This is a genomic window from Nocardia sp. CDC160 (assembly GCF_035818795.1).
Taxonomy (GTDB): Bacteria; Actinomycetota; Actinomycetes; order Mycobacteriales; family Mycobacteriaceae; genus Nocardia.
On the sequence record NZ_JAYKYT010000001.1, the window covers coordinates 1 to 229,882 of the forward strand.

The following is a 229,882-nucleotide window of genomic DNA, read 5'->3' on the forward strand; positions in this document are numbered from 1 at the left end:
CACCCACGTGTTACTCACCCGTTCGCCGCTCGTGTACCCCGAAGGGCCTTACCGCTCGACTTGCATGTGTTAAGCACGCCGCCAGCGTTCGTCCTGAGCCAGGATCAAACTCTCCGTTGAAGACTCTAGATTTACCCCGAAGGGCGAATCAGAAGTATCTCGAACCAGAGTCCGAAAACCTAGCAAAACAATCGCCAGCCGGAAATTAGCTGACTTAAATGTCCGACCCCAACACGGGGGGCTGAGGCCGGAACCAAATAAAATATTTGGCACTGACATTCATCGACACACTATTGAGTTCTCAAAGAACACACGCACAAACGATCTCCCGGGCTCAATGTCCCGCTCGATCGTGAGGCAACTTTTCAAGCTTAGCCCCAGCCGCACGGCGGAACCAAATCCGCTGGTTGGTGGGAGCTAGTGTGATCATCAGGCGAAGCTCGTCTCACCGGAGTCGGTGTCCGTGTCGCTCTGACCTGGAATAAGTTACGTGTTGGTTGTTCGCATGTCAAATCGCCTGTTCAGGACGGGTTTTCGCGAACACGCCCCGACACCGGCCGTTCAGTCGGTGGTTCCGACCCGTTCGATCTCGGCCCCGAGCCCGCGCAGGTTCTCCACGAAATCCGGGTAGCCACGGTCGATATGGAAGACGTCGTGCACTTCGGTGACACCGTCGGCGACCAGGCCCGCGAGCACCAGACCGGCGCCCGCGCGAATGTCGGAGGACCACACCGGCGCCGAGGACAGGCGCGGAATCCCGCGCACCACAGCGTGATGCCCGTCGGTGCGGGCATCCGCGCCCAGACGGATCATCTCTTCGACGAAGCGGAAGCGCGCCTCGAAAATGTTCTCGGTGATCATCGAGGTGCCGTCGGCGATCGCGGCCAGGCCGATGGCCATGGGCTGCAGATCGGTGGGGAATCCCGGGAACGGCAGGGTCGAGAAGTTCACGGCGCGAGGGCGATCCGCCTGCACCACACGAAAACCGTCCGGTTCGAACGAGATTCGCGCGCCCGCGGAGCGCAGCTTGTCCAGCACCAGGGACAGGTGCTTGGGGTTGATGCCCGTCACCCGCACGTCGCCGGTGGTCATGGCGGCGGCGATACCCCAGGTGGCGGCGACGATGCGGTCGCCGATCACCCGGTGGGTGGTCGGGGCGAGCTTGTCCACGCCCTCGATGGTGAGCACCGAGGTGCCCGCGCCCGAGATTTTCGCGCCCATCCGCACCAGCATGTTGCAGAGGTCCACGATCTCCGGTTCGCGCGCGGCATTGTCGATGACGGTCTCACCGTCGGCGAGCACCGCGGCCATCAGAATGTTCTCGGTCGCGCCCACCGACGGGAAGTCCAGGCGAATCCGCGCGCCCTGCAGTTCCTCGGCGCGCGCCACCAGGCAGCCGTGCTCGATCTCCGAGGTCGCGCCCAGCAGTCGCAATCCCTGCTGATGCATGTCCAGCGGACGCGAACCGATGGCGTCGCCGCCGGGCAGCGCCACGACCGCGCGCTTGCACCGCGCCATGAGCGGACCCAGCACACACACCGACGCCCGGAACTGGGTGACGGCCGGGAAGTCCGCGTGGTACTTCGGCTCCGGCGGGGTCGCGATGGTGACCGTGCCGCCGTCGATCGCCACATCACAGCCGAGGCCCCGCAGGACCTCGGCCATCAGCGGCACATCCAGGATGTCCGGGCAGTTCGTGATGGTGGTCGTACCCTCGGCCAGCAACGCGGCGGCCATCAGCTTGAGGACGCTGTTCTTCGCGCCGCCCACCGCGACCTCACCGACGAGCCTGCTGCCCCCGGTCACCAGAAACCGTTCACTCACGGGGGTCAGCCTAGTGGTCGGATCCCGTACCCGTGGCCTCTCCGCCCGGCCGCCAGAGTATGTCGCCGTCGGGATTGGCCACGCGGCTCAGAATGAACAGCAGGTCGGACAGTCGGTTGAGGTATTTCGCGGGCAACACGCTCGTGTCCTCCGAGTGCGCGTCGACGGCGGCCCAGGCCGACCGCTCGGCGCGTCGCGCGACGGTGCGGGCCGTGTGCAGCAGCGCGGCCAGGGGGGTGCCGCCGGGCAGAATGAACGAATTCAACGGTGCCAGAGGCTCATTGAACTCATCGCACCACTTCTCGAGGCGGTCGATATAGGCCTGCGTGATGCGCAGCGGCGGGTACTTGGGGTCGGCCACCACGGGGGTGGACAGGTCCGCACCGGCGTCGAACAAATCGTTCTGTATGGAACGCAGCACACCGAGCATCCGCTCGTCGGGCTGCCCGAGCGCGATGGCCACACCGAGTGCCGCATTGGTTTCGTCACAGTCGGCATAGGCGATCAGCCGCGGATCGGTCTTGGCCACCCGGGAGAAGTCACTCAAACCGGTCGTACCGTCATCGCCGGTCCGCGTATAGATCCGAGTCAAGTGCACGCTCACGCAATCACAGTAACCCGGCAGCGGCGGTCTAACCGGCGCGGCGGCGGCGGATTCGTTCGGACGGGCGGGATTCCACCCAGGAGAGGAAGGCGGCCATGGCGCCGCGGTCGAGGGCCAGCTCGTAGCTGCCGTCGCCGTCGGAGCACATGACGATGACCTCGTCGGTCATGATGTCGTACTCGTCGCCCTGCGGGGAGCGGCGCGGGCCGATCTCGATGGCGAGGCGACGCATGGTGGAGTCCGGGCCGAGTTTCAGGCTGGAGAGCTTGTAGAAGAGGAGCGTGTCCTCGTCGTAGCGAATGAGGCCGTGCCGCCAGCCCCCGCCGTGCCCGCGCGCGGGCAGCACCCGCAGCAGCGCGGCGGTGCCGCCGCGGCGCAGCATGATCAGTCGATAGGTCGAGACCAGGGCCAGGGCGACGAGCAGCAACACCAGAATGATCAGAAGCCACATCCCGGTTTGCAATGCCGCTCCGTCCCTTCACATCCGCGTTGCTGTCGATCACGAACCGGCCGGTGGCCGGGCCCCGCTTTCGGTCGATACTAGCGACCCTGGAAAGGCGGAGTCCGGCCATCCACCGAATGTGACGAATGCGCTGTTCAGCGGGCTGCGGAAGATATATCAGCCCATGCTGAACGGCTCACCGAAAAGCACCAGGTTCCCAATGAAGGTCGTGGTGTCGACCTCGGCGGCGACGAACGACCGCGCCTGGGCGTAACCGCCGCAGCCGTTCACCTCGAATTCCTCGTCGGTCCAACTGACACTCGCGTGCGGACCGGTGGCCTTGTTGTAGCGCTTGTGCGATTCCTGGCCGTAGTCGTCGGGCTTCTCGATGTCGAGCAGCAGCCGTGCCGTGGCCTGGCCGGGCCCCAACGTGATGCCTTCGGACAACGACTGGGTGGGTGAAATGCCCGCGAACGGGTTGTTGGGATTGCTACCGATCTGGGACGGGGTAATCGTCACCCCGCCGCTCGTACCGTTGTTCAGCCCGCTGATGTCCACCTGACAGCCGACCACATATCCCGGACTGACCTTCACCGTCGCGTTCGATGCGCTCGGTCCATCGAGATCGACGCTGGCCACCGCGGTCGTCCAGACGGTGCGATGGACCGGGGTATCGCCCATCGATGGGCTGATCTTGGCCGACTCGCCGGTGATCCGGACCGTCAGAGTGGTGCCGTCCGCGAGTTGACGAGTGATCGATCCACCGGGCAGCGGAATGAAGGTGTCAGCGTGCGCCGGACCCGGAGCACCGAGACCGGACACGACCGCCGCGGCCAGCGCGGCCCCGAAGATCCGCCCCCTCCGAGCGCGAATTCCCTTGCCGTACATGCGATCCCTTCCGTTGGAGTGGATTCGTCAGCCGATGCTGAACGGCTGGCCGAAGAGGGAGACCTTGTGGTAATCCGTGCCGATGATCTCGACCACGGAGACCTGTCGGGCCTGCGCATATCCGCCGCAGCTCTGAATCTCCATCGGAATGTCCTGATAGTTGATGGTGTAGGTGCCGCTCTTGATCAGCTCGATGTTGTTGATGGCGACCCACAGCACCTGGCCGGGCGAGATCGGGAAGCTGAATCCGCCCGAGAGACTGGGCGTCACGCTGAGCGCGAAGGTCGAGTTCGCGCTGAGGACACCCAGGTTCACCTGGCATCCGATGATGTACCCGGTGGTCAGGTTCGACGACCCATGGGTCCCCGAGTTATTGGTGCCGGGGAAGTTCCTCGGCCCATTGTTGGGTCCGACCGTCCCGTCCGGCGTCTCGACCTCGGCGGTGACATTGCCCGACACCCAGGACGTCCGCCCCGCGCCGTTCGCGGCCATCGACGGCGAAATGATCGCGCGCTCACCGACACTCGTGATTTTCACGCCCGGGCCCTCGATATGCCCGTCGGGGAGCGGCACCACCACATCCGCGTTGGCCGCACCCGGTGAGAAGAATCCGAGGGCGACCGCGACCACTGCGACGGCCACCCCCCACTTGCCATAACGAAGCCCGCTCATCAACCCCTCGCTCATCAGTGGAGAAAAAAGCTGAAAATGCTGGAATAGCCGAGGCTTTGCCGTATGGGTTGGATCACATCCATGGACCGGCGAATGCATTCAACCACATGTCCACCCGAAGCCCCACTCACCGGGATCCGACATGGCCGAAATCTAGAACAGGTTCTTATGCTCCGGACAATTCGGAAGTGTTGGAGGAGATTCCGTGGAAATTACCGCCGCAGTCGCCCGGGGGGCGGACAAACCGTTCTCGCTGGAGACGCTGGATCTGGAGGACCCACGCCCGGGTGAGGTGCTGGTACGCATTGTCGCGAGCGGCGTGTGCCACACGGATCTGGTCACCAAGGGCCTGTTCCCGCCGGAGCTGCCGATCGTGCTCGGACACGAGGGCGCGGGCATTGTCGAGCGGATTGGCTCGGAGGTAACCGGAATCGAAATCGGCGACCACGTGCTGCTCACCTATGCCAGTTGCGGCACCTGTTCGCGCTGCCGGAACGGACTTCCGCCGTATTGCGAGAATTTCGTCGTTCTCAACACCTCGGGCGGTCGATCGGATTTCACCTCGCCGCTGAGCCGCAATGGCGAGCGCGTGATGGGCGCGTTCTTCGGGCAGTCGAGTTTCGCGACCCACGCGCTGGTGCCCGCGCGCTGCGTCGTGGTGGTCGACGAGAGCGTCGATCTGGTGGCCACCGCACCCTTCGGCTGCGGCGTGCAGACCGGCGCGGGCGCGGTCGCCAATGTCATGAAGCCGGGGCCGAACGATTCCCTCGCCATCTTCGGCGTCGGCGGCGTCGGCATGGCCGCGCTCATGGCGGCCCGGGCCATCGGCACGGGAACCATTGTGGCCATTGACCTTTCCGCCGATCGGCTGGCCGTGGCCAAGGAGCTGGGCGCGGACGTCACCATCGACGGCGCGGCCGAGGACGTGGTCGCCCAGGTCATCGCGGCCACCGATGGCGGGGCGAACTTCGCCCTCGACACCACCGCGCTGAATCCCGTCATCGCCAAGGGCCTGGAGGCGCTCGGGCCGATGGGCACCCTGGTGCTCGTCGGTCTCGGCGAAGCCAGCATGGACCTGGAGATCGGCCATCTCACCGGCAATGGCAAGGCCGTTCGGGGCTGTATCGAGGGCAGCGGGGATCCGCAGAAGTTCATTCCCCAATTGCTGCGGTGGCATGCCGAGGGCAAATTCCCCATCGAGAAGATCAGCAAGACCTACGCATTCGCCGATATCGACACCGCGGTGGCCGACGCGCATCACGGCGGCACGATCAAACCCATCCTGACCTTCGAATAGCCCCGCACACGAAAAGAGCGGCGGCCCCAGGGTTTTCCCTGGGACCGCCGCTCTTCGCTTGGGTACCGAAGACTACGTGACGCCGCTCAGGCGTGCGCGGCCTTCTCGAGCGCCCGCAGCTGGCCCTGAGCCTTGGCCAGCGCGGCCGGGCTCGCATCCGGGTCGGCGACGACGGCCTTGGCGGCCGCCTCGTCGATATCGAAGGCGAACTCGGCGGATTCGGCCAGCACGCGCACCGAGGTGGCGGTGACCGAGAAGAAACCGCCGTGCACGGCCGCGACGATGCGCTCGTCGGCGTCGGACACGATGGTCACGGTGCCGCCCTCGACGAGCTGCCCGAGCAGCGGCTCGTGCCCGGCGAGGATGCCGATCTCACCTTCGGTGGTCTGGGCCGAGACGAACTTCGCCCGGCCCGACCACACCAGCCGCTCGACGGCGACCAGATCAACGGACATATCTGCCATGGGTGACTACTTCCCGGCGATCTTCTTCGCGGCCGCCTCGACGTCGTCCAGGCCACCGCAGGAGTTGAACGCCTGCTCCGGCAGGTGGTCGAACTCGCCCTTGCAGACGCGATCGAAGTCGTCGATGGTCTGCTCCAGCGGCACGACCGAACCCGGCTGACCGGTGAACTTCTCGGCCACGATGAAGTTCTGGCCGAGGAACTTCTCCAGACGACGGGCGCGACCGACGAGGACCTTGTCCTCTTCGGAGAGCTCGTCCATGCCGAGGATGGCGATGATGTCCTGAAGTTCCTTGTACTTCTGCAGGATTCGCTTGACCTCGTTGGCCACCCGGAAGTGCCGCTCGCCGACGATCGAGGCCTCGAGGATGCGCGAGGTCGACGACAGCGGGTCGACGGCCGGGTAGATGCCCTTCTGCGAAATCGGACGCGAAAGCTCGGTGGTGGCGTCCAGGTGCGCGAAGGTGGTGGCCGGGGCGGGGTCGGTGTAGTCGTCCGCGGGCACGTAGATCGCCTGCATGGAGGTGATCGAGCGGCCACGGGTCGAGGTGATGCGCTCCTGCAGCTGACCCATCTCGTCCGCCAGGGTCGGCTGGTAACCGACGGCCGAGGGCATACGACCCAGCAGGGTCGAGACCTCGGAACCGGCCTGGGTGAAGCGGAAGATGTTGTCGATGAACAGCAGCACGTCCTGGTTCTGGACGTCGCGGAAGTACTCGGCCATGGTCAGGGCCGAGAGGGCGACGCGCATACGCGTGCCCGGCGGCTCGTCCATCTGGCCGAAGACGAGGGCGGTGTCCTGAAGGACGCCCATCTCTTCCATTTCCAGGTGCAGGTCGGTGCCCTCACGGGTGCGCTCACCGACGCCCGCGAACACGGACGTACCGGAGAACTCACGCGCGATACGGGTGATCATCTCCTGGATCAGAACGGTCTTGCCGACACCGGCGCCACCGAACAGACCGATCTTGCCACCCTTCACGTACGGGGTGAGCAGGTCGATGACCTTGATGCCCGTCTCCAGGATCTCGGTCTTGCCCTCGAGCTGGTCGAAGGCGGGCGGCTGGCGGTGGATGCCCCACTGCTCGCCGTCGCGGCCCAGACCCGGGGTGTCGAGGCAGTCGCCGAGGGCGTTGAACACGTGGCCCTTGACGATGTCACCGACGGGCACCGAGATCGGCTTGCCGGTGTCGCGCACCTCGGCGCCACGGATCAGACCGTCGGTCGGCTGCATCGAGATGGTGCGAACGATGTTGTCGCCCAGGTGCTGCGCGACCTCGAGGGTCAGGGTCTTGGCCACGGACGCGAGCGCGATGTCCACGTTCAGGGCGTTGTACAGGTCGGGAATCGAACCGCGCGGGAACTCGACGTCCACGACGGGTCCGATGACGCGGGCGACACGGCCTGTGCCGACCCGGGTTTCAGTAGCTGCGGTCATTGGTTCTCTTCCTGGGCCTTAGTCGCGGTCCGAGCTCGCCGCCAGTGCATTGGCACCACCGACGATTTCCGTGATTTCCTGCGTAATCTGCGCCTGGCGCAACGAGTTCGCGGTCCGGGTCAGCGAATTGACCAGGTCCGTGGCGTTATCCGTTGCGGCCTTCATGGCGGTGCGGCGCGCAGCCGACTCCGATGCCGCCGCCTCGAGCAGCGACGAGTAGATCCGAGTGTTGATGTACTTCGGCAGCAGCGCGCCCAGCAGGCGGTCCGCGTCCGGCTCGAATTCGTACTGGGGCTTGAGTTCCGCCGACTCGGAGTCGGTGAAGGAATCCGGACCCATGTCGAAGTTCTCGTCCACGAAGGTCACCTGGATCGGGGCCAGGCGACGCACCTCGGGCTGCTGCGACAGCATCGACACGAAACGCGTGTAGACGATGTGCAGTTCGTCGACACCGGCCATGGTGCCCGCCCCGTTCGGGGTGGCGACCTCGCCGTCGGACCCGGCCATGAACGCTTCCACCAGGTGGTTGCACGCGGCCGAGGCGTCCGCGTAGTTGGGCTGCTGCGAGAAGCCCAGCCAGGACCCGTTCACCGTCCGCTTGCGGAAGGTGTAGTAGGTCAGGCCCTTCGCGCCCATCACGTAGAGCACCGGCTCCTTGCCCTCGGAGCGCAGGGTGGTCATGAGCTCCTCGGCGCGCTTGAGCACGTTGGAGTTGTAGCCACCGCACATACCGCGGTCGGAGGTGATGACGAGAACGGCGGCACGCCGGGCGTTCTCGCGCTCGGTCAGCAGCGGGTGGTTGAGATTGCCACTGCCGCTGGCCAATTCGGCCAGTACCTTGGTGATCTCCTCCGCGTACGGCTTGGCCGCGGCGACGCGGGCCTGCGCCTTGCTGATTCGCGAGGTCGCGATCAGTTCCTGCGCCTTGGTGATCTTCTTGATCGAGCTCACGGAACGAATACGGGAGCGAAGTTCACGCACGCTTGGCATTAGCGGTTCACCCTCCCTTCATTCGTCGATTCGGTCATTCGCATGTGCTCGTCTCGATTACTTCTCGACGTGCTTGCGGGTGACGGTGAGGGACTCGACCTCTTCGTGGTCCAACTGCGCGGCCTCGGCCTCGACGACCCGCGAGCCGTCGGACGCCAGGAAGCCCTGCTTGAACTTGTCGGTCGCGGCCTTGATGGCGTCGGCGGCCTCGCCCTCGAGCACCTTCGCGCCGCCCTGCAGGGCGTCGAAGGAGGACTGCACGGAGCCGTGCAGGTACTCGAGCAGCTCGGCGTTGAAGCGACGGATGTCGCCGACCGGGACGGAGTCGTAGTAGCCCGCGTCCACCAGGAACAGCGAAACAACCTGGTCCTCAACCGAAACCGGGGCGTACTGGTCCTGCTTGAGCAGCTCGACCCAGCGCGCGCCACGCTCCAGCTGGGCCAGCGAGGCGGCGTCCAGGTCGGAGGCGAAGGCGGAGAACGCCTCGAGCTCACGGTAGGAGGCCAGCTCCAGACGCAGCGAGCCGGAGACCTTCTTCATGGCCTTGGTCTGCGCGGCGCCACCGACTCGGGAGACGGAGATACCGACGTTGATGGCCGGACGGACACCCTTGTTGAAGAGGTCCGACTCGAGGAAGACCTGGCCGTCGGTGATGGAGATGACGTTGGTCGGGATGAACGCCGAGACGTCGTTGGCCTTGGTCTCGATGATCGGCAGACCGGTCATCGAGCCCGCGCCCAGCTCGTCGGACAGCTTCGCGCAACGCTCCAGCAGGCGCGAGTGCAGGTAGAAGACGTCACCCGGGTACGCCTCGCGGCCCGGCGGGCGGCGCAGCAGCAGCGAGATGGCGCGGTAGGCCTCGGCCTGCTTGGACAGGTCGTCGAACACGATCAGGACGTGCTTGCCCTGGTACATCCAGTGCTGGCCCAGGGCCGAACCGGTGTACGGCGCAAGCCACTTGAAGCCCGCGGAGTCGGAGGCCGGGGCCGCGACGATGGTGGTGTACTCCATCGCGCCGTGCGCCTCGAGGGCCGCCTTCACGCCCGCGATGGTGGAGCCCTTCTGGCCGATCGCGACGTAGATGCAGCGCACCTGCTTGGTCGGATCGCCGGTGGCCCAGTTGGCCTTCTGGTTGATGATCGCGTCGATGCAGACCGCGGTCTTGCCGGTCTTGCGGTCGCCGATGACCAGCTGACGCTGGCCGCGGCCGATGGCGGTCAGGGCGTCGATGGCGGTGATGCCGGTGGCCATGGGCTCACCGACCGGCTGACGCTGCAGCACGGTGGCGGCCTGCAGCTCGAGCACGCGACGCTCGTCGGCCTCGATCTCGCCCAGGCCGTCGATCGGCGCGCCCAGCGGGTCGATGACGCGGCCGAGGAACTTGTCGCCCACGGGGACCGAGAGCACGTCGCCGGTGCGGCGGACCTGCTGGCCCTCTTCGATGGTGTCGAACTCACCCAGGATGACGGCACCGATCTCGGTGTCCTCCAGGTTCAGCGCCACGCCGAGGACGCCGCCCGGGAACTCCAGCAGCTCGTTGGCCATCGCCGACGGCAGACCGCTGATGTGGGCGATGCCGTCGCCGGTGTCGGTGACGACACCGATCTCTTCGATGGAGGTCTCGGGGGTGTAGCTCTGGGTGTAGCTCTCGATCGCGCTACGGATCTCATCGGGGGAGATCGTCAGCTCCGCCATGTTCTTCCTGCTCTCGCTGTGGTCTCGAATGTCGGTGTGTTTGTGCGCTTTTCGGCGTTCTGAGTCTCTTAGGCGAGAGACTGACGCAAGCGCTGCAGTCGGCCGATGGCGCTGCCGTCGATCACGTCGTCGCCCACGTGCACGACGACACCGGCCAGCAGGCTCGGGTCCTCCTGCACATGCACGGTGATCGGCTTGTCGTAGATGCGCTGCAGCGAGGCGGCGAGGTGCTCGCGCTGCTGCGGCGTCAGGGCCACCGCGGCGCGCACGTGCGCCACGATCTGCTCCCGGAGCGACGCGGCCAGATCGGACAGCTCATCGATGGCCTGACCGGCATCGCCCTTGTGGCGCAGCACGGACTGCTCGACCAGCTGCAGGGTGATGTCCTCGACCTTGCCCGCGAGCAGACGCTGCACCAGGGCACGCTTCGCATCCGCGGGCTTGCCGTGGTCCTGCAGCGCCTGCTCCAGGTCCGGGTTGTCATCGATGATGCGGCCCAGCCGGAACAGCTCGTCCTCGACCGCGCCGAGGCGGCCGCGGTCCTCCGCGGCGCGCAGCAGCGCCTCGCGGCCGAGCAGCACCAGCGTGTCGACCAGATCGCGGGCGCGCGACCAGTCCTGGGCCACCGCGGTGGTCAGCACGGCCTGGGTGGTTCCGCTGATCTTGCCGCCGAAGACGCGTTCGGCCAGCTCGGCGCGCGCCGAACTCGACACCGACTTATCCGCGAGCGCCACACGCAGCGAACGCTGGTCGTCGAGGACGGCGACAACGGCGAACAGTTCCGACCCCGTAGTAGCCGCGACGGTGTCGCTACCGGTCAGAGCGGCCCGAAGAGCTTCCCGCGCACGGGAACTCGCCTCGCGGCTCGCTGCGTACATGCTTCCCACTTTCGCGTCGTTACCTTCCGACCCCGATGCCGGCGTTCGCGTCCAGCTCCCGCAGGAACTGGTCGATCGACGCCGCCTGCTTGGCCTCGTCGGCCACCGACTGGCCGATGATCTTCTCGGCCAGGTCGACCGCGGTGCGGCCCAGTTCGGACCGCAGCTCGGTCACGATCTGCTGGCGCTGAGCCTCCAGCTGCGAGTGACCGGCGGCCACGATGCGGTCGGCCTCGGCCTGCGCATCGGAACGCATCTGCGACAGGATCGCCGCACCCTGGGTGCGGGCCTCCTCGCGGATGCGAGCGGCCTCGAGACGAGCCTCGGCCAGCTGCTCCTGGTACTGCTGCAGGGTGGCCTGCGCCTCGGCCTGCACGGCCTCGGCCTTGGCGATACCGCCCTCGATCTTCTGGGTCCGCTCGTCCAGCACCTTGGTCAGGCGCGGGACGACGTACTTGGCGAAGACAAAGGCGATAACGATGAAGACGACCGCAGACCAAAAGATGTCGTACGGCTCGGGGATGAGGGGGTTTTTGTCGGCCTCCTCAGCCGCGAGCAAGTAGGTGCTGTTCATCGTTGATTCCTAGTCTTTGGCCGGAATCAGAAAATGAAGCCGGCGACGAGACCGATCAGCGCCAGGGCCTCGGTGAACGCGATACCCAGGAACATGTTGGTCCGGATGGTGCCCTGCAGCTCGGGCTGACGGGCGATGCCCTCGATGGCCTTACCGACGACGATGCCGACGCCGATACCCGGGCCGATGGCGGCGAGACCGTAGCCGATGGCGCCGTAGCCCTTGGCGGTCGGAGCGTTCTCGGCCAGGAAGGTCAGGGTGCTGCTCATTGGTGTTTGTTCCCTTTCTGTCGCCCACCCGCCGAGGCGGCGTGTGTGGCAGGTTTGTGGAGTTGGTGCGGTTGGTCAGTGGGAGTCGGCGTGCTGGGCCAGACCGATGTACACGGCGGTCAGCAGCGCGAACACGTACGCCTGCAGGAAGACGACCAGGAGCTCGAAGAGGGTGAAGCCGAAGCCCGCCAGCAGCGAGAACGGCGAGAACACCTTCATCCAGGGGACGGCGTCGAACAGGAAGAACTGGGTGGCACTGAAGAACAGCACCAACATGATGTGGCCGGCCAGCATGTTCGCCATGAGACGGACGGTCAGCGTGAACGGGCGCAGCACGAAGGTCGAGATGAACTCGATCGGGATCAGCAGCACGTGCAGCGCGGGCGGCACATTCGGCACCACGATGGACGAGCGCATGTATTTCAGGAAGCCGTACTTCTTGATGCCCACATAGTTGAAGGTGAGGTAGGCGACGACGGCCAGCACGAGAGGCATGCCGATACGCGCGTTCGACGAGATGTTCAGGCCCGGAATAACACCCGAGGCATTCAAGAACAACACCGCGAAGAAGATGGACGCGATCAGCGGGAAGAACTTCTTGCCGGATTCCTTACCCAGCACCTCGTCACAGATCTGTTCCTTGACGAACACCAGACCGGATTCCGCGACATTCTGCAGACCGCGCGGAACCAGCTGCGGACGACGGAAAGCCGCGAGCATGACGATCACGAGAACGGCCGACATAAGGATGCGGATCAGCATCAAACGGTCGAGCTCGAAAGGCGTCCCCTCGAACAGCACTGCTGGAGGGAAGAAGTCGTTGAGTGACGGCGCGTGGAACTCGCCCGCCAAAATGGTGACGCTCAGCGTTCTCTCCCGTGGTCGGAACGCAGGAGATAGTTTTCTCCTGCGGTTCGATCGGACATTGACGATCTGGTGGGTCGACTCAGGTCGGCTCGAAGTTCGTCAGCAGCTGTGGCAGTCACGCCCTGGCGTCTGTACGCGCGTCGGCGACATCGTCGACGGTGCAGAACCGTAGCCCTAAGGGCTCGGTACGGCTGTAAGCATAACCTGCTCTCAGGCGGGTCTCAGGTGACCCCCCCTGTTGATTCGGTTGGCTACAGGTAAAGAGTTTATCAAGTTATCTACGACAATGCGTAGGGGGTCGGCGAAACACGTGGTGAACGGTGTTTCGCCGGTGGCTCCGGGCGGCGTCCGGGGGCCCGGAACTACAGGTCGCGCTCCACCTCGACGGTCGGAACGCGTTGGCGCAGAAGGCCGTACGTCTCCGCGCCGAGCACGATGAGCAGCGCGGCGATGACCGTGAAGAACAGCGAGTAGCGGTTGTAGAAGTCGAACTGCTTGAGCACCGCGATGACAACCACTGCCAGCAGCAGCTTTCCGACCCAGCTGCCCAGCAGCACGATGCCCTGCAGGCCCGATTCGATCTTCGCGCTGAACAGCACCGAGGCGGCCGTGGTGAGAATGAACGCGCCGCCGAGGGCCGCGCCGATCAGCGCGCCCCACAGGCCGGGCAGGCCCGCGCAGATCGTGGACACGATCGCCGAAACCACAACCAGCACAGCCAAACCGACGATGCCGTAGCGCAGGGCCGCGCGCAGCGGGGCGTCGGGACCGGGATTAGAGGGCGTGCTCACGATCAGCAACCTTACCCGGCGACCTGATCGCGATCGTGGGGCGGTTTGCGGGTCGGGTTCATTTTCAGCTCACGCCAGGACGGGACCGCGGTGACGATGAGCGCGAAAACCAATCCGGCGGCGAACAAGAGCACCACCATGCGCCGGTCCGAGATCAACGAGGTGCCGACCGCGCCGAATGCCAGCACGCTCACCCAGAGGTAGATCACGAGCACAACACGACGCTGCGAATGTCCGATCTGCAGCAAACGGTGATGAAGATGCATTTTGTCCGGAGTGGAAAAACTCACACCTGCGCGAACGCGACGGACGACCGCCAAAACAAGATCAAGAACCGGAATGAACATCACCGCACCCACCAGCAACAGCGGTGACAGCAAACCCACGATGTCGCGCGGGCCGTAACCCTGCAGCGGAATTCGCCCCGAGGCGCCGGTGGAGACCGCGGCCAACATCAATCCGATGAGCATGGAACCGGTGTCGCCCATGAAAATCCGGGCCGGGGAGAAATTGTGCGGGAGAAATCCCAGGCACGCGCCCGCCAGGGCGGCGGCCAGCAAGGCGGGCGGATAGGTGTCGGTGGAACCGCCGACCTCGTAGAGCAAACCCACGGTGAACACGAAAACGGCCACGGCGGCAATGAAGCCCAGGCCCGCGGCCAAACCGTCGAGGCCGTCCACGAAATTCATGGCGTTCACGACGGTCACCGTGATGCCGACGGTCACCAGGCCGCCCTGCAGCGGGTCCAGCACCACGGTCTCATTGGTGAAGGGGTTGTAGATGGCCACCCAGCTCAGGCCCATCACGGCCATGACGCCCGCGGCGGTGATCTGGCCGACCAGCTTGGTGAGCCAGTCCAGGCCCCAGCGGTCGTCGATGATGCCGACCAGCACGATGAGCGTGGCCGCGGCCAGCACCGCGGGAATGTCCTTGGGGTAGTCGAAGCCGCGGCGCAGGGCGGGCAGCTGGTGCGCGAAGAGCACGGCCGCCAGCAGGCCCAGGTAGATGCCCAGGCCGCCCATGCGCGGAATCGGCTTGGTGTGCACATCGCGCTCGCGCGGCACGGCCACCGCGCCGAAGGCGATGGCCAGCACCCGGATTCCGCCCGTCGACAGGAAGGCGATGACCGTGGCGACGAGCAGCACCAGCAGCAGCTCCCGCAGCGGGACGACCGCGCCCTGGCTGAATACGCCCTGACTCAGCAGCATTTAACGGGCCGTCACCGCGCGCCGTCCTGACGGAGCTCCTCGGGCGACATGCCGAGCACCTCCGCGATCTTCTCCACCGGCACCGCGCCCTCGCGCAGGATCCGCGGGGTGTCGGCGGTCAGGTCGACGATGGTGGACGCCACGGCGTGATCGGCCGGGCCGCCGTCGAGGTACACCCCGACCAGCTCGCCCAGCTGCGCCTGCGCCTCGGCCACGGTGGTGGCGGGCGGCTGCCCGGACACGTTCGCGCTCGACACGGCCAGCGGGCCGACCTCGCGCAGCAGTTCCAGCGCCACCGGGTGCAGCGGCATGCGCAGCGCGACCGTGCCGCGCGCGTCACCGAGATCCCACGCCAGCGAAGGCGCTTGCTGCACAACGAGAGTCAGCCCACCCGGCCAGAACGCGCGGATCAGTTCGCGGGCCTGCGGACGGACCGAGAACACCAGCCCGTCGATCGTGTTCCACGACCCGACCAACACCGGCACCGGCATATCGCGACCGCGGCGCTTGGCGGCCAGCAGAGCGCCCACCGCCTGACTGTCGAACGCGTCAGCGGCGAGCCCGTACAGCGTGTCGGTCGGAATGACAGCCAATCGACCGCTCTTCAGCGTGCTCCGCGCGGCACTCAGGCCTGCGGCACGGGAATCGGGATCGGCACAGTCGTAGACGGTACTCACGGCTGACATCTTGACACGGGACGCTCGGCGGGCCACTGTCGCGCCGGGTTTCCGACACGATTGCGCCGTATTCTCGGACTCGACGAAGGAGGCACGACCCATGATGCGTGCGATCTGGAATGGAACGGTCATCGCCGAGGCCCCGCACACCGTCGAGGTCGAGGGCAATCAGTACTTCCCCGTGGAGTCCCTGAAGAGCGAATACTTCAGCGAGAGCTCCAAACACACCGTCTGCCCGTGGAAGGGCATCGCCAGCTACTACACCGTCACGGTGGACGGCGCGGAAAACCCCGACGCCGCCTGGTATTACCCGCACCCGAGCCCGCTGGCCCGAAAGATCAAGAACCATGTCGCGTTCTGGAACGGGGTCGAGGTCGAGGGCGAACCCGAATAGTGCTCAGTCGGCGGTGCGGCGGGCGACGACGAAGCGGGGTTTTCCGGCCAGGTCGGGGTGTTCGACGATGTCGGTGAAGCCGCCGTGGGCGGCGAAGAGGGCCGCTACGCCAGAACCGTTGGTGTCGTCGTGTTCTACTGCGGCGGAGCCGTTTTCGCGCAGGAGGCGGGCGATGGTGCCGACCATGGGGCGGATGACGGACAGGCCGTCGGGGCCGCCGAAGAGGGCGCGGTGCGGGTCGTGGTCGATGACCTCGGGGTCGAGTTCGGCGTCCTCGGGAATGTAGGGCGGGTTGGAGACGACGACGTCCACGGTGCCGTCGAGGTGTTCGAGGATCGTCGGGTCGGTGACGTCGCCCGCGTGCAGGTCGATGGGGGTGTCGCCCTCGTCGGCCAGTTGCAGGGCATTGCGGCGGGCCCAGGCCAGCGCCTCGGCGTCGAGTTCGACGGCGTGGACCTGGACGTCGGGGCGGGCGTGGGCAATGGCCAGGGCGAGTGCGCCCGAACCGGTGCACAGGTCCACCACGACCGGCTGATGCTCGTGGCCGACCTGCTCGAGCTGGGCCAGGGCCCAGGCGAACAGCAACTCGGTCTCCGGGCGCGGAATGAAAACCCCCGGCCCGACCGCCAGATCGATCTCACCCATGGCCGCGGTGCCCGTAAGGTGTTGCAGCGGAAAGCGTTCCGCACGCCGGGCGACCAGCTTGCGAAACTCCTCCAGCTGGTCCGGGGTGAGCATCGGCATGAGCGCCAACCGCCCCCGGTCCACGCCCAGCACATGGGCCGCAAGGTTTTCCGCGTCCGCCTGGGGACTGTGGACTCCGGCCGCGGCCAATATCTCGGCGGCCTCTCGGATGGCCGGTCGCAACGGTGCACGACTCACGGGTTTCGCAGCCTTTCTCCCCACGCACATGCTCGCACGAATTTGATTGTCCGGAACGGTCTCCCGCCCAACCGCGCGCGTGCCGGGCGTATCGGGCGTGGCGTCGGGCCCGCGTCTCGCCTGGACCTAGAGCTTCTTGCGGTAGTACACCACTCGTTCGCGCTCCTCGAAGCCGGTGGCCTGGTGGAAGCGGTGGGCGACGGCGTTCTCCAACAGGGCGTCCGAGCCGAGTTCGGTGCAGCCGAGCTCGCGGCCCCACTCCTCGACGGCATCGCAGAGCGCCCGGGACAGCCCGTGCAACCGGTGCCCGGGCGCCACGAAAATGCCCTCGAGGAAGGCGACCGGCGAGGTGTCGCAGCCGTTCACGTAGTCGCGGCGGATGCTCGCCTCGGCGTATCCGACGGGCTCACCGTCGTCGGTCCGGGCCACTAGGACGATGGCGTCGGGGCTGTCGGCCAGCTCCGCCAGTTCGGCGCGGTGATCGGCCTCGTCCGACACCGGCCACAGCGCGTACCGCAGCGGCGCCACCTCGTCGATGGCGTCCGCCGTCATTCGTGCGATACGCATTTCCGCTGTCCCCCAGCCTTATTCGGCCGCGAGCCGGGCGGCCCGGTCGGCCTCGCCGAGGGCGTTGAACAGGTCGTCGAGATTGCCGTCCAGCACCGAATCCAGGTTGTGGGCCTTGAATCCGATGCGGTGGTCGGCGATTCGGTTCTCGGGGAAGTTGTACGTGCGGATGCGCTCGGAGCGGTCCACGGTGCGGATCTGCGAGGCGCGCCCGGCCGCGGCGTCGGCGTCGGCCTGCTCCTCGGCGAGGGCCTGCAGCCGGGCCGCGAGGACCTGCTTGGCGCGAATCTTGTTCTGCAGCTGGGACCGTTCGTTCTGGCAGGTCACCACGAGCCCGGTGGGCAGGTGGGTGATGCGCACCGCCGAGTCGGTGGTGTTGACGCCCTGACCGCCCTTGCCGGAGGACCGGTACACGTCGATGCGCAGGTCCTTCTCGTCGATCTCGACTTCCTCGACCTCGTCCGGCTCCGGGTACACCAGTACGCCCGCGGCCGAAGTGTGAATGCGCCCTTGGGATTCGGTGACCGGCACGCGCTGCACGCGGTGCACGCCGCCCTCGAACTTGAGCTTGGACCACACGCCGTCCCGCGTGGGTTCCTTGCTCTTGATGGAGAAGCTGGCGTCCTTGTACCCGTCCAGATCGGAGTAGGTGACGCCGAGCACCTCGACCTTCCAGCCGTGCCGCTCCGCGTAGCGCAGGTACATGCGGGCCAGATCGGAGGCGAACAGCGCCGACTCCTCGCCGCCCTCACCGGATTTCACCTCGAGGATGACATCGTCGCCGTCGTGCGGGTCGCGCGGCGCGAGCAGATCGGTGAGCTGCTTGTCGAGCTCCTCGACCTGCTGCTGCAGCCCCGGCACCTCGGCCGCGAAGGACGAGTCGTCGGCGGCGAGCTCCTGCGCGGCGGCCAGATCCTCGCGCGCGGTCTTCAGCTTGTTGTAGGTGGCCATGATCGGGCCCAGCTCGGCGAAGCGCTTGCCGACGCGACGGGCCGCGCCCGGGTCATTGTGCAGCGAAGGGTCGGCGAGCTGGGATTCCAGGCCCTGATACTCGGCCAGGATGTCGTCGATCGCGTTGGGGGCCGTCTTGTCGGCCATCGCGGTTCCTCCCATCGGGGTGCCGGGCTTGGCACACCCGGAAAGTATGTGTGAGCTGTCTCAGCTCACGGGAAGTAGGTCCACAAACGCACCGACGCCCGGCCCGCGGGTGCGGGACGGGCGTCGGCGGGACAGCTACTTCGCGGCCTTGGGGGCACGCTTGCCGTAGCGAGCCTCGAAGCGCGCCACGCGGCCACCGGTGTCCAGAATCTTCTGCTTGCCCGTGTAGAACGGGTGGCACTGGGAGCAGACCTCGACCGTGATCTGGCCCGACTCCTTGGTGCTCTTGGTCTGGAAGGTGTTGCCGCAGCCGCACACGACCGTGGTGTCCACGTACGTGGGGTGAATTCCTGCCTTCATGGGTGTCCTTTCAACTGGCTTTGGGTCGCCTCATCGCTGCCCGGGAGTGGACCGCGAACGCGAGACGTGAACCAAAACCGACTAGGCATGGTTGCCGACGGAACAGTATATGTGCCGCGACCGAGTGGTCGTCACGAGGGGTGACACCGTCCTGAACAGGCGGTCGGTCCCGTTTGTTCCCGCATCCCACCCCAAGAAACTACGGGCACGCATATTTCGTGTATTGGAGTGACGCTGGAAGTCGAGTAGCTCGCTACTCAGGACCACGAACACCCGTGTTCATAGAGTTTGTCCAGGTGAGAGTCCCGCGACGATCGGAAGGACAGCAGTGACCAGGAAGGACGCGACGACCGGGGGCCTATCCCCCGCGTCCGCGCACGCCGAGGCCGGGAGGGCACAGCGGCGGCGCGCGGAGTTCGTTGCGGCGGGGGTCCTGGTCACGCTGCTACTGCTGGTGGTGGCGGGCTGGTGGCTGGCTCCCGGAGAGTCCGGCAGCGCGGTGGGGTCCGTTGACCCGGCCCCAAACCCACCGCGGGGGGACGCCACCCTCACCTACACAGCGGTCACGGCACCGAGTGTCTCCGGTGCCGTGACCGCGCTCATCCTCGGCTTCATGATCGTCGGCGCGGCGTTGATCGGTCTGTTCTTCTTCAGCCCGACCCCGGAAACACGGCGGCGGCCCCGCCGAAGCGGGGCCGCCGTCGTGAACGAGCTTCTGCGCCAGGCTTATTCGTCGAGCGCGCCCGGGGCGGTCTTGGAGACCGTCATGAGGAACTCGACATTGCTCTTGGTCTTCTTGAGCCGGTCGATGAGCAGGTCGATGGCCTGATGCGAATCCAGGCCGGACAGCACGCGCCGCAGCTTGTGGATGACCGCGGCCTCGTCGGTCGACATCAGCAGATCGTCGCGGCGGGTGCCGGACGGGTTGACGTCGACGGCCGGGAACACCCGGCGCTCGGCGATCTTGCGGTCCAGCTTGAGCTCGGCATTGCCGGTGCCCTTGAACTCCTCGAAGATGACCGTGTCACCGGTGGAGCCGGTCTCCACCATCGCGGTGGCGATGATGGTGAGCGAGCCGCCGTTCTCGATATTGCGGGCCGCGCCGAGGAACCGCTTGGGCGGGTACAGCGCGGTGGAATCCACACCACCGGAAAGGATTCGGCCCGAGGCCGGGGACGAGTTGTTGTACGCGCGGCCCAATCGGGTGATCGAGTCGAGCAGCACGACCACGTCCTGGCCCTGCTCCACCAGTCGCTTGGCGCGCTCGATGGCGAGCTCGGCGACGGAGGTGTGATCGCTCGGCGGCCGGTCGAACGTGGAGGCGATGACCTCGCCGCGCACCGAGCGCTGCATATCGGTCACTTCCTCGGGACGCTCGTCCACCAGCACGACCATGAGGTAGCACTCGGGGTTGTTGACCGAGATCGCGTTCGCGATGTCCTGCATGATCGTGGTCTTACCCGCCTTGGGCGGGGACACGATCAGCGCGCGCTGGCCCTTGCCGATCGGCATGATCAGGTCGATCACGCGGGTCGTCAGCTTGTTGGGCTGGGTCTCCAGCCGCAGGCGCTGGTTCGGGTACAGCGGGGTCAGCTTGTTGAATTCCGGACGGCGGCGGGCACTTTCGACATCGGTGCCATTGACCGTGTCCAGCCGCACCAGCGGATCGAACTTCTGACGCTGGTTGGACTGGTCGCCGTCGCGCGGGGCGCGCACCGCACCGGTGATGGCGTCACCGCGGCGCAGACCGTTCTTGCGCACCAGGTTCATCGACACGTACACGTCGTTCGGCCCGGCCAGGTAGCCCGAGGTGCGGACGAACGCGTAGTTGTCGAGGACATCGAGGATGCCCGCCACCGGCTGCAGGACGTCGTCCTCGCGGATCTCGAGCTCGCGGGCCTCGCCACCACCGGCGCCACCGTCGCGATCCCGGCCGCGACGACGCTCACGGAAGCGACGGCCCCGACGGCCGCGGCCGCCTTCCTCGTCGTCCTCGTTGCGGTCGTCACGCTGGTTGGCGCGACCGGTGCCGTTCTGATTCTGCTGGCCGCCGTTCTGGTTCCGCTCGCCCCGCTCGCCACGGTCGTTGCGCTGGTTGTTGCGCTCGCCCTGGTTGCGGTCGCGACGACGCTCGCCGCCCTCCTGCTCACCCTTCTCGGTGGCGGGGGCCTCGGCGGTGGCGGTCTCGGCATTGGCGGCGCTGCCGCGCTGCTCATTAGCGGCACCGCGCTGCTCGCGGCCCCGACGCTGGCGACCGCGGCCGCGCTGGCCACCGTCGCGGCCGTCCTCGCCACCCTCGGCGCGCGAGCCCTCGGCGGCGTCCTCGCGCTTGGATTCGCGCGTCTCCGAAGAGGTTTGGCGCGCCTCGGCCTTCTCGGCCTGGCTCGCCGGAGCCTCCGCCTTCACCTCGGCCCGGGCCGGAGCGGACTCGGCGGCCTGCGCCTTGGCGGGAGCGGAGGCCGACGCGGACTCCCCACCCGTCGGCGCGTCCTCGGCCTTGGCCGTCGCGTTCCGCGTGGCCTTGCCGGTGGCGGCCTTGGAGGTGCCGCCGGACTGGTTCTCCTTGATGGCGGCGATGAGATCACCCTTACGCATCCCGGAAGTGCCTCGGATACCGAGTTCTCCCGCAAGCGCACGCAACTGCGGCAACAACATTCCAGTCAGCCCCGATCGTGCGACGTCAGTTTGTTCGCTCATCTTCGAAATCTGTCCGGAGTCACTTTCGCGGCTACCCGAGGACGCTGAATCGCTATCCGTCCCGGGTGTCGCGAGCAGGTCCGTATCTGTCACGGAAATCCTTTCCTTCCCTCGACCGCCGTGTGCCTGTTCGAGGGTTCCTCCTGCAGTCCGGTCTCGTGCCGGACTCGGATGCCGTATCGCATGTCCCGCCGGGCCGGTGGGGTCGCCACCACGTGGGCTTCGCCACCGAATGCTGTGCTGATCGAACTGCACAGGTGGGAGAGATCATTCCAGTTGACTGGCTACCCCCAAGTTTCGAGCCTCAAGCCTCGAGCCTGAGCAAGGAGCCTCTGGAGCGATTTGCCCTAATGAAGCACCGGCGTCTGACGCGCACGATGTACGGACTCGCTCAGGATAGCTCCCGCCTTTTGCATCGGCAAGGCAGGCGCGCTGTCAATCCACCAATACTCCGCCGGAAATACCCGGCTCGAGAACGCGCATGCCGTCGGCGATCGCGAGTTCGCGCAGTTCTTCGGGGAATTCGCTGGTCGTGAAGGCGAGCACGGTCGGTCCCGCGCCCGACACGGTGGCCGCGATGCCCGCTTCGCGCAGTCGCTCCACCCATTTGGTGGTGAGCGGCAGCGCCGACGCGCGGTAGCCCTGGTGTAGCCGGTCCGCCGTGGCGGGAAGCAGCAGGTCGGGGCGTTGCGTCAAGGCGACTACCGCGAGCGCCGCACGACTCGCGTTGAAGGCCGCGTCGACGTGCGGAACCTGCTCGGGGAGCAGGCCGCGGGTGTGCGCGGTGGCCGAACGCTCTTCCGGAATGAGCACCACGGGACGCAGCGAGGGGTGCGGTTCCAAGCGCACGGCGCGGTAGACGCGGGCGTGATGTGCGTCGGCACTGCCGTTTTCGTCCGCCGAACGGTCGGTTTCGGTCCAGCACACCACGAAACCACCGAGAATGCTGGCCGACGAATTATCCGGGTGGCCTTCGAATTCACCGGCCAGCTGGACCAGCACGTCATCGCCGTAGGCCAGCGCCGGATCGAACTTGGCGGCCAGCCCGCGCCCGGCGGCCAGCCCGCCGACCGCGGCCGAGGCGGACGAACCCATGCCCCGCGAGTGCGGAATCACGTTGCGGCACACCACGTCCAGGCCGTCGGCCCACACGCCCGCGGCCTGCAGACCGCGTTCGATGGCCCGCACCACCAGATGCGAAGGGCCCCAGGGCACATCGTCGGCGCCCTCCCCCTCGACCCGAATGGTGAGCCCGGAGTCCGTGGTGGACACCACGATCTCGTCGTAGAGCCCCAAAGCGATTCCGAGGGAATCGAAACCCGGACCCAGATTGGCGCTCGACGCCGGAACCCGCACGGTGACGGAGATTCCGGCGGGCAGCGTCCGCGTCATGACTCGAGTGTCCTGCGAGGTCAACTCAGGCCAGCTCGAGCTCGTGGGCCACGGCGACCGGGTCGACCGCGATGGGCTTGACCTCGGGCATGCCCTTGAGGGCGTTGTCCGGGTCCTTCAGGCCGTTGCCGGTCACCGTGCACACCACGGTGAGACCGGCGTCCAGCCAGCCCTCGGCGCGCGCGGCCAGCAGACCGGCGACCGAGGCGGCGGAGGCGGGCTCCACGAAAACGCCTTCCTTGGCCGCGACCAGGCGGTACGCGGCGAGGATCTCGTCATCGGTGGCCGCGCGGAACGCGCCGCCCGACTCCTCCTTGGCGGCCACGGCCTGATTCCAGGACGCGGGCGCGCCGATCCGGATGGCGGTGGCGATGGTCTCCGGATTCGACACCGGGGCACCGTTGACCAGCGGCGCGGCACCGGCGGCCTGCACACCCAGCATGCGCGGGCGCGCGGTGGTGACGCCGTCGGCGTAGTACTCGCTGTAGCCCTTCCAGTACGCGGTGATATTGCCCGCGTTGCCGACCGGGAGCACGTGCACGTCGGGTGCCTTGCCCAGGGCGTCCGCGATTTCGAAGGCGGCGGTCTTCTGGCCCTCGATGCGGGCCGGGTTCACCGAGTTCACCAGGCCGACCTCGGGGAACTCCGAGGTGACCTTGCGGGCCAGCTCGAGGCAGTCGTCGAAGTTGCCGTCGACCTGAATGATCTTCGCGCCCAACATGACCGCCTGGGCGAGCTTGCCCATGGCGATCTTGCCGGACGGGATCAGCACGGCGCAGTGCAGTCCGGCGCGGGTGGCATAGGCCGCGGCCGAGGCCGAGGTGTTGCCGGTGGAGGCGCACAGCACGGCCTTCTTGCCGTTGTACTTGGCGTCGGTCATGGCCATGGTCATGCCACGGTCCTTGAACGAGCCGGTCGGGTTCGCGCCCTCGACCTTGAGGTACACCTCGCAGCCGGTGAGCTCGGAGAGGTGGTGCGCGGGCACCAGCGGGGTGCCGCCCTCGAAGAGAGTGACGGCCTTCCAGTCGGCGGGAATCGGGAGGCGATCCCGATACGCGTCGATCAACCCGGGCCAGGGGGCGTGCACGGCTGCAGCTCGTGCGGTTGCACTCATTCCTCGGTGCCTTCCAATCTCAGAACACTGGTCACGGACGTGACGGAGTCCAGTTCGGCCAACGCGGCAACGGTATCCGCCAGCGCTGATTCCTGCGCGTGGTGGGTCACCACGACCAAGCGCGCGCCCTCGTCGTGGCCCTCCTGGCGGACCGTCGAGATGCTCACATGATGCTTGGCGAATTCACCCGCGACCGCCTCCAGCACACCGGTGCGGTCGGCCACCTGCAGGTTCACGTGGTAGCGGGTCGGGGTGTCGCCGATCGAGGCGATCGGCAGCTCAGCATAGACCGATTCGCCCGGAGCGCGGCCACCGAAGAACTTGTTGCGCGCCGCCATCACCAGGTCGCCCATGACCGCGGAGGCGGTGGGGGCGCCGCCCGCGCCCTGACCGTAGAACATCAGGCGACCGGCGTTCTCGGCCTCCACGACCACGGCATTGAACGCGCCGCTGACCGAGGCGAGGGGGTGCTTGCGCGGAATGAGGGCCGGGTAGACGCGCACGGACACCTTGTCCTTGCCGTCCTCGTCGGTGACGCGCTCGGCCATGGCCAGCAGCTTCACGGTGCAGCCCACGGCCGCCGCGGTCTCCAGATCCTCGGCGGTGATCTTGGAGATGCCCTCGCGGTAGACATCGCCGGAGGTGACCCGGGTGTGGAAGGCGACCGAGGCCAGGATGGCGGCCTTGGCGGCGGCGTCGTAGCCCTCGACGTCGGCGGTCGGGTCGGCCTCGGCGTAGCCCAGGCGGGTGGCCTCGGCCAGCACGTCGGCGTAGTCCGCGCCGGTCTCGGCCATGGCCGAGAGGATGAAGTTGGTGGTGCCGTTGACAATGCCGACCACGCGGTTGACCCGGTCGCCGGACAGCGACTGGATGAGCGGGCGGATCACCGGGATCGCCCCGGCGACGGCGGCCTCGAAATACAGGTCCGCGCGGTTGGATTCGGCGGCGGCGGCCAGTTCGCCGGTGTAGTCGGCGAGCAGCGCCTTGTTGGCGGTGATGACCGACTTGCCCTTGGTGAGCGCGGTCTTGATGAGGTTGCGGGCCGGGTCGATGCCGCCCATGACCTCGACGACGATGTCGACATCGTCACGGGTGACCAGGGTTTCGGCATCGATGGTGATCAGCTCGGCGGGCAGGCCGCGGTCCTTGCTCGTGTCGCGCACCGCGACACCGCGCAGCACGACCGGAGCGCCGACCCGGTTGCACAGATCGTCAGCGTGGTCGCGAATGATGCGCACGACCTCGGTGCCGACCGTGCCCATGCCGAGGACCGCGACGCCAATGGGGTGATCCTGTCCCCACACGCCCTTGTTGCTGGACCCAATTACACGGCCCGCCGTGGTCTCGGTCATGCCTTCACCTCCAAGCTGAGTAGGTCCTCCACCGTTTCACGGCGAAGAATCAAGCGCGCCTTGCCGTCTCGCACCGCGACCACCGCGGGCCGGGTGAGCAAGTTGTAGCGGCTCGACATCGAGTAGCAGTACGCGCCGGTCGCGGCCACCGCCACCAGGTCGCCCGGGCCGACATCGGCCGGGAGCCAGGTATCGCGGATGACGATATCCCCACTCTCGCAATGCTTTCCGACCACGCGAGCCACCACCGGACCGGCCTCGCTGGCGCGCGAGACCAGGCGGCAGTCGTACTCGGCCTGGTACAGGGCGGGGCGAATGTTGTCACTCATCCCGCCGTCGATGCTCACATAGCGTCGGCGATTGCCGCCGTCGAGCACAACATCTTTGATGGTGCCGACCTCGTAGAGGGTGACGGTGCCGGGGCCCGCGATGGCGCGGCCCGGTTCGACCGCGATCTTCGGCTGCGGCAGCCCGATCTGGGCCGCCTCGTTGGCGACCAGGTCGCACACCTTGGCGGCGAACTCGTCCAGCGGCGGCGGATCGTCGCTCGGCATGTACGAAATACCCAGGCCGCCACCCAGATCCAGGGTCGCGATCTGCGCGGACTTGTCGGCGCCGAACTTCACGCCGACCTCGTGCAGCAGCTTGAGCATGCGGCGGGCGGCGACCTCGAAGCCGTCGATCTCGAAGATCTGCGAGCCGATGTGCGAATGCAGGCCGACCAGGCGCAGATTGTCGGACTCGAAGACCCGGGCGATGGCGTCCATGGCATCGCCCGAGGCGATGGAGAAGCCGAACTTCTGGTCCTCGTGCGCGGTCGAGATGTATTCGTGGGTGTGGGCTTCCACGCCGACGGTCACCCGGACCAGCACCTCGGCGACCTTGCCCGCGCGCTTGGCGATGGCCTCCAGGCGCTCGATCTCGATCAGCGAGTCGATGACGATGTGGCCGACCCCGACCTCCACCGCCAACTCCAGCTCCGGCACCGATTTGTTGTTGCCGTGCAGGGCGATTCGCTCGGCCGGGAATCCGGCGTTCAACGCCACCGCGAGTTCGCCGCCGGAGCAGACGTCCAGGTGCAGGCCCTCGTCGCGGATCCAGCGGGCGACCTCGCCGCACAGGAAAGCCTTGGAGGCGTAGTGAATTCGCGCGTCCTTGCCGAAGGCGCGGACCATATCCCGGCAGCGCGAACGGAAGTCGTCCTCGTCGATCACGAACAGCGGCGTGCCGAACTCGGCCGCCAGCTCGTGCACCGGCACACCGGCCAGGCGCACGACACCGTCGGCATCGCGAGAGGCGTTGCGCGGCCACACATTCGCGGGCAGCTCGATCATCTGCGCCGGATCGCTGGGCCGCTCGGCGAGGGTCGGCGCGTGCGGGATGTCCGCGTGGCGGGGTCCGGCGGGGTGGGCACTCATTTACATACGCTCCGGGGCAGAGACGCCTAGCAGACCAAGGCCGTTGGCGAGCACCTGACGGGTGGCCTTGACCAGCTCGAGGCGGGTGGCATTGAGAGGGCTGACCGCGTCGTCGCCCTGCGGGATGACGCGCAGCGTCTTGTCGGACTGGAAGGGGTGGTAGGCCCCGGCCAGTTCCTCCAGGTAGCGCACCACGCGGTGCGGCTCGCGGGTCTCGGCGGCGGTGGCCACCACCCGCGGGTACTCGCCCAGGGTGCGCACCAGCTCGCCCTCGCGATCATCGGTGAGCAACGCGAAATCCGGTGTGACCGAGGCGAAGTCGAACGCCTCGGCATTGCCGATGATCTGGTTGGTGCGGGCGTGCGCGTATTGCACGTAATAGATCGGGTTCTCGCTGTCCTGCTTCGTCCACAGGTCCAGGTCGATATCGATGCTGGAGTTCACCGAGGAGCGCACCAGCGAGTACCGCGCGGCGTCCACGCCGATCGCCTCGACCAGGTCGTCGAGGGTGACCACGGTGCCCGCGCGCTTGGACATCCGCACGGCCGCACCGTCTTTCACCAGATTCACCATCTGGCCGATGAGCACCTCGACGGTGTTCGGGTCGTCGCCGAAGGCGGCCGCCGCGGCCTTGAGCCGACCGATGTAGCCGTGGTGGTCCGCGCCCAGCATGTAGATGCACAGATCGAAGCCGCGCGACCGCTTGTTCTGGAAGTAGGCGATGTCACCGCCGATGTAGGCGGACTTGCCGTCGCTCTTGATGACGACGCGGTCCTTGTCGTCGCCGTACTCGGTGGAGGCGATCCACCACGCGCCGTCCTTCTCGTACAGCTTGCCCGAGGCCTTCAGCGTCTCGATGGCCTTGTCCACCGCGCCGGAGGCGAACAGCGAGCTCTCGTTGAAGTACACGTCGAAGTCGACGCCGAACTCGTGCAGCGTCTTCTTGATCTGCGCGAACATCAGCTCGACGCCCTCGCGCCGGAACAGCTCGTGCCGCTCGTCCTCGGGCAGCTGCGCCGCACCCGGATTCGCCTTCACGATGGTGTCGGCGATCTCGTTGATGTACGCGCCCGCGTACCCGTCCTCCGGCGTCGGCTGCCCGGTGGCGGCCGCGACCAGCGAGTTGGCGAACCGATCGATCTGCGCGCCATGGTCGTTGAAGTAGTACTCGCGGGTGACGTCCGCGCCCTGGGCGGACAGGATCCGGCCCAGCGCGTCACCGACCGCGGCCCAGCGGGTGCCGCCCAGGTGGATCGGCCCGGTGGGGTTGGCGGAGACGAATTCGAGGTTGATCTTCTGGCCCGCGAGAGTGCCCGCGGTGCCGAACTTTTCACCGGCCTCGAGAATCTTCGCCACGATCGCGCCCTGCGCGGCCTTGGCCAGGCGAATGTTCAAAAAGCCAGGTCCGGCCACCTCGGCGGCGTCGATGCCCTCGGCCTGCGCGAGCGCCTCGGCGAGCAGGGTCGCGAAGTCGCGGGGATTCATTCCCGCCTTCTTCCCTACCTGCATGGCCACATTCGTGGCATAGTCTCCGTGCTCGGGGTTGCGGGGACGCTCCACCTTGACCTCGTCGGGCAGGACCGCAGGGTCGGATCCGCGTTCGACAAGTACCTTCGCCGCGGTAGCACGAAGGAGATCTGCAAGGTCAGCTGGAGTCACGAGTCACTATCCTATGGTCTGAGCAGGTGAACGCCGCGAGCGGGCACCACCGGGCAGGTGCCCAGCAAACGATGCGGCCGCGTCGTTTGATTGTCCGACACGTCGAAGAGAGCACAAAAAGCATGCCGAGCAAGACCAGTGCCAAGTCGGCCAAGGCCATCAAAGCCGCGGGCAAATCATCCGGTTCGTCCCGCAAGGGGGGTGGCGGTTCCAAGCTGGGCGGTAAGCGTCAGATCCCGTGGCTCATGATCGGCGCGGTGGTCTGCGTGGTCGCCCTCATCGGCGCGATCGCCTGGGTGCTGGTGCCCAAGATCCAGGACAAGCAGGAACAGAACAAGTACACGCCGTCCGCGCAGAAGAAGGATCCCTCGGATCAGATTTCGGGCGTGGTGAAGAAGGACTACCCGGCGGGCCTGCACGTGGCGGCCACCCAGCGCGTGGCCTACGACCAGGCCCCGCCCTTCGGCGGCCCGCACGACGGCTCGTGGGCGGCGTGCACCGGCGTGGTGTACCCCAAGGCGATTCGCACCGAGAACGCGGTGCACTCGCTCGAGCACGGCGCGGTCTGGATCACCTACAACCCGGACAAGCTCGACAAGGCGGGCATCGACACCCTGGCCGCGAAGGTGAAGGGCAAGCCCTACACCCTGATGTCGCCGTACCCGGGTCTGGATTCGCCGATCTCCCTGCAGTCGTGGGGCCATCAGCTCAAGCTGACCAGCGCCGATGACAAGCGCGTCGGCGAGTTCATCACCGCGCTGCGCCTGAACCAGTACGCCTACCCCGAGGTCGGCGCGGACTGCGCGAACCCGACCTTCAATGTCGACAACCCGCCCGCCTTCGACCCCTCCGCGCCCGGCCCCGACGCGGTCCCGATGGACGGCAAGGGCGCGACCAAGGCGCAGGACGAGTCCGGCGGCATTCCGGGCATGCCCACCGGCGGCATCCCCGGCATCCCGGGTCTGCCCGGCGGTACGCCGACCCTGCCCGGCGGCATCCCGACCATCCCGGCCCCGACCGCCGAGGACCAGACCCCGCCGACGCAGCCGGAACAACCGGCTCCGACCCAGTAATGCCGCCGTTCATGTCCGACGTCCCCGATCGAAGTTCCGAGCCGGAACCCGCCGCCGAACCCGACCAGCATCCCCGCCGCAACCAACGGCAGCTGCTGGCGATCCTCGGTGTGGTCGGGGTGCTGCTCGCCGGTTTCCTGGCGGGCATCCTGGTCGGCAATCCCTTGAAGCACGAGGCCGAGAAGCCCGGCGCGGTGGATGTCGGCTTCTCCCAGGACATGTCGGTCCATCACACGCAGGCGGTGCAGATGTCGGGCCTGGCGCTGTCGGGATCGACCGATCCGGCGGTCAAGCGGCTGGCCTACGACATCCTCACCACGCAGGCCAATCAGGCGGGCCGCATGCAGGGTTGGCTGCAGCAGTGGGACAAACCGCTCATCTCCCCCGACGGCTACATGGGGTGGATGACCGACATGTCCGCACACCAGCATTCGGGCACCGCCATGCACTCCGGCGCGGTGGCGACCATGCCCGGCATGGCCTCCGATCAGGAGATGGCCGCCCTGGGCCAGGCCACCGGCACCGCCCTGGACACCCTGTTCCTGCAGCTGATGCTGCGCCACCACCAGGGCGGCATGCCGATGATCGAGTACGCCGCCCAGCGCGCCGACACCGACGCGGTCCGCTCCCTGGCCCAGAGCATGGCCAAAACACAGAAGAGCGAGGCCGACCTGATGACCCAGATGCTCGCCGAACGCGGCGTCTCCCCCCTCCCCCTGAACTGACCCGACGCGGCCCGGGCAGCCAAAACACCCGGTCCGCGTCGCTTTTTGGCGCAGCGCACCCAATGCGATACGCTTTCTGCGCCCGACCGGGAGACCGGACGGGACCATCCCCGCCCTCGTAGCTCAGGGGATAGAGCGTCTGCCTCCGGAGCAGAAGGCCGCAGGTTCGAATCCTGCCGAGGGCACCGAAGTAAGGCCCCGACCGTGAATTGCGGTCGGGGCCTTACTTGTTCGTCGAGCAGATCGTTCGCAAGTAAGAACTACTGACTTTTCGTGCCATCGTGGAGGATTGGCGTTCCGATTTTCGGGTATGAACGCAAAGGTGGGAGTCGCGCATCGCGGTGTCCGGTTGTGCAGGAGGCAATCGGACACCGCGAGCGCGTTTTTCGGGGCGATGTGATTTCGAGGGCGCAATGTGACCGCCCTGCCTTGGGATGTGAAATGGGGACGGGCCGGTAAGTTCTGAGGGGTGTCCGGAAACGAGAGCGCCCGTGCCGAACAACCGCAGCGACGCGTCTCGCGCCCACTCGCCGGGGGACTCACCGGCCTCGCGGCCGTCGCCCTCACCACCCTGAGTCTCGCCGCGCCGGTCATGGCCACGCCGGTGACACCGGAGGAAGCGGCGGCGTCGTTCTATGCGCCGACCGAGGAGCGGGTGGCGGGCACACACGGGTCGGTCATCCAATTGCGGCCGCTCACAGGCGATCCCGCGCTCGCGGGGGCACGCAACTATCTGGTGCTGTACCGCTCCATCGACATGCGCGGCGAGACGGTCGCGGTCTCGGGGACGCTCGCGGTGCCGGACGGCACGCCGCCGCCGGGCGGATGGCCGCTGATCTCCTGGGCGCACGGGACGACCGGTGTCGCCGATGTCTGCGCGCCCTCGCAGGACACCTCCCCCGAATTCCCGGCCCACGATTACACCTCGCTGGTGCGCCGGGTACAGGAGCGGTGGATCGCGGCCGGGTACGCGGTGGCGCAGACCGACTATCAGGGCCTGGGCACGCCCGGCCCGCACGGGTACCTGATCGGCACCGCCGAGCAGCGCGCGGTCACCGATATGGCCAGGGCCGCACGGGAAGTCGATCCCGAGATCGGGACGCGCTGGGTGGCCATGGGGCATTCGCAGGGCGGCCAGGCCGCCATCTTCACCGACGCGCAGGCACAGCGGTGGGCGCCGGAGTTGCAGCTGCTGGGTTCGGTGGCGCTCGCGCCCGCCTCGCATCAGGGCATTGGCCTGCAGGCCTCGCAGCTGGCCAATTCGGCGGGTGTGGCGGGTGCGCTCACCCCACTCACCGGTGGCGCGATGGCGTTCCTGCCCTTGATCATTCGCGGCGCGCAGACGGTGGCGGACGTCGATCCGGCCCGATTCCTCACGCCCCGTGCGCAATCCATGCTGGGCCAGGCCGACACCGGTTGCATCGGCCAGCTGCGGCAGGCCGATTCCTGGGGCGGGATGGCGGCCGACGAGGTGTTCACCCGCACTGCGGATCTGTCGGCGCTGACCCGCGTTCTGAACGACAACGACCCCAGCGCACTGTCTTTCACGCAACCGCTGCTGGTGCTGCAGGGCCGTTCGGACACCACCGTCCCGGCGCTGGCCACCGACGCCATGGTCGTGCAGCAGCAGGCGGGCGGGCAGCCGGTGCAGTATCGCGGCTACCCGGGCATCGACCACCGCGGTGTGCTGGAGGCGTCGTTCAATGACGCGCTCGCCTGGGTGGACACCCGCTTCGGGCGCTAGCCGGACGGTCTCATGCCGGGGCGGTGCAGCTCACGCCGACGCGGTGCAACTCACGCAGGGGCAGTGCAACTCACGCCGGGGCGGTCCAGCCCGGATCGCGGCCGAACCAGGCGGCCAGCCGGTCGTAGGCGGGCGCGTCGTCGGCGATCGGCACCTCGTGGCCGAAAGCCTTTCCCGGACCGCGGAATTCGGGTTTCAGCAGCTGCTTGGACCAGGCCAGTGCGTGCTCGGCGAGTTCGGGGTCGAGGGTCCGGGTCTGCCCGGTGGCCCGGCTGAGATCCCAAGCGTGCATGGCGAATTCGGTGATCTGCTGATCGGCGCGCCCCCGCAGCGGGGCCTCGCCGCCCATGCCCGGCACCAATCGATCGAGATCGGCCGCGCGCCAGGTCTCGAGCAGCGGCCGGGCGCGCGTGCGGAACTCCGCGCCCCAGTCGTCCCCGATGTCCTCGTGCGGCGCTCCCCACTGCGGCGTCTCGCCCCGCGCCGAGATCACGAAGTCGCGCAGGATCTGGCCAACGACATGGTTCACCAGCCGCCGCACGTGCCAGTCCTCGCACGGTGTCGGCAGCGACGCCTGCTCCGGGGTGATCGCCGCGATGACATCGCCCATCTGCGTGATCGCGCGCTCGATCAGATCGAGGGTCGGGTCCACGGCTGCGTTGTCGGCCATGGGGCCAGACTAGCCCTGGGGCAGGGCATTCCGGGTCGTCTCGCGCAGGGCCAGCACCCGCGCGGTGGTCGGCGGCCGGGTCGCCGCACGCCGCGGGGAGCGAATCCGCCACAGCAGGTACAGACCGACCGCGCAGCCGACCGTGATGACCAGTGCTATCCACCCCGGCATCGCGGACACCGTGGCCTGCGGATCCCGGTACCAGCGCGGCGAGTAGGCGACGCGGCCGAAACTGTGGCCGCGCAGCGCGACCACGACGCACGGCACGATCAGCACCGCGACCGCCACCACGGCACTGCCCGCGTGCCGCGGTACCGCCGCGCCGAAGCAGTATCCGATGATCAGCGCGGTCGCCGTCACCCCGAGGATCGGGATCACCGCGTGCCCGCGCGCCAGATCCACGGTCGTGGCCGCGAAGACCGCCAGCGCGCCGGTCGCGGCCATGGCGGCCCAGGGTGAGCGCCACCGCCGCCCGGCGGCCAGGCCCACCACCACCGCGAGCACCGGGATGGGCGCGCTCCAATCCGGCCGCGGCACCGCGACGATCGCGCTGCCCGCATTGGCGACCGCCACCGACAGCAGCACCAGCGTCCCCTCACGGCCGGGCAACAGCAACGCCGCCAGCACGGCCGCGGCAATGGTGACGACCACCATCAGCCCGATCTGCGCGGGCGTTCCGGAGTGCCGCACGAACCATTCGGTCGACAGCGCCGTCGCGGTGACCAGCACCAGCGCGGACAGGATCGGGCCGATGGCCAGATCGGTGTTCTCGGACCCGACCGAGGTCTCGGCGCGCTGCACCAGCACACCCAGCGCCAAGGCGGCCGCCGCGAGCAGCACCAGCCACAGCGGTGGCGTGCCGCCGGAAGCCCATTCGATGAGTGGATTGCGCCGACTCCCCGACTCGGGCAGCGAGGTCTGGTCGCCGATGAGAATGGACGACAGCGTGCCCACCAGGTACGCGCCGGTCGCGAGCGGTTTGCCGAACACCGCGACCGCGAGCGCGCCCAACAGAATTCCGCTGAAGATCGAGTCGATGTAATTGACCGTGGTCAGGGTCCCCGTGGTGGCCGCGTCCCGATTCCACAGATGGTCGAGCAGCAACACCACCACGCTGCCGAAGGAGGCGATCCACGCGCTGCGCCGCCCCAGCGCCACCACCAGCGCCGCGGACACCACCGCGAACGCCGCCCCCGCCGCGGCCGCCCGCGGCATGTTCAACACCATCAGATCCATTTGCAGGACCGGACCTTCGGCGCTGCGCCCCAGATCCAGCGGGGCCATCAGCAGCAGGCCCGCGATCACCGCCCCCAGCAGTGCCGCCGTCGCCTCCACCGGGCGTGCGAAGCGCCGCAGCCCCGGGGGCGCGGCGAGTCCCGCCGGTGGTGCCAACGCGAACTTCGCGCCCATCTGTCACCTTTCGTTGGTGATGCGACGCCTTCCGCGTTACAGCAATAACGAGCAGCTATCTGTTGGCGAGGTTAACAGGATTGGACTGTGCGAATCCTGAGACGTGGACTCGGTCACACGCCCGCGCGGCGCGTTCGCACGGCCGGGCGCGGCGGAGACATACGCTCAGGCGCAGCGGAAACGGAAGGTGGCCACGGGTGTGCTGCCGGGGACCGAGGTGACCTCGAGGGCGGCGTCGCCGTCGAGCGCGCAGCCCACCGGCGTGCCGACTTGCACCCGATAGCAACCGGGCGCGCCGGGATAGACGGCCGAGCCGTCATTGCCGGTGGTGATGGTCGCGAGGTTCGCGCCGCCGCCGCAGGGCGCGATATCGGCGGCCACGCCCGCCATGGGGAATTGTTCGGGGCCGTAGACGGCCTGCACCTTCAGCGCCGCATCGGCGGGCGGCTCCGCCTGCGCGAGGGGCGCCAGGGCGCACGCGACGGCGAGGGCGGATGTGACGAGCAGCGTGCGGCGCACCTGATCTCCTTCGGGTCGAGCCGAGGCGAATTGGCCTCCGCGCCAATATAGGTGCTGCACCGACCGTCCAGTCACATTCTGCGGCTTCGGAACGACGCCGCCGGTCGATCAGACCGTGGACACCGCGTCCGCCACCGTCGCGCTCCCGTTCACCGACGCGCGCCCCGCCGCAGTGCACTGCTCGGCGCTGAAAGCGACTGCCGCGCCGAGAACTTCGAGCTCGACCCGGTCACCCACCGCGGGCGCGTCCACACTGACCCGACGCACCTGGATGAGCTCGGGGCAGCCGTCGAGATCGAGGGTCAGCATGACATCCGCGCCACGGAATTCCAGCGCCCGCACGGTCGCACACCCGTCGTGGCCGTTGGTCGCCACCCGCGCCAGCAGCTGTTCGGGCCGCATCATGACCGCGCCCGCACCGGTCGGCGCGTCCACCTGGACGGGAATGCGTCCGAGCACGGTCTCGGCGGTCTCCGCGCCGATGGTGGCGTCGAGCAGGACCGTGTCGCCGAGGAATCCGGCCGTGAACAGATCCGCCGGGGCCGCGTATACCTCTTCGGGCGTGCCGACCTGGGTGAACCGCCCCGAGCACATGACGGCCACCTGATCGGCGAATGACAGCGCCTCCTCCTGATCGTGGGTGACCAGAATGCTGGTCATGCCCGCGGCACGCAGGGTTTCGGCAACGGCCTGGCGGGTGGCGGCGCGCAGTCCGGTGTCGAGGGCGCTGAAGGGTTCGTCCAGCAGCATGACGGTGGGTTTGCGGGCCATGGCGCGGGCGAGGGCCACGCGCTGCTGCTGCCCGCCGGAGAGCTGATGGGGACGGCGATCGGCGTACGAGGCGTCCAGCGACACCATCTCGAGCAGTTCGGCCACGAGGTGCCGGTGTTTGCGCTTGCCGCCCAGTCCCCCGCCGAGCCCGTAGGCGATGTTCTGCCCCACGGTCAGATGCGGGAACAGCGCGCCGTCCTGCGCCACGTAGCCGATCTTGCGCCGGTGCGGCGGCACCGAGAACCCTTGTCGGGTCACGGTTTCCCCGCCGATGGACACCGAGCCCGCGTCCGGGTTCTCGAATCCGGCGATCACCCGCAGCAGCGTGGTCTTGCCGCATCCGGAGGAGCCGACCACGGCGGTGGCGCTGCCGTCGAGCACGTCGAGGCTGATGCCGTCGAGCACCGGCGCCTGACCGGAGGTCTTGGAATCCCGGCCGAAGGTCTTGGAAACCTGGTCTACGACAAGACGACTCACAGTCCCGCCGCCTTCCTGGATTGGGTGAACAGCAGATAGGTGACCGGCACCGAGGCAATGATCATGATCAGCGCGTACGGTGCGGCGGCCGCGTAGTCCAATTCGCCCGACAGCTGCCAGAACTGCATGGCGAGGGTGCGGGTGCCATTGGGGGCCAACAGCAGGGTGGCGGTCAGCTCGGTGGCCACGGCCACGAACGCCATGGCGGCCGCCGCGGCCGCGGCCGGGGCGGTCAAGCGCAGCGTGACCCGGAAAAAGGTTGCGGCGGGCGAGATTCCGAGCACCTGCGAGGCCTCCTCCAGCCCGACCGGCACCTGCGCCAGTCCGGCGCGCACGCTCACCAGGGCGCGCGGCAGGAACATGAGCGTGTAGGCGGCCAGGATGGTCGCGGCCGTCTGATAGAGCCCGGGCAGCCACCGGATCGACACCGTCACCAGCGCCAGCGCGATCACGATGCCGGGCAGCGAGCTGGTGATGTAGTTGGCGCCCTCGATGATTCGCGCGAACCGCGAACCGGAGCGGACCGCGATCCAAGCCACCGGAAATGCGCACAGGGTGGTGATGACCGCGGCCGTGGCGGCCAAACCGAGGGTCTGCACGAGGGATTCGCCGATCGCACCGGTGTCCCACACCGCCGCGCCGCCGATCTTCAGCCAGCGCCCGATGGTCCACAGCGGCACGCCCAGCGTGGCCGCCAGCGCACCGGTCAACACCAGAAACATCGGAATCCGCCCCAGGCCCAGCTGAATTCGGTTTGCCCCGCGCTGCGCGCCGCCGCCCACCCGGGCGTAGCGTGCCCGCCCGCGCACCCCGGCCTCGGCGGCCAGCAGCACCAGGCACAGCACCACCAGCACGCCGGAGAGCGTGCTGCCCGCCGCGCCCGCGAAGCTGGACTGGTACTGCTCGAAGATGGCGGTGGTGAAGGTGTCGAACCGGATCATGGCGAACGCGCCGTACTCGGCCAGCAGATGCAGCGAAATCAACAGTCCGCCACCGAGAACGGCCAGCCGCAGCTGCGGCAGCACGACCCGGGCGAACACGGCGACCGGCCCGGAACCCAGCGCCCGCGCCGATTCCTCCACGGCCGGATCCAGCCGCCGCAGGGTCGCCGCCGCCGGGAGATACACCAGCGGGAAATACGACACCGTCGCGACGAGCACGCCCGCCCACAATCCGTGCATGGAGGGGATGGCGCTGACCCAGCCGTAGCTGTTGACGAAGGCCGGAACCGCCAGCGGCGCGGCGAAGATCGGCCCCCACCAGGCCGCGCCCGGCACATTCGTGCGCTCCACGATCCAGGCCAGTCCGACGCCGAGCACCACGCAGATCGGGACGGTCAGCACCACCAATTCGGCGGTATTGCGCAGCAATTCGCCCACGCGCGGGCGGAAGACGAGTTCCGCGGTCTCGTGCCATCCGGTCGAGACGAGCGTGGACACGATGTAGCCCAGCGGCACGAAGGTGGCCGCCACCATGAGCAGCGCGGCAATGGTGACGAGCGACCCGGGGGTGACGAGCGACCCGGGCCGCAGTGCGGCCCGGGTCGTGGATGCCCTCGTGTCCCCACTCGGGGCAGCCGGTGTGGCTCCCCCGGGGACATCGGTCCGAACGGTCACGGTTACAGCAGGCCCGCCTCGGTCATGAGCTGCGTGACCTTCTTGGCGTCCAGCTTGCTCGGGTCGATCTTGGGCGCGTCCAGCGAGGCCAGCGGCGGCAGCGCGGGATTCGCGGCGACATCGGAGGCCACCGGGTACTCCATGGAGTCACCGGTCTGCAGGACCGTCTGGCCCTTCTTGGAGGTGATGAAGTTCAGGAACTTCTGGGCATTGGCCTGGTTCTTGCTCGACTTCAGCACGCCGCCACCGGAAATGGAGACGAAGGCGCCCGGGTCCTGGTTCTTGAAGTAGAACAGCTGGGTGTTGGCGCTGTTCTCCTTGGTCTTGGCCTGGTCGCGGTACCAGTAGTAGTGGTAGATGATGCCGCCGTCGATCTGGCCGGTATTGGCGTCCTTCATGACCGAGGTGTTCGTCTTGTCGGGGACGACGTTGTCCTTCATCCCCTTCAGCCACGCCTTGGTGACGTCCTCGCCCTTCTGCGCCAGCAGGGCGGCCACGATCGCCTGGAAGTCCGCGCCACTCGGGGCGGCGCCCCAGCGGCCCTTCCACTGCGGCTGCTGCAGATCCAGCAGCGACTTGGGCAGCTGGTCGGCCGGGAGCTTGGCGGTGTTGTAGACGAAAACCGTGGAGCGCGCGGCGATTCCGGTCCACTTGCCGGTGGACGGGCGGAACTGCTCGGGCACCTGCGCCAGGGTGTTCTGGTCGACATCGGCGAAGAGTCCGGCGTTCTCGACCAGCGCCATGGCCGGGGAGTTCTCGGTGAGGAAGACGTCGGCCTTCGAGTTCTTGCCCTCGGCGACGAGCTGATTGCCCAGGTCGGTGTCACCGCCATTGCGGATGGTCACCTTGATGCCGGTGTCCTTGGTGAACGCGTCGACCCACTCCTTGGTGAGGGATTCGTGCTGCGCGTTGTAGACCAGGATCTCGTTGTCGTCCTTCGACGAGTTGGAGCAGGCGGTGGTCGCGCCCAGCACCGCGATCGCCGCCAGTGCACCGGACACCAGTTTCCATCGAGCCGCCGTCATGACCGTCCTTTCCCTCTTCCAGCCTCGCCTCTGAGGTTTGCCTAACCAACGTACAGTCCCGTCCGTCCGGTTCAAATCCCGGCCCACCAATCGACACTTATTCGCTGTAATCTCCCGTCGGTGACCAGCAATCGCCGCACTCCCCTGACCATCGGACTCGGCGTCGCGGCCGTGGTGCTCGTGGGAGGTGGCATCGCCACCGCGGTGACATTGAACGGCAATGACTCCGGACCCAGCGAGGACAAGCGTGTCGAGACCGCGGTGCGCGATTTCTACACCACCCTCGGCAAGGACGGCGCGTCGGTGGCCGTGGGCAAGGCCTGCGCGAGCGACCGCGCCCAGTACGAGGCACTGCCGGAGTCCCAGAAGAAGGCCATGGACCAGGGCCGCGTCTCGATGCGAGTCGATTCGGTGCAGGGCATCACCATCACCGGCGAGAGCGCCACCGCCGTCACCCTCGGCACCTTCAGCGTTCCCGGTGCCCCCGACAGCAAACGCTCCACCAATGAACACCTGCGCAAGGAAGACGGCGTATGGAAGGTCTGCTCCAGCGACGCGAAGTAGGACGGCCATGAACTGCTGCGGCCCGAATCGACGACAACTGCTCGGACTGCTGGCGGTGGCGGCGGCCATGCCGCTGGGCTGGGCGAGTCCGGCTCGCGCACAGGCGGGTTCGCTCGCGGTGACCGATCTCGAGGTCGTCACCATCACCGATCGATCGGCCATCCTGACCTGGACCACCTACGGTCCGGACGCCAATGGCAATCCGGTTCCGGTCGAGACCGACGGTGAGGTGTGGCTCGCCCCCGCCGACGGCTCGGGGCTGCGGCAGGTCTTCGGCGACTCCCGGCCGACCGCGTTCCACTACGCCGAAGTGACCGACCTGGAACCCGGCCGGGCCTACCGGTTCGAGGCCCGCTCGGCGGGCATCCCGGCCGCGCCCGCCCTGAATGTGGCCACCCGCCAGCCGAATACACCGGAAACCCAGGGCGTCTTCACCACCCTGGTGCCGCCGCCGGGCCGCCTGCTGCGAACCCTCGCCCTCTCCAACGACATTCACTACGGTGAAGAGGTCAGCGGCATCATTACCGCGGGCCTGCCGCCCGGTTTCCGCCAAGAGCCCGGTCTCGCACCGTATCCCGAGATCATGCTGGCCGCCCTGCTCGACGATATGCGCCGCCCCGACCGCGCCGTCGACCATCTCCTGCTGGCCGGTGACCTCACCGCCGAGGCCACCCCCGAGCAGGTGCGGGGCGTCCACACGGCCCTCGCCAATTGGGGTGCGCCGGGCCGAGACTGGTTCGCGGCCCGCGGCAATCACGACCGTCCGCACCTGGGCTCCGACTACGCGGGCTGCACGCCCTACCTCGATCACAACGACTGCTGGGGCGATTCCTTCAGCACCAGACAGCAATTGGTGTCCCACGAGCTGGGCGAACTCCGCCTGATCGCCCTGGACACCACCGAACTCGATATCGCGGGCGGCACCATGGACCGCGCCCAGCTCGACGAGCTGCGCGATCTCCTCACCGCCGATCCGGACCGTCCCACACTGCTTTTCGGCCATCACCCCGTCACCACCGAGTCCGGCTGGTCGAATCTGGCGGGTCCGAGCTTCATCCTGAACGCCGCGAATGCCGCCGAGCTGCAATCGATCTACCAATCGGCGCCCGGCGTCTTCCTGCACCATTCCGGCCACACCCACCGCAATCGCCGCACCCGCGCGGACCTCCCGATCCCCGTCGAGTTCCTGGAAGTCGCCGCCTGCAAGGAGTATCCGGGCGGCTACACCCTGCTGCGCCTGTACGAGGGCGGCTACATGGTCAACTTCTACAAGACCCGCACCGAGGGCGCGCGGCGCTGGAGTACGCGCTCACGCGGCGAATATTACGGCCTGCTACCCGAATACACCCTCGGCACCACCTCCGACCGCAATCACACGGTCCTGCGCGACCTCACCGGGGTGTCACCCGCCTGAACAAGAAAACGCCTCCCATGTCCGGCATGGGAGGCGTTTCGTCGATGGAGCGAGCGGCGGGAGTCGAACCCGCGTACACGGCTTTGCAGACCGCCACCTGGCCACTCGGTCACACCCGCATCGTGGCACCAATAATGCGGCGAATCGGGCACGCCGCCAATGTTTTGACTCACCGTGATTTCGAAGGGTGCGCGGATCGGCTCGGCGCGGCGACCAAGCGGTCGGCGACGTGCGATGATCGGGGCATGTCGCGTCCACGTCCGCTGCCGCTCGATCCGATCGAGGAGGCGCATCGCCAGTGGACGGAGCACGGCTGGGGGGAGGTCGCCGACGGGATGGCCGCGGTGACCTCGCTCGTGCGGGCCCAGCAGATCGTGATGGCCCGGGTCGATGAAGCTTTGCGACCGTCCGGTTTGACCTTTTCCCGGTACGAGCTACTCATGTTGCTGAGCTTCAGCAAAACCGGCGCGCTGCCCATGGCGGTGGCCAGCGCCCGCCTCCAGGTGCACCCCACCTCGGTCACCAATACCGTGGACCGGCTGGAGGCCGCGCAGTTGGTGAAGCGCGTGCCACATCCGAGTGACCGGCGGGCGACGCTCATCGAAATCACCGATGCCGGAAGGGATTTGGTGGCCAAGACCACCATCGAACTGAACCGGCGAGTTTTCGCCGAGGTCGGTCTGCCGCCGGAACGATTGCAGTTGCTGCTGCAATTGCTGGCGGAATTCCGCCAGGCCGCCGGTGACTTCGATCCGGGTAGCTCGCCGACGCGTTGGGCCGGTCAGTAACCCTTCAGCGACTCAGCAGCCAATTTCCTGCGTCATAGTCTTGGATTCGGCCCGCAAAAGGTTCACCATTGAGGCCATGGTGCTGGTCCTCGGGGTGTCGGCGGGCGCTGCTGGCGCACGCGCCATGCTCACCCATTCCGACCAGCCTCACCTGCCCCCGATCGACCGCTGCAAGGTCTTACGCCGTGCCGGTGGCGGAAGCATGGAGGAGGCGGTGTTCGAGGCCATTCGGCTGATGCGCAAGTCCGCCGCCAAGCGGGACGAATTCATTACCGGCATCGCGGTGACGTGTCGCTGCAACACCCATGCCGAATCCGTCCGGACCGCCGCGGGCCGCAATCGCCTGACCGTCATCGACGAGCCGGTGGCCCAGCTCAGATATCTCCGATTCACCGGCAGGCTTCCCACCGAGGGCTCGGTCCTGCTCTACGACCTAGGCGCCTCCGGCCTGACCCTGACCCAGATCGACTGTCGAACCGATGCCGTCCTCGCCACCAAGCGCAGCACCGTCCTGGGCGGTGACGGCCACGATGCCCTGCTGCGCTGGCTGCTCAATCGCGGCGGCGTCACCCTGGACCTGGCGACCACCCGCCAGCAGAAGGAGGCGCTGGCCTCCGAACGCGTGCTGACCGTCTGCGACCCGATCACCGGGCAGCGCACCGTGGTCACCCGCAGTGATTTCGCCGAATTGGTCGAAGCGGGCATTCATCACTCGGCGTCCTTCGTCCGCCACATGATCGACGAGACCGGCGTCAAGCCGACGGGCATCGCCCTGCTGGGCGGGTGCACCCGCAACAAGAGCATTCGGGACGAATTGAAGCAGCAGTTGGATCTTCCGTTGATCTACGATCCGGAACCGGAATTCGTGTCCACCCGCGGCGCGGTCCTGCTGGCCGCCGAACGGCCGTCGGCCCGCAGCATCCGCAGCGTCCATCTGACGCCGCACGGGGCACACGAGGCCCCGTCCTCCTCCCCCGTCTCCCGCCGCAAACTCGTTGCGGCCGTGGCGGTTACCGCGACCCTCGGCGGCACGATCGTGGGCGCGCTCGCCATGAACCGCGACGGCGGCGACCACACCGACGGCAAACCCCCGACCGTCGAGGTGGTCGGCCCGCCGAAGCACGGCTGACGGCAACGCGACATCCGAAAAGGGGGTTCGGGGACATGGTCCCCGAACCCCCATTTCAGCAGCAGCTGAATCGACTCAGCGGTTCGTGAAGTTCGCCGGGCGCTTCTCGACGAAGGCGGTCATGCCTTCCTTCTGATCCTCGGTGGCGAAGAGCGAGTGGAACACCCGACGCTCGAAGCGCAGGCCCTCGGTGAGGGTGGTCTCGAAGGCACGGTCGACGGCTTCCTTGGCGATCATGACCGACGGCAGCGACATCGACGCGATTGTTTCGGCCACCTCCATGGCGGTGGAGACCAATTCGGCGGCGGGGACGATGCGCGAGACCAGGCCCGCGCGCTCGGCTTCCTCGGCGTCCATGTTGCGGCCGGTGAGGATCAGATCCATGGCCTTGGCCTTGCCGACGGCGCGGGTGAGGCGCTGGGAGCCGCCCATGCCGGGGATGACGCCGAGCTTGATTTCGGGCTGGCCGAACTTGGCGGTGTCGGCGGCGATGAGCAGGTCGCACATCATGGCGAGTTCGCAGCCGCCGCCCAGGGCGTAACCGGCGACCGCGGCGATGATGGGTTTGCGGAACGCGACCAGTCGGTCCCAGCCCGCGAAGTGGTCGGTGAGGAACATGTCCATGTAGGACTTGGACTGCATTTCCTTGATGTCCGCACCGGCCGCGAAGGCCCGCTCGGACCCGGTCAGCACGACCGCGCCGATCTCATTGTCGTTCTCGAGCTCGTCGAGGGCGGCCGAGATATCGGCCAGGACCTGCGAGTTCAGCGCATTGAGGGCCTTCGGCCGGTTCAGCGTTATGAGGGCGACGCGCCCCTTGCGCTCCAGCAGAATGGTCTCGAAGTCGGTCACGCCGTCTTCCCTTCGGATCGCTTGCGGATATCGGTGACGATAGCCGAGAAGTCCTTGCCCGCTTCGTCCTGGTTGAAGCGTGTGTAGATCTCCGCGGCGAGCTGTCCGATCTGCCCGTCCACGCCGTTCGCCGCCAGCGCGTTGGCCGCCAGTCCGAGGTCCTTGGTCATGAGCGCGGTGGCGAAGCCGGGCTTGTAGTCGTTGTTGGCGGGGCTGGCCGGAACCGGTCCCGGCACAGGGCAGTACGAGGTGAGCGCCCACGACTGCCCGGAGGCGGTAGACACCACGTCGAAGAACTTCTCGTGGGTGAGCCCCAGCTTCTCGCCCAGCACAATGGCTTCCGAGAGGCCGATCATGGAGATGCCCAGCAGCATGTTGTTGCAGATCTTGGCGGCCTGGCCGACGCCCGCGCCGCCGCAGTGCACGACCTTGCCGCCCATGACCTCCAAAAGCGGTAGGGCGGCGGCGAAGTCGGCGTCCGCGCCGCCCACCATGAAGGTGAGGGTGCCCGCCGCCGCGCCCGCCACGCCACCGGAGACGGGGGCGTCGAGGGCCCGATGTCCCGCCGCGGCAGCGAGTTCCGCGGCCTGCTTGGCGTCGGCGACATCGATGGTGGAGCAGTCGACGAACAGGGTGCCCGGCTTGGCGGCGGACAGCACCTCGGCGTAGAGGTCGAGCACGATGCGGCCGTTGGGCAGCATGGTGATGACGATGTCGGAGGCCGAAACCGCTTCGGCCGCGGTCGCCACGACGGTCGCGCCGTCCGCGCGGGCCTGGTCCTGCGCGGCGGGGACCGGGTCGAAGGCCAGTACGTCGTATCCGGCCTCGACCAGGTTGGCGGCCATCGGCCCGCCCATGTGGCCGAGTCCGAGGAACCCGACCTTGGTGGTATTGCTCATCATTCGTCCTTACAGTCCCAGTTCGCGATCGCCGAGTGCGCCGAAGTAGGCGTCCACATCGGCGGCGGTGACCTCCGCCAGCGTGGCGGGCTGCCACCGCGGATTGCGGTCCTTGTCGATGACCTGGGCGCGGATGCCTTCCACCAGGTCGTGGGTGTTGAGGGAGGCGACGGAGACCCGGTACTCCTGGTTCAGCGCGGCCTCGAGGCTGGCGGCCCGGCGCGCGTCGCGCAGTGAGCGCAGCGTGACCTTCAGTGCCACCGGCGATTTCGACAGCACGTCCTGCGCGGCCTTGGCGGCCTCGGCGCGGCCGTCGATCTGGAGCCGGTGCACGATCTCCTCGACGGTGTCGGCGCTGTAGCAGGCGTCGATCCAGTCCTGCTGGCCCACGAACTCCGAAACCGGCGCGGGCTGTGCGAATTTCGCGATGGCCACGTCGATCTCGTTGTCGTGCAGGGCTTCCAGCAGCGCCGGAAGGTGCTCGGAGGGCACGAAGCAGTCGGCGAATCCGGCCGCGATGGCGTCCCCGGCGGACATGCGCGCGGTGGTGAGCGCGACATGCGTGCCGATCTCACCGGGCGCGTGTGCGAGCAGCCAGGTGCCGCCCACGTCCGGAATGAAGCCGATGCCGGTCTCGGGCATGCCGACCATGGACCGCTCGGTCACGATGCGGTGCGAGGCGTGTCCGGACAGGCCGACGCCGCCGCCCATGACAATGCCGTCCATGATGGCGACATACGGCTTCGGGTACCGCTTGATCAGGGCGTTGAGAATGTACTCGTCGCGCCAGAACTTCCCGCTCGGCGAGTCCGCGGACACCACGGGCGAATCACCTTGGGCCACAGCGTTCTTGGCGTCATTGTGAATCGAGACGATATCGCCGCCCGCGCACAGTCCGCGCTCGCCCGCGCCGGTGAGCACCACGGCGCGCACCTCGTCGTCGTCCGCCCAGGTCCGCAGCGCGTCCAGAATGGTCAGCGCCATCGGGTGATTGAGCGCGTTGATGGCCCGCGGCCGGTTGAGCGTGATCAGGCCGAGCCCGTCGCGCTTCTCGATCAACACCTCGGGTTCGCTCATGCTGCTCCTACCACCGAGCGGGCGACGACCACCCGCATGATTTCGTTCGTCCCCTCGAGAATCTGATGCACCCGCAGGTCGCGAACGATCTTCTCGATGCCGTATTCGGCCAGGTAACCGTAGCCACCGTGCAATTGCAGGGCCTTGTTGGCCACCTCGAACCCGGCGTCGGTGGCGAACCGCTTGGCCATGGCGCACAGCTCCACCTTGTCGGGTGCGTCGGCGTCCAGGGCCGCGGCGGCGCGCCACAGCAGGGTGCGGGCGGCCTCGAGGGAGGTCCGCATGTCGGCCAGCTCGAACTGCAGGGCGGTGTTGTCCAGCAGCCGCGAACCGAAGGCCTTGCGCTGCGCCATGTATTCCACGGTCTTGTCGAGCGCGGCCTGCGCCCCGCCCATCGAGCAGGCGGCGATGTTCAGCCGCCCGCCATTGAGGCCGTTCATGGCGATGCGGAAGCCATTGCCCTCCGCACCCAGCAGATTGGCGGCAGGCACCCGGGCATTGTCGAGAATGACCTGGCGGGTGGGCTGCGCGTTCCAGCCCATCTTCTTCTCGTTCGCCCCGAAGGACAGCCCCGGCGTATCGGCCGGGACAATGAACGCCGAGATGCCCCGCGCCCCTTCGGTTCCGGTGCGCGCCATGATCACGTACACATCGCTGCTGCCCGCGCCGGAGATGAATTGCTTGACGCCGCTGAGCAGATAGTCGTCGCCGTCGCGAACGGCCTTGGTGCTCAAGGCCGCCGCGTCGGACCCGACGCCCGGTTCGGTCAGCGCGTAGGAGGCCAGCAGGTCCATCGATGTCAGACCCGGCAGCCACCGATTGCGTTGCTGCTCAGTGCCATACGTGTCGATCATCCACGTGGCCATATTGTGAATGGAGATGTAGGCGGCCACGGCCGGGCAGCCGGTGGCCAGCTGCTCGAAGATGCGCACGGCGTCCAGCCGCCGCAGCTGCGAGCCGCCCACGTCCTCACGCACGTAGATGCCGCCCAAACCGAGCGAGCCCGCCTTGCGCAGCACATCCACCGGGAAGTGCTTGCGCTCATCCCATTCCAGGGCGTGGGGCGCGAGCAGCTCGTCGGCGAAGGAGCGGGCGGTCTCGACGATCGCCTTCTCGTCCTCGTCCAGTACGAACATCACGTCAGTCCATGGTCGGGATGACGAAGGCATTGGACTCCTTGAGCCCCGCGGGCCAGCGCTGCGTCACCGTCTTGGTCTTGGTGTAGAAGCGGATCGAGTCCGGGCCGTGCTGATTGAGATCGCCGAAGCCGGAACGCTTCCAGCCGCCGAAGGTGTGGTACGCGATCGGCACCGGGATCGGCACATTGATGCCGACCATGCCGACCTGTACGCGGGCCGCGAAGTCGCGCGCGGTGTCGCCGTCGCGGGTGAAGATGGCGACGCCATTGCCGTATTCGTGCTCGTTGGCCAGGCGCAGGCCCTCTTCGAAGTCCTTGGCGCGCACGATGGACAGCACCGGGCCGAAGATCTCCTCCTTGTAGATCCGCATATCCGAGGTGACGCGGTCGAACAGCGTCGCGCCCGCGAAGAATCCGTCCTCGCCGCCCTCGACCACCAGGCCGCGGCCGTCGATGACCAGTTCCGCGCCCTCGTCGACGCCGATCTGTACGTAGTTGTTCACGCGGTCCACGCCGTCGCGGCCGACCAGCGGGCCGAAGTCCGCGCCCGGGTCGTCGGAGACGCCGACATTGAGCTTGTTGATGCGCTCGACGAGCTTGGCGCGCAAGCGATCCGCGGTCTCCTCGCCCACCGGCACCGCCACCGAGATGGCCATGCAGCGCTCACCGGCCGAGCCGTACCCCGCGCCGATCAGCTGGTCGGCCACATCGTCGAGGTCGGCGTCGGGCATGACGATGGCGTGGTTCTTGGCACCGCCGAAGCACTGGGCGCGCTTGCCGTTCGCGGACGCGGTCTCGTAGATGTACTGCGCGATCGGGGTCGAGCCCACGAAACCGACGGCCTTGATGCGGTCATCGCGCAGCAGCGTGTCCACGGCCTCCTTGTCGCCATTGACGACATTGAAGATGCCCGCGGGCAGTCCGGCCTCGAGGAACAGCTCCGCCAGCCGCAGCGGCACCGAGGGGTCACGCTCGGAGGGCTTGAGCACGAAGGCATTTCCGCAGGCCAGGGCCGGACCGGCCTTCCAGAGCGGAATCATGGCCGGGAAGTTGAACGGGGTGATGCCCGCGACCACGCCCAGCGGCTGGCGCATGGAGTAGACGTCGATGCCGGTGCCCGCGCTCTCGGTGTACTCGCCCTTGAGCAGATGCGGGATGCCGCAGGCGAATTCGATCACCTCGAGGCCGCGCTGGATATCGCCCTTGGCGTCGGCGATGGTCTTGCCGTGCTCGCTGGACAGCAGGGCCGCCAGCGAATCCATCTCGTCCTGCACCAGGGTCAGGAACTTCATCAGCACCCGGGCCCGCCGCTGCGGGTTCGTCGCGGCCCACGCGGGCTGCGCGGCGGCGGCACTGGCGATGACCGCCTCGACCTCACTCTTGCTCGCCAGCGGCACCTTGGCCTGGACCTGCCCGGTGCTGGGGTTGAACACATCGCCGAAGTTGCCCGAAGTTCCCGGGACGTGCTTCCCGCCGACGAAGTGGGTGAGTTCGCGAACCATGCCTGGTCCTTCCACGACTTTTACAGCCTGTCTCGATGCTTGCGAAGCTTGCGCGCCGATTGCGCGTTCTGTGGCGATCCTATAGTTGGACATCCAAGTATTGTCTGTGTGATAATTCACAGCAACTACAGGCTCTCCGCGCGGAGGCAACGCATGCCCGATTTGCATGTCCCGGTCAATCCAGTGCGGTTCGTGACCGCAGCGGCGCTGTTCGACGGCCATGACGCGGCCATCAACATCATGCGCAGAATCCTGCAGGCCCAGGGGGCCGAGGTGATTCATCTCGGGCATAACCGGGCCGTGCGGGAGGTCGTGGACGCGGCGGTGACCGAGGACGTGCAGGGCGTCGCGGTCAGCTCGTATCAGGGCGGGCACATCGAGTACTTCGAGTACCTGGCCAAGGCGCTGAAGGAGGCCGGGGCCGAGCACGTGAAGATCTTCGGCGGCGGTGGCGGGGTCATCATTCCCGAGGAGATCGCGCGGCTCGCGGAGTCCGGCGTGACCATCTTCTCGCCGGAGGACGGGCAGCGGCTCGGCCTGCCGGGGATGATCAACCAGCTGATTTCGGCGTGCGACGTGGATCTTTCGCTGACGCCGGCGCCCGTGGAGGCCGTGCTCAGCGGGGACCGGGCGGCGCTGGCGCGGACGCTCACCTGCCTGCAGCAGGGCACGCTGCCCGAGGACGATCGAGCCGCGCTGGTGGCCGCGGCGGGCGCGCGACACGTGCCCGTGCTCGGCATCACCGGTACCGGCGGCTCCGGAAAGTCTTCTCTCACAGACGAACTCATTCGACGGCTGCGCACCGATCAGCAGGACAAACTGCGGGTCGCGGTGCTGGCGGTGGATCCGACGCGGCGGCGCGGCGGTGGCGCCCTGCTCGGCGACCGGATCCGCATGAACGCCCTCGATGGCGAGCGGGTGTACTTCCGGTCGCTGGCCACCCGGGGTGAGCGGGAACTGCCGCACGACATCGACACCATGGTGATCGCCTGCAAGGCAGCGGGATTCGATCTGGTGGTGCTGGAGACACCCGGCATCGGACAGGGCGATGCGGCCATCGCCGAGCACGTGGACGTCTCGCTGTATGTGATGACGCCGGAGTTCGGGGCGGCCTCCCAGCTCGAGAAGATCGACATGCTGGACTACGCGGATGTCGTGGCAATCAACAAGTTCGAGCGCCGCGGCGCCGAGGACGCGCTGCGCGACGTGTCGCGGCAATTGGTGCGCAATCGCGAGGACTTCCACGCCTCGCCCGAGGACATGCCGGTATTCGGCACCAGCGCGGCCACGTTCAACGACGACGGGGTGACGGCGCTCTATCAGCACCTCGCCGGGCTGCTGGGCGAACAGGGACTGCCGCTGCAGGAGGGCGTGCTCCCCCGCGTCGAGACTCGGGCCTCGACGCGCTTCGCGCAGATCATTCCGCCCGCACGAGTCCGGTATCTGGCCGAGATCGCCGAAACGGTCCGGGATTACCACGCGGAGACGGCACGGCAGGTCGAGGCCGCGCAGCGCGTGCAGCGGGTGCGGGAGGTGCTCGCCGAACTGCCGGACGACGAGTCGGTCAGCTCGTTGCTCGCCCGCGCGAAGCAGGCCCTGACTCCAGAAAACACCGCGCTGCTGGAGGAATGGCCCGCCGTCGCCGAGTCGTATCGGGGCGAAGAGCAGGTGGTCAAGGTCCGGGACCGGGAGTTGCGGACCGCCTTGCGGCGGGAAACGCTGTCCGGCAGTTCGATTCCACGAGTCGCGCTGCCCCGCTTCACCGATCACGGTGAGCTGCTGCGATTCCTGCGGTCGGAGAATCTGCCGGGGCGGTTCCCGTTCACGGCGGGCGTGTTCCCGTTCAAGCGGGACAATGAGGATCCCGCGCGCATGTTCGCCGGTGAGGGCGACGCCTTCCGAACCAATCGGCGGTTCAAGGTGCTGTCCGAACACGCTGACGCCAAACGACTTTCGACCGCCTTCGACTCGGTGACGCTCTACGGTCACGATCCGGCGGAGCGGCCGGACATCTACGGCAAGGTCGGCACCTCCGGGGTCTCCATCGCCACCCTCGACGATATGAAGGCGCTCTACGACGGGTTCGATCTGGACTCGCCGACCACCTCGGTGTCGATGACCATCAACGGTCCCGCGCCCACCATCCTGGCCTACTTCCTCAATACGGCCATCGATCAAGCGGTGGGACAGTTTTCGACCGAGCAGGGCCGCGAGCCGACGCCGGAGGAAGCCGTCGAGCTGCGGGCCCGCACCCTGGCCACCGTGCGCGGCACCGTGCAGGCCGACATCCTCAAGGAGGATCAGGGCCAGAACACCTGCATCTTCTCCACCGAATTCAGCCTGCGCATGATGGCCGACATTCAGGAATGGTTCGTGCGCAACAGCGTTCGCAACTTCTACTCGGTGTCCATCTCCGGCTATCACATCGCCGAGGCCGGGGCGAACCCGATCAGCCAGCTGGCATTCACGCTGGCCAACGGCTTCACCTATGTGGAGGCGTATCTGGCGCGCGGCATGCACATCGACGATTTCGCGCCCAACCTGTCGTTCTTCTTCTCCAATGGCATGGACGCCGAATACTCGGTGATCGGCCGGGTGGCGCGGCGCATCTGGGCGATCGCCATGCGCGACAAGTACGGGGCCAACGACCGGTCGCAGAAGCTCAAGTACCACATTCAGACCTCCGGGCGGTCCCTGCACGCACAGGAGATGAGCTTCAACGACATTCGCACCACGCTGCAGGCGCTCATCGCGGTCTACGACAACTGCAACAGCCTGCACACCAATGCCTACGACGAGGCGGTCACCACGCCCACCGAGGAGTCGGTGCGGCGGGCCCTGGCGATTCAGCTCATCATCAATCGCGAATGGGGATTGGCGATGAACGAGAATCCCCTGCAGGGCAGCTTCATCATCGACGAGCTCACCGATCTGGTGGAGGAGGCGGTGCTGCGCGAGTTCGAGCGGATCAGCGAGCGCGGCGGCGTGCTGGGCGCGATGGAGACCGGTTATCAGCGCGGGCGGATTCAGGACGAGTCCATGCTCTACGAACGCCGCAAGCACGAGGGCAGCCTGCCGATTATCGGCGTCAACACCTTCCGCAATCCGCACGAGGAAGAGCACCGGGTGCTCGAGCTGGCGCGGGGCACCGAGGCCGAGAAACAGTCCCAGCTGCAACGGGTTCGCGAATTCACCGACCGGCATCGCGACGAGGCGCCCGCCGCGCTGGCCCGGCTGGCCGCGGCCGCTGCCGGTGATGACAATGTCTTCGAGGTGCTGATGGACGCGGCGCGGGTGTGCACGCTGCAGCAGATCACCGACACCTTCTTCACCGTGGGCGGGCAGTATCGGCGCAATGTCTGATCGAACCGGCACTGTCTGATCGAACCGGCACTGTCCGATCGTGCCTGGCACGGCATGTCCGATTTCATGACCGTGGGCCGACGGGCGTGGAACAATCCGGAGGAGGCTGACCCAGACGGAAGGCACCCCTCATGGACCTTGTGGGCATGACCGTTGTGGACGCGCACATTCATCAGTGGGATCCGTTGACCACGCCGCGGGAGTTCAGCGGGCTGGCGAAACTCTTCCGGTACGTGCCGGTGCCGATGGACCTGGCCAAACGGCTGGCTCCCCGGCGGGACCGCGAATTCGCCGGGGATCCAACGCCTTTCGTGCACCCCTACCTACCGCGCGACTATCGCGAGGACGCCGGGGAGGTGCCGGTCGAGGCGATCGTGCACATCGAGGTGGAGTGGAACGGCAAGGGCCCGCTCGCCCCGGCCAATGAGACGCAGTGGGTGGCGAGCCTGCCGTTCGGGGTGGACACGCCCGCGCTCGGGGCGATCATCGGCGCGGGCGATCCCACCAAACCCGAGTTCGCCGAACTGCTGGAAGCGCATCGGGCCGCCTCACCACGGTTCCGTGGCATCCGCACCCGCGTGGAGAACCACCCGGACGAGGGCGTGCGGTCGACCTGCAAGGACCCCGACAAACTCGGCTCGAAGGCGTTCCTGGACGGGTTCGGTGCGCTGGCCGATCGCCGACTCGGGTTCGAGGCCTGGGTGTATTCCGGACAGCTGCCGCAGGTGACGGCGCTGGCCGAGCGGTACCCCGACACCACCATCGTGCTCAACCATCTCGGCACGCCCGCGGGCATTTTCGGGCCGGTCGGCCGCAATACCGGCCAGAACCCCGGGCAGCGGCGCGAGCTGTTCGTGCGCTGGCGTGACGATCTGGCCGCACTGGCCGCGCACGCCAATGTGGTGTCCAAGGTGAGCGGGCTGATGATGCCGGTCCTCGGGCATCCGGTGCCCAAGCGCGGCGAGCCGACGCCGGTTCCGGCTCTGCTGGAACGGATTTCGCCGTTGCTCGCGCACGCGCTGGACGTGTTCGGGTCGGACCGGCTGATCTGGGGTTCGAATTTCCCCGTGGACAAGTCGATTACGAGCCTTCCGAACGCGGCGGAGGCGGTGGCCACCGCGCTGGCCGAGCACGGGGCCGACGACAAGGCCATCGAGCAGGTGTTCCGCAGCAATGCCGAGCGGGTGTACGGCATCGACGAGCTCTGATTCCCGCTCGCCGGGATTCGGGCGCGATGTCCGCTCGCCGGGACTCCGCGGTCCCGGCCCGGCGGATTTGCCGTTGCCGGAGCGTCGCTGTGGCTATCGTGGTGCGCCATGGAGCGGATCCTGCGGATCGGAATGGGTTTCTGGGAGTCCCGGACCTTGCTCAGCGCCGTCGAGCTCGGGGTGTTCACGGTGCTCGGGCACCGGCAGCTGACCGCCGAGCAATTGCAGCGCGAACTCGGACTGCACCCGCGCGCGGCGCGCGACTTCTTCGACGCCCTGGTGGCCATGGACATGCTGCGCCGCACCGACGACCGCTACGCCAATACCGCCGACACCGCCACCTATCTGGACAGCACCGGCAGCGAGTACATCGGCGGGTTCCTGGAGATGGCGGCCACGCGGCTGTATCCGTTCTGGGGCGGGCTCACCGAGGGCCTGCGCACCGGGCTGCCGCAGAACGAGGCCAAGGGCGGGGGCGACTTCTTCGCCGCCCTGTACCGAGATCCGCAGCGGCTCTACGATTTTCAGCGCGCCATGACCGGGCTCTCGCTGCCCAGCGCGCACGTCATCGCCGAGGTGTTCCCCTGGCATCGCTGGAAGACGGTGGCCGATATCGGCACCGCGCAGGGCGCGCTGCTGCGGACCGTGCTCGAGACCAATCCGCACCTGCACGGTATCGGCTACGACCTGCCGCAGGTGGCGCCCATTTTCACCGAATACAGTGAGCCGGTGGCGGATCGGGTCGTCTTCGAACCCGGCGACTTCCGCACCGAGGACCTGCCCGAGGCCGATGTCCTCGTCATGGGCCACATCCTGCACGACTGGGACCTGCCCACCAAGAAGATGCTGCTGGCCAAGGCCTACGCGGCCCTTCCCGAAGGCGGCGCACTCCTCGTCTACGAGGCCCTCATCGACGACGATCGCCGCACCAACCTGCAGGGCCTGCTCATGAGCCTCAACATGCTCATCGAAACCCCGGGCGGCTTCGACTACACCGCCGCCGACCTGCGAACCTGGCTCACCGAAGCCGGTTTCCGCGACCCACAGACCGAACACCTCGCCGGACCCGAATCCATGGTCTGGGCCCTGAAGTAGCGGGATCAGTCCGGGAGGGCCAAGTACTGCGCGCCGAGTAGGTCGGCGGTCCGGCTCACGTGGTCGATGATGCGGTCGGCGTCCGCGGTGATGGTGCCGGTGCGCCAGGCGGTGAGGAGTTCGATGAAGCCGCCGATGCCCATGAGGACGCCCATGCGAAGGTCGGATTCGTCGACGCCGGGGCGCAGGTACGGGCGGGCCGTGGTGATCAGGAGATCGGTGGATTCGGTGAGCAATTCGGTGCGGCGCTGCTCGAGGACCCGGCTGCCCGCGTGATCGCCGAACAGGATGCGCGCCGGGCCCTCCGATTGCAGGGCAACGGCGCGGGCAATGGCCAGGTGCAGGATGCCCAGTGCCGGATGCTGAAGGTTCTCCGCCACCACGGCCGAGAGTTCGGCCAGCACTTGGAAACCGACCTCGTCCCAGACCGCGCCCAGCAGCTCGTCGCGGTCGGCGAAATGCTCGTAGAAGTAGCGGTCGTTGAGACCGGCGCGGGTGCACACCCCGCGCATCGTCACGGCGGCCCAACCGTTTTCGAGCCAGATGTCCAGGCCCGCGGCAATGAGCCGCGCACGTCGGTCGGCGCGGCGCTCCTCCTGCGTCCGCCCGCCCCACGTACCGCCGCGTGCCGAAGCGGGTACGGACCTGTCCATAGTTGACAAAGTAGCGCACCGGGAGCCTAATTGGTGGCAGGTGCGGCCAGTGGTGGCATACGCCACCAATTGCCCACCCGGACGGCACATCCCGGGAGTTCCCATGCGACTCAATCCCTTCGGCGGATCTCGACGCACTCGGCAGGCGGACGCGGTGGTGACCGGTGCGGGCAGCGGCATCGGCCAGGCCTTCGCCATCGAGATCGGTCGGCGCGGCGGCCGGGTCGTCTGCTCCGACATCGATCCGGACCGGGCCCGGGCGACCGTCGAATTGGTCGCCGCCGCAGGCGGAAAGGCCTTCGACACCGTCTGCGATGTGAGCAGCCTGGCCCAGGTGACCACCCTCGCCCACACCGCCGAGGAGTGGTTCGGCAAGAGCCCGGACCTGGTGGTCAACAACGCGGGCATCGGTCGCGGCGGCACCCTGATCGGCGAAACCCCGCCCGCCGAATGGCATCAGGTGCTCGACGTGAATCTGTGGGGCGTCATCCACGGCTGCCACGTCTTCACGCCCCGCCTGCGCGAGGCCGGGTACGGCTCGATCGTCAATGTGGCCTCGGCCGCCGCCTTCGGCTCCGCGCCACGCATGGCCGCCTACAACGTCAGCAAGGCCGGAGTGCTGGCGCTCTCGGAGACTCTCGCCGCGGAACTGTCCGGCACCGACATCACCGTGACGGTGCTGTGCCCCACGGGCGTTCGCACCAACATTCTGGAGGGCGTCACGATCGGCGACGAGAACATCCAGCGCTGGAGCGACCGCCTCCTGCGCTGGACCGGCCGCCCGCCCGCGTCGATCGCCCGCACCACCCTCGACGCCGTCGATCGCGGCCAGCTCTACGTGGTCCCGCAGATCGAGGCCAAGGCCATCTGGCAGTCCAAGCGACTGCTACCCGATACCTATACCCGCGCCGCCGGACTGCTGGAGCGGCTGGTGCGGTAGTTCAGCAGCAAGGAGTTGAACAATGGCGTTCGCGTATTCCGACATGCTCACCGTCATCCAGGATCGACAGTGGGCGCTGGCCGATATCGACTGGGACGCACCGGGAGCCGAGCTCATCACCGACGAGCAGCGCCCCACGCTGGCTCGGTTCATGGCCGATCTGGTGTGGATCGAACACGTGGGCGCGCGCGGATTCGCCGCGCTCACGCTGCGCGCACCGGACGGGCCGCTCAAGGAGATCTACCGGTACTTCCACGCCGAGGAGCAGAAGCACGCCAATGCCGAACTGGCCCTGATGCGACGCTGGGGCATGCTCGACGGGGACGCGATGCCGGTGCCCAACAAGAACATTCGGCTCGTCATCCAATGGCTGGATCGCTACGGGGACGGGCTGACGCTGCCCGTGCTGGGCACGGTGATCCCCTCGCTTGAGTGCGCGCTGGACGGCGCGCTGGTGAAGTTCCTGCTCGACGAGGTCCGAGATCCGCTGTGCCACGAGGTGTTCCGGCACATCAACAGCGACGAGTCCCGGCACCTGGCCGTCGGCTTCCAGGTGCTCGAACAGCTCGGGGCCGGACCGATGCGGCGCATCGCCATCGAGACGGCCGGTTACGCGCTGCGGCCCACTTTCCTGCTGGGCGCGGTGCTCTACACGCCGCTGCTGTCGCGCATGTCCACCAACATCATGGCCATGGGGCTGGACGAGGAGAAGCTCTGGAATGCCGTGCGGCGCTATGAGAAGGCCGGTGAGCGCAGCCCGGACATCAAGCGCGTGCCGCTGTATCACGTGGTCCGCCTGCACGGCATGGCCACCATCAACCGCTGGCAACCCGTGCAGGGCATCAACGACGCCCTGAACAAGGCCATCGACCACTTCCCCACCCGCGTCCTGCGCCGCACCCCGTCCTGGTCCAAGGCGCTGACCTACGAGCCGGTGGCGAAATGACCTCCCCGCAGCGCCGGGGCGACGCCCGGAGAGTCCGCGAAACCTACACCGGCCCCATCGTGCGCTGCGTCCATTGGCGCGATCAGCACGACCTCGACCGCCTCCACGTCGCCGTCATCGGCGGCGGCACCGCCCTGGCCCGGGTGGTGCCGCCGGTCGTCGACCAGGCCCGCCGGGTGACCGTCTTCCAGCACGACCCGATCTGGATCCTGCCCACCCCGCCGCTACCCGGCGCGCGAATGTTGCTGCGCCAGTTGCCCAATGCGCCCGCCCTCCCCGTCATTCCGCCGCGCTTTCGGCCGGATTCCACCGCGGTCGGTGACAGCCCGGCCGGTAGGGAGCCGGAGGGCGGCGCACGAATCCCGCGGCGGATGGCCGAGGAGGTCCTCCGGCGGGTGGCCGCGGCGAATCTTCGCCTGCAGGTGGGCGATTCGTGGCTGCGGCGACAGCTGACGCCGGATCGGGCGGCCGCGGTGCGGGTGCACGGTCGCTACTACCGGGCGCTCGGGCGGGACAACTGCACGCTCGTCTCCTGGCCCATCGCCCGCCTCGCGCCGCTCGGGATTCGCACCGTGGACGGGGTCGAGCATCGGGTGGACTGCATCATCTACGCGGAGGACACGCTGTGACCAGCACTGAGATGAACCACGAAAACGGCACCGTGGTGGACCATGAGATCGTGATCGTGGGAGCGGGCTTCTCGGGAATCGGGACGGCCATCGCCCTGCGCAAGGCGGGATTCGATGACTTCGTCATGATCGACGAGGCCGACGGGGTGGGTGGGACCTGGCATTGGAACACCTATCCCGGTATCGCCGTGGATATTCCGTCGTTCAGCTACCAATACTCGTTCGAGAAACAGCGATTCTGGTCACGGGTGTACGCGCCCGGCCGGGAGCTGAAGGCGTACGCCGAGCACTGCGTGAAGAAGTACGGGCTGCGACCGCGAATCCGGTTCGGCACCAACATTTCCCGGGCCGACTTCGACGACGCCCTGCACCTGTGGCGGGTACGGACCTCGGACGGTGACGAGATCACCTGCCGGTACCTCATCGGCGCGACCGGGGTACTGACCCGGCCGAAGCTACCGGATATCCCTGGCGCGGAACGGTTCCGGGGCATCACCATGCACACCGCGCGCTGGGACCACGGCGTCGATCTGCGGGGCAAGCGGGTCGGCATCATCGGCACCGGAGCCTCCGCGATCCAGATCATTCCGGAGATCGCCAAGGAGGTCGCGGAACTGACCGTGTTCCAACGCACCCCGATCTGGTGCCTGCCCCGGCCCGACGCGCCCATGCCGCCCGCCGTGCGCGCCCTCATGCGACTGCCGGGCGGGCAATTCCTCACGCGCTGGTTGAGCCAGGCGTTCGTGGAGATCACCTTCCCGCTCTCGGCGCACTACTACAAGGTGCTGCCCGTGGTGAAGCTCGGCGAACGCTCGGGCCTGGCGCATCTGCGCGAACAGGTCAAGGACCCGGTCGTGCGCGAGAAGCTCACGCCGAAGTACGCCCTCGGCTGCAAGCGGCCCTCGTTCTCCAACGACTATCTGAAGACCTTCAACCGCGAGAACGTCACGCTCGAAACCGATCCCATTACCGAGATCACCGCCAGCGGACTGCGCACCACCGGCCGCCACCATCAGGTCGACGTGCTGATCATGGCGACCGGCTTCAAGGTCATGGAGTCGGGCAATATGCCCACCTTCGACCTGCACGGCAGTGGCGGCCTGCGGCTCGAGGACTGGTGGGACACCCACCGACTGCAGGCCTACGAGGGTGTCAGCGTCCCCGGCTTCCCCAATTTCTTCACCATCATCGGCCCCTACGGCTACAACGGCGCGTCCTACTTCACGCTCATCGAAATGCAGACCACCCACATCCTGCGTCTGCTGCGTCACGCCCGCCGCCGTGCCGCCACCCGCATCGAGGTCACCCCCGAGGCGAATGAGCGCTACTTCAACGAGATGCTGTCCCGCCGCGGCACCCAGGTGTTCTGGCAGGACAGCTGCGCCCTCGCCAACAGCTACTACTTCGACAAGAACGGCGATGTTCCCCTGCGTGCCATGAGCACCCCCGAGGCGGCGTGGCGCGCAGCCCATTTCGACCTGGCCGACTACAGCTTCGCCTCGCTGGGGAGGAGCCGTACGACACAGCGACCGGCGGCACGCACCGCGACCGCGTAGGTCAGGCGTCGAGGGAGCGGTAGAGGGCTCGCAGTTGACGCAGGCCCGCGGCGACCTGCTGCTCGTCCTCGGCGGTCATGCGCAGGGCCTGGCGGAGCAGGACGGCGTCGAGATCGTCGGGCGCCGGTCGGAATTCGGGCTTCGGCAGGGCCGGGAGGGCGATGTCGTTGCCGTACGGGTCCGCGGATTCCATGGCGGGAGTCTGGCGCTGGACGCTGCCGATCAGATCGTCGAGATCGACGCCGCGCAGGGTGAGGAGCTCGGTGGGGTGCTCGTCCAGGCGTTCGGCGATGACGTAGCAGACGGCGGCGACATGCTTGCAGGGCCAGCCGGAATCGGGGCAGCTGCAGGAGAAGTCGAGTTCCGACGCGGTGGTGGGCAGTAGCAGCGGGCCGAGCGTCTTGGGCAGGGTGCCCGCGGCGATCTCGCCCAGCGTGCCGGGGGTGGAACGGACGAGGTCCACGAGTTCGGTCAGCCGGTCGTCACGCAGCTGCCGCATGGTGAGCACCGAGATGAACGGGCGCGGCTGGCTGCCCTGCACTTCCGCGCTGACCAGACCCGGCTCCAGCCGGTAGTTCACCACCTGGCCGGTGCGTGCGTAGGAGCGGCCGCGGGCGAGCCGACCCTGATCGGCCACCTGCTCGACCGCCTCCAGAAACGCCCGGCCCCACCAGGTTTTGGCGAACGCCGTGCCCCGGCGGCTGCGCGGCTGGACCCCGCCGCGCACCGGGCGACGCTCACCGAATTCGCCGAAATCGATGTAGGTGTTCATTCGCCCACCGCCTCCGCACCCAGGGCGAACAGTTCGCGCAGCTCCTCGTCGCCGAGCTCGGTGATCCAGTGCTCGCCGGCGCCGACGGTGAGATCGGCGAGTTGGCTCTTACCCTTCAGCATGTCGTCCACGCGCTCCTCGATGGTGTCGACGCAGACCAGCTTGCGGACCTGGACGTCCCGGCGCTGACCGATGCGGAAGGCGCGGTCGGTGGCCTGGTTCTCGACGGCCGGATTCCACCAGCGATCCAGGTGCACAACATGATTGGCGGCGGTCAGATTGAGACCGGTGCCACCGGCCTTGAGCGACAACAGCATCAGGGGCGGCCCGTCCGAATCCTCTTGGAAGCGGGTGACCATGTCGTCACGGCGCTGCTTGGTGACCCCGCCGTGCAGGAACGGGACCTCGGTGCCGAAGCGCTCGGACAGGTACGGGGCCAACAGGTTTCCGAACTCGGCGAACTGGGTGAAGAGCAGGGCGCGCTCACCGTCGGCGATGACCGACTCGAGAATGTCCTCCACCAGCCCCAGTTTCCCGGAGCGGTGGTGGCCGCGCCGCAGCACGCCCGAGCCGTCATTGAGGAAGTGCGCGGGATGATTGCACACCTGCTTGAGCCGGGTCAGCGCGGCCAGCACCGCACCCCTGCGCTCCATGCCCTGGGCGGCCTTCAGCTTGGCCGACATATCGTCCAGCACTGCCTGATACAGCGCGGCCTGCTCCACGGTGAGATTGGCCCGCACCGTCATCTCGATCTTCTCCGGCAGATCGGAGATGACCGCCGGATCGGTCTTCACCCGGCGCAGCACGAACGGTGAGGTGATGGCACGCAGCCGGGTGACGGCGTTCTCGTCGTGTTCCCGCTCGATCGGCACCGCGAACCGCGCATGGAACTCCGAGGCCTTCCCCAGCAGCTTGGGATTGGCGAAATCCAGGATCGAGCGCAGTTCCTCGAGGCGGTTCTCCACCGGGGTTCCGGTGAGCGCCAAGCGATGTCGCGCCGGAATCAGCCGGGCCGCGCGGGCCTGCCGGGTACCCGCGTTCTTGATGTGCTGCGCCTCGTCGAGCGACACCCGCTGCCACGACTGCCGCTTCAACTCCTCCACATCACGGGCCAGCAGGGCATAGGTGGTGATCACCAGATCCGAATCCGCCACTGCCGCATCCAAGGCCGCGCCGGAACGGCGATTGGCGCCGTGATGCACCAGCACCCGCAGATCGGGCGCGAAGCGCTGGGCCTCACGCTGCCAGTTGCCGACCACCGACATCGGGCACACCAATAGGGTCGGACGCACGGATTCGCCTGCGGCATCGGCGGTTTCGTGCTCGTGCACCAGGAGCGCCAACACCTGCACCGTCTTGCCCAGACCCATGTCGTCGGCCAGGATCGCGCCGCAGCCCAGCCTGCTCATGGTCGCCAGCCAGGACAGTCCACGCTGCTGATACGGACGCAGCTGCGCCTTCAACCCGACCGGATCGGGCACCGGCTCGGCCTGCCGCTCACCGTCGAAAAGCTCTGCGGCCCAACCGGTCGCGCTGACCTCCTCGAGCGACACCCCGATCACCGGATGCGCGGACAGCTCCGCGAAGAGGCCGCCGATCGTGGTCTCGGTCTCATCGGTGCGGCCCGACACGTAGTCGGCCGCGGCCGCCAGCATGCGGTGATCGGCCTGCACCCATTCCCCGCGCAGCTTCACCAGATCCGATTTCGCATCCACCAGCCGCGACATCTCCGCGGGCGTGAGCACCACATCGCCAAGTGCCAGCTCCCACCGGAAGGACACCAATCCCTTGAGCCCGACGGCGGTTTCGGTCGCCGCGGGACTCTGCACCTTCAGCTTCATGGCCGGTGCGGCGATCCGCCAGGCCCGCGGCAGCATGAGCCGCACCCCCGCCGCTTGCAGCGCGCCCGCACCGTGCGCCACCAGATCCATCACCACCTCGGTGGGCAGGAACAGATCCATGCTGCGCACATCACCGGGCAGGTCCCGCAGGCGCGGATACACCTGTTTGGCCGCGGTCAACTTCTCCCCGGCGATCCGCAGCAGGACCGGATCTCCCGGCAGCAGAACCGGTTGCGGCGCTTCACCTTCCGCGCGCAGGCACACCTCGAGCCGCCACAGCTCGCTCGGCTCCTCCCCGTCGGGTTCGATCAGCCGCAGCACCAATTCCGGCTCGTCCGCGGTGAGACTGGTGCGCCAATCGTCGAGCACCGCGGCCACCCGATGCGATCCGCTCTCCAGCGGCGCGGCCTCCAGCAACGCGGTCAGCAGGGGATGCGGCGCGGCCTCCGTGTCCGGCTGCGCGGGAAGGCGCATTCGGGCGATGGGATCGGCCAATTCGGCGATCAGATTCTCGAGCAGTTCCCCCGGCCGCCCGGCCACCTGCAAGGCGGCTGGCATGGCCACCGCCAATTCCGCCAGCCAGGCCCGCTGCCGCTGACCGCCCAGCAGCCGCCACCGCACCCACCACTGCCCGTCGTCGCGCCACACCTCCGGCACGATCCGCCCCGCCCGCACCCAGCGCTCCACACCGCGCGCCACATGCCCGAGAAACCGCAGATCCCCGGCCACACCGGGGGTCGGAAGGTCTTGCAGCAGCACTCGCGCGGCCGTCTCCGGAGCCAGCGCGTGGGCCCTGACCTGCGTCTTCTCCGGCCCGTGCGGCCCGCTCATCAGGACCTGCGCCTTGTGCCGCCACTTCGCGGCCTGCACGATCGCACCCAGCGGGTCCGGCACGCTCAGCGCGTCGATGGCTGCCACAGCGTCGCCCGGGTCGTGCCAGAGCACCAACCCGGACCCCGGCGACCACAGTCCGTGCAGCATCCGCCCATCCAACCAGCCCCCGCCGACAACCCCGAGCTACCGCCCCCTTGACATGGGGATTCACGGGCGACGGCCCGGGGAGTCCCCGGGCGCCAGTTACCTCTTTATTTCTGATCGGATACGGCACATACTGGATAAATCCGCAGGTCACCGCATAGGTCGGTGTTGGCTGTGTCCAGTGCACAACGTCGTTGTACCCGGATGGCGGCCGAGCGGGGCGCACCCGACAATCAACCGCGACTCAATCCGGGGCCGTGGCACTTTCGAGACCGTAGGGAGGCCGTGAAGATGACGATTCTGCTCCAAGTGCTCGAGCAGAGCTTCACGCCCACAACTCCGTGGGAACGGCGGAAATTCACCTTCGTGGACACGACCAAGATCGTGGGGATGCGCCTTGACGGGCAATCCGGGGTGTGGCTGGATCTGTCCCGGCCCGGCGAGTCACAGCGCCTCGCCCGCACCGCCGATCCGCGCGACTCCATCACATTCCTGCTCACCGTCTTCGCCAAGATCGCCGAATGCGAGGAGCGGGGCGGCTCATGGCTCATCGGCCATGACGGCGCACACGTGGATTCCGTTGCCGCAACACGATTTCCGCCGCAACTCTCGGAGACCGCAGCAGACGACCTACTCGCACACGCTTGGTTATAACCCCGACGTCCGCGCCGAACTTCGCACCCCAACTCAGGGGTGCGAAGTTCGCGTGACGGCAGTGTCGGGTGGAGGGGCACGGTACACGTAATACCGTGTGGCCCAAGGGCGGTACCCTCCTTCTCCTGCTCGGCGTGATCATCACCCTGCTCGCGGCCATGGGGTGCGAGTCCATCGGGCAGGTGACGCCCGCGCCGGGCAGTCCAACCCGCGCCCAGCTGGAACGGCTGTTGGGCGCGGTGCCCACCGTGCCCAAGCGGCCGCGTCCGGGTGGCTACGACCGTGGCTGCGGGACTGGTCAGGGCTGTGTTTTCGGGCCCGCGTGGACCGATGATCACGACGGACCGGGCGGGCACGACGGGTGCGACAGCCGGAATACCGTGCTGGCTCGCCAGCTCGGCGCGGTGCGGGTGCGGCCCAGTGACGGGTGTGTGGTGGTTTCGGGTGTCTTGAACGACCCCTATACCGGTCGGCGCATCGCCTTCGATCGGTCCGATGCCAAGGCCGTGCAGATCGATCACGTGTATCCGCTGGCTGCCGCGTGGGATCTGGGCGCGTCCGGCTGGCCGCCGCCCGTGCGGGTGCGTTTCGCCAATGACGTGGACTTCAACCTGCTGGCGGTGGACGGAAAGACCAACGAGGACAAGGGCGATCGCACACCGGGCGACTGGCTGCCGCCCGCCCGCGCCATGCACTGCTTCTACGCGGGCAAGTACCTGACGGCCGCGAGCCGGTACGGGCTACCGGTCACCGCCGCCGATCGGGACGCGCTGCGCCGGGTCGCTCGCAGCTGCCCATAGCCTCGCGAAGTGCCGGTAGGCCTGCTCGGCGGTCAACTCCTGGCCCGGATCGATGACCGATTCCATCAATCCGTAGAGGCCCCAGGACAAGAATGTGATTCCGGCGGCCGCCTCGGCGGGGTCCTGGCCGAGCCGGTCGCCCAGATGCTCGGTGAGCAGTTCGGCGTACATCCGCCGGATCGACCGCAGCACGGTTGCGTTCGCCCGGCGGCCGACCAGCGGCCGATAGACCTCCGGATACGCGTCGATCAGCCGGAACAGGATCTCGATCGCCGCGAGCGGGGGCGGCTCGCCGTCGTAGTCGGCCAGCTGCGCCGAAATCCGCATGCGCACGTGTTCGATACAGCTGACCAGCAGCAGGTCGTCCTTGTCACGGTAGTGCGCGTAGAAGGTGGAGCGACCGACATCGGCGCGATCGATGATGTCGCGCACCGTGATTCGCGCGTAGGGCCGTTCGGACATCAGCTCGATGAGGGAGCGGTGCAGGGCCATGCGGGTGCGGCGGACACGGCGGTCCGTGGCGACGTCGGGGGTGGTTCCGGGACGAATTCCCGTCGAGTGTCCCGAATCGTACACATGCTCGGATTCTGCTGCTGGCCTGGGCTTTCCCACCCTTCGATGATGGATCTCATGAACTCGAACAGGCAAGTGTCCGATATCGAATCCCCGGCGGTGGGCGCGTTGATCACCTGGCCGCGCCGCTACAAGCTGCTCACCGACGTCTACTTCCTGGGTCGCGCGGGCAGCCTCACCCGGGAGCTCGCCGCCGCCAGCGGTCTCGGACCGGGCGAGAGTGCCCTCGATATCGGTTGCGGCCCCGGCAGACTCGTCACCGAGCTGGCGCGTCTCGCCGGACCGCACGGCCGCGCGGTCGGTCTCGACCCGTCCGCCGAAATGATCGACTACGCGGCCGCGCATGCCGCCCCGAACTGCTCCTTCGATCTCGGCGCGGCCCAGTCGCTGCCCTACCCGGACGCCTCGTTCGACGTGGTGACCTCGACCTTCGCCATGCACCACATCGCCGAGGCCGAACGAAAAACCGCGCTGGAGGCCATGTTTCGCGTCCTGCGTCCGGGCGGCCGCCTACTGTTGGCCGACACCCACCCGGCCACCGCGGGCCTGCGCGGCCTCCTCATCCGGGCCATGGCGCGGCTGGCCGCGCACCGCGCCGGGAACGACGGTCACGACCACGGCGCGGGCGGGCAACACGAGCACGGCGGCGAGAGCCTGTCGACGGTGGATGTCCGCCGCTACCGATCGGCCCTGGCGGACCTCGGCTTCACGGCGATCGCCTTTCGCGTCGGCCCGTACGCGACCGGCATTCTCACCGCCGTAAAACCCGACTGATCAGCGAAACGAGCCGATCAGCGAAAACCCAACCCGATCAGGCGGGTTCGGCGCCGGTGGCGGCGGGACGCTTCGGGTCATTGGACCACTGCGACCAGGAGCCGGGGTACAGGGTGGCGTCGATGCCCACCGTCGCCAGCGCCGCGATCTGGTGGGCCGCGGTCACTCCCGAGCCGCAGTACACCGCGACCGGACCGGAGCCCAATCCCGCGAAGCGCGCCCGCAATTCGTCGACCGACTTGAAATGCCCGGTGTCCGTGAGGTTCTCGGCGGTCGGCGCGCTCACCGCGCCGGGAATGTGGCCCGCGCGCGGGTCGATGGGCTCCACCTCACCGCGGTAGCGCTCGCCCGCGCGGGCATCCAGCAGCAGACCCTGCCAGCCGCCCGCGCCATCGGCGTCGACGGTGGGCAGGTGGCCGGGGGTGAGGACGACGGTGCCGGGCTCCGGATCGGGCTCCTCACCGGAAACGATCTTGCCCCCGGCCCTTTCCCACGCGGGCAGCCCGCCGTCGAGAATGCGCACGTCGGCGACCCCGCCCCAGCGCAGCAGCCACCACGCCCGCGCCGCGGCCATGCCGCCATTGGCGTCGTAGGCGACCACGGTGTCACCGTCGGACACACCCCAGCTGCGCGCGCACTTCTGCAGGTGCGCCAATTCCGGCAGCGGGTGGCGGCCCTTGGCGGCAGAGGGCGGATCGGCGAGCTCGGTCTCCAGGTCCACGAACACCGCGCCCGGAATGTGCCCGTCCAAATAGTGCTGTGGCCCATCCGGATCCCCGAGCAGCCACCGCACGTCCAGCAGCCGCACCCGGCTTCCGGCCGTGTCCATCAGCTCCTGAAGTTCCGCAACCGAGATCAGCACCGCGCTCAAGCCCACTCCTCTTCGCCGAATCACCGCGTCAACAAACCCAACCTCCTCACCCTAGTACCGGCGCTCAGGCTTTGGCCGGGGGTAGGAACCAGCGCACCACCAGACCGGCGGCCAGCGCCCAGAAGGCCGCGCCGATACCGAGCAGGCTGATGCCCGAGGCCGCCACCAGGAAGGTGAGGGCGGCGGCCGAGCGGTGGGCCGCCGGGGTGAGCGCGGCGGTCAGCGCACCGGCCAGGGTGGCGATGAGGGCAAGTCCCGCAACGGTTTCCAGGACGCCCTTGGGCGCGGCGGCCACCAGCGTGACGAGTGCGCCGGAGGCCAGGGCGAGCACGAGGTACGCGCAGCCCGCCGTGAACGCGGCGATCCAGCGGCGCTTGGGGTCCGGATGCGCCGACGGCGCCGCGGACAGGGCGGCGCTGATGGCGGCCAGATTGATGGCATGCCCACCCGCCGCCGCGCCGAGCACCGTGCCCAAACCGGTGACCGTCATGGCGGCCCGCCAGGGCACCTGATAGTCGAAGGTCTTCATGACCGCGGTGCCCGGAATGTTCTGCGCCGCCATGGTGACGATGTAGAGCGGAATGGCAACGCCGATCATGGCCTGCCAACTCCAGTGCGGCACAGTCCATTCCACGCGGGGCACCATGGCCGAGACATCGAGGCGGCGATGCGTCACCGCGATATCGATGCCCGCCCCGACCGCCGCCACCGCGAACGCGGCCAGCACCGACCAGCGCGGCGCGAAGCGCTGCAGCACCAGCCAGGTGGCGATGACCGGCACCACGACCGCCGGACTCACCGGCAGCGCCTTCACCGGCGCGATGCAGATGGGCAGCAGCACCCCGGCGAGCATGGCCTGCGCGATCTCCACCGGAATCGCCGCGATCAAAGCACCCAGCCGCTGCCAGAATCCGGTCAGCACGATGAGCGCGCCCGCCACCGCGAACGCGCCGACCGCCGCGGCCCAGCCGCCGGTGATCGCCCCGGTGCTGGCCAGCAGCGCCGCGCCCGGCGTGGACCAGGCCAGTGTGATGGGCATGCGGTAGCGGCGGCTGAGCACGATCATGCCGATCGCCTGCGTCACGCAGACCGCCAGCAGGCCGGACGCGGCCTGGGCCGAGGTGGCTCCCATGGCGGTCAGACCGGCCAGCACCACCGCGAAGGAACTCGTGAATCCGACCAGGGCGGTGACGATTCCGGCCCCGATCGGCGCTCCGATACCCGCCGCGGGCGCGCTCTCGACCGTCGGGGTGGTGGTGACGCTGGTGCTCATCGAGTCATCGTCGCGGTCCAGTCGCCCCGCGGTCAGCGGCCAATCCGCCGAAACTGGACTGAATTTCGCCATTCGGCATCAGAATCGGTCGGCCTCAGAGTCGGTCGGCATCTACCCCGGGTCGGGCCGAACCATTGGCGGCCAGCCGATCCAAGAGCGGGGTGATGCGCGGCCCGACCAGCGACCGCATGACCAGTGCCATGTTCGTGCGCTCGACCCCCGGGATCTTCAAAATGGTTCCCGTCAGCCGATAGAGGTCGTCGGCATCGGCGGCGACCACGCGCACGGTCAGATCCGTCGGCCCGGTCATGCCGCAGACCTCGGTGACCTCCGGGATCTCGGCCAATTCGGCTACCACCGAGTCGAGTCGGTGTTGATCCACGACCACCGCCACGAAGGCCGCCAGCGGATAGCCCAGGGCGCGCGGATCGACCCGGCGCTCGAAGCTCGACAGCACCCCGCTCGCCTCCCAGCGGGCCAGTCTGGCCTGCACGGTATTGCGGGAGAGACCCAGCCGCGCGGCCAGTTCGACACCGGTCGCCCGGGGGTTGGCCACCAGCTCCAGCAACAGGCGGGCATCGGTGGCGTCCAGCGGGGCAGAAATGGGCTCCCTGCTGCTCATGGGGGTCAGTATGACACTCGCGACCGGCCCTCGACCGAGCATTCTGCACAGTTCGGCGCGCCATACTTGCGCAGATAGCCAGCCGGAGGATGCTGTGTGTTACAGGACACACACCGATTTGCCCACGGGACACAATCCCTCGGCGATCCCGGTGTCACCCGGTGTCAGGAGGCGATATCCATGCCCGAGAAGAACACCTATCCGGTGCAGCTCGTACAACCCGACGGCCGCCGCGTCCACGATCGCATTCACGCCCCGCTGGTCGCCGATGTCGATGGTGATCGCCTGCGCGCCATGTACACCGATATGGTCGTGGCTCGCCGCATCGATACCGAGGCCACCGCCCTGCAACGCCAGGGCCAGCTCGGACTCTGGCCCCCGCTGCTCGGCCAGGAGGCCGCCCAGATCGGCTCGGCCCACGCCCTGCATCCCGACGACTATGTGTTCTGCAGCTACCGCGAGGCGGGCGTCGCCTACTGCCGCGGTGTCGCACCCGAGGATCTGACCCGGCTCTGGCGCGGGGTCGCGCATTCCTGCTGGGATGCCGACGCGGTCAAGATGACCAATCCCGCGATCGTGGTCGGCGCGCAGGGTTTACACGCCACCGGGTACGCCTACGCGGCCCATCTCGAGGGCGCGGAGATCGCCACCATCGCCTACTTCGGCGACGGCGCGACCAGTCAGGGCGATATCGCCGAGGCGCTGGGCTTCGCCGCGAGCTGGTCGGCGCCCGTGGTGTTCTTCTGCCAGAACAACCATTGGGCCATCAGCGAACCCGTGCGCGTGCAGAGCGCCACACCCATCGCCCGCCGCGCGCTCGGCTACGGCATTCCCGGAATCCAGGTGGACGGCAATGACGCGCTGGCCGTGCTGGCGGTCACCCGACAGGCCATCGCGCACGCGCGTGCCGGGGCCGGGCCCAGCTTCATCGAGGCCATCACCTATCGGATGGGTCCGCACACCACCGCCGACGATCCGACCCGCTACCGCACCGATATGGAACTCGAGCTCTGGAAACAGCGCGATCCCATCGACCGACTCCGACGGCTCCTGGAGCGAGAAGAGCTGTGGGACAGCGCCTTCGAGGCGGCGGTGACCGAGCGGGCCGACGACGTGGCGGCCCGGCTGCGCGGCGCCACCCTCACCATGCCGGATCCGGAACCCACCGAACTGTTCGACCACGTGTACGCCACCCCGCATCGGCTGATCGAGGAGGAACGCCGGGAATACACCGCCTACCTGGAGGGAGCGGGACAATGAAGACCACGTTCGCGGGAGCCATCAACTACGGACTGCGCCGCGCCCTCGAGGACGATCCCAAGGTCGTGCTCATGGGTGAGGACATCGGCCGTCTCGGCGGGGTCTTCCGGGTCACCGACACCCTGCAGAAGGACTTCGGGAACAACCGGGTGATCGATACCCCGCTGGCCGAATCCGGAATCGTGGGAACGGCTTTCGGAATGGCCTTGCGGGGACTGCGGCCGGTCTGTGAAATCCAGTTCGACGGATTCGTCTATCCGGCATTCGACCAGATTGTCGCGCAGGTCGCGAAAATCCATTTCCGCACGCGCGGAAAGGTGGTCGCGCCCATCACCATTCGCATTCCCTGCGGGGGCGGGATCGGTTCGGTGGAACACCATTCGGAATCCCCGGAGGCGTATTTCGCGCACACCGCGGGACTGCGGGTGGTCTCGCCGAGCAATCCGGCCGACGCGTATCTGATGATTCGCCAGGCCATCGCGCTGGACGATCCGGTGATCTTCTTCGAGCCCAAACGCCGCTATTGGGACAAGACCGAGGTGGACTTCGATCGCCTCGACCGGGACGGCGGCCTGGCCCTGGATCAGGCGCGGGTCTGCGCCAGCGGCGCGGACGCCACCATCGTCGCCTACGGCGGCACCGTGGCCACCGCCCTGACCGCGGCCGATATCGCGGCCTCGGAAGGACATTCGATCGAGGTGATCGATCTGCGCAGCCTGTCCCCCATCGATTTCGACACCATCGAAACCTCGGTGCGCAAAACCGGACGATTGATCGTGGTGCACGAGGCGCCCGTATTCGCCGGGCTGGGAGCGGAAATCGCGGCGCGCATCACCGAACGCTGCTTCTACCAATTGGAATCGCCGGTATTGCGCGTCGGTGGCTTCGACATCCCCTATCCCCCGGCTAAACTCGAACGGCACCACCTGCCCGACCCCGATCGCATTCTGGCCGCGGTCGATCGCACGCTCGCCGCCTAACCGTTACGCCGCCTACCCGTTATCCGGAGGAAAGCCCGGTGGAAGATCAGCAGCAGGTCCAGGAATTCCGTTTGCCCGATCTCGGCGAGGGCTTGGCGGACGCGGAATTGGTGTCGTGGGCGGTCGCGGTGGGCGACACGGTGGCCTTGAACCAGGTCATCGCCGAGGTGGAGACCGCGAAGGCGCAGGTGGCGTTGCCGAGCCCGTACGCGGGCACGGTGCTGGAACTGCTGGCGCAGCCGGGCGAGACGGTTCCGGTGGGTGCGCCACTCATTCGAATCGGCTCGGCCGCCGCCGCGAGTACCGACACGGCCGCGAAGAGTACGACCGAGGAAGCACCGTCCGAGCGCCAATCCGTGCTCGTGGGTTACGGACCCAGCAGTGAACCGATCTCCCGCCGGGCGCGCGCCGCGAAAACCGGTGACGCGGCAGCCACGGCGGGGCGGGCCATGGGTTCCGACGGTCCGGAGGGACTGGGCTCCTCGGCCCCGGCGGGCCGTCCCGCCGCCACCCCGGCGGCGCGAAAACTGGCCCGCGAGATCGGAATCGACCTGGCCGCCGTCATCGGCACCGGCCCGCAGGGCGCGGTCACCGTGGAGGATCTGCACGGCATGCGGCCGGAATCCCTTGGCTCCGGCCATATTCCGATCCACACCCCGCCGCCGCCCGCCACCCTGTCCGCGCTCCCCACCGCGGCCCCGGAGGTGGCGCCCATGCACCCCGCCGGTGCCCGCACCACCCCGGCCGAGCGGGAGACCCGCACGCCCATCGCCGGTATCCGCAAACGGACCGCCGCGGCCATGGTGGCCAGCGCCCAGCACATTCCGCAGGCCAGCGCCTTCGTGACCACGGATTTCACCGCGTCCATGGAGTTGCTCGAGCATCTGCGGGCCACGCCCAGCTTCACCGGCCTGACCCTCACGCCGCTGTCCCTGGTCGCGCGGGCAACACTGGCGGCGCTCACCGAGTTCCCGGAGATCAACTCCTGCTGGGACGAGGAGAACCAGGAGATCATTACCAAGCACTACGTGAATCTCGGCGTCGCCGTGGCCACCGAGCGCGGCCTGCTGGTGCCGAATCTCAAGGAGGCACAGGGCTTCACACTGCGCGACATCTGCCTCGAGATCGCCGGAGCCGCCGCCAAGGCGCGCGCCGGGACCGCCACCCCCGCCGATCTCACCGGGGGCACCTTCACCATCACCAATGTGGGCGTCTTCGGCGTGGATACCGGTGTGCCGCTGGTGAATCCAGGCGAGGGGGCGATTCTGTGCCTGGGCTCGATCCGCAAGCGCCCGTGGGTGCATCGCGACGAACTGGCGGTGCGCTGGGTGACCAGCCTGGGTCTGAGCTTCGACCACCGAATGATCGACGGTGAGCAGGGCTCGCGCTTCCTGGCGAGTGTGGCCGCGCTGCTGGAGGATCCGCTGACCCTGCTCGGCCGGGTCTAGCCCCGCGTCCGATTCAGCGTTCGGCTCCGGCGGTGACCACGAGCGGTTCCACCGCCGCGCGGATCTCGGCCGGAATCGGCACCGGCTTGCGGGTCACCTCGTCCACGTAGACGTGCACGAAGGTGCCGGTGGCGGCCAACTGCAGGCTGTCCCCGGTGTCGCGGAAGATGGCGAGTTCGTAGCTGATGCTGGAGTTGCCCAGCCGAGCCACGCGAATGCCCACCTGCAACATGTCCGGGAAGCTCAGCGAGTCCAGGAACTTGCAGGAGGTCTCCGCGACAATGCCGATGGCGGGTAGGTCGCGGATATCGGTGCCGGAGGCGTGAATCAGGAAGGCGTTCACGGCCGTGTCGAAGTACGCGTAGTACGTCACGTTGTTCACGTGCCCGTAGTGGTCGTTGTCGGCCCAGCGCGTCGGCACGGGCCACAGCACCGGATATCCAGTCTCCTGCGTCACCCCGCGACCATAACCCGCCCGATCCGGCGCGTGGTCCCCGGTCAGGCGGAACGTTCGTCGGGGGTGGCGCGGTGGTCGCGGGGGCTGATGCCGTAGTGGCGTTTGAAGGCGGTGGACAGGGCGAAGGCGCTGCCGTAGCCGACGCGGCGGGCAATGGATTCCAGGGTGGCGTCGGATTCGTGCAGCAGGTCCGCGGCCAGGGCCAGTCGCCAGTCGGTGAGGAAGGACATGGGCGGTTCGCCGACGAGTTCGGTGAAGCGGCGCGCCAGGGCCGCCCGGGAGACGCCGACCTCGGAGGCCAGCGCGGCGACCGTCCACGGATGGGCCGGATTGTGCTGCATGAGCCGCAGGGCCTTGCCGACCAGCGGATCGCCGTAGGCGTGATACCAGGCGGGGGCGTCGGAGCGGGAGAACCAGGCGCGCAGGGCGGCGATGAGCAGCAGATCCAATAGTCGATCCAGCATGGCGCCCTGGGCGGGCAGGTCCTTGGCGGACTCGTCGACCAGCAGATCCAATACGCGGGAATCGATTTCACCGCGCGAGAGCACCGCGACCGGCGGCAGGGCGCGCAGCAGGCGGCGGCTGGCGGCGGACTCGTGCTCGTAGGTTCCGGTCACCAGCACGGTCGTGGCGTCGGCGCTGGTGCCCCAGCTGCGCACGCCCAGACTCAGTGCCTCGCACAGCACTTCGCCGTCCAGGGTGGTGGTGACATTGCCGGGTTCGATGAGCACCTGCGGCTCGGTCGCCGGATCGTCGGCCATCGTGTAGTGGTCGGGCCCCCGGAAGATGGCGATATCGCCGGTGCGCAGCTGCCGCGGCGGAACCGGCTTGCCGCCCTTGGGGTCCGGCATCACCCAGCCGCCGCCGCGCACCACCGCCACCAGTGTCAGCGGGGCTTCGTCGCGGATGCGCAGCGACCACGGCGGGTCGAACGATGAGCGCATCACGAACGCCGCTCGTGCGCGTGGTCCTTCGAGCAGGCTGGCCAACGCATCCATACCTGTAGACGATGGCAAATGCCCGGGCGCTTCTCAACCATGTTCGCGCTCGCCGAATCCCGATGTACTCGATACATGATCACCGATAACGTTCCCAGCAGCGCAAACACCGTTCTCGTGCTCGGCGCGACCGGAAAGACCGGACGTCGGGTGGCCGAGCTGTTGAGCGCGCGCGGCGTGCCCGTGCGGTCCGGTTCACGCTCGGCCGCAATCCCGTTCGACTGGTCCGACCGCGCTACCTGGGCGGCCGCGCTGGCCGGAATCGACAGCGTGTACCTGTCCTACCAACCCGATCTGGCGGTGCCCGGCGTACCAGCGGACATCAAGGCCTTCACCGCCGCGGCCGTCGCGGCGGGCGTGCGCAAGATCGTGCTGCTGTCCGGGCGCGGCGAGCCCCAGGCCCTGGAATGCGAAGCGATCGTGCGGGATTCGGGCCTGACCTGGACCATCGTGCGGTGCGCCTTCTTCGCCCAGAACTTCGACGAGGGCGCCTTCGCCGAATTCCTCCGCGCCGGTGAATTGGCGCTGCCGGTCGGGGACGTGCCCGAGCCGTTCGTCGATGCGGGCGATATCGCCGAGGTGGCGGCGGCCGCGCTGGTCGACGACCGGCACGCGGGCGAGGTCTACGAATTGACCGGTCCGCGATCGATCTCCTTCGGCCAGGCGGTGGCCGAGATCGCGGCGGCGTCCGGACGCGAGATCGTCTACACCCCGCTCACCCGAACCGATTTCGTGGCCGCGCTGACCGCCTCCGGTGTGCCCACCGACGAGATCAGCCTGCTCGACTACCTGTTCGGGACCGTGCTCGACGGGCGCAATTCACCCGTCACCGACGGGGTGCGCCGGGCCCTCGGCCGCGAGGCCCGCGACTTCGCCGACTATGCGCGCGAGGCGGCGATTTCGGGTGTGTGGTCGGTCACCGCGGACGCGTAACTTGTCGGTGCCCGCACCTAAAATAGGTATCAAACAGGTTGTACCGCACAAGGTTCGGATCACAGCCCGGAGCGTCGACGAGGCCGCGAAGGGGTGAAGAACGGGGAGTTGCCGGGTGCACCCGGTAGCGTCGTATCGATGGCCGCTACGACGCCCGCTCCCCAGATCCGCATGGCCCGCGTGGCGCTGTTCGCGGTGTTCGGCCTCAATGGGATGCTCTCGGCCGTCTGGATCGTGCACATCCCGGCGGTCACCGCCCGCACCGGCGTCACCCCGACGACCCTGGGCATGCTCATACTGCTCATGGCGGCCTGCGCCATCGGTGGCATGCAGGCCGCCGGGCCCTTGGCGGACCGCTTCGGCAGCCGTGCCCTCACCGCGACCGCCGCCACCCTGCTCTGCCTGGCCCTGCTCGGCCCCGCGTTCGCCGTCTCCCCCGCCACCCTCGGACTGGCCCTGTGCGCCTTCGGTTTCGGCAATGGCGCGATCGACGTCTCCATGAACGCCCAGGCCGTCCACATCGAGCGCGAATACCCGCGCCCCATCATGTCCGCCTTCCACGCCTTCTTTTCCTGCGGCGGCTTCCTCGGCTCCGCCCTCGGCGCGGCCACCCAACACGCCCACTGGCCCCTGCACCTCACCTTCCTCCTCGCCACCGCCTTCGGCCTCACCACCGTCGCCACCGCCACCCCCCGCCTGCTCCCCCACGAAGCGCATTCGAAGACGAACACGACCGATGTCGCGGCAGCCCAGCACTTTCCACCGAGCCCGATCGAATCGACCATTGGCACACCACCCAGGTCAGCCATGTCCGATTCGTCCGATTCACCGTCCGCATCTCGGCGAACCGGGCGAAAGGTGCTGGTACTCGGCCTGATCGCGTTCGCGCTGCTGATGGCCGAGGGTGTGGCCGCGGATTGGAGTGCGCTGCAAGTGAAGGACCGGCTCGGAGTCGACGCGGGCACCGCGGCCCTGGCGTTCACGGGCTTCTCCCTCACCATGACCCTGGGCCGCTTCGCGGCCGACCGGGTCAGCGGGCGATTCGGCCGAGTCGCGATCGTGCGCTGGGGAACGCTGCTGGCGGCCATGGGTTTCGGGCTGATCGTGGCGTCCGGCTGGTTGCCGCTGACCGTCCTGGGTTGGGCGCTGTGCGGCATCGGGCTGTCCGGCGGCGTGCCGCAGGTCTTCACGGCCGCCGGGAATCTCGGCTCGACGAACTCCGCCACCGACATGTCGCGCGTGTTCGGGCTCGGCTACCTGGGATTGCTGGCGGGACCGGCCATTATCGGCTGGCTCGACAAGGCGGTGCCGCTCACCGCCGCGATGACAGTGCCGCTGCTGGCAATGCTGTTGTGCGCCTGGGGCGCTCGCGCCGTCGCCACCTCTCCGCAGGCGCTCGTGGACCGCTAGGCCCGTTCCCGCGCCGTCGCGCCGAAGTCGCCGATGATCTCGGCGTGATCGAGGAAGGCGTCGACCATGCGGTGGTTGAGCACGGCGAGCTGCTTCAAATCCTCGGAACTCCAGTCCGCGAGGGCGTCGCGCATCCAGCCGCGCAGCACCTCGCGAATCGCCTCGACCGCGCGGATGCCCGAGGCGGTCGGTCGAACCCGTTGGGCGCGACGGTCGTCCGGGTCCGCGACCCGCTCCACGAACCCGGCCTTCTCCAACCGCTGGATCTGGCGGCTCACATGCGGGGCCTCCACATCGAGCCGGGTCGCCAACTCCCCCAAGCGCATCGGCTCGTCCGCGTCGGCGAGCAGCCGCAGCAGCGGCACGCTGGCCCGATCCATGGTCACTCCGCACCGCACCATGGCCTGATCGTGGCGTCGCACCCGGGTCAGCAGATACGCGACACGGGCCAGCGCGCGCTCGAGGTCGACGATGTGACCTGAGTCAACTTCGGTGGCGGCTGTGGCTTCCGGTCGCGGCATGTGGTTATCTTACGAAACCCATTTACTTAATTTTGGTAAGTAAACCAAAGGATCGCCGCATGACTACGACCGCCGTCGGTCAGGTCGACGGGACCAAACCCGACGATCACTCGAAGTCCCATCTGGGTCTCACCCTGCTCGCGCTGTGTGCGGCCGGTCTGGTCGTATCGCTGCAGCAGACCGTCGTGATTCCGCTGCTGCCGCGCTTCATCACCCAGCTGCACACCGATGTCGCCGGTGTCACCTGGCTGTTCACCGCCGCCCTGCTGTCGGGTGCGGTTGCCACCCCGTTGCTTTCCCGCTTCGGCGACATGTACGGCAAGAAGCCCATGGTCATGGTCGCCATGGGCGTGCTCATCGCGGGCTCGGTCATCTGCGCCTTCGCCACCACGCTGCCGGTATACATCGCGGGCCGGGCGCTGCAGGGCATCTCCGCGGCCATGATCCCGCTGGCCATCGGCATCATTCGCGACACCTTCCCGCGCGAAAGACTGGTCGGCGCAATCGGAATCGTGTCCGGCACCATGGGCGTCGGCGGCACCGTCGGCCTGCTGGCCACCGGCGTCATCGCCGACCACACTACCGATCCGCACCCGGTCTTCTGGCTGACCGCGGGTCTGGGCGTGATCGCCACCGTGCTGATTCAGGTGAGCGCCAAGAACAATGGCGTGCGCCACGGCGGCAAGCCCGACTTCATCGGCGCGGCGCTGCTGGCCGCCCTGTTGATCTGCCTGTTGCTGGGTATCAGCGAGGGACCGCGCTGGGGCTGGGGTTCCGGCTCGGTCATCGGGCTGTTCGTGGCCGCCGCGGTGCTGGCCGCGATCTGGGTGTTCGTGGAGCTCAAGGTGGAACAGCCGCTGGTGCGGCTGCAGCTGCTGGTCGGGCCGCAGTCGCTGTCGGCGAATGTCGCCTCGGCGCTGCTGGGCTTCTCCATGTTCGGCGCGTTCTCGCTGGTGTCGAACTTCATTCAGACACCGCAGGACAAGGTCGGCTACGGCCTGTCCGGGACCGTGCTCTCCGTTGGCCTGTACGGCATTCCGAGTGCGGCGCTCATGACGTTCTTCTCGTTCAATACCGGCCGCATCTCGGCCAAGATCGGCCCGGCCTACACGCTGGCCATCGGCTCGGTCTTCGCCGGTCTGTCCATGGGCTGGCTGGCGCTCTCGCACGATCACGGCTACGACATGGTCATTGCGCAGATCCTGCAGGGCACGGGCTTCGGCATCGGCTATGCCGCGTTGGGCAGCCTTGCCGTGCAGCATGTTCCGATGAGCGAGAGCGGTATCGCCTCGGGCATCAACTCGCTGGTGCGCACCGCCGGTGGTTCGATCGCGGGTGCGGTGACGGGCTCGATTCTGACCGCGCACGTGCTGCACCTCGGCCCGAACAAGGTGCCGACCGAGGGCGCGTACGTCGCCAGCTTCGCGACGCTGGCGATCGGCGCGTTCGGCGCGGCGGCCGTGGCTCTGGGCCACGGCATTCGCCACAAAGGGAAATAACAACTCTCGTAACTCTCAGGGGCTTCGCCCCTGAAACCCCCGGAGCGTCAAATCAAGACCTCGGTGCGCTCACCGTCGACTACGACCACGTGGTCGTCGGTGAGCGCCCAGTGCGGGACTCCCGCGGCGATATACTCGCGCACCAGTTTTCGGGACAGGCCCTCCGGGTCGGTGGGTGAGTCCAGGTGCGGGACTATGCGGCGGTCGACGAGACCCAGTCCGTCCCAGCGGGGTTCGATGCCGCAGGCGGTGCGGACCTCGTTCGGGTCGTCCATCGCCTCGATGCCGTGCAGGTCCGGGGTCATGACGCAGGCACCGGCGCTGTAGCCCGCGTAGACCAGGGCGTCCTCGGCCAGGAGGGTGCGCAGCGCGAGATCGGCTCCGCTGCGGGCGAATTGGGCGCGCAGCACGAAGGTATTGCCGCCGCGCACCCACACCGCCGGGTACTCGCGCAGCCGCTCCTCGACCTCGGCGGGGCGGCCGATGTATTCGCGCAGATCGAACACCTCGGGCTGGAAACCCAAGCGGCGCAGGGGAACCAGGTCACTGGTGACCGCGCCCTGCCAGGCCGAGGGCCAGGCATCGCAGGCATTGGCGATGACGGCCACCCGGCCGGGCTCCCCGACCATGGCGAGCAGGCGCTGCTGATGAGCGCCGAAGCGGTAGCTGGACAGGAACAGTCGCATCAGATGGTGAAGGCCAGGCTGTGGACCAGGCGATTGCCGAGGTCGGTGTCACCGGTGATGGTGATCTCGCCCGCGTGGTCGTCGACCGCGACCCGGCCGCCGCGCAGGCGGGCGAAGAGGCCGGAGCCCAGGGTGATCACGACCGTGGCCGGGGCGTCGAGGGATTCGACCAGATTCGCCCGGCCGCCGTCGACCGCGAGGTGCAGCGACCGCGGCACCGGCCCGGTGACCTCGATGGTGATCCGCGCACCGTCCGGCGCACCGGCGCCCTTGACCGCGGCCCGGCCCAGCGCCGGGAGCAGTTCGGCGAAGGCCGCCGCGCCGCGCGATCCGCCCTCGTCGACGGAAACGCCCAGCGCGTCGGCGATATCGTGCTCGTGCATCCAGCAGTCGAACAGGCGAATGCGCATGAATCGGCCGTAGGGGGCCATGCCCACCGGGGTCGGCACGAGCTCGGCCCACGCCTCCGGGGTGGTCTGCTCGAGCGCCTTCAGTCGGCGTCCGGTGACGTCCAGGAACCGTTCCAGCAGTTGGGAACCGGTGAGCGGGCGCAGCGCCGCGATCCACTTCTCGTTCAGCGTGCCGATCTCATTGCGAATGTGATCGCCGGACACCGCTATCTCGGGGGTCGGTTCGCCCAGCAGCATCGATTCGACGCCGATCACGTGGGCGAGCACATCGAACACCGTCCAGCCCGGCAGCGGTGAGGCCGTGCGCCAGCCGTTTTCGTCCAGGCCGTCCACCAGCCGGGTAAGGGCGTCCCACTGGTCGGATAAGAGGGCCGTGATCTCGGCGCGGTCGGGCACCGTGTCGGTCATGCGGTGGTCTCCCTTTCTTCCTCGGCGAGCCGGTCCAGCCCGGATCGCAGTGCTGCGGCGGTGCGCTCGGTGTCGTGCGGGCGACGCAGCACGAAACCCCGGGCGAACCGAAGGATGTCGCCGTCGTGGCGCGGAATGACGTGCAGGTGCACGTGATGCACCGTCTGAAAGGCGGCCTTGCCGTCATTGATCAGCAGGTTCGCGCCGTCGGCGTCGAGTCCGGCGCGGCGCATGGACTTGGCCAGGCGATGGCCGAAGGCGAACAGCCGCGCACCCATGGCCGGATCGAGTTCGTCGAGGTCGGTGGCGTGACGCTTGGGGATCACCAGGGTGTGCCCGCGGGTGATCGGCCGGATGTCGAGGAACGCCAGCAGATCGTCGTCCTCGTGGATTCTGGTCGCGGGTGCCTCGCCCGCGATGATCCGGCAGAAGATGCAGCCACTCACAGTCCAGACATTACGGCGTACAAGTGATGTGCGACACCCCCTACACGACCCCGACACGGGCCCAACTGGAAACACACCTACCGGTAAGTAACAGCAGGGATATGTTCGTGCTTGTACACGATGGAACCCCGGCCGAGCATGGAGTTGTCCGGTTTTCTCGCCACACCATGTGATGGGCATCTCGGCTACGCTCACCGCGAACCAGGTACAGTTGCGAGAATTCTCACGAACTTACCGCAAAGTAAGTTCGGCCCACCGTTGGACCGGTGATTCGGCCCATACCGACAGGGTGGCCTGGGCTCACCACGAGAAGGAAGTTTGACAAGTGGACACAACGCAGAGCGCACAGACCGCTGCGCCCCGCGGTGCGCGCGTCGGAGTGGTTCGTGAGACGAACCCGGACGAACGACGCGTCGCATTGGTGCCGAAGATCATTCCCGCCCTGTTGAAGCAGGGTGTGGAGGTGATCGTCGAGGCCGGTGCCGGTCTGGGCGCGTTGATTCCCGACGAGGCGTACACCGAAGCCGGTGCCACGCTGGGTGATCCGTACGCCGCCGATGTGGTCGTGAAGGTCGCTCCGCCCAATGACAATGAGATCGCCAAGCTACGCTCCGGTCAGACCCTGATCGGATTCCTCGCGCCCCGCAATGCCGACACCAAGATCGGTGCCTTGAAGGCCGCGGGCGTGCAAGCCTTTGCCGTGGAAGCGATTCCGCGTATTTCCCGCGCCCAGGTGATGGACGCGCTGTCCTCGCAGGCGAACGTGGCCGGATACAAGGCCGTGCTGCTGGCCGCCAGCGAATCCACTCGATTCTTCCCCATGTTGACCACCGCCGCGGGCACGGTGAAGCCCGCCACCGTACTCGTGCTCGGTGTGGGCGTGGCCGGTCTGCAGGCCCTGGCCACCGCCAAGCGCCTCGGTGGTCGCACCACCGGTTACGACGTGCGTCCCGAGGTCGCCGACCAGGTGCGTTCGGTCGGTGCGCAGTGGCTGGATCTGGGCATCGACGCCGCCGGTGAAGGCGGGTATGCCCGTGAGCTCACCGATGACGAAAAGGCCGCGCAGCAGCAGGCTTTGGAAGATGCCATCAAGGGCTTCGACGTGGTGATCACCACCGCGCTGGTGCCCGGTCGCCCGGCCCCGCGCCTGGTGACCGCCGCTGCCGTGGAGGGCATGAAGCCCGGCAGCGTGATCGTGGATCTGGCCGGGGAGACCGGCGGTAACTGCGAATTGACCGAACCCGGTAAAACCGTTGTGCGCCATGGCGTCACCATCGCCTCGCCGCTGAACCTTCCGGCCACCATGCCGGAGCACGCCAGCGAGCTGTACTCCAAGAACATCGCCGCCCTGCTCGAACTCATGCTCGAGGACGGTGCGCTGGCACCGGATTTCGAGGACCAGGTGCTGGCGGATTCCTGCGTGACACGTGAGGTGGAAGCCTGATGTACACCCAACTGCTGGCGAATATCGCGATCCTCGTGCTGTCGGGGTTCGTCGGGTTCGCCGTGATCTCCAAGGTGCCCAACACCTTGCACACCCCGCTGATGTCGGGCACCAACGCCATTCACGGCATCGTGGTGCTGGGCGCGCTGGTGGTGTTCGGCAAGGTCGAACACCCCTCGATCCTGATGAAGATCATCCTGTTCGTCGCCGTCGTGTTCGGAACCCTGAACGTCATCGGTGGTTTCGTGGTGACCGACCGCATGCTGGGCATGTTCAAGGCCAAGAAGCCCGCCGCGAGTGAGAAGGCGGGCAAGTAAGCCATGGACAATCTGGTCAATATCCTCTACATCGTCGCCTTCGCGATGTTCATCTACGGTCTGATGGGCCTGACCGGCCCCAAGACCGCGGTGCGCGGCAACTGGATCGCCGCGGTCGGCATGGCCATCGCCGTGATCGCGACCTTCATCTCCATTCGCGACACCACCAACTGGATTCTGATCGTCGCGGGCCTGATTGTCGGTGTGGCCCTGGGTGTTCCGCCCGCGCGGTTCACCAAGATGACGGCCATGCCGCAGCTGGTCGCGGCGTTCAACGGCGTCGGTGGCGGCACCGTCGCGTTGATCGCGTGGTCGGAATTCCTCGATACCAAGGGCTTTTCGCACTTCCCGGCCGATGAGCAGCCGACCGTGCACATCGTGATCGCCTCGCTGTTCGCGGCGATCATCGGTTCGGTGTCGTTCTGGGGCTCGGTCATCGCCTTCGCCAAGCTGCAGGAACTGTTGTCGGGCAAGCCGATCACGGTCGGCAAGCTGCAGCAGCCGCTGAACCTGCTGCTGCTGGCCGGTGCGATCGCCGCGGCCGTGGTGATCGGCATCGGCGCGACCGACACCGGGGTGCCGCAGTACTGGATGATCGCGCTGCTGGTGCTCGCGGGCATCCTCGGCCTGATGGTCGTGCTGCCCATCGGTGGCGCGGACATGCCCGTGGTCATCTCCCTGCTCAACGCGCTCACCGGTTTGTCCGCCGCCGCAGCGGGTTTGGCGCTCAACAACACCGCCATGATCGTGGCGGGCATGATCGTCGGCGCGTCCGGCACCATCCTGACCAACCTCATGGCCAAGGCCATGAACCGGTCCATCCCGGCCATCGTCGCGGGTGGATTCGGTGGCGGCGGAACGGCTCCCGGCGCGTCCGGTGGCGGCGAGCAGAAGCAGGCCAAGGCGACCTCGGCCGCCGACGCCGCGATCCAGATGGCGTATGCCAACCAGGTCATCGTGGTGCCCGGCTACGGCATGGCCGTCGCGCAGGCCCAGCATGCGGTCAAGGAGATGGCGGCGCTGCTCGAGGCCAAGGGCGTCGAGGTCAAATACGCGATTCACCCGGTCGCCGGTCGTATGCCCGGCCACATGAACGTGCTGCTGGCCGAGGCCGAGGTCTCCTACGACGCCATGAAGGAAATGGACGACATCAACGGCGAATTCGCCCGCACCGACGTGGCCTTGGTCATCGGCGCGAACGACGTCACCAACCCGGCCGCCCGCGAGGACGCCTCCTCGCCGATCTACGGCATGCCTGTGTTGAACGTCGACCAGGCCAAGTCGGTCATCGTCCTCAAGCGGTCGATGAACTCCGGCTTCGCCGGAATCGACAACCCGCTGTTCTACGCCGACCACACCTCCATGCTGTTCGGCGACGCCAAGAAGTCCGTCGGTGCGGTCACCGAGGAGCTCAAGGCGCTGTAGTCACGGCTCCCAGTCGAACGGCCCGTGTCCGGAAAGGACACGGGCCGTTCGTGTTTCCTCGGCGCTAGTGCGAAAGCAATTGGGAGACGGTGACGAAGCGGTAGCCCTTGTCCTTCAGGCCCTGCGCGATGCGGGGAATGGCGGCCAGGGACGGCGCACCGGTCGCGTACATGGTGTGCAAGAGGATGATCGAGCCCGGACGCACCTTCGACAGCGTCTCGTCCACGATCTCGTCCGTGGTCGGCGTCTTCCCCGAGTCGGGCTCGACATCCCAGGTGACGGTGATGCGATTGTGCTTGGACAGGTACCAGGGCAGCGCGAAGAGCTTCTTGCCATTGGGCGGGCGGAAGGTGATCGGGCCCCGGTAGCCGGTCTTGGCGATCTCGGCGTCGGTGCGCTCGACCTCGTCGCGCACGAAGCCCGGGGTCACGAAGATCATGCGTTGATGGTGATAGGTGTGGTTACCGATCTCATTGCCGGACTCGGCGATCGCGCGACCCTGGTCGGGATGGGCGGCCAGTTCACCGCCGATGAGATAGAACGTGGCCGGAATACCCGCGTCGGCAAGGGTTTTCAGGATCTCCGGGGTGCGCTCGCTGGGGCCGTCGTCGAGGGTGAGCGCCACGACCTTGTCGCTGGTGTCCACGCGCGGCACCAGGCGGCCCGCCACCTGATACGTCCGAGAGTTCATCAGCACGTACAGCCCGATCCAGGTCAGGACCAACAGCACCAGGGTCACCGCGCCGCCGCGGAGCAGCTTGCGTTTCATGCGATCGATTATTGCCACAGAAATTCTTGACCCCTAGGTCCAAAACAATCTAGGCTCGAAGCATGGGCAGGCCACGCAACTTCGACGCGGACACGGTGGTGGATCGCGCGATGGAGGCGTTCTGGACCCATGGCTACGCGGGATGCTCGCCCGCGCAGTTGGCCGAAGCGACCGGGATCGGCAAGGGCAGTCTGTACAACAGCTTCGGGAGCAAGCGGGAGTTGTTCGATCTGGCCATGGCCAAGTACGACCGGATGGGCACGACGCTGGCGAAAGAGATGTTGTCGCAACCGGGTACGACCCGCGAACGCCTCTACGCCTGGATGCGCTGGGTCGTGGACAGCGATCTGGAGCATGGGACGCCGCGGGGCTGCCTGGTGGTGAACACCGCCATCGAGCTCGGGGGACACGACGACGCGGCCACCAAGGCCGTGCGGGAGGCCCACGAGCATATGGTCGAGACGCTCGCCGAGCGGCTCGACCGGGGGCGGCGGGACGGCGATGTCCGGGCCGACCTGGACACTCGAGCGTTCGCCGAGTTCATCATGAATACCATTGGCGGACTTCGTATCAACGTCAAGGTGTCGGATACCGAGGCGCTCTACCGAATTATCGACACCACACTGTCACTCCTCTGATTCCCAGGGCCGCGGCTCGCGGCCCTTTCTTCGGCCCTAGTTTTTGACCTACAGTTCAAGAAAGGTACGGATCATGGATCTCGGACTCAACGGCAAGACCGCACTCGTCACCGGCGCGAGCCGGGGCATCGGATTGGCCATCGCCGAAGCGCTCGATGCCGAGGGGGTGCGGGTTGTCGGCGTCGCCCGCAATATCTCGCCCGGGTTGGAAAAGGTCACGGCCGCAACCGTTTCCGCCGATCTCAGCACCACCGAGGGCGCGGTCTCGGCGGTCGAGGCGGCATTGGCCGCGGTGGGCGGCATCGACATCCTGGTCAACAATGTCGGCGGCGGCGATCCGGACCAGTTGAACCTCGGCGGCTTCCTGGAGACCCCGGACGAGCAGTGGCGAAAGCTGTTCGACCTCAACCTGTTCGGGGTCGTGGCCACCACGCGCGCGGCGCTGCCGAGCATTATCGAGCGGCGCGGCGCGGTGCTGACCGTGTCCTCGATCAATGCGCGCATTCCGGCCGTCGGTCCGGTCGGCTACAGCGAGGCCAAGGCCGCGCTCACCAACTTCGGCAAGCGGCTCAGCGAGGAGTTCGGACCGCGGGGCGTGCGGGTGAACACCGTATCGCCCGGGCCGGTCGGAACCGATATCTGGCGCGGACCCGATCACATCGGCGCGAAGCTCGCCGCGGCCAACGGGGTGAGCCAGGAACAGTTCCTGAATGCCATTGCCACACAGTTCGATATCGCCTCGGGCCGCATTGCCGAACCCGCGGAGGTGGCCGCGCTGGTGACCTTCCTGGCCTCCGAGCGGGCGGCCATCATCAATGGCGCGGACTACGTCATCGACGGCGGCATCCTCAAGGCCGCCTGAATCAGAGGTACAAACCGGTGCCGTGTTCGGGGTGGGTATTCGCCACCGCGTGCAGATCGCGTTCGCGCAGCACGTAATACGCCTGCGCCTGGATCTCCACCTCGAACTGGTCATCGGCGCTGAACAGCACCTGATCGCCGACGCCCACGGCGCGCACGTGCGAACCCACGCCGCACACCTCACCCCAGGACAGGCGCTTGGCCACCTGGGCGGTGGCGGGAATGAGAATGCCACCGCTGCTGCGCCGCTCGCCCGCGTCCTGGTTGAGTTTGACCATGACCCGGTCGTGCAGCATTTGAATCTCTAGCTTGGCATCGGACACGGCGGCAGTTTACTGCGCGCGGACGAGGGGTTACGCCTCGGTGTCCGATGCCTTTGCCATGGCCGGGGACTCCGCGCTTCCCGGGCCCGCCGGGGCGACAATGCGGCGGATGGCGTCCTTGATCCAGGCGCGCTGCTCCTCCGGATCCGTATTCGCGCCGAGGGTGAACTCGGCGACCTGCGGGACCGCCAGCGGATAGTTGATCATCGACATGAGCAGCATGAGGACCTGGCCGGAGGGCATATCGCCGCGTATCAGCCCCTTGCCCTGCGCGACCTCGACCTTCTCGCGCTTCTCGAGATAACGGCCGCAACGCAATTCGCCCGCCGAGGCGTTCTCCCGGCCCAGTTCCAGGGCCTCCCACTGCAATAGGCGCAGCAGTTCCGGATGCTCGCGGTGGTAGTCGATGTGCTGGTCGATCCAGGTGTCGAGGTCCTCGATATCGGTGGTGACCGAACCGGCCACGGCCAGCATGGTCTTCTCCAGTACCTGATGGAACAGCTTCTCCTTGTCGCCGAAGTAGGCGTAGATGAGCTGTTTGTTGGCCTTGGCATTGCGGGCGATGCGGTCCACGCGGGCACCGGCGATCCCGTACTGCGCGAATTCCGCGGTCGCGGCCTCGAAGATGCGCGCCTTCGTGGCCTCGGGATCCCTGCTGCCTGCCATGCCTTCGATGGTAACCAACCAACTGGTTGACAAGTGCGAGGGACGGGGTGGAATATCTCTAACCAACCGGTTAGTTACAACCACTCGAGTCCGGCGCAAAGGCGCGCCGCTTCCCCCAGTCCCCTTTCACGTTCGGGAGAACGACGTGACCACTCTCGAAAACCGGCCCGCGGTAGCTCTTGAAAAAGGCACCGAAGCGGTCGGCCCCCTCGAGTTCGCCGCCCGCTGGCGCGCGCTGCCCGTCATCCTCAGTGCCATGTTCATGGCGATGTTCGACTGGTTCGTCGTGAACGTCGCCGCCTCCTCGCTCGAAACCGATCTGCATGCCGGTGAATCGGCACTGGAGCTCATTGTCGGCGGCTACGGGTTCGCCTACGCCTCGGGTCTGATCACCGGCGGCCGCCTCGGCGACCTGCACGGACACCGCAAACTCTTCGTCCTGGGCATGGTCGCCTTCACCGCGGCCTCGCTGCTGTGCGGGCTCGCGCCCAATGCCTGGGCACTGGTCGCCTTCCGCGTGCTGCAGGGCGGGACGGCGGCGCTCATGGTGCCGCAGATGCTGGCCCTCATCAATACGCTCTTCCCGCCGAACGAACGGCCCAGGGCCATGGCGGCTTTCGGCGCGACCATCGGCATCGGCGCGGTGTCGGGACAGGTGCTGGGCGGCGTGCTGCTCGACGCCGATCTGTTCGGCTGGGGTTGGCGGACCATCTTCTACATCAATGTGCCGATCGGGCTGGTCGCCGCGGCGCTGGCCGCGCGCTGGCTGCCCCGGCACGAGCAGAATCACCGGCCCAAGCTGGATCCGATTGGCGCGCTGGGCATCTCGGCCGCGCTGGCGCTGCTGCTGGTGCCGATCACGCTCGGGCGTCCGGAGGGATGGCCGGTGTGGACCTGGGTCAGCATGCTGGCCTCGATCCCGGTGCTGCTGCTCACCCTGCGCTACGAGAACCGGCTGTCCGGGCGCGGCGGCGAACCCGTGCTCGACACCGCGATGGTGCGTGAGCGCGGCTTCAGCCTCGGGCTGGTGATCGCGGGCGGATACCTGACCTTCTTCGCCGGATTCATGCTGTGCCTGACGCTCATGCTGCAGAACGGGCTCGGATTGTCGCCGCTGCGCGCGGGATTGGCCTTCGCACCGTTGGGCATCTGCTTCGCGGCCAGCTCGTTCTTCCTCGCGCCGCGGGTCGCCGCGCGGATCGGGAACCGGGTGATGGTGGTCGGCACGCTGACCAGCCTCACGGGGCTCGCCATCACCCTGGCGGTGCTGTTCGGCATGGGCAACCATGTCAGTGTGCTGGCGCTGATCCCGGGCATGATGATCGTCGGCACCGGGAACGGGCTCACCATTCCGTCGGTGGTGGGGGCGGTGCTCTCGTCGGGCATTCCGGCGCGGCAGGCGGGCATGGCGGCGGGGGTGTTGACCACCTCGCAGCAGTTCGGAAACGCCATTGGGGCAACGGTTCTCGGGGTGATCTTCTTCAGCGCGCTGGGCGTGAATCACAGCACCGGCGGGTATGTGACAGCCATGGAGATGGCTGCGCTGGGCGGGGCCGCGGTGCTGGCCGTGGTGTTGACGGCCGCCCTCGCACTGCCGAAGGCCGCCACCGCGCGCTGAGCACCCAGCAGCTACGGGTTCCGGACAAAAGCGGCCGGAACCCGTAGTTTTTGCTATGTGGACATCGATCTCGACGGACTGCGTGCGCTGCTACCCGAAGGCATGGTGGTGACCGATCCGGATGTGCTGGGCGGGTATCGGCAGGATCGGGCGCTGGACCCGGATGCCGGAAACGCGCTCGCGCTGGTTCGGCCGCTGACCACCGAGCACGTCGCGACGACCGTGCGGTGGGCGGACGAGCATCGGGTGCCGATCGTGCCGCGCGGAGCGGGGACCGGGCTGTCGGGCGGTGCCACCGCGCAGCACGGGGCGCTCGTGCTCAGCACCGAGAAGATGCGGCGGATCAGCGTCGATACCGTGACGCGGACCGCGGTCGTGCAGCCCGGATTGTTGAACGCCGAGGTCAAGCGGGCCGTGGCCGAACACGGGCTGTGGTATCCGCCGGATCCGTCCTCCTTCGAGATCTGCTCGATCGGCGGGAACGCCGCCACCAACGCGGGCGGACTGTGCTGCGTGAAGTACGGCGTCACAACCGATTACGTGCTCGGCATGGAGGTCGTGCTGGCGGACGGGACCGCGGTGCGCCTGGGCGGGCCGCGGCTCAAGGACTCGGCGGGGCTGTCGCTGACCAAGCTGTTCGTGGGCAGCGAGGGGACCCTGGGGATCATTACCGAGCTGACGCTGCGGCTGCTGCCCGCGCAGCCACCGCAGTCCACGGTGGTCGCCACGTTCTCGACGCTGACCGACGCGACGGCCGCCATTCTGGCCATCACCGGCCAATTGCGGCCCTCCATGCTGGAATTCATGGATTCGGTGGCCATCAATGCCGTCGAGGACGAGCTGCGCATGGGGCTCGATCGGGAGGCGGCGGCGCTGCTGGTGGCGCGGTCCGACGCCCCCGGGGAGCATGCCGGGCACGAGGCCGACATCATGCTGGCGGCCTGCGAAAAGGCGGGCGCGACAGAGGCTTTCCGCACCGACGATCCGGACGAGGGCGAGGCCTTCTGCGCCGCACGACGATTCGCCATTCCCGCCGTGGAACGCAAAGGGCCGCTGCTGCTCGAGGATGTCGGGGTGCCGCTGCCGCGGCTGGGTGAGCTGGTCACCGGGATCGCCGAGATCGCGGCGCGGCGACAGGTGCTCATCTCCGTCATCGCGCACGCGGGCGACGGCAACACCCACCCGCTCATCGTGCACGATCCCACCGATCCGGCCGAGTCCGAGCGCGCCCACCGGGCCTTCGGCGAGATCATGGACCTCGCCATCGGATTGGGCGGCACCATTACCGGTGAGCACGGGGTGGGGCGGTTGAAGAAGGCCTGGCTGCCCGATCAGCTGGGGCCGGACGTGATGGGTCTCACGCGGCGCATCAAGGATGCGTTGGATCCGCACGGGATTCTCAATCCGGGAGCGGTGATCTAGGAACCCCTAGGAACAATCCGCACAACGCAGGAGTTCACACAGGTCATGAGCACGAAGCTGGAACATAACGCCGACGCGACCCGCTACGAGATCTATCTCGACGGCACGCTCGCGGGCTACGCCGACTACGCGGAACGGGTCGACGGCGACACCCGCATCCGCGACATCCAGCACACCCTCACCTTTCCCGAGTTCCGGGGCCGCGGCGTGGCCGCGCAGGTCGTGGAGTTCGCGCTGAACGACGCACGCTCCGAAGGCTTCTCGATCATTCCGACCTGCTGGTACGTCGAGAAGTACATCGGCGAGCACCCCGAATACGCCGACCTGGTCGCCTGATTCGCGCCGGTCGCTAGTTGGCGCGCGGTGCGTGGCCGCGCTGCCAGACCCGGAAATGCCGGTCGGCACTGCCCACCATCGCCGCGCTCACCTTCGCGTCGTCGAACCCCGGCAGCGACTGCAGCTTCGCCAGAAACGCGGTATCGGCCGCCGAATACGGCACCACACAACCCTTACCGGTGGCGCCGATCAACACGAAGAACACATCACCGGCGAACGGCCCGTCCGCCGCCGTAATGATCCGCACCTCTGCCAGTTCCGTCCACGCGACTTCTTCCACCCGTCCGTCAGCCAACGTGCGCCGGACGAAGGTGTCGTTGATTTCGACTCCGGCCATGGCTCCATAGTGCCCCCAGCATTCCCACCCGAACAGCCCTGAAACCCGTGCTTTACCTGAGGAAGCCGTAAAGAAAAACCCCGGCGAACCACCCCGTCGCACATCGATGGCGAACCACCCCCTGGAGCAATCCTTCAGCTACTGAACAGATTTCACCCCGCCTCGCCGAACCCCCGCGGTCCGCACCGGATTCACCCGCAGATTAGGGGCTGGAGGCGCTCAAAAACAACCATTTCACAGTCCCCGCAACCAACCCACTCGGGGCGAAGCCCCGAACGACCGGAGGCGGCCCCGAGCCGAAACTCGGAACCGCCTCCCGGACTTGAAGATTCGCCGTGGCGATCAGCGCAGGATCTGGCGGGACATGACCAGGCGCTGGATTTGGTTGGTGCCCTCGTAGATCTGGGTGATCTTGGCGTCGCGCATCATGCGCTCGACCGGGAAGTCGGTGGTGTAGCCCGCGCCGCCGAAGAGCTGGACGGCGTTGGTGGTGACCTCCATGGCCACGTCGGAGGCGAAGCACTTGGCGGCCGCGGAGATGAAGCCGAGGTTCTTTTCGCCGCGTTCGGCGCGGGCGGCGGAGGTGTAGACCATGAGGCGGGCGGCCTCCACCTTCATCGCCATGTCGGCGAGCATGAACTGGGTGTTCTGGAAGTCGGCGATGGCCTTGCCGAACTGCTTGCGGTCCTTGGTGTAGGCGATCGCGGCGTCCAGGGCGCCCTGGGCCAGGCCGACGGCCTGCGCGCCAATGGTCGGGCGGGTGTGGTCGAGGGTCTCGAGGGCGGTCTTGAAGCCGGTGCCCTCCGCGCCGATGATGCGGTCGCCGGGGATGCGGCAGTTCTCGAAGTACAGCTCGGCGGTCGGGGAACCCTTGATGCCCAGCTTGTGCTCGAGCGGGCCGACCACGAAGCCCTCGTCGTCCTTGTGAACCATGAACGCGGAGATGCCGTTGGCGCCCTTCTCCGGATCGGTGACGGCCATGACCGTGTACCAGGAGGACTTGCCGCCGTTGGTGATCCAGCACTTGGAGCCGTTGATCACCCAGTCGTCGCCGTCGCGGCGGGCGCGGGTGCGCATGGACGCGGCGTCGGACCCGGCCTCGCGCTCGGACAGACAGTAGGAGGCCATCTCGCCGTTCACGATGTCGGCGAGCACCTTGGTCTTGAGCTCCTCGGAGCCCTTCAGGATCAGGCCCATGGTGCCCAGCTTGTTGACCGCGGGGATGAGCGAGGAGGAACCGCAGACGCGGGCGACTTCCTCGATCACGATGCAGGTGGCGACCGAGTCCGCGCCCTGGCCGCCGTACGCCTCGGGCACGTGCACGGCGTTGAAGCCCGCCGCGTTGAGGGCGGTCAGCGCCTCCTCGGGGAAGCGGGCGTTGCCGTCCACGTCCTTCGCGTAGGGGGCGATCTCCTTCTCGGACAGGCCGCGAATGGCCTCGCGCAGCTCGTGGTGGAAGTCCTCGAGCTGGAACAAGTTGAAATCGGGGTTGCCCGCCATGGGGTGTCTCCTGGTCGTCGGGGGGATCGCCGCTGGTTGCCCAGCATCGCCAACTTGTGCGGCACTCAGTGCCAGTCGAAGCCAACTATACGCCGCGATAGCGCGGCCACGTGCGGGTACTTGCTCACATCCCAGTGGCACGCAGTGTCATCTGTGCCACTTCAGGCATTTCACAGCGTATCGAGCCGCTGCGCGAGCAGATCGGCGACCTGCCGAGGGGAAAGATCGCGGGGGAACACCGCCACCACCATCTCCTCCGACGCCGCGGCGGCCTCGCGGCCCCCACGCGGAATGGCGGCCAGCGCCGACCGCAGATCCCCCGGACTCGCCGCCGACTCGCCCCGGACCATGCGCCGCAGCAGATAGTTGTGCGTCGCCGTCACCGCGGCGGTGAACTGCACCAACGCCAGATCCGAGGTCCCGGCCAACCGCCGCCGCAGGTAATCGGTGAACAACCGCTCGTACCGGAAGACCGTCACGATCTCGCGCTCCCGCAGCGTCGGCACCTGCCGCACCACCCGATACCGCCGCGCCGCGATCTCCCGCCACTGTGTGAACCGCTCGAACACCTCGACCACGGCCTCGCACACGGCATCCCACGGATCGCCCTGCGCCGCATCCAGAAACGCCCGCGCCTGCGTCAACTGCGACTCGTGATCGGCGAACACCACGTCTTCCTTCGACCGGAACTGCCGAAAGAACGTCCGCCGACTGATCCCCGCCGCCTCCGCGATCTCGTCCACGGTCGTTGCCTCATAACCCTTTTCGGCGAACAACCGCAACGCCTGATCCACCACGGTCAGGCGGCGCTCGGTGGAATCCGCGTCGGCGCGCGGCCGCGCGGGCTGGTCATTGGGCATCCGCCAACGGTAGCGACCCCGTCGGCGGACCCGCGTCAGCCCAGCAGTTTCGTGCGCAGGGCGTCGTCCTTCTCGAGGACGAGCTGCTCCAGGTTCGCCTGGAATCGCTCCATGCGGGAACGCAGTTCGGGGTCGGCGGTCGCGAGGATGCGGGCCGCCAGCAGGCCCGCGTTGCGCGCGCCGCCGATGGAGACGGTCGCGACCGGGACGCCCGCGGGCATCTGGACGATCGAGAGCAGCGAGTCCATGCCGTCGAGGTACTTCAGGGGGACCGGGACGCCGATGACCGGGAGGGGGGTGGCCGAGGCGACCATGCCGGGGAGGTGGGCCGCGCCGCCCGCGCCCGCGATGATGACCTTGATGCCGCGGTCGGCGGCGTTCTTGGCGTAGTCGAGCATGCGCTGGGGGGTGCGGTGTGCCGAGACGACGCCGACCTCGAAGCGGATTCCGAACTCGGCCAGGGCTTCCGCGGCGGCCTCCATGGTGGGCCAGTCCGAGTCGGAGCCCATGATGAGGCCGACCTGGGCGGTGTCAGTCATGATGCGGATCCCATCCGTCGGTCCAAATGGCATGCGACATCCAGTGCGCCGCACGCTCGGCTTTCTCACGGGTCTCGGCGGGGTCGTCGCCGAGGATATTGATGTGACCGATCTTGCGATCGGGGCGCTCGCCCTTGCCGTAGAGGTGCACCTTGGCCTCGGGGATGCGGGCCGAAAGATGGTGCAGGCGTTCGTCCATGGACATCTCGGGCGCGACGGCGGCACCGAGGATATTGGCCATGACGGTCACGGGCGCCAGCGGCTTGGTGCTGCCGAGCGGATAGTCCAGCACCGCGCGCAGGTGCTGTTCGAACTGGCCGGTGCACGCGCCGTCCATGCCCCAGTGCCCGGAATTGTGCGGGCGCATGGCGAGTTCGTTGACGAGCAGCTCGCCGGAGTGGGTTTCGAAGAGCTCCACGGCCATCGCACCGGTCACCCCGAGCTCGGAGGCCAGGCGCAGCGCCAGCGATTCGGCCTCGGCGGCCTTGGCCTCGGGCAGGTTCTGGGCGGGCGCGATGACGACCGCGCACTGACCATTGCGCTGCACGGTTTCGACCACCGGCCAGGTCGCGGCCTGACCGAACGGCGAGCGCGCCACCATGGCCGACAGCTCCCGCTTCAGGTCCACCTTGGCCTCGGCCATGAGCGAGACCCCGTGCGCCAGCTGGTCTTCGATGATCGGCGCGGCCTGCGCGGCATCGGCGGGCATCCACACGCCGCGGCCGTCGTAGCCGCCGCGCACCGCCTTGAGCACGAACGGCCAGCCGTGCTCGTCGGCGAAGGTCACCGCGTCGGTGACCGAGTTCACCTCGGTGTAGGCCGGAATCGGCACGCCCAGCTCGGCCAGCTTGCGGCGCATGCGCAGCTTGTCCTGGGCGAAGATCAGCGCCTGCGGCGGCGGCTGGACGTTCACGCCCTCGGCGATGAGCGCCTCGAGATGCTCGGTCGGGACGTGCTCGTGGTCGAAGGTCAGCGCGTGGGAACCGGTCGCGGCCTTGCGCAGCGCGGCCAGATCGTCATGGCTGCCCAGCACCACCTCGGGCGTCACCTGGGCGGCCGGATCGTCGGCGCGCTCGGCGAGCACGCGCAGCCGCTGGCCCAGTGCGATGGCCGCCTGATGGGTCATGCGCGCGAGCTGGCCACCGCCGATCATGGTGACGGTCGGCATCGCGGCGGAATCGAAGGAACGGGCGCTCACGCTGCACCATGTTGTCATGGCACCCATCGGCCACTCGCCCGTGGGTCACCTGACAGGTATCTGCCCCTATTTGTACCGGCACGGCGCGGCGCGGATGGGAGACGTAGACTCGCACCGTGTCATTTGTCGATGAAGTGGTCAATCGCCTGCCCGCACCCCTGCGGGCCCTCGCGGACCGCCATTACGAACTGCTCAAGTTCGCGATTGTCGGTGCGACGACGTTCGTCATCGATCTGGGCATCTTCTACATCCTGAAATGGACAATTCTGGACACCAAGCCCACGGTGGCCCGCATTCTGTCGGGCATCGTCGCGGTCATCGTGTCCTACATCCTCAATCGGGAGTGGACCTTCGACAAGCGCGGCGGCCGCGAGAAGCATCACGAGGCGCTGCTGTTCTTCCTGGTCAGCGGCATCGGTGTCGGCCTGGCCGCGCTGCCGCTGTGGGTCTCGAGCTATGTGTTCGACCTGCGCCAGCCCAATGTGAGTTTCACCGTCGAGAACATCGCCGACTTCTTCAGCGCCTTCATCATCGGCAATCTGCTGCAAATGGCATTCCGGTTCTACGCCATGAAGAAGTGGGTGTTTCCGGACGAAATGCAGGAACTGCAGGACGAATTCGAGGACCTCGTCAACGAGGAGCAGCTGGGCCACAGCTGAGGGTGACCCGCAGGCGGACACCGCCGGAGGCGCTCTCCTCCATCGTCGCGTCACCGCCGTGCAGGCGGGCCTGCTGCGACACCAGCGCCAACCCCAGACCGCTGCCGGGCGTCGTGCTCGCCCGATAGAAGCGCTCGAAGACCCGCTCCCGATCCGGCTCGGGAATGCCGCGGCCATTGTCGTCGACGGTCAGCACGACCCGATCCCCCACCCGCCGCGTCGCGATCTCGACGCGAGTGGCCGCGCCGTGCCGGACCGCATTGGTGACGGCGTTCTCGACCACCGAACGCAGACCCGCCGCCAGACCGCGCATTCGGATCGGCTCCACCTCCGCAGCCGTGATCGTCGCGCCCGGGTGTAACCGCCGCGCCTCCTCCACGACCTGGTCGATGAGCTGACCCAGATCGATGTCCTCCCAATCGGATTCGGTGGTCAGATCCCCGACCGCCAACCGCTCCAGCGCGAACAGCGTGGATTCGAGCGAGCTCTGCGTGCTGAGAATCTCGTCGAGAATCTCGGCGCGTTCGCCCTCCGACAGCGGCATGGAGCGCAGGACCTGCAGGTCGGTGCGCATGGCGGTCAACGGGGTTCGCAATTCGTGCGCGGCCGTCGCCGCGAAATCCCGCGCGGTGACCAGGGCTTCGTCGGTGTGCCGCCGCTCGGTCGCGATGCGCCCGAGCATGGTGTTCATGGCCTGCGCCAATTCCGTTGTCTCACTGGCCACCGGGTGACGTGGGGTCTCCAACGCGAGCTCCTCCCCCAGTCCGGCCGTGGCGGCGGTGAGCCGTCGCAGCGGGACCACCGCGCGGTGCGCGAAGAACCAGCCGAGAATGGCCGCCAGCGCCACCCCGACCACGCCGATCACCAGAATCCGAATCCGCTGCCGCGTGGCCGAATCCGAGACCACGGCGTTCGGGACGGTCACCGCGACCGGGTCGCCGTTCACCACCACCGTGCGCGTGTATCCGGGCGCGCCGTCGTCGGGTTCGATTTGCCTGATAACGATTCCCGGTGACGGCGATGTCGGCAGCGCCGGAACGCTCGGCTGCCCGGGCGCGGCGGGCGACGGCAGCGCGGGCGTGAGCGCGATCGCGCTGATCACCCGGCCCGCCTGGCCCGACGCATCGGTCGGTGCGAAGGCGAACAGCACCGCCGCCATGGCCGCCACCACCACGGCCGCGGTCGCCGCGCTGGCGAACGCCACCCGGGCGCGCAGGGAGACCGGACCGCGCAAGCGCTTCGGCCGCAACAGTTTCACCCGCATGCTCTCCTCGCTAGGGCTCGGTCCGCAGGACGAATCCGACGCCGCGGACCGTGTGGATCAGGCGCGGTGAACCCGCGTCCTCGATCTTGCGGCGCAGATAGGAGACGAACACATCGACCACCTTCGTCTGGGTCTCGAAGTCGTAGCCCCAGACCTGGTCCAGGAGCTGGGCGCGGGAGAAGACCTGCCCGGGTGCGGCGGCGAGCGCGGCGAGCAGGTCGAATTCGCGTTTGGTGAGGTCGAGGGGTGTGCCGTCGACCGCGGCGCGGCGCGCGCCGGGGTGGACCGTGAGCGGGCCCACCACGATCCGATCGTCGGCCACGTGGGTGGGCGCGGGGGCCCGGCGCAGCATGGCGCGCAGCCGGGCCACCAGTTCGCCCAGGTCGAAGGGTTTGGTCAGGTAGTCGTCGGCACCGGCCTCGAGGGCGTCGATGCGATCGGTGACCTCCGAGCGGGCGCTGAGCACGCAGATCGGGATGTCGTTGCCCAGCGAGCGCAGCGCCGTCACCACCTGCACGCCATCCAGATTCGGCATGTTCAGGTCCAGCAGCATGGCCTGCGGGGCGCCGGTGGCGATATGGCGGAGCGCGGCGGCCCCGTCCGCCGCGGTCTCGACCTCGAAACCGGACATTCGGAGCCCCCGCGCCACCGAGGCCAGCACCCTGACGTCGTCGTCCACAACCAAGATTCGGGGACCCGTCACGAGCTCAGACGATACTGACGCAGGCTGAGGACGTTTCTCAGCGAACCGGGGACACCACGATCGTGTCCGCCGGGGAGCCGGGCGCGCCGTCCTGGGTGACGATCACGTGGTCCAGGGTCGGGGCACCCGGCTGCAGCGGGATGGCCGGAATCGCGCCCGGCGGGAGCGGCATGCCGGGCTGGGCCGGACGCACGGTGACATTGCCGTCGCGATCCTTGATGACCACGGTGTCCGGCCCGGCCGGGGCGGACGATCCGGCGCTGCCCGTATTCGCCAGTCCGGCAATCGAATCCGGGGCCTCGGCATTGGCGACCGCGGGGAGCGCCAGCACGCCCAGGGCGGCGACTCCGAGGACACCGGCGGTGACGGTGCGGCGGACGGTGCGCTTCTGCATAACATCTCCTGCTCTTCGTCGACGATCGCTCGTCGCTTCCTATTGACGAAATCCCAAGGTAGGAAGCGACTTCTCAGCGCCCACTAACGAACAGTTAGAGAACGGATAGAAGATCAGCGAGGCTCGGTGCCAACCGCGATTGGCCTCGAGGCGACTCCGGAGGAGCCGAGGAAGACGGCGAAGAGGGCCGGGCGGCGGCGTTGCAGTTCGAGGCGGCCACCGTCCGCTTCGATCAGCGCGCGGGCCAGGGCCAGGCCCACGCCGGTGGAGCCCGCCGCGGAGAAGCCGCGGTCGAAGATGTGGGGGGCCAACTCATCTCGCACGCCATCGCCCTCGTCGGCGACCTCCACGACCACCAGCGGCTCCCTGTCGTCCATGCGTCCGGCCACCGTGCGCACCGAGACGGTGCAGGTGCCCGCGCCGTGCATGAGGGCATTGTCGACCAGCACCGCGAGCGCCTCGCGCAATCGCGAACCCGTCACGGGGGCTTTCAAAGTCGGGTCGCCGAGCAGCACCAGTTTGCGGCCCGCCTCGGCGAAGGGGTGCCGCCATTCCGCGACCACACTGCGCAATTCGGCGACGACCGGGACCGGATCGCGTTCGGCCGCGCCCTCGTCGCGGGAGGCGCGCACCAGTTCGTCGATGGCGTCGGTGAGCCGATCCACCTGTGCCATGGCCTCTTCCGCCTCGTGCACCACCGCCGGATCATCGTGCGCGGACAGCTCGTCCAAGCGCAGGCGCACCGCGGTCAGTCGACTGCGCAGCTGATGCGAGACGTCCGCGACCAGCGCGTGCTCGCGTTGTAGTCGGCCCGCGATCTCCACCGTGGCCGAATCCAAGACGTCCGAGACGCGATCCAATTCGGTGATGCCGTGCCGACGCGGGTCCGCGCGGAAGTCGCCCATGGCCAGTCGGGCCGCGCGGGCCGCCACGTCCCGGAGCGGATCGGCCACCCGGCGCGCGGTCACCACCGCCACCGCGATGCCCGCGCCCAGCGAGATGAGCACCAGGCCCAGCACCGCGCCCAGCGCCTGCCGCTGCATGGAATGCATTGGGGCCGAGGGCACTTCCAGCCGCAGCGAGCCATTGGTGCCCATCGACCAGGATTCCGACAGTGGGTCTTCCACCGTCTCCGCGCCCACGTCGGTCTTCTTGTTGGGCTCCGCGGGCGTGGGATAGATGATGGTCAGCTTGCCGTTGGCCGGAATCAGCAGTCGCGCCGACTTGGTGTCCAGGTCCCCGGCCACCATGCCGTCGCGCTCCTGGCGCATCACCTCCTCGGCGATGAGCTGAAGCCGGTTGCGCAGCTCGTTGCGGCTGATGTCCTCCACCCACTGCCAGGCCGTGAACGCCAGTGGCACACCGAGAACCAGGGTGGTGAGGGTCAACGCGGCCACCATGGACAGCAGGATTCTGCGTCTCATCGTCGAGATGCCTCGCTTCGCCGGACCATCGGGGGTTTCACGGGGGTCTTCGGGGGTTCTACGCGCAGAGCAGAGCACGGTGGATCGGATCGAGCGGCCGAGCTAGTCGGTGTTGAAGCGGAAGCCTACGCCGCGCACGGTGACGATCCGGCGTTCCGCCACCGGCCCCTCGTCACCGATCTTGCGCCGCAGCCACGACATGTGCATGTCCAGGGTCTTGGAGCCGCGCAGATCCGCGTCGCCCCACACCTCGCGCAGAATCGTCTCGCGCGAGACCACCTGCCCGGCCCGGTCGATGAGCACCTTCAGCAGCTCGTACTCCTTGTTGGCCAGGTTCACCTCGACGCCGTTCACCAGCACCCGCCGCGCCGCGGGCTCGAGCCGAATGCCGCCCACCTCCACGGCCTCGTCCCCGATTCCGCTGCGCCGCAACAGCGCCCGTACCCGGGCCAGCAGTTCGGCGAGCCGGAAGGGCTTGCCGACGTAGTCGTCGGCGCCCGCGTCCAGGCCGACCACGAAGTCCACCTCGTCGGTGCGGGCGGTGAGCATGAGCACGGCCAGCTCCGCGCCCCGCGCCCGCACCTGGCGGCACACCTCCAGCCCGTCCATGCCGGGTAGCCCGAGGTCCAGAATCAGCAGGTCGTGACCGCCCTCGAGGGCCCGCTCCAGCACGGCGGGACCATAGCTCTCCACGGTCACCGAATAGCCCTCGCGGCCCAGCGCGCGCGACAGCGGGGCGGCAATGGCCTCGTCATCTTCGGCCAGCAGTACTGCGGTCACGGAACAAGACTACGGGTAGGCACCGGCGGAACCGTGAAAGCCGCCACCGTTCGGATTGTTCTGCACCACATCGAAGACCTGGTGATAGAGCATGGCGTGCACCTTCTGCACGTGTGGAATGTCGTCGTACTCCAGCGGATCCTCCGACGACGAGCCGATGATCAGGGTGCCGGTGCCCAGCATGCGGTCGAACAGGCCATGGCGGAACTGCACATTCGAGATTCGGTTCATCGGAATGTCGATGCCGGTGTGGGTGAGCACGCCCTGGCGGATCAGGACCCGGCGGTCGGTCACGATGAAATGCGTGGACTTCCAGCGGATCAGCGGAGCGAGGCTGCGCCACAGCACGATCGCGAGCCAGACCACCAGAATGCCGAGCAGCAAACCGGTCTGGAGGGTGCCCTCGGTATTGCGGGCCGAGACCCCCGCGCCGAATCCGGCCAAAGCGGTGATCAGGATGAAAGTCACAGCGGGCCAGAACAACATCTTCCAATGCGGATGGCGATGCAGGAGCAGCACCTCTTCGGGTGCGAGCGCTTCCTCCGGATAACCCATGAGCCAAACCCTATCGCGCGGAGATCTCGGAATGCCGCACGCCGATCGGGGGCCCGGTGCACAATCGTGCGGTTGACGGTACGATCGACCGTCGCGAGTTGCCTTTTACTTCCGAGTTGTTCGTAAGACCTACACGGTTGTTCGCAAAACCTTCACGTTTGTCCCGAGCGAGACCTTCCAGGCTTTTCCCGGTGTGCATGACTGCAGGAGGCGTGTGTGACCCGAGAGTTGACGCAGTATCAGATACTTCGAGAGCTCGAACCGGTGGCCGAGGCGAACCTGAATCGGCACCTGTCGATGGCCAAGGAATGGCACCCCCACGATTACGTGCCCTGGGACGAGGGCCGCAATTTCGCGGCATTGGGCGGCGAGGATTGGGATCCTTCGCAGTCGCGCCTGAGCGAGGTCGCCAAGATCGCCATGGTCACCAATCTGCTGACCGAGGACAATCTGCCCTCGTATCACCGCGAGATCGCGGAGAACTTCTCCCAGGACGGCGCGTGGGGCACCTGGGTGGGCCGCTGGACGGCCGAGGAGAACCGGCACGGCATCGTCATGCGCGATTATCTGGTGGTGACGCGCGGCGTGGATCCGGTGGCCTTGGAACAGGCGCGCATGATCCACATGACCAATGGCGCGCAGTCCCCGGATGATTGGGGCGGCTTTCTGGAGAATGTCGCGTATGTGACGTTCCAGGAATTGGCGACCCGGGTTTCGCACCGCAATACCGGCCGGGTGTGCAACGACCCGGTGGCCGACCGCATGCTGCAGCGCATCGCCGCCGACGAGAACCTGCACATGATCTTCTACCGCACCATGTGCGGTGCGGGTCTGGATCTGGTGCCCGATCAGGCCGTCGAGGCGATCACCAAGGTGCTCACCAATTTCGTGATGCCCGGCCACGGCATGCCCAACTTCCGCCGCAATGGCGTCATCATGGCCAAGCACGGCATCTACGACCTGCGCCAGCACCTGGAGGAAGTCGTCGCACCCGTGTTGAAGATCTGGAATATCTTCGAGCGGAGCGACTTCGGACCGCGCGGCGAAAAGGCGCGCGAGGCATTGGCCGCGTACCTGGACAAGCTCGGGCAGGACGTGCTCAAGTTCGAGGAGCAGCGCGATCGGCTGCTGGCCCGGGAAGCCGCGCGGGGAGAATTGCAGACCGTTTGATCCACCCCGCGAGTTGCGTAGGTGTCCAATAAGTTCGGTTCGCTACTGTGATCCCCCAGTGTGACGAGAGGAATTCCGTTGGGGGATGGCTACCTGGGCCGATACCGCCTCGACGAACTGCTCGGCAGCGGCGGGTCGGCGGAGGTATGGCGTGCGCACGACACCGTGGCGGATCGGACCGTCACGCTCAAACTGCTGGCACCCGTACTGACCGCCGACCCCGAATACCGGCGGCGTTTCGAACGGGAGGCCCGGGCCGCCGCCGTATTGCACGGACCGCACGTGATGGCGGTGCACACCTACGGTGAACTCGAGGGGCGACTGTTCATCGATTCCGAATTCGTCGACGGCCTCGATATCGAGGCGCTGCTCGAATGGGAGGGCCCGATGGCCCCCGACGCGGCCGTCGACCTCATCGCCCAGGTCGCCACCGCACTGGACGAGGCGCACGCGGCCGGACTGGTCCACCGGGATGTCAAGCCGCAGAACATCATCGTGGCGCCCGACGATGTCGCCTACCTCATCGATTTCGGCACCGCCCTGGAGGACGGCCAGACCGCCATCACCCAGATCGGCATGCTGGTCGGCACCCCCGCCTACATGGCGCCCGAGCGCTTCGACGGCGCGAGCACGCCGCGCTCGGACATCTACTCGCTGGCCTGCGTCCTCTACGAATGCCTCACCGGGCAACGGCCTTTCCGGCTGCGCAATCCCGCACAGCTCATGCGCGCCCACCTGGAACGGATCCCGGAGCCGCCCTCGAGTCTCGCCCCGCGGGTGCCCGCGGCGCTCGATGCCGTGGTGGCGCGCGGGCTGGCCAAGGACCCGACCCAACGCTTCGCCACCGCAGGCGAATTCGCCGCCGCCGCGCGCGCCGCGCTGGATGTACCGGAGGCGCCCGCGACCGCGACCATCGTGCCGGTCACCGGCGAGCCACGCGGCGAAACACCCACTCTCGCATTGTCGATCGACACCAAACCGGATGGTGCCGATCGCCGCTGGGCCCGGCGGCGTGTCTGGGCGCTCGCTGGTTCGCTGGTCACGGCCTTCGCGATCGTCATGGGCGCGGCCTGGTACACCGGCCGCGCGGACGCGCCCGACGCCGATCCGCACACCCCCGTGCCGACCACCACCACCGTGGAATCCCCTGTTCGCGAATCGATTCCGACGACGACGGAGGAGTCCCCGCCGCCCTCGCCGACCCCCGAGCCGGAACCCGCGCCCGAGCCGCCCGAGACCGAGCTGCCCGAGACCGAGGGCCCGATTCCGACCGCACCGGTCTGGACCCTGCCGCCGCCCCCGATCCAGCTGCCCAACCTGATCCCCGGCGGAGGACTTCCCGCGATCCCGAATGGCGATCACCACCGGCATCCGCACAAGCCGCACTAGCGTGCCCGCCCGCGACCGCCGCGCGATATTCGCCCGAACCGCCACATCCGCATGAACATTGCGACCGATCGTGGGTAGTGCCCTAGGGACATGCATCCGGCGAGAGGATTTCTCATGGGGGACAGGCGGTTCGGCCCCTACCGACTCGAGAATCTGCTGGGCAACGGCGGAACCGGGCAGGTATGGCGTGCCCACGACACCCGCACCGAGCGCACCGTCGCCTTGAAACTGCTGGCGCGCGAGCTGGCCGCCGACGACACGTATCGGCAGCGTTTTCGGCGCGAGGCCCGCACGGCCGCGCGCCTGCACGAACCACACGTGGTGCCCATCCACACCTTCGGCGAACACGACGGTCAGCTGTTCATCGACATGGCCTATGTGGACGGCTCCGACCTGGGCAAACTACTGCGCGCCGACGGGCCGCTGCCGCCCACCACCGCCATCGACATCGTGTCGCAGGTCGCGGGCGCGCTGGACGGGGCGCATCGCAGCGGGCTGGTGCATCGGGATGTCAAGCCCTCCAACATTATTGTGATGCCGAGCGGTTTCAGCTATCTCATCGATTTCGGCACCGTCCAGCAGACCGGGCAGGCCACGCTCACCGGCACGAGCCTGGTCATCGGCACGCCCGCGTACATGGCACCGGAACGGTTCACCGGCACCGCCACGGCCCGCTCCGACATCTATTCGCTGGCGTGTGTGCTCTACGAATGTCTCACCGGGCGAAGACCTTTCCCGGACAACAATCCGGTGGCGCAGATGCACGCCCATCTCACGGCGGACCCGCCCCGCCTGGCCGACGTCGATCCGGCCCTCCCTGGCGAACTGGACCACGTCATCGCGCGGGCGCTCGCCAAGGATCCGGAGCAGCGCTTCGAGACCGCGGGCGACTTCGCCGCCGCCGCGCGCACGGCCCTCACCCGCGCCAGCGCGTCCGCCACCGCGCCCATCCCGGCGGTACCCGCCGCCACGAAACGGTTGACGCCCGTACCGGTCGCCGCCGAGGAGGCCGACGCGGCCGCCGTCGTCGCACCCGGCTCACCCCTGTCCGGTCGCCCGCGTACCGAACCCGCACGGCCCGCGGTCTTTCCGCGGCGCTTCGCCGCCGCGGTGGCCATCGCCGCCGTGCTGGTCGGAGCCGGTTCGGGCTGGGCGGTCTGGCATGCCGACCACCGGTCGGACCCGAGCCCGGTGCAGACCACGCAGGCTCCGGCACCGTCACGTACCTCACCCGATAACGTCACCACGACCGAGGCACCGCGCCCGACGCGCGCGCAGACCACGGCTCCGGCCAATCCCTATACGGCTCCGCCGTCGTCGACCGTCGAGAGCCCGCCCGCGTCCACCGCCCCGGCACCGCAGCCGTCGACCGCCGCACCCCAGCCGACGGCCGCGCCGACCACGCTGCCGATCCCGTTCCCGCAGAACTTCACACCACCGGGTCAGCTCCGACCGAGCGCGGACAAGCCGGGCAACAGCGACCACCAGGGCAAGGACGACAAGGGCGGGGGCCAGGACGATCAGGGCGGGGTCAAGCCCACCAAACCACCCAAAGTTCCTGGCTGACAGCCGGTCTCAGTAATCGGCGCGCAGATGGGTGACGTCGCCCGCCGAGACGGCGCGATCGCCCACGAGTAGGCGGCCGTGCGGATCGATACCCGTGGCGATCCCGGTGAGCACCTCACCGCCGGGCAATTCGGCCCGGACCTCGGTGCCGAGCGTGGAGCAGCGGTCCCGGTACGCGGCCGACAGCTCCGCGGTATCCCAGCCCGCGGCCTCCCAGTCGGCGAAGCGCCCGGCGAACTCGCGCAGGATGGCGGACACCAGGGCATTCCGGTCCGGGTTCGCGACGCCCGACAGCACCAGCGAAGTCGCATGGGGCACAGGGAGTTCCGCCTCGGTGAGGCTCACGTTCAGACCCACGCCGACCACCACGGCGGGATCGGTTCCGGCGGCGGCGATCTCGGCGAGAATTCCGGCCAGCTTGCGACCCTCGATCAGAACATCGTTGGGCCACTTGAGAACCGCCTTCGCCCCGGTCGTCGAGCGCACCGCGTCCACCACCGCGACGCCGGTCAGCAGCGGCAGCCAGCCCAGCGTCGCCGGATCGATACCGCGCACCCGCACCAGCACGGACATCGCGATCTGCGCCCGCGGCGGACCCACCCACTGCCGATCGTGCCGCCCGCGCCCGCGCTCCTGCGATTCCGCGATCAACACCAGCCGATCCGCCTGCGGATCCGCGGCCCGCGCAACCAGATCCGCATTGGTCGAACCGGTCGACTCGACCACCTCCACGGCCGAGAAGAACCCGAGCTCGGCGGCGTTCCGGGCCAGCAAGTCAGCATCCAGCGGCGACCTATCCATGCGACCAAACCTACTCTCCACCGCGCGTCCGCTCGCCTCCGCCATGGCCACCCATGCGAAAGGGGCGGGTCCGGAATCGGACCCGCCCCTTCACGCCTCGCCGCTAAACCCCGGCGAGGGCCAATTCCTTGCCCGGCATTCGCGCGTAGTCGGCTGCCTCGGCAATGGCGTCGTCGTCAGAGGTCTCGGTGAACTCCGGTTCGGTCACGGTCGGTTCCGGGTCCTGGATCCGCCAGTGGGTGAACGAGGCCGCTGTCGCCCGTTTCGCCACGTGTTCACTCCAGCTCCACATAACCGCCTCCCCTGGTCGTCGGTTTCGGCTGCGACTTCAGGGTCCCTTACGAAGGGTGTGCGGCACGACCTATTTTTCTGCGGATGAATGGAGTTTGGCCTGGTATAGACGGTTTTTTCGGGTTCAGATCGGGTTCCGGGCCGGACGGCGGCCGGTCGATTCAGGCGTCGATCGGTTCCAGGCCGAGGGCTCCGGCGGTGAAGCGACGCACCGTCGTGAGGCCGTCCGCGAGGGCCGCGTCGTATCCCGCCCGCGCCCAACCGGTCACGGTCGCGGTGCCGTCGGCATGCGGCCGCACCCCGATCTCGGCGACCATCTCCGCGGTGGTGGGCACGCACACCGCCCACGAGAAGTGGCTCTCCGCGGCCCATTCCGCGCTGCGGCGGGCCACGTACTCCGGATCGGTGATGCCGCCGTCGGCCAGGGCCGGGCGGTCGTCGATGCGCTCGTCGGCCCGCAGGGCCCGCAGATACCAACTGCCCGCATTGATTTCAATGGGTTCCATCAGTCCTCCGATCCCCGATCCAGCCGCCGCTGCCGCTTGCGGTCGCGCTTGTCCAGGCGCACCCGCCGCTGCTGGCGCTCCCGGCTGCTCTCCCCGAACAGCAGCGCGCCCGCCAGCGGAATCAGCAGGAATACCCACCACTGATGGGTCACGAAGAACAGGATCACCGCGATGATCGGGATCACCGGCATCACACGCTCGGGCCAGTGCGCGCCGAACCGCGACTCCCGTTGCGCCGGAACCGGCTTCTCGGCAAGGGGTTCCGGCAGGTCGGTGAACACCTTGTCGAGATCGCCGCGGGTCAGCGCCGCCGCCACGATCCCGCTGCGCTCGTCGAACTCGGCGACACTCAACCGCCCCGCCGCGAAATGGTCCGACAACCGCTTCATCGCGTCCTCGCGCTCGGCGGTACCGATACGGATCTCGGGTGGTTCAGCCATGCCATGACATTAGCGCGAGTGGCCGCTCACCTGCAGGTGAGCGGCCACTCGACGAATTGCCTTGCGCTACATGAGCGCGGCCTCGCTACTTGATTTCGGCGAGCACGGTGCCCTGGGTGATGGCCGCACCGGCCTGCACCGCGAGTCCGGTGATGACACCGGCCTTGTGCGCGGTGACCGGGTTCTCCATCTTCATGGCCTCGAGCACCACGACCAGATCCCCGGCCTCGACGGTCTGGCCCTCTTCGACCGCGACCTTGACCACGGTGCCCTGCATCGGGGCGGTCACCGCGTCACCGGACGCCGCACCGGCACCCGCGCCACCGCGCTTGCGCGGCTTGGGCTTCTTGCGGACCACACCCGCGCCATTGCCGGAAGCCGCAGCGCCGACGGAGAACTGGCCCGGCAGCGACACCTCGAGACGACGACCGCCGACCTCGACGACCACCTTCTGCCGCGGGGCCCCGTCCTCGTCCTCGATGGGCTGGCCACCGGTGTAGGGCTGGATCGGGTTGTCCCACTCGTTCTCGATCCACTTGGTGTAGACGTCGAACTTGGTGCCGTCACCGACGAACGCCGGGTTCTCCACAATGTGGCGGTGGAACGGGATGACCGTGGCCAGACCCTCGATCTGGTACTCGTCCAGGGCGCGCGCGGCACGCTGCAACGCCTGCTCACGAGTCTCACCGGTGACGATCAGCTTGGCCAGCATGGAGTCGAACTGACCACCGATGACACTGCCTTCGACCACACCGGAATCCACGCGCACACCCGGGCCCGCGGGCTCCTTGTACACGGTCACCGGGCCGGGCGCCGGGAGGAAGCCGCGACCGGCGTCCTCACCGTTGATACGGAACTCGAAGGCGTGCCCGCGCGGGGTCGGGTCCTCCTTGATGGAGAGCTCGTGGCCCTCGGCGATGCGGAACTGCTGGCGCACCAAATCGATTCCGGCGGTCTCCTCGGTGACCGGGTGCTCGACCTGCAGACGCGTGTTCACCTCGAGGAACGACACGGTCTCGCCCTGTACCAGGTACTCCACGGTGCCCGCACCGTAGTACCCGGCCTCACGGCAGATCCGCTTGGCGGACTCGTGGATCTTCGAGCGCACCTCGTCGGACAGGAACGGCGCGGGGGCTTCCTCGACCAGCTTCTGGAAGCGGCGCTGCAGCGAGCAGTCACGGGTACCGGCGACCACGACATTGCCGTGCTTGTCGGCAATGACCTGCGCTTCCACGTGGCGGGCCTTGTCCAGGTACTGCTCCACGAAGCACTCACCACGACCGAACGCGGCCACGGCCTCACGGGTCGCGGACTCGAACAGCTCCGGAATCTCCTCGATGGTGTGGGCGACCTTCATGCCGCGACCACCACCACCGAAGGCGGCCTTGATGGCCACCGGCACGCCGTACTCCTTGGCGAACGCCACCACCTCGTCGGCGTTCTTGACCGGATCCTTGGTGCCCGCGGCCATCGGGGCCTGCGCGCGCTCGGCGATGTGGCGGGCGGTGACCTTGTCACCCAGATCCCGAATCGACTGCGGCGACGGACCGATCCAGATCAGCCCGGCATCGATCACCGCCTGCGCGAAATCGGCGTTCTCCGACAGGAACCCGTACCCGGGGTGGATCGCGTCCGCACCCGACTTGGCGGCGGCATCGAGAATCTTGTCGAACACCAGGTACGACTCGGCCGAGGTCTGGCCACCCAGCGCGAACGCCTCGTCGGCGAGCTTCACGAACGGCGCATCCGCGTCCGGCTCGGCATACACGGCGACACTGGCGATCCCGGCATCCTTGGCAGCCCGGATCACGCGCACGGCGATCTCGCCTCGATTGGCTACGAGGACCTTCGTGATCTGCGCGTTGGCATGGTTGGGCACTGAGCCTCCTGTGCTCTGGAACTTTCGTCAGTCGGGATTGTAGGCATCGTGCCAACAAAGCCCGAACGGGGATAGGGCTACTTATGAGTAGGCCCGAAGAGTGAGCAATGCAACTCTCGGGACCCCTCTTTTTAGAACCTGTTCTACCAGATTCCGTCGAGACCCTCGCCTGTGAATCACTCGAAAGGGTCTCGAGCGTTACGAGCTTGCCATGCCCGACGGGATGGCGCCCGGTTCTTGCCCGACAACGATAGGCGCCCCGACCGCATTGGCCCATTCGGTCCACGAACCGTCGTAGTTCCGGACACCCCACACGCCCAGCAGGTAGGTGAGAACGAACCAGGTCAGGGCCGAGCGCTCGCCGATGCGGGAGTAGACCAGGGGCGCGATGCCGTCCAGGACACCGCCGTAGATGACGTCCAGCTCGGCCCGGGGGCGAAAGCGGGCGTCCGCGCCGACGGAGGACGTCCACGGGATGTTCACGGCGGTCGGAATGTGGCCCGCCCGCAGCGCCTGCTCCTCGGGGCGATCCAGCACCACCAATTCGCCCGTGTACTCCTCGAATACGCGCGCGTCGATCAGCGGGCCGCCGAGATGCGCCACCACGTCCTGACGGAAGGCCCGCGCGGTCTTGTCGTCACGATCGACCACCGGGTACTCGCCCAGGCCCGCGACGGGCACCTCGAAGGTGGTGTCACGGGCCTCGGAGATCCACGCATCGCGGCCGCCGTCCAACAGGCGCACGTCCTCATGTCCGAAGAGGGAGAACACCCACAGGGTGGCGGCCGCGGTGCCATTGGATTTATCGCCATAAATCACCACGGTGTCGTCTCGTTCGACGCCCTTGGCACGCATAAGGTTGGCGAAGGCCGCGCCGTCGATGACATCGCGCGTACGAGGATCGATCAGTTCCGAACGCCAGTCGACCTTGATGGCACCCGGGACATGGCCGATGTCGTATAGCAATATGTCTTCGTTGGACTCGATGATCTTGAGTCCCGGCGTGCCGATGTTTGCCGACAGCCACTCTGTGGTTACTAGTCGGTGAGGATGTGCGTAGGAGCCGAACGAGTGATGCGGGTCCGGAGCGACGGGCACGTTGTGGTCCTTCACGCGTGGTGGGTTAGGTATTGGCGGTTCTGATTCTCGACACCGATCGTAGGCATGTGGTGGTTACGAAACTCGTTTCAGATCACGAATCGGATGATTGGGCGAATTAAGCGCAGCTTCATCCGATAAAGTCTCTCGAGAGGAGGGTTGAGCTATGTCCGATTCTTGGCCGCGACGGCGACTGCTTGCGATCCTACGTGGCGCCAGCGAGCCTCTCGATGCCCAGGAACTGGCACGCGTCACCGGCCAGCATGTGACCACGGTTCGTTTCCATTTGGACGTCCTCACCCGCGAATCACTGGTCCGCCAATTCCAGCAGCCGCCGCGCGGCCGCGGGCGCCCCCGCATCGGCTATACCGCGGTGCAGCGATCGGTCGGTTACCAGGAATTGGCGCAAGTCCTCGCCGACCAACTGGGCAGCGATCCGCGCCGCCGCTCCGACGCCGCCATTCAGGCGGGCCGGGCCTGGGGCTCGAAACTCGAGGCGGTGGACCAGCCCGTCGAATCGCTCGAGGACGCCAAGGACCTCACCGTCACCCTCATGTCCGAACTCGGCTTCGCCCCCGAACGCGACCACGCCAGCGAGACCGAGGAGTCGGCCCTCATCCGCATGACCGCCTGTCCGCTGCGCGAACTGGCCCGCACCCACTCCGAGGTGGTGTGCGGCGTGCACCTGGGGCTCATGCGAGAAGTGCTGGACCGCAACGGCGGTCGCGACACCGTGAACGTGCGCCTGCACCCGTTCGTGGAACCCGAATTGTGCGTGGCGCGCCTGGAACTGCTGCAGCACCGCACCGGCGAGGCCATGCGCGAGGAGGAAGCGCCCGATCCCGGCGAGCCCCGATTAGCGCCGTCCACCGGTCGCATCGCGCCGCAGGTGCGGACCACGACCGAACCGCAGTTACGCGCGGTCGCCGACCCACAGTTGCGCAATGCCGACGCCCACCTCGGCAAGCAGTCGACGAACCAGCGGTAGTCCGATACCGATCACGCTCGACGGATCACCGTCGATGCGGTCCACGAACCACCCGCCCAGACCGTCCAGGGTGAAGGAACCGGCCACCTGCAGCGGCTCCCCCGTCGCGATGTAGGCGTCGAGTTCGTCCGGGTCGGGCTTGGCGAAATGCACGGTGGTGGCACTGCAGTCGGCCGCCTCGCCGACGATCTCGCCGTCGCGCAGCCGCAACACGCTGTGCCCCGTGAGCAGATCCGCACTGCGCCCGGCCATCTCGGCCCACCGGGCGCGCGCCACCTCGGGGGTCAGCGGCTTGCCCTGCAGCGCGCCGTCCACCAGCAGCATCGAATCGCAGCCCACCACAACGGAATCGGCGAAGGCCGGATCGGCCGCCAGCTGCCCGGCGATCTCACGGGCCTTGGCGTGGGCCAATTCGACGACCACCCGATCGGGGGCGGTATCGGCGGGCAGCGCCGCCATCACGGCATCCTCGTCCACGTGGGACACCCGGACCACCGGGTCGACACCCGCGTTGCGCAGGACGCCGAGCCGGGCCGGGGATTGGGATGCCAGTACGAAGACCGTCACCGGCGGTCAGTCGCGCAGGTGCGACAGGGCCGGGAAAGCGTAGGGCGAGAACGGCGAGGTGCCGCGGTGCTGCAGGGTCGGGCGACCCCAGTGATCGGCCGGGCCGTTGTCGACCGGGGCCGCGGCAGCGCTCGCCGAGGCGGCGGCGAACACGGCGACCAGGGCGGCGAGCTCGAGGTCGGTCGGATTGCCCTTCAGGACCTGGACGATCGGTCCGGTACTCGCGGGCTCCGCCTCGGCGACGGCCGTCTCGACGGCATCGGTCAGCTCGTCGACGGCTAGATCCAGTTCGGCGGCGCGCAGCACTTCTTCATCGGCCATGGTCGTCACAGCGCCAGTCCTCCTGTCCGTTCGCCGCAGGGTGCGCGGCGCGTTCGCGGCCGGAGCATGTCTTCCGGGACGCAAACGGTATTCGATACAACCCTCGAGAGCGAGGGCCATTCCTGAACATCTTTGCTCGGATGAGGCGATCGTGCGCGGTACGAGTGTCTTGCCCTACTGGACAGTGTGCGCCCCATACCGCGCATATCGCGATATCAGAGTGGAATGTTGCCGTGCTTCTTCGGCGGCAGGGACACCATCTTGCGTTCCAGCAGCCGCAGCGCCGACACGATCTGGCCGCGGGTGTGCGAGGGCGGGATGACCGCGTCCACGTAGCCGCGTTCGGCCGCGACGTACGGGTTGACCAGGGTGTCCTCGTACTCGTTCTGCAGCTCGAGGCGCAGCGCGTCCACGTCGTTGCCCTCGGCGGCGGCCTGCTGCAGCTGCTTGCGGTAGACGAAGCCGACGGCACCCGAGGCGCCCATGACCGCGATCTGCGCGGTCGGCCACGCCAGGTTCACATCCGCGCCCATGTGCTTGGAACCCATGACGTCGTACGCGCCGCCGTAGGCCTTGCGGGTAATGATTGTGATCTTGCCCACAGTGGCCTCGCCGTAGGCGTAGAGCAGCTTCGCGCCGCGGCGAATGATGCCGTTGTATTCCTGGCCGGTGCCGGGCAGGAAGCCGGGCACGTCGACCAGGGTGATGATCGGGACGTTGAAGGCGTCGCAGGTGCGCACGAAGCGCGCGGCCTTCTCCGAGGCGTCGATGTCCAGGCAGCCCGCGAACTGCGTGGGCTGGTTGGCGACGATGCCGACGCTGCGGCCGTCGATGCGGGCGAAGCCGACGATCACGTTCATGGCGCGCTCGGCCTGGACCTCGAGGAACTCCTCGTCGTCCACCAGGCGCTTGATGACCTCGTGCATGTCGTACGGCTGGTTCGGCGAGTCCGGGACGATGGTGTCCAACTCGAGGTCGGCCTCGGTGAGGTTCTCCTCGATCGCGCCGATCGCGGCGGTGGCCGGGAAGCGCGGGGCCTCGGCGCGGTTGTTGCTCGGCAGGTAGCTCAGCAGATCGCGGACGTAGTCCAGCGCGTCCTGCTCGCCGGAGGCGACGTAGTGCGCCACACCGGATTTCACCATGTGGGTGTGGGCGCCGCCCAGCTCCTCCATGGTGACCTCTTCGCCGGTGACGGTCTTGATGACGTCGGGGCCGGTGACGAACATCTGCGAGGTCTGGTCGACCATGACCACGAAGTCGGTCAGCGCGGGCGAGTAGACGTGACCGCCCGCGGCCGGGCCCATGATCAGCGAGATCTGCGGGATGACGCCCGAGGCCTGGATATTGCGGTGGAAGATCTCACCGTAGAGGCCCAGGGAGACAACGCCTTCCTGGATGCGCGCGCCCGCGCCCTCGTTGATGCCGATGAGCGGACGGCCGGTGCGCAGCGCCAGATCCATGACCTTGACGATCTTCTCGCCGTAGACCTCGCCCAGGGAGCCACCGAAGACGGTGACGTCCTGGGAGAAGATGCAGACGTCGCGGCCGTCGATGGTGCCGTAGCCGGTGACCACGCCATCGCCCAGCGGACGCTGGTTCTCCAGGCCGAAGTTCACGCTGCGGTGCCGGGCCAGGGCGTCGAGCTCGACGAACGAACCCTCGTCCAGCAGGGCGAGGATGCGCTCGCGCGCGGTCATCTTGCCCTTGGCGTGGACCTTGTCGACCGCGGCCTCACCCATCGGATGCTTGGCCTCTTCCAGCCGATTGCGCAGATCAGCGAGCTTACCGGCGGTGGTGTGGATATCTGGGGCACCTGCCGAACCCGGCGAAGGCTGCTGCTGGACACTCGTCATGACGGGGAGTGTAACCAGTACCAGAGGCCTTTTGTAATCCAGACGGGGCTACTCGTGAGTATGGTTATTGGCTACCCGCCAGTAGAAAGCCGCAGGTAGAGGCCACTATTCGGGTGGCTGACCACCCTGACTCGAACAATGTTCAATAGCGGACTTCCACAGTCATCCGAGCAAGTATTTGGTCGGGTCCACACTCGCTCCGGCGCAACGCATTCCGCGGGTCTCAGCGCATGACGCCGGTATGGCCGGTCGAATAGCGGCCCGGCTGGGGCCAGATGGTCAGGCCGTGCGCGCCGCGGCCGACGGGGATGCGAGCCAACAGCTTCCACTCCACGATGTCGATGGCGTAGACCTCGCCGTGATTGCGGCCGGAGACCCAGAAGACGCGGCCGTCGGCGGAGAGATTTCCCATATCCGGGCTGCCGCCGCCGGGGATGTGCCAGGTGTCGACGAGTCGGTTGGTCGCGAAGTCCCAGACCGAGATGCTGCCCTCCTTGCGGTTGGTGATGAGCATGCGCGCGGAATCGCGGGTGACGTAGAGGCCGTGGGTGCCCGCGCCGGTCTCGACGAAACCGGTGTTGTCGAAGGTCTTGGCATCGAAGGTGTAGACGCCGTTGGCCATCATGTCGGCGACGTAGAAGGTCCGGCCGTCGGGTGCGAGCTTGACGTCCTGCGGCATGCCGGAGTGACCGCCGGGCAGGTCGATCATGCGCAGCAGCGACAGGTTCGCGACGTCGACCACGGCCATGCGGCCGCTGAATTCGCAACTGACCAGGGCCGTGCGGCCGTCGGCGGTGAAGTCCATGTGATTGACGCCGGTGCAGTCGGGCACCGGGATGTCGCGCAGCTTCTCCCAGGTGTGCGGGTCGTAGAGGTCCAGGGAGCGGTCGGCCTCGGCGACGACGAGGGCGTATTTGCCGTCCGGGGTGAAGTACATGTTGTACGGGTCGCGCACGGGGATGGGGTCGCCGGGCTTGCCGGTGCGCGGATCGATGGGGAGCAGGCTACCGCTGCCGATCGGCAGGTCGTTGTTGGCGTAGAGCATCTGCAGGTCGTAGGACGGGACGACGTGTTGGGGCTCGCGGCCGCCGGAGGCGAAGGTGTCGATGACCTGGAAGCTGTCCGGGTCGATGACGGTGATGGTGTTGGACTCGCTGTTGGGGACGTAGACCCGGGTGGGTTGATCGGCCACGGCCGGACTGAGTTCGCGGGTCGCGGCGTAGACGTCGGTGGGTGAGAGCGGCGGCGGCATCCCGGGTAGGAGATTCGGCGCGGCGGCGGCCGCGGGCGAGGCATCCGCCGAACCGGGCGGCGGCGTGGAGGGTTGCGCGGCAGTGCCCGACCGACCGGGAGGGCCCGACTGCCCACTCGAGCAACCGGCCAGCATCGCTACGGCGAGGACCAGACCCAGACGTGCACGGCGCGCGATCACAGACCGCACCGTGCCACGCGCGCATTGCGGTGAGCTGACATGTCGTCGAATAGTAGGGGGCGACATGGAGTTTCGCGGCGGGTTCACGGAGTGTCGGACAACGCCACGCGGTTCGGGCACAAGCCACTATCCAGCAAATGCGGGCAACCCGGACCAACCCGGTCCGAGTTGCGGCTCAACGCAATACACGCTCGAGAGCGTCGACGGCCTCGTCCAGTTCCGCCCTGGTTACCGTCAGCGGCGGCCGGAATCGGATGCCGCGCTCACCGGTGCCGAGGATCAGCACGCGCTCCTCCTCGCGCAGCCGGGTCACCACCTCGTCGCGCCGCTGCGGCGTCTCGAGGGTGACCGCGCACATCAGGCCGCGGCCGCGCGGATCGGTGACTTCGGCATGGGCACGGGCCAATTCGGTCAGCCGGGCCAGCAGGTGCGGGCCGAGCTCGGCGGCGCGGGCCACCAGATCCTCGTGCTCCATCACCTCGAAGACGCGCCGCGCCCGGACCATATCGACGAGATTGCCGCCCCAGGTGGAGTTCAGGCGCGAGCTGACGTGAAACACATTGTCGGGCACCTCGTCCACGCGACCGCCCGCCATGATGCCGCACACCTGGGTCTTCTTGCCGAAGGCCACCACGTCCGGCTCCAGGCCGAGCTGCTGATAGGCCCAGGTGGTGCCGGTCATGCCGACACCGGTCTGCACCTCGTCGAGGATGAACAGGGCGTCGTGTTCATGGCACAGATCCTGGATCGCGCGCAGGAATTCGGGCCGCAGGTGCCGGTCGCCGCCCTCGCCCTGAATCGGCTCGGCAATGAAACACGCTATGTCGTGCGGGTTTTCGGCGAAGGCACGGCGGGCCTGAGCCAGCGCGTGCGCCTCGGCGGCCTCGATATCGGGGTGATCCGGTCCGACATAGGGGGTTTCGATGCGCGGCCAGTCGAACTTCGGGAAGCGCGCGGTCTTCACCGGATCGGTATTGGTGAGCGAGAGCGTGTATCCGGTGCGGCCGTGGAAGGCTCCGGTCAGGTGCAGCACCTTGGTGCCGAGTTCCGGTGCGCGCCCGTGCATCTCATTGTGGCGCGACTTCCAGTCGAAGGCCGCCTTGAGCGCGTTCTCGACCGCGAGACCGCCGCCGTCGATGAAGAACAGGTGCGGCAGCCGCGGATCGCCGAGCACGCGCGCGAAGGTGTCCACGAAGCGCGCCATCTCGACGGTGTAGATGTCGGAGTTGCTGGGCTTGTTGAGCGCCGCGGCGGTGAGGTTGGCCAGGAAGTGCTTGTCACCCAGCAGCGCCGGGTGGTTCATGCCGAGGGTGTTGGAGGCGAAGAAGCCGAACATGTCCAGATACGCGGTGCCGTCGCGGGCGTCCACGAGTCGGCGTCCACGCGATTTTCGCAGGTCGAGGACGAGGTCGAAGCCGTCGGCGAGAATGCTCGCGGCCAGGATCTCATGCACCCGGGCGGGGGTGACCAGTGTGGTTTCGGCTGCCGCCCCGAGCCGATCGAGTTCGAGGGTCACGCCACCCAGCGTAAATGAACTTTTACGGCCAGTCTCGTAAGTTCAGGAAAAAATACGTTCGTAACCGCCCTGTCACCGAATGTCTCCGGCTCACTTGTCGTAAAATGTCTGGAGAATGATGGTGCTGCGGGTACGCACATTGGCCGTCGCGCGGATCTCCTGGAGCAGTTGCTCGAGGTGCCTGGGCGAGGCCACCCGCACCATCAGCATGTAGCTCTCATCACCGGCCACCGAGTGGCAGGCCTCGATGCCGGGAATGTGCTGCAGCAGCGCTGGTGCGTCATCGGGCTGCGACGGGTCGAGAGGAGTGATCGCGACGAATGCCGACAGCATCTGCCCCAGTGCCTCGGGATCGACGTTCGCCGTGTAGCCGCGGATCACGCCGCGGGCCTCCAGGCGACGCACGCGCGACTGCACCGCGGACACCGAAAGGTTCGCCTTCTCCGCCAGATTGGACAGGGTGGCGCGACCATCGGCAATCAGCTCACGGATCAGCAGTCGATCGATGTCGTCGAGTACGGGTTTCGCCGGTGTATCCGCCATCAGCGAAGGCTAACGCAGCGAACCGAACTCGGTGCCGGAACCCAACCTGGAGCATGTAATGAGTCACGCACTGACCGACCTGGCCACCAGTGAGCTACGTGAGCGGGCGGAAAACCTGCTGCGACGGCTGGGCGTCGAACCGCCCACGCCCGGTGAACTCTCGGCGCGCACGCCGATCACCGGTAGCGAGCTGCTCACCCTGCGGGCGAGCACGGCCGCCGAGGTGGACGCCGCCATCGCCCGCGCCGACACCGCCTTCCGGAGCTGGCGCACCGTGCCCGCGCCGCAGCGGGCCGCCCTCGTGCGGCGACTGTCGGCGCTGCTCACCGAGCACCTCGACGATCTGGGCGAACTGGTCACGCTGGAGGCGGGCAAGATCGGCCCGGAGGCGCGCGGCGAGGTCCAGGAGATGATCGATGTCTGCGAATTCGCCATCGGGCTCTCGCGGCAGCTGTACGGCAAGACCATGCCGTCGGAGCGGCCCGGGCATCGGCTCATGGAGACCTGGCATCCCCTCGGCGTGGTCGGGGTGATCTCGGCATTCAACTTCCCGGTCGCGGTGTGGGCGTGGAACACCGCCATCGCGCTGGTGTGCGGGGACACGGTGGTGTGGAAGCCCTCGGAGACGACACCGCTGACGGCCGTGGCGTGCCATGCGCTGTTGCGGCGGGCCGCGCTGGATGTGGGCGCGGATCCCGAAGTGCACCAACTGATTCAGGGACACGCGCCGATCGGCGAGCAGCTGGTGGACGATCCGCGGGTGGCGCTGGTGAGCGCGACCGGGTCGGTGCGCATGGGGCAGCGGGTCGCGCCGCGGGTGGCGGCGCGGTTCGGGCGCTGCCTGCTGGAGCTGGGCGGCAACAACGCGGCCATTGTGACGCCCTCCGCGGATCTCGAACTGGCCACGCGGGGAATCGTTTTCGCGGCCGCGGGCACGGCGGGCCAGCGGTGTACGACGCTGCGGCGGTTGATCGCCCACGTGGATGTCGCAGGGCCACTGTTGGATAAGATTTCGTCTGCGTATCGCCAACTGCGAGTGGGTAACCCGCTCGAGGAGGGCGTGCTCGTCGGGCCGCTCATCAATGAGCGGGCCTATGACGGCATGCGGGCGGCGCTGGATCGGGCGCTGGCCGACGGCGGCGAATTGGTCTGCGGTGGTGAGCGCGTTGAGGGGCCGGGCGAGAACGCCTTCTACGTCCGCCCGGCCATTGTGCGCATGCCCGCGCAGACCGCGGTGGTGCGGGAGGAGACCTTCGCGCCGATCCTCTATGTGATGACCTACCACGATCTGGATGCGGCCATCGAGATGCACAATGCTGTGCCGCAGGGTCTTTCGTCGTCGATCTTCACGCAGAACCAGCGCGAGGCGGAGCGGTTCCTGGCCGCCGACGGGTCGGACTGCGGCATCGCCAATGTCAATATCGGCACCTCGGGGGCCGAGATCGGCGGGGCGTTCGGCGGCGAGAAGCAGACGGGCGGTGGCCGGGAATCCGGGTCGGACTCCTGGAAGGCGTACATGCGCCGGGCCACCAACACCGTCAACTACTCCACCGAACTGCCACTGGCGCAGGGCATTCGGTTCGAGTAGCTACTCCTGCTCGGCGGTGATGGCGCGCACCTGCTCCTCGTACCGGGCACGCACCTGCGTGTCGGCGGGGTGCAGGGCGCGATCGCCGTTGAACAGCCTGCGCACCAGGCGCACCGCGGGTTCGGGGGCGGCGGCCAGGGCCACGTCGATCGGTCCCAGATAGTTGGGGACGGTGACCTCGGCGCGGCGGCTGCGCACGGTGGCCACCACGGCCGCGGCGACATCCTCGGGATCGACGGTCGGCATGCCACCGCCCAGGCTCAGCCCCGAGGACAGGCGGGTGCGCACCGCCGAGGGCATGACACAGCTGACGCTGACGCCGTGCGGGGCGAACTCCAAACGCGTTGCGGCGGTAAGGCCCACGGCGGCGAACTTGCTGGCGTTGTAGACGGCCAGACCCGCGATCGGGATCTTGCCCGCCAGCGAGGCCACATTCACCACGTGGCCGTGGCCGCGGTCGATCATGCCGGGGACGACGGCGCGCATGCCGTGGATCAGACCCCAGACGTTCACGTCGATGGTGGTGTGGCCCACCGCGTCCGGCTCGTCGAGGAACGCGCCCGCGGGCATGACGCCCGCATTGTTCACCAGGATGTCGATGCGGCCGAAGTCGGCGACGACCCGGTCCCACTGCTCACGCTGGCGGACGTCGAGCTCGAAAGCCTTGGCCCCCAACGCCGCCGCGACGGCCTGGGCGGCGGCGGTGTCCACATCCGCGATGGCCACCTCCGCGCCCTTGCTGGCGAACAGTTCGGCCGTGCACTGGCCGATGCCGCGTCCCGCGCCGGTGACGAGCACCCGCGCGCCGTTCAGATCGATTGCCGGATAGGCGTTTCCGAGGATGCTCATGCGAATTCTCCCTGCTCGACCCGGCGGCGCGTGCTGGCCAGGCTGTGTTCGAAGGTGTCGAGACGGCGGCGGCCGTCCATGAAATTGGGGCCCATGACGGCGAGATCCTCGACGGTGGCGTCCAGGCGCAGCACCTTCACACCGCGCGAGCGCAGCAGGGCGATCTCGCGATCCAGCTTCTCGCTCATGCGATTTCGCAGCTGACGCTCGAGGAAGTGGCCCGCGCCGGTGGCCGGTACACGACCGGTCGAGGCCATGGGCGCGAGCACCACCACCTCGTCCAGGTCGGCCGGGATGAGCAGGTCGACCGAGGCGGTGGAGGCCGCGCCGCCGTCGATGTACTCGCGGCCCGCGATCGAGACGGCCGGGAACCAGCCGGGCACCGCCCACGACGCCCGCAGGGCCGCACCGAGGTTCGCATCCGGGGCCGAGGGCGCACCGAACGGGACGCGTTCACCGGTGGCGTTGTCCATGGCCACCAGCCAGGTGGCGGGGTGCGGCACCCAGTCGCGGCCCGGGTTCAGGCGCTCGGCCAGGCGCTGCAGCCAAGTCGGGTCGCCGCCCCCCTGCGGCAGCAACCCGCTCCCCGCGGTGAGCAGGGCGTGCCCATTTCCGGGCCGGGACAGCAGTTCTCGCGCGGCGCGGGCGGGCGCGCCCAGGCGCGGACGCGGCAGCGGCGGGAATCGTCCCGGCTCCGAACGCATATGGGCGGTGAGGATCGGATTGGCGGATTTGCCGCGCTGCATATCGACCAGTTCGTCCACGCCGATGCCGCTACCCAGCATGGTCAGCGCCTCCGCGCCCGCCGAGGTGCCGATCATGACGTCGGCCTCGCGCGGATCCCAGCCCAGCACGTCGTGCACCGAGGCCAGCGCGGCGACGATCCAGGCCATGCCGACGGTGCCGCCGCAGCCGATGGCCAGGCCACGTCGCTGTGACCCGTTCCTGTTTCTCATGGTTTCGAACACTAGCAGTTTTCAAATACTCTGGGTATCCCAAATCCGGGAGTACATAGAATCGCTGCCATGGCACGACTGACCAGGACCGAGAGCCAGGCCCGGACCCGCGCGGACCTGCTCGCCACCGCGCGCGACATGTTCCTGACAGACGGCTACGCCAAGACCAGCCTGGACCGGGTCGCGGAGGAAGCCGGGTACTCCAAGGGCGCGGTCTACTCGAATTTCCGGACCAAGTCCGCGCTGTGCCTCGAGGTGCTGGCGCTCATTCACGAGACCAAATTCCTCGAGCTGCGGGAACTGCTCGACGGCGAGGACGGACTCGACGCGCGGCTGGAACGGTTCCAGGGCTGGGCCGAACGGACCCTCGGCGATGTGGGCTGGACGCTGCTGGAGTTCGAGTTCGCCATCGTGGCGCGCGACGATCCGGATCTGCACGCGGCATTGGTCTCGAGCCTCGCCATGATGCGGGGTGCGGTCGCGGCGCAGCTGCAGGCGCTCGCGGATTCCATGCGCATCGTATTGCCCATGTCGGCCGAGGACGCCGCCACCACGATTCTGAGTCTCGGTCTGGGGCTGGGCATTCAGCGCGCGGTCGATCCGGGAATCTCGGCCGGATTGATCACCGATGCCGTGCGGGCCATGCTGGCCGCCTCGCGGCCGCTGCCGGAGCGATAGGCGAGGCCTGAGCGAGGCCGCTAGCGGAAGTGCAGCGTCCACTCGCCGCGGTAGTGCAGCCGCGTCACGCTGACCGGGGGAACGTCTATGCGCCAGAACGATTTCGCCGGGGCGTCGAGCGCGACCAGCAGGGCCGAGCGAATGACCGCCGGATGGGTGATGGCAATGGTGGGCTCGCCGTCCAGGGCGATATCGGCGAGCCATTCGCCGGTGCGCTCGATGACGTCCACGACCGCCTCGCCGCCGTGGCCGCGGTAGCCCGGATCGGTGAGCCAGAGGTAGAGGTCCTCCTTCGGGACGGACATGAGTTCACCGCCGCGCCAGGCCCCCGCGTCGAGGTCGCGTAGTCGGTCGTCCTCGTCGCCCATGAGGCCCATGAGGGCGGCGGTTTCGACGGTGCGGCGCTCGGGGGCGGTGACGACACGCGCGGAGTTCAGGCGGCCACAGGCGGTCACCGCGCGACGGCCCGCTTCCGTCAGAGGTTCATCGACCGGGAATCGTGCTTTGCGCATCGCCTCGGTCATGCCGTGACTGACCAAGTCGAGTCGGAGCACCTTCTGCACGAACCGAAGCCTACGCGCGGCGCACCAGGCCGTATTCGGATTGCTTGCCCTTCGCCCGCCGACCGGGGGGACTTCGGTCCCCTCGGGGCCGACCCGGTGAGCTTGTCGGTGGGCGGGTGCAGACTGGGGCCATGGATCGGTTCTCCCCAGCGACCAGAGAGTGGTTCGACGGTGCGTTTCCCGCGCCCACGGCCGCGCAATTGGGGGCGTGGGAATCGATCGCGGCGGGGCAGCACACCTTGGTGATCGCGCCGACGGGGTCGGGCAAGACGCTGTCGGCGTTCCTGTGGGCCATCGATCGGCTGGCGACCCGGGAGCCGGTGCCGGGGCCGCGCAAGACATCGGTCCTCTACATTTCGCCGCTCAAGGCGCTGGCCGTGGACGTCGAACGGAATCTGCGCGCGCCGCTGGTGGGGATCACGCAGACGGCCAAGCGGCTGGGGGTGGACGCGCCCGAGATTCGAGTGGGGGTGCGCTCGGGTGACACCAGCGCGGCGGATCGACGGACCATGCAGCGCACGCCGCCGGACATTCTGATCACCACGCCGGAGTCGTTGTTCCTCATGCTGACCTCGGCGGCGCGGGAGACGCTGAGCGGGGTGCACACGGTGATCGTGGACGAGGTCCACGCCATCGCGGGCTCCAAACGCGGTGCGCACCTGGCGCTTTCACTGGCTCGGCTGGACCTGCTCACCGAGCGGCCCGCCCAGCGGATCGGATTGTCGGCGACCGTGCGGCCGCCCGAGGAGGTCGGGCGGTTCCTGGTCGGGAGCGCGCCGATCACCATTGTCGCGCCGCCCGCGCCCAAGACCTTCGACCTGTCGGTGCGGGTGCCGGTGGCGGATATGACCGAACCCGATGCGGGCGGGGAGGATTCGGATCAACCCGGCTCGATCCGGCCGCATGTGGACGAGGCGATCGTGGATCTGGTGCTCGAGCATCGGTCGTCGATCGTGTTCGCGAATTCGCGGCGGCTGTCCGAGCGGCTCACGGCACGCTTGAACGAGGCCTATCAGGCGCGCATCGGCGAGGCGGTGGAGACCGAGCACAAGCCTCCCGCGCAGCTGGGGGCCTCCACCGAGGTAATCCACGGGGCCACCACGCTTTTGGCGCGGGCGCACCACGGGTCGGTGAGCAAGGAGCAGCGGGCGCTCATCGAGGACGACCTCAAGAGCGGTCGGCTGCGCTGTGTGGTGGCCACCAGCAGTCTCGAACTCGGCATCGATATGGGTGCGGTGGAACTGGTGGTGCAGGTGGAGGCCCCGCCGTCGGTGGCCTCCGGGCTGCAGCGCGTGGGCCGGGCCGGACACCAGGTGGGTGAGATCTCGCGCGGCGTGATCTTCCCCAAGCACCGGACCGACGTCATCCACTGCGCGGTGGCGTCCATGCGGATGACGGCCGGGCAGATCGAGGAATTGCAGGTGCCCGCGCATCCGCTGGATATTCTCGCCCAGCAGACCGTGGCGGCCTGCGCCCTGGAACCGATCGACGCCGACGCCTGGTTCGAGACCGTCCGCGGCACGGGAAGCTATGCGGCACTGCCCCGTTCGGCCTACGAATCCGTGCTGGACCTGCTCGCGGGCCGCTATCCCTCCGACGAATTCGCCGAACTCCGCCCCCGCATCGTCTGGGATCGCGACGCCGGAACGCTCACCGGCCGCCCCGGTGCGCAACGGTTGGCGGTGACCTCGGGCGGCGCGATTCCCGATCGCGGCCTGTTCCCGGTCTTCATGGTCGGCGAGAAGGCCTCCCGCGTCGGCGAACTCGACGAGGAGATGGTCTACGAATCCCGCGTGGGCGATGTCTTCGCCCTCGGCGCGACCAGCTGGCGGATCGAGGAGATCACCTTCGACCGCGTCCTGGTGACCCCGGCGTTCGGGCTCACCGGTCGGCTTCCCTTCTGGCACGGCGATTCCCTGGGTCGTCCGGCCGAATTGGGTGCGGCGCTGGGCGAATTCGTGCGGCACGCCGGTCAGGAGTTGGAGAAGAGCAAGCGTTCGGCGGGCTCCGAGGTCGAAACCGTGTCGCTGCGGGGCGGATTGGACGAGAACGCGACCGCGAATCTGGTGGCGCTGCTGGCCGAGCAGCGCGAGGCCACCGGGCAGTTGCCCACGGACAAGACGTTGGTGGTGGAGCGCTTCCGCGACGAGCTGGGCGACTGGCGGGTGGTATTGCACTCGCCGTATGGGCTGCCGGTGCACGCGCCGTGGGCCCTGGCGGTGGCGGCCCGGCTGCGGGAGCGGTTCGGGGTGGACGCCGCGCCCACGCCATCGGATGACGGAATCGTGGTGCGGCTGCCGGACACCACCGACGACCCGCCGGGGGCGGAGTTGTTCGTGTTCGAGACCGACGAGATCGATGACCTGGTGACCGAACAGGTCGGGGGCTCGGCGCTTTTCGCGTCCCGCTTCCGGGAATGCGCGGCGCGGGCGCTGCTGCTGCCGCGCCGGGATCCGGGCAAGCGGGCACCGCTGTGGCAGCAGCGGCAACGGGCCGCCCAGCTGCTGGATGTGGCACGCAAGTTCCCGGAGTTCCCGATTCTGTTGGAGACCGTGCGCGAGTGCCTGCAGGACGTGTACGACCTGCCCTCGCTGCGGGAGCTGCTGGGCCGGGTGGCGCGACGGCAGGTGCGCCTGGTCGAGGTGGAGACGGCCGCGCCGTCGCCCTTCGCGAATTCGCTGCTGTTCGACTACATCGGGCAGTTCATGTACGAGGGCGACAGTCCGCTCGCCGAGCGGCGGGCCGCGGCGCTGTCGCTGGATTCCAGCCTACTGGCGGAGCTGCTGGGTCGCGTCGAATTGCGGGAGCTGCTGGACGCGGCGGTGCTCGAGCAGACCGAGCGGGAATTGCAGCGGCTCACGCCCGAGCGGCAGGCACGGGACATGGAGGGGCTGGCCGATCTGCTGCGGCTGCTGGGGCCGATCACGGCCGACGAGGCCGAGGAACGATGCCGGGCCGATCCGCGCGAGTGGTTCGCCGAACTCGTGAAAACGCATCGGGCGCTGGAGGTTTCGTTCGCCGGTTCGCGGTGGTGGGTGGCCATCGAGGACGCCTCGCGGCTGCGGGACGCGCTCGGCGTGCCGCTGCCCATCGGGGTTCCGGCCGCGTTCATCGAACCGGTCGCCGATCCGCTGGGCGATCTCATCGGCCGGTACGCGCGCACGCACGGACCGTTCACGCTGACGCAAGTCGCGCACCGGTTCGGGCTGGGACCGGCCGTGGCGGCCACCGCACTACACCGCCTCGCCCTCGAAAAGCGGGTGGTGGAAGGCGAATTCACGCCCGGATCGGCCGGAGCGGAATGGTGTGACAGCGAGGTGCTGCGCCGCCTGCGCCGACGCTCGCTGGCCGCCGCCCGCAAGGAGGTAGAACCGGTGGCGACCGCCGCGCTGGGCCGGTTCCTGCCGTCCTGGCAGCACGTCGGGACCGGGGAACTGCGCGGCGTGGACGGTGTCGCGGCGGTGGTGGAACAGCTTGCGGGCATGCCGATTCCGGCCTCGGCCTGGGAATCGCTGGTCCTGCCATTGCGGGTGCGCGACTACTCCCCCGCCCTGCTGGACGAACTCATGGCCACCGGCGAGGTGATCTGGTCCGGGCACGGCTCGATCACCGCCAAGGACGGCTGGATCGCCCTGCACCCGGCCGAGCAGGCCGGGTTGACACTGCCGCCGCCCGACGATATCGATCTCACCGAAACGCACATCGCGCTGCTGACGGCCTTGGGAGCCACCGTGATCGGCGGCACCACCGACTCGGCCGCCGCGGCCGGGACCGAGGGCGCCGCGCTGCCGAAGGGTGAGTATCAGGTGCTGGCGGGCACCACCGGCGGTGCCTACTTCTTCCGTCAGCTCTTCGACGGTGTCGACTCCGAGGACGAGACCGCCGTGACCGCCGCGCTGTGGGATCTGGTGTGGGCCGGGCACATCGGCGGTGACACCTTCGCCCCGGTGCGGGCCCTGCTGGCCGGGACGACCCGGACGACCACCGCGCATCGCACTCCCCGGCGGACACCGCGCGGGCGAATGTATCTACCGCGCACCGGAATGCCCGCGCGCACCAGCTCACCGCAGGTGGCGGGGCGGTGGTCACTGCTACCGGAACGCATCGCCGACAATACGATTCGCGCGCACGCGACCGCCGACGTGCTGTTGGAGCGGTACGGCGTGCTGACGCGCGGCTCGGTGCAGAGCGAGGGCGTGCCCGGCGGGTTCGCGCTGATGTACCGGGTGCTCACCGAGTTCGAGGATCGCGGGCGCTGCCGTCGCGGATATTTCGTGGATTCCCTGGGCGGCGCGCAGTTCTCGACCACGGATGTGGTGGATCGCCTGCGCTCCTTCGACACCGACCGCAGCCGCGCCGTCGAGGCGTTCGGGTCCGATCCGGTCGGCGTCGCCGTCGCCCTGGCGGCCTGCGACCCGGCGAACCCCTATGGCGCGGCGCTACCGTGGCCCAAGGCGGCCGCCGAGGGCGCGGGACATCGGCCCGGTCGCAAGGCGGGCGCGCTGGTGGTGCTGGTCGAGGGCGAGTTGGCCCTGTACCTGGAGCGCGGCGGCAAGACGCTGCTCACCTTCACCGAGGATCCGGCCGTCCGGACCGCGGCCGCCAGCGCCCTGGCCGCCTTGGTCCACGATCGCCGGGTGGACTCCCTGGTCATCGATCGCGTGAACGGGGAATCCGTGCACGGCAACACCTTCGCCGGTTTCCTCACCGAGGCCGGATTCGCCGCCACGCCCAAGGGCTTCCGCCTCCGAGGTCGCCCGTGAGCGCCCATGCCTGAAGGCGACACCGTCTACCTGGCCGCCGCCCGCCTGCGCAAGGCGTTGGCGGGCAAGCCGCTCACCCGCAGTGATTTCCGGGTTCCGCGATACGCCACCCTCGACCTGAAGGGTCAGGAGATCGAGAGCGTCGGCACCTATGGCAAGCACCTGTTCGTTCGCACACCCGACCTGTCCATCCACACCCATCTCAAGATGGAGGGCGAGTGGCGGGTCTACCAACCCGGACAACGCTGGACCAAGCCGGGATTCACCGCGCGCCTGATCCTCGCGAACGACGAGGCCGAGGCGGTCGGCTTCGCCCTGGGCCTGGTCGAGGTCCTCCCCCGCCGCACCGAACACACCGCCACCGACCACCTGGGCCCCGACCTGCTCGGCCCGAATTGGGATGCCGCCGAAGCCGTCCGCCGCCTGTCCCGCGACGCGGCCCAGCCGATCGGCCTCGCCCTGCTGGACCAGACGAACCTCGCCGGCATCGGCAATATCTACCGCAGCGAAATCTGCTTCCTGCGGCGCGTTCACCCCGCCACCCTGGTCGGCGATGTCCCCGATCTTCCCGGCCTGGTGGACGAGGCCCACCGGGTCCTCACCAAGGCGGCCCACCAACCCCCGTGGCGCACACTGGCTTACGGCCGTCAACGCCGCCCGTGCCCGCGCTGCGGCACCAACCTGGTCGTCCATCTCCTGGGCGACGAAGCACACGCCACCCGAGCCGAGCGCGGCATCTACTTCTGCCCCCGCTGCCAAACACCGCCGGACCGCTGAAAATTTCACCCGACCGATACTTTTCGTCGGCAGCGAAATGCGTTCGCGCGCCGGTCATCCGGCCTTACTGTGATGAACATGAAAATCGGAATCCTGGGCACCGGATCGGTGGGGCGCACATTGTCGGCGCGGTTGGTGGAACTGGGACATGACGTGGTGATCGGCACGCGCGATGTCGCCGCCACCGAGGCACGCGCGGAGGAGCCCTTCCCCGCACCGCTGGCCACCGCGGCCGAGGCGGCCGCCGGGGCCGAACTCGTCATCAATGCCACCTCCGGGCAGGTCAGCGTCGCGGCGCTGGAAGGGGCGGGTGCGGAGAACTTGGCGGGCAAGGTCGTCATCGACATCTCCAACCCGCTGGACTTCTCGCAGGGCTTCCCGCCGTTCCTGTCCGTCTGCAATACCGATTCGGTCGGCGAGCAGGTGCAGCGCGCGTTCCCCGAAGCCCGCGTCGTGAAGACCCTCAACACCGTGACCGCTGCGGTCATGGCCCGCCCCGAGAACGTCGCGGGCGGCGACCACACCCTGTTCCTCTCCGGCAATGACGCCGACGCCAAGGCCACGGTCGCCGGGCTCCTGCGCGAATTCGGCTGGCGCGACATCGTCGACCTCGGCGACATCACCACCGCCCGCGGTACCGAAATGATGCTGCCCCTCTGGGTCCGCCTCATGAACGCCCTCGGCACCACCGAGTTCAACTACAAACTCGTCCGCTGAGCGGTCACGCCCAGTCGTAGGTGCGTTCGACCGCCTTGTTCCATTCGTGCATGAGGTGGTCGCGGTCGGCCGCGGACATGGCGGGTGTCCAGTGTTTGTCCTCGGCCCAGTTGGCGCGGATGTCGTCGGTGGAGGTCCAGTAGTCGACGGCCAGGCCCGCGGCGTACGCGGCGCCGAGGGCGGTGGTCTCGGTGACGACCGGGCGGACGACGGTGGCGTCGAGGATGTCGGATTGGAACTGCATGAGCAGTTCGTTGACGACCATGCCGCCGTCGACCTTGAGGGTCACCTTCTCGACGTCCAGGCGCTGGGCGTCGGCGTCGGCGCGCATGGCGTCGATGACCTCGCGGGTCTGGAATGCGGTGGCCTCCAACACGGCTCGGGCCAGGTGGCCCTTGTTGACGAAGCGGGTCAGGCCCGCGACGACACCGCGGGCGTCGGGACGCCAGCGCGGGGCGAACAGGCCGGAGAAGGCGGGGACCACGTAGCAGCCGCCATTGTCGGGGACCGTGCGGGCCAGGGGCTCGATCTCGTCGGCGGAGGAGATGAGGCCGAGATTGTCGCGCAGCCACTGCACCAGGGAGCCGGTGACGGCGATGGAGCCCTCGAGGGCGTAGACGGCGGGCTGGTCGCCGAGGCGGTAGCAGACGGTGGTGAGCAGGCCGTGCTCGCTGAACACCGGGGTGGTGCCGGTGTTCATGAGCATGAAATTGCCGGTGCCGTAGGTGTTCTTGGTGTCACCGGGCGAGAGGCAGGCCTGACCGAAGGTGGCGGCCTGCTGGTCGCCCAGGATGCCCGCGACGGGGACACCCGCCAGGGCGCCGGTGGTGATGTCGCCGTAAACCTCGGAGCTACTGCGGATTTCGGGCAGCATCGACATCGGTACGCCGAATTCGGCGCAGATCCGCGGATCCCATTGCAGTGTGCGCAGATCCATGAGCATGGTGCGCGAGGCATTGGTGACGTCGGTGATGTGCAGCCCGGTCAGCTTCCACAGCATCCAGCTGTCGATGGTGCCGAAGCACAGCTCACCGGCTTCGGCGCGTTCCCGCACACCCGGGACATTGTCGAGAATCCAGCGCAGTTTGGGTCCGGCGAAGTAGGTGGACAGTGGCAGGCCGGTGCGGTCGGCGTAGCGATTCGGTCCCTGGTCACCGGCGAGAACCTGGGTGAGCTCGGCGGTGCGGGTGTCCTGCCAGACAATGGCGTTGTACACCGGTTTGCCGGTGGCGCGGTCCCAGACGACGGTGGTCTCGCGCTGGTTGGTGACACCGGCCGCCGCCACCTCGGCGGGGCCGATGCCGCAGCCGCGCAGGGCCTGGGCGATCACCAATTCGGTATTGCGCCAGATGGATTCGGGATCGTGCTCGACCCAGCCGGGCCGCGGGAAGATCTGTTCGTGTTCACGCTGGGCGACTCCGGCGATTCGGCCCTGATGATCGAAGACGATGCAGCGACTCGAGGTCGTGCCCTGATCGATGGCGGCCACATAGCGACGCATCGATCGAGGCTAACCGACGCCACCCGTTAGTGTGGGTACCGTAGCTCTCGGTAGCCGGAAGTTAACCCGGAGGAGTCGAGCATGACGAACCAACCGCGATCGCAGTTCCTCGGGCCCGAACAGCGCGAAGCCGCGTGGGGTCGGCTCGGGAAGGAGACCTTCGACGTCATCGTGATCGGCGGTGGTGTGGTCGGCGCGGGTATCGCCCTGGACGCCGCGACCCGCGGCCTCGAGGTCGCCCTGGTGGAGGCCCGGGACCTGGCCTCGGGCACCTCTAGCCGGTCCTCGAAGATGTTCCACGGCGGCCTGCGCTACCTCGAGATGATGGAGTTCGGGCTGGTTCGCGAGGCCCTCAAGGAGCGTGAGCTGGCGTTGTCCACGCTGGCCCCGCATCTGGTGAAGCCGCTGAAGTTCCTCTACCCGCTCACCCACTACGGCTGGGAGCGGCCGTACGTCACCGCCGGTCTGGTGCTCTACGACACCATGGGCGGCGCGAAATCCGTTCCCGGACAGCATCATCTGACTCGGTCGGCGGCGCTGCGGCAGGCGCCCGGCCTCAAGCACAAGGCGCTCACGGGCGGGGTGAACTATTACGACACCGTGGTGGACGACGCCCGCCACACCATGACGGTGGCGCGCACGGCCGCGCACTACGGCGCGGTCATCCGGACCTCCACGCAGGTGGTCGGCTTCCTCAAGGAGGCGGGCCGGGTGGTCGGGGTCAAGGTGCGCGACAGCGAGGACGGGCGCACCACCGAGGTGCGCGGCAGCGTGGTCATCAATGCCACCGGTGTCTGGACCGATGAATTGCAGTCGCTCGCGCATCAACGCGGACGATTTCATGTGCGAGCGTCCAAGGGCGTGCACATCGTGGTCCCGCGCGACCGGATTGCCAGCGATACCTCGCTCATTCTGCGGACCGAGAAGTCGGTGCTGTTCGTCATCGCATGGAGCACCGACCACTGGATCATCGGCACCACCGACACCGACTGGAATCTCGACCTCGCGCATCCGGCCGCCACCAAGAACGACATCGACTACCTGCTCGAACACATCAACAAGGTGCTGGTCACCCCGCTCACCCACGACGACATCACCGGCGTCTACGCGGGCCTGCGCCCACTGCTGGCCGGGGAGAGCGATCAGACCTCCAAGCTCTCCCGCGAGCACGCCGTGGCCCGCATCGCACCCGGGCTGATCGCCATCGCGGGCGGCAAGTACACCACCTATCGCGTCATGGCCTACGACGCGGTCGACGAAGCGGCACAGGACATTCCGCGCCGGGTATCGCCGACCATCACCGAGAAGGTGCCGCTGCTCGGGGCCGACGGCTACTACGCGCTCATGAATCAGACTCCGCACCTGGCCGAGAAGTACGGCATCCACCCGTATCGAATTCAGCACCTGCTCAACCGGTATGGCTCGCTGATCGACGAGGTGCTGTCCTTGGCCGACGGCAAACCCGAGCTGCTGCAACCGATTACGGAATCGCCCGGGTATCTGCGGGTGGAAGCCGTCTACGCGGTCGCCGCGGAGGCCGCCCTGCACCTGGACGACATCCTGGCCCGCCGCACCCGCATCTCCATCGAATACGCCCACCGCGGTGTGGCTTCCGCCGACGAGGTGGCGCGTCTGGTGGCCCCGGTGCTGGGGTGGTCCGAGGCCGACATCGACCGCGAGGTCGCGGTCTACACCGCCCGGGTCAAGGCCGAGATCGAATCCCAGACCCAGCCCGACGACGCCTCGGCCGACGCCCTGCGCCTGGAGGCCCCGGACGCGCGGCGCGAGGTCCTCGACCCGGTCCCGATCACCCAGCCCGAATCCGTCTGACCGTCGCGGTCCGCGGTCACCCGTGGACCGCGGCGGCGTGGGCCTTGGCGAGGCGGGCGACCGCCTCGGTCAGGGTGGCCTCGTCGGAGGTGGTGAAGCACAGGCGCATGGCGTGGGTGTAGTCGGTGGAGACGGCGAAGGCGGCACCGGGGACGTAGGCGACGCCCGCGTCGAGGGCCTGCGGGAGGAGGGCCTGGGTGTCGGTGCCGTCGGTGAAGTCGGCCCAGACGAACATGCCGCCCGAGGCGTCGGTGGTGGTGACGCGGTCGCCGAAGGTGGCACGAACGGCGGCGACCAGGGATTTGGCGCGGGCGCCGTAGACCTGGCGGACCGAATCGATGTGGGCGGCAAGCCAGTCGGTGTCGGCGAGCAGGTCGGCGGTGATCTGCTGGGTGAGGGCGGAGCCGCACAGGTCGGCACCCTGCTTGAGGAGCTCGACGGCGCGGCAGACCTGGGTGGGGGCGATCATCCACCCGGCGCGCAGACTGGGGGCCAGGATCTTGGAGGCGCTGGAGAGGCGAATGACGTTGGGCGAGTAGGTCGCCACGGGAGCCGGGGCGGGTCGGTCGAACCAGAGTTCGCCGTACGGGTCGTCCTCGATGATCCAGAAGCCGTACTGTTCGGCGAGATTCGCCAACTCCCGACGGCGCGCGGGGGCCAGGGTGACGCCGCCGGGATTGTGGAAGTTGCTGACGGTGTGGACCACGGCGGGACGCTCACCGGCGGCGAGCAGCTCGCACAGGGCGTCCAGGCGCAAGCCGTCGGAATCCAAGGGCACGGCCACGATTCGCGCCCCGGCGGCCCGGAAGACCTGCAGCGCACCGACATACGCGGGATCCTCGACGACGACGAGCGCGCCCGGATCCAACAGCACCTCCGCCAGCAGCGAAAGCGCCTGCTGGGAGCCGTGGGTCACGAAGACCTCGTCGACGGGGACCGCGCGGCTGAGGCGGTCGGACTCGCGGGCGGCCAGCACCTCGCGCAGCGGACCCCACCCGGGGGACTCGGTGTACTGGAGCCGCGAGCGGTCGGACAGGGCCGCGTCGGCGGCCGCCGCGATGCGGTCGCGGGGCATGAGGGCGGCATCGGGCAAACCTCCGGCAAGGCCGATGATGTCCGCCCGCGCGGTGAGCTTGAGCAGGTCGCGGATCGCCGAGCTCCGCAGGCCGTCGAGACGCCGTGCGAGCGGCGGGAAATGCGCGGACATGGAACACCTCCGAGGGAACGCCGGGGTATGCGAAACTCCACCATGTCACACGGTTACCAGGATGTGAAATCCCTTTCCCAAAATATGAGACATCGACTCGGGAAGATGGCCAGTCCTTGGACACTGGACCTCTCGCCGCGTTCTCGGACATGGCACCATCGGCCCGCTCCTCGCGGCAGCGCACCATCCGCTCACTCCTCGGGGCAGCACACCGTCGCCCACTCCTCGGGCAGCGGACCTTCGCCCACTCCTGCGGCGGTGGCCCCTACGAGCGCTCCTCGATGGAATAGATCAGGTGCTTGCCGTCACGCTCCACGGCCGTGACCCGCTGCGCGTAGACCTGGGTGGTGCCGTCGGCGTGGTGTTCGGTGATGTCCACGTCGTAGGTCTCGAACACACCCGCCAGGGGCGGCGCGCCCGGCGCCGGGGCCGGTGCGGGCACGGGCGTGGGGCCGACGATCTGCAGGCAGTAGGTGGTGCCCGCCTTGAGATTGTCGATGCCCGACTGCTGGATGACCTGCGCCGGTGAGACGGTCGGCGAGTCCGGCGCGACGAAGCTGCGCGCCTTCTCGCCGCTGCGATCGACATAGAAGGCGTGCTGGAAGCCGAGGATCGCGTCCACGCCGCTGCCGGTGCCGCCCGCGCCATTGCCGATGGTGAGCTTGCCCTCGTGCCGCGCCGGACAACTCAGCGCCGCCGCGGTATTCGCGGCCTTGCCGGTGGTGGTGGCCCCGGCGGTCGGCTCCTCGTCGTGGCCGCCGCGCATGACCGCCACGACCACCAGGCCGATCACCGCCAGCAGCACCACCGCGCCGCCCCCGATGGCCCCGATCTTGCGCCAGGGCGTCCGCTGCTCCGGCTTGGCCTGCGGCACAGTCGTTTTCGGCTGCAGCGCCTTGACGATGGGATCGTCCGCCCAGGACAGCGACTCCTCCTGCGCCGCACCGGATTCGGAGGCGGGCGGCGCGGGCGGGAAGCCGCTGGGCGCGGACCGCCACCAGGAGTCGGGCGAGCCGCCCGCGGCACCGTTCTCGGTCGCGGGCGCGGTGCCGTCGGCTCCCGACGCGGTCTCCCCCGCCGAATTGCGTTCGGCGACCGCCTTATCCGACTCGGTGAGGCGCGTGGTCAGCCCCGGAGCGCCGGTGGCCGATTGCGGCCCGCCAGGAGGGATTTTGACGGTCTGTTCCACGTCCGGGGTACCCGGAACCTGCCCCGCACCCGGTACGGCCGGAAACTGGCCCGTGGTGGTGCCATTGCCACCCGTGGCCGTGCCATTGCCGCCCGGGTACTGGGCGGGGTACTGCCCGGTCGTGGGAGCCCACGAATCCGGGGCGCGATACTGCGGCGGGGGTGGCAGCACCGGCGCGTCGGCGGGTCGCCATGCCAGATCCGGACTCGGCGGCGCGGGCGCGGGCGCCCAGCCCGTGGCGGGAGCCGCGGGCGGGGGCGGCCCGAAATCATTGAGCGAGGGCCCGAAGTCGTTGAGGGACGGCCCGAAGTCGTTCAGCGAGGGCCCGAATTCGGACTCCGCCTGCTCGTTCGCCTCGGATTCGGGGCGGTCGGCTGATTCGTCCTTGCCGGAAACCATCACCCGTCCTTTCGCCACAGACGCGTGGGGCGGTCGCTCACGACCGCCCCACGCGACGACACATCTCCCACCGGCACCGTATCCGGTCCGTCAGGGACCGTCAGTACTGAACCGAACCGCCCACCTGCGCGGTCACACCGCCCACGTCGACCGAGGTCGAGGGCCGGTCACCCTCGGGCAGCTTACCAATCTGGGCCGCGGCCTCCAGGATGATGGCGCCGCCCGGCATCAGGCGAATGAAGTTCTCGGCGCTGGCCTTGGCGGCGTTGGCCGCGGTGGTGTCCAGCACGAACTCGGTCTTCTGGTCGTTGTCCGGGCCGCTGCCCGCGAAGGCCGTCACCTTGATCTGGTTGACCGTGGTGAAGTCCAGCGACATACCGGCCTCGCCCATGCCGCCCGGCGTGGTGTAGCCGATGGTGCCGACGTAGCCGTCCAGGTTGCTGAAGTGGTGGGTGTTGGCGGCCCAGCCGGGCAGCACCGCACCGCCGTCGAGGTTGACCCCGAGCTCGGTATGCGGACCGGTCATGGTCACCACCGGCGCGGCCGGGGCGGTGTCGACCGCGGGCGACTGCCAGCGCGGCTGCTGCGGCGTGGTGACCGTCGGCTGGCCGGTGATGGTGTCCACCGACGGATCCTGATCCTGCGGCGTGGTCACCGCGGGCTGCGCGCTCTGGTCGTTCGGCTTGGCGGGCTGGTTCTGACCGGGGGTGGTCTGGCCCGGCGTGGTCGCCTGATCCGGCTGTGGGGTGGTCACCGCGGGCTGGGCCTGGGTGTTCTGGCCCGGCACCGGCAGCGGCGCGACGCGCGGCACGGTCACACCCGGCTGCGACGGCTTGAGCGACTTCGGCTGCGCGGGCTGCGGATTGGTGCCCGCGGGCTGCGCGTTCTGGTCGTTCTTCGGCGCGTTCGGATCGGTGGGCTTCTGGGTGCCGTCCTGGGTGGCGCCCTGCGGCTGACCCGAATCCGGTTTGCCCACACCATTGTCCGGGGCGGGGGTGCTGGGCGTGGTCGGGCTGGTGACACCCGGCTGGCTCTGCTGCGGCTTGGTGGTCCCCGGCTGCGCGGTCTCCGGCTTGGGCGCGGGCACGACCTGCGCCTTCGGGTCGGGGGCCGGTGTCTCGGTGGTCGGCGGCACGGTGTTGTCGGGCTGCTGCTGGTCCGCCGGGACCGCGCCGGGATCGGCGGGTGCGGCGTTGGCGGGCGCGGACAGCAGCGACACCACGGCGGCCGCTCCGGCCAGCGTCAGGGAGGTGCTCGCCTTGATCCGACTCGGCTTGCGGTGCTTCACGTTTCGCTCAATTCCTTCGTCCCTCGGCGCACGATCGCTTCGTGGGCATCGAAGAGCCTCGTATCGGAGGGAATTGAGAACCTCCGACACGTAACACTCGCGACCGCCCTGCCGATCGCTTCCGCCGCGAACTTAATCACAAGGCGGACAAGGCAGCAAGACGGGCCGGTAACAATGGCCGATCTTGAAGCCTCGGGGAGCGTCGCGAAACGTGTTGGCGCTAGTCCAGATCGTCGTGGCGCATGAGCTGACGCGCCGCCTCGGTGACCGACCCCGTCAAGGAGGGGTACACCGAAAACGTCTGTGCCAGATCGTTCACCGTGAGGTTGTTCTGCACCGCGAGCGCGATGGGCAGGATCAGCTCGGACGCGATCGGCGCCACCACGACACCGCCGATGACCACACCGGTGGCCGGACGGCAGAAGATCTTCACGAAACCCCGTCGCAGGCCCGACATCTTGGCGCGCGGGTTGGTGTTCAGCGGCAGCATGACCGTGCGCGCGGGGACCTCACCATTGTCGATGGCGGTCTGCGAGACGCCGACGGTCGCGATCTCCGGGCGCGTGAACACCGCGGAGGCAACGGTCTTCAGCCGGATCGGCTGCACGCCCTCGCCGAGCGCGTGGTACATGGCGATGCGACCCTGCATGGCCGCCACCGAGGCCAGCGGCAGCAGGCCGGTGCAGTCGCCCGCGGCGTAGACGCCGGGCGCGGTGGTCCGCGAAACCCGGTCCACGCGCAGGTATCCGCCCTTGTCGAGTTCGATGCCGAGGCGTTCCAGGCCCAGCCCGTTGGTGTTCGGGATGGAACCGACGGTCATGAGGGCGTGGCTGCCGGTGACGGTGCGCCCGTCGGACAGCTTCACCACGACGCCCTCGGGGGTGCGCTCCACCGCGTCGGCGCGGGCGTGCTTGGCCAGCTCCACACCGCGCTCGGCGAGCGCGTCCTCGAGCACCAGCGCGGCGTCGGCGTCCTCGCGCGGCAGCACGCGGTCCTGGCTCGAGACCAATTTCACCTTCACGCCCATCTCGGTGTAGGCGGAGACGAATTCGGCGCCGGTCACACCGGAACCGACGACCACCAGGGTCTCGGGCAGTTCCTTGAGGTCATAGAGCTGGCGCCAGTTCAGGATTCGCTCGCCGTCCGGTTCCGCGCCGGGCAGCACGCGCGGGCTGGCGCCGGTGGCGATGAGCACCACCTCGGCCTCGATGACCCGCTGCTGGCCGTCGGAGAGCGTGGCCTTGACCAGGTGGGTGGCCAGGCCGGGGGCCTGGTCGATGAGTTCGCCGTAACCGGAGAGCACGGTCACGCCCGCGGTCTGCAGCTTGGCCTTGATATCGGAGGACTGGGCCTGGGCGAGGGCCTTCACACGGGAGTTGACCTCGGCCAGCCGCACCTGGGCCTGCGACGGGTGCACGGTGATGCCCAGGTCGCGGGCGCGACGCAGGTCGGTGCGCACGCCGGTGGAGGCGATGAAGGTCTTGGACGGCACGCAATCCCACAGCACGCACGCGCCGCCGATGCCGTCACTGTCGATCAGCGTGACCGGCGCCCCGTGCTGTGCCGCCACCAGCGCCGCTTCGTATCCGGCGGGGCCGCCACCGATGATCGCAATGCGGGTCATTGTTCCTCCGCGTTCAGTTCGGCCCCGGGATCTCCGATGCCGGTCCCTTACGTTATCCGCCCAGCTCCTTACATCTTTGACCGCATCCCAGGACAACTGTCCCACTGTGGCGCATCCCATTCGCACGGTTCGCCCGTCATGGCGGGAGAGTCGCGCGAACTTTCCATTGCCCCAGGACAAAACGGACTCGGGCCAGGCCGGGCACCGGTTCCGGCGACCGCGCGGCAATCGATCATGCGTCCACGAACCGCCTTGTGATCGGGATCGGGGATGGTCTCCCGTAATTGTTCGATAGGCTTCTATGGTGCCGATTTACGCCGCCTATGGGTCCAACATGGATCCCGAGCAGATGCTCAAGCGCTGTCCGCACTCCCCCGTGTACGGAACCGGCTGGCTGGAAGGGTGGCGACTCACCTTCGCCGGGGACGACATCGGCTGGGAGGGACCGCTGGCGACGGTGGTCGAAGAAGCCGGGCAACGGGTCTTCGTGGTGCTCTACGACGTTCCCAGCGAGGACGAGCTGAGTCTCGACCGCTGGGAGGGTTCGGACTTCGGCATCCACAAGAAGATCCGCCTGCGCGTCACCCCGAATTCCGGTCCCGGCAGCGAACCGGTGCTGGCCTGGCTCTACGTCCTGGACGCCTACGAGGGCGGACTGCCCTCCGCGCGCTACCTGGGCGTCATTGCCGACGCCGCCGAGAAGGCCGGTGCGCCAAGCGATTACGTGCACGCGCTACGCACCCGGAACAGCAAGAACGTGGGCCCGGGCACCTTCGGGCTGTAGCGCCCCGCCGCCGCGTGGAAGATTCCGCGCGGCGGTGCTGTTGCGGGACAGGAACGATCTTGTCGACCGCCTCCGAGAGGAACCCGATGCCCGCGACACCCGTGCCCGCCCCGATCGCCGAATTCCTGTCCCGCCCGAATCCGGCGGTCTTCGCCTCGAATCGCCCGGACGGCCAGCCGGTCTCGGTGGCCACCTGGTACCTGTACGAGAACGGGCGAATCCTGGTGAACCTGGCCGACTTCCGCAAGCGGCTGGACTATCTGCGCGCGGATCCGCGGATCACGCTGACCGTGCTGGGCTCCGACAACTGGTACAGCCACGTCAGCATCCAGGGCCGCGTCGTCTCGCTCGAGAACGATCCGGACTCCTCGGTCATCGATCGCCTGGCCCAGCACTACCTGGGCACCGATTACGCCGTCCGCGACCAGAAGCGCGTCTCGGCGTGGATCGAGATCGACCGGTGGCACGCCTGGGGCGATATCGCCAAGCAGGTTCAGTAGACACAGCCAAGCAGGCGCAGTAGACCCGAACACGAAGCCGGGCCGCACCTTTCGAGGTGCGGCCCGGCTTCGCTGTCGAGAGTCAGTGCCCGTTCAAAACGATGTTGGTGAACACCCGCACGCCCGCCGCCAGCGCGCGCTCGTCGATATCGAAGGTGGGCTGGTGCAGGTCGAGCTGCTCACCCTGCCCGGGCCAGACGCCCAGGCGAGCCATGGCCCCCGGCACCTCCTCGAGATACCAGGAGAAGTCCTCGCCGCCGCCGGACTGCGGAGTGTCGGCGAGCGCGTCGGGGCCCAGGCCGCGAATGGCCTGCTCGAACATGCGCACCGCCTGCTCGTCGTTGACGACCGGCGGCACGCCGCGCTTGTAGTTGAGCTGGTAGCGCACGCCGGTCGGGGCAAGCAGGCCCTCGACGATCTCGCGGACCATGGGCTCGAGCAGCGACCAGGTGGCGTGGTCGCCGGTGCGGACGGTGCCGGTGAGCATGCCGGTCTGCGGAATCGCGTTGGGCGCCTTGCCCGCCGAGACCGCGCCCCACACCATGACGGTGCTGGTCCGGGGATCGATGCGACGCGACAGCAGCCCGGGCAGGCCGGTGATGACCGTGCCGATGGCGTAGACCAGATCGCTGGTCAGGTGCGGCCGTGAAGTGTGGCCGCCGGGCGAGTCCAGTACCAGTTCGACGGTGTCGGCGGCCGAGGTGATCGCGCCGACTCTGATGCCGACCCGGCCCACCTCCAGTCTCGGGTCGCAGTGCAGCGCGAACATGCGCGAGACGTCTTCCATCGCACCCGCGGCGACCATGTCGATGGCGCCGCCGGGCATGACCTCCTCGGCGTGCTGGAACACCAGCCGCACGCCGACCAGCAGGTTCGGAATCTCGGCCAGCGCCAAAGCGGTGCCGAGCAGAATCGCGGTGTGCGCGTCGTGCCCGCAGGCGTGCGAGACGCCCGGCACGGTGGAGGCGAAGGGCAGGCCCGTGTATTCCTGCAGCGGCAGCGCGTCCATGTCGGCGCGCAGGCCGATGCGGTCGCCGTCGGGGCCGATGTCACAGATCAGGCCGGTGCCGCTCGGTAGTTTGCGCGGCTCGAGCCCGGCCTTGACCAGCCAGGACTCCACGAATTCGGTGGTGCCGAACTCGGTTCGGGAAAGCTCCGGGTTGGCGTGGATGTGGCGACGCCATGCCTTCAGGTCGTCCATGTGCTCCGCGAGCCAGGTCTCGACCACCGCGTGCCCGGTTACCGGTTCCATCGCGACGCTCGTGGTCGGCTGCGTCGTCACGCAGCCCGCCGCCACTGGTCCGTTGATACGCGCCGCGGACCGGCCGGTTGTGCTCACCGAATGTCCTCCTGTCGCTGAAACTGCCGTTGCATGACTCGTTCCGACAACCTGTCCCTGTGCACTTTGTCGCCCGCCATTTGTATCGCGGTGCGAGCCAACGCCGTTGCCCCGTCCAAGACCGCGCGGTCCGCCGAGGCGTTCACGGCGGCGGCCGCGAACGCGGGTTGGTGGGTCACCGCGCCCCCGGCATCGATGCCGATGACCGGGTGAATGCCCGCGATGACATTGGTGACATTGCCCATATCGGTGCTGCCCAGCGGCCGTGCCGCCTCGAATTCCGGGGCGATGGGCTCGCGTCCGAGGTCTCGGATCTGCTCGCGATAGGCACACAGTAGTGCGCCGTCGGGAGTGAGCTCGGTATATGTCGGCGCGAGCTTCCGGATTTCATGTGTGCATCCGGTCGCCAGGGCACCTGCCTCGAAACATGCCGATGCTCGTTGCATCAGATCGTCGAGGGCCGCGGAGTCGACCGCACGTAGGTAATACAGCAGTTCCGCGTGTCCGGGCACGATATTGGGGGCTACGCCGCCCGAGCCGACTATACCGTGGAGTTGCTGTCCGGGCAGCAAATGTTGCCGTAGCAAACCCAAAGCAACTTGAGCGACGGTGACGGCATCCAGGGCATTTCGCCCATAATGCGGCGCGGCGCTGGCATGCGCTTCCCGACCGTGGAAAACCACGGACAAATCCGCGAGCGCCAGGGAATGCGCTCCGGCGATATCCTCCGGGCCCGGATGCACCATCATGGCCATGGCGAGATCGTCGAAGACGCCGCGGTCGAGCATGAGCACCTTGCCGCCGCCGGACTCCTCGGCGGGCGTGCCCAGCACCTTCACGGTGATGTCGCAGGCATCGGCGACCGCGGCCAGGCCCAGGGCCGCGCCGACGCTGGAGGCGGCGATGATGTTGTGGCCGCAGGCATGGCCGATTTCCGGCAGCGCGTCGTATTCCGCGCAAATACCGACTATTAGGTCTCCACTGCCGTATTCGGCGGTGAATGCGGTCGGAAGATCCGCTACGCCCGTTTCGATCCGAAAGCCGCGTTCCCGCAATGGCTCGATTGTCTTTGCGACACTGCGGAATTCCTCGAACGCCAGCTCGGGCTCGGCGTGAATGTCGTGGGAGAGCGCGATCAATCGGTCGCGATGGGATGCGATGGCCGCGTCGACTTCGGCAATGAGGGTCGGATCCGCCGGTGCCGGGGCAGCATTCGGCGGCACGGCAGAGTCCACCTCATGCCGACCGATCGGTTTGCGAAGAGTGCGTTCATCGCCATTGCGCGACGGTTGCATTCCAACAGTCTCGCACTACCGTGCCGGTCTGTCGCAGTAGGTCCGCCGGAAATCTTTCGGCAGATCGCCATCTCGCCGAAGACGAGGGGATTTCTCAGGGGCAGCCCCTGAAACCCCAAAGGAAAAATGTCAGCGATTCGGGTTCGGGGGAACCCCAGCCCCAACCCTGCGAGGCTGCGTCCCCGAGACCACCGGGCGCGAGGACGCAGCCATCGAGCTAGGGGTTGAAGGCCAGGTTCTCCGGGGTGGTCGCTACGGCCAGACCGGCGAGGGCGTTCTGGTGCAGGGCGCGCTTGATGACCGGGAGGTTGGGCTTGCGGTTGCCCTTGAGCTGGTCGGCGCGGGCGATGGCGGTGGCGAGCAACGCGTCGGCATCCGCCTTGCCGTCCACGATGCCCGCGGCGATGGCGTCATCGGCGGCGTAGCGGCGGCCGGTGGTCATGGCCTCCACGGCGACCTGATTGGCCAGGCGATTGGTCAGCAGCGCGTTCATTGCGACGGTGAACGGCATGCCCAGGTGCACCTCGGGCAGGCACCAGAAGCCGCGGTCGGCGCGCATGATCCGGAAGTCGCAGGAGGTGGCGAGCATGGCCCCGGCCCCGAAGGCGTGGCCGTTCACCGCGGCGACGGTGGGCAGGCCGAAGGCCAGCAGGCGGCTGTAGAGCGAGTGCACGCGGTCGAGGTACCAGCAGTTCTTGTCGAAATTGCCGAACAGCCAATCGGTGTCGAGGCCATTGGAGAAGAACTTGCCGTTGGCGGTGACCACCAGCGCCGCCGGGCCCTCGGACGCCTCGACCTCGTCGAGCAGCGCGTGGACCTCGGTGATCCAGTCCGGGTGGAAACGGTTCTCGCTGTCGATGTCCTGTCCCTCGGTCCCGAGGTTCAGCACGAACACGTCCCCATCACGCTTCAAATACGGCATGCGTGCAGCGTAGCGGGGGCCCGAAGCGATACCTACTCATGGGTAGGGGTAACCGGTGGGACACGAGAAAGCAGGACAAAGCGCATGAAATCGGCAGGTCGTGAGCGTGCCCAGGCGCGCGTGATCGCTGAGGACTAGGGTGGGCGACATGCTGGCCGAGAAAACCACGGGCGGGGTTTCCGAACTAGCCGCCGAGGCGATCGCCGAACGTACGGGAGTGCAACAGCACCGGGTCGCCGTCGTGCTGGGATCGGGCTGGCAGGAGGCCGCCGCCGAAATCGGCGAACCGGCCACCTCCATCCCCATGGCCGAGGTGCCGGGCTTCGAATCGCCGACGGCACAGGGACATCAGGGCACCATTCACTCCGTCACCGTGGGTGACGCGCCGGTGCTGCTGCTCATGGGCCGCCAGCACCTCTACGAGGGCCACGCGCCGAGTCAGGTCGTCCACAATGTGCGCACCGCGCTAGCCGCGGGCGCGCGGACCGTGCTGCTCACCAATGCGGCGGGCGGGATTCGCGAAGACCTCTCCGTCGGCGAGCCGGTGCTGATCAGCGATCACCTCAATCTGACCGGGCGCACACCCCTCGAGGGTGCGAACTTCGTGGACCTGGTGGACGCCTGGGATCCCGAATTGCGGGCGCTGGCAAAGGAAATCGACCCGAGCCTCACCGAGGGCGTGTACGCGGGCCTGACCGGTCCGCAATACGAGACCCCCGCCGAGATCCGCATGCTGCGCACCATGGGCGCGGACCTGGTCGGCATGTCCACCGTGCTCGAGGCCATCGCCTGCCGCGAGGGCGGCGCGAAGGTGCTGGGCATCTCCCTGGTCACCAACCTGGCCGCCGGGGTCACCGGCGCGCACCTCTCGCACGCCGAGGTCCTGGCCGAAGGCCACGCCGCCGCACCGAGATTGGGCAAACTGCTGCGCGGCGTGCTGGAACGCCTCTAGGCGCGCGGCCGTGCTGCGCTTCGGCACCGCCGGGCTCCGCGGTCCCCTCCGCGACGGCCCGGACGGCATGAATGTGGACACCGTCGCCCGCGCCTCGGCGGGCGTCGCCGCCTGGCTGCGCGACCGCTGCCTGGGCGGCGGCCTGGTGATCGTCGGTCGCGACGCCCGCCACGGCTCGGCGGAATTCGCGCTCGCCACCGCGGAAGTCTTCGCGGCGGCGGGCTTCTCGGTCCTGGAACTGCCCCGCTCACTACCGACGCCGGTGCTGGCCTTCGCTGTGCGCGAGCTGAAAGCCGTTGCGGGCGTGCAGATCACGGCCTCCCACAATCCGGCCACCGACAACGGCTACAAGCTGTACCTCGACGGCGGCTCGCAACTCGTCCCGCCCGCCGACACCGAGATCGAGCGGTGCATCGACGCGGTCACGACGCCGATTCCGCGAAAACCGTTGGAAAACCTCGATATCGAGCGAGGCGAGGCCGTCGTTGCGGACTACCTGGAGCGCGTCATCCGGTTGCCGAGCCTGATCGGAGGCGACGGTCGGCGCGCGCCCATTCGGATCGCGCTGACCGCGATGCACGGTGTGGGCGGGGAATTGGCCGTGGCCGCGCTGCGGGGTGCGGGATTCGACGAAGTACTCGTGGTCACGGAGCAATTCGCGCCCGATCCCGATTTTCCGACCGTGGCTTTTCCGAATCCCGAGGAGCCCGGGGCCTCGGATCTGGTGCTGGACTTGGCCGAGCGGCTCGACTCCGATCTCGCCATCGCGCTCGACCCGGACGCGGATCGGTGTGCCATCGGGGTGCGCGGCCCGGACGGGTGGCGCATGCTGCGGGGCGATGAAACCGGGGTGCTGCTGGGCGATTTCGTGCTGCGAACGGCGGCGCCGGACTCACTGGTTGCCACCACCATCGTGTCGTCTCGGCTTCTGAGCAAGCTGGCCCCGGCGCGCGGGGCGCGGTACGCCGAGACGCTCACCGGGTTCAAATGGCTGGCGCGCGCGGGCGAGGGGCTGGTCTACGCCTACGAGGAAGCCATCGGACACTGCGTGGATCCGGCCGCGGTGCGCGACAAGGACGGGATCTCCGCGGCCGTCGCGGCGGCGGATCTGGTGGCACAGTTGAAGGCTCAGGGCCGGACCGTTCTCGATGTGCTCGACGATTACGCCGTCGAGTTCGGTCTGCACGCCGGAGACCAGATTTCCCTGCGCTTCCCGGACGTGAGCGAGGCGGAGGCGGTGGTGGCGCGGCTGCGCGAACTGCCGCCGACCGAGATCGCCGGAGAAGCGGTGAACTGCACCGACATGGCGCAGCTACGTGGCCACATGCGGACGGACGCACTGGTTTTCGAAGGATCGACGCTCCGGTTGGTGATCCGGCCGTCCGGTACCGAGCCGAAACTCAAGTGCTACGTGGAGACTTTCGTGCCGGTCGCCGATCGGGACGCGCTCCCGGCGGCGAAGGCCGCCGCGTCGCGACGGCTCGCCGAGATCCGGGAGTTCTGCGAGAAGCTCTGAATCGTCCGCGAGCAGCGCTCTATGGTCCGCGAGCAGCTCTGAAAGCCGTTCAGCGGGGACCGAATTGGCGGTCGCCCGCGTCGCCGAGACCGGGGACGATGTAGGCGTCGGAGTTGAGGCCGCGGTCCACCGAGGCGGTGACCAGGCGCACGGCATGGCCGGACTTCTCCAGCGCGGCAATGCCTTCCGGGGCGGCGACCACACACAGCACGGTGATGTCGCGGGCCTTGCGGGTGGCCAGCAGGTCCAGGGTGTAGACCATGGAGCCGCCGGTGGCGAGCATGGGGTCGAGCACGATGACCGGGGTGCTGGACAGGTCGTCGGGCAGCGATTCCATGTACGGGGTGGGCTGGTGGGTCTCCTCGTCGCGGGCCACGCCGACGAAGCCGATCCGGGCGTCCGGAATCAGGTTCTCGGCGGTCTCCACCATGCCCAGCCCGGCGCGCAGGACCGGAACCAGCAACGGCGGGGCATTCAGGCGGGTGCCCTCGGCCGCGGCGACCGGCGTGGCGATGGGGAAACGCTCGACCGGGGCGTCCCGCATGGCCTCATAGACCAGGATCCCGGTCAGGTCGCGCAGCGCCGCCCGGAATGTCGGATTGGTGGTGCGGGCATCTCGCATGGTGGTCAGCAAAGCGGCAGCGAGCGGATGGTCCACGACGAGAGTGCGCATACGAAAACCATAAGTCAGCACGGACGTCCAAGATCCCCGCCCGCCGGAATTCTTCCTCCCCCGGAACCATCCCCCGCCCCCGCACGTCCAACCCCGTACAACCCGAAACCACCCCGCGACCGGCATGAAGGGGGCATTTCATGCACCGCCTCACCATCCACCCCGAGGGCCTCGCCACTTATGCGGCCACCACGACCACCCTCGCCGCGGATGTAGCCGCCATCACCACCCGAGCCGCCACCGCCACCCCCGACCTACTCGCCCCCGCCCTCGGCCTCATCGCCGCGGACTTCCTCACCGCCTACGCGTCCGCCCACGCCACCCACCTCGCCACGCTCGCCGACTTGTCGGCCGTTTTCGCAAGCCTGAGCGCCGCAACGGGCAACGCAGCTTCGACCTTCGTCACGCACGACAGGTCCTACGCCACCGCGCTGCTCGCGACCGCCCCGGAGCTGAGCGCATGACCACCGACCGCGCCCGCCGATCTCGCCATTCCGGCTTGCTCTCGGCCGGGCTCCGCCATACCCCGCTGCGGGGCTGCCGACACGGATCGCGGCCGGAAGCGCGCCGGGATGAGGGTGACGACCCGAAGCGTGTGAGAACGGCGTTGCCGCGCACCGGAACTCGCGGCGAGGCCGACCGATGAGCGCGGCACCGACCGGAATCGGCGTGAACGCGCGCTCGCGGAGGCGTGCATGCGCGGCCTCGGACCGGAACAGGCCGCGCGGCACGGGTATTCGGGCGGGGGTGCGGCAATGAGCGGGGACCTCGCGGTTTCCGCGCTGGCTGAGCCGATCATCGAACTGCTGGCGAGCTTCGGGTCCGGCGGAGCGGGGGCCGCTTCCGGCACGCTGCGGGAGGCCTCGGCGGGGGTCGACGAGATTCATGCGGCGAGTCGGGCGAGTGTGGATCGGATGTACGACTCGTGGCGGGGGCGGGCTGGGGATGCGGCCATGGATGCCGCGCTGCGTGGACAGACCACGGCCGCAATGGCTTCCGAACGCGGGCGGGAGATGGCGGAGATCGTGGAGCGGGTGGAGGGGGAGGTGGTGGCGGGGCGGGAGGAGTTGGTCGAGATTCTGCGGTCGTTCACCGCCGAGGTGGACGCGCTCGGGACGGCCGGGGTGTCCGCCGGTGGGGTTGCCGCACTTGTCGAGTCGGCCATCGATCACATCGGACGGGCGGTGCGGGTGGTGGAGCGGGTGCGGGCCGAGTTGGACGGGGAGACGGCCGCGATGAACGAATTGGTCTCGCGCACGCCCGCTCCCGCGCAGGTGCGGCCCGCGTCGGTCGAATCGGGCGTGCCGGTCGAGTCCGGTGCGGCGGTTGTTCCCGCCGCGGTGAGCACCCCAACCGAGGAGGGCGTGCGCCAGGTCGGCACGACCATCGCGGCTGCCGGGGGCACGCTCGCGAATGGGGCCGCACTGCTCGGAACCGGATTGTCACCGGGCGGGTTGCGCACCACGCCCGCATCGGTGACGACTCCGAAGACGCCTGACCGCGACCATGATTCGACCGTCACCAGACCGCAGGACGGTGGGGTGCGGCTGACGCTGCCGGACGGGAGCACCGTCGAGGCCCCGAATCAGCGGGCGGCGGATGCGGTTCGGAATGCGTTGAGCCAGGTGGGGACGCCGTATGTGTGGGGCGGGGAGGCGCCCGGGGTGGGGATGGACTGCAGCGGTCTGACACAGTGGGCGTATGCGCAGGCCGGTGTCTCGCTGCCGCGGCTGGCGCAGGAGCAGGGGTACGGCCACCAGCGGGTCGGTCCAGGGGACTTGATGCCCGGCGATCTGGCGGTGTGGGACGGGCACGTCGCCATGGTGATCGGCAATGGCGAGTTGGTGGAGGCGGGTGATCCCGTCCAGGTCGGACCGATACGCACACAGAACAGCGGGATGCGGTTCCTCGGCTTCTATCGGCCGACCGCGTGAGCACACCGGATCTTCGAGAGGAGACACGATGACCCGAGCAGAGTGGCCAGAGGGGACCCGACCAGAGCGGCCGGAGGTGCCGACGGTGACCACCGCGGCGAGCGCCAATCGATCCGGCACCATCACCGTGCGCGCCACCGATCAGGGCATACCGGTGGAGATCCAGTTCGAGCGCGGCGAATACCGCTACGGCGCACAGGCTCTCGCGGACGAGATCCTGCGCCTGACCAAGCGTTCGGCCATCGTGGCCCGGTCCCGGCGGCGCGAGCAACTGGCCGAGGCGGGCGTGCCGGACACCATGCTGGACCGGCTGGGCCTGCCCACCCGGCAGGCCGCGGTGGACGAACTGGATCGGCTGGACGACGCCGACACCGGACAGACCAGTTGGACGCGGCGATCGTGAACGGTTGGGACACCGCCGCATGGGTACCCCGAGCGCGGGCCGGAAGGAGCTCACGATGAGTGCGGAGATGGACGCTCTGCTCGACCGCGTGAACCAGCAGTTGGAGACACTGGAGGCGACCCTGCACGGCTTGGCGCAGGTGCGGGCGCGGTTCACGGCGGAGGATCGGTCGGTCACCGCGGAGGTGGACGCCGACGGCGCGCTGACCGGGCTATGGCTGGCCGAATCGGTGACCACCCGCTCCCCCTCGGAAGTGTCGCGGTTGATTCTGTGGGCCTGTCAGCAGGCGGCCCTGGAGGCGACCGCGCAACGCTCCCGGATCATCGCCCGACTCAATGACTCCATCCGCCCCAGCGGAGACGACTCGATCCGCCCCAGCGGAGACGACTCCATCCGCGCCAGCGGAGACGACTCGATCGGTGCGCGCGGAGACATTTCGGGCCATGTTGGGGGCAGCCCGGATAGTGCCTGACGCAACGACTGGATAGGCTTCCCGTCATGGCTTCTGGAGACATCGTCCCGATCGCGCTCGGCCTGACCAAAGGCGATCTTGTCACCCTCTGGGCACCCCGCTGGCGAGACGGTGACGATGAGTGGCAGGCATTCCTCGGACACGAGGAAGACCTCTACGGTTTCGAGTCCGTCGCGGAGCTGGCGGCGTTCATTCGCACCAACTCCGACAACGATCTGGTGGATCATCCGGCCTGGAAGATCATTGCCGGATTGTCGGCGGCCGAACTGGAACCGGAGGACCAGTACTCCTTCGATCTGGTCGGCGTGCCCGAGCTCGCGGCCGACGACCCGGATCCGGAGGTCGTCTCCGAGCTCGAGGAGACCCTCGAGATGGTCCGCAATCTGGGCGACGTGTGCGAACTCGACACCGTCACCAAGTTCTTCGGCTCGCATCCGGTGCTCGGCGCGCTGCCCGGCGGCGTGAGCGCCTTCGAGGGGCGCGAGGGCGAGGAGCTGTGGGACCAGATCGGCGCGGCCATCGCCAAGGACTGGGAAGCGGTGCTCGACTCCATCGACTCGGTGGTGACGATTCCGGAGGTGGACGCCGACGCGGTCTCGGTCGCGGAGGCGGAACTGCTTGCGGCGCAGGAGAACATCGTCGACGCCGAGGACGCGGCCGAGAGCGATGACGACGAGATCGAGCCCGTCGATCTGGACGAGGACGACGAAGACGACGAGGAGCTCTCGTTCTGGCACGAGGTCGGCATCGACCCGGTGCAGATCGTGACCTCCGAGGGCACCTTCTTCACGCTGCGCTGCTACGTCGACGACGAGCCCATCTTCCTGGGCAAGGACGGCACGATCACGGTCTTCGGTTCCGAGCGCGCGCTGGCCCGCTACCTGGCCGACGACCACGACCACGATCTGGCCCGGGTGAGCACCTACGGCGAGGTGCAGACCGCCGCCGTGGACGGCTCGCTGGATGTCGAGGTGGACGAGGAGAACATCTACGTCCTGCCCGGCCTGGCCGAGGATCTGGCCGCCGGTCCCAAGGCGGTCGACACCGATCAGCTCGATCTGGCGGTCGAATTGTTCACCGACGCGGCCGATTACGCCGAGGACGAGTCGGTCGAGGCCGCGCTCGCGGTCTCCACTCCCCTGGGCTGGTACGTCTCCTACCTGCTCAACCCGGATCCGACCCGTCTGGCCCCGAACCCGCCGTTCGAGGCCGAGGCGGAAGCCTGGAAGGCGCTCGAGGCGGCCTTCGAGGCTCGGCTCCAAAAAGCCTGACCCGAAACCCGATTCGGGCCGCACCTACCCGGTGCGGCCCGAATTGTTTTCCGGGGCAACCTATCCCAGCAGCACCGCGTAGCCCGGCTTGATCACCTCGTCGATCAGGCGCAGCCGTTCCGGGAACGGGATGAACGCGGACTTCATGGCATTGATGGTGAAGCGCTCCAGATCGCTCCAGCCGTACCCGAAGGTCTCGGAGAGCTTGAGCATCTCCTTGCTCATGGTGGTGTCGCTCATCAACCGGTTGTCGGTGTTCACGGTGACGCGGAAGCGCAGCCGGGCCAGCACGTCGAAGGGGTGCTTGTCGAGCGAGGGCACCGCACCGGTCTGCACGTTCGAGGACGGACACAGCTCGAGCGGAATTCGCATGTCCCGCACGTAGTTCGCGACCACCCCGAGCTTGGGTCCGTCGGCGGAGTCGGTGATGTCGTCGGTGATGCGCACGCCGTGGCCGAGGCGTTCGCAGCCGCAGAAGGCGACGGCCTCGTGGATGGACGGCAGCCCGAAGGCCTCGCCCGCGTGAATCGTGAAGTGCGCCAGGTTGGCTCGCATGTAGTCGAAGGCGTCCAGGTGTCGCGACGGCGGGTAGCCCGCCTCTGCGCCCGCGATGTCGAAGCCGCCGACCCCGCGGTCGCGCCAGCGCACGGTGAGTTCGGCGATCTCGCGGGAGCGGGCCGCGTGCCGCATGGCCGTCAGCAGGCAGACCATCCGGATGGGGTTTCCGGCGGCGGCCGCGGCGGCCTCGCCCTCCCGGAATCCGGCGATGGTGTGCTCGACCACCTCGTCGAGGGTGAGCCCGTTCTCGAGATGCTGTTCGGGGGCGAAGCGCACCTCGGCGTAGACGACGCCGTCGGCGGCGAGGTCCTCGGCGCATTCGCGGGCCACCCGGCGCAGTCCCTCGGGGGTCTGCATGACGGCGACGGTGTGGGCGAAGGTTTCCAGATAGCGTTCCAGGGATCCGCTGTCGGCCGCGTCGCGGAACCAGGTGCCCAGTGCTTCGGCATCGCCTGCCGGTAGCTGGTCGTAACCGCATTCCCGGGCGAGCTCCAGCACCGTCGCGGGTCGCAGCCCGCCGTCCAGGTGATCGTGCAGGACCGCCTTCGGAGCCTGGCGGATCGAAGCGAGAGTAAGAGGCGTCGGTCCAGTCATGAAGCCACGTTAGCCGCATTCCCGTTCTGCGGCAGGGCTGTTGATGTGAGTCACCCGACAGTTCGGCATGTCGTTGCCCTCACGTTGCTGACCGGTAGGTTTCCTTCACCTCGGCGGCCATCGGTCGCGGGCCACGCCCTAGCGTTCGCAGGCCACGCGCCTATCGTTCGCAAGCCACGCCATTGTGATCCGGGTCGAGGAAGGTCGAATATCCCGGCTGCCCTTCGTAGATAGGCCCCTTGCCCAGATCCCACACCTGCTCGCAGCTGCTGTAGATGGGATCGGGCTTGGCCTTCGGCTCGGCGCTGGGCTCGGATAGATCCCCGCGCGACAACGAGTTCGACCCGGACGGATCGGGCGCCAGGTTCGCACCCGGCTCCGCCTGCGCGACGGCGGTCGACGACCAGCCCGGTGGCACCACAGCGCCCAACGGCATGACAATGCCGAAAACACCCAGGGCGGCGACCGCCGCGGCCCGGGCTCGGAAAGTGTTTCCAGTCTTCACGATCCCAGGCTAGGCCGGTTCGACGGCTCCGGTCAGGCGGTAATTCGGCCCAAGATCAACGGCTGCGGTATCACGGTCTCGGTGTCGGAGATGGTGAAGGCGTCGCGCAGGAGCTCGAAGGCCACCGGGAACGCCTCGGGCGTATCGGTGTGCAGGGTCAGCAGCGGCTGGCCCGCGGTGACGGAATCGCTTGGCTTGGCGTGCATTTCGATGCCCGCCCCGGCCTGCACCGGATCGCCCTGCCGGGCCCGGCCCGCACCCAGCCGCCAGGCGGCGAGCCCGATGTCCAGGGCGTCGAGGCGGGTGAGCGTGCCCGAGGCCGGAGCACGCAGGGTCTCGGTGTGACGCGCCTGCGGCAGTGGCGCGTCCGGGTCACCGCCCTGGGCGCGCACGATGGCCCGCCAGTGATCCATGGCCCGACCGTCCGCCAGCGCGTCGGCCGGATCGACATCGGTGATTCCGGCCTGCGCCAGCATCTCCCGCGCCAGCGCCAGGGTGAGGTCGACGACATCGGCGGGGCCGCCGCCCGCCAGCACGTCCAGGGATTCGCAGACCTCCAGGGCGTTTCCGGCGGTGTGGCCGAGCGGGGTATCCATGGCGGTGAGCAGCGCCACGGTCTTCACCCCGGCGTCCGTGCCGAGTTCGACCATGGCCGTGGCCAACTCGCGCGCCTGGTCCAGCTGCTTCAGGAAGGCACCGCGCCCGACCTTCACGTCCAGCACCAGCGCCCCGGTGCCCTCGGCGATCTTCTTGCTCATGATGGAGCTGGCGATCAGGGGGATGGATTCGACGGTCCCGGTCACATCACGCAGCGCGTAGAGCCGCTTGTCGGCGGGTGCGAGGTCGGCCCCGGCCGCGCACACCACGGCCCCGATCGCCGGATCCGCCAGGAGCTCCCGCATGCGGTCCACCGGAATGTCGGCCTGCCAGCCGGGTATGGCCTCGAGCTTGTCGAGAGTGCCGCCGGTGTGGCCCAATCCGCGCCCGGACAGCTGCGGCACCGCGGCACCGCAGGCGGCGACCAGCGGTGAGAGCGGCAGCGTGATCTTGTCCCCGACGCCGCCGGTGGAGTGTTTGTCCACGGTGGGCCGACCGAGATCGGTGAAGTCCAGGCGTTTCCCGGAATCGATCATGGCTTGGGTCCAGCGGGCGGTCTCGCGCCGGGTCATGCCGCGCCAGACCACGGCCATGGCCAGCGCGGCCATTTGCTCGTCGGCCACTTCCCCGCGCGTGAACGCGTCGACCACCCAATCGATCTGGGCGTCAGTGAGCTCGCCACCGTCGCGCTTGGCCCGAATCACGTCCACCGCCGAGTGCACCGTCACGCCCTCCACCCTGGCACGGGCCGCCGCCCCTTTCCACGAAAACTCGCCTGCGCCACGGCGATCAGTGGTTATAGCTGTCCGGCACCGTGGTCATAGCTGTCCGGCACTGAGATCGTCGGGTCCGAAGGAGTCCGGCAGCAAGGTGTTCAGCGCGACCGGGCCATTGTGGTGATCTACGAGCAACTCACCGCCGCCGTGTTCCAGCAGGATCTGACGGCAGCGCCCACAGGGCATGAGCACCGCACCTCGGGAGTCGCAGACCGAGACCGCGAGCAGCCGCCCGCCACCCGTGGAAATCAAGTTACCGACCAGTACACATTCGGCGCAGAGGCCCAAACCGTATGAGATATTTTCCACATTGCAGCCGCTCACCACGCGCTGGTCGGCGGTGAGAGCCGCGGCCCCGACGGGGAATCGGGAGTACGGGGCGTATGCCCCTTGCATTACCTCAAAAGCCTTGTAGCGCAGCGCTTTCCAGTCAATTTCCGACATTTCGGACCATCCTCCTATGGACGTGACCGTACCCGCGTGATAGGCGTTCCGCCTGGTCGCGAAATTCAGGAAAGGCAAACCTAACTCACAACAATTTGGCCCAACGAGCGGCACGCCGAATTAGTTCCCCCTCAAAGCTGGGTTTAGAGTTCACGACAGATCGGTTCAGGTTCCCGACAGCGGGCCTGCAGCACTGCCACCGGACAGTCGCGTTGCCTCGAGAGAAGCACAGATTCCGCTTGTGAGCAGGTGGTTTCGACAGTCCAACGGCTCCGCGGCCGGATCTGACCGGGTCCATCGACGACGTTGGAGGCACCGCACTCTATGACCACGCTAGAAGCTCCGGCCAAGCCGAAGCGGACCCTGTACCGAGGCGACCCCGGCATGTGGTCCTGGGCTCTGCACCGCATCACCGGCGTGACGATCTTCTTCTTCCTGTTCGTCCACGTCCTCGATACCGCGCTGGTGCGAGTCAGCCCGAACACCTACGACCACACGATCGCGACCTACAAGAACCCCGTGGTCGCGCTCATGGAGATGGCCCTCGTTGTCTGCGTGCTGTTCCACGCGTTCAACGGCATCCGCATCATCCTCGTCGACTTCTGGTCGCAGGGCCCGCGTTTCCAGCGCCAGATGCTCTGGATCGTGCTCGCGATCTGGATCCTGGTCGCCGGGGCCGGTGTCGGCCGCCAGTTCTTCTACCTGCTGACGAATTGAGAGCCGACATGACCGCACCCGTTCTCGGCAAGTCCTACGACCGCCCCGCCTCCCTCGATGCCCCGCGCGCCCCGCGTCGGCAGTCCGGCAACAACTTCGAGAAGTACGCCTGGCTGTTCATGCGCGCCTCCGGCCTGCTGCTGGTCATCCTGGTCATCGGCCACATGACGATCATGCTGATGCTCGACGGCGGCGTGCACCGCCTGAACTTCGCGTTCGTCGCGGGCCGCTGGTCCTCGCCGTTCTGGCAGATCTGGGATCTGACCATGCTCTGGCTGGCGCAGCTGCACGGCGGCAACGGTGTTCGCACCGTCATCGACGACTACGCGCGCAAGGACCAGACCCGCTTCTGGCTGAAGACCCTGCTGGTGGTGTCCATGATCCTGATCCTGGTCACCGGCACCTACGTGATCTTCACCTTCGACCCCAACATCAGTTAAGGACAGGCCACCTCGAATGAGTGAATCCCGACCGATTCAGGAACACCGCTACGACGTCGTGATCGTCGGTGCCGGTGGCGCTGGAATGCGTGCGGCGATCGAGGCCGGTCCCCGGGCCCGCACCGCCGTGCTCACCAAGCTCTACCCGACCCGCTCGCACACCGGTGCGGCGCAGGGTGGCATGTGCGCCGCGCTCGCGAATGTCGAAGAGGACAACTGGGAGTGGCACACCTTCGACACCGTCAAGGGTGGTGACTACCTGGTCGACCAGGACGCCGCGGAGATCATGGCCAAGGAGGCCATCGACGCCGTGCTCGACCTGGAGAAGATGGGCCTGCCGTTCAACCGCACGCCCGAGGGCAAGATCGACCAGCGTCGCTTCGGCGGTCACACCCGTGACCACGGCAAGGCCCCGGTGCGCCGCGCGTGCTACGCCGCCGACCGCACCGGCCACATGATCCTGCAGACGCTGTACCAGAACTGCGTCAAGCACGACGTGGAGTTCTTCAACGAGTTCTACGTGCTGGACCTGGTTCTCACCGACGGCCCCAACGGCCCGATCGCGACCGGAGTGGTGGCCTACGAGCTGGCCACCGGCGATCTGCACGTGTTCCACGCGAAGGCGATCATCTTCGCCACCGGTGGTTCGGGTCGCATGTACAAGACCACCTCCAATGCCCACACCCTCACCGGTGACGGCATGGCGATCGTGTTCCGCAAGGGACTTCCGCTGGAGGACATGGAGTTCCACCAGTTCCACCCGACGGGCCTGGCGGGCCTGGGCATCCTCATCTCGGAGGCCGTGCGTGGTGAGGGCGGCATTCTCCGCAACGCCTCCGGTGAGCGCTTCATGGAGCGCTACGCGCCGACCATCAAGGACCTCGCGCCGCGTGACATCGTCGCGCGCTCCATGGTTCTGGAGGTCCGCGAGGGCCGTGGCGCGGGTCCGAACAAGGACTACGTGCTCATCGACGTGACCCACCTCGGTGAGGACGTGCTCGAGGAGAAGCTCCCCGACATCACCGAGTTCTCCCGCACCTACCTGGGTGTGGACCCGGTCAAGGAGCCGGTGCCGGTCATGCCGACCTGCCACTACGTGATGGGCGGCATCCCGACCCGCATCCGTGGCGAGGTGCTGCGCAACAACACCGACATCGTCCCGGGCCTGTACGCCGCGGGCGAGTGCGCCTGCGTCTCCGTGCACGGCGCGAACCGCCTGGGCACCAACTCGCTGCTGGACATCAATGTGTTCGGCCGCCGCGCGGGCATCGCCGCCGCCGAGTACGCCCAGCGCGCCGAGTTCGTCGAGATGCCGGACAACCCGTCGCAGATGGTGCAGGACTGGATCGCGCTGATCCTGTCCGACCACGGCAACGAGCGCGTCGCCGACATTCGCACGGATCTGCAGAACTCCATGGACGACAAGGCCGGTGTGTACCGCACCGAGGAGTCGCTGAAGTCCATGCTCGAGGAGATCCAGGTGCTCAAGGAGCGCTACTCGCGGATCACCGTGCAGGACAAGGGCCGTCGCTACAACAGCGAGCTGCTCGAGGCCATCGAGCTGGGCTTCCTGCTGGAGCTGGCCGAGGTCACCGTGGCGGGCGCGTTGAACCGCAAGGAATCTCGCGGCGGCCACGCCCGCGAGGACTACCCGGACCGCGATGACGTCAACTTCATGCGGCACACCATGGCCTACAAGACGAGCCCGGAGCTGATCTCCGACATCCGCCTCGACTACAAGCCCGTGGTTCAGACCCGCTACGAGCCGATGGAGCGTAAGTACTGATGACTGCTGTCGCTGAAACGCCGCAGAAGCCGGCTCCGGTGCCGGACGGGTCGACCCTGATCACGGTCAAGATCGCCCGCTTCAACCCGGAGGACGGGCAGGGCCAGCACTGGGACGAGTTCAAGGTCCCGGTCCTGCCGACCGACCGGTTCCTGAACGTGCTGATCTACATCAAGTCCTACCTGGACGGCACGCTCACCTTCCGCCGCTCCTGCGCCCACGGCGTGTGTGGCTCCGACGCCATGCGCATCAATGGCGTCAACCGGCTGGCCTGCAAGATCCTCATGAAGGACATGCTGCCCAAGGGCGGCAAGGAACTGACGGTCACCGTCGAGCCGATCCGCGGCCTGCCCGTGGAGAAGGACCTCGTGGTGAACATGGAGCCGTTCTTCGACGCCTTCAAGGCCGTCAAGCCGTACCTCATCACGCACGGCAACGAGCCGACCCGCGAGCGCATCCAGTCCCAGCACGACCGCGCCCGCTTCGATGACACCACCAAGTGCATCCTGTGCGCCTGCTGCACCACCTCCTGCCCCGTGTACTGGAGCGACGGCAGCTACTTCGGCCCGGCCGCGATCGTGAACGCGCACCGCTTCATCTTCGACAGCCGTGACGAGGCCGCCCGCGAGCGTCTGGACATCCTCAATGACGTCGAGGGCGTGTGGCGCTGCCGCACCACCTTCAACTGCACCGACGCCTGCCCGCGTGGCATCGAGGTGACGAAGGCGATCCAGGAGGTCAAGCGCGCCCTCCTGTTCACGCGCTAATACCAACTCTCGGGACTCTCAGGGGTAAACCCCTGAAACCCCAGGAGCCGGAAGGCGAACTACGAAGGCCGCCCGCATCTTTTGATGCGGGCGGCCTTTGCTGTGAGGGAGGGCACGGGAACCGATCCGGCCATCCCCCACGTTTCCTCTTCGAAGGCACCAAGCCCGGCTCCGGCCGGACGCGCACGTAGAGGAAAGTCCTGTGATCTGCTTCTTCGATCCCAATCACGGCCAAGCGGCGGCCACTGTGATGTGGCAACCGCAATGGGGCGTGCCGCGCTCCGTCGAGGCCTGCCAGTTCTGTGCGCAGCGCATTCAGACCACGCAGCCGCCGTTCTATCAGCCTGTGCAGCAGGGGTATCCGCCGCAGCCGGGCTATCCTCCGCAGCCCGGTTACCCGCCCGCCGGGTACCCCCAGCCGGGATACCCGCCGCAGCCCGGTTATGCGCCCGGGTACGCGCCGCAGCCGGGTTATCCGCCCCCGCCACGGCAGGGCCACAGCACCGGCGCGATGGTCGGCGCGGGCGCGGCGGGTCTGGTGGGCGGCATGCTGATCGGCGAGATGATGGCCGAGGACGACAACCGCGACGAGGAGCGCGCCTACGAGCGCGGCTACGAAAACGCCGAGCGCGACAACTATTACGACGGCGGCGGCAACTACGACGACAACAACGACGACGGCTTCTTCTGACCGTTGCTACGCGGTGGTCTGATTCTGGAACCGGGCCAGTGATTCCCAGGACCAGGTCAGGCCACCGTCGGCCAGGTCGGCGACAACGCCTTCCAGCCAACGCAATTCGGCCTCGGTGATCGCCCGCTGGTACTCGTCCTCGAGCAGCGTGATACGCGGGAGGCCGTATTTTCGGGCCTGGGCCATGCCCTCGTCGATCTCATTCAGCTTGGCGCGCACCGCATTCGCGCGCTTCTCCAGTTCCGCCCGCGCCTGCGCCGGTGCCAGCAGCATCAGAAACGACAGGGCCGCAGGGAATTCCGGGAACTCATTGCGCGGGGTGCTCACCATTTCGTTGATCCACGCCAGGCAGGCGACCCGGCCCGCGTCGGTGATCTCGTAGATCGTGCGCTCCGGATACTGCTGATCGCGGCCGGTCTCGCGGACGGCCACCAGTCCGGCCTCCTGCAGCCGCGCGATCGTCTTGTAGAGTTGCGCGCGCTGGCCGACATTCACCACCTTGTCCTTGCCCCACTCCTTGATGCGGCGCTGGATGGCGTAGGGGTGCATCGGTTCCAGGTGCAGGATGCCGAGCACCGCCATGGCCAGGGGCGAGCGCTTGAACGTCGTGGCCTGCGTCGATGCTGTCATACCCCTCATCGTACTAGGTGCGCCAAAACTAGTTTCATCGCACTAGTTGCGTTGAAACTAGTTTGTGTGCCACTATTGAGGAGCAGGCGAACCCGACCCGCACCACACTCCGAAAGGACCGGGCGATGAGCACCATCGACACCACCAAGAGCACCGACACCGTCAAGATCCACACCGACCACGGCACCGAGAAGCACCTGGGCGACTGGACCCACGCCTCCTCCTTCGAGGTCAAGGCCCGCTACGGCAGCGTGGTCATCGACCTGCGCTCGCCCTGGATCGAGGGCGAGCAGGAGATCGTCGTGCACGCCAACCTCGACCACGCCATGGTCAAGCTGCTCGTCCCCGAGGACGCGGTCATCGATCAGACCGAGCTGGAGTGGACCGGCCGCGGCCGGGTCAAGGACATGTCCCGCCCCCAGCACGCCGCGGGCCGCGTCATCCGGCTGACCGGTTCCAGCGTCAAGAGCGAGTTCCGCATCCACCGCGGCGGCATCGCGGTGCTGTCGGCCTTGTTCACCCGGGAGTTCTTCGAGGACGCCAAGCGCGCCAACCGGGAGGGCCGCACCCCGACCCTGGCCGACCCCGCCAACGCCCCGCGCTGAGCCGGGAGCGCGATCGGCCGCGGCTGCAAACGCGTCCGATCGCGCAGTGGTCGAAATACGAAGGCCGCCTTCATCATCGGATGGAGGCGGCCTTTCGTCGTGAATTGCGGACCGGCGGCCCGTATCTCCGGGCCGCGAATGGGTATAGCGTTGGTGGCAATGGGGGAACTGCCGGGTACACCCGAGTGAGGAGACCGGCGATGGAACCTTCCGATCTGATCGTGGCGGGCGCGTCGGCCGGCGGCGTCGAGGCGCTGCGCGAGTTCGTCTCCGGCCTGCCCGCCGACCTGACCGCGGCCGTGCTGGTCGTCCTGCACATGCCCGCGCACGGCTCGAGCGCCCTGCCCGCGATCCTGACCCGCTCCGGGCCGCTGCCGGTCCAGGCCGCGGGTCACGGCGACGTGCTCGAGGCGGGCCGGGTCTACGCGGCCGTCCCCGACACCCATCTGTTGCTCCGCGACGGCCGCATGGTCCTGTCGCACGGTCCCACCGAGAACGGCCACCGGCCCGGAATCGACGCGACCTTCCGCTCGGCCGCGGTGACCTGGGGCCCGCGCGCCACCGGCGTCGTGCTGTCCGGGGTCCTCGACGACGGCACCGCCGGGTTGGCCCTCATCAAGCGCCGCGGCGGGCTGGCGGTGGTGCAGGATCCCACCGAGGCGCTGTATACGGGCATGCCGGACAGCGCATTACGGCATGTGCAGGTGGACCTGGTGCTGCCCGCGCGCGAGATGGGCCGGGCCATCGTCGCCAAGGTGCAGAGCCGCGGGCTGCCCGCGGTGCCGCCGCTGTCGGGCCTGGACCGGTTGGAGGCGGAGATCGACGCGGGCTATCGAATCGACCGAAACGGGGTGGCTGCCATGACCATTCCCTCCGGATTCACCTGCCCCGACTGCGACGGTTCGCTCTACCCGCTCGAGGGCGGAATGCGCTATCGCTGCCGAGTCGGACACGCCTGGAGCGCGGAAGCCCTCTTCACCGAGCAGGGCATCCAGGTCGAGAAGGCGCTGTGGACGGCGCTGCGCGCCCTGCAGGAGAAAGGCCAGCTAGCGGAGCGAATGTGCACCGACGCCAGGCGATTCGGCGACGACGGCATGGCCGACCGCTACGCCGCTCAAGCCGCCGAACAGGCCGGTGCGGCGGTCATTCTGCGAAAGCTGCTGGTCGGAACTGGAAAAGACGAACCAGACTAGTACCTTGTGCATGTGGACCAGCAGAGTTCGCCCCGCAACGCACAGGGCTTCGAGGAGATCCTGCAGTACCTCAAGGACGCCCGAGGCTTCGACTTCACCGGGTACAAGCGCAGCAGCCTCATGCGGCGCGTGGACCGGCGGCTGAGCCAGCTCGGCGTGGAGGACTACGTCGAGTATCTGGATGTGCTGCAAGCCAATTCGGACGAGTTCGTCGCGCTGTTCAACACCATCCTCATCAATGTGACCGGATTCTTCCGCGATCCGGACGCCTGGGACTACCTGCAGAGCCAGGTGGTGCCCACCATGCTGGCCGAGCGCGGACCGGAGGAACCGGTGCGAGTGTGGTGCGCGGGCTGTGCCTCCGGCGAGGAGGCCTACGGCCTGGCCATCGTGCTGGCCGAGGTGCTCGGCATCGACGAGTTCCGGCAGCGCGTGAAGATCTACGCCACCGATGTCGACGAGGAGGCGCTGACCAGCGCCCGGCACGCGGTCTACAGCGAGAAGGAAGTTCAGCCGCTGGGCCAGGAGCTGATTCAGCGGTACTTCGAGCCGATCGGCGGCCGCTACTCCTTCCGCAAGGATCTGCGCCGCTCGGTCATCTTCGGCCGCAACGACCTGGTGCAGGACGCGCCCATCTCCCGTATCGACCTGCTCGCCTGCCGGAACACGCTCATGTACTTCAACGCCGAGACGCAGACCAAGATCCTGGACAAATTCCACTTCGCGCTCGCGCCACGCGGCCTGCTGTTCCTGGGCAAGGCCGAGATGCTGCTCTCGCACAGCCGCATCTTCGACCCGGTGGACCTCAAGCGCCGGGTGTTCCGCAAGGTGCCGAGCTCGCGGGTGGACGTCGGCTCGGTGTTCGGTCGCGCCTTCATGGCCGAACGGCGCGAGCCGGATCAGATCGACGGCCTGCGGAGCCTGGCCTTCTCGGCCGGACCGGTCTCGCAGGTGGTGCTCAATGGCGAGGACGTGGTGATTCTGGCCAATCAACAGGCCAAACACCTGTTCGGGCTGAGCGATCGCGATGTGGGCCGTCCGCTGCGGGATCTCGAATTGTCCTATCGGCCGGTCGAGCTGCGCGGCTACATCGACCAGGTGCGCACCGAGCGGCGGGCGCTGCGCATCAAGGATGTCGAATGGCAGCGCGGCCCAGGCGAATTGCTCGCGCTGGAGGTGCACGTCGCCCCGCTGCTGGCCGATGACACCGTGCTCGGGGTCTCGCTGATCTTCCACGACGTGACGGCCACCCGGCGGCTGCTCACCGAGCTGAATCACGCCAATCAGCAACGGGAATCGGCCTACGAGGAGTTGCAGTCCACGAACGAGGAACTGGAGACGACCAACGAGGAGCTCCAGTCGACGGTGGAGGAGCTGGAAACCACCAACGAAGAGCTGCAATCCACGAACGAGGAACTGGAGACCACCAATGAGGAACTCCAGTCCACCAATGACGAGCTCCAGACCATCAACCACGAATTACGCGAGCGCAGCAACGAACTCGACGACGTGAACGAGTTCTTCGCCTCGGTCATGAGCTCCTGGCCCGCGGGGGTGGCGGTCATCGACACCTCCATGCGCATCGTGGTGTGGAACCGCGGGGCCGAGAACCTGTGGGGCATGCGGCCGGACGAGGCCGAGGGCGAGCACCTGCTCAATCTGGACATCGGCCTGCCGGTGGCGGAACTGCGGCCGATCGTGCGCCCGGCGCTCAGCGATCCCGGCTATCGCGCCGAGATCAAGCTGGACGGTGTGAACCGGCGGGGCCGCAGCATCACCGTGCGGGTGATCTGCACCGCGCTGCACGACCGCTCCGGCACGCCGACCGGGGCCATCCTGGTGATGGAACCCAATGGCGAGACGGAAACCTAGGGCGACCCGAAACCTAGTGCTGCGGACGGAGACCGAGAAAGTCGCGCAGGTCGCGCCGCCGCCCGGTGGGCAGCACGGCCCAGACGATCTTTCCGCTCGGCCAGCGCGGCGCGCACCCCCACGATCGGGATATCCGGGCGACCAGGTGCAGACCGTAGTGACGCGGCCCGTCCGTGCCGGGCTCGCGCAGCAGTGCCTCGCGCGGATCGGCGTCGCCGACCGCCACCGTGAACAGCTGATTGCGCAGCTCGAGCCGCACCTGAATATCGGCGGGGACGTCACTGTGCAGGAAGGAGTTCTCGACCAACTCGGTGGCGACCAGCAGCGCGTCGACCCGCACCTCCGGAATGCCCCAGCGCAAGCAGGTCTCCTCCACGAAATGGCGGGCGCGCTGGCCGCAGTCCGCGGTCGGGGCCAGGTCGAGGGTGGCGCGTCGGCGCGACGGCGCCTCGCGCAGCCCGGCCAGCGCCGAGACCAGGTCGGCGTGCACCGGGACGAAGCGATGAACGGCGCTGCCCCGCAACCACTGTCGCCGCGACGGCGAATGGACGATCAATACGATCGGCACGCCGGGCCACTCCCCCACCCGCATCCAGGCGCTGCCGAACGCGGAATAGAGCGGCTCGGATGCCACCCGCAGATTGTCGAGGACCACGATCACGGCGCGGGGTTCCTCGACCGCGAATTTCACCAGCGCATCGGTGAACGCCCGATACGCGGCCGACGTGAGCTCACCGTGGGGGTATACGACCGAGCAGCCCTGCCGCTCGACACGCTCCCACGTTATTTCCCTACCGCCCAACACCTTTCAACCGTCACTACCGATTAAGGCGCAGTCCGGCGGGAACTGCGCACGCAACTCGAGCAGGGACTCCATTCCAAGCACGCGGACGGGCTGAACCACCTCGTCGCCGGAGGCCACCACCATGAGGACGACTTCCGAACCAATGCACTCCTCCCGCGCTCTGCGCAGCTTGTGCAGACCTGCCACTCCAAGGAATTCGACCTCGTTGAGATCGACTATCAGTCGGGTACCCGGCTCGGCGGCCTCTATCCCCTTCCGCAACGCGGTTTCGAAGACACCCGCGGTCGAGAGGTCGATTTCTCCCGCAACCCGGACGACCACGTCGTCACCCAGGACATCCCAGCTCACCCGGAGCGGGGATTCGATGCAGCCGAGGACCCGGAGGTCTCGCTGATCCATACGTTCACTCTAAGCGCGTACCCCGATCCGCCAGGGGTTAATCGCCAATCCGAAGCACCCGCATCGAGTTGAATTATCAATCACACCAAGGGCTTTCACCGGCGTGCCCGTAATCGGGCAGCGGTGGACGCGCGATCCCGACACGCGAGCAGGCACCGAATCCTCGCCGCGGTGCTAGGCAATTTGACTAGCTGGGAGCCTCATTGTTGTCTAGATCACATAGCAGTGCTTGCATCGAGGTATGTTCACCGAAGCTCAGCTGTACTCGCCCGTGACCACCGGGGCCGACGGCAATGTGACCGTGCATCTGAGTGATGAGCATCCGGGGGTGCACGATCCCGACTACCGGGCCCGTCGCAATGCCATCGCCGCTCTCGCACTCGACTACCGGCCCGGCGCGCCGGTGCCGCACATCGACTACACCGACGAGGAGCAGGAGGTGTGGCGGATCGTCAGCGCCGAGTTGGCCCGCAAACGGGAGCGCTACGCGTGCACGGAGGTGATCGAGGCGGCCGGGCGGCTGGGACTGCCCGCCGACCACATTCCGCAGCTCGACGAGGTGGCGACGAAACTGGTGCCGCTCACCGGATTCCGCTACGTCCCGGCCGCCGGATTGGTGCCGCTGCGGGAGTTCTTCGGCTCCTTCGCCGACCGAACCTTCCACTCCACCCAGTACATTCGCCATCACTCCGCACCGCTCTACACCCCCGAGCCGGACGCGATTCACGAAATCCTCGGCCATGCCAATCAATTGGCCAGCCCGCGCTTCGCGGCGCTGTACGAGACGGTGGGCGCGGCGGTCAAGCGAATCGAGACCGAGCGGGCGCTGAAGTTCCTGGCCGACGTGTTCTGGTTCTCCATGGAGTTCGGGGTGCTGCGCGAACACGGCGAAGTCCGGTGTTACGGCGCGGGATTGCTGTCCTCGTACGGGGAGATCGAGGAATTCCGGCAGGCCGACCTGCGCCCCTTGGACATTCACGCCATGGGGACCATCGTCTACGACATCACGCACTATCAGCCGGTGCTGTACTGCGCCGAATCCATCGACGAACTCGAGGATGTGGTCGGCGGGTTCTTCGAGACCATGACCGATGAGACGGTCGAGCGGCTGGTGAGCGTCAAGCCGGTCTAGAGCGGCATGCCCGCCTCGAGGAAATCGAGCACCCGGACTATCTGTTCCGGGCCGAAGTTCTCGTGGTCGATGAAGCCCAGCATCGCCCCGCTCAGCGCACCGGCGAAGATGCGCACTTCGAAATCGTCGGGGGAACGGCCGGTTCGGCGCGAGACCAGATCTGCGATCAGGTCGTTACTGCGTTCCAGTTCCCGCCCGATCGCGCCGCGCAATTCCGGCACCTTCGACAGCAATTCGACCCGCTGTCGCTCGAATTCCCGATCCTCGGGGCTCAGGGCGTCGAACGATTCCAGCGTGGCCTTCTTGAAGGCTGCCAGCACCGACAGTTCCTTCGGCTGGGACTCGAACGAGGCGATCATGACCGGGTCCAGATCGTCGGCCATCGCGACCTGTTCCTTGGACGGGAAGTAGCGGAAGAACGTGCTGGGCGAGATGTCGGCCGCAGCAGCGATCTGCTCGACGGTGGTCTCGGTATAGCCCTGCTCCCGGAACAACCGGAACGCCTCCACCCGGATAGTGCGGCGGGTGCGTTCCTTCTTGCGTTCCCGCAGACCGCCCCCGGCCTTGGTTTTCACCGGGGCCGGGGGCGTCGCGGAGGCGATATCAGCCGACATGGACCGATTGTCCCGCATCGAGATCGGCGACCACGCCAGGCTCCTTGCCACGGAAGACGAACGCGGCCAGCACCGCCGCGGCCACGCAGATGGCAGCGCAAACCCAGAGCATGACGCTCATGCCGTCCACGAAGGCACTCTGCACGTGCGCCAGTAGGGCCGGGTCACCGAGCTTGCGAGCCACGCCGACTCCGGCGTTCACGCCGTCAGAGATGGGCGCGCGATTCAGCTCGCCGAGGCTGGAGCGGTACTGCGTGGACAGGATGGTGCCGAGGACCGCGACGCCGATGGTGCCGCCCGCCTGCCGCAGGGCCTGCAGCAGCGCCGATCCGGAGCCCGCCCGTTCGGGGGCGAGATCTCCGATGGCCGCGCCCATGACCGAGGGCAAGACGAATCCCATTCCGGCACCCATCAATACGAGCGATCCCGCCACGAGTCCGTAGCCGCTGTCCACGGTGACCATGGCCCCTACGCCGACGCCCACCGCGAGCAGGACGAACCCGGCCATCACCGCCGCGCGAACCCCGAACTTCGGCAGCAGCTTGTCGACCAGCCGGGTGCCGATGAGGAGTCCACCGATGAGTGGCAGCAACCGCAGACCGCTGCCGAGGCTGTCGGCCCCGAGCACCGCCTGAAAGTACTGCGGCATGGTGAAGAACAGGCCGAACATCGCGAAGTTCGCCAACACCATCAGGACTGTGCCCCAACGGAATCCGGACGCGCCGAACAGGCTGAGATCAACCAGCGGATGCGCGGTGCGGCGCTGCCACAGCACGAACACACCGCCCAGCACCACGCCCGCGACGATGACAGCCCAAGCCACGGCGTCGCCCCAGCCTTCCTGGCCGCAGCGGATGAAACCGTAAGTGATACCAAGCATTCCGGCCGCCCCCAGCAGTGCACCGGGCAGGTCGATTCGGAAGCTGTTCTCGCTCTTGGATTCCGGCACCAGCAGCGCCACCGCGGTCGCGCCGATGATCACCAGCGGCACATTCAACAGGAAGACCGAGCCCCACCAGTAGTGCTGCAACAACCAGCCGCCCACGATCGGGCCGAGCGGCAGGCCGATGGCGGTGGAGGTGACCCAGATGGTGATCGCGCGCTGCCGTTCGCCCGGCTCGGGGAACAGGCTGGGCAAGACCGCCATGGACAGCGGGAACATGACCGCGGCCCCCACCCCGAGCACCGTGCGAGCCGCGATCAACTCCCCGGAGGAGGTGGCGAAGGCGCAGGCCACCGAAGCGACGCCGAACAGCAGCAGGGCGGCGAGCAGCAGCTTCTTGCGTCCGTACCGGTCACCGAGGGCTCCAGCCGGGAGCATGAACGCGGCCAGGGCCAGGGTGTAGGCGCTGCTGAACCACTGCAGCGCGGAGGTATCGGCGTGCAGGTCGACCGCCAGGGTGGGCAGGGCGACGGTGAGCACGGTGACGTCGAGACCGATGGTCAGCATGGCGATCGCCAGGGCTCCCAGCGCCAGCCAGCGGCGCACTCCCTCAGCTTTCATGACAGGTCCAATCATTTGGAAGTTTCTCGATAATGAGAGAGTCTCTCATATTAGAGATTCTGTCAATTCTTGTCGTGTCATGGGCTCGAACGGCTCGCCGCGACGGGAGGTGTCGGGGCTGTTACCGTCATCCGGTCCGTTTTGAGATCTGCGACCCCCCAACGGGTCTGGACACGTGAGGCACGAAATGACCGACCAAGCAACCGAATCCGCCGAGACCCCCTTGCATCTGCAGGGTCGTGACGCCGTCATCGCCGCGGCCGCGCCGGAGGACTGGCGCGAGGGCGCGCCCGATTACCACCTGAGCAAGGAGGTCATTCCGGTCGAGCGCACCACGCAGCACGCGCCGGATTCCTTGGAGCACATCGTCGAAGAGCTCGTGAAGGTCTTCGAGATGGAGGTCTCGCACAAGAAGGATCCGGCCAAGTGGGTGTCTCTGGTGGCCGAGCACTACCGCGGTCGCGTCAACGGCGGGCCGTGGCAGGACGCCGAGGAGTTCGCGCGCATCGGGTCCTACAACATCCTGATCGGCGAGAACCCCTTCTACGACGTGCGGGGTGAGGACTTCGAGTCCTCGCACAAGATCTTCCACACCGCCTTCCCCGGCGGCTTCTTCTGGGAGGTCCTCGAGGTGCTGTCCGGCCCGCCGACCGTCGCCTTCAAGTGGCGGCACTGGGGCCGCTACGAGGGCGAGTACAAGGGCCACCAGCCCACCGGCGAGCTCATCGAGATGACCGGCATCACCATTGCCAAGGTCTCCGAGGACCTGCGCATCCTCGAGCTCGAGCACTTCTACGACAACAACAAGCTGCTCGGCCCGCTGGCCCACGGCTGCCCGGTGAACCACACCGCGAACTAGCCTCCGCGCCAACCGGTCCGGTCGGCGATAAAGTCGGGCTCGATGATCATCCGCAGGCATCCGCATCGAGCAGCGGGCGCGGCCACCGGCCGCGCCATCCGTCGTATCACCGCCACCTCGGTGGCCGGGCTGGCCGCGTTCTCCGTGGTGGCCTTCGGACCCCTCCCCGGTGTCTCGCAGGCCCAACCTCCCACGACGACAACGCCGTTCACGACGCCCAATACCGATGACTGCCCGAACAAGACGGCCCCGCCGCCGCCCATCGACACCTCCGAGGTGCCCGAGCCGGGCCGGACGGCCCCGGCCGCCCTGCCGATTCCGAGCCCGCCGATCGGCGGCAAGCAGCTGGGCGGGTGCGGGGTGATCCTGCCGTCGGGGGCCGGGCCGGTGCCCGACGGCATCTCGGCGACGGCGTGGGAGGTGGCCGACCTCGATACCGGGAAGGTGATCGCGGCCAAGGACCCGCACGGGCGGTACCGACCGGCCTCCACCATCAAGGTGCTGCTGGCCTCGGTGGCGATTCCGGCGCTGGACGTGAACAAGACCGTCATCGGCACCCAGGACGACGCCAATGCCGACGGCACCCGCGTCGGCATCGGACCGGGCGGGACGTACACCAACAAGCAGCTGTTCCAGGCCCTGATCATGGCGTCGGGAAACGATGCCGCGCACGCCATCTCGACCCAGTTGGGCGGCGACGAGGCCACGGTCGCCAAGATGAACGCGCTGGCGAAGCAGTTGCAGGCATTGGACACTCGCGCGGCCACGCCGTCGGGGTTGGACGGGCCGGGGATGAGCATCTCGGCCTACGATCTGGCGTTGATTTTCCGGCACGCCATGACGCTGCCGCTGTTCGCCGAACTGGTCCACACCGAGCAGGTCGACTTCCCGGGATTCCCGGCGAACCCGAAAGACCCGGACGACAAGGACCACCCGGGCTTCCCGATCGCCAATGACAATCACCTGCTCTACGAGTACGACGGCGCGATCGGCGGCAAGACCGGCTACACCGACGACGCCCGCCAGACCTTCGTGGCGGCCGCGCAACGCAATGGCCATCGCCTGGTGGTGACCCTGCTGAAGGCCGACGTGCGCCCCTTCCGGCCGTGGGAGCAGGGGGCCAAACTACTCGACTACGCCTTCGCCCTGCCCGGCGGCGCGAGCATCGGGAGCATGCCCGACGAGGCGGCGAAGACGCCGAATTCGTCTGTGGCACTGGCCAGCCCGCCCGCCCACACCGACGCCGAGCCCGCGGCCGAACCGCAGTCCGGCTCGAACCATCACGATCTGCGGATCGCGCTCATGGTCGGCGGCACCATCCTGGTGGTGGTGCTGCTATTGGCCGCGCGGCGGGTGAGCCGCCGCCGGTGAGCCGTCAGCGGCGGCGTCGCATCGAAAGCAGCGTCGCCGCAAGGGCTCCCGCACCGAACAGAGCCGCACCCGTTCCGGCGGAGAGCTCCGCGACCGTCGAGCGCGGGCGAATGACGGCCGGGCCGGGCGGCGGAATGTCCACGGGCACTTCGTTCTCCGAGGCGGTGGCGGCCCAGGCGGTGGCGAACAGAATGATCCGCGCCGTGAAATAGCTGAACACCATGAGGCCGATGATCGGGCCGAACACCACCCCGGCCGGGCCGGTGATCACCGACTTCAACAGGATCGACGCCAGCTGCTTGAACACCTCGAAGACAATGGCGGCGATGAGCGCCGCCTTGGCCGCGCTGCGGAAGGTGACCGGATGCCGCGGCATGCGCGCGATGATCCACACGAAGACCGCCCAGTTGGCCAGAATGGCCAGCACCAGCGAGGCGATCGAGAGCAGCACCTCGACCCAGCCGTCGTGAATGTGCAGGTGGCTCAGCAGCTTGTTGAGCAGACCGCTCGACGCGAGTACGGACAGGCCGATCGAGACATTGAAGGCCACGAACAGTCCGAGCAGGGCCAGCAGGTCGGAAGCCTTGGTGACGAACCAATTTCGCTTCTGTTCGGGTTGCTCCCACTGTTCGGTGAGCGCGGCCCGCAGGTTGGCGATCCAGCCCAGCCCGGCGTAGGCGCCGGTCACCAGACCGATGGTGCCCACGCCCGCCCGGGAGTTGACGGCCTGGTGGATGAGGTCGTTGATGGAGTCGCCCGCCGAGCCCGGAATGTTCTCCACGATCTTGTGCTGAATGTCGGTGAGCAGCTGCGGGTTTCGCGACAGCACGAAGCCCGCCACCGCGAAACCCACCATCAGCAGCGGGAACAGCGCCAGCACCGTGAAATACGTGATGCCCGCGGCGTAGTAGTCACCGCGCTGGCGCTGATAGCGCCCGCCCGCCCGCACCACATGGTCCAGCCAGGGGCGGCGCTGGATCTGCCGTGCGATCCACGCCCGCACGCTCCCGACGATCTGCCCGAACACCGCCACCTCCACACGCCCGTCGCGCGAGGCCGGTTCAGCGGGCCAGGAAGCCCACCCGGTCGTACACCTGCGCGAGAGTCTTCCCGGCGACCTCCCGCGCCCGCTCCGCGCCGGAAGCGAGGACGCGGTCGAGTTCGCCCTGGTCAGACATGTATTCTTGCACCTTCGCGCGCAGCGGGGTGACAAACTCGACCAGCGCGTCGGCGGTGTCGGACTTCAAATCGCCGTAGCCCTTGCCCGCGTAGTCCTGTTCCAGGGTGACCACCGGGGTGTCGGTCAGCGCGCTCAGGATGACCAGCAGGTTGCTCACGCCCGGCTTGGTCTCGGGGTCGTAGCGGATCTCGCGCTCGGTGTCGGTGACCGCGGAGCGGATCTTCTTGGCCGAGACCTTGGGATCGTCGAGCAGATTGAGCAGGCCCGCGTCGGTGGTGGCCGACTTGCTCATCTTCGAGGTCGGGTCCTGCAGGTCGTAGATCTTGGCGGTGCCGGTCACGATGTGCGGCTCGGGCACCACGAAGGTCTTCTTGTAGCGAGTGTTGAAGCGCTGCGCCAGGTTTCGGGTCAGCTCCAGGTGCTGACGCTGATCCTCGCCGACCGGCACCAGTTGGGCGCGGTAGAGCAGGATGTCGGCGGCCATGAGCACCGGGTAGGTGAACAGGCCGACGGTCGCGTTGTCCGCGCCCTGCTTCACCGACTTGTCCTTGAACTGGGTCATGCGGCTGGCCTCGCCGAAGCCGGTGAGGCAGTTCAGCACCCACGCCAGCTCGGCGTGCTCGGGCACCTGCGACTGCACGAACAGCGTCGAGCGCTTGGGGTCGAGGCCCAGCGCCAGCAGCTGCGCGGCCGAGACCTTGGTCCGGCGGCGCAGCTCCTTGGGATCCTGCGGCACCGTGATGGCGTGCAGGTCCGGGATGAAGTAGAAGGCGTCGTAGTCGTCCTGCAGGCGCACCCAATACTGCAGCGCGCCAAGGTAGTTGCCGAGGTGGAAGGAATCGCTGGTGGGCTGGATTCCGGACAGTACCCGCTGCTTACGCTCAGCGGTCGGCTCAGGACTCGACATGAACCGATCTTCGCATGTCGGCTAGGCCGTATTTCTGGCCACCCAGTTGCGCGGATCCACCCCCGGCATGCTGGTGCGGCCGGAGCCGACCAGGCGCTGTTCGCGTCGGGTGGCCAGCTTGTAGAGGGGATAGCTGGGGCCGGTCATGGGGGTATTGAGCGGGTTGCCGACCAGGGGCGGCTCGAGGTGGGCGGTGCGGACGGCGCGGGCCAGGGCGCGGAAGGCGGCCTCCTCGCGCAGGCCCCAGCGCAGCTCGTACATGTCGCGGATGCGCTTGGGGAGGCTGCCCTGGACCAGCAGGGCGAACCCGGTCATGGCCTGCCGCGCGGGCATCGGCAGCGGGTGGGCGACGCGCTGGCCCATGAGGTACGAGCCGACCAGTTTGGCTTCGTCGGTGAGGAAGGGCTCGTCGGAGGCCAGGTAGCCGTCGAAGTAGTCGCGGAATTCGCGGTAGGTGTAGGGCGCGGCGCTGCGCGGCATGCCGAAGAGCTCACCCCAGCGCACGTAGTCCTGGTACAGGCCCTCGCGCTCGGTCGGGGTGAGGCGGCGGACCAGCAGATCGTGCATGACCTCGGCGGAGTCGAAGGTGAAGGCCATGGTCATGAACATCAGGTGCGGGTCGTTGGCGGAGTAGTGGGTGCCCGCCGGATTGGCCGCGCCCGCGTCCTCGGGCAGCGCGCCCTCCACCGGGGCGTGGCGCTTGCGGGTGAAAGCCCGTGCGCGGTCGGCCTCTTCGCGGGTGCCGAGCGAGACGGCCTCGAACAGGCGGCCGGTGAGGGCGAGGCGGGTGTAGGGCGTGGTCCGGTGCTGAGTGTTCTCGGCGGTGCCGACATAGAGCAGCGGATGCACCGCGCCGATCACCAGGGCCCGCTGACCGTAGGTGAGTCCGACCGCGCGCTTGCGCATGACCCGCCGGATCATCGAATCGTCCGAGAAATAGCCGCTCTTTGCCGAAAGGCCGCTCCGGGCCGCACGTGCAGGCATCGTTGCCTCCTGGGTGTGTGACGCGAACCACCGCATCTGGAAACAGACTCCCCCAGATTCCAATTTCTGGCAAGACCTTCTGCCAGAATCGCCGCCGTGCCAGAATCGGTTCGTGACCGGCCAACGGACCTACGGGGGCATATCCGCCGACGAGCGCCGCACCCAGCGCCGCACCGCGCTGCTCGACACCGCCCTCGACATCCTCGGCACCCAGGGCATCGACAAACTCACCGTCTCCGCACTGTGCACGGGCGCGGGTCTGAACGAGCGCTACTACTACGAGAACTTCGACGGCCGCGACGCCGTCCTGTCCGCCCTCTTCGACGCCATTGCCGAGGAACTGGCCGCCGCCCTGCTCGCGGCCCTGCACACCGCCCCCGACGATCCGCGCGCCAAGGCCCATGCCGCCATCACCGCGGGCATCGGCGTCCTCACCGACGATCCCCGCAAGGCCCGCGCCACACTGATCCTGAGTTCGGCCACCCCCGAGCTCCGCACCCGCACCACCCACACCATCAAGGCCTTCGCGAACCTCGTGGCCGCCGAGGGCATCGACTTCTACGGCCTCACCGAGGGCGACCCCAAACCCGTAATCGGCTTCCGCGCAACCTATCTCGTCGGCGGCCTGGTCCACACCCTCACCGCCTGGCTCCAGGGCGACCTCCCCATGACCCGCGACGACCTCATCGACGCCACCACCGACGTCTTCGTGCTGCTGGGCGAGGATCTGGCGCGCGAGATCCGGCACTGACCCGCCCGGCCCGGCCTACCGGGTGATCGGCCACTCTCGATACGAAACCGCCCGGCCTTTCCATAGTGAAAAGGCCGGGCGGTCAAGGAATCTCGATCAGCTGGCGGCGCCGGTCTTCGGGTCCAGGGGCAGCGCGGGCTGCGCGGCGGCCTTGAAGTCGAACATGGCGTCGAGGGTGCCCGCCTTCTCGTCGAAGGAGTCGTCGCCGATGCGGCCGGTCTTCCAGTTGTCCTCGATGAACTTCAGGACCGAGGCCTGGTCGGTGAGGCCGTGGTCGACGAAGTTGGCCTTGGCGTAGGGCGAGATCACCAGCAGCGGGACGCGCTGACCGAAACCGCAGCGGCCCTGGTACTTGGCCGGATTCGCCTTGGCGTCACCACAATTGCCGGGGCTGGTGTAGCCGTCCTGCTCCGAGGCGGAGTTCATGACGATCTTCGGGGCCGCGTGGTCGTACCAGCCGTCGGAGTCGTCGTAGGCGATGACGACCGCGGTGTCCTTCCACTCCGGCAGCTTCTGCAGGTGGTTGATGGTCTCGACCAGGAACTGCTGCTCGTCCAGCGGATCGGAGTAGGCGGCGTGGCCGTCCTGGTAACCGGCGGCCTTGAGGTAGCTGACGGCGGGCATGTTGCCCTTGTCGGCGGCGGCCCAGAAATCGGTCAGGTCGTACTGGTGGTTGGCCTGATCGGTCTGGCCGATCTTGTCGACCGAGGTCGGCGGCAGGTGATGCGGGTTGGCCGTCGACGGGTAGTACTGGAACGGCTCGTGGTGGGGGATGTAATCGCCCTTGGTGCCGAACGGCAGCGCGCCGTCCTTGCCGGTACCGCCCAGTGCCACACCGACATTGTGGGTGGCGCCGCAGACGGCCTTGCCGTCCTTGGTCTCGGTGGGCTTGAAGCCGCCCTGGAAGAAGCCCCAGGTGACGTTCTTCTTGTTGAGCAGGTCACCGATATTGGTGCCGGTCATCTGCACGGTGTCGCGCGAGGAGCAGTCGTCGCCGTAGGGCTGAGGGTCGCCGACCACGGTGCCCTGGCCGTTCCCGGCATTGGGCAGCACGGTGTCCTCGGGGAAGGGCTGGCCCGGCTTGGGCGGCTCCATCTTGGTGACGCCGTGCGTCTGGCCCGCCACCAGGTTCAGCGCGCCCACGGTGGACGGGCCGAAGGTGGTGGTCCAGGAGTTGTCGCTCATGGCGTAGTGCTGCGCGTAATTCCACAGCGCGGTCACCGAATTGCCGTCGTAGTAGTCCATGACCAGACCCTGCGGGCCGTAGATCGGCGCCTTGCAGTCCTTGCCCTCGGACACATTGGTGTGCTCGACGAACTGGTCCATCTTGCCGCCGTTGAGGGCGAGCTGCTCGTCCTTGTACTCGTGGTCCTGGTCGCAGGTGACCTGCTGGTTCGGACCGCCGAGGCGCACGGGCTGGGCCTTGTTGGGGTTCTTGGTGAGCAGGTCCGGCGTGAGGCCGTCCACCTTCGGCGTGTTCGGCAGCGCCGTGAACTTGGTGCCGTCGGTGTTGGCCGCGTTCGGGTAGGTGCCGAAGTAGTGGTCGAAGGAGATGTTCTCCTGGAAGATCACCACGACGTGCTTGATCGGGGTCGCGGTGTCGGTGTCCGCACCGGCGGCCTTGTCCGAGGACGACGAACACGAGGTTGCGCTCAGCGCGACCAGCGCGGCGAACGCGGCGGCAGCGCGGCTTCGTGTACCGAAGCGGCGTCGGGCCGAGGCGGGCATGAAAATCCTCCAAGGGTCGATCCGGATCGCGTCAGGCCGCGATCACATAGCGAGACCATTGCAGCGCCTATGACCTGTTTGTTCGACCGCAGGTTAACTGTGAGAGAAACTCCGGTGAATCACATCTTCGGGGTTTCGGAATCCAAAGTGAGGGATACGACCGGCAATCCGGGCGGCGTGGCGTCCTGCAACACGACCCGGAAGGGAATGCCGCGCTTGGCCCACGACGCCGCGGCGTCGGTCGCGGCCTCGGCGAACCAGGCCCGTTCGGCGGGCTGCTGATCCAGCATGAGGGCCGCGTTGCGCACCACCGCGACGTAACCCATTGCGTCCCCGACGAATTCGTCGAGGTCGCGCAGGCATTCGTCGAAGGCGTCCTTGTTTTCCCCGAAGTAGTAAGGGAATTGGAAGGCGGCGGCGAATTCGTCGAAGACACCCGCGACGGTCCGCATCTTGCGACCCCGCAGTTCCCGGGACAGGTAGCCGTCGGGGATTCGGAAACGGACGCCGGAGAATTCGGCCGCGCCGATCGGCAGCACGCCGAGCACCGGGACCGTCTGTGTGGAGGTCGCGGTGGGCAGGGAGAGGAACTGCGACAGCGGGATCGGCTCGGTCATCTCTGCCATCGGCTCGGTCATCTCAGCGCATCCTCGTGAAGGTTTTGTAGTGGTCGCCGGTGTAATAGGCCGAACCGTCGCTGCCGGTGATGATGCGCTCGGCGTCGCGGGTCTGGCCGCGCTGCTTGGGGTTCACGTCCCACTCCTGGTACGTGATGGCCTTGCCCGCGGAATCCTTGCGCGGCAACTGGCCGCTGCGGTTCTCCCAGGGATCGCCGCCGTGGGTGCCGGGGGCATTGGCGGAGTCCGGCCAGCGTCCGGCGTCGATCTCGACCAGTGTGGCGTAGGCGCGGTCGGGGACGCCGAGGACCTTGGAGACCGGCGCGGACTGATTCGCGGTGCCGGGTGTGGCACCGCCGGGCTTCGCGGTCGTCTTGACCGTCGAGGTCGCAACGGCCTTGGCGCCGTTCGTATCCCGATGATCGTTGACCTTGGTGGCCACCACCGCGATGAGCAGCACCAGCACCGCAGCGCCCAGTGTCAGCCAGGCGCGCGTCTTCTTGGAGACGGTCATCGGTACTGCACCGTCACCGGCGCGTGGTCGGACCAGCGTTCGGCGTAGGTGGCGGCCTTCTCCACGACGGCCTGCTTGGCGCGGGACGCGATATCGCCGCGCGCCAGCTGGTAGTCGATGCGCCATCCGGCGTCGTTGTCGAAGGCGCGGCCGCGGTAGGAGTGCCAGCTGTAGGGCCCGGGCACGCCCGGATGCAGTTCGCGCACCACGTCTTTGTACCCGGCGGCCAGCATGGACGACACCCAGGCGCGCTCCTGCGGCAGGAATCCGGCGTTCTTGATGTTGCCCTTCCAGTTCTTGATGTCGAGTTCGGTGTGCGCGACATTCCAGTCGCCCATGATGACGAACTCGCCGGGGTGCGCGAGCATGCGCGCGCCGATGGCGTCGAGGAAGCGGTACTTCTCGTCCTGCATCGGGGTGTCGGCCTCGCCGGTGTGGACGTAGACGCTGGCGATGGTGAGGTCGTCGAAGTCGGCCTCGATATAGCGGCCCAGGGTGGCGAATTCCTCGACGGGAGTCCAGGTCCCGTCGTCCAGGAGGCCGACGCCGACGCGCACCGCGTCGGGTTCCTTGCGGGACAGGATGGCCACGCCCGCCCGGCCCTTGAGGCCCGGCTCGGCATGGCTGAGGAACCATCCGGCGTCCAGCGCGGGCGCTAGCGCGCTCCGCGTTTGCTCATCGGTCGCCCGCGTCTCCTGCAGGCAGACGATATCGGCCTCGGTCGCGGCCAGCCACGCGAGCAGTCCCTTGCCCGCGGCGGCCCGCACCCCATTGACGTTGCACGTACTGATGATTTTCGCCACTTCACGACCGTACAATGCGGCTTACCGACTCTCTTCACGGACATCGAGGTCCAGGAAGGGGTGACGACGATGACGTCAGGCACCACCAAGCCCACCGCCCCGCCCGCGCCCATCCGCGCGCTTCACACCGGCTCCGGTGAACCACTGCTCCTGCTGCACGGATTCATGATGTCCCCGCATTGCTGGGAGCAGGTCGCGCAGCGCATGTCCGGCCATTGCGAAGTGTTCGCTCCGGCCTTCGCCGGACATTGGGGCGGACCCGATTTCGACGGCTGGTATCTGGATGTCAGTGCCCTTGCCGATCGGGTGGAGGACCAGCTCGACGAGATGGGCTGGCGCACCTGCCATATCGCGGGCAATTCGCTCGGCGGTTGGGTCGGCTTCGAGCTGGCTCGGCGCGGACGGGCCCGCACGCTCACCGCGATCGCCCCGGCGGGCGGCTGGCAAACCCCGTCCACGCTGCAGCTTCGGGTGGGTTTGAAGTTCGCGTCGCTGGTCCCGCTGGTGGAGATCGGCAAGCATCTGCCCGACTACATCGCCTACAGCGGTCTCGTCCGGCAGGCCGTCGCCCTGCTGCTCACCAAGAACACCTCCGCGGCCTCCCGCACCGGCATCGAGGCGGCCATCACCTCGGCCATGCACTGCAAGGCCATGCTGCCAATGCTGGTGAGCGGCCTGCGTTTCCCGGCCCTGGAGAACCTCTCCACCCTGAAAACCCCGGTCCGCCTGCTCATGTGCGAGAACGACCGCGTCATCCCCAACCGCGCCTACGCCCGCCGCTTCCTGGAAGAACTCCCGGAGTCGGCGGACCGCATCCTGGTCCACGATGTCGGCCACGTGCCGATGCTCGAGGCCCCGGACCGCATCGCCACGCTGATCGCCGAGCACGTCTACGCCTCCCGCACCCGCCTGCGCGCGGTCTGAGCACCCGCACCCGACGACACCGCCCGCGCTCAGTCGAGCGGCGGCGGTGGGGTCGGGGCTCCGGGCGGGACCGGAATCTTGGGGAACGTCAGGGAGTTCGGCTGGGCCACGGCCTCGGTGACGGCTGCGGTGCGGGTGATGCCGAGGGTGCGGTCGCGGGCCGCGCCCGGGTCCCAGCCGGTGGCGACGACGTGGGTCTGGACCAGGATGGCGGCGAACAGGATCACCACGCCGATGGCGAGGCAGGCCATCACGGCACCCCAGCCGCCGAGTTTGGCGGCGGTGCCGATGGCGGTGCCGAACCAGCCGAAGTCGGCGTCGCCGAAGGTGGTGTTCTCCTCGCCGAAGGGGCCCAGGACTCGGAGCAGGATGGCGGGCAGGAAGGTGATGAGGCAGCCGTTGACGAAGGCGCCGCAGACCGCGCCGCGGCGACCGCCCGTCGCATTGCCGTAGACGCCCGCCGCGCCGCCGGTGAAGAAGTGCGGCACCAGGCCGGGTAGGACCAGCGCCCAGCCGAAGAGGGGGTTGAAGATCCAGCTGAGCAAACCCAGGCTGACCAGGCCGCCGACGAAGCTGCTGAGGAAGCCGAGGAGTACGGCGTTCTGGGCGTAGGGGAACACGATCGGGGCGTCCAGCGCCGGAATCGCGCCGGGCACAACCTTTTCCGCGATGCCCTGGAAGGCGGGCACCAGCTCGCCCAGGATGGTGCGGACACCGAAGAGGATGACGGCCACCGCGATACCGAAGTAGAGGCCCTGCTGCACGGACTGCATCAGATAGTTGCCGACATTCGTCGCACCGTTCTCGAAGGCCTGGAACGCCTCGTCCTGCCCGGCCCGCGCGAGGTAGGCCAGCGCCAGCACCAGATACAGCAGCACCATCGACAGCGCGGTCGCCACCATCGAATCCCGCAGGAAGCGAAGCCCTTCCGGCAGATCCATCTCCTCGGTGCTGCGGCTGCGCTTGCCGACCAGCTGTCCGGTCGCGCCCGCCGCGATATAGCCCGCGGTGCCGAAATGCCCGATGGCCACCTCGTCGCCGCCGGTGACCCGGCGCGTCCAGGCCTGGGCCAGCGCCGGGAACGACACCATGACGATGCCGAGCAGAATGCCGCCCGCCACGACCACCACCGGCGTGGACAGACCCGCCACCGCCAGCACCATGGTGAGCAGGGTGGCCATGAACAGCATGTGGTGGCCGGTCAGGAAGACGTAGCGCAGGGGCGTGAACCTGGCCAGCGCCAGGCTGATTCCGAAGCCGAGGATCATCAGCCAGGTCACCCGCGCGCCGTACTCGTTCTGGGCGATGGCCACGATGGCCTCGTTGGTGGGGATGACGCCGTGCGCGCCGAGCGCTCCCTGGATCATGGTGCCCAAGGGTTTCAGCGATTCCACCACCAACCCCGCGCCCGCACCGATGAGCAGGAAGCCCAGCGTCGCCTTGATGGCGCTGCCCGCCACCTGCCCGGCCGGTTTGCGCAGCGCGATGAGCCCGACGGCGGTGATGATGCCGATGAGATAGGCGGGCTGGCTGAGGATTTCATTGACGACGAACTGTGCGATGGCCAGAACGACATTCATGCTGTCCGCCTTCCTAGACGTCGAGGAGTTCGCGCGGGGCTAGAGATCGAAGAGCTCGCGGAGAGCCCCGTCGACTTCGGCCGCGCTGGTGAAGTTCTCGATCACCCGCACCGGAATACTCAGATTGCCAAGGGTTTTGGCGATTTCTCCGGAGGTGAGCACGGCGACGGCCTCCGACGCCTTGCCCTTGGCGGAGATGGTGTCGGTGGCCTCGACCGTGATGTACGGGGTCCAGTGCCAGCGGTCGAGCACCGATTCCAGCGTGCTCTTGAGGAACAGGCTGGTGCCGACGCCATTGCCGCAGACGGTGAGGATCTTCAGCGGACCGGAGTGCGATTTGACGGTGGGGATTGGCGTGGATCCCTTTGCCGCCGAGGGCTTTTCGGTTGCCACCCGCGCGATCTCCGTTTCGTCGAGCAGCAGGGCCCGCAACTGCCGCGGCGTCCGCACCGCCCGCAAGAGCTGCTCCGCCCCCGGCTCCAGCAGCACCTTGGCGAGCGCGGCCATGGCATCGGTGTGCACGCCCGAATCCGAGGCGGCCAGCGCGACGACCAGATCCACCGGGTCATTGGGGCTGTCGAACTCCACCGGCTTTTCCAGCCGCACCCACGACATCCCGGTCCGACGCACCGCCGGGGACGGACGGGCATGCGCGAAGGCGAATCCAGGAGCGATGACAATGTAGGGCCCGTTGGTCTCGACATTGCCGATCATCTCCGCCGTGTACTCGGCCGTGGTCACCCCGGTGGCGACCAGCAAATCACCGGCCGCCCGAATGGCCGCACGCCAGTCGTCGGCATGACCGTGCAGATCGATCGCCTCCGAAGGCAGCAAATCCACCAGCGATGTCATGCGCCGATCCTCGCATGAATACCCAATAGCAAATGTCTGGCACACCGCGTTGTCATCCGAATACCGACGCCGCTCCGAATCACTTCCGGTGCGCCGCGGTATCCCGATCCGCATTCAGCACACCGGGCGTTACCGTGAACAGCGCGCCGGAAGACGTTCTCTTACATAGGATTACTGCCACAACGGAGTCCCTCGGACAGGGGTGTGAAAGATGACGGATCAATCGCACGTGGACCAGTCGAAACCGAGCATCGCGCGGGTGTACGACTACCTTTTGGGCGGCAAGGACAACTACGCCGTGGATCGCGAGATCGGGGACTTCTTCATCAAGGATCTGCCGGGTTCGGTGGATATCGCCTTCGCCAACCGCAATTGCCTGGTTCGCGCCGTCGGCGAGATCGCCCGCGCGGGCGTGAAACAGTTCATCGATATCGGCAGCGGCCTGCCCACCGCCGACAATGTGCACCAGGTCGCGCAGCGCCATCTCACCGACCCGCACGTCGTCTACGTCGACAACGACCCCATCGTGCTGGCCCACGGCCGCGCCATCCTGGAGACCGACGAGTTCACCAGCGTCATCCAGGCCGACCTGCGCGATTCGGCGGGCATTCGCCACCACCCGGAGGTCGAACGCCTCATCGACTTCTCGCAGCCGGTCGCCATCATCTTCAGCGCGATCCTGCACCACCTGAACAATGACGAGAAGCCCGAGCAGGTCGTGCGCTACTGGACCGACCAAATCCCTTCCGGCAGCATGGTCTACATCTCGCACTTCCGGTCCGGCTTCAATGAGGAAACCCGCCTGGCCGAGCAGAAGTTGCAGTCCAGTTTCGGCCGCGGCCGCTGGCGCACCGACGAGGAAATCCTCGCCCTGTTCGGCGATCTGGAGATCCTGGATCCGGGTCTGGTCCCCTGTTCCCTGTGGCGGCCCACCCCCACCACCGCCGACGGCGTCTCCCGCATCGGCACCGACCACCACGATCTCAGCGTCTGGGAGCAGCTGATTTCCGCCGCCCTGTCCCGCAAGCCGTAGCCCGCGTCCATCGGCATCCCGCAAGTCCACCGACCTGTTTTGTGCTGCGTAAGAAGGGGAACGCCCTCTGGTACCGCAGAGCGTCTGTGGGTCAGTGCGGGAGAGGTGTCGGATGGAGAGTCAGCGTGGGCAGCAGCGCAGTGATCGTGCGCGGGGATGGGATCGGCGGGTGGAGGCCGAGGAATTCGCCAGTCGGGCCCAGTGGGAAGAGTCCGCGTGGGATCACCCGGATGAGGTAGCGATCACCGATGACGAGAGCAAGAAGTTCAAGACGAGTCGTTGACCGGGCCGGTCGTCCGGGGCCGCCACCGGCGACAGGCGGCGGCCCCGGACGTGTGCGCGCCTAGTAGGCGAGCAGTCCCTTGGCGACGTGGGTCACCTGGATCTCATTGCTGCCCGCGTAGATCATGAGCGACTTGGCATCGCGGGCCAGCTGTTCGACGTGATACTCCGACATGTAGCCATTGCCGCCGAAGAGCTGGACGGCGTCCATGGCCACCTCGGTGGCGATCTCCGAGCAGTACAGCTTCATGGCCGACGCTTCGGCCAGCGTGGGCGGCTTGCCCGCGCGGGACCGTTCCAGGGCGTTGAACACCATGTTCTGCACATTGATTCGCGCGACCTCCATCCTGGCGAGCTTGAGCTGCACCAGCTGGAAGCGGCCGATCTCCTGACCCCACAGCTTGCGGGTCTTGGCGTAATCCACACAGAGCCGGTGACATTCGTTGACGATGCCCAGCGCCATGAAGGCCACGCCGATTCGCTCGGCGGTGAAACTCGAACGGGCGCTTTCGCGTCCGTCGCCGCCCTCGTGCTGTTCGGTCTCGCCGAGCAGCCGGTCGCGGCCCAATCGCACATTGTCGAAGAACAATTCGCCGGTGGGCGAGGCGTGCAGGCCCATCTTCTTGAACGGCTTGCCCTGGGTGAAGCCCTCCATGCCCTTGTCGAGCACGAAGGTCAGCACCTTGCGGTCGCGCTTTTCGACCCCGTCGCCCTCGTCGAGTTTGGCGTAGACGATGACGGTGTCGGCGTAGGGGCCGTTGGTGATGAAGGTCTTCTGGCCGTTGAGGATGTAGTCCTCGCCGTCGCGGCGGACGTAGGTCTTCATGCCGCCGAAGGCGTCCGAGCCGGAGTCCGGCTCCGTGATCGCCCACGCCGCGACCTTTTTCATGGTCACGATGTCGGCCACCCAGCGTTCCTTCTGCGCGAGGGTGCCGCGCGCGAGGATGGTGGTGGCCCCGAGGCCGATGCTCACGCCCATGGCGGTGACCAGGCCCATGCACACCCCGGACAGCTCGCTGATGAGCACCGCCATCAGCGATTCCTGCCCGGAGAACGGCCCGCCCTCACCGGAGGGCTTCTTCTCCGGCAGCGGCTCCCCGGCGGCGATCGCCTCCTCCCGCTTGCGTTGTTTGGCAAGCAGTTTGGCGACCGTCTCGGCACCCAGCGCGTCGATGCCGAACTCGCTGAACAGCTTCCGGATGATCGGGTACGGCAGCATCTCACCGCTGTCGAGGGCGTCCAGGTGCGGGCGCACCTCCTTGTCGATGAAGCCGCGCACCGCGCCGCGGATCAGCTCATCGGTCTCGGACCATTCGAACATCGTTGTCCGCCTTCCTGATTACGGCAGTCGCCCGGCGATATCGTCGATGGACCACGGGCCTTCGGTCTCGATGGTCTTCACGTCGTGCCACCCCGCCAGTTCGGAGATCGCGCCGCCCTGTACCGCGAACACCTTGCCGGTGATCGGGCACTTCTCGGTGGCAAGGTACGCCACCAGCGGGGAGATATTGGCCGGACTGAAGGCATCGAACTCGCCCTCTTCCAGTCCCGCCTGCTGGGCGGCCATCATCTCGCCCATGCCCGGCGTGGCCAGGGTGAGGCGGGTGCGGGCGATGGGGGCGATGGCGTTCACGCGCACGCCGTAGCGGGCCAGTTCGTCCGCGGCCACCAGGGTGAGCGCGGCGATGGCGGCCTTGGCCGCACCGTAATTCGCCTGTCCCGCATTGGGAACCGTGGTGCCCGACGCCGACGCGGTATTGATGACCGCGGCATTGGGCTGATTGCCCGCCTTGGACTGGTCCTTCCAGTAGGCGGCCGCGTGCCGGAGCACCGCCGCGTGCCCCTTGAGGTGCACGGCCACGACCGCGTCCCACTGCGACTCGTCCATGCCCGCGATGAACGCGTCGCGCAGGATGCCCGCGTTGTTCACCACCACATCGAGCCGACCGAACTCCGAAACAGCCTGATCCACCAGGTTTTTCGCACCCTGCCAGTCGGCCACGCTGTCGGTGTTGGCGATCGCGCGCCCCCCTGCGGCGACGATCTCGTTCACCACCTCGTGCGCCGGTCCGGCGTCGGTGCCCTCACCGGCATTGCTGCCGCCGAGGTCGTTGACCACAACCGCCGCGCCCTCACGCGCGAACAGCAGCGCGTGCTCGCGACCGATCCCCCGACCGGCCCCGGTGATAATGGCGACCCGTCCGTCGAGTGCACCCATGAATGTCTCCTCAGTTGTCGGAAATTTCGGCGAGGCCGTCGCTGAGCACCGTGTCATCGCCGCGCACGGTCCGGAAGGCGTAGGTGGTGACCCCGTTGGCGGTGCCGACCTTCCAGATCTGGGTCTCGAGGTCGTCGCCCGGGAACACCATCTTGGTGAAGCGCACCGCATACCGTTGCAGCCGAGCCACATCCGAGTCCGCGACCTGGCTCAAGACCCCCCATGACGACATCGCCATGGTGCACAGCCCATGCGCGATGATGCCGGGCAGACCGGCATCCTTGGCCACCTGGTCGTCCAGGTGCAGCGGCACCGGATCGCCCGAGGCCGGGGAGTAGCGGTAGGTCTGGTCGGCGTCCACGTGCGCGGTCGCCGTCGCCAGCGGCGCCCGCTCCAGCAGCGCCGGATCGAGCCGGTGCGCCGGAGCCTGGTCGCCGACCCGCTCCCCCGCGTCGACATTGCGGAAGAACGCGGTCAGATACTGCTCGTTGACCAGTTCCCCGTCCTCGGCCCGGCATTCGATGAGGATGGTGATGGTCGAGCCATTGTCCTTCCCCTCGTACCCGATGGCCTTGGCCCGCGACACCAGCCTGTCACCGGGTCGGATCGGCCGGTGGAAGTGAAAGTCCTGCTCCCCGTGGACGACTCGACCGAAGATGTTCATCGGGGCCACGTCGATGACCGGCACCATCATGGCGTCGAACACCGGCACGATGGCGAAGATCGGCGGTGCCACATCGCCTTTCACGTGCCCGGGAATGGGATCGTTGGTGGCGGCGGCGTATTCGGCGATCCGCTCCCGGGTGACCTCGAAGGCTTCCTCGTCCGACCAGTTGCCCAGCCCGGACCTATCGAATTCGACTGCCGTCGAAGTCATTTCAGGCCGCCGTGGCGAGGGCGTCGAGCGCGGCGAGAGTTTTGTCCAGCTGAGTGAGGCCATCCTTCTCCACCGCCTTGCCCAGCGCGCCCTTGATGAGCGCGCCCTCGAAATCGCCGGACACGGAGAACTTGCTGCCGCTGCCCTCGGGGGTGATGTCGAAGGAGAACTGCACCTTCACACCCGCCATGCCGGTGCCGCTGAGTACCAGGCGATTCGGGGTGTCGACGCTCTCGACCACCCACTCGATCTTGTTGGCCATGCCGAGCATGACGATCTTGGCGGTCAGCTTCGCGCCGGGGGCCAGCACGGCCGGGGGCTCCTCCATCCAGCGCTCGTGGATGGAGAACCATTTGTCCCAGGTCTGCGGGTCGGAGACGACGGCCCACAGGCCCTCGGGGGTGGCGTTGAGATCCTTGGACGCTTCGATGTGTCCCATGTGATTACCTCTTGTAGTTCCCGCGAATGGAAGGGGCGGAGATCAGCGGTCCGCGCGCTGGTAGGCGGTGACGACGGCCGCGCCGCCGAGCCCGATATTGTGCTGCAGCGCGGCGGTGACATTGTCGACCTGCCGCTTGTCGGCGGTGCCGCGCAGCTGCCAGGTGAGCTCGCTGCACTGGGCCAAACCCGTTGCGCCCAAAGGATGTCCCTTGGAGATGAGCCCGCCGGACGGGTTCACCACCCACTTGCCGCCGTAGGTGGTCGCGCCGGAGTCGATGAGGTGTCCCGCCTCGCCCTCCTTGGCCAGCCCGAGCGCCTCGTAGAGCAGCAGCTCGTTGGCGGAGAAGCAGTCGTGCAGCTCGATGACCTGGAAGTCCTCGGGGCCGAGCCCGGCCTGGGCGTAAACCTTCTCGGCCGCTTGCACATTCATGTCGTAGCCGATGAGGTTGCGGGCGCTGCCGTCGAAGGTGGACTGGAAGTCGGTGGTCATGGCCTGGCCGACGATCTCCACCGCCTGCCGCGACAGGTCGTGGCGGTCCACGAATTCCTCGCTGGCCAGAACGACCGCGCCCGAACCATCGGAGGTGGGCGAGCACTGCAGCTTGGTGAGCGGGTCGTAGATCATGCGCGAGCCCAGGATGTCGTCGAGCGTGTACTCGTCCTGGAACTGCGAATACGGGTTGTTCACCGAGTGCTTGTGGTTCTTGTACCCGATCTTGGCGAAGTGCTCGGCGGTGGTGCCGTACTTCTTCATGTGCTCGCGCCCGGCCGCGCCGAACATCCACGGGGCCACCGGGAAGAGCACCTCGGAGATCTCCGCGAGCGCCATGATGTGGCGGGCCATGGGCTGTTCGCGGTCGTCCCAGGTGGAGCCGAGCGAGCCCGGCTGCATCTTCTCGAAGCCCAACGCCAGCGTGCAGTCGGCCAGCCCGCCCCGAATCGCCTGTGCCGCAAGGTAGAGCGCGGTCGAGCCGGTGGAGCAGTTGTTGTTGACATTGACCACGGGGATGCCGGTCATGCCCAGTTCGTAGACGGCGCGCTGACCGGAGGTGGACTCACCGTAGACGTAGCCGACGTAGGCCTGCTCGATCTCGCGATAGTCGACCCCGGCATCGGCGAGGGCCTTGGTCCCCGACTCCCGGGCCATGTCCGGGTAGTCCCAGTCGCTGCCGTCCTCGTTCTTGCGCCGCCCCGGCTTCTCGAACTTCGTCATGCCGACGCCGACGACAAAAACGCGGTTCGCGAAGCGACCCGATGTGGGGTGGGGGTGGGGCGACGGGTGGGCCTTGTTCGTCATCGAACTCCTCACATAGGGGTGCAGAAACAAACATACAAAGCTGTATGTAAGTCGGCAAGAGGGTGCGTGGAATCCTGGCGGTGATTACAAGATCATGAGGTCAGGTTGATGCAGCGGCACATACAGCCGCGTCGGTATTGCGAGGAGATCGCCGGGTGTCAGTCGGCGATGCGAATGTCCGGCATGCCCGCGTCCGCCGCCATGCGCAGGTGCGCCGAGGCGCGCAGCCAGCGGCGATGCGCGCGCTCCGGATCGGGAGAGATGAAGTTGCTCACCAGGATTCCGCGCAGTGTGTCCATGGCGGTATACGCGAAATCGCGAACGCTCTTGCGGTAGAGCTCGTTCGGCACCAGCTGGGCGACCGCCAGCAGCACGGCATTGTTGACGAACGGCTCGACCTTCTCGACCTCGGCGGCCAGCAGGCGATCGGTGCGGGCGGCCACCCAGAGCTCGACCGCGGCGATGAACAGCGGTCCCTGATGCAGCTCCCACATGAATTCGAGTGCGGTGCCGAGCGGATCGTCCCCCGCGCGCATGCGGTTGATCTCCTGCATGGCCGCCTCGGTCCGGCGCTGGGCCAGATGGCTGACGGCCGCGACCACCAGGTCGTTCTTCGAGCCGAAGTGGTGCACCTGCGCACCCCGGGTTACCCCCGCCCGCTCCGCCACCCGTGGCGTCGTGGTCCCGGCGTACCCGTACTCGACGAGGCATTCGATGGTGGCGTCCAGCAGCCGCGTGCGCATCTCGGTGCTGCGCTGCTCCTGTGTGCGGCGCGGCTGTTTGGAGACGGCGGAGCTGGTCATGCCAGGATCTTACACTTACATACACCCGTGTATGTTCGCGCCCGGATTGCGGGCCGGATCGAACTCCGGCCCGCGACCGCGTTTCGGATCGACCCGGGGGTTAGTTCTCGGAGTTGTATTCGCAGGCGCTGCAGGACCAGCCGCCATCGGTCATGACGCAGTCGTTGAGCCTCACATTCGGGTTCCCCACCTGATCCCGACAGGCGGTGGCACAGCTGTTGAGATCCGGGCCGCAACTCACCGGCCCGTTATCGTCGGCCGAGGCCACGGCGGGCACCGCCAAGCCAATGAGCAAACCTGCGGCGAGCACAGCGATTCGAACAGCACGCATGCTGAAATTTCCTTTCCTGAACAGTGCGATGTCCGGTCGAGAGCGCTCGTATTCGGCCGATAACTCGACGAGATTAACTCCGTCGGCTGTGAATTCAGCTCAATGATCGCTGTGAATCAGACAGCCCGAATGCCTACTCCGACAACACTGTTCAGTACCGCCACCGCCGAGTCCGCATGTTCACAGCAAACTCTGCTCGCGAATTCAGCCGCGCCACAGGGCCACTGCGGGCCGCGCTGGTCCGCCCGCGTCCGGGTGGGTCAGCCGAGGGTGCGTGAGGTCGAGCGGGCGGCGAGGACGGTCACCGCGAACAGCGCGGTACCCAGCACCGCCAGCCCGGCACCGACCGCCGCGGGGGCGGTGTAGCCGAGACCCGCCGCGATGACCAGGCCGCCGAGCCACGCTCCCGCCGCATTGGCGATGTTCAGGGCCGCGTGGTTGAGGGCGGCGGCGAGGGTTTGGGCGTCGTGGGCGACGTCCATCAGGCGGGTTTGGAGCGCCGGGGCCAGGGATGCGCCCGACGCGCCCACCAGGAACGCGCCAATGGCCGCCGTGTACGGATTGTGGGCCGCCGCAACATAACCCGCGAGGATGACCAGCATCCCGATCATGGACACGAAGATGGCGCGGTCCACGCCACGGTCGGCCAGCACGCCGCCGACGATATTGCCCGCCACCATGCCGAGGCCGAAGAGCATGAGCACCACCGGAACCAGGCCGACGGGCAGGCCCGCGACATCGGTGAGGGTGGTGGTGATGTAGGTGTAGACCGCGAACATGCCGCCGAAGCCGACCGCGCCGACGAGCAGGGTCAGCAGCACCTGGGGGCGGCGCAGCGCGGTGAGTTCGGTGCGCGGGTCGGTCATGCGGACACCGTGCAGCTCCGGCACGAACCGGGCGATCGCGGCCACGGTCGCGAAACCGATCACGGCGACCACGATGAAGGCGTCCCGCCAGCCCAGATTCTGGCCCAGCCAGGTGGCGGCGGGGACGCCGACGACATTGGCGGCGCTGAGGCCCAGCATAACGGCCGCAACCGCTTTGGCCCGCTGGCCCACCGGAGCGAGCGAGGCCGCCGCCAGCGACGCCACCCCGAAGTAGGCCCCGTGCGGGAGCCCCGAGGCGAACCGGGCCACGGTCAGCGTCGCGAAGTTGGGCGCGATCACGCTGGCCGCATTACCCAGGGCGAACGCGAACATCAACGCCATGAGCAGCCGTTTGCGCGGCACCCGGGCGCACAGGGCGGCGATCACCGGCGCACCGACGACCACACCCAGCGCATAGGCCGAAACAATGTGCCCGGCGGTCGGTTCGGAGACCTTCATGGATCCGGCTATGTCCGGCAGCAAACCCATGGTGACGAATTCGGTGGTGCCGATCCCGAATCCGCCCAGCGCCAGCGCCAGCATGGCGGGGATATGCCAATCGGTGCGCGGCGGCACCACCGGCGTCTCCGTCACAACCGACGGTTCCGCCGACGCGGAGGGGTCCGGCGCGACGGGTCGGCTCATCGCCGCGTCGGGGGTGAGCGCGGCGGTGGTGGCGGAGACGGATTCGGGCACAACCAAGCGCAACACACCGGCGAATGGTCGCGATACCGTCCAGTCCGGTGATTTCACTCACCGACCGGGCCGAATGATGGGCCCGCTCACTCTCCGTGACCCGCGCCGCATCCCGGCGGCCACCCCGGTCCTCCGGAATCTCGCCGACCGGATCAGACGGTCGCCGGTGCCGCGGCCCGACTGGGATCGGCCTCGCCCAAGGGCCTGGCGACGGGAAAGTTGCTGCGAAACAGGCCGTCCGGGTCCCGGCGGTCCTTGATGTCCCGCAGCCGGGCCAGGGTCTCGGCGTCGAAGACGGCCGCGGGGCTCTCGCCGGAATCCAAGTAGGTGAACGGTTTCCGACCGCTCAGGTGCGGGCCCAGCGCGTCCACCACCGCCGCCTGGCGCTCGACGACGAGCGCCCCGAAGTCCGGTGTCGGCGCGGGGCCGAGCAGCGACAGCAGATACGGCTCGGCAATGCCACCCGCGCACCCCGCGTCGGCGGGCGGGGTGGCCAGCGCGCCACCGAGATGCCGGATCTGCACGAGGGCGAGCGGCCCCACGCTGCCCCGCGGCGCGGCGGCCGCCAGCAGCGCCTCGCTGACATCCGCGGAGAAATCGGTGAGCAGCTCGCCGCGCACCCGCGCCGGGCTCGGATCGGTCGGCTCCATGCAGACCCCGCCGACCTGCGCGGCGTCCAGCGGCCGCCGGGTGTCGAGCACCAGCCCCGCGATCTCGTCGAATCGGCGCAGCGGCCCGGTGACCCCGCCCAGCGCGACCACATCGACGGCCACCATGGCCTGGCCGCGCAGCGGCTCGGGAACCTGCGGGAACGGCGGGAATTGGATCAAGGTCAGCCAAAGGCTCAGTCCCACTTCGGCTTCCGCAGTGGCCTCCCGGAAGGCGGCGATCACCTCCGCGGCCCGTTCCGCGGGCCACAGCATGCGACCGCCGAAAAGCTCCGGCGCATCGAACAATTCGAACTCCAGCCCGGTCACCAACGCGAAATCACCGCCACCGCCACGCAAGGCCCAGAACAGATCCGACTCCGACTCCGCGGTCACCCGCCGCTGATCACCATCGGCGGTCACCACCTCCAGCGCCCGCACCGCGTGCGCGGCATAACCGCGACTACGCGCAAACCACCCAACACCACCGCCCAGGGTGTACCCGGCCACCCCGACCACCCCGGAACTGCCGCAGGCCCCGGCCAATCCGTGCGCCGCGGCCCGCTCCAACACCGGCTGCCACGCCACCCCCGCACCCACCCGCGCCACGCGCGAGCCGACATCGATCTCGACCCCATCCAACGCCCGCGTAATCACCAACACGGTCCCATCCGCCGCAGCGGACGGACTATGCCCTGTCGCCCGCGTACTCAACGCCACCTCGGCCGCCGCCGCAAACCGCACCAGCCCCGCCGCATCAGCCGCGTCGACTACCTCCACCACCGCCGAAACCCGCTGCCGCACAGCCAAATTCCAGGGCGAGGCCGCCTGCTCGAACCCATCCTCCCCGGGCACCAGCACCCGCCCCCGCACCACCTGCCGCAAATCCCGCCCGAGAGCAGACACAGTTCCTCCTTCACCACCGCGACCCCCGCCCCGGAATCCCGTGACCGTCGCATCGATATTGCGCAGCCCCCACCCCGCGTTAACCGCCCTTGCGGCGTACCGCCGCCACGGTCACCCCTCGCAGACCGTGGCGGACCCCTATCCTCCCGCCCCGATCATGACCGTTTCATGATCGACTCCGCCCCCGATCCCGCATCGCACGTCTCAGCACATCGCCCTCGCACCCCTGTGACATCGGATCAAACCCATGCTCGATCAACCACCGAATCCCCAACAGGCTGCGCAACGACCACCACGCCCGAATCACCTCGACATCGAGGTCCGTGCCGTAGCCCGCGACCACCTCACCGAGACGCTCCGGGTGCCCCATCGTCAAAGTGGCGATGTCGTACAGCCCATCGCCGGGCCCCGCCTCGGACCAGTCGATCACCCCGGTGATCTCGTCACCCGACACGAACACGTGCTCGGCTTGCAGATCACCGTGCGTGAACACCGGCGTCCACGGCCGCAACGCATCCTCGGCAACACGCCGGTTGTACGCGACCACCTCTGCGGGCAAAACCCCATTCGCGACAATCCACTCGCACTCACCATCGAGCTGCACCCCGATCTCCTCCACCCCGCGCCCCTCCCACGGCGGCAACGGCGCATCATGCAACTCCCGTATCACCGCACCCGCCGCCCTCCAAGCCGCCGCCGACGCCTCCGACGGCTCCCCGACCCGACCGAGCGCGACGCCCGGCAGAGCGGCCAGTGCGAGCACAGAGGGCTTGCGCCACAACACTTTCGGAGTAGGAATCGGCGCCCTGTCCATCGCCTCGACCTCGAACTCCCCCCGCCCCCACTCCCCATCAACCTTCAAGAACGCATCCCCCACCCGCAAGGTAACCCGCTCCCGATGCGCCACCACAACCGCAACCTCTTCCACCCCAGCGATTATCGCGGCGCGAAGTGTCGCCATCGACGAGCATGCAATCCGGCAGGCAAACGCCGAGAAGAGTCCTGCTCCAATGCATTCTCGTGGGCGGGGGCGGTTAAGCTCGGGCGGTGAATTCAGCCCATGCCGCAGGAGAGAGTCGCAGCAGTCGTTTCGGGGGGTTTCTTCGGGAGAATCTGCCGATGCTGCTGGTGGCGGGGGTGCTTGTGGTGGCGGTGGTGTTTCTCGCCTGGGATCGGTGGCGGCGGGGGACGTTCTTCTTCGGGGGGGCGGCGCTGTTGGGGGCGGCGTTGCGGCTGATTCTGCCGACCGAGCGGGCGGGGCTGCTCGCGGTGCGCAGCAAGGGGTTCGATGTCGCGTGGCTGACGGTGCTGGGCGGCGCGATCATCGTGCTGGCCGCGACCATCAGTAGCCTCGGCGTCACGTAGGAACGCGCCGAGGTCGGGGCCGCGACCGGGGTCGCGGCGCTGAGATCTGATCGGGGGCTGTCTGTTAAACCGAGGTGATGCGGCGGCCGAGTTCCCGGCGTAATACTTCCTGGTCGGGAAGTCGGTGTAGGACGCGGAGTATGGCCGGGCGGAGTTCACGCTGCTCGTCCTCGGAGAGCAGATCGACGAGATCGCGGAGATCCATGTCATCGAATGCGGCGGTCATAGCTGAATAGATTACGACCGCCGGGCCCGAAGCACACGTATTCGAAGCGAGCGGTTACCGATGTGTCATATGCGCGAAACCGGAAGCGCGTCAGGACAATTCGCGCGAAACAGCCACGATACGCGCGGTAACGCGCGGCCGTTGCGGCAGCGGAAATGCAGCGGAAATGCAGCGGTTGTTCAGCGATCGGACTCGCGTTGGGCGCGGGCCAGATCCATCGTCTCGAGCACCAGCTTGCCGACCGCCTCGAACTCGGTCAGAAAGCCGTCGTGGCCGTCCTTGGAGTGGATGACCTCGAGTCCCTTGGAGCCGGGCAGCAGATCGGCCAGCTCCTGCTGCGTGCGCAGCGGGTAGAGCCGATCGGAGTCGACCCCGCCGACCACGCACGGCACCGGCGTCGACGCCAGCGCCGCCTCGACGCCGCCGCGCCCGCGGCCCACGTCGTGGCGGTTCATGGCCTCGCTGAGCAGCACGTAGGTGGCCGGGTCGAAGCGCGAGATCAGCTTGTCCGCCTGGTATTCCAGGTAGCTCTGCACCGCGTAGCGCCCACCCGCCCGGGGGTCCTCGTTGCCCTGGGCGTGATTCTCGAACCGATGGTCCAGTTCGAACTCGGTGCGATAGGTCAGGTGCGCGATGCGCCGGGCTATACCCATCCCGGTCATGGGCGCGCGCCCGGTGCCGTGATAGTTGCCGCCCTGCCAGTTCGGATCGGCCTTGATGGCGGCCTGCTGGGTGGTCTGGGTGCCGATCTGGTCGGCGGTGGCGCGCGCGCCGACCGCCAACACCAGCGCCGCGCCGACCCGCTGGGGGCTGCCGACCATCCACTCCAGCACCCGCATACCGCCCATGGAGCCGCCGAGCACGGCCGCCAGCCGCTCGATGCCGAGCAGATCGAACAGCTTGGCCTCCGCGGTCACCTGATCGCGAATCGAGATCTCGGGAAACCGTGCGCCCCAAGGCTTTCCGTCCGGGGCCAGCGAGGCCGGGCCGGTGCTGCCCTTACAGCCGCCCAGCACATTGGTGGCGATGACACACCATTCGCGGGTGTCCACCGGCGCACCCGGCCCGACAATGCCGTCCCACCAACCGGGCTGGCTGTGGTGCACATCGGCGGGGCCGACCACATGCGAGTCACCGGTCAGCGCGTGCTCGACGAGCACCACGTTGTCCGCGTTCTCGGAAAGTTCGCCCCACCGTTGCACGGCCAGCGTCACATCGGGGATGACAGCTCCGGACTCGAGCTCCACATCCCCGATGGCAATGCTCGCGAGCGTCCCGTCCGGCGGCGGCAGCAACAGCTCGGCCGCGTGACGGGACGTCCTCGATTCGATGTTCACGGTCAACTTGCCGCCGCCGTCAGTCCGGCGCGCAAATCCGCCAGGATGTCGCCGATGCCCTCGATACCCACGGCCAAACGCACCAGACCAGGCGTGACACCGGAAGCCAACTGCTCCTCGGGGGTCAGCTGGGAGTGCGTGGTGGAGGCCGGATGGATGACGAGCGAGCGCACATCCCCGATGTTAGCGACATGGCTGTGCAGCACCAGCGCCTCCACGAACTTCTTCCCGGCGTCCACGCCACCGGCCAGTTCGAAGGACACGATGGCACCGACACCCTTGGGTGCCAGCTGTTTGCCACGCTCGAACCAGGGTGAGTCGGGAAGGCCCGCGTAGTACACCTTCTCGACGCCCGGCTGCCCGACGAGGAACTCCGCCACCGCCTGCGCGTTGGCCACGTGCCGCTCGACGCGCAGGCTCAACGTCTCGATGCCCTGCGCGATGAGGAAGGCATTGAACGGCGAGACCGCCGCGCCCAGATCGCGCAGCAACTGCACGCGCGCCTTGAGCGCGTAGGCGGGCGCGCCGAGATCGGCGAAGACCGCGCCGTGGTAGCTCGGATCGGGGGTGGTGAAGCCCGGGAATCGGGACTCGCCCGCTTCGTTCTTCACGGTCCAATCGAAGGTGCCGCCGTCCACGATCACACCGGCGACCGCCGCACCGTGCCCGCCCAAATACTTGGTGGCCGAATGCACGACGATGTCCGCGCCCAGCCGCAGCGGCTGGATCAGATACGGGGTGGCGACGGTGTTGTCCACGATGAGCGGCACACCCGCCGCGTGCGCGACCTCGGCGATCCCCGGAATGTCCAGGATCGAGCTGGACGGATTGGCGACGGTCTCACCGTAGAACGCCTTGGTGTTCGGCCGCACGGCCGCGCGCCACTGCTCGAGATCGTCGGGATCGGAGACGAAGCTGACCTCGATGCCCAGCTTGGGCAGCGAGTAGTGCAGCAGGTTGTAGGTGCCGCCGTAGAGGTGCGGGCTGGCCACGATGTGGTCGCCCGCCTCGGCCAGATTCAGGATCGCGTAGGTCTCCGCCGCCTGCCCGGAGGCCAGCAGCAATGCCGCGACACCGCCCTCGAGGGCGGCGATGCGCTGTTCCACCGCGTCCTGGGTGGGGTTCATGATGCGGGTGTAGATATTGCCCGGCTCGGCGAGACCGAACAGCGCGGCGGCGTGATCGGTGTCCCGGAAGGCGTAGGACGTGGTCTGGTAGATGGGCAGGGCGCGGGCTCCGGTGGCCGCATCGGGGGCCTGCCCGGCGTGAATCTGCTTGGTCTCGAAAGACCAGTTGGCCGGGTCGAGGGTGCCGTCGGCCCCAACGGCCGCGGGCGCGGTCGAGTCACTCATGTGTTCTGCTCCAAAAACAAGGTCGCCGAATGGCGGAATTTTGACGTTATCGAGAAGCGAATGGGCTTCGACAACAACACATTTCGGTAGACCTCCTAGTTGCGCTTGCGTTCGTCCTTCGAACGCCCGGTCCTCACCCGGAGCACCCCACCGCAGCTGGAGGGTTGCCGATCAGCGAGCCGGGGCTTGGCGCTGATGCTCTTGACCTGTTGCGAGATTCTAGCGGGCGGAGGCCGCCGTCTCGGAAGTGGGGCTCGCCACAGTCGGCGCCGCGCAGGTCCGCACGAATTCGTGATAGGCCGCGACCACGGCGTCGGCCATGCCACGGGGCGAGGTGAGGACCTGGTCCAGGGTGGAGCCGGATTCGACCTCGCATTCGGTGCCCGCGCGCATGATGGCGTGAAAAGTGCCGAGCAGCAGCCGAACCCGCACGTCGTTGACGGTGGTGCCGAGTCGCTCGGCCAGCACCGCGGCGGTCTGCTCGGTCTTGTTCTCGGCCGCCGCGAGGCTGCAGGCCCGCACCGGGGCCGAGGCGGCGATGATGCGCTGCATCTGCTGGAACCAGCGGAAGGGCAGCGGCTCGTCGCGGTCGACGACCCGATCCACGATGGCGAGGAAGCTGTCCAGTAGCGCCTGCATTTCGTTGCCGGTGTGTGGCTGCTCGCGCAGGGCCTCCGCATGCGCTCGCGCCCAGTCGGTGATGGGCGCGATGACGATGTCTTCCTTGCTCTCGAAGTACCGGTTCACGGTGCGCGGCGAAACGTCGGCGGTGTCGGCGATCTGCTCCACGGTGGTGGCGTCGAATCCCTGCTCATCGCACAGTCGCAGCGCGACGTCGATGATGCGCGCGCGGGTCTGTTCCTTCTTGCGTTCTCGCAGGCTGGGGCGATGACGCGAGATCACACCGGTGTGACTTGACAAATCCGACATGACTCCAGTCTAAGGGCTAAACGGTTCCATCTGTCCCATTATGACAACTGTCGCACTACGCCAAATTTCTCTTGACGCCAATTGTCGTCATGGGCCACTATGGTGAAAGCTGCCTTCGAACCCCAGAGGAGAGGCTCATGACCGTAGCGACGGACGCTCTCGGCACCGACGAAATATCAAGTCCCGCAAAAGACTCCAGGCGCTGGTGGGCGCTCGCCGTGATCGCGATGGCGCAGCTCATGGTGGTCCTGGACGCCACGATCGTCACCATTGCCATGCCCTTCGCGCAGCAGGATCTGCACATCAGCGATGGCGACAAGCAGTGGATCTTCACCGCCTACACCCTGATTTTCGGCGGCCTGCTGCTGCTCGGCGGCCGCCTCGCCGACTACCTGGGCCGCCGCCGCATCCTCATGGTCGGCCTCATCGGCTTCGCCGCGGCCTCGGCGCTGGCAGGTCTCGCCCAGAACCAGGCCGAACTCTTCGCGGGCCGCGCACTACAGGGCGCGTTCGGCGCGCTGCTGGCCCCGGCCGCCCTGTCGCTGGTGTCGGTGACCTTCACCGAGGCCAAGGAGCGCGCTCGCGCGTTCGGTGTGTTCGCGGGTGTGTCCGCGGCGGGCGCGGCGCTGGGCCTGATCGCCGGTGGCGCGCTCGTCGAGTACGCGAACTGGCGCTGGTCGCTGCTGGTGAACACCCCGGTCGCGCTGCTGGCGCTGGTCGGCGCGTTCGCCTTCGTGATCAAGGATGTGCCCGCGCCCCGCACCGGCGGGTACGACCTGCCGGGCGCGGTCACCGTCACCCTCGGCCTGATCTCCATCGTCTACGGTTTCAGCCGCGCCGCCTCCGACGGCTGGACGGCCTCGCTCACGCTGGCCCTGTTCATCGCGGGCGTGGCCCTGCTGGCGGCCTTCGTGGCCATCGAACGACGGACCTCGAATCCGCTGCTGCCGCTGCGTATTCCGGGTGAGATCAACCGCGGCGGGTCGTATCTGATCGCGCTGTTGGTGCCCATCGCGATGTTCGCCATGTTCTTGAACCTGAGCTTCTACCTGCAGATCGTGGAGCACTATTCGGCGCTGAAGACGGGTGTGGCGTTCCTGCCCTTCCCGGCCGGGATCGTGGTGTCGGCGGGCATCGCCTCGGCGGTACTGCCCAAGATCGGCCCGCGGCCGCTGATGCTGGCGGGTTCGGTGCTCGGCGCGGCGGGTCTGCTGTGGTTGTCGCGGCTCGAGTTCGGCGACAGCTACGCCAGCGCCCTGCTGCCCGCCATGATCCTGATCGCGCTCGGCATGGGCTTCCTGTTCGTGTCCATGCAGACCACGGCACTGCATCAGGTCGAGGCGGAGGACTCGGGTGTGGCCAGCGCCCTGCTCAATGCCGCGCAGCAGGTCGGCGGGTCGATCGGCACGGCTCTGCTGACGACCATTTCGGTGCAGGTGGCCGAGCGGTATGTGCGCAATAACGCGACCATCGACCATGTGATGGAACGGGCCTCGATCCACTCCTATGACATCGCATTCCTGATCGGCGCGGGCTTCTTCCTGCTCTGCATTCCGATCGCGGCGTTCATGATCCGGGACAAGCCGGAGAATCTGCTCGAAGGCGATGAGCACGCGGTGCACGTGGCCGTCTGAGCACGCCGTACACGTGGGCGTCTGAGCAGCGGGAAAATATATCCGTGGGCGATGGCAACGGGCTTGCCATCGCCCGCGGCTTTTTCGCATGCTGGGAAGTGCGGAAAGTCACCCGAAAAGCTACTTATCGGTAACCGCACTGAATTCCCGCACAGCGGGGGCCGCCCGCGCGGTGAGATCGATAGCAGCAGTACGCTTGTCTTGCTTGACGCCACAGCGTGCGTGGACCTGGCACCACAGGCCCCGTGCCGAGCGCCATGCGTATACGTTGTCTGTTGAACAGCTGGGGTCCGCTACAAGCGGTGCTCACCGGCCGTGCAATGGGAGCACCACCTTCCTAGGAGGACACGAAGATCCATGTCCAAGATCAAGGTTGAAGGCACCGTCGTCGAGCTCGACGGCGACGAGATGACCCGGATCATCTGGCAGTTCATCAAGGACAAGCTGATCAATCCGTATCTCGATGTGAACCTCGAGTACTACGACCTCGGCATCGAATACCGGGACAAGACCGATGATCAGGTCACCATCGACGCCGCCAACGCCATCAAGAAGCACGGCGTGGGCGTGAAGTGCGCGACGATCACCCCCGATGAGGCCCGCGTCAAGGAATTCGGGCTGAAGAAGATGTGGCGGTCGCCGAACGGCACCATCCGCAACATCCTCGGTGGCACCATCTTCCGCGCGCCGATCATCATCTCGAATGTTCCGCGTCTGGTTCCGGGCTGGACCAAGCCGATCATCATCGGCCGCCACGCCTTCGGCGACCAGTACCGCGCCACCGATTTCAAGGTGCACCAGGCGGGCACCGTCACCCTGACCTTCACCCCGGAGGACGGCTCCGAGCCGATCGTCCAGGAAGTCGTGAAGATGCCCGAAGAGGGCGGCGTGATCATGGGCATGTACAACTTCCAGGAGTCCATCCGGGACTTCGCGCGGGCCTCGCTGAACTACGGCCTGCAGCAGAACTACCCGGTGTACATGTCGACGAAGAACACCATCCTCAAGGCCTACGACGGCATGTTCAAGGACACCTTCCAGGAGGTGTACGAGACCGAGTTCAAGGACGAGTTCGACGCGGCCGGTCTGACCTACGAGCACCGCCTCATCGACGACATGGTCGCCTCCGCGCTCAAGTGGGAGGGCGGCTACGTCTGGGCCTGCAAGAACTACGACGGCGACGTGCAGTCCGACACCGTGGCGCAGGGCTTCGGCTCGCTGGGTCTGATGACCTCCGTGCTGCTGACCCCGGACGGCCGCACCTGTGAGGCCGAGGCGGCGCACGGCACCGTGACCCGCCACTACCGCCAGCACCAGCAGGGCAAGCCGACTTCCACCAACCCGATCGCCTCGATCTTCGCGTGGACGCGTGGCCTGGCCCACCGCGGCAAGCTGGACAACACCCCCGAGGTGATCGGCTTCGCCCAGACCCTCGAGGACGTCGTCATCAAGACGGTCGAGTCCGGCCAGATGACGAAGGACCTCGCGCTGCTGGTCGGCGGCGACCAGGGCTACCTGACCACCGAGGAGTTCCTCGGCGTGCTGGACGCCAACCTGGCGCGCGAACTGCGCTAGAAACCATTCCCACCGCACCACCCGGGCACCTGCCCCCACCAAATCCGGTGGGCGAGCGGGTGCCCGAACTGTTTTCCAGCCCACCGGCACTCCACGAGCATGCAATTCAGCAGGACCCTTCTCGACGTTTGCCTGCTGAATTGCATGCTCGTCGATTTCCTGTCAGGGGATGTGGGTTAGCTTGGCGGGGTTGAGGATTAGGTGGATGGCTTGGATTCTGTTGTCGGCGTTGAGGTCCAGGGATAGGACTGCCCAGGTCGAGTCCGCCGTCTGGAGGATTGCGCTTGGGGTGCCGTTTATTTCGGCGAAGCGGGGGGTGAGGGTGGGGGACCAGGCCCAGGTAATCGAGCAGAGGTAGCCGGATACCGTCGTGAGGCCGTGCAGGGGTTCTCTCGGGGTTTCGGAGGTGCCGTTGGCGTCGGCTCGGAAAATCACGTCGGGGGCGAGGAGTTGGGTGAGGAGGGTGAGGTCGCCATTCGTCGCGGCGGACAGGAAGTGTTCGGTGAGGGCGCGGTGTTCGTCGGGGGTGGTGCGGTGGCGGGGGCGGCGGGATTCGAGGTGTTTGCGGGCTCGGTAGGCGAGTTGGCGGGTGGCGCGTTCGGTGCGGCCGAGGAGGTCGGCGATTTCGGCGTGTTCGAAGCCGAAGGCCTCGTGGAGGACGAAGGCGACGCGTTCGGCGGGGTCGAGGGATTCCAGCACCACCAGCAGCGCCATCGAAACCGATTCGGCGAGTTCGAGATCGGAGTCGGGGCCGGTGAGCAGCGGTTCGGGTAGCCACGGGCCGATGTAGGTCTCGCGCCGGGCCCGGACCTTGCGCAGCTGGTCGATGGCGAGTCGGGAGACCAGGCGGAACAGGTAGGCGCGCGGCTGGTCGACGGTGTCGTGATCGACCCGCTGCCAGCGCAGCCACGCCTCCTGCAGCACGTCGTCGGCGTCGGCGCGGCTGCCCAGCATGCGGTAGGCCGCCGCGAAGAGTTCGGTGCGGTGCTGCTCGAAATCCACGCTCATACCTGATCGACGGTACGGACCGGTCGAACGTCACGCGTGACGCGGAGGCCGGGCGATCCGTCATTCCGGTAGCACCCCTTCGAATTCCGAGAGGACAGATTCGTGAGCATCGACCAGCAAGACACCCGCGCCGATGTCAACCGCACCGTGGTGCGCGACCTCTACCGCCACGTGGCCGCCGGAGACCTGGAGGCCGGATTCGCCCTGCTGCACGACGAATTCGTCTCCCACAACCCGCGCGTACCCCACGATCCGACGACCGGCACCGGCAAGCAGGCGTTCCGCGACTTCTTCGCCACCCCGGCCGGGCAGGCCCTCGCCACCGCCGACCAGGAGGTGGTGCGCCTGCTCGCCGACGACGACCTGGTGGCCGTCCACGTCCACCTGACCGTCGCCGGAACCGACATGGCGATCGTCGACCTATGGCGTCTCCGCGACGGCCTCGTCATCGAGCACTGGGACGTCGTCCAACCCGTCCCCAACCCCCTCCCCCATCCACACGGCATGTTCTAAACGTGTGGTCAGGCGATGCGGTCGAGGTCCTCGACGCCGGTTTTGACGTCCCAGACCAAGATCTCGTACTGCCCGATCTTGAATTCGGTGAACGGATCGTTGTCACGGATCCGATCGAGGGTTTCGACATCGGGTACACGCAACAGGAACCCGCCGCCGAAATGCGGCTGGAACGGTCCGGAGGCGATCAGCAGACCTTGCTTCTTCAGCCCACGCAGATACTCACGGTGCGCTTCCCGGAGCGCCTCATCGACTTCTTCCAGCGGAAGTCGGTACCGGACAATCACCAGGGCATACATTTCACAAACCTACTTTCAACTGGTGCAACGACTTTCGGCGATCTCGGTGACGCCCCCGCTCAACGGCCGAGGATCGCTGACCTACGCCGAATCTAGTAGCGGTGGTGGCGACAAGTTGGGGACCGAACGCGTCGCAGAGGGGGCCATCGATGCCACACCGCGGCCGCCACCGGCATGGGCCGGACTCCCCGCACGCGCTCGACCGTCCCTCTGCGATGCTGGAGCCCGTGTTCCATCTCGTGTTCTTCGAACCCCGGATTCCGCCCAATACCGGCAATGCCATTCGCCTGGCCGCCGGGACCGGCTGCGAGCTGCACCTGATCGAACCCCTCGGCTTCGACCTATCCGAGCCGAAGCTACGCCGGGCCGGGTTGGACTACCACGACCTGGCCGTTGTCACCGTGCATCCGAATCTCGCCGCCGCGTGGGAGGCCATCGCACCCGAACGGGTCTTCGCCTTCACCGCCACGGCCACCACGCACAACACCGAGATCGCCTATCGCAAGGGTGATGTCCTGCTCTTCGGGCCCGAGCCGACCGGGTTGCCCGAGGAGGTGCTCACCGATCCCCGCGTGACCGAGCAGTTGCGCATTCCCATGTTGCCGGATCGCCGGTCCATGAATCTGTCCAATGCCGCGGCCGTCGCCGTGTACGAGGCGTGGCGGCAGTTGGGTTTTCCGGGGGCGGTCTAGTCGTCGATCTCGAAGCGCTTGAAGCGGGATGTCGCCCCGCCGGTTAGGCGCACCGCGGACTTGGGAACCCCGTAGTGGGAAGCCAGCAGTTCGATCGCGGCCTTGTTGGCCTTGCCCTCCACGGCCGGGGCGCGCACGTACAGCTGTAGGGTCCCGTCGTCGAGGGTCTCGACCAGCGGGCCTTTCTTGCTGCCGGGCTTGATGGTCGCCCGGACCACTGTGGGCACGCCGCGCTCCTCTCCTGGGTGTCGCGCGCCATTATCTCGGACGAGCGATCGTGGCCATCTCGGACGAGCGATCGTGGCGGGGACGACGTAGTGTCGCGAGTGCCGTGGTGGCAGGCAGGTCGCCCGGGAAGGAAAGTGAAGATGTTCAAGCGTTTGCTATTGCTGCTCTCGGCCGTGGCGGGGGTGATCCTCCTCGCGGCGGGTACGGCCACGGCCGGACCGACCGTCGTGCACGACGATATGAACGTCCTGGATGTCGCCAAGGTGACGAACGCGGCGAACGAACTGTCGAATCCGGTGCAGATCTTCACCACCGACAAGTTCGCCGACAATCGCGGCAAGTTCGACCAAGAGGTGCAGAGCCACGTCTCCGGCGCGACGGACGTGGTCTTGGCCATCAACACCAAGTCGCATTTCTTCGACGTCCGCACCGGGTCGAATTCGCACATCAGGGAAACCAATTCCGCGGGCGCGGCTTTCAAGAACGCCTTCGGCAACAACGACTACACGGCCGCGACCATCGCGGCCCTGGGCGCGCTGAAGTCGGCGAGCGACCAGCCCGCGCCAACCAAGGCCGGTAACCCGGCTCCCGCCCCCGCCCCGGCGGCCAAGCCCGCCACCAAGAGCAGCGGCTGGGGCTGGCTCGGCCTGCTGTGCCCGATCCTGGTCATCGGCGGCATTGTCGCGGCGGTCTTCGCCTTCATCCGACGCCGCCGCAACCCGCCGCCCCCGCCCGCGCAGTTCGGCGGTCCCGGTGGTGGTTTCGGCGGCGGCTACGCACCGGGCGGGCCCGGCTACGGTCCGGGTTACGGCCCCGGCTACGGCGGCGGCCGCCCGGGCATGAGCCCGGGTGCCGCGGCCGGTCTCGGCGCGGTGGGCGGTGCCGTCGGCGGCGGCCTGCTCGGCTACGAACTCGGCCGCATGGAAGGCGAGCACGAGGAACGCGACCGCAACGACTACGGCCCACCCCCGGAATCCGGCGGCTACGACCCCGGCAACCAGCAGTGGGGCGGAGGCGGAGGTGACTACGACTTCGGCGGCGGCGGAGACTCCGGCGGCGGCGATTTCGGTGGCGGCGGTGACTTCGGCGGAGGTGGCGACTCCGGCGGCGGAGGCGGCGGCGACTTCTGACCGCCTGCCCGTTCCGGCGAAAACCTTTGGCGCGCCCGGTACTTCACTCGAAGTGCCGGGCGCGTCGGCATTCAGCGGAAGTCGCGGGAGCGGCCCTCGATGCGCAAGTCCATGCGTTGCAGATGTTCGGCGACAATCGTGACCGCGCCCTCGGCGTTCTGGACCCGGCCGCGAATGAGCAGGGCCGGGGCGGTGGTGGCGAGGCGGCGGTAGCGGGCCCACAGGCCGACCGAGCAGACCACGTTCACCATGCCGGTCTCGTCCTCCAGATTGAGGAAGGTGACGCCGCCCGCGGTGGCCGGACGCTGCCGGTGGGTGACCGCGCCGCCGACGAGAACCCTTGCGCCGTCACGAATGTCGAGCAGGCGCGCGGCGGGGACGACACCCAGCGCGTCGAGGCGTTCGCGGAGGAATTCGGTCGGGTAGCTGCCGGGCGAGACGCCGGTGGCCCACACGTCGGCGGCGGCCAGTTCCAGCGCGCTCATCCCGGGCAGGGCGGGTGCGGCGGTGGCCGCGCCGGTGCCGGGCAGTCGGTCGGGGCGTTCCCCGGCGGCCGCGCCCGCGGCCCACAGCGCCTCGCGGCGGGTGGAACCCAAGCTGCCCAGCGCACCCGCGGTGGCCAGCGCTTCCGCCTGCGGCACGGTCAATTCCACGCGTCCGGTGAGGTCGACGAACGAGGTGTAGGGCCCGCTCGCGCGGGCGGCCACGATCTGTTCGGCCAGATCGGTGCCGATGTGGCGGACCGCGGCCAACCCCATCCGGATCTCCATGCCCTTCGCTTCGAGGGTCGCCTCGGCCAGGCTGTGGTTGATATCGGGCCCGTGCACCACCACCCCGTGCCGCCGGGCATCGGCGACCAGTGACTGCGGCGAGTAGAACCCCATCGGCTGGGCGCGCAGCAGTCCGGCGCAGAAGGCCGCCGGATGATGCAGTTTGAACCAGGCCGAATAGAACACCAGCGAGGCGAAGCTCTGCGAATGGCTTTCCGGGAAGCCGAAATTCGCGAAGGCGTACACCTTCTCGTAGATGCGGTCGGCGACCTCGCCGGTAATGCCGTGCAGATCCTTCATGCCCTGATAGAAGCGGGCGCGCAGTCGTTCCATTTTCTGCGTCGAGCGTTTGGAGCCCATGGCGCGGCGCAGTTGATCGGCCTCGGCGGCGGTGAATCCCGCGACATCCACGGCCATTTGCATGAGCTGCTCCTGGAACAGCGGGATGCCGAGGGTGCGGGACAGCGAATTCTCCAGTGCCGGATGGTCGTAGACCACTTTCTCCTTCCCATTGCGACGGCGAATGTAGGGGTGCACCGACCCGCCCTGGATCGGCCCGGGCCGGATGAGCGCGACCTCCACGACCAGGTCGTAGAACTTTCGCGGCCGCAAGCGCGGCAGCGTCGCCATCTGCGCCCGGGATTCCACCTGGAACACGCCGACCGAGTCGGCGCGGCACAGCATGTCGTAGACGGCTTTCTCACCCAGGTCCAGCTGATGCAGTTCGACGGTCTGCCCCTTGTGCTCGGCCACCAGGTCGATCATGTAGTGCAGGGCCGAAAGCATGCCGAGCCCGAGCAGGTCGAACTTCACCAATCCCGCTGTGGCGCAGTCGTCTTTGTCCCACTGCAGCACACTGCGATCGGCCATGCGCGCCCATTCCGTCGGGCACACGTCGGCGATGGGGCGATCGCAGATCACCATACCGCCGGAGTGAATACCCAAATGCCTTGGCAATCCCTCCAATTCACCGGCGAGCGCCAGCACATCGTCCGGAATATCGGTGTGCTGTTCCTCCGCCACACCCGTCCACCGGCTCACCTGTTTACTCCAGGCGTCCTGCTGTCCGGTCGAAAACCCCAGGGCGCGTGCGGCATCGCGAACGGCCGACCGGCCGCGATAGGTGATCACATTGGCCACCTGTGCCGCGTACTCGCGCCCGTATTTGGCGTAGACGTGCTGGATCGCCTCCTCGCGCCGATCCGATTCGATATCCACGTCGATATCGGGCGGCCCGTCCCGCTCCGGCGACAGGAAGCGCTCGAACAACAGCTGATTCTCGACCGGATCCACATTGGTGATGCCGATGGCGTAGCAGACCGCCGAATTCGCCGCCGAACCCCGGCCCTGACACAGGATGTCATTGGTGTGACAGAAGTCGACGATGTCGTGCACGACCAGGAAGTAGCCCGGAAACTTCAGCTCCGCAATGACTTTCAGTTCGTGTTCCAACTGCCGGTAGGCCCGCTCGTTACCGGCGCGCGGGCCGTAGCGCCGGGCCGCGCCCCGGAAGGTGAGCTCGCGCAGCCACGAGTTCTCGTCGTGCCCCTCCGGCACCTCGAAGGGCGGCAGTTGCGGTGCGATGAGTCGCAGGTCGAAGGCGCATTCCCGGCCCAGCGCAACGGCATTCGCCACCGCCCGCGGGCAGGCCGCGAACAGCCGCGCCATCTCGTCGCCGGAGCGCAGGTGCGCGCCGCCGGTGGGCGCCAGCCAGCCCGCCATCTCGTCGAGGCTGGAGCGGGCCCGAATGGCCGCCAACGCCATGGCCCGACGCCGTTGCGGCGGTGCGGCGAAATGTGCTCCGGTGGTGGCCACCACGGGCAGTCCGACCCGGTCGGCGAGCTCGATGAGCCGGGCATTGCGCTCGTCGTCCTCCGGAATCCCGTGGTGGGTGAGCTCCACGCTCACGTGCTCGCGACCGAAGCGCTCCACCAGCTCGCGCAGTGCCGCCTCGGCCGCCGCGTCGCCCTGTGAGAGTGCCTGTCGCACGGTCCCTTTCCGGCAGCCGGTGAGAATGTGCCAGTGCCCGCCCGCGGCCTCGGTGAGCCGGTCCAGGTCGTAGCGCAGAATGCCCTTCTCCCCCGCCGCCATGTGCGCGGCGGCCATCTCCCGCGACAGCCGCCGGTACCCCTCCTGGCCGCGGGCCAGCACCAGCAGGTGCGGTCCGGCCGGGTCGGGGGTGCCGGTGCGCGGCTCGGAATTCAGTGCGTCCGTGTCGTTTTCGCGTCCGCGGCGGCGACCGCGCGGCACCAGGTGCGCGCCCGCGCGGGCGGCGGTGCCGATGGACAGTTCGGCTCCGAAGATGGTCGGCATCCCCCATTCCCGCGCCGCCTCCGAGAAGCGCACCACCCCGTAGAACCCATCGTGATCGGTGAGCGCGAGCGCCTCCAGGCCGAGTCGAACCGCCTCCTCCACCAACTCCTCGGGCTGGCTGGCACCGTCGAGGAAGCTGTAGGCCGAATGGGTGTGCAGTTCGGCGTAGGGCACCGCGGATTTTCCGGCCCGCAGCGCCCCGGCCTCGTACTTCTCTCGTTTTCGGGACCAGGCGGGACTGTCGCCTCCGTCACCGTCGACCTGTTTGCGCGCCGGATCGGGTCGCCCGGACAGCACCCGTTCCATTTCCGCCCAGGACGGCGGGCCGTTGTGCCAGCCCACGACCCACCTCCTCCGCAATCCGACCGGTCTCGAGTATCGAACATACATTCGAAACCGAATGGTCTCTACGGCGGCACGCCCATCGGTCGTGGCGCGCTAACTGACTCTGGAGTAAGTTCGAGGCAATTCCCCTTCACAGGAGCAGTGATGAGTGATTCCCCTGTCGCGCGCGACACCGGTTACCTGGCCCGTCGGCGCGCCCGCCGCGATCTGACGGACAAGCACATCGTCATTACCGGCGCGTCCTCCGGCATCGGACGCTCGGCCGCTTTCGCCGTCGCGGAGAAGGGCGCGGTCGTCCTGTTGCTGGCCCGCCGGGCCGACGAGCTGTCCAGCGTGGTGGACGAGATCAATGCCAAGGGCGGCCGGGCGTTCGGCTACCAGTGCGATGTCACCGATCAGGACTCCGTCGACAAGACGCTGAAGACCATTCTCGAGACCCACGGGCACGTCGATATGCTGGTCAACAATGCGGGCCGCTCCATTCGCCGGGCCGTGCACCGCTCCACCGACCGCATGCACGACTTCGAGCGCACCATGGCCGTCAACTACTTCGGCGCGGTGCGCATGACCCTGGGCCTGCTCCCCCAGATGCGGGAGCGCGGACGCGGTCACATCGTGAACATTTCGAGCGCGGGCGTCCAGGTCGCCACCCCGCGCTTCGCCGCCTATCTGGCCAGCAAGGCCGCCCTCGACAAGTTCGCCGAGGTGACCGCCGCCGAAATGCGTTCCAGCAACATCACTTTCACCACCATCCACATGCCGCTGGTGCGCACCCCCATGATCACCCCCAGCGGCGACCAGGGCACCGGCACCCAATCCCCCGAGTGGGCCGCCGCCACCATCGTCCGCGCCCTCACCGAGCGTCCGCGCCAAATCGACGTTCCCATCGGCACTTTGGCCGAATACGGCCAACTCTTCGCCCCCGGCATCAAGGAACGGGTGCTGCACCGCTACTACCGCGCCATCCCCGATTCCCCCGCCGCCAAGGGCGAAGCCACCCCCGAGTTGGACGCCGACGACGAGGACCCCATCGAACCCCCACGCCGCCGCCGCAACGTCCCACCCGCCGTCCGCGTCACCGGCACCGCCCTCCGCCGCGCCGCCCGCCTGGTTCCCGGCACTCACTGGTAACCGCCCACCCGCGAGCCCGCTCCGGATTCGTTGGGGGTGCTCGCTCTCGCGTAGGGGGTGCGGATCATCCCTGCGCGGGAGGCGGATTGGGGTGGCGCGGCGCAGACTCGATGGGCTATGGATGCTCACGATGTCGTCGCGAAGGGCCGCGGGCGGGCCGGGTGGCCGCCGCGCGCACGCCGGTGGCTGCGCACGGCTCGAGAGTGGGTGCGGGAAGTGCCGGTTCGGGCGGGTGCGGTGCCCGAGCGGGTGGTCGACGCCGTCATCACGGTATTGGTGAGCGTGGCTACGGTCGCGCCGCAGCTCGCCGCTGGGCGGCCGTGGTGGGTCACGGGAATGGCGCTGGTGGCGGCGGTGCCGCTGTGGTGGCGGCGGCGCGCACCCGTGGCGACCGGGGCGGTGGTCGGGACCGCGATCATCGTGCTGGCGTGTGCGCACGCACTGCCGGTGCTGCCGTACGGAACCGTGGTGTGCGCGTACACGATTGCCGCGTACAGCCCGCCGACCGCGCGGTGGGCGGCCGTGGTCGTGGGTGTGATCGGGATTGCGGCCTCGCTGGTTCTCCCCCAGGAGCCGGTGGAAGCCTACGCCTATGCGGCGCTGTCGTTTTCGACCGCGTGGACACTGGGAACGGGCGTTCGGGCACGGCATGCGCAGATCGAATTACTCCGGGAGCGGGCGCGACGGCTGGATGAGGAGCGTGAGGCGGCGGTAGCCCGGGAGCGGGTTCGAATCGCCCGGGACGTGCACGACATCGTCACGCACGCACTGGGTTCGATGATCATCCAGGCCGAAACCGGCCCCCTGCTGACCCGCACCGACCCCGCCCGAGCCGACACCGTCTTCGCCGGTATCGCCGACACCGGCCGTTCAGCGGTCCGCGACCTGCGCCACAGCCTCTCCGTCCTCCGCGACGGTTCTCCCCAACCTCGCCATCAGCCCGGCATCGCAACCATCCCCGACCTGGTGAACGGGGCGCGACGCACCGGACTGAACGCCGAACTGATCGAAACCGGCACGCGTCGACCAGTTTCCAGCGAGATCGAGATGACCGCCTACCGAGTCGTACAACAGGCCCTGGCCAACACACTCGAACACGCCCGCGCCCACCGGGTCGAGGTCACCCTCGACTGGTCCGAGGCGCATCTCACCGTGCACATTCGCGACGACGGCAACAGCCCGCGTGGCGATAGCGACACCGCGCCGTCCGATTGGCTTCCTCTACACACCGGTGGGTTTCAACCGATGTCGAGCCCCGGGGCAGCGGGCCAGAACGGGTCGGGGCTGGCCGGAATGCGGGAGCGGGTCGAGTCATGCGGCGGGCGGCTGGCGGTGGACCGCTCCGAAAGCGGGTTCGTGGTTAGTGCCGAACTGCCGCTCGCCCAGGAGAATTGACCGGTGCGTGTGCTCGTGGTCGACGACCAGGATCTGTTTCGTGGTGGGTTCGCCCTGATCCTGTCCGCCGAACCGGATATCACGGTAGTGGGTGAGGCGGCCGATGGACTCGAGGCCGTCGCCTTGGCGGAGGCGCTCGCCCCGGATGTGGTGGTGATGGACATCCGCATGCCACGCCTGGACGGCGTCGAAGCCACCGCCCGCATCTGCGCCCGCACCTCCGCGAAAGTGCTGGTGCTGACTATGTTCGACGTCGACGACTACGTCTATGCCGCCCTGCACGCCGGAGCCAGCGGCTTCCTGCTCAAGGATGCCCGCCGCGAGGAACTCGTCGCGGCCGTGCGAGTGATCGCCGCCGGTGAGGCCCTACTGGCCCCCACCATCACCCGCCGCGTCATCGCCCACCTGGCCGGACACGGACACCCCCGCCCCGAACTCGCGAACCGACTCCCGGAATTGACCGACCGCGAACGCGACACCCTCCGCGAATTGGCCCGCGGCCAATCCAACGCCGAAATCGCCCAAGCCCTCACAGTCTCCGAACACACAGTGAAAACCCATGTGAGCGCGGTCCTCTCGAAGCTAGCCCTACGAGACCGCGTCCAAGCCGTCGTCTTCGCCTACGAGGCCGGACTGGTCACCCCCGGCCAAGACGGCTGAGGAATCACCCACGCAACTACGGAGACCGCGCACGTGGACACATTCCCACCGCATCGCGGGCTGGCCGATCGCCGACCAGCTGCGCGCCGAGCCGGTCTGCGACACCTCGGCATGGCCCGCCTAGCGACGCCAACCCGCGTCTGGGCAACCCGGGAACCTCGGTCACTCGCGGGAGCGAGATGGTCGCTCGCGGGTGCGATGGCCACTCGCGAGGTCTGGTGGTCGCTCGTGGGAGCGGGGTGGGGTTCGTTCTTGTCGGCGATGTGTGGGTGTGGCGGCCTGGACCAGCATTGATGGGTGATGAAGCAGAGTCTTGCGGAAGAGTCGGGTCGGGGGTCGCGGCCTGCGAATGTTCTTGCGGTGGTCGCCGCTACGGTCGGGTCGGCGGTGTTGTGGAAGTTTGGTACCGGGATGCATCCGTGGGCCGGAATTGCTGCTCTCGCACCGATTCCCGTGTTGCTGATCGCGCCGCGGGTAGCGGCGGGGGTGGCGTTCGGGGCCGGGTTTCTGTCCTGGTTTGTCGGGGCGATTCCGTATCTGCGCTACTTTCTCGTCACGGTCGAGCAGCCGCCGCTGTCCGCGATCGGGCTGTTGGTGGGGACGGCGGCGGTGTATGGCGGGCTGATCGTGTTGACGCGGAGGCTGATTCGGCGCGGGCGGGTGGGGCTGGCTGTTCTCGCGCTGCCGTCCGGGTGGGTTGTCATGGAGTACTTGATCTCCGTGGGCGGGCCGTTCGGGGCGTGGTGGAGTGTGGCCTACACCCAATCGGATGTGCTGCCGCTGATCCAGATCGCCTCGCTGACCGGCTGGCTGGGAATCTCGTTTCTCGTCATGCTGGTACCGGCGATCGCGGCGGTGCTGATCGATACCGGGATATCGGCCCAAGCCCGAGTCCGCTGTGCGGCAGCGGGTCTCGTTCTTGCCATCGCGGTGGGCGGCTACGGGTTCTGGCAGCTCTCGGACTCCTCGGGCCCCACGGTTCCGGTGGGTTTGGTCGCCGTCGCGCAGCCCGAGGACTATGTCCCGGTCGATTCCCCCGACGGCCTGGACATGATCACCCGTGTCGTGGCCGAGGTCGAGCGTCTCGCCGATCGCGGGGCCAAGGCGGTGGTCCTCCCCGAAAAGTCCTGGCGCGCCACCGAATCCACCCTGCCGACCCTCGCCGGTCCGCTCTCGGAGGTCGCGACCCGCCGCAATGTGCACGTCATCGCTGGCCTGCTCCTCACCCGCGGCGACGCCACCGTGAACGCCGCCATCGACTATCCCACCGGCCTCATCTACGAAAAGCACTACCTGGTCCCAGGTTTGGAGTCCGACCTGCGCCCCGGCCACGACTGGACGCGGATCCCCGACACCTCCTGGGCCCTGGCGATCTGCTTCGACCTCGACCGCCCGGCCCTGGTCCGCGCCAACCGTGCCCGCGGCGCGACCCTCCTGCTGGTCCCCGCCCTCGATTTCCGTGACGACCGCTGGCTGCACAGCCGCATGGCCGTGCTGCGCGGTGTCGAATCCGGCATCGCCGTGGCCCGCGCGCCCCAGCTGGGCCAACTCGTGGCCAGCGATCCGCACGGCCGCCTCCTCGCCACCGCCGACACCGACATCACGATCACCCGCTCGGTGCTCGCCGAACTCCCCCAACCCACCCGCGGAACCCTCTACGCCCGCGTCGGCGACTGGTTCGCCGCCCTGGCCGGACTCCTATTCGCCCTGGCGGTGCTGGCTTCGGCCGGTACGCGACGGCATACCCGCTGATCACCGCCCCGAAGCCAGCCCGGCCCGTCGGCCGTGGCGAGGGACACTGCCTCTTGACGCGTCCTGCGACTCGAGTTCTACTGTGCAGTGATCGAACATACTTTCGATTATGTTAGGTAGCTGAGCCGGTGCTGGCTCGTGAGGTTCCGAGGGTTTCCCGTCGACTGGGAGAAGGTGGTCACTGGATGGGTGCGGCTGCGGAGGCCAAGCGGGAGCGGCTGGCCGAATTGCGGCGGAAGATGGCCGCGATTCCGGCGCGCGGCACCGAGGCCGGGCCGACGTCCTCGGCCGCGCGGGTGGCGGTGGCGCGGGAGTCGCGGCGGGAGACGCTGCCGGTGCCCAAGGCACTCGAAAACCTGCTGCCCGACGGCGGATTGGCGAAGGGTTCGGTGGTCGTCTACAACGGAGCCGGGTCCTTGATCGCCGGGCTGCTGGCCGCCGTGACGAGCGCGGGCGGGCATGCCGCCGTGGTCGGAATGCCGCGCCTGGGTCTGCTCGCGGCCGTGGAAATGGGTGCCCGGCTCGACCGGCTGGCCGTGGTCGCCGACCCCGGAGACGATCCGCTCGAGGTTGCCTCCGTATTGCTGGACGGCTTGGACCTGGTCGTACTCGGCCTGAACGGGCTCTCCGTCCCGATGTCGCGCACCCGAATTCTCGCCGCCCGTGCCCGCGGCAAGAACTCCACCCTGCTGGTCACCAACGGCTCCTGGTCCGGTTCCGCCCTGCACATCGACACGCAGGTCTCCGGATACGACGGCCTCGGCCGCGGCTGCGGTCGCCTGCGCACCGTCCGCCTCGACATCTCCGTACGCGGCCGCGCCGCCCAACCCCGCCACGGCAATCTGGCGCTCAGTCCCATCGACGGCCGCGTGGAATGGATCACCGACTCCGCCCGCCCCGCAACCACTCTCGACCCCCTACGCCCGGCCCGCCATGCCGCGGGCTGACCGCCCGGTCGACAGCCACCCCTGTCATTCCAGTGCGTATCCATCCGGAATCCGCCATGCCGCAATGGATTCCGGTCCGAAGCAGGCCGGTATGACGAGAAGTGCCGCCGAGATGACGAGGGGCACCGTCAGAACGGCGAGAGACCGCGCGGCAGGAACCACGAGAGAAGACGCTGCCGGAAAGCTCGGTAGGTCCACGAGAGCGGGCCGGTTGTGAAGGCGCGGCGGGTGCTGGTGGTGTGGTGCCCGGATTGGCCCGCGGTGGCGGCGGCCGCGGAGGCGGGGGTGGCGGCCACGCGGGCGGTGGCGGTGTTCGCCAACAATCGGGTGGTGGCCTGTACGGCGGTGGCGCGGGCGGAGGGGATTCGGCGCGGCCTGCGCAAGCGGGAGGCGCAGGGGCGTTGCCCGGATCTGCTGGTGGCGCAGGAGGATTCGGATCGGGACGCGCGACTGTTCGAACCCGTGGTGGCGGCCGTGGACGCGACCGTGCCGGGGGTCGAGGTGCTGCGCCCGGGGATGCTGGCGCTGTCGGCGCGCGGCGCGGCGCGCTTCTTCGGTTCCGAGGAGGCCGCCGCCGAGCGCCTGGTCGACGCGGTCGCGGCGGTGGGCGCGGAATGCCAGATCGGGATCGCCGACGAGCTGTCCACCGCGGTGTTCGCGGCCCGGCGCGCCACCCTGGTCCCACCCGGCAAGGGCGCGGAATTCCTTGCCCCCATGCCGGTTTCGGAGCTGGCGGTGGAGCCGGTGCTGGCCGCCCCGCAGCGGGTCGAGCTGGTGGATCTGCTGCATCGCCTGGGCCTGCGCCGCATCGGCGACTTCGCGGCGCTCACCCCCGCCGAGGTGTCCTCGCGCTTCGGCGCGGACGCGATCGTCGCGCACCGCTGCGCCCGCGCCGTCCCGGAGCGTCCGCCCGCCGCCCGCCTGCCCGCTGCCGACCTGACCGTAGAGCACCGCTGCGATCCCCCGATCGAGCGCGTCGACATGGCCGCCTTCGTCGGCCGCATGCTCGCCACCGAACTGCACACCAAGCTCTCCGCGGCCGCCGTGGCCTGCACCCGCCTGGTCATCCACGCCGAAACCGAAGCGGGCGACCAGCTTTCCCGCATCTGGCGCTGCGCCGAACCCCTCACCCCCGACAGCACCGCCGACCGCATCCGCTGGCAACTCGACGGCTGGCTCACCCGCCGCGCCCTCGACCGCGCCCGCGCACACCGCCACAGCGTCGAATCGGACCGCCGCAACGCCGCATCGAATCGACATGACCTGTCCCCGAACACCGTTGTGCGCGACCCCGATTCCCAGCTATCCGACGACTGGGACACCGGCCCGAACGCCGCCGTCACCCTGCTGCGCCTGGAACCGATCGAAGTGGTCGCGGCGGGTGCCCTGCAACTGGGCCTGTGGGGTGGTGTCGGTGAGGACGAGGAGCGCGCCCGCCGCGCCCTGATCCGGGTCCAGAGTCTGCTGGGCGGTGACGCCGTGCGCATGGGCGTGCTCAGCGGCGGCCGCGGCCCGGAGGAGCGAATCACCCTGGTGCCCTTGGGCGATGAGCCCGTGCCCGCCGCCGATCCGGCCCAGCCGTGGCCCGGCCGCCTGCCCCAACCCGCACCCGCACTGGTGCTCACCCATCGCCCGCGGATTCGTCTGGAGTCCGCCGACGGCGCCCCGATCTGGGTGACCGACCGCGGCCTGTTCACCGCCGATCCCGCTCTCCTGCACTGGGGTAGCAGTTCGTGGCGGCTCACCGGATGGGCCGGTCCGTGGCCACTGGACGATCGCTGGTGGACCCGTCGGCACGGTTTCACCGCCCGCGCGCAAGTGCAGATCCACACCGAGGATGTCCGCCGCCTGCGTGCCCTGCTACTGCTCGGCTACGACCACGCCTGGCATGTGGAGGGGCTCTACGAATAGCCCGAGGTAGTTCAGAGAGCAGTTCAAATGCCCAGCGGCAGGCGCAGATCCATCATTTCCGGCCAGAGCTCGGACCAGGGCCGCACCGGCCCGCGGCAGGCGAAGATCGCGATATCGCTGTTCACGCCCGGAAATCCATTGGGAACGTTCAGTCGTTCGACGACGCTCACCGAGTCGAACTGTCGCCGCAGCGTCTGCTCGGCGCTGCCCAGCCCGACATAGAGCACCGCGCCCGCGTCGGACGGCGGCGGCCCGAAGTAGCCGAACCCGCGGTTGGGGCTGTAGATGGGCGGCAGGTCGTAGTCGCGGCCGAAGTTCTGCAGCGCCGCCGCCTGCCAATAGTTCTGGGCGATGATCGCTTTGGGCCGCCCCGACTCCGGCAGCTGTCGATAGGCGTCGGCGGCCTTGGCGGTCAGCTCCGACCAGCCCGAGTAGCCGTAGATGCTGGTCCGCATGGCGAAATCGGCCTGCGTCCGGATGGCCCCGTGCGCACGGGAGGGCGGCTGCGGCAAGGTGATCACGAGGGTGGTGATGATGGCCAGCGACAGCACCAGAATGGGCGCGGCGATCCGCCGCAGCAGCCGCCCGCCGCGGTCGTTCACCGAATACGGCAGCGAGGCCGCGCCGATGCCGAACAGCACGGGCAGGAATCCCGCCGTGTAGTACGGCCTTCCGTGCCCGATCAGCACGACGGCGACCAGCAGTCCCGACGCGACGAGCATGAACAGGTAGGGCCGCAGCCAGCGCTGCCGGGCCAGACACCAGAACGACCATCCGGCCAGCAGCCCGCCGAGCAGCCCGGCCAGTCCGATCATCTGCGGAATGCAGGCCAGCGGTCCCCCGCCCGCCGCGTCCTGTTCCGCGCCGATCACCTTGCTCATGGCCAGCGCGGGCCACCCGTGCGAGTTCTGCCACCACAGCCCGGGCACCGCGGAGAGGGCGAAGATGGCGATGCCGTTCCACAGCGCGGGCCGCCACAGCACCTGCCGCGGCCCCGCGACCAGCACGCCACCGGCCAGGCACAGCAGGATCGTGGGAATGAACCATTTGACCTGGAGATCGATGGCCGCGATGACGCCGATCGCGGTGAGCAGCCGGTCGTCTCGCGTGCGAATCCAGCGGATCACCAACCAGATGATCGCGGCCTGCAGGGTGGCGTCGAAGGAGAAGGTGCTCAGCTGGACGGCCTGGGTGGCGGCCAGGGGCGAGACCCCGTAGGCGGCCGCCGCCAGCATCTGCGCGGTGCGCCCGCCGCCCAGTTCGTAGGCGACCGCGGCGCTGATCACCACCGCGCCGACCATCATGAGCACCGCGGGTAATCGGAGCACGGGCGGCGAGCCGGGTGCCACGGTGTCGGCCAGATGGGCGATCAGCGGAATGAGCACGCCTTGATCGGCGTAGGTCAGACTGCGGTGTGCTCCGGCCGCGACGAAGTACAGTTCGTCGCCGAAGTAGTCGTAGCGCAGCGTCGGGATGGCCAGGAATGTCCCGCTGAGTGCGGCGAGCAGAAGGATCCAGACCGTTGCGAAGGATGGCCGCGGCGGGCTCGGTTCCTCGAGATCGACCGCGGGGGCGGCAGCATTGAGAACCATATTTCCCCGACAGAAAGCACTGTTTAATCGACGAGAACGCTACCGGCACGAATGACCGATTCTCCACAATGTGAAAGTGATCTATTTCACAGGCCAAACCGCTGCGCATTACCGCAGGACAATGCGTGTTTCCTCGTCATTCACCTACCGAATGAATAGGCAACCGAATCGGTCACCCGCTATGGCGGTGCACACAAACTGCGGCGCCGCTGCGGCCCGCATCCGTACCCTGGTTCCTCGTGGAGTCAGCGGTCACTCGGATCACGCTCGATGACATCTCCATCGCCTACCGGGATTCCGGAGCGACGGGCGGGCATCTCTACAGCGACACCCCGGTGATCCTCGTGCACGGCATGGGCGGCGACGGCCACACCTGGGATCGATTCGCGACCCAACTCGTGCGCCGCGGCCGCCGGGTGATCATTCCCGATCTGCGCGGCCACGGCCGCAGCGCCCACACCGATTCCTACCTCTTCGCCGAATTCGGCGGTGACATCCTGCGCTTGTGCGAGCGGCTCGACCTCGAGACCGTGGATCTGGTCGGCCACTCCCTCGGCGGCTACGCCATCTCCTGGATGGCCATGCGACGCCCGGAGTTGGTGCGGCGCTTGGTGATCGAGGAACAGCCCCTGCCATTGCGCTCCGGCGACGAGCAGATGACCTTCACCCGGCGACTGCCCTCGATCCCGGAACTCTGGCACGCCACCACCAGCCTGATCCGGCACCCGCGCGCGGTCCTGGCCTTCGACCGATCCATGACCGGGACCGCGCTCGAACAGTTCCGCAAGCCCTATCCGGAATGGTGGGAGGGGCTGGCCGAGATCACCGCGCCCACCCTGTTCCTGCGCGGCGGGCCCGGCGGCATGGTGGATCCGGAGAAGCTCGAGCAGGTGCGCACCAGCCTGGCCGACTGCACCGTGCGCACCTTCAGCTCCGGCCACAGCATCCACCGCGACCGCTATCGCGAATTCGAGGCCGAAGTGCTCCCCTTCCTGGGCCATTGAGCTGCCGGTATCTACAGTTGAACGGTGTCCGCATCCGAGCGTCCCACGCTGTGGTTTCCCGACGAGCAGTCGTTCCGCGACTGGTTGTCGGCCAATCACGCGGCCGTGGACGGGATTTGGTTGAAGTTCGCCAAGAAGGGCTCCGGATTCGCCTCGCTCGACTATGACGCGGCACTGCGACAGGCCCTGTGCTTCGGGTGGATCGACGGACAGTCCAAGAAGCTCGACGACGACTTCTTCCTCATGGGATTCACCCCGCGCCGCCGTCGCAGCCAGTGGTCACAGCGCAATGTCGGCCTGGCGGGCGAGTTGATCGCCGCCGGGCTCATGCATCCGGCCGGGCAGGCCGAGATCGATCGGGCGCGGGCGGACGGGCGCTGGGACAATGCCGTCGGGCGGGATCTGCCGCAGGATTTCCTGGACGCGCTGGCCCGATATCCGGAGGCGGCGGCCTTCTTCGAGACCCTGCCCGCGCAGTCCCGCATCGCGGTCGGCTACCACCTGGGCAGTGCGGTGCGGCCGGAGACGCGAGCGCGGCGGCTGGAACAGGTGATTCGGAAGTTGATCGACGGGAAGCCGCTATGAGTGAGGGATCGGCACGGTGACGGGGTTCGAGGGATTGTCGTGTTCGGCTGCGGCGCAGGAGGTTCCGCTACCGGGCAGCGCCACCCGGATTACCGGCTGGCTGTGCGTCGAGCAACCCGGGGCGTGGGGGCGCGATGTGATCGGCGACGAGGTGCTCGGCCCCCACATCACACCGGAATTGGCCGCGCGCACCAAGGCCGCCCACGTGCGGCCGACCGTGATTCGCCGACCCGGGCGCAATGAATTCACCGGTGTCCGAACGATTCTCCTCGCGAGTTCGCGACCCGAGGGTTCCTGGTGTGAACGCCTCGAAATCACCGATCTCCGAGAACTATTGGATATCGACCTGCATCTATTGAACGGCCCGCCCCCGGGAATCGGTGCGGCGGTGACGGATCCGCTGGTGTTGGTCTGCGCCCACGGCAAGCGCGATCAATGCTGCGCATTGCTGGGCCGCCCCATTGCCGCGAGCCTGTCCGCCGCGAATCCGGACCGGGTCTGGGAGTGCTCGCACACCGGCGGGCACCGCTTCGCCCCCGCCGTCATCGTCCTGCCCACCGGGCTCACTTACGGCCGCCTGGACGAGGATTCGGCCCACACCATGCTCGCCGCCGCCGACAAGGGCGAGGTCTCGCTCACCGGTTTCCGCGGCCGCAGCTGCTACACCCCGGTCGAGCAGGTGGCCGAAGTGGCCGTCCGCCAATGCATCGCCGACGCTTCCTACACCTCCGAAACGCCCACCTCCGACGACACCGGCCTGTCCACCACCCACCCCGGCGACATCGACCCCACCGTCGGCATCCACGACCTCCTGGTCGAACCGGCCCCCGACCACCCCGAACTCTCCAGCGACCCACCCACATTCGCGGGCGCCGCCCACGTCACCCACCGCGACGGCCGCCGCTGGCTCGTCACCACCCGCACCATCGCCTACCCACCCCGCCAAGCCAGCTGCGGCGCCTCCCCCAAACTCGCCACCGCCATCGTGGTCGACGCGGTCCACCCCCTCCCCTGAGCCACCCAACGCTGCTCCAGGTTCGGGCGGCCCGGGCGGGTCGGGCGATCGTTTCGTCCGGAAGGCCGGAATGGGTGCGAAAGTCTTGTCCGGTGTTCCGGGGGACGGGATGGAAGCGAAACGCGGTGTGTCCGTGTGGCTCTGGGGAGGGGCCGTGGAAGTGGGAGCAGGTGGCCAGCAAACCCCAGGTTTCGAAGCAGGCCAGTCAGGATGGTTTTCCGCTACCCTGCACCCGTGACCGAACGCGCCCGTCCCATTGTCGGCCCCGATTATCTGGTGGCCGGTCGCTACCGTCTGCAGTCGAAGCTCGGTGGCGGTGGCATGGGCGCCGTGTGGCTGGCCACGGACCGGCTGCTGCATCGGGATGTGGCCATCAAACAGGTGCTCACCACCGCGGGGCTCTCCGAGGAGGAGGCGCAGGAGGTCCGCAGCCGGATCATGCACGAGGGGCGGGTGGCGGCCAAGCTGTCGCACGAGCACGCCATCGCCGTGTACGACGTGGTGCTCGAGGCCGGTGAGCCCTGGCTGGTGATGGAGTACCTGCCCTCGCGCAGTGTGGCCAAAGCCCTTGCGCTGGTGGATCACCTCTCGCCCATCGAGGTGGCGCAGATCGGCGCGCAGGTGGCCGACGCGCTGGCGACCGCGCACGCGGCGGGCATCGTGCACCGCGACATCAAGCCCGGCAATATCCTGGTCGCCGATCGCGGCGACGAGGTCGGGATGGTGAAGCTGTCCGACTTCGGCATCTCCAGCGGGGCCAACGACACCTCCGAGGAAATCGGCGACGTCATCACCGGCACCCCCGCCTACCTGCCGCCCGAGGTGGCACGCGGGGCGCGGCCCACCACCGCCAGCGACGTATTCTCGCTCGGCGCAACGCTGTACACCGCCATCGAGGGCCAGCCGCCCTACGGTTTCGACGAGGACAGCAATGTCATCGTGGAGCGCGCCGCCATGGCGCAGATCATTCCGCCCGCCCGCAGCGGCCCGCTCACCGACGTCCTGCTGCACATGATGGAACCGGCCCCGCAACGCCGACCCACCATGACCGAGGCGCGCAACGAAATCCTCACCGCCGCCTTCGGACCCGGCACCGCGCCCTACATCCTGGGCGCTCCGGTCCGCACCGACGACGGGACGATCCCGGCCTGGGCCGCCCGCAATTCCGCGGCCGGACTGCGCAGCCCGCACTCCACCCCGCTGCCCCGACCGCAGCGCGCACAGGCGGCGACCCCGGCCGCCCCGCAACCGAAGAAGGGCTTCGACCTCAGCGCGCTCGGCCCGAACGCGGGCCCGCTCGCGGTAGCGATCGGATTGCTGATCGGCCTGCTGATCATCATCGTGATTCTGGTTGTGCTCTAACGACTCTCGAAGTCTCTCGTGTCCGTCGCTACCGCGACGGACACGGAGGGCTGGAAACTAGCGGCGATTCAGTCGATGCGGCGGCGGTGCGCCCAGCGGGTCAATGCATTCCGGTTGGACTGCTGGGTCTTTCGCAGCACGTTCGAGGCGTGCGTCTCCACCGTCTTGACCGAGATGAACAGGGTCTCGGCGATCTCGCGGTAGGTGTACCCGCGCGCCAGCAGCCGCAGCACCTCCAGCTCGCGCGGGGTCAGCGAATCCAGCTCCGGGTCCAGCGGCGGCTCGGGCACCGGCGATTTCCCGGTGAACGAGTCCAGCACGAATCCGGCCAGCCGCGGGGAGAACACCGCGTCGCCGCCGGACACCCGCCGAATCCCATCCGCCAGTTCGGGTCCCGAGATCGTCTTGGTGACATACCCGCGCGCCCCCGCCCGGATCACCGCGATCACATCCTCGGCTGCGTCGGACACGCTGAGCGCCAAACACACCGGCCCCGGATCGATCCCCTGCAGCACCGCGACGCCGCCCCCGTCGGGCATGTGGACGTCCAGCAGCACCACATCCGGTGCGGTCGCCTTGATCCCGGCAATGGCCTCACCCACCCCGCCCGCCTCGCCGACCACCTCCATATCGGATTCGCGGCTCAGCTCCGCCCGCACCCCGGACCGGAACACCGCATGATCGTCGACCAGAAAGACCCGGACGCTCACCTAGTTCTCCTCACCTGACGCCGAACCCACCCACATCGGTACCACACTTCCCGAGTCACAGCTCCGCGGTCTCACAGCTCCGCGGTCTCTTCGGACACCGGCTCCTCCTGCCGCACCACCAAGCGCTCGTCCTCACCGTCGGTGCGCGGCATATAGATTCGCACCTCGGTGCCATTGCCCGCCGCGGACTTGATCTCGACGCGCCCGCCGCGGCGTTCGATGCGGCCGTGAATGGACTTGGACACGCCTTGGCGGTCCTTCGAGACGGTGTCCGGGTCGAAGCCCTTGCCGCGGTCGCGCACGAAGACGCTCACCTGATGCGGCTCCACCTCGGCGTACAGGTCGATGGTCGGGACCCCGGCGTGCTTGGCGGCATTGACCAGCGCCTCCCGGGTGGCCCCGAGCACCGCGGTGAAATGCTCCTTGGGCAGCCCGATTCCGCTGTCGTCGACATCCATCGACACATCGCCCACGGTCACCGGCGTGACCTTCACCCCGTGCTGATCCTCCACCTCGCCCGCGATGGTGCGCAGCGCGGCGGCCAGGGAGGACTGCGCCGGACCGGTGTCCTCGAACAGCCACTTGCGTAGCTCGCGCTCCTGAGAACGCGCCAGCCGCACCACTTCCTGCGGATCCTCGGCCTGGCGCTGGATCAGGGCCAGGGTCTGCAGCACCGAATCGTGCAGGTGCGAGGCGATCTCCTCGCGCTCGTCATTGCGAATCCGCGCCGCGCGTTCGGCATTCAGCGCCCGCATCATGCGCAGCCACAGCGGCACGGTGAGCAGTCCGGCCCCGACCAGGGTCACGGCCACGGCCAGCAGCGCGGAACCGAGCGAGCTGAGATTGATCCGGCCGAGCACCACCACGCCCAGGCCGACCACGATGAGGGTGGCACCGCCGACAATGCGCGCCCAAGTCACCACCGAGGGCTTGGTGGGCAGTCCGATGACGGATCTCGGCCCGTCCGCGTCGAATTCGCGCCACACCAGGGCCGCGCCGATGGCGACCACGATGATCGGACCCACCACGTGCGCGGCGGTGCCGCTGAAAATCCATGCTGTCGCGACCGACAGGGCCATGCCCAGCAGGGCCAGACCGATGCCCTGTCGCCGCTCCGAGGCGGTCGGCGGCGACCCGTCGTCACCGGCCGGGGTGAAGATCCACAGCATGCCGTAGGCGACGATCCCGGCTCCCGCCAGCGCGGCCAGCAGGACGAAGCCGATGCGGACCTTGAAGACGTCGATACCGAGGTGATCGGCGAGACCGCCCGCCACGCCGCCCACAATGCGGCCGCCGGTCCGCCGCACCAGCTTGGGTTGGGTCACGGGTGTGACCGACCCGCGGGCAGGGTCGTAGAAGGGCGCGGCCGGGTACATGCCTTCGATACTGGCACGGGCGCCCGACAGCCGACATCAGGAAACACCCCGATTCCGGCCCTGAGGCCGGGTTTTGTCCGGTCCGGACGGAAAAGCGGCGTCCACCTGCGCGGATGCCTGATCGAGCGGGGTCTCCGGACGGTATCTCGCCGATCTCCCCCTGACCGGACCGGACAGTCGGCCCGATTGGCGGTTCGCCCGTCCCGACCGGACCGGAAAACTGCTCGCACACCTGTGACCAGCGCTTTCACCGTCACTGCCGCCGTCGGGCCGCGCCCGGTCAGTGCCGGTTTTCCTACCTTCATCTCAGCGGCGCCACCGGGCACCGCATCGAGAGTCGGGGAGGACTCACATGACCATCAAGAACGCGATCGCAGGTGCTGTCACCGCCGTGGGCCTACTCTGCGGAGCACCCTTCGGAGCCATCGCCCACGCCGACGGGGGACTCGCACCGCACGAGAAGACGACCGTCGCGCCCAACGGCATGTCGGTCACCGTCGGGCACCGCGACAATGCGGCCCGCCCGGTCGCACCGTTGAACGGGATGCCGACCAGTCGGGAGGTGTACCTGGACAACACGTCCTACGGCAGCGTCGAGGGCGGCAGCGGCAAGATCCGGACCGGATACTTCGTGGCCTGCGCGGTGGATCTGGACGTGAGCTTCGACATCAAGGCCAAGGTCGGTGTCGACGTGACGGCCGATCTCGGGGTGTCCGCCGGTCTGGAGATGGTGACGCCGACCGCGAGCGTCGCCATCGAGCCCGAGATCGGTGCCGGAATCAGCTTCGACCTCGGTATCAAGCCCGGCTCGATCACCGATATCAAACTGGGCGAGAAGGAGATTCCCGCGGGCGGCACCGGCTACATCGTCAACCGCGACTACCGCCTCACCGTGAACGGCTGCGGCGGCCCGCTGACCGTCCAGGCCTACACCATTATCGAGGGGACCTCCCCGGGAGCGGATGCGGCGGACTGGGTCATCGGCGACCGGTTCTCGCTGTGATCCGCCCGGAGCGGCGGCGCGGAATCCCGCGCCGCCGTTTCGGCATTCCCGTTCCCCGCCAACTGGATCGGGGCGTCCGATGCCCGCTAGATTGGCGGCATGCGTGCGGGGGACGAGGGAATGCGGGACGTGCCGTGACCGGGGATGAGGACCAGATCCGGTCACCCAGAGCCCTTTTCGCCCGACGTTTCACCGAACTCTATGAGGCGGCGGGAAATCCGACCCTCCGCCGCGTGGCCACCGCCGCCGAGAACCGCATGCGCGCCGCCCAGGGCGCCCGCCCCGGCGGCGCATCCGCCCAACGCATCAGCGACTGGAAGGCGGGCCGAAACGTCCCCGCCCGCTTCGAATCCCTACTCCCGGTCGTCCTCACCCTCATAGACCTGACCCGCAAATCCGCCCACCCCCTCCCCCGCCCCCTGGCCGACCCCAAGGAATGGCAACGCCTCTGGCAGGCAGCCACCACTTGGAACCCGGACGCCGACTCCGAATCCCCCTGCCCCTACCCCGGTCTCACCGCCTACAACGACCACAACCGCACCCTCTTCTTCGGCCGCACCCGCGCCACCACCGAACTCGCTGATCTAATGCGAACCGCCACCGGAATCGTGGTGGTCATCGGCGCATCCGGAGCCGGGAAATCGTCGCTGCTCGCGGCAGGCCTGATCCCCGCGCTCCCCGACTGGGAGACAACACTTTTCACCCCTGGCACGGATCCGCTCGTGCCGACGGCCCTCGCTCCGCGCGACGGCGGCCCGTGCCGATTGCTCGTCATCGATCAGGCCGAAGAGCTCTTCACCGTCTGCGCCGAACGGGAACGCGAGGACTTCCTCGCCCTCCTCGACGCGTGTGCCACTCGTGCCGACGACCCGATCGCCGTCGTTCTGGCCGTGCGGGCGGACTTCTATCCCCACTGCCTCAATCACCTGGTTCTCCAGGACGCCCTCGAGCACCGCAGCTACCTGCTGGGCCCCATGCGCACAGACGAACTGGCACAGGCGATCTCGGGTCCCGCCCGCGCAGTGGGGCTGGAGTTGGAACCCGGTCTCGAGGAGTTGGTCATCACCGAACTCTGCGGCGCCGGAGACCATCACGGCCGCCGCACCTACGACCCCGGTGCCCTCCCCCTGCTATCCCATGTCATGGCCGCCACCTGGCAGCACCGCGAGGGCCGCCGCCTCACCACCACCGGTTACCGCAAGGCGGGCGGTGTGGTCGGCTCGGTCGCCGAAACCGCCGAATACGCCTGGAACGAACTGTCCCCCGCCCAACAAACCGCCGCCCGCGACCTCCTCCTCGGCCTGGTCACCGTCCGCCGCGACGCCCGCGACACCCGCCGCCCCGCCCTCCGCTCCGACCTCCTCGCCCGCGCCGCCAACCCCCAAGACGCCACCGCCGCCCTAGAACTCCTCTCCCACACCCGCCTCCTCACCCTCGACGCCGACGCCGTAACCCTCACCCACGAAATAGTCCTCACCGCCTGGCCCCGCCTCCGCACCTGGATCGACGAAGACCGAGTCGGCTACCTAGTCCGCCAACGCCTGGAATCCGACGCCGCCGAATGGGCCGCCCAAGAACGCGACCCATCCCTCCTCTACCGAGGCACCCGCCTACGCAACGCCCTCGACAATGTCGACCCACCCCCGGTCGGCCCGCTGGCCCAGGAGTTCCTCACCACCTCGGCCGCGGCCCGGACCCGAGTCCGGCGACGATCGACCCGCACAAAGGGAGCGCTCGCGCTGCTGTCCGTGGTGCTGCTGATGCTCGGGTTCACCGCGTATACGCAGACCCGCCTGGCTCGCGAACAACGCGATGCCAGGAACCTGGCGGCCGTACTGGACCAGGCCGATCGGCTGCGCCACACCGACCCGTCCCTCGCGGCGCAGCTGTATCTCGTTGCCCAGCAACTACATCCGGACGACCCCGAGGTGCGCACCCGGCTGCTGCGCACCCAGAACATGCCCCTCATGACGACCACCCACGCCCATGACATGGGCCTGACAGGGATGGTCTATCGGAAGGACGGCCCGCTCGCCACGGTCGACTGGAACAACCAGCTGCGGCTCTGGAACGTCACCGACCCGTATCACCCGGCGCAGTTGGGCGCGCCCATCGAGGACGCCGAATTCGTCGCGCTCAGCCCGAACGGCTTGATGGCAACCGCCAAGGAGGGCAGCGGCTTCCAACTCTGGGACATCGGCAACCCGGCCGATCCCCACCGCCTCGCCGTACTGCCCGCGCCACCGCGCGATAGGGGCTTCCCCCAAGATTTCCTGGCCCTGGTCTTCGCCGACAATGGCCGCGCCCTCGTCACTGCCACCACGGCCAGCGTGACGGTATGGGACCTGACCAACCCCGCCGCCCCGGTGGCTGGCCCGCCGTACGAGTTGTACTCGACCCTGCCGGAAGGCCTGCCAGTACCACATATCCGCATCAGTCCCGACGGCCACGTCCTGGCCCTCACCCGCCGGTCGGACGAGGACTCGACACCGTCCGCGGACGTCTCGATGACGGAATCGGTCACCCTGCTGCGCGTCGGCGACGGCACCTCGCCGACCATTTTGTCCGGCCCCCTCGACACCGGCCGAATCAGCGTCGCGGACATGGCGTTCAGCCCCGACGGCACCTTGCTGGCGGTAAGCGTCTCGCACGAGCAGTCGAATGCGGCCACGGGTGGAAAGTCCGCCGTGCAACTGTGGAGTATCGCCGACCCGAGAAGCCCGCGTCAGATCGGCACGATCCTGGCCGACAGTTCCGGGCGCGGCGGTGACACCATCGGCCCGCTGGCCTTCAGTCCCGACAGCCACGTGCTAGCCCTGTCCACCACCGGCGGGGTCTCGCTGTGGAACGTGACCGAGCCGGTTACCCCCGGCCTCATCGCGGACGACCTGTCGACCGGCACGAGCATCTGCCGCTACCCATCGAGCAAGGGTTTCCCGTGCTCGGGCGGACCGGCAGCCCTCGTGTTCGGACCGGACGGGCGAACACTGCTGGCCACGGGCAGGGGTGGCGAGATTCAAACGTGGTCGCTGCCACCCGCGATGGTCACCGGACATTCCGGCAGGATGTCCACACCCCGCTTCGACGCGAGCGGGAACCGGATGATGACCGAGTCCACCGACGGCCGGATCGCGCTGTGGGACACCAGCGATCCGCAGCAACCGATTCGATTCGGCGAGTATCGGCTACCCACCGATGCCTACGGGGCGGACCTGTCCCCCGACGGCCGCACCCTGTTGGTCGAATCTGGGCGGTTCCGGAGGACCGCGAGCCTCGTGGACCTGTCGGACCCCGCCCACATCCACGTATCGGCCGACTGGTCATCGCCACCGGATCGAAGAACGATTCGCATCAGCCCGGATTGGCGGCGAATGGCGACCATCACCGACGGCAATGCCGTTCAGCTGTGGGACCTGGCCGACCGTAGCCACCCGGTCGCCCTCGGCGCACCGATCGCCTTCGACAAGAAGTACAGCAACATCACCGTGACTTTCGGCAACGACGACACGACGCTCTTCGTCCAGAAGGAGCACTCGAAGGGGATGTCCTCCGACATCGCGCTCAGCCGATGGGACATTCGCGACCCCGCCCACCCTCGTGAACTCAACGACCTCATTCAATTCACCGCCGACCTCGGAAGCCACGACCTGATCCTCACGCCCGATCAGCGCACACTGATCCGGATCGAGCACGAAACCGCGCACATATGGGACCTCGGCGACCCGGCACACCCCGTCCCGCTCGCCGATCCTGTCACGCTCGACACGCGGTCGATAGTGTCGCTGGCCTTCACCCCCGACAGCCGATTCATGGTGAGCTCGGGCGGCGACGCCGCGATTCAACTCTGGGACTTCACCGACCGAGCCCGACCGCGCCGAATCGGCAGCCCTCTCACCGAATCCACCGACAAGCTCTGGAACGCGGTCATCCATCCCAGCGGCCGCGTCATCATCGGCGTCGGATCCAATGGCGCGATTCGACTGTGGAACTTGGACGATCGGCATGCCACGAACCGCATCTGCGCTATCACCGGCTCCATGTGGACCGAGGACCTCTGGCACCGCTACCTCCCCCAACTCCCCTACCACCCACCCTGCCCCGCCTCCTGACCGCACGGAATTTCCCCGCCCCACCCTCGGTTGGCAGCAACGGAACCGAACAGGACGGGTGAGATGAACGCATTCAATGAGTCTGTGATCGAGGAGTTTCGCGCCAATGGCGGGAAGGTGGGCGGGCCCTTCGAAGGGCGCGACAATATGGTGGTGATCACCACGATCGGGGCGAAATCCGGTCGGGCCGTGACGAATCCGCTGGTTTATGTGCCGGATGGGGAGCGCATTGTGCTCATTGCTTCGAACGGCGGCGCGGACAAGCATCCGGCCTGGTACCACAATCTTCGCGCCAACCCGGAGCTCACCGTCGAACTCGGCACCGAGACCTACACGGGCAAGGCGGAATTCCTCACCGGCGCGGAAGCGGACGAGCTTTATGAGCGGATGATCGCCCTCATGCCCGTCTTCGCGGAATACCGCACCAAGACCACCCGCAAGATTCCGGTCGTCGCGGTCTATCGAACCGCCTGAAAGCTGTCCGGTCCGGAGAATCGCCGCAGGCCGCTGATCAGCAGGTTTACTCGCCCCCTTCCGTATTCGGTCGATGGGCTCGACCGATGTGACGAATCGTGGAGACGCAGCCGGTGAATGGCCGGTGGAAGTCCACGACTGGATCAGGGGTGGGATATGGATGACAGGTTCGATCGGCGAGGGCGCGCGGAGGGCGAGTCCGCGGGTGGGCGCGCGCCATCGCCGTGGTGGCACCACTGGGTGGTCGCGGCCACGGTCGGCGGCGCGATCGCGGCGCACAGCGTGCTGCCCGCACCGAACATCGCCCCCATGGTCCTGGTGATCACCGCTCTGACGATCTCGACGACCAAAAGACCTGGAAAGCAAAGGTTGTCGGACAGGCCCACACCGCGGGCGACACTTCACGGACTCGCACTCGGTGGCGCGCTACTCGGCCTGCTGGGGGTCGGGGTGATCGTCGAGTCGCTCACCGAATCCCGGTGGACGTGGGTGGGGTGCGGCGTCGTGGCCTTCACCGCGCTGATGATCGCGGGCCCGCGGCTCGAAGAGTCGGCCCTGCGCGAGTCGTCGGGCCGGTCCTGACAATCGGGTTGGCCCGACCGGCAGGGGCTCGGCTAGGTTGACCCCATGTCGGTGGGGAGTGCTCGAAAACCGGTGCGGCCGTGGTGAGCGAGGAAACGAGCAATCAGATCCGTTCTCCGCGCTCACTCTTCGCACAGCGCTTCACCGAACTCTATGAGGCCGCTGGCAATCCGACCTTGCGGCGGGTTGCCACGGCCGCCGAGAATCGGATGCGAGCGGCGCAGGGTGGGCGCGCGGGCGGAGCGTCGGCGCAGCGGATCAGCGACTGGAAGGCGGGGCGGAATGTTCCGGCCCGCTTCGAGTCACTGTTGCCGGTGGTGCTCACGCTGGTAGAGCTCGCCCGCGCGGCGGGGTCGCCGCTCACCAGGCAACTGGCGGAACCCAAAGAGTGGCAACGGCTCTGGCACGCCGCCACCACCTGGGTTCCCGAGGAGGCCACCGAAGCAGCCTGCCCTTACCTGGGATTGAGCGCCTATCGCCGTGAGGACCGCGAGCTCTTCTTCGGACGCGCCCGCGCCACCGACGAACTCGCCGGGATGGTCCGCGCGGCCACAGGCATCGTGGTGGTCCTCGGCGCGTCGGGCGCGGGAAAATCCTCGCTGCTCTCGGCGGGCCTGATACCCGCGCTGAACGACTGGGAGATCACCGCTTTCACGCCCGGCCCGCATCCCGGCGAGGTGCTACCGAATCTGGCTCCGCGTACAGACGGCCCCCGCCGCCTGCTGATCATCGACCAGTTCGAGGAGCTGTTCACCGCCTGCGACAGCGAGCGCGAGCGACAGGACCTCCTCACCGCCATCGACACCGCCGCCACCCGCACCGAGGACCCGATCGCGGTGGTCATGGCGGTGCGCGCCGACTTCTACGCCCACTGCCTCAACTACCTCGTCCTCCAGGAGGCCCTGGAACAGCGCAGCTACCTGCTCGGCCCGATGCGCATCGACGAACTCGCACAGGCCGTTTCGGGTCCGGCCCGGGCCGTCGGACTGGAGCTCGAACCCGGGCTCGAGGAGCTGGTGATAACCGAATTATGCGGCGCCGGAGATCATCCCGACCGCCGCACCTACGATCCCGGTGCTCTCCCCCTGCTCTCCCATGTCATGGCCGCGACCTGGCAGCATCGGGAAGGCCGCCGCCTCACGGTGTCCGGCTATCGCAAGGCGGGCGGTGTCGTCGGCTCGGTCGCCGACACCGCCGAAAACGCCTGGAACGAACTGACTTCCGACCAGCAGATCGCCGCGCGCTCGATACTGCTCGGCCTGGTCACCGTCGGCCCTGATGCCCGCGATACCCGCCGCCGAGCCGACCGGGCGGACCTGCTGAGCCGTGCCACCGGCCGCGAAGACGCCGCGGCCGCACTGGAGTTGCTCTCCAGAACCCGTCTGCTGGCCCTCGACGCCGACACCGTCACGCTCACCCACGAAATCGTGCTCGTCGCCTGGCCCCGCCTGCGCGCCTGGATCGACGAAGACCGCGTCGGCTACCTCGTCCGCCAGCGCCTGGAAACCGATGCCGCCGAATGGGCCGCCCAGGACCGCGATTCCTCGCTGCTCTACCAGGGCACCCGCCTCGACAATGCCCTCGACCACGTCGATCCCCCGCCCGTCGGCCGTCTCGCCGCCGAATTCCTCACCACCGCCGCCGCGGCCCGCACCACAGCACGCCGACGCGCCACCTGGGTCAAGGCTCGTTTCGCCTTCCTCGCCGCGGCGCTGCTGATCGTCGCCTTCGGCGCGTACAGCCAGAACCGCCTGGCCGACCAGCGCCGCGCCGACAAGGACTTCGCGGCCGTGCTGGCGGCGGCCGACCATGCGCGCCAGACGGATCCATCGCTGGCGGCACAGTTGAATCTGGTCGCTTGGCGAATGCGGCCCGGCGACGCCGAGGTGCGCTCGCGGCTGCTGCAGAGCCAGACCGATGCACTGGTCACCGTCACCGCCGCGCACCCGGCGAGCCTGCGCGCCATCGAATACCAGCCGGGCGGAACCGTGCTGGCGTCGCTCGCCGACGATCACGGCCTGCGGCTCTGGGACGCCGCCGATGCTCGGCATCCGAAACAGATCGGGCCACAGCTCGACGACATCGGAGCCGTCGCATTCGGTTCCACCACGCTGATGGCCACCGCCGCGCAATCGCATCCGGAAGTCACGCTGTGGGACGTCACGACTCCGGCCGAACCGCGCCGCCTCGCGACCGTCCCGAGCCCGCCCGGCACGAGCGGCATTCGCATGACCCTGGCTCCCGGCGGACGCACACTGGCAGTCGACACCGCGACACAACTCATGATGTGGGACGTGACCGACCCACGGGCACCGGTCCTTTCGTCCGCCAGACCGCTGCACGCGGACAACAGCGTCGGCGCACCCGGCTATCTCGAGTTCAGCCCTGACGGACGGCTGCTGGTCCGCGCCGACGGCGACAGACGGACGTCGAGCAACTCCGTTCAGCTCTGGGATGTCCGGAATCCGGCTGCGCCCACACTGGCGGTTCCGTCCCTCGGCACCCCGTCACCCCTCGAACATAGCCTCGCATTCAGCCCGGACAGCACCATCCTCGCCATCGGCGACAGCGAATCCGACGCGCCGCCGTCCCGCCCCCGCGTTCAACTGTGGGACGTCCGCGACGCCGGGCACCCGAACGTGCTGTCGTCGCTGGAACCCAACAGCAGTATGTTGCGGGCGCTCGCGTTCTCACCGCAGGGCGACATCCTCGCGGTGTCGGGCAATCGAGGGGCTGAGGTCTGGAATGTCACCGTCACTGCGGCCCCGACCCGGTTGACCGACAAACTGTCGACGAACCCCTCGCTGTGCCACTTCGGCGGCCTCGATTCCCCGTGTAACAGCGGCCCGAGCACCATCGCCTTCGCGCCGGACGGACACGAGATGACCGCGGGCGGCTTCAGCGGCGACCTGCAGGTGTGGTCGCTGCCGACGGCCGTGCTGCCCAGACAATGGGGCTCGGAACCGCAGACCGCCTTCGCCGCGAACGGCGCCCGCATGGCCATCGGCTACGCGGGCGGCCGAGTCCAGCTCTGGGATATCCGAAACCCGCAGGTACCCAAGCGAATCGGCGAATACGACGGGGACGACAAACTGTCGTACCCCGCCCTGTCACCGGACGGGAACACCTTGCAGGTGCTGGGGTCGAGCCCCGCGCGCGTAGTGACGGTCGACATCTCCGACCCCGCGCATCCCCGCCCGCGCAGCGACTGGACGGTGCCCACCACCGAGACCGGCACCATCTCGACCATGAGCTCCGACCACCGGATCATGATCACCGAAGACGACCGCGGCGCGTTTCAACTGTGGGATCTCACCGACCCCGCCCTGCCGCGGCGCGTCGGAGCGGCACTGCCGATGACCGCGTACCAGGGCATTCCACTGCTCAGCGACGACGGCAAGGTACTCGTCTTCCGGGAGCGAATCAGCAAGGGCGACAACGTGCAAACCGTCGCCACCCTCTGGGACCTCACCGATCCGGCTCGGCCACAACGGGTCTCGGAGTTGCTACGCCAGTCCTGGAATGCCATCACCGCCATCGCCATCAGCTCCGATCGACGCACCATGGTCACCACCAATAACGAGACCATGCGGATCTGGGACATCAGTACCCCGAACCGCCCGGCCGAACTCAGCGCCGACATCACCGCGCACACCGTGCCGATACAGCCGTTCTCGTTCGCGGCGGATTCGCGCGCCGTTTTCACCGTCGCCCTCGACGGCACCCTGCAGCGCTGGGACATCGACGACCGCGGCCACCCCGAACTCGCCACCTTCCTCCAGCAATCCGGCCGATACGCCGGGAATGCCGCCCTGGCACCCGACGGGCAACACGTCGTTTCTGGCTCCAGCGACGGCACGATCCACCTCTGGGACCTGGACGTACAGCACGCCGTCGACCGCGTCTGCGCCGTCACCGGAAACATGTGGACCGAAGACCTCTGGCACCGCTACCTACCTCAACTCCGCTACGCCCCGCCGTGCCACTGACCCTCCGCCCAAGTTCAGGTCTCCATTCAGGGTGATCCCCGATGCGCCCGCGGCGGGCCCGGCAGCACGATGGAGACCATGACGAGAACGAGCGACTGGTCCAAGGGCGCCGGGCGTACCGGCTTCTCCGATCAGCTTCACGATCTGTGGCAGACCCGGCCGGTGCGCTTCCCGAAGGATGGGCCGATCGCGGGCGTGGCCGTCGGCTTCGGCCGCCGCTACGGCGTGGATCCCGTGCTGGTGCGGGTGGCGTTCGTGGTGTCGGCGCTGTTCGGCGGGGCGGGCATCGTGCTCTACCTGCTGTGCTGGCTGCTGCTGAATCAGGCCGGGGACCAGTCCTCGGCGGCGGAGTCGCTGTTCGGGCGCGGCCGGTCCTCGCATTCCTCGTCCAAGACCATCGTGCTCATGGTGGCGTTGGGGATCGCCGTGAGCACGATGGGGCCCGTCGGGGTGGGGCTCGGCGGGTCCGGCGTCATCAGCTTCGCGCTCATGCTGGCCGGGTGGTGGCTGCTCTACCAGCGCCAACCCCAGCCGCCCGCAACCTATTTCGAGCATGCGACGGCCGACAGCATTTTGAACACCGGCTACCCGGGCACCACCAACCCGTTCTGGACCGGCTACCCGGGCACCAATGCGGTCACCTTCCAGACCTACGGGCCCTACACGACGCTGCCCGACCACTACGAGCCCGACCCGAACCAACCGGCCCAGCCCGCCCCGGATCCCGCTGCCGCTCAAAGCATGTCGCAGCCCGAGCAGACCATGTCGCAGGGCGGCCAAACCATGGCGCAGGGCGACACCGGGCAAAGCATGTCCCAGACCGATACCGGCGAGGCCGTCACCGAGGTGCTCGAGACCCGCTACGCGCCCGCCTCCTCCGTGAGCGACACCGTGGTCCTCCGCAAGACCGAATCCGACTCGGGCACAGCCGCTTCCGAGCAATCGAGTCCCTCCCCCGTCGAGAGCCACTCTCCTTTCACGGATGAGGGCTCGGACCGATCCTCCGAGAGCCCCGCCGGACCGGTTCAGAGCCCCGCAGGACCGGTTCAGCTGGAGAAGGCAGCGGTCCAGCTCGAGAAGTCCGGCGCGGAAGACGCGGAAGAACCGCCCGCCGCTGACACCCCCACCGCCGTGATGCCCGTCGACCAGCCCGCGCCCCCCGCCGAACAACCCGCCGAACCCC

The 229,882-nt window shown here is 68.0% G+C and carries 216 protein-coding genes, 2 tRNA genes, 1 rRNA gene, 2 pseudogenes and 1 riboswitch (1 of these 222 cut by a window edge); of the genes and pseudogenes, 92 read left to right on the plus strand and 129 right to left on the minus strand.

Annotated features, from left to right (window positions below):
* The 6 genes from VMT40_RS00005 to VMT40_RS00030 all read right to left on the minus strand — a co-directional run.
* Positions 1-120, minus strand: a 16S ribosomal RNA gene (locus VMT40_RS00005); the annotation flags it as partial.
* 441 nt (positions 121-561) lie between these two features.
* Positions 562-1,824 (minus strand): UDP-N-acetylglucosamine 1-carboxyvinyltransferase, encoded by a 1,263-nt coding sequence (murA, locus tag VMT40_RS00010; RefSeq protein ID WP_326309208.1) that lies wholly within the window; start codon positions 1,822-1,824, stop codon positions 562-564.
* A 10-nt stretch (positions 1,825-1,834) separates the two neighbouring features.
* Positions 1,835-2,428, minus strand: a complete 594-nt coding sequence (locus VMT40_RS00015; protein WP_326355932.1) for a cob(I)yrinic acid a,c-diamide adenosyltransferase — start codon at positions 2,426-2,428, stop codon at positions 1,835-1,837.
* A gap of 28 nt (positions 2,429-2,456) precedes the next feature.
* Entirely contained in the window at positions 2,457-2,879 is a 423-nt protein-coding gene (locus VMT40_RS00020) for a DUF2550 domain-containing protein (protein WP_326309210.1), read from the minus strand.
* A gap of 168 nt (positions 2,880-3,047) precedes the next feature.
* A complete protein-coding gene (locus VMT40_RS00025) occupies positions 3,048-3,758 on the minus strand; it encodes an MspA family porin (protein ID WP_326355933.1) in 711 nt (236 codons plus the stop codon).
* Between the two features lie 27 nt (positions 3,759-3,785).
* Entirely contained in the window at positions 3,786-4,445 is a 660-nt protein-coding gene (locus VMT40_RS00030; RefSeq protein WP_326355934.1) for an MspA family porin, read from the minus strand.
* A 190-nt stretch (positions 4,446-4,635) separates the two neighbouring features.
* On the opposite strand from VMT40_RS00030, the gene VMT40_RS00035 reads away from it, so the two are divergent.
* The gene (locus VMT40_RS00035; RefSeq protein WP_326355935.1) at positions 4,636-5,727 is read left to right on the plus strand and encodes an NAD(P)-dependent alcohol dehydrogenase; all 1,092 of its coding nucleotides are present in this window, start codon (positions 4,636-4,638) and stop codon (positions 5,725-5,727) included.
* Positions 5,728-5,813: 86 nt separating this feature from the next.
* Here VMT40_RS00035 and VMT40_RS00040 read toward each other — a convergent pair whose 3' ends face one another.
* From VMT40_RS00040 to VMT40_RS00090, 11 genes are all read right to left on the minus strand, one after another.
* On the minus strand, positions 5,814-6,191 hold the full coding sequence (locus VMT40_RS00040) for a F0F1 ATP synthase subunit epsilon (protein WP_326355936.1): 378 nt from the start codon (positions 6,189-6,191) through the stop codon (positions 5,814-5,816).
* Between the two features lie 6 nt (positions 6,192-6,197).
* Positions 6,198-7,628: a F0F1 ATP synthase subunit beta gene (gene atpD, locus VMT40_RS00045; protein ID WP_326355937.1), complete on the minus strand. Its 1,431-nt coding sequence runs from the start codon at positions 7,626-7,628 to the stop codon at positions 6,198-6,200.
* Positions 7,629-7,646: 18 nt separating this feature from the next.
* Positions 7,647-8,618 carry a F0F1 ATP synthase subunit gamma gene (locus tag VMT40_RS00050; protein ID WP_326355938.1) on the minus strand — a complete coding sequence of 324 codons (972 nt, stop codon included), beginning with the start codon at positions 8,616-8,618 and terminating at the stop codon, positions 7,647-7,649.
* Between the two features lie 57 nt (positions 8,619-8,675).
* The gene (gene atpA, locus VMT40_RS00055) at positions 8,676-10,313 is read right to left on the minus strand and encodes a F0F1 ATP synthase subunit alpha (RefSeq protein WP_326355939.1); all 1,638 of its coding nucleotides are present in this window, start codon (positions 10,311-10,313) and stop codon (positions 8,676-8,678) included.
* Positions 10,314-10,381: 68 nt separating this feature from the next.
* On the minus strand, positions 10,382-11,191 hold the full coding sequence (locus VMT40_RS00060; RefSeq protein ID WP_326355940.1) for a F0F1 ATP synthase subunit delta: 810 nt from the start codon (positions 11,189-11,191) through the stop codon (positions 10,382-10,384).
* Positions 11,192-11,210: 19 nt separating this feature from the next.
* Positions 11,211-11,765 (minus strand): F0F1 ATP synthase subunit B, encoded by a 555-nt coding sequence (locus tag VMT40_RS00065; RefSeq protein ID WP_326355941.1) that lies wholly within the window; start codon positions 11,763-11,765, stop codon positions 11,211-11,213.
* Between the two features lie 26 nt (positions 11,766-11,791).
* Complete coding sequence (locus VMT40_RS00070) at positions 11,792-12,034, minus strand: ATP synthase F0 subunit C (protein WP_120736968.1); 243 nt, start codon at positions 12,032-12,034, stop codon at positions 11,792-11,794.
* A gap of 75 nt (positions 12,035-12,109) precedes the next feature.
* On the minus strand, positions 12,110-12,835 hold the full coding sequence (gene atpB, locus VMT40_RS00075) for a F0F1 ATP synthase subunit A (RefSeq protein ID WP_326309219.1): 726 nt from the start codon (positions 12,833-12,835) through the stop codon (positions 12,110-12,112).
* 428 nt (positions 12,836-13,263) lie between these two features.
* Positions 13,264-13,692 carry a hypothetical protein gene (locus tag VMT40_RS00080; protein WP_442789875.1) on the minus strand — a complete coding sequence of 143 codons (429 nt, stop codon included), beginning with the start codon at positions 13,690-13,692 and terminating at the stop codon, positions 13,264-13,266.
* A gap of 11 nt (positions 13,693-13,703) precedes the next feature.
* A complete protein-coding gene (locus tag VMT40_RS00085; RefSeq protein WP_326309221.1) occupies positions 13,704-14,900 on the minus strand; it encodes an MraY family glycosyltransferase in 1,197 nt (398 codons plus the stop codon).
* Between the two features lie 11 nt (positions 14,901-14,911).
* Positions 14,912-15,577, minus strand: coding sequence for an L-threonylcarbamoyladenylate synthase (locus VMT40_RS00090; RefSeq protein WP_326357141.1), 666 nt, complete (start codon positions 15,575-15,577; stop codon positions 14,912-14,914).
* Between the two features lie 100 nt (positions 15,578-15,677).
* Between VMT40_RS00090 and VMT40_RS00095 the strand changes: the two genes are divergently transcribed.
* Positions 15,678-15,971: a DUF427 domain-containing protein gene (locus VMT40_RS00095; protein ID WP_326355943.1), complete on the plus strand. Its 294-nt coding sequence runs from the start codon at positions 15,678-15,680 to the stop codon at positions 15,969-15,971.
* Between the two features lie 3 nt (positions 15,972-15,974).
* On the opposite strand, the gene prmC is transcribed toward VMT40_RS00095, so the two are convergent.
* From prmC to rpmE, 4 genes are all read right to left on the minus strand, one after another.
* The gene (prmC, locus tag VMT40_RS00100) at positions 15,975-16,853 is read right to left on the minus strand and encodes a peptide chain release factor N(5)-glutamine methyltransferase (RefSeq protein ID WP_326355944.1); all 879 of its coding nucleotides are present in this window, start codon (positions 16,851-16,853) and stop codon (positions 15,975-15,977) included.
* A 126-nt stretch (positions 16,854-16,979) separates the two neighbouring features.
* Positions 16,980-17,420, minus strand: a complete 441-nt coding sequence (aac(6'), locus tag VMT40_RS00105) for an aminoglycoside 6'-N-acetyltransferase (RefSeq protein WP_326355945.1) — start codon at positions 17,418-17,420, stop codon at positions 16,980-16,982.
* An 18-nt stretch (positions 17,421-17,438) separates the two neighbouring features.
* The gene (gene prfA / locus VMT40_RS00110) at positions 17,439-18,518 is read right to left on the minus strand and encodes a peptide chain release factor 1 (RefSeq protein ID WP_326355946.1); all 1,080 of its coding nucleotides are present in this window, start codon (positions 18,516-18,518) and stop codon (positions 17,439-17,441) included.
* A gap of 135 nt (positions 18,519-18,653) precedes the next feature.
* Complete coding sequence (gene rpmE / locus VMT40_RS00115) at positions 18,654-18,878, minus strand: 50S ribosomal protein L31 (RefSeq protein ID WP_033085055.1); 225 nt, start codon at positions 18,876-18,878, stop codon at positions 18,654-18,656.
* Between the two features lie 328 nt (positions 18,879-19,206).
* On the opposite strand from rpmE, the gene VMT40_RS00120 reads away from it, so the two are divergent.
* On the plus strand, positions 19,207-19,707 hold the full coding sequence (locus VMT40_RS00120; protein WP_326355947.1) for a hypothetical protein: 501 nt from the start codon (positions 19,207-19,209) through the stop codon (positions 19,705-19,707).
* Here the strand turns inward: VMT40_RS00120 and rho are convergent.
* The 6 genes from rho to argS all read right to left on the minus strand — a co-directional run bounded on the left by rho (position 19,605) and on the right by argS (position 28,510).
* Positions 19,605-21,668, minus strand: coding sequence for a transcription termination factor Rho (rho, locus tag VMT40_RS00125; protein WP_326355948.1), 2,064 nt, complete (start codon positions 21,666-21,668; stop codon positions 19,605-19,607). The two genes, VMT40_RS00120 and rho, sit on opposite strands and share 103 nt — an antisense overlap.
* A gap of 342 nt (positions 21,669-22,010) precedes the next feature.
* Positions 22,011-22,967 (minus strand): homoserine kinase, encoded by a 957-nt coding sequence (gene thrB, locus VMT40_RS00130; protein WP_326355949.1) that lies wholly within the window; start codon positions 22,965-22,967, stop codon positions 22,011-22,013.
* Positions 22,968-22,992: 25 nt separating this feature from the next.
* Positions 22,993-24,081 (minus strand): threonine synthase, encoded by a 1,089-nt coding sequence (gene thrC / locus VMT40_RS00135; protein WP_326355950.1) that lies wholly within the window; start codon positions 24,079-24,081, stop codon positions 22,993-22,995.
* On the minus strand, positions 24,078-25,433 hold the full coding sequence (locus VMT40_RS00140) for a homoserine dehydrogenase (RefSeq protein WP_326355951.1): 1,356 nt from the start codon (positions 25,431-25,433) through the stop codon (positions 24,078-24,080). Before VMT40_RS00140 ends, thrC begins: the two co-directional genes overlap by 4 nt.
* Positions 25,430-26,851, minus strand: a complete 1,422-nt coding sequence (gene lysA, locus VMT40_RS00145) for a diaminopimelate decarboxylase (protein WP_326355952.1) — start codon at positions 26,849-26,851, stop codon at positions 25,430-25,432. Before lysA ends, VMT40_RS00140 begins: the two co-directional genes overlap by 4 nt.
* Positions 26,852-28,510, minus strand: coding sequence for an arginine--tRNA ligase (argS, locus tag VMT40_RS00150; protein ID WP_326355953.1), 1,659 nt, complete (start codon positions 28,508-28,510; stop codon positions 26,852-26,854).
* Positions 28,511-28,632: 122 nt separating this feature from the next.
* Here argS and VMT40_RS00155 point away from each other — a divergent pair, with 122 nt between their 5' ends.
* The 4 genes from VMT40_RS00155 (at position 28,633) to VMT40_RS00170 (ending at position 32,052) form a co-directional block, all read left to right on the plus strand.
* Positions 28,633-29,583: a DUF3105 domain-containing protein gene (locus VMT40_RS00155; protein ID WP_326355954.1), complete on the plus strand. Its 951-nt coding sequence runs from the start codon at positions 28,633-28,635 to the stop codon at positions 29,581-29,583.
* An 11-nt stretch (positions 29,584-29,594) separates the two neighbouring features.
* Entirely contained in the window at positions 29,595-30,308 is a 714-nt protein-coding gene (locus VMT40_RS00160) for a DUF305 domain-containing protein (RefSeq protein WP_326355955.1), read from the plus strand.
* 112 nt (positions 30,309-30,420) lie between these two features.
* Positions 30,421-30,493 (plus strand) — tRNA-Arg (locus VMT40_RS00165).
* 284 nt (positions 30,494-30,777) lie between these two features.
* Complete coding sequence (locus VMT40_RS00170; protein WP_326355956.1) at positions 30,778-32,052, plus strand: lipase family protein; 1,275 nt, start codon at positions 30,778-30,780, stop codon at positions 32,050-32,052.
* A gap of 70 nt (positions 32,053-32,122) precedes the next feature.
* Here VMT40_RS00170 and VMT40_RS00175 read toward each other — a convergent pair whose 3' ends face one another.
* The 6 genes from VMT40_RS00175 to VMT40_RS00200 form a co-directional block, all read right to left on the minus strand.
* On the minus strand, positions 32,123-32,722 hold the full coding sequence (locus VMT40_RS00175) for a TIGR03086 family metal-binding protein (RefSeq protein WP_326355957.1): 600 nt from the start codon (positions 32,720-32,722) through the stop codon (positions 32,123-32,125).
* 9 nt (positions 32,723-32,731) lie between these two features.
* Positions 32,732-34,132: a hypothetical protein gene (locus VMT40_RS00180; protein WP_326355958.1), complete on the minus strand. Its 1,401-nt coding sequence runs from the start codon at positions 34,130-34,132 to the stop codon at positions 32,732-32,734.
* A 165-nt stretch (positions 34,133-34,297) separates the two neighbouring features.
* Complete coding sequence (locus VMT40_RS00185) at positions 34,298-34,651, minus strand: hypothetical protein (RefSeq protein ID WP_326355959.1); 354 nt, start codon at positions 34,649-34,651, stop codon at positions 34,298-34,300.
* 108 nt (positions 34,652-34,759) lie between these two features.
* Positions 34,760-35,899: an ABC transporter ATP-binding protein gene (locus tag VMT40_RS00190; RefSeq protein WP_442789876.1), complete on the minus strand. Its 1,140-nt coding sequence runs from the start codon at positions 35,897-35,899 to the stop codon at positions 34,760-34,762.
* Positions 35,896-37,374 carry an ABC transporter permease gene (locus tag VMT40_RS00195; RefSeq protein WP_326357143.1) on the minus strand — a complete coding sequence of 493 codons (1,479 nt, stop codon included), beginning with the start codon at positions 37,372-37,374 and terminating at the stop codon, positions 35,896-35,898. The genes VMT40_RS00190 and VMT40_RS00195 overlap by 4 nt, the downstream gene beginning before the upstream one ends.
* Positions 37,375-37,517: 143 nt before the next feature.
* Complete coding sequence (locus tag VMT40_RS00200) at positions 37,518-38,540, minus strand: iron ABC transporter substrate-binding protein (protein ID WP_326355960.1); 1,023 nt, start codon at positions 38,538-38,540, stop codon at positions 37,518-37,520.
* A 120-nt stretch (positions 38,541-38,660) separates the two neighbouring features.
* On the opposite strand from VMT40_RS00200, the gene VMT40_RS00205 reads away from it, so the two are divergent.
* Together VMT40_RS00205 and VMT40_RS00210 are read left to right on the plus strand one after the other, a co-directional pair.
* The gene (locus VMT40_RS00205) at positions 38,661-39,104 is read left to right on the plus strand and encodes an Rv0361 family membrane protein (protein WP_326355961.1); all 444 of its coding nucleotides are present in this window, start codon (positions 38,661-38,663) and stop codon (positions 39,102-39,104) included.
* 7 nt (positions 39,105-39,111) lie between these two features.
* Complete coding sequence (locus VMT40_RS00210) at positions 39,112-40,518, plus strand: metallophosphoesterase (RefSeq protein ID WP_326355962.1); 1,407 nt, start codon at positions 39,112-39,114, stop codon at positions 40,516-40,518.
* 45 nt (positions 40,519-40,563) lie between these two features.
* Here the strand turns inward: VMT40_RS00210 and VMT40_RS00215 are convergent.
* Positions 40,564-40,637: transfer RNA gene (locus VMT40_RS00215), tRNA-Cys, on the minus strand.
* Between the two features lie 126 nt (positions 40,638-40,763).
* Here VMT40_RS00215 and VMT40_RS00220 point away from each other — a divergent pair.
* Both VMT40_RS00220 and VMT40_RS00225 read left to right on the plus strand, forming a co-directional pair.
* Positions 40,764-41,306, plus strand: coding sequence for a MarR family winged helix-turn-helix transcriptional regulator (locus tag VMT40_RS00220; RefSeq protein WP_326355963.1), 543 nt, complete (start codon positions 40,764-40,766; stop codon positions 41,304-41,306).
* Between the two features lie 76 nt (positions 41,307-41,382).
* Complete coding sequence (locus VMT40_RS00225) at positions 41,383-42,435, plus strand: hypothetical protein (protein WP_326355964.1); 1,053 nt, start codon at positions 41,383-41,385, stop codon at positions 42,433-42,435.
* 75 nt (positions 42,436-42,510) lie between these two features.
* Here the strand turns inward: VMT40_RS00225 and VMT40_RS00230 are convergent, their stop codons facing one another.
* From VMT40_RS00230 to VMT40_RS00250, 5 genes are read right to left on the minus strand one after another with little or no spacing between them, the layout of a single operon-like run.
* Positions 42,511-43,287 carry an enoyl-CoA hydratase gene (locus VMT40_RS00230; protein ID WP_326355965.1) on the minus strand — a complete coding sequence of 259 codons (777 nt, stop codon included), beginning with the start codon at positions 43,285-43,287 and terminating at the stop codon, positions 42,511-42,513.
* Positions 43,284-44,186, minus strand: a complete 903-nt coding sequence (mmsB, locus tag VMT40_RS00235; RefSeq protein WP_442789877.1) for a 3-hydroxyisobutyrate dehydrogenase — start codon at positions 44,184-44,186, stop codon at positions 43,284-43,286. Before mmsB ends, VMT40_RS00230 begins: the two co-directional genes overlap by 4 nt.
* 9 nt (positions 44,187-44,195) lie before the next feature.
* Positions 44,196-45,263: an enoyl-CoA hydratase/isomerase family protein gene (locus VMT40_RS00240; protein WP_326355967.1), complete on the minus strand. Its 1,068-nt coding sequence runs from the start codon at positions 45,261-45,263 to the stop codon at positions 44,196-44,198.
* A complete protein-coding gene (locus tag VMT40_RS00245) occupies positions 45,260-46,399 on the minus strand; it encodes an acyl-CoA dehydrogenase family protein (protein ID WP_326357144.1) in 1,140 nt (379 codons plus the stop codon). The genes VMT40_RS00240 and VMT40_RS00245 overlap by 4 nt, the downstream gene beginning before the upstream one ends.
* Before the next feature lie 4 nt (positions 46,400-46,403).
* The gene (locus VMT40_RS00250; RefSeq protein ID WP_326355968.1) at positions 46,404-47,903 is read right to left on the minus strand and encodes a CoA-acylating methylmalonate-semialdehyde dehydrogenase; all 1,500 of its coding nucleotides are present in this window, start codon (positions 47,901-47,903) and stop codon (positions 46,404-46,406) included.
* A 153-nt stretch (positions 47,904-48,056) separates the two neighbouring features.
* On the opposite strand from VMT40_RS00250, the gene icmF reads away from it, so the two are divergent.
* The 3 genes from icmF (at position 48,057) to VMT40_RS00265 (ending at position 53,569) form a co-directional block, all read left to right on the plus strand.
* Positions 48,057-51,266 carry a fused isobutyryl-CoA mutase/GTPase IcmF gene (gene icmF, locus VMT40_RS00255; RefSeq protein WP_326355969.1) on the plus strand — a complete coding sequence of 1,070 codons (3,210 nt, stop codon included), beginning with the start codon at positions 48,057-48,059 and terminating at the stop codon, positions 51,264-51,266.
* Between the two features lie 146 nt (positions 51,267-51,412).
* The gene (locus VMT40_RS00260) at positions 51,413-52,474 is read left to right on the plus strand and encodes an amidohydrolase family protein (RefSeq protein ID WP_326355970.1); all 1,062 of its coding nucleotides are present in this window, start codon (positions 51,413-51,415) and stop codon (positions 52,472-52,474) included.
* Between the two features lie 108 nt (positions 52,475-52,582).
* Entirely contained in the window at positions 52,583-53,569 is a 987-nt protein-coding gene (locus VMT40_RS00265; RefSeq protein ID WP_326355971.1) for a methyltransferase, read from the plus strand.
* A 5-nt stretch (positions 53,570-53,574) separates the two neighbouring features.
* Here VMT40_RS00265 and VMT40_RS00270 read toward each other — a convergent pair whose 3' ends face one another.
* A complete protein-coding gene (locus VMT40_RS00270; protein WP_326355972.1) occupies positions 53,575-54,222 on the minus strand; it encodes a TetR/AcrR family transcriptional regulator in 648 nt (215 codons plus the stop codon).
* Between the two features lie 103 nt (positions 54,223-54,325).
* Here VMT40_RS00270 and VMT40_RS00275 point away from each other — a divergent pair, with 103 nt between their 5' ends.
* From VMT40_RS00275 to VMT40_RS00290, 4 genes are read left to right on the plus strand one after another with little or no spacing between them, the layout of a single operon-like run.
* Positions 54,326-55,162: an SDR family NAD(P)-dependent oxidoreductase gene (locus VMT40_RS00275; RefSeq protein WP_326355973.1), complete on the plus strand. Its 837-nt coding sequence runs from the start codon at positions 54,326-54,328 to the stop codon at positions 55,160-55,162.
* A gap of 22 nt (positions 55,163-55,184) precedes the next feature.
* Complete coding sequence (locus tag VMT40_RS00280; protein ID WP_326355974.1) at positions 55,185-56,108, plus strand: ferritin-like domain-containing protein; 924 nt, start codon at positions 55,185-55,187, stop codon at positions 56,106-56,108.
* On the plus strand, positions 56,105-56,737 hold the full coding sequence (locus VMT40_RS00285) for a hypothetical protein (protein WP_326355975.1): 633 nt from the start codon (positions 56,105-56,107) through the stop codon (positions 56,735-56,737). Before VMT40_RS00280 ends, VMT40_RS00285 begins: the two co-directional genes overlap by 4 nt.
* An 11-nt stretch (positions 56,738-56,748) precedes the next feature.
* The gene (locus VMT40_RS00290; RefSeq protein ID WP_326357145.1) at positions 56,749-58,293 is read left to right on the plus strand and encodes a flavin-containing monooxygenase; all 1,545 of its coding nucleotides are present in this window, start codon (positions 56,749-56,751) and stop codon (positions 58,291-58,293) included.
* A gap of 1 nt (position 58,294) precedes the next feature.
* Here VMT40_RS00290 and VMT40_RS00295 read toward each other — a convergent pair whose 3' ends face one another.
* Both VMT40_RS00295 and VMT40_RS00300 read right to left on the minus strand, forming a co-directional pair.
* Positions 58,295-59,065: an SWIM zinc finger family protein gene (locus VMT40_RS00295; RefSeq protein WP_326355976.1), complete on the minus strand. Its 771-nt coding sequence runs from the start codon at positions 59,063-59,065 to the stop codon at positions 58,295-58,297.
* Positions 59,062-61,887, minus strand: a complete 2,826-nt coding sequence (locus VMT40_RS00300; protein WP_326355977.1) for a DEAD/DEAH box helicase — start codon at positions 61,885-61,887, stop codon at positions 59,062-59,064. The genes VMT40_RS00295 and VMT40_RS00300 overlap by 4 nt, the downstream gene beginning before the upstream one ends.
* A gap of 288 nt (positions 61,888-62,175) precedes the next feature.
* Here VMT40_RS00300 and VMT40_RS00305 point away from each other — a divergent pair, with 288 nt between their 5' ends.
* Positions 62,176-62,538 (plus strand): hypothetical protein, encoded by a 363-nt coding sequence (locus VMT40_RS00305; protein ID WP_326355978.1) that lies wholly within the window; start codon positions 62,176-62,178, stop codon positions 62,536-62,538.
* Positions 62,539-62,696: 158 nt separating this feature from the next.
* Positions 62,697-63,338 carry an HNH endonuclease family protein gene (locus VMT40_RS00310; RefSeq protein WP_326357146.1) on the plus strand — a complete coding sequence of 214 codons (642 nt, stop codon included), beginning with the start codon at positions 62,697-62,699 and terminating at the stop codon, positions 63,336-63,338.
* Here the strand turns inward: VMT40_RS00310 and VMT40_RS00315 are convergent.
* Positions 63,279-63,914: a TetR/AcrR family transcriptional regulator gene (locus tag VMT40_RS00315; protein ID WP_326355979.1), complete on the minus strand. Its 636-nt coding sequence runs from the start codon at positions 63,912-63,914 to the stop codon at positions 63,279-63,281. The two genes, VMT40_RS00310 and VMT40_RS00315, sit on opposite strands and share 60 nt — an antisense overlap.
* A 54-nt stretch (positions 63,915-63,968) precedes the next feature.
* Here VMT40_RS00315 and VMT40_RS00320 point away from each other — a divergent pair, with 54 nt between their 5' ends.
* A complete protein-coding gene (locus VMT40_RS00320; protein ID WP_326355980.1) occupies positions 63,969-64,685 on the plus strand; it encodes a methyltransferase domain-containing protein in 717 nt (238 codons plus the stop codon).
* A 37-nt stretch (positions 64,686-64,722) separates the two neighbouring features.
* Here the strand turns inward: VMT40_RS00320 and VMT40_RS00325 are convergent, their stop codons facing one another.
* From VMT40_RS00325 to VMT40_RS00335, 3 genes are all read right to left on the minus strand, one after another.
* A complete protein-coding gene (locus VMT40_RS00325) occupies positions 64,723-65,556 on the minus strand; it encodes a sulfurtransferase (RefSeq protein WP_326355981.1) in 834 nt (277 codons plus the stop codon).
* A gap of 64 nt (positions 65,557-65,620) precedes the next feature.
* Positions 65,621-66,829 carry a benzoate/H(+) symporter BenE family transporter gene (locus VMT40_RS00330; protein ID WP_326355982.1) on the minus strand — a complete coding sequence of 403 codons (1,209 nt, stop codon included), beginning with the start codon at positions 66,827-66,829 and terminating at the stop codon, positions 65,621-65,623.
* Between the two features lie 94 nt (positions 66,830-66,923).
* Positions 66,924-67,451 (minus strand): Lrp/AsnC family transcriptional regulator, encoded by a 528-nt coding sequence (locus VMT40_RS00335; protein ID WP_326355983.1) that lies wholly within the window; start codon positions 67,449-67,451, stop codon positions 66,924-66,926.
* A 180-nt stretch (positions 67,452-67,631) separates the two neighbouring features.
* On the opposite strand from VMT40_RS00335, the gene pdhA reads away from it, so the two are divergent.
* Genes pdhA through VMT40_RS00350 form a run of 3 tightly spaced genes read left to right on the plus strand, consistent with a single transcriptional unit; the run spans position 67,632 to position 71,139 of the window.
* The gene (pdhA, locus tag VMT40_RS00340) at positions 67,632-68,711 is read left to right on the plus strand and encodes a pyruvate dehydrogenase (acetyl-transferring) E1 component subunit alpha (RefSeq protein ID WP_326355984.1); all 1,080 of its coding nucleotides are present in this window, start codon (positions 67,632-67,634) and stop codon (positions 68,709-68,711) included.
* Positions 68,708-69,691 (plus strand): alpha-ketoacid dehydrogenase subunit beta, encoded by a 984-nt coding sequence (locus VMT40_RS00345; protein WP_326355985.1) that lies wholly within the window; start codon positions 68,708-68,710, stop codon positions 69,689-69,691. The genes pdhA and VMT40_RS00345 overlap by 4 nt, the downstream gene beginning before the upstream one ends.
* Positions 69,692-69,729: 38 nt before the next feature.
* Positions 69,730-71,139 carry a dihydrolipoamide acetyltransferase family protein gene (locus VMT40_RS00350; RefSeq protein ID WP_326355986.1) on the plus strand — a complete coding sequence of 470 codons (1,410 nt, stop codon included), beginning with the start codon at positions 69,730-69,732 and terminating at the stop codon, positions 71,137-71,139.
* A gap of 13 nt (positions 71,140-71,152) precedes the next feature.
* Here the strand turns inward: VMT40_RS00350 and VMT40_RS00355 are convergent, their stop codons facing one another.
* Together VMT40_RS00355 and VMT40_RS00360 are read right to left on the minus strand one after the other, a co-directional pair.
* On the minus strand, positions 71,153-71,596 hold the full coding sequence (locus tag VMT40_RS00355) for an acyl-CoA thioesterase (protein WP_326355987.1): 444 nt from the start codon (positions 71,594-71,596) through the stop codon (positions 71,153-71,155).
* Positions 71,597-71,637: 41 nt separating this feature from the next.
* Positions 71,638-72,594, minus strand: coding sequence for an AraC family transcriptional regulator (locus VMT40_RS00360; RefSeq protein WP_326355988.1), 957 nt, complete (start codon positions 72,592-72,594; stop codon positions 71,638-71,640).
* A gap of 75 nt (positions 72,595-72,669) precedes the next feature.
* Here VMT40_RS00360 and VMT40_RS00365 point away from each other — a divergent pair, with 75 nt between their 5' ends.
* Entirely contained in the window at positions 72,670-73,527 is an 858-nt protein-coding gene (locus tag VMT40_RS00365; protein ID WP_326355989.1) for an NAD(P)H-binding protein, read from the plus strand.
* 138 nt (positions 73,528-73,665) lie between these two features.
* Entirely contained in the window at positions 73,666-74,937 is a 1,272-nt protein-coding gene (locus VMT40_RS00370; protein ID WP_326355990.1) for an MFS transporter, read from the plus strand.
* Here the strand turns inward: VMT40_RS00370 and VMT40_RS00375 are convergent.
* Entirely contained in the window at positions 74,934-75,458 is a 525-nt protein-coding gene (locus tag VMT40_RS00375) for a MarR family winged helix-turn-helix transcriptional regulator (RefSeq protein ID WP_326355991.1), read from the minus strand. The two genes, VMT40_RS00370 and VMT40_RS00375, sit on opposite strands and share 4 nt — an antisense overlap.
* 59 nt (positions 75,459-75,517) lie before the next feature.
* On the opposite strand from VMT40_RS00375, the gene VMT40_RS00380 reads away from it, so the two are divergent.
* A complete protein-coding gene (locus tag VMT40_RS00380; RefSeq protein ID WP_326355993.1) occupies positions 75,518-76,957 on the plus strand; it encodes an MFS transporter in 1,440 nt (479 codons plus the stop codon).
* Positions 76,958-77,004: 47 nt separating this feature from the next.
* Here the strand turns inward: VMT40_RS00380 and VMT40_RS00385 are convergent, their stop codons facing one another.
* The 3 genes from VMT40_RS00385 to VMT40_RS00395 are packed head-to-tail and all read right to left on the minus strand — an operon-like array spanning position 77,005 to position 78,907.
* Positions 77,005-77,643 (minus strand): Type 1 glutamine amidotransferase-like domain-containing protein, encoded by a 639-nt coding sequence (locus VMT40_RS00385; RefSeq protein ID WP_326355994.1) that lies wholly within the window; start codon positions 77,641-77,643, stop codon positions 77,005-77,007.
* Entirely contained in the window at positions 77,643-78,461 is an 819-nt protein-coding gene (locus VMT40_RS00390) for a maleylpyruvate isomerase family mycothiol-dependent enzyme (RefSeq protein WP_326355995.1), read from the minus strand. The genes VMT40_RS00385 and VMT40_RS00390 overlap by 1 nt, the downstream gene beginning before the upstream one ends.
* On the minus strand, positions 78,458-78,907 hold the full coding sequence (locus VMT40_RS00395) for an HIT family protein (RefSeq protein ID WP_326355996.1): 450 nt from the start codon (positions 78,905-78,907) through the stop codon (positions 78,458-78,460). The genes VMT40_RS00390 and VMT40_RS00395 overlap by 4 nt, the downstream gene beginning before the upstream one ends.
* Before the next feature lie 325 nt (positions 78,908-79,232).
* On the opposite strand from VMT40_RS00395, the gene VMT40_RS00400 reads away from it, so the two are divergent.
* The 3 genes from VMT40_RS00400 to VMT40_RS00410 are packed head-to-tail and all read left to right on the plus strand — an operon-like array spanning position 79,233 to position 82,093.
* Positions 79,233-80,351: a Re/Si-specific NAD(P)(+) transhydrogenase subunit alpha gene (locus VMT40_RS00400; RefSeq protein ID WP_326355997.1), complete on the plus strand. Its 1,119-nt coding sequence runs from the start codon at positions 79,233-79,235 to the stop codon at positions 80,349-80,351.
* Positions 80,351-80,668, plus strand: a complete 318-nt coding sequence (locus tag VMT40_RS00405; protein WP_326355998.1) for an NAD(P) transhydrogenase subunit alpha — start codon at positions 80,351-80,353, stop codon at positions 80,666-80,668. The genes VMT40_RS00400 and VMT40_RS00405 overlap by 1 nt, the downstream gene beginning before the upstream one ends.
* A gap of 3 nt (positions 80,669-80,671) precedes the next feature.
* Entirely contained in the window at positions 80,672-82,093 is a 1,422-nt protein-coding gene (locus VMT40_RS00410; RefSeq protein ID WP_326355999.1) for an NAD(P)(+) transhydrogenase (Re/Si-specific) subunit beta, read from the plus strand.
* Positions 82,094-82,157: 64 nt separating this feature from the next.
* Here VMT40_RS00410 and VMT40_RS00415 read toward each other — a convergent pair whose 3' ends face one another.
* On the minus strand, positions 82,158-82,862 hold the full coding sequence (locus VMT40_RS00415) for a polysaccharide deacetylase family protein (RefSeq protein ID WP_326356000.1): 705 nt from the start codon (positions 82,860-82,862) through the stop codon (positions 82,158-82,160).
* Between the two features lie 62 nt (positions 82,863-82,924).
* On the opposite strand from VMT40_RS00415, the gene VMT40_RS00420 reads away from it, so the two are divergent.
* Complete coding sequence (locus VMT40_RS00420) at positions 82,925-83,500, plus strand: TetR/AcrR family transcriptional regulator (protein WP_326356002.1); 576 nt, start codon at positions 82,925-82,927, stop codon at positions 83,498-83,500.
* A 73-nt stretch (positions 83,501-83,573) separates the two neighbouring features.
* Complete coding sequence (locus VMT40_RS00425; protein WP_326356003.1) at positions 83,574-84,362, plus strand: SDR family oxidoreductase; 789 nt, start codon at positions 83,574-83,576, stop codon at positions 84,360-84,362.
* Position 84,363: 1 nt separating this feature from the next.
* Here VMT40_RS00425 and VMT40_RS00430 read toward each other — a convergent pair whose 3' ends face one another.
* The gene (locus VMT40_RS00430) at positions 84,364-84,684 is read right to left on the minus strand and encodes a GroES family chaperonin (protein ID WP_326309283.1); all 321 of its coding nucleotides are present in this window, start codon (positions 84,682-84,684) and stop codon (positions 84,364-84,366) included.
* Positions 84,685-84,714: 30 nt separating this feature from the next.
* Entirely contained in the window at positions 84,715-85,350 is a 636-nt protein-coding gene (locus tag VMT40_RS00435; RefSeq protein ID WP_326356004.1) for a TetR/AcrR family transcriptional regulator, read from the minus strand.
* Positions 85,351-85,495: 145 nt separating this feature from the next.
* On the opposite strand from VMT40_RS00435, the gene VMT40_RS00440 reads away from it, so the two are divergent.
* From VMT40_RS00440 to VMT40_RS00450, 3 genes are all read left to right on the plus strand, one after another.
* On the plus strand, positions 85,496-86,968 hold the full coding sequence (locus VMT40_RS00440; RefSeq protein WP_326356005.1) for an MFS transporter: 1,473 nt from the start codon (positions 85,496-85,498) through the stop codon (positions 86,966-86,968).
* 102 nt (positions 86,969-87,070) lie between these two features.
* On the plus strand, positions 87,071-88,390 hold the full coding sequence (locus tag VMT40_RS00445; RefSeq protein WP_326357147.1) for an FAD-binding oxidoreductase: 1,320 nt from the start codon (positions 87,071-87,073) through the stop codon (positions 88,388-88,390).
* Positions 88,391-88,435: 45 nt separating this feature from the next.
* Entirely contained in the window at positions 88,436-88,726 is a 291-nt protein-coding gene (locus VMT40_RS00450; protein ID WP_326309286.1) for a GNAT family N-acetyltransferase, read from the plus strand.
* Positions 88,727-88,739: 13 nt separating this feature from the next.
* On the opposite strand, the gene VMT40_RS00455 is transcribed toward VMT40_RS00450, so the two are convergent.
* The 5 genes from VMT40_RS00455 to VMT40_RS00475 all read right to left on the minus strand — a co-directional run bounded on the left by VMT40_RS00455 (position 88,740) and on the right by VMT40_RS00475 (position 93,160).
* Positions 88,740-89,063 carry a hypothetical protein gene (locus VMT40_RS00455; protein WP_326309287.1) on the minus strand — a complete coding sequence of 108 codons (324 nt, stop codon included), beginning with the start codon at positions 89,061-89,063 and terminating at the stop codon, positions 88,740-88,742.
* 342 nt (positions 89,064-89,405) lie between these two features.
* Positions 89,406-90,563 (minus strand): acyl-CoA dehydrogenase, encoded by a 1,158-nt coding sequence (locus VMT40_RS00460; RefSeq protein ID WP_326309288.1) that lies wholly within the window; start codon positions 90,561-90,563, stop codon positions 89,406-89,408.
* Between the two features lie 170 nt (positions 90,564-90,733).
* On the minus strand, positions 90,734-91,423 hold the full coding sequence (locus VMT40_RS00465; protein WP_326356006.1) for a TetR family transcriptional regulator: 690 nt from the start codon (positions 91,421-91,423) through the stop codon (positions 90,734-90,736).
* Between the two features lie 35 nt (positions 91,424-91,458).
* Positions 91,459-91,962 carry a 5-(carboxyamino)imidazole ribonucleotide mutase gene (purE, locus tag VMT40_RS00470; protein ID WP_326356007.1) on the minus strand — a complete coding sequence of 168 codons (504 nt, stop codon included), beginning with the start codon at positions 91,960-91,962 and terminating at the stop codon, positions 91,459-91,461.
* Positions 91,955-93,160, minus strand: coding sequence for a 5-(carboxyamino)imidazole ribonucleotide synthase (locus VMT40_RS00475; RefSeq protein ID WP_442789878.1), 1,206 nt, complete (start codon positions 93,158-93,160; stop codon positions 91,955-91,957). Before VMT40_RS00475 ends, purE begins: the two co-directional genes overlap by 8 nt.
* A 116-nt stretch (positions 93,161-93,276) precedes the next feature.
* Here VMT40_RS00475 and VMT40_RS00480 point away from each other — a divergent pair.
* Positions 93,277-93,801 (plus strand): annotated as a pseudogene (locus tag VMT40_RS00480) (GtrA family protein); the annotation flags it as partial.
* On the opposite strand, the gene VMT40_RS00485 reads toward VMT40_RS00480, so the two are convergent.
* The 6 genes from VMT40_RS00485 to VMT40_RS00510 all read right to left on the minus strand — a co-directional run bounded on the left by VMT40_RS00485 (position 93,791) and on the right by VMT40_RS00510 (position 98,939).
* Entirely contained in the window at positions 93,791-95,083 is a 1,293-nt protein-coding gene (locus VMT40_RS00485) for a sensor histidine kinase (protein ID WP_326356008.1), read from the minus strand. The pseudogene VMT40_RS00480 and the gene VMT40_RS00485 sit on opposite strands and share 11 nt — an antisense overlap.
* Positions 95,084-95,093: 10 nt before the next feature.
* Positions 95,094-95,786, minus strand: a complete 693-nt coding sequence (locus VMT40_RS00490) for a response regulator transcription factor (protein ID WP_326356009.1) — start codon at positions 95,784-95,786, stop codon at positions 95,094-95,096.
* Between the two features lie 37 nt (positions 95,787-95,823).
* Positions 95,824-96,180 (minus strand): hypothetical protein, encoded by a 357-nt coding sequence (locus tag VMT40_RS00495; RefSeq protein WP_326356010.1) that lies wholly within the window; start codon positions 96,178-96,180, stop codon positions 95,824-95,826.
* A 113-nt stretch (positions 96,181-96,293) separates the two neighbouring features.
* Positions 96,294-97,604, minus strand: a complete 1,311-nt coding sequence (locus VMT40_RS00500) for a sensor histidine kinase (protein ID WP_326356011.1) — start codon at positions 97,602-97,604, stop codon at positions 96,294-96,296.
* A 102-nt stretch (positions 97,605-97,706) separates the two neighbouring features.
* On the minus strand, positions 97,707-98,384 hold the full coding sequence (locus tag VMT40_RS00505) for a response regulator transcription factor (protein ID WP_033085103.1): 678 nt from the start codon (positions 98,382-98,384) through the stop codon (positions 97,707-97,709).
* Positions 98,385-98,393: 9 nt separating this feature from the next.
* Positions 98,394-98,939: a PH domain-containing protein gene (locus tag VMT40_RS00510; RefSeq protein ID WP_326356012.1), complete on the minus strand. Its 546-nt coding sequence runs from the start codon at positions 98,937-98,939 to the stop codon at positions 98,394-98,396.
* 216 nt (positions 98,940-99,155) lie between these two features.
* On the opposite strand from VMT40_RS00510, the gene VMT40_RS00515 reads away from it, so the two are divergent.
* The 3 genes from VMT40_RS00515 to VMT40_RS00525 all read left to right on the plus strand — a co-directional run bounded on the left by VMT40_RS00515 (position 99,156) and on the right by VMT40_RS00525 (position 103,064).
* A complete protein-coding gene (locus VMT40_RS00515; RefSeq protein WP_326356013.1) occupies positions 99,156-100,109 on the plus strand; it encodes an acyl-ACP desaturase in 954 nt (317 codons plus the stop codon).
* Positions 100,110-100,169: 60 nt separating this feature from the next.
* Complete coding sequence (locus VMT40_RS00520) at positions 100,170-101,498, plus strand: serine/threonine-protein kinase (protein ID WP_326356014.1); 1,329 nt, start codon at positions 100,170-100,172, stop codon at positions 101,496-101,498.
* A 114-nt stretch (positions 101,499-101,612) separates the two neighbouring features.
* Complete coding sequence (locus tag VMT40_RS00525; RefSeq protein WP_326356015.1) at positions 101,613-103,064, plus strand: serine/threonine protein kinase; 1,452 nt, start codon at positions 101,613-101,615, stop codon at positions 103,062-103,064.
* A gap of 9 nt (positions 103,065-103,073) precedes the next feature.
* Here VMT40_RS00525 and VMT40_RS00530 read toward each other — a convergent pair whose 3' ends face one another.
* From VMT40_RS00530 to VMT40_RS00555, 6 genes are all read right to left on the minus strand, one after another.
* On the minus strand, positions 103,074-103,865 hold the full coding sequence (locus VMT40_RS00530) for a biotin--[acetyl-CoA-carboxylase] ligase (RefSeq protein ID WP_326356016.1): 792 nt from the start codon (positions 103,863-103,865) through the stop codon (positions 103,074-103,076).
* A 103-nt stretch (positions 103,866-103,968) separates the two neighbouring features.
* Positions 103,969-104,136 carry a hypothetical protein gene (locus VMT40_RS00535; RefSeq protein ID WP_326356017.1) on the minus strand — a complete coding sequence of 56 codons (168 nt, stop codon included), beginning with the start codon at positions 104,134-104,136 and terminating at the stop codon, positions 103,969-103,971.
* A 181-nt stretch (positions 104,137-104,317) separates the two neighbouring features.
* Complete coding sequence (locus VMT40_RS00540; protein WP_326356018.1) at positions 104,318-104,662, minus strand: hypothetical protein; 345 nt, start codon at positions 104,660-104,662, stop codon at positions 104,318-104,320.
* Positions 104,662-105,102 carry a DUF1707 SHOCT-like domain-containing protein gene (locus tag VMT40_RS00545; RefSeq protein WP_326356019.1) on the minus strand — a complete coding sequence of 147 codons (441 nt, stop codon included), beginning with the start codon at positions 105,100-105,102 and terminating at the stop codon, positions 104,662-104,664. Before VMT40_RS00545 ends, VMT40_RS00540 begins: the two co-directional genes overlap by 1 nt.
* Positions 105,103-105,187: 85 nt before the next feature.
* Positions 105,188-106,981 carry an acetyl/propionyl/methylcrotonyl-CoA carboxylase subunit alpha gene (locus tag VMT40_RS00550; RefSeq protein WP_326356020.1) on the minus strand — a complete coding sequence of 598 codons (1,794 nt, stop codon included), beginning with the start codon at positions 106,979-106,981 and terminating at the stop codon, positions 105,188-105,190.
* A gap of 198 nt (positions 106,982-107,179) precedes the next feature.
* Positions 107,180-108,079 carry a sulfurtransferase gene (locus VMT40_RS00555; protein ID WP_326356021.1) on the minus strand — a complete coding sequence of 300 codons (900 nt, stop codon included), beginning with the start codon at positions 108,077-108,079 and terminating at the stop codon, positions 107,180-107,182.
* A 166-nt stretch (positions 108,080-108,245) separates the two neighbouring features.
* Between VMT40_RS00555 and VMT40_RS00560 the strand changes: the two genes are divergently transcribed.
* Complete coding sequence (locus VMT40_RS00560; protein ID WP_326356022.1) at positions 108,246-109,067, plus strand: helix-turn-helix transcriptional regulator; 822 nt, start codon at positions 108,246-108,248, stop codon at positions 109,065-109,067.
* On the opposite strand, the gene VMT40_RS00565 is transcribed toward VMT40_RS00560, so the two are convergent.
* From VMT40_RS00565 to VMT40_RS00590, 6 genes are all read right to left on the minus strand, one after another.
* Entirely contained in the window at positions 108,993-109,634 is a 642-nt protein-coding gene (locus tag VMT40_RS00565) for a Maf family protein (protein ID WP_326356023.1), read from the minus strand. The two genes, VMT40_RS00560 and VMT40_RS00565, sit on opposite strands and share 75 nt — an antisense overlap.
* A 6-nt stretch (positions 109,635-109,640) precedes the next feature.
* Entirely contained in the window at positions 109,641-109,955 is a 315-nt protein-coding gene (locus tag VMT40_RS00570; protein ID WP_326357149.1) for an acyl-CoA carboxylase epsilon subunit, read from the minus strand.
* A 215-nt stretch (positions 109,956-110,170) separates the two neighbouring features.
* Positions 110,171-111,808, minus strand: coding sequence for an acyl-CoA carboxylase subunit beta (locus VMT40_RS00575; protein ID WP_326356024.1), 1,638 nt, complete (start codon positions 111,806-111,808; stop codon positions 110,171-110,173).
* A gap of 223 nt (positions 111,809-112,031) precedes the next feature.
* Positions 112,032-113,240, minus strand: a complete 1,209-nt coding sequence (locus VMT40_RS00580; RefSeq protein WP_326356025.1) for a YncE family protein — start codon at positions 113,238-113,240, stop codon at positions 112,032-112,034.
* 175 nt (positions 113,241-113,415) lie between these two features.
* Entirely contained in the window at positions 113,416-114,756 is a 1,341-nt protein-coding gene (gene lat, locus VMT40_RS00585) for an L-lysine 6-transaminase (RefSeq protein WP_326356026.1), read from the minus strand.
* Positions 114,757-114,846: 90 nt separating this feature from the next.
* Entirely contained in the window at positions 114,847-115,299 is a 453-nt protein-coding gene (locus VMT40_RS00590; protein ID WP_033085113.1) for an Lrp/AsnC family transcriptional regulator, read from the minus strand.
* A 58-nt stretch (positions 115,300-115,357) separates the two neighbouring features.
* Between VMT40_RS00590 and amaB the strand changes: the two genes are divergently transcribed.
* Complete coding sequence (amaB, locus tag VMT40_RS00595) at positions 115,358-116,887, plus strand: L-piperidine-6-carboxylate dehydrogenase (protein WP_326356027.1); 1,530 nt, start codon at positions 115,358-115,360, stop codon at positions 116,885-116,887.
* Here amaB and VMT40_RS00600 read toward each other — a convergent pair whose 3' ends face one another.
* Together VMT40_RS00600 and VMT40_RS00605 are read right to left on the minus strand one after the other, a co-directional pair.
* Positions 116,888-117,736: an SDR family NAD(P)-dependent oxidoreductase gene (locus VMT40_RS00600; protein ID WP_326356028.1), complete on the minus strand. Its 849-nt coding sequence runs from the start codon at positions 117,734-117,736 to the stop codon at positions 116,888-116,890.
* The gene (locus VMT40_RS00605; protein ID WP_326356029.1) at positions 117,733-118,692 is read right to left on the minus strand and encodes a patatin-like phospholipase family protein; all 960 of its coding nucleotides are present in this window, start codon (positions 118,690-118,692) and stop codon (positions 117,733-117,735) included. The genes VMT40_RS00600 and VMT40_RS00605 overlap by 4 nt, the downstream gene beginning before the upstream one ends.
* A gap of 69 nt (positions 118,693-118,761) precedes the next feature.
* Between VMT40_RS00605 and VMT40_RS00610 the strand changes: the two genes are divergently transcribed.
* On the plus strand, positions 118,762-119,370 hold the full coding sequence (locus VMT40_RS00610; RefSeq protein ID WP_326356030.1) for a TetR/AcrR family transcriptional regulator: 609 nt from the start codon (positions 118,762-118,764) through the stop codon (positions 119,368-119,370).
* Positions 119,371-119,390: 20 nt separating this feature from the next.
* Here the strand turns inward: VMT40_RS00610 and VMT40_RS00615 are convergent, their stop codons facing one another.
* On the minus strand, positions 119,391-119,933 hold the full coding sequence (locus tag VMT40_RS00615; protein ID WP_326356031.1) for a histidine phosphatase family protein: 543 nt from the start codon (positions 119,931-119,933) through the stop codon (positions 119,391-119,393).
* 131 nt (positions 119,934-120,064) lie between these two features.
* On the opposite strand from VMT40_RS00615, the gene VMT40_RS00620 reads away from it, so the two are divergent.
* The 3 genes and pseudogenes from VMT40_RS00620 to VMT40_RS00630 all read left to right on the plus strand — a co-directional run.
* Positions 120,065-124,696, plus strand: coding sequence for an ATP-dependent helicase (locus tag VMT40_RS00620; RefSeq protein WP_326356032.1), 4,632 nt, complete (start codon positions 120,065-120,067; stop codon positions 124,694-124,696).
* Between the two features lie 6 nt (positions 124,697-124,702).
* Positions 124,703-125,473, plus strand: a complete 771-nt coding sequence (locus tag VMT40_RS00625; RefSeq protein WP_326356033.1) for a DNA-formamidopyrimidine glycosylase family protein — start codon at positions 124,703-124,705, stop codon at positions 125,471-125,473.
* 63 nt (positions 125,474-125,536) lie between these two features.
* Positions 125,537-126,190, plus strand: a pseudogene (locus VMT40_RS00630) (NADPH-dependent F420 reductase); the annotation flags it as partial.
* A gap of 4 nt (positions 126,191-126,194) precedes the next feature.
* On the opposite strand, the gene glpK reads toward VMT40_RS00630, so the two are convergent.
* Positions 126,195-127,691, minus strand: a complete 1,497-nt coding sequence (glpK, locus tag VMT40_RS00635; RefSeq protein ID WP_326356035.1) for a glycerol kinase GlpK — start codon at positions 127,689-127,691, stop codon at positions 126,195-126,197.
* A gap of 81 nt (positions 127,692-127,772) precedes the next feature.
* Between glpK and glpD the strand changes: the two genes are divergently transcribed.
* Positions 127,773-129,521 carry a glycerol-3-phosphate dehydrogenase gene (gene glpD / locus VMT40_RS00640; protein ID WP_326356036.1) on the plus strand — a complete coding sequence of 583 codons (1,749 nt, stop codon included), beginning with the start codon at positions 127,773-127,775 and terminating at the stop codon, positions 129,519-129,521.
* Positions 129,522-129,537: 16 nt separating this feature from the next.
* Here glpD and VMT40_RS00645 read toward each other — a convergent pair whose 3' ends face one another.
* The 4 genes from VMT40_RS00645 to VMT40_RS00660 all read right to left on the minus strand — a co-directional run bounded on the left by VMT40_RS00645 (position 129,538) and on the right by VMT40_RS00660 (position 135,228).
* Positions 129,538-130,728, minus strand: coding sequence for an aminotransferase-like domain-containing protein (locus VMT40_RS00645; RefSeq protein WP_326356037.1), 1,191 nt, complete (start codon positions 130,726-130,728; stop codon positions 129,538-129,540).
* 265 nt (positions 130,729-130,993) lie between these two features.
* Complete coding sequence (locus tag VMT40_RS00650) at positions 130,994-132,316, minus strand: hypothetical protein (RefSeq protein WP_326356038.1); 1,323 nt, start codon at positions 132,314-132,316, stop codon at positions 130,994-130,996.
* Positions 132,317-132,416: 100 nt separating this feature from the next.
* The gene (locus VMT40_RS00655) at positions 132,417-133,604 is read right to left on the minus strand and encodes a hypothetical protein (protein ID WP_326356039.1); all 1,188 of its coding nucleotides are present in this window, start codon (positions 133,602-133,604) and stop codon (positions 132,417-132,419) included.
* Positions 133,605-133,824: 220 nt separating this feature from the next.
* Positions 133,825-135,228 carry an NAD(P)H-quinone dehydrogenase gene (locus tag VMT40_RS00660; RefSeq protein WP_326309324.1) on the minus strand — a complete coding sequence of 468 codons (1,404 nt, stop codon included), beginning with the start codon at positions 135,226-135,228 and terminating at the stop codon, positions 133,825-133,827.
* A gap of 304 nt (positions 135,229-135,532) precedes the next feature.
* Here VMT40_RS00660 and VMT40_RS00665 point away from each other — a divergent pair, with 304 nt between their 5' ends.
* Together VMT40_RS00665 and VMT40_RS00670 are read left to right on the plus strand one after the other, a co-directional pair.
* Positions 135,533-136,012 carry a gamma-glutamylcyclotransferase gene (locus VMT40_RS00665; protein WP_326356040.1) on the plus strand — a complete coding sequence of 160 codons (480 nt, stop codon included), beginning with the start codon at positions 135,533-135,535 and terminating at the stop codon, positions 136,010-136,012.
* An 86-nt stretch (positions 136,013-136,098) separates the two neighbouring features.
* Complete coding sequence (locus VMT40_RS00670; protein WP_326356041.1) at positions 136,099-136,512, plus strand: PPOX class F420-dependent oxidoreductase; 414 nt, start codon at positions 136,099-136,101, stop codon at positions 136,510-136,512.
* An 82-nt stretch (positions 136,513-136,594) separates the two neighbouring features.
* Here VMT40_RS00670 and VMT40_RS00675 read toward each other — a convergent pair whose 3' ends face one another.
* The 3 genes from VMT40_RS00675 to VMT40_RS00685 form a co-directional block, all read right to left on the minus strand.
* Positions 136,595-137,764, minus strand: a complete 1,170-nt coding sequence (locus tag VMT40_RS00675; RefSeq protein ID WP_326357150.1) for a M20 family metallopeptidase — start codon at positions 137,762-137,764, stop codon at positions 136,595-136,597.
* Positions 137,765-137,847: 83 nt separating this feature from the next.
* Positions 137,848-139,074 (minus strand): M20 family metallopeptidase, encoded by a 1,227-nt coding sequence (locus tag VMT40_RS00680; RefSeq protein WP_326356042.1) that lies wholly within the window; start codon positions 139,072-139,074, stop codon positions 137,848-137,850.
* 289 nt (positions 139,075-139,363) lie between these two features.
* A complete protein-coding gene (locus VMT40_RS00685) occupies positions 139,364-140,068 on the minus strand; it encodes an enoyl-CoA hydratase/isomerase family protein (RefSeq protein WP_326356043.1) in 705 nt (234 codons plus the stop codon).
* A gap of 148 nt (positions 140,069-140,216) precedes the next feature.
* Here VMT40_RS00685 and VMT40_RS00690 point away from each other — a divergent pair, with 148 nt between their 5' ends.
* Positions 140,217-141,020, plus strand: a complete 804-nt coding sequence (locus VMT40_RS00690; RefSeq protein ID WP_326356044.1) for a purine-nucleoside phosphorylase — start codon at positions 140,217-140,219, stop codon at positions 141,018-141,020.
* 10 nt (positions 141,021-141,030) lie between these two features.
* On the plus strand, positions 141,031-142,536 hold the full coding sequence (locus VMT40_RS00695) for a phospho-sugar mutase (RefSeq protein WP_326356045.1): 1,506 nt from the start codon (positions 141,031-141,033) through the stop codon (positions 142,534-142,536).
* Between the two features lie 49 nt (positions 142,537-142,585).
* Here VMT40_RS00695 and upp read toward each other — a convergent pair whose 3' ends face one another.
* Positions 142,586-143,209 (minus strand): uracil phosphoribosyltransferase, encoded by a 624-nt coding sequence (gene upp / locus VMT40_RS00700; protein WP_326309332.1) that lies wholly within the window; start codon positions 143,207-143,209, stop codon positions 142,586-142,588.
* A gap of 140 nt (positions 143,210-143,349) precedes the next feature.
* Here upp and VMT40_RS00705 point away from each other — a divergent pair, with 140 nt between their 5' ends.
* The 5 genes from VMT40_RS00705 to VMT40_RS00725 all read left to right on the plus strand — a co-directional run bounded on the left by VMT40_RS00705 (position 143,350) and on the right by VMT40_RS00725 (position 147,289).
* On the plus strand, positions 143,350-143,673 hold the full coding sequence (locus VMT40_RS00705) for a type VII secretion target (protein WP_326356046.1): 324 nt from the start codon (positions 143,350-143,352) through the stop codon (positions 143,671-143,673).
* A gap of 231 nt (positions 143,674-143,904) precedes the next feature.
* Positions 143,905-145,143 (plus strand): C40 family peptidase, encoded by a 1,239-nt coding sequence (locus tag VMT40_RS00710; RefSeq protein ID WP_326356047.1) that lies wholly within the window; start codon positions 143,905-143,907, stop codon positions 145,141-145,143.
* Positions 145,144-145,171: 28 nt separating this feature from the next.
* A complete protein-coding gene (locus tag VMT40_RS00715; protein WP_442789879.1) occupies positions 145,172-145,546 on the plus strand; it encodes a hypothetical protein in 375 nt (124 codons plus the stop codon).
* Between the two features lie 55 nt (positions 145,547-145,601).
* Positions 145,602-146,018 carry a YbaB/EbfC family nucleoid-associated protein gene (locus VMT40_RS00720; RefSeq protein ID WP_326356049.1) on the plus strand — a complete coding sequence of 139 codons (417 nt, stop codon included), beginning with the start codon at positions 145,602-145,604 and terminating at the stop codon, positions 146,016-146,018.
* A 26-nt stretch (positions 146,019-146,044) separates the two neighbouring features.
* Positions 146,045-147,289 (plus strand): primosomal protein, encoded by a 1,245-nt coding sequence (locus VMT40_RS00725; RefSeq protein ID WP_326356050.1) that lies wholly within the window; start codon positions 146,045-146,047, stop codon positions 147,287-147,289.
* 60 nt (positions 147,290-147,349) lie between these two features.
* Here VMT40_RS00725 and VMT40_RS00730 read toward each other — a convergent pair whose 3' ends face one another.
* The 4 genes from VMT40_RS00730 to VMT40_RS00745 form a co-directional block, all read right to left on the minus strand.
* A complete protein-coding gene (locus VMT40_RS00730; protein ID WP_326356051.1) occupies positions 147,350-148,441 on the minus strand; it encodes an adenosine deaminase in 1,092 nt (363 codons plus the stop codon).
* Positions 148,442-148,601: 160 nt separating this feature from the next.
* Positions 148,602-148,946, minus strand: coding sequence for an excalibur calcium-binding domain-containing protein (locus VMT40_RS00735; RefSeq protein ID WP_326356052.1), 345 nt, complete (start codon positions 148,944-148,946; stop codon positions 148,602-148,604).
* Between the two features lie 32 nt (positions 148,947-148,978).
* Positions 148,979-150,271 carry a thymidine phosphorylase gene (locus VMT40_RS00740; RefSeq protein ID WP_442789880.1) on the minus strand — a complete coding sequence of 431 codons (1,293 nt, stop codon included), beginning with the start codon at positions 150,269-150,271 and terminating at the stop codon, positions 148,979-148,981.
* A 90-nt stretch (positions 150,272-150,361) separates the two neighbouring features.
* On the minus strand, positions 150,362-150,763 hold the full coding sequence (locus VMT40_RS00745; protein WP_326356053.1) for a cytidine deaminase: 402 nt from the start codon (positions 150,761-150,763) through the stop codon (positions 150,362-150,364).
* A 324-nt stretch (positions 150,764-151,087) separates the two neighbouring features.
* On the opposite strand from VMT40_RS00745, the gene sdhC reads away from it, so the two are divergent.
* The 5 genes from sdhC to VMT40_RS00770 all read left to right on the plus strand — a co-directional run bounded on the left by sdhC (position 151,088) and on the right by VMT40_RS00770 (position 155,164).
* Complete coding sequence (gene sdhC / locus VMT40_RS00750) at positions 151,088-151,480, plus strand: succinate dehydrogenase, cytochrome b556 subunit (protein ID WP_326356054.1); 393 nt, start codon at positions 151,088-151,090, stop codon at positions 151,478-151,480.
* A gap of 8 nt (positions 151,481-151,488) precedes the next feature.
* Complete coding sequence (locus VMT40_RS00755) at positions 151,489-151,920, plus strand: succinate dehydrogenase hydrophobic membrane anchor subunit (RefSeq protein WP_326356055.1); 432 nt, start codon at positions 151,489-151,491, stop codon at positions 151,918-151,920.
* A gap of 16 nt (positions 151,921-151,936) precedes the next feature.
* Complete coding sequence (gene sdhA / locus VMT40_RS00760) at positions 151,937-153,706, plus strand: succinate dehydrogenase flavoprotein subunit (RefSeq protein WP_326356056.1); 1,770 nt, start codon at positions 151,937-151,939, stop codon at positions 153,704-153,706.
* Positions 153,706-154,473 (plus strand): succinate dehydrogenase iron-sulfur subunit, encoded by a 768-nt coding sequence (locus VMT40_RS00765; protein WP_326309344.1) that lies wholly within the window; start codon positions 153,706-153,708, stop codon positions 154,471-154,473. The genes sdhA and VMT40_RS00765 overlap by 1 nt, the downstream gene beginning before the upstream one ends.
* Before the next feature lie 202 nt (positions 154,474-154,675).
* Positions 154,676-155,164, plus strand: a complete 489-nt coding sequence (locus tag VMT40_RS00770) for a hypothetical protein (protein WP_326356057.1) — start codon at positions 154,676-154,678, stop codon at positions 155,162-155,164.
* A gap of 6 nt (positions 155,165-155,170) precedes the next feature.
* On the opposite strand, the gene VMT40_RS00775 is transcribed toward VMT40_RS00770, so the two are convergent.
* Positions 155,171-155,794, minus strand: coding sequence for a PadR family transcriptional regulator (locus VMT40_RS00775; protein WP_326356058.1), 624 nt, complete (start codon positions 155,792-155,794; stop codon positions 155,171-155,173).
* Positions 155,795-155,919: 125 nt separating this feature from the next.
* Between VMT40_RS00775 and VMT40_RS00780 the strand changes: the two genes are divergently transcribed.
* From VMT40_RS00780 to VMT40_RS00790, 3 genes are all read left to right on the plus strand, one after another.
* Positions 155,920-156,399 carry a hypothetical protein gene (locus tag VMT40_RS00780; protein WP_326356059.1) on the plus strand — a complete coding sequence of 160 codons (480 nt, stop codon included), beginning with the start codon at positions 155,920-155,922 and terminating at the stop codon, positions 156,397-156,399.
* A 200-nt stretch (positions 156,400-156,599) separates the two neighbouring features.
* Positions 156,600-157,592, plus strand: coding sequence for a chemotaxis protein CheB (locus VMT40_RS00785; RefSeq protein WP_326356060.1), 993 nt, complete (start codon positions 156,600-156,602; stop codon positions 157,590-157,592).
* A gap of 12 nt (positions 157,593-157,604) precedes the next feature.
* On the plus strand, positions 157,605-159,464 hold the full coding sequence (locus VMT40_RS00790) for a CheR family methyltransferase (protein ID WP_326356061.1): 1,860 nt from the start codon (positions 157,605-157,607) through the stop codon (positions 159,462-159,464).
* Between the two features lie 13 nt (positions 159,465-159,477).
* On the opposite strand, the gene VMT40_RS00795 is transcribed toward VMT40_RS00790, so the two are convergent.
* A complete protein-coding gene (locus VMT40_RS00795) occupies positions 159,478-160,269 on the minus strand; it encodes an ATP-binding protein (protein WP_326356062.1) in 792 nt (263 codons plus the stop codon).
* Positions 160,270-160,272: 3 nt separating this feature from the next.
* Complete coding sequence (locus VMT40_RS00800; protein ID WP_326356063.1) at positions 160,273-160,668, minus strand: STAS domain-containing protein; 396 nt, start codon at positions 160,666-160,668, stop codon at positions 160,273-160,275.
* Between the two features lie 241 nt (positions 160,669-160,909).
* On the opposite strand from VMT40_RS00800, the gene VMT40_RS00805 reads away from it, so the two are divergent.
* Positions 160,910-161,800 carry a phenylalanine 4-monooxygenase gene (locus VMT40_RS00805; RefSeq protein WP_326356064.1) on the plus strand — a complete coding sequence of 297 codons (891 nt, stop codon included), beginning with the start codon at positions 160,910-160,912 and terminating at the stop codon, positions 161,798-161,800.
* On the opposite strand, the gene VMT40_RS00810 is transcribed toward VMT40_RS00805, so the two are convergent.
* Positions 161,797-162,414, minus strand: a complete 618-nt coding sequence (locus VMT40_RS00810; RefSeq protein WP_326356065.1) for an acyl-CoA-like ligand-binding transcription factor — start codon at positions 162,412-162,414, stop codon at positions 161,797-161,799. The two genes, VMT40_RS00805 and VMT40_RS00810, sit on opposite strands and share 4 nt — an antisense overlap.
* Positions 162,404-163,918, minus strand: coding sequence for an MFS transporter (locus tag VMT40_RS00815; protein WP_326356066.1), 1,515 nt, complete (start codon positions 163,916-163,918; stop codon positions 162,404-162,406). Before VMT40_RS00815 ends, VMT40_RS00810 begins: the two co-directional genes overlap by 11 nt.
* Before the next feature lie 187 nt (positions 163,919-164,105).
* On the opposite strand from VMT40_RS00815, the gene VMT40_RS00820 reads away from it, so the two are divergent.
* Together VMT40_RS00820 and VMT40_RS00825 are read left to right on the plus strand one after the other, a co-directional pair.
* On the plus strand, positions 164,106-164,777 hold the full coding sequence (locus VMT40_RS00820; protein ID WP_326356067.1) for a SnoaL-like polyketide cyclase: 672 nt from the start codon (positions 164,106-164,108) through the stop codon (positions 164,775-164,777).
* Positions 164,778-164,819: 42 nt separating this feature from the next.
* Positions 164,820-166,148 carry a D-alanyl-D-alanine carboxypeptidase family protein gene (locus tag VMT40_RS00825; protein WP_326356068.1) on the plus strand — a complete coding sequence of 443 codons (1,329 nt, stop codon included), beginning with the start codon at positions 164,820-164,822 and terminating at the stop codon, positions 166,146-166,148.
* Positions 166,149-166,152: 4 nt separating this feature from the next.
* Here VMT40_RS00825 and yhjD read toward each other — a convergent pair whose 3' ends face one another.
* From yhjD to VMT40_RS00840, 3 genes are read right to left on the minus strand one after another with little or no spacing between them, the layout of a single operon-like run.
* Positions 166,153-167,175 (minus strand): inner membrane protein YhjD, encoded by a 1,023-nt coding sequence (yhjD, locus tag VMT40_RS00830; RefSeq protein WP_326356069.1) that lies wholly within the window; start codon positions 167,173-167,175, stop codon positions 166,153-166,155.
* 34 nt (positions 167,176-167,209) lie between these two features.
* Positions 167,210-168,235 carry a tryptophan--tRNA ligase gene (trpS, locus tag VMT40_RS00835; protein ID WP_326356070.1) on the minus strand — a complete coding sequence of 342 codons (1,026 nt, stop codon included), beginning with the start codon at positions 168,233-168,235 and terminating at the stop codon, positions 167,210-167,212.
* A gap of 21 nt (positions 168,236-168,256) precedes the next feature.
* Positions 168,257-169,219 carry an oxygenase MpaB family protein gene (locus tag VMT40_RS00840; protein ID WP_326356071.1) on the minus strand — a complete coding sequence of 321 codons (963 nt, stop codon included), beginning with the start codon at positions 169,217-169,219 and terminating at the stop codon, positions 168,257-168,259.
* Positions 169,220-169,331: 112 nt separating this feature from the next.
* Here VMT40_RS00840 and VMT40_RS00845 point away from each other — a divergent pair, with 112 nt between their 5' ends.
* Positions 169,332-169,970 carry a TetR/AcrR family transcriptional regulator gene (locus tag VMT40_RS00845; RefSeq protein WP_326356072.1) on the plus strand — a complete coding sequence of 213 codons (639 nt, stop codon included), beginning with the start codon at positions 169,332-169,334 and terminating at the stop codon, positions 169,968-169,970.
* A gap of 96 nt (positions 169,971-170,066) precedes the next feature.
* Here the strand turns inward: VMT40_RS00845 and VMT40_RS00850 are convergent, their stop codons facing one another.
* The 4 genes from VMT40_RS00850 to VMT40_RS00865 all read right to left on the minus strand — a co-directional run bounded on the left by VMT40_RS00850 (position 170,067) and on the right by VMT40_RS00865 (position 173,632).
* Positions 170,067-171,698 (minus strand): phospholipase C, encoded by a 1,632-nt coding sequence (locus VMT40_RS00850; RefSeq protein ID WP_326356073.1) that lies wholly within the window; start codon positions 171,696-171,698, stop codon positions 170,067-170,069.
* A gap of 119 nt (positions 171,699-171,817) precedes the next feature.
* Complete coding sequence (locus tag VMT40_RS00855) at positions 171,818-172,336, minus strand: barstar family protein (protein WP_326356074.1); 519 nt, start codon at positions 172,334-172,336, stop codon at positions 171,818-171,820.
* Position 172,337: 1 nt separating this feature from the next.
* Complete coding sequence (locus VMT40_RS00860) at positions 172,338-172,829, minus strand: ribonuclease domain-containing protein (RefSeq protein WP_326356075.1); 492 nt, start codon at positions 172,827-172,829, stop codon at positions 172,338-172,340.
* On the minus strand, positions 172,826-173,632 hold the full coding sequence (locus tag VMT40_RS00865) for an exodeoxyribonuclease III (RefSeq protein WP_326356076.1): 807 nt from the start codon (positions 173,630-173,632) through the stop codon (positions 172,826-172,828). Before VMT40_RS00865 ends, VMT40_RS00860 begins: the two co-directional genes overlap by 4 nt.
* A gap of 69 nt (positions 173,633-173,701) precedes the next feature.
* On the opposite strand from VMT40_RS00865, the gene VMT40_RS00870 reads away from it, so the two are divergent.
* Positions 173,702-174,556, plus strand: coding sequence for an alpha/beta fold hydrolase (locus tag VMT40_RS00870; RefSeq protein ID WP_326356077.1), 855 nt, complete (start codon positions 173,702-173,704; stop codon positions 174,554-174,556).
* Positions 174,557-174,585: 29 nt separating this feature from the next.
* Here VMT40_RS00870 and VMT40_RS00875 read toward each other — a convergent pair whose 3' ends face one another.
* Positions 174,586-176,136 (minus strand): PTS ascorbate transporter subunit IIC, encoded by a 1,551-nt coding sequence (locus VMT40_RS00875; RefSeq protein WP_326356078.1) that lies wholly within the window; start codon positions 176,134-176,136, stop codon positions 174,586-174,588.
* A gap of 39 nt (positions 176,137-176,175) precedes the next feature.
* Positions 176,176-176,988, minus strand: a complete 813-nt coding sequence (locus VMT40_RS00880) for a PTS sugar transporter subunit IIA (RefSeq protein WP_326356079.1) — start codon at positions 176,986-176,988, stop codon at positions 176,176-176,178.
* A 211-nt stretch (positions 176,989-177,199) separates the two neighbouring features.
* Between VMT40_RS00880 and VMT40_RS00885 the strand changes: the two genes are divergently transcribed.
* Positions 177,200-178,021 (plus strand): SAM-dependent methyltransferase, encoded by an 822-nt coding sequence (locus VMT40_RS00885; RefSeq protein ID WP_326356080.1) that lies wholly within the window; start codon positions 177,200-177,202, stop codon positions 178,019-178,021.
* 112 nt (positions 178,022-178,133) lie between these two features.
* Positions 178,134-178,304: a hypothetical protein gene (locus VMT40_RS00890; protein WP_326356081.1), complete on the plus strand. Its 171-nt coding sequence runs from the start codon at positions 178,134-178,136 to the stop codon at positions 178,302-178,304.
* 60 nt (positions 178,305-178,364) lie between these two features.
* Here VMT40_RS00890 and VMT40_RS00895 read toward each other — a convergent pair whose 3' ends face one another.
* The 10 genes from VMT40_RS00895 to VMT40_RS00940 all read right to left on the minus strand — a co-directional run bounded on the left by VMT40_RS00895 (position 178,365) and on the right by VMT40_RS00940 (position 188,313).
* Positions 178,365-179,624: an acyl-CoA dehydrogenase family protein gene (locus tag VMT40_RS00895; RefSeq protein WP_326356082.1), complete on the minus strand. Its 1,260-nt coding sequence runs from the start codon at positions 179,622-179,624 to the stop codon at positions 178,365-178,367.
* An 18-nt stretch (positions 179,625-179,642) separates the two neighbouring features.
* Positions 179,643-180,521: an SDR family oxidoreductase gene (locus tag VMT40_RS00900; protein WP_326309374.1), complete on the minus strand. Its 879-nt coding sequence runs from the start codon at positions 180,519-180,521 to the stop codon at positions 179,643-179,645.
* Positions 180,522-180,531: 10 nt separating this feature from the next.
* Complete coding sequence (locus VMT40_RS00905; RefSeq protein ID WP_326356083.1) at positions 180,532-181,398, minus strand: MaoC/PaaZ C-terminal domain-containing protein; 867 nt, start codon at positions 181,396-181,398, stop codon at positions 180,532-180,534.
* Between the two features lies 1 nt (position 181,399).
* Positions 181,400-181,837 carry a type II toxin-antitoxin system Rv0910 family toxin gene (locus tag VMT40_RS00910; RefSeq protein ID WP_326356084.1) on the minus strand — a complete coding sequence of 146 codons (438 nt, stop codon included), beginning with the start codon at positions 181,835-181,837 and terminating at the stop codon, positions 181,400-181,402.
* A 42-nt stretch (positions 181,838-181,879) separates the two neighbouring features.
* The gene (locus tag VMT40_RS00915; protein ID WP_326356085.1) at positions 181,880-183,136 is read right to left on the minus strand and encodes a lipid-transfer protein; all 1,257 of its coding nucleotides are present in this window, start codon (positions 183,134-183,136) and stop codon (positions 181,880-181,882) included.
* A 158-nt stretch (positions 183,137-183,294) separates the two neighbouring features.
* Positions 183,295-183,939 carry a TetR/AcrR family transcriptional regulator gene (locus VMT40_RS00920; protein WP_326309378.1) on the minus strand — a complete coding sequence of 215 codons (645 nt, stop codon included), beginning with the start codon at positions 183,937-183,939 and terminating at the stop codon, positions 183,295-183,297.
* Between the two features lie 100 nt (positions 183,940-184,039).
* The gene (locus VMT40_RS00925; protein WP_326356086.1) at positions 184,040-184,270 is read right to left on the minus strand and encodes a hypothetical protein; all 231 of its coding nucleotides are present in this window, start codon (positions 184,268-184,270) and stop codon (positions 184,040-184,042) included.
* Between the two features lie 260 nt (positions 184,271-184,530).
* Positions 184,531-185,781: an MFS transporter gene (locus VMT40_RS00930; RefSeq protein WP_442789917.1), complete on the minus strand. Its 1,251-nt coding sequence runs from the start codon at positions 185,779-185,781 to the stop codon at positions 184,531-184,533.
* Between the two features lie 203 nt (positions 185,782-185,984).
* Positions 185,985-187,385 (minus strand): FAD-binding oxidoreductase, encoded by a 1,401-nt coding sequence (locus tag VMT40_RS00935; protein WP_326356087.1) that lies wholly within the window; start codon positions 187,383-187,385, stop codon positions 185,985-185,987.
* A gap of 166 nt (positions 187,386-187,551) precedes the next feature.
* Complete coding sequence (locus VMT40_RS00940) at positions 187,552-188,313, minus strand: phosphotransferase family protein (protein WP_326356088.1); 762 nt, start codon at positions 188,311-188,313, stop codon at positions 187,552-187,554.
* Positions 188,314-188,504: 191 nt separating this feature from the next.
* Here VMT40_RS00940 and VMT40_RS00945 point away from each other — a divergent pair, with 191 nt between their 5' ends.
* Positions 188,505-188,750: a DUF3017 domain-containing protein gene (locus tag VMT40_RS00945; protein WP_326356089.1), complete on the plus strand. Its 246-nt coding sequence runs from the start codon at positions 188,505-188,507 to the stop codon at positions 188,748-188,750.
* Positions 188,751-188,814: 64 nt separating this feature from the next.
* Here VMT40_RS00945 and VMT40_RS00950 read toward each other — a convergent pair whose 3' ends face one another.
* From VMT40_RS00950 to VMT40_RS00965, 4 genes are all read right to left on the minus strand, one after another.
* Entirely contained in the window at positions 188,815-188,976 is a 162-nt protein-coding gene (locus VMT40_RS00950) for a hypothetical protein (RefSeq protein WP_167659831.1), read from the minus strand.
* Positions 188,977-189,155: 179 nt separating this feature from the next.
* Positions 189,156-190,319: a homoserine O-acetyltransferase MetX gene (metX, locus tag VMT40_RS00955; protein ID WP_442789881.1), complete on the minus strand. Its 1,164-nt coding sequence runs from the start codon at positions 190,317-190,319 to the stop codon at positions 189,156-189,158.
* Positions 190,316-191,665 (minus strand): bifunctional o-acetylhomoserine/o-acetylserine sulfhydrylase, encoded by a 1,350-nt coding sequence (locus VMT40_RS00960; protein WP_326356090.1) that lies wholly within the window; start codon positions 191,663-191,665, stop codon positions 190,316-190,318. The genes metX and VMT40_RS00960 overlap by 4 nt, the downstream gene beginning before the upstream one ends.
* A 96-nt stretch (positions 191,666-191,761) precedes the next feature.
* Positions 191,762-191,872: riboswitch (SAM riboswitch) on the minus strand.
* Between the two features lie 12 nt (positions 191,873-191,884).
* Positions 191,885-192,595, minus strand: a complete 711-nt coding sequence (locus VMT40_RS00965) for a TetR/AcrR family transcriptional regulator (RefSeq protein WP_326356091.1) — start codon at positions 192,593-192,595, stop codon at positions 191,885-191,887.
* A 137-nt stretch (positions 192,596-192,732) separates the two neighbouring features.
* Between VMT40_RS00965 and VMT40_RS00970 the strand changes: the two genes are divergently transcribed.
* Positions 192,733-194,229: an MFS transporter gene (locus VMT40_RS00970; protein WP_326356092.1), complete on the plus strand. Its 1,497-nt coding sequence runs from the start codon at positions 192,733-192,735 to the stop codon at positions 194,227-194,229.
* Positions 194,230-194,586: 357 nt separating this feature from the next.
* Positions 194,587-195,804: an NADP-dependent isocitrate dehydrogenase gene (locus tag VMT40_RS00975; protein WP_326356093.1), complete on the plus strand. Its 1,218-nt coding sequence runs from the start codon at positions 194,587-194,589 to the stop codon at positions 195,802-195,804.
* Between the two features lie 162 nt (positions 195,805-195,966).
* Here the strand turns inward: VMT40_RS00975 and sigJ are convergent, their stop codons facing one another.
* Positions 195,967-196,812 (minus strand): RNA polymerase sigma factor SigJ, encoded by an 846-nt coding sequence (gene sigJ, locus VMT40_RS00980; protein ID WP_326356094.1) that lies wholly within the window; start codon positions 196,810-196,812, stop codon positions 195,967-195,969.
* 102 nt (positions 196,813-196,914) lie between these two features.
* Here sigJ and VMT40_RS00985 point away from each other — a divergent pair, with 102 nt between their 5' ends.
* A complete protein-coding gene (locus VMT40_RS00985) occupies positions 196,915-197,325 on the plus strand; it encodes a nuclear transport factor 2 family protein (protein WP_326356095.1) in 411 nt (136 codons plus the stop codon).
* 8 nt (positions 197,326-197,333) lie between these two features.
* On the opposite strand, the gene VMT40_RS00990 is transcribed toward VMT40_RS00985, so the two are convergent.
* Complete coding sequence (locus VMT40_RS00990) at positions 197,334-197,624, minus strand: YciI family protein (RefSeq protein ID WP_326356096.1); 291 nt, start codon at positions 197,622-197,624, stop codon at positions 197,334-197,336.
* Between the two features lie 215 nt (positions 197,625-197,839).
* On the opposite strand from VMT40_RS00990, the gene VMT40_RS00995 reads away from it, so the two are divergent.
* Entirely contained in the window at positions 197,840-198,316 is a 477-nt protein-coding gene (locus VMT40_RS00995) for a tRNA (cytidine(34)-2'-O)-methyltransferase (RefSeq protein ID WP_442789882.1), read from the plus strand.
* Here the strand turns inward: VMT40_RS00995 and VMT40_RS01000 are convergent.
* Positions 198,313-198,543, minus strand: coding sequence for a DUF167 domain-containing protein (locus VMT40_RS01000; protein WP_326356097.1), 231 nt, complete (start codon positions 198,541-198,543; stop codon positions 198,313-198,315). The genes VMT40_RS00995 and VMT40_RS01000 overlap by 4 nt on opposite strands.
* 141 nt (positions 198,544-198,684) lie before the next feature.
* On the opposite strand from VMT40_RS01000, the gene VMT40_RS01005 reads away from it, so the two are divergent.
* Positions 198,685-199,674 (plus strand): hypothetical protein, encoded by a 990-nt coding sequence (locus VMT40_RS01005; protein ID WP_326356098.1) that lies wholly within the window; start codon positions 198,685-198,687, stop codon positions 199,672-199,674.
* 71 nt (positions 199,675-199,745) lie between these two features.
* Here the strand turns inward: VMT40_RS01005 and VMT40_RS01010 are convergent, their stop codons facing one another.
* Positions 199,746-203,099 carry an error-prone DNA polymerase gene (locus tag VMT40_RS01010; RefSeq protein ID WP_326356099.1) on the minus strand — a complete coding sequence of 1,118 codons (3,354 nt, stop codon included), beginning with the start codon at positions 203,097-203,099 and terminating at the stop codon, positions 199,746-199,748.
* Between the two features lie 147 nt (positions 203,100-203,246).
* Here VMT40_RS01010 and VMT40_RS01015 point away from each other — a divergent pair, with 147 nt between their 5' ends.
* The 6 genes from VMT40_RS01015 to VMT40_RS01040 all read left to right on the plus strand — a co-directional run bounded on the left by VMT40_RS01015 (position 203,247) and on the right by VMT40_RS01040 (position 210,898).
* Positions 203,247-204,233, plus strand: a complete 987-nt coding sequence (locus VMT40_RS01015; RefSeq protein ID WP_326356100.1) for an SDR family NAD(P)-dependent oxidoreductase — start codon at positions 203,247-203,249, stop codon at positions 204,231-204,233.
* A 117-nt stretch (positions 204,234-204,350) separates the two neighbouring features.
* On the plus strand, positions 204,351-205,628 hold the full coding sequence (locus VMT40_RS01020) for a sensor histidine kinase (RefSeq protein WP_326356101.1): 1,278 nt from the start codon (positions 204,351-204,353) through the stop codon (positions 205,626-205,628).
* Between the two features lie 3 nt (positions 205,629-205,631).
* On the plus strand, positions 205,632-206,288 hold the full coding sequence (locus tag VMT40_RS01025) for a response regulator transcription factor (RefSeq protein ID WP_326356102.1): 657 nt from the start codon (positions 205,632-205,634) through the stop codon (positions 206,286-206,288).
* A gap of 387 nt (positions 206,289-206,675) precedes the next feature.
* Positions 206,676-208,040 (plus strand): nitrilase-related carbon-nitrogen hydrolase, encoded by a 1,365-nt coding sequence (locus VMT40_RS01030; RefSeq protein ID WP_326356103.1) that lies wholly within the window; start codon positions 206,676-206,678, stop codon positions 208,038-208,040.
* A 185-nt stretch (positions 208,041-208,225) separates the two neighbouring features.
* Positions 208,226-208,987, plus strand: coding sequence for a hypothetical protein (locus VMT40_RS01035; protein WP_326356104.1), 762 nt, complete (start codon positions 208,226-208,228; stop codon positions 208,985-208,987).
* Between the two features lie 213 nt (positions 208,988-209,200).
* Positions 209,201-210,898 (plus strand): DNA polymerase Y family protein, encoded by a 1,698-nt coding sequence (locus VMT40_RS01040; protein WP_326356105.1) that lies wholly within the window; start codon positions 209,201-209,203, stop codon positions 210,896-210,898.
* Positions 210,899-210,921: 23 nt separating this feature from the next.
* On the opposite strand, the gene VMT40_RS01045 is transcribed toward VMT40_RS01040, so the two are convergent.
* Positions 210,922-212,490 carry an ArnT family glycosyltransferase gene (locus VMT40_RS01045; RefSeq protein ID WP_326356106.1) on the minus strand — a complete coding sequence of 523 codons (1,569 nt, stop codon included), beginning with the start codon at positions 212,488-212,490 and terminating at the stop codon, positions 210,922-210,924.
* 239 nt (positions 212,491-212,729) lie between these two features.
* Between VMT40_RS01045 and VMT40_RS01050 the strand changes: the two genes are divergently transcribed.
* The 4 genes from VMT40_RS01050 (at position 212,730) to VMT40_RS01065 (ending at position 216,456) form a co-directional block, all read left to right on the plus strand.
* The gene (locus VMT40_RS01050) at positions 212,730-213,494 is read left to right on the plus strand and encodes an alpha/beta fold hydrolase (RefSeq protein WP_326356107.1); all 765 of its coding nucleotides are present in this window, start codon (positions 212,730-212,732) and stop codon (positions 213,492-213,494) included.
* A gap of 24 nt (positions 213,495-213,518) precedes the next feature.
* A complete protein-coding gene (locus VMT40_RS01055) occupies positions 213,519-214,079 on the plus strand; it encodes a YdeI/OmpD-associated family protein (protein ID WP_326356108.1) in 561 nt (186 codons plus the stop codon).
* A 16-nt stretch (positions 214,080-214,095) separates the two neighbouring features.
* Positions 214,096-215,094, plus strand: a complete 999-nt coding sequence (locus VMT40_RS01060) for a sucrase ferredoxin (protein ID WP_326356109.1) — start codon at positions 214,096-214,098, stop codon at positions 215,092-215,094.
* Positions 215,095-215,304: 210 nt separating this feature from the next.
* Complete coding sequence (locus VMT40_RS01065) at positions 215,305-216,456, plus strand: serine/threonine-protein kinase (protein ID WP_326356110.1); 1,152 nt, start codon at positions 215,305-215,307, stop codon at positions 216,454-216,456.
* Positions 216,457-216,524: 68 nt separating this feature from the next.
* Here the strand turns inward: VMT40_RS01065 and VMT40_RS01070 are convergent, their stop codons facing one another.
* Together VMT40_RS01070 and VMT40_RS01075 are read right to left on the minus strand one after the other, a co-directional pair.
* On the minus strand, positions 216,525-217,166 hold the full coding sequence (locus VMT40_RS01070; protein ID WP_326309406.1) for a response regulator transcription factor: 642 nt from the start codon (positions 217,164-217,166) through the stop codon (positions 216,525-216,527).
* A gap of 71 nt (positions 217,167-217,237) precedes the next feature.
* On the minus strand, positions 217,238-218,542 hold the full coding sequence (locus VMT40_RS01075; RefSeq protein ID WP_326356111.1) for an ATP-binding protein: 1,305 nt from the start codon (positions 218,540-218,542) through the stop codon (positions 217,238-217,240).
* Between the two features lie 352 nt (positions 218,543-218,894).
* On the opposite strand from VMT40_RS01075, the gene VMT40_RS01080 reads away from it, so the two are divergent.
* From VMT40_RS01080 to VMT40_RS01105, 6 genes are all read left to right on the plus strand, one after another.
* The gene (locus VMT40_RS01080; protein WP_326356112.1) at positions 218,895-219,545 is read left to right on the plus strand and encodes an MspA family porin; all 651 of its coding nucleotides are present in this window, start codon (positions 218,895-218,897) and stop codon (positions 219,543-219,545) included.
* A gap of 134 nt (positions 219,546-219,679) precedes the next feature.
* Positions 219,680-223,654, plus strand: coding sequence for an nSTAND1 domain-containing NTPase (locus VMT40_RS01085; protein WP_326356113.1), 3,975 nt, complete (start codon positions 219,680-219,682; stop codon positions 223,652-223,654).
* A gap of 63 nt (positions 223,655-223,717) precedes the next feature.
* Entirely contained in the window at positions 223,718-224,128 is a 411-nt protein-coding gene (locus VMT40_RS01090) for a nitroreductase family deazaflavin-dependent oxidoreductase (RefSeq protein WP_326356114.1), read from the plus strand.
* Between the two features lie 156 nt (positions 224,129-224,284).
* Positions 224,285-224,710, plus strand: coding sequence for a hypothetical protein (locus VMT40_RS01095; RefSeq protein WP_326356115.1), 426 nt, complete (start codon positions 224,285-224,287; stop codon positions 224,708-224,710).
* An 83-nt stretch (positions 224,711-224,793) separates the two neighbouring features.
* Positions 224,794-228,699 carry a WD40 repeat domain-containing protein gene (locus VMT40_RS01100; RefSeq protein WP_326356116.1) on the plus strand — a complete coding sequence of 1,302 codons (3,906 nt, stop codon included), beginning with the start codon at positions 224,794-224,796 and terminating at the stop codon, positions 228,697-228,699.
* Positions 228,700-228,777: 78 nt separating this feature from the next.
* Positions 228,778-229,882: the 5' portion of a PspC domain-containing protein gene (locus VMT40_RS01105; RefSeq protein ID WP_326356117.1), read on the plus strand. 755 nt of this gene lie beyond the right edge of the window; only the first 1,105 of its 1,860 coding nucleotides appear in the window; it begins with the start codon at positions 228,778-228,780; its stop codon lies beyond the right edge, outside the window.

Coding starts and splice junctions, on each gene's coding strand:
- VMT40_RS00020 (WP_326309210.1), bottom strand. CDS start 2,879: ATGTGGCTTCTGATCATTCTGGTGTTGCTGCTCGTCGCCCTGGCCCTG.
- VMT40_RS00025 (WP_326355933.1), bottom strand. CDS start 3,758: ATGTACGGCAAGGGAATTCGCGCTCGGAGGGGGCGGATCTTCGGGGCC.
- VMT40_RS00030 (WP_326355934.1), bottom strand. CDS start 4,445: ATGAGCGAGGGGTTGATGAGCGGGCTTCGTTATGGCAAGTGGGGGGTG.
- VMT40_RS00040 (WP_326355936.1), bottom strand. CDS start 6,191: ATGGCAGATATGTCCGTTGATCTGGTCGCCGTCGAGCGGCTGGTGTGG.
- atpD (WP_326355937.1), bottom strand. CDS start 7,628: ATGACCGCAGCTACTGAAACCCGGGTCGGCACAGGCCGTGTCGCCCGC.
- VMT40_RS00050 (WP_326355938.1), bottom strand. CDS start 8,618: ATGCCAAGCGTGCGTGAACTTCGCTCCCGTATTCGTTCCGTGAGCTCG.
- atpA (WP_326355939.1), bottom strand. CDS start 10,313: ATGGCGGAGCTGACGATCTCCCCCGATGAGATCCGTAGCGCGATCGAG.
- VMT40_RS00060 (WP_326355940.1), bottom strand. CDS start 11,191: ATGTACGCAGCGAGCCGCGAGGCGAGTTCCCGTGCGCGGGAAGCTCTT.
- VMT40_RS00065 (WP_326355941.1), bottom strand. CDS start 11,765: ATGAACAGCACCTACTTGCTCGCGGCTGAGGAGGCCGACAAAAACCCC.
- VMT40_RS00070 (WP_120736968.1), bottom strand. CDS start 12,034: ATGAGCAGCACCCTGACCTTCCTGGCCGAGAACGCTCCGACCGCCAAG.
- VMT40_RS00085 (WP_326309221.1), bottom strand. CDS start 14,900: ATGCTGCTGAGTCAGGGCGTATTCAGCCAGGGCGCGGTCGTCCCGCTG.
- VMT40_RS00095 (WP_326355943.1), top strand. CDS start 15,678: ATGATGCGTGCGATCTGGAATGGAACGGTCATCGCCGAGGCCCCGCAC.
- prfA (WP_326355946.1), bottom strand. CDS start 18,518: ATGGCCGACAAGACGGCCCCCAACGCGATCGACGACATCCTGGCCGAG.
- rpmE (WP_033085055.1), bottom strand. CDS start 18,878: ATGAAGGCAGGAATTCACCCCACGTACGTGGACACCACGGTCGTGTGC.
- thrB (WP_326355949.1), bottom strand. CDS start 22,967: ATGACGCGGACGCTGCCCGCCGGAATCTCCGTCACCGTGCGGGTTCCG.
- thrC (WP_326355950.1), bottom strand. CDS start 24,081: ATGAGTGCAACCGCACGAGCTGCAGCCGTGCACGCCCCCTGGCCCGGG.
- VMT40_RS00140 (WP_326355951.1), bottom strand. CDS start 25,433: ATGACCGAGACCACGGCGGGCCGTGTAATTGGGTCCAGCAACAAGGGC.
- lysA (WP_326355952.1), bottom strand. CDS start 26,851: ATGAGTGCCCACCCCGCCGGACCCCGCCACGCGGACATCCCGCACGCG.
- VMT40_RS00155 (WP_326355954.1), top strand. CDS start 28,633: ATGCCGAGCAAGACCAGTGCCAAGTCGGCCAAGGCCATCAAAGCCGCG.
- VMT40_RS00160 (WP_326355955.1), top strand. CDS start 29,595: ATGTCCGACGTCCCCGATCGAAGTTCCGAGCCGGAACCCGCCGCCGAA.
- VMT40_RS00175 (WP_326355957.1), bottom strand. CDS start 32,722: ATGGCCGACAACGCAGCCGTGGACCCGACCCTCGATCTGATCGAGCGC.
- VMT40_RS00180 (WP_326355958.1), bottom strand. CDS start 34,132: ATGGGCGCGAAGTTCGCGTTGGCACCACCGGCGGGACTCGCCGCGCCC.
- VMT40_RS00195 (WP_326357143.1), bottom strand. CDS start 37,374: ATGGTGGCGGCCACCTTCGTGCCGCTGGGCTACATCGTGTCCACGCTC.
- VMT40_RS00200 (WP_326355960.1), bottom strand. CDS start 38,540: ATGACGGCGGCTCGATGGAAACTGGTGTCCGGTGCACTGGCGGCGATC.
- VMT40_RS00210 (WP_326355962.1), top strand. CDS start 39,112: ATGAACTGCTGCGGCCCGAATCGACGACAACTGCTCGGACTGCTGGCG.
- VMT40_RS00220 (WP_326355963.1), top strand. CDS start 40,764: ATGTCGCGTCCACGTCCGCTGCCGCTCGATCCGATCGAGGAGGCGCAT.
- VMT40_RS00225 (WP_326355964.1), top strand. CDS start 41,383: ATGGTGCTGGTCCTCGGGGTGTCGGCGGGCGCTGCTGGCGCACGCGCC.
- mmsB (WP_442789877.1), bottom strand. CDS start 44,186: ATGAGCAATACCACCAAGGTCGGGTTCCTCGGACTCGGCCACATGGGC.
- VMT40_RS00240 (WP_326355967.1), bottom strand. CDS start 45,263: ATGAGCGAACCCGAGGTGTTGATCGAGAAGCGCGACGGGCTCGGCCTG.
- VMT40_RS00245 (WP_326357144.1), bottom strand. CDS start 46,399: ATGTTCGTACTGGACGAGGACGAGAAGGCGATCGTCGAGACCGCCCGC.
- VMT40_RS00250 (WP_326355968.1), bottom strand. CDS start 47,903: ATGGTTCGCGAACTCACCCACTTCGTCGGCGGGAAGCACGTCCCGGGA.
- icmF (WP_326355969.1), top strand. CDS start 48,057: ATGCCCGATTTGCATGTCCCGGTCAATCCAGTGCGGTTCGTGACCGCA.
- VMT40_RS00260 (WP_326355970.1), top strand. CDS start 51,413: ATGACCGTTGTGGACGCGCACATTCATCAGTGGGATCCGTTGACCACG.
- VMT40_RS00265 (WP_326355971.1), top strand. CDS start 52,583: ATGGAGCGGATCCTGCGGATCGGAATGGGTTTCTGGGAGTCCCGGACC.
- VMT40_RS00270 (WP_326355972.1), bottom strand. CDS start 54,222: ATGGACAGGTCCGTACCCGCTTCGGCACGCGGCGGTACGTGGGGCGGG.
- VMT40_RS00275 (WP_326355973.1), top strand. CDS start 54,326: ATGCGACTCAATCCCTTCGGCGGATCTCGACGCACTCGGCAGGCGGAC.
- VMT40_RS00280 (WP_326355974.1), top strand. CDS start 55,185: ATGGCGTTCGCGTATTCCGACATGCTCACCGTCATCCAGGATCGACAG.
- VMT40_RS00285 (WP_326355975.1), top strand. CDS start 56,105: ATGACCTCCCCGCAGCGCCGGGGCGACGCCCGGAGAGTCCGCGAAACC.
- VMT40_RS00290 (WP_326357145.1), top strand. CDS start 56,749: ATGAACCACGAAAACGGCACCGTGGTGGACCATGAGATCGTGATCGTG.
- VMT40_RS00295 (WP_326355976.1), bottom strand. CDS start 59,065: ATGAACACCTACATCGATTTCGGCGAATTCGGTGAGCGTCGCCCGGTG.
- VMT40_RS00300 (WP_326355977.1), bottom strand. CDS start 61,887: ATGCTGCACGGACTGTGGTCGCCGGGGTCCGGGTTGGTGCTCTGGCAC.
- VMT40_RS00305 (WP_326355978.1), top strand. CDS start 62,176: ATGACGATTCTGCTCCAAGTGCTCGAGCAGAGCTTCACGCCCACAACT.
- VMT40_RS00310 (WP_326357146.1), top strand. CDS start 62,697: ATGGGGTGCGAGTCCATCGGGCAGGTGACGCCCGCGCCGGGCAGTCCA.
- VMT40_RS00320 (WP_326355980.1), top strand. CDS start 63,969: ATGAACTCGAACAGGCAAGTGTCCGATATCGAATCCCCGGCGGTGGGC.
- VMT40_RS00330 (WP_326355982.1), bottom strand. CDS start 66,829: ATGAGCACCAGCGTCACCACCACCCCGACGGTCGAGAGCGCGCCCGCG.
- VMT40_RS00335 (WP_326355983.1), bottom strand. CDS start 67,451: ATGAGCAGCAGGGAGCCCATTTCTGCCCCGCTGGACGCCACCGATGCC.
- pdhA (WP_326355984.1), top strand. CDS start 67,632: ATGCCCGAGAAGAACACCTATCCGGTGCAGCTCGTACAACCCGACGGC.
- VMT40_RS00345 (WP_326355985.1), top strand. CDS start 68,708: ATGAAGACCACGTTCGCGGGAGCCATCAACTACGGACTGCGCCGCGCC.
- VMT40_RS00360 (WP_326355988.1), bottom strand. CDS start 72,594: ATGGATGCGTTGGCCAGCCTGCTCGAAGGACCACGCGCACGAGCGGCG.
- VMT40_RS00365 (WP_326355989.1), top strand. CDS start 72,670: ATGATCACCGATAACGTTCCCAGCAGCGCAAACACCGTTCTCGTGCTC.
- VMT40_RS00370 (WP_326355990.1), top strand. CDS start 73,666: ATGGCCGCTACGACGCCCGCTCCCCAGATCCGCATGGCCCGCGTGGCG.
- VMT40_RS00375 (WP_326355991.1), bottom strand. CDS start 75,458: ATGCCGCGACCGGAAGCCACAGCCGCCACCGAAGTTGACTCAGGTCAC.
- VMT40_RS00380 (WP_326355993.1), top strand. CDS start 75,518: ATGACTACGACCGCCGTCGGTCAGGTCGACGGGACCAAACCCGACGAT.
- VMT40_RS00385 (WP_326355994.1), bottom strand. CDS start 77,643: ATGCGACTGTTCCTGTCCAGCTACCGCTTCGGCGCTCATCAGCAGCGC.
- VMT40_RS00390 (WP_326355995.1), bottom strand. CDS start 78,461: ATGACCGACACGGTGCCCGACCGCGCCGAGATCACGGCCCTCTTATCC.
- VMT40_RS00405 (WP_326355998.1), top strand. CDS start 80,351: ATGTACACCCAACTGCTGGCGAATATCGCGATCCTCGTGCTGTCGGGG.
- VMT40_RS00410 (WP_326355999.1), top strand. CDS start 80,672: ATGGACAATCTGGTCAATATCCTCTACATCGTCGCCTTCGCGATGTTC.
- VMT40_RS00415 (WP_326356000.1), bottom strand. CDS start 82,862: ATGAAACGCAAGCTGCTCCGCGGCGGCGCGGTGACCCTGGTGCTGTTG.
- VMT40_RS00420 (WP_326356002.1), top strand. CDS start 82,925: ATGGGCAGGCCACGCAACTTCGACGCGGACACGGTGGTGGATCGCGCG.
- VMT40_RS00425 (WP_326356003.1), top strand. CDS start 83,574: ATGGATCTCGGACTCAACGGCAAGACCGCACTCGTCACCGGCGCGAGC.
- VMT40_RS00435 (WP_326356004.1), bottom strand. CDS start 85,350: ATGGCAGGCAGCAGGGATCCCGAGGCCACGAAGGCGCGCATCTTCGAG.
- VMT40_RS00445 (WP_326357147.1), top strand. CDS start 87,071: ATGGTGGTGACCGATCCGGATGTGCTGGGCGGGTATCGGCAGGATCGG.
- VMT40_RS00450 (WP_326309286.1), top strand. CDS start 88,436: ATGAGCACGAAGCTGGAACATAACGCCGACGCGACCCGCTACGAGATC.
- VMT40_RS00455 (WP_326309287.1), bottom strand. CDS start 89,063: ATGGCCGGAGTCGAAATCAACGACACCTTCGTCCGGCGCACGTTGGCT.
- VMT40_RS00460 (WP_326309288.1), bottom strand. CDS start 90,563: ATGGCGGGCAACCCCGATTTCAACTTGTTCCAGCTCGAGGACTTCCAC.
- VMT40_RS00465 (WP_326356006.1), bottom strand. CDS start 91,423: ATGCCCAATGACCAGCCCGCGCGGCCGCGCGCCGACGCGGATTCCACC.
- purE (WP_326356007.1), bottom strand. CDS start 91,962: ATGACTGACACCGCCCAGGTCGGCCTCATCATGGGCTCCGACTCGGAC.
- VMT40_RS00485 (WP_326356008.1), bottom strand. CDS start 95,083: ATGCGGGTGAAACTGTTGCGGCCGAAGCGCTTGCGCGGTCCGGTCTCC.
- VMT40_RS00495 (WP_326356010.1), bottom strand. CDS start 96,180: ATGCAGAAGCGCACCGTCCGCCGCACCGTCACCGCCGGTGTCCTCGGA.
- VMT40_RS00500 (WP_326356011.1), bottom strand. CDS start 97,604: ATGAGACGCAGAATCCTGCTGTCCATGGTGGCCGCGTTGACCCTCACC.
- VMT40_RS00510 (WP_326356012.1), bottom strand. CDS start 98,939: ATGGGTTATCCGGAGGAAGCGCTCGCACCCGAAGAGGTGCTGCTCCTG.
- VMT40_RS00525 (WP_326356015.1), top strand. CDS start 101,613: ATGGGGGACAGGCGGTTCGGCCCCTACCGACTCGAGAATCTGCTGGGC.
- VMT40_RS00530 (WP_326356016.1), bottom strand. CDS start 103,865: ATGGATAGGTCGCCGCTGGATGCTGACTTGCTGGCCCGGAACGCCGCC.
- VMT40_RS00540 (WP_326356018.1), bottom strand. CDS start 104,662: ATGGAACCCATTGAAATCAATGCGGGCAGTTGGTATCTGCGGGCCCTG.
- VMT40_RS00545 (WP_326356019.1), bottom strand. CDS start 105,102: ATGGCTGAACCACCCGAGATCCGTATCGGTACCGCCGAGCGCGAGGAC.
- VMT40_RS00560 (WP_326356022.1), top strand. CDS start 108,246: ATGTCCGATTCTTGGCCGCGACGGCGACTGCTTGCGATCCTACGTGGC.
- VMT40_RS00570 (WP_326357149.1), bottom strand. CDS start 109,955: ATGGCCGATGAAGAAGTGCTGCGCGCCGCCGAACTGGATCTAGCCGTC.
- VMT40_RS00575 (WP_326356024.1), bottom strand. CDS start 111,808: ATGACGAGTGTCCAGCAGCAGCCTTCGCCGGGTTCGGCAGGTGCCCCA.
- VMT40_RS00590 (WP_033085113.1), bottom strand. CDS start 115,299: ATGGCGGATACACCGGCGAAACCCGTACTCGACGACATCGATCGACTG.
- amaB (WP_326356027.1), top strand. CDS start 115,358: ATGAGTCACGCACTGACCGACCTGGCCACCAGTGAGCTACGTGAGCGG.
- VMT40_RS00600 (WP_326356028.1), bottom strand. CDS start 117,736: ATGAGCATCCTCGGAAACGCCTATCCGGCAATCGATCTGAACGGCGCG.
- VMT40_RS00605 (WP_326356029.1), bottom strand. CDS start 118,692: ATGAGAAACAGGAACGGGTCACAGCGACGTGGCCTGGCCATCGGCTGC.
- VMT40_RS00610 (WP_326356030.1), top strand. CDS start 118,762: ATGGCACGACTGACCAGGACCGAGAGCCAGGCCCGGACCCGCGCGGAC.
- VMT40_RS00620 (WP_326356032.1), top strand. CDS start 120,065: ATGGATCGGTTCTCCCCAGCGACCAGAGAGTGGTTCGACGGTGCGTTT.
- VMT40_RS00625 (WP_326356033.1), top strand. CDS start 124,703: ATGCCTGAAGGCGACACCGTCTACCTGGCCGCCGCCCGCCTGCGCAAG.
- glpK (WP_326356035.1), bottom strand. CDS start 127,691: ATGCGTCGCTATGTGGCCGCCATCGATCAGGGCACGACCTCGAGTCGC.
- glpD (WP_326356036.1), top strand. CDS start 127,773: ATGACGAACCAACCGCGATCGCAGTTCCTCGGGCCCGAACAGCGCGAA.
- VMT40_RS00645 (WP_326356037.1), bottom strand. CDS start 130,728: ATGTCCGCGCATTTCCCGCCGCTCGCACGGCGTCTCGACGGCCTGCGG.
- VMT40_RS00650 (WP_326356038.1), bottom strand. CDS start 132,316: ATGGTTTCCGGCAAGGACGAATCAGCCGACCGCCCCGAATCCGAGGCG.
- VMT40_RS00660 (WP_326309324.1), bottom strand. CDS start 135,228: ATGACCCGCATTGCGATCATCGGTGGCGGCCCCGCCGGATACGAAGCG.
- VMT40_RS00670 (WP_326356041.1), top strand. CDS start 136,099: ATGCCCGCGACACCCGTGCCCGCCCCGATCGCCGAATTCCTGTCCCGC.
- VMT40_RS00675 (WP_326357150.1), bottom strand. CDS start 137,764: ATGGAACCGGTAACCGGGCACGCGGTGGTCGAGACCTGGCTCGCGGAG.
- VMT40_RS00685 (WP_326356043.1), bottom strand. CDS start 140,068: ATGCCGTATTTGAAGCGTGATGGGGACGTGTTCGTGCTGAACCTCGGG.
- VMT40_RS00690 (WP_326356044.1), top strand. CDS start 140,217: ATGCTGGCCGAGAAAACCACGGGCGGGGTTTCCGAACTAGCCGCCGAG.
- upp (WP_326309332.1), bottom strand. CDS start 143,209: ATGCGCACTCTCGTCGTGGACCATCCGCTCGCTGCCGCTTTGCTGACC.
- VMT40_RS00705 (WP_326356046.1), top strand. CDS start 143,350: ATGCACCGCCTCACCATCCACCCCGAGGGCCTCGCCACTTATGCGGCC.
- VMT40_RS00710 (WP_326356047.1), top strand. CDS start 143,905: ATGCGCGGCCTCGGACCGGAACAGGCCGCGCGGCACGGGTATTCGGGC.
- VMT40_RS00715 (WP_442789879.1), top strand. CDS start 145,172: ATGACCCGAGCAGAGTGGCCAGAGGGGACCCGACCAGAGCGGCCGGAG.
- VMT40_RS00720 (WP_326356049.1), top strand. CDS start 145,602: ATGAGTGCGGAGATGGACGCTCTGCTCGACCGCGTGAACCAGCAGTTG.
- VMT40_RS00725 (WP_326356050.1), top strand. CDS start 146,045: ATGGCTTCTGGAGACATCGTCCCGATCGCGCTCGGCCTGACCAAAGGC.
- VMT40_RS00730 (WP_326356051.1), bottom strand. CDS start 148,441: ATGACTGGACCGACGCCTCTTACTCTCGCTTCGATCCGCCAGGCTCCG.
- VMT40_RS00745 (WP_326356053.1), bottom strand. CDS start 150,763: ATGTCGGAAATTGACTGGAAAGCGCTGCGCTACAAGGCTTTTGAGGTA.
- sdhC (WP_326356054.1), top strand. CDS start 151,088: ATGACCACGCTAGAAGCTCCGGCCAAGCCGAAGCGGACCCTGTACCGA.
- VMT40_RS00755 (WP_326356055.1), top strand. CDS start 151,489: ATGACCGCACCCGTTCTCGGCAAGTCCTACGACCGCCCCGCCTCCCTC.
- sdhA (WP_326356056.1), top strand. CDS start 151,937: ATGAGTGAATCCCGACCGATTCAGGAACACCGCTACGACGTCGTGATC.
- VMT40_RS00765 (WP_326309344.1), top strand. CDS start 153,706: ATGACTGCTGTCGCTGAAACGCCGCAGAAGCCGGCTCCGGTGCCGGAC.
- VMT40_RS00775 (WP_326356058.1), bottom strand. CDS start 155,794: ATGACAGCATCGACGCAGGCCACGACGTTCAAGCGCTCGCCCCTGGCC.
- VMT40_RS00780 (WP_326356059.1), top strand. CDS start 155,920: ATGAGCACCATCGACACCACCAAGAGCACCGACACCGTCAAGATCCAC.
- VMT40_RS00785 (WP_326356060.1), top strand. CDS start 156,600: ATGGAACCTTCCGATCTGATCGTGGCGGGCGCGTCGGCCGGCGGCGTC.
- VMT40_RS00800 (WP_326356063.1), bottom strand. CDS start 160,668: ATGGATCAGCGAGACCTCCGGGTCCTCGGCTGCATCGAATCCCCGCTC.
- VMT40_RS00805 (WP_326356064.1), top strand. CDS start 160,910: ATGTTCACCGAAGCTCAGCTGTACTCGCCCGTGACCACCGGGGCCGAC.
- VMT40_RS00810 (WP_326356065.1), bottom strand. CDS start 162,414: ATGTCGGCTGATATCGCCTCCGCGACGCCCCCGGCCCCGGTGAAAACC.
- VMT40_RS00815 (WP_326356066.1), bottom strand. CDS start 163,918: ATGAAAGCTGAGGGAGTGCGCCGCTGGCTGGCGCTGGGAGCCCTGGCG.
- VMT40_RS00820 (WP_326356067.1), top strand. CDS start 164,106: ATGACCGACCAAGCAACCGAATCCGCCGAGACCCCCTTGCATCTGCAG.
- VMT40_RS00825 (WP_326356068.1), top strand. CDS start 164,820: ATGATCATCCGCAGGCATCCGCATCGAGCAGCGGGCGCGGCCACCGGC.
- trpS (WP_326356070.1), bottom strand. CDS start 168,235: ATGTCGAGTCCTGAGCCGACCGCTGAGCGTAAGCAGCGGGTACTGTCC.
- VMT40_RS00840 (WP_326356071.1), bottom strand. CDS start 169,219: ATGCCTGCACGTGCGGCCCGGAGCGGCCTTTCGGCAAAGAGCGGCTAT.
- VMT40_RS00850 (WP_326356073.1), bottom strand. CDS start 171,698: ATGCCCGCCTCGGCCCGACGCCGCTTCGGTACACGAAGCCGCGCTGCC.
- VMT40_RS00855 (WP_326356074.1), bottom strand. CDS start 172,336: ATGACCGAGCCGATGGCAGAGATGACCGAGCCGATCCCGCTGTCGCAG.
- VMT40_RS00860 (WP_326356075.1), bottom strand. CDS start 172,829: ATGACCGTCTCCAAGAAGACGCGCGCCTGGCTGACACTGGGCGCTGCG.
- VMT40_RS00870 (WP_326356077.1), top strand. CDS start 173,702: ATGACGTCAGGCACCACCAAGCCCACCGCCCCGCCCGCGCCCATCCGC.
- VMT40_RS00875 (WP_326356078.1), bottom strand. CDS start 176,136: ATGAATGTCGTTCTGGCCATCGCACAGTTCGTCGTCAATGAAATCCTC.
- VMT40_RS00880 (WP_326356079.1), bottom strand. CDS start 176,988: ATGACATCGCTGGTGGATTTGCTGCCTTCGGAGGCGATCGATCTGCAC.
- VMT40_RS00885 (WP_326356080.1), top strand. CDS start 177,200: ATGACGGATCAATCGCACGTGGACCAGTCGAAACCGAGCATCGCGCGG.
- VMT40_RS00890 (WP_326356081.1), top strand. CDS start 178,134: ATGGAGAGTCAGCGTGGGCAGCAGCGCAGTGATCGTGCGCGGGGATGG.
- VMT40_RS00895 (WP_326356082.1), bottom strand. CDS start 179,624: ATGTTCGAATGGTCCGAGACCGATGAGCTGATCCGCGGCGCGGTGCGC.
- VMT40_RS00900 (WP_326309374.1), bottom strand. CDS start 180,521: ATGGGTGCACTCGACGGACGGGTCGCCATTATCACCGGGGCCGGTCGG.
- VMT40_RS00905 (WP_326356083.1), bottom strand. CDS start 181,398: ATGACTTCGACGGCAGTCGAATTCGATAGGTCCGGGCTGGGCAACTGG.
- VMT40_RS00910 (WP_326356084.1), bottom strand. CDS start 181,837: ATGGGACACATCGAAGCGTCCAAGGATCTCAACGCCACCCCCGAGGGC.
- VMT40_RS00915 (WP_326356085.1), bottom strand. CDS start 183,136: ATGACGAACAAGGCCCACCCGTCGCCCCACCCCCACCCCACATCGGGT.
- VMT40_RS00920 (WP_326309378.1), bottom strand. CDS start 183,939: ATGACCAGCTCCGCCGTCTCCAAACAGCCGCGCCGCACACAGGAGCAG.
- VMT40_RS00925 (WP_326356086.1), bottom strand. CDS start 184,270: ATGCGTGCTGTTCGAATCGCTGTGCTCGCCGCAGGTTTGCTCATTGGC.
- VMT40_RS00930 (WP_442789917.1), bottom strand. CDS start 185,781: ATGAGCCGACCCGTCGCGCCGGACCCCTCCGCGTCGGCGGAACCGTCG.
- VMT40_RS00945 (WP_326356089.1), top strand. CDS start 188,505: ATGCTGCTGGTGGCGGGGGTGCTTGTGGTGGCGGTGGTGTTTCTCGCC.
- VMT40_RS00950 (WP_167659831.1), bottom strand. CDS start 188,976: ATGACCGCCGCATTCGATGACATGGATCTCCGCGATCTCGTCGATCTG.
- VMT40_RS00960 (WP_326356090.1), bottom strand. CDS start 191,665: ATGAGTGACTCGACCGCGCCCGCGGCCGTTGGGGCCGACGGCACCCTC.
- VMT40_RS00965 (WP_326356091.1), bottom strand. CDS start 192,595: ATGTCGGATTTGTCAAGTCACACCGGTGTGATCTCGCGTCATCGCCCC.
- VMT40_RS00970 (WP_326356092.1), top strand. CDS start 192,733: ATGACCGTAGCGACGGACGCTCTCGGCACCGACGAAATATCAAGTCCC.
- VMT40_RS00975 (WP_326356093.1), top strand. CDS start 194,587: ATGTCCAAGATCAAGGTTGAAGGCACCGTCGTCGAGCTCGACGGCGAC.
- sigJ (WP_326356094.1), bottom strand. CDS start 196,812: ATGAGCGTGGATTTCGAGCAGCACCGCACCGAACTCTTCGCGGCGGCC.
- VMT40_RS00990 (WP_326356096.1), bottom strand. CDS start 197,624: ATGTATGCCCTGGTGATTGTCCGGTACCGACTTCCGCTGGAAGAAGTC.
- VMT40_RS00995 (WP_442789882.1), top strand. CDS start 197,840: ATGCTGGAGCCCGTGTTCCATCTCGTGTTCTTCGAACCCCGGATTCCG.
- VMT40_RS01005 (WP_326356098.1), top strand. CDS start 198,685: ATGTTCAAGCGTTTGCTATTGCTGCTCTCGGCCGTGGCGGGGGTGATC.
- VMT40_RS01015 (WP_326356100.1), top strand. CDS start 203,247: ATGAGTGATTCCCCTGTCGCGCGCGACACCGGTTACCTGGCCCGTCGG.
- VMT40_RS01020 (WP_326356101.1), top strand. CDS start 204,351: ATGGATGCTCACGATGTCGTCGCGAAGGGCCGCGGGCGGGCCGGGTGG.
- VMT40_RS01035 (WP_326356104.1), top strand. CDS start 208,226: ATGGGTGCGGCTGCGGAGGCCAAGCGGGAGCGGCTGGCCGAATTGCGG.
- VMT40_RS01045 (WP_326356106.1), bottom strand. CDS start 212,490: ATGGTTCTCAATGCTGCCGCCCCCGCGGTCGATCTCGAGGAACCGAGC.
- VMT40_RS01065 (WP_326356110.1), top strand. CDS start 215,305: ATGGTTTTCCGCTACCCTGCACCCGTGACCGAACGCGCCCGTCCCATT.
- VMT40_RS01075 (WP_326356111.1), bottom strand. CDS start 218,542: ATGTACCCGGCCGCGCCCTTCTACGACCCTGCCCGCGGGTCGGTCACA.
- VMT40_RS01080 (WP_326356112.1), top strand. CDS start 218,895: ATGACCATCAAGAACGCGATCGCAGGTGCTGTCACCGCCGTGGGCCTA.
- VMT40_RS01090 (WP_326356114.1), top strand. CDS start 223,718: ATGAACGCATTCAATGAGTCTGTGATCGAGGAGTTTCGCGCCAATGGC.
- VMT40_RS01095 (WP_326356115.1), top strand. CDS start 224,285: ATGGATGACAGGTTCGATCGGCGAGGGCGCGCGGAGGGCGAGTCCGCG.